The sequence below is a fragment of the Paraburkholderia sp. RAU2J genome (assembly GCF_003634845.1).
Taxonomy (GTDB): domain Bacteria; phylum Pseudomonadota; class Gammaproteobacteria; order Burkholderiales; family Burkholderiaceae; genus Paraburkholderia; species Paraburkholderia fynbosensis.
In genome coordinates this window covers 455820-686505 of the sequence record NZ_RBXG01000002.1, presented here as the reverse complement: position 1 = coordinate 686505, position 230686 = coordinate 455820, and the positions used below count along the sequence as shown (strand labels likewise).

General features: G+C 62.9%; 187 protein-coding genes, 7 tRNA genes, 6 rRNA genes, 6 pseudogenes and 1 riboswitch (1 of these 207 running past the window's edge). Of the genes and pseudogenes, 99 read left to right on the top strand and 107 right to left on the bottom strand.

What is annotated here, in order from left to right; all coding sequences use genetic code 11:
• Positions 1-474: 474 nt before the first annotated feature.
• The 8 genes from B0G69_RS41950 to fdnG all read right to left on the bottom strand — a co-directional run bounded on the left by B0G69_RS41950 (position 475) and on the right by fdnG (position 9980).
• Complete coding sequence (locus B0G69_RS41950; RefSeq protein ID WP_241991410.1) at positions 475-660, bottom strand: enoyl-CoA hydratase-related protein; 186 nt, start codon at positions 658-660, stop codon at positions 475-477.
• A gap of 68 nt (positions 661-728) precedes the next feature.
• Positions 729-824: transfer RNA gene (locus B0G69_RS41055), tRNA-Sec, on the bottom strand.
• A gap of 20 nt (positions 825-844) precedes the next feature.
• Positions 845-2764: a selenocysteine-specific translation elongation factor gene (gene selB / locus B0G69_RS20525; protein WP_121320516.1), complete on the bottom strand. Its 1920-nt coding sequence runs from the start codon at positions 2762-2764 to the stop codon at positions 845-847.
• Positions 2761-4203 carry an L-seryl-tRNA(Sec) selenium transferase gene (gene selA, locus B0G69_RS20520; protein WP_121320514.1) on the bottom strand — a complete coding sequence of 481 codons (1443 nt, stop codon included), beginning with the start codon at positions 4201-4203 and terminating at the stop codon, positions 2761-2763. The genes selB and selA overlap by 4 nt, the downstream gene beginning before the upstream one ends.
• A gap of 34 nt (positions 4204-4237) precedes the next feature.
• Positions 4238-5239, bottom strand: coding sequence for a formate dehydrogenase accessory protein FdhE (fdhE, locus tag B0G69_RS20515; RefSeq protein WP_121320512.1), 1002 nt, complete (start codon positions 5237-5239; stop codon positions 4238-4240).
• A gap of 87 nt (positions 5240-5326) precedes the next feature.
• Positions 5327-5983 (bottom strand): formate dehydrogenase subunit gamma, encoded by a 657-nt coding sequence (locus B0G69_RS20510; protein WP_121320510.1) that lies wholly within the window; start codon positions 5981-5983, stop codon positions 5327-5329.
• Entirely contained in the window at positions 5970-6902 is a 933-nt protein-coding gene (gene fdxH, locus B0G69_RS20505; protein WP_121320508.1) for a formate dehydrogenase subunit beta, read from the bottom strand. Before fdxH ends, B0G69_RS20510 begins: the two co-directional genes overlap by 14 nt.
• 9 nt (positions 6903-6911) lie before the next feature.
• Positions 6912-9980: a formate dehydrogenase-N subunit alpha gene (gene fdnG / locus B0G69_RS20500; protein ID WP_147440744.1), complete on the bottom strand. Its 3069-nt coding sequence runs from the start codon at positions 9978-9980 to the stop codon at positions 6912-6914.
• 191 nt (positions 9981-10171) lie between these two features.
• Between fdnG and B0G69_RS20490 the strand changes: the two genes are divergently transcribed.
• From B0G69_RS20490 to B0G69_RS42775, 5 genes are all read left to right on the top strand, one after another.
• Positions 10172-10528 carry a beta-xylosidase gene (locus B0G69_RS20490; RefSeq protein ID WP_241991409.1) on the top strand — a complete coding sequence of 119 codons (357 nt, stop codon included), beginning with the start codon at positions 10172-10174 and terminating at the stop codon, positions 10526-10528.
• Between the two features lie 226 nt (positions 10529-10754).
• The gene (selD, locus tag B0G69_RS20485; RefSeq protein ID WP_121320502.1) at positions 10755-11819 is read left to right on the top strand and encodes a selenide, water dikinase SelD; all 1065 of its coding nucleotides are present in this window, start codon (positions 10755-10757) and stop codon (positions 11817-11819) included.
• A gap of 187 nt (positions 11820-12006) precedes the next feature.
• A complete protein-coding gene (mnmH, locus tag B0G69_RS20480; protein ID WP_121320500.1) occupies positions 12007-13077 on the top strand; it encodes a tRNA 2-selenouridine(34) synthase MnmH in 1071 nt (356 codons plus the stop codon).
• Between the two features lie 24 nt (positions 13078-13101).
• Positions 13102-14157, top strand: a complete 1056-nt coding sequence (locus tag B0G69_RS20475; RefSeq protein ID WP_121320498.1) for a permease — start codon at positions 13102-13104, stop codon at positions 14155-14157.
• Positions 14158-14194: 37 nt separating this feature from the next.
• The gene (locus B0G69_RS42775) at positions 14195-14329 is read left to right on the top strand and encodes a hypothetical protein (RefSeq protein WP_277873552.1); all 135 of its coding nucleotides are present in this window, start codon (positions 14195-14197) and stop codon (positions 14327-14329) included.
• Between the two features lie 93 nt (positions 14330-14422).
• Here the strand turns inward: B0G69_RS42775 and B0G69_RS20470 are convergent, their stop codons facing one another.
• Both B0G69_RS20470 and B0G69_RS20465 read right to left on the bottom strand, forming a co-directional pair.
• Positions 14423-15091, bottom strand: a complete 669-nt coding sequence (locus B0G69_RS20470) for a hypothetical protein (RefSeq protein WP_121320496.1) — start codon at positions 15089-15091, stop codon at positions 14423-14425.
• Positions 15092-15292 (bottom strand): hypothetical protein, encoded by a 201-nt coding sequence (locus B0G69_RS20465; RefSeq protein ID WP_121320494.1) that lies wholly within the window; start codon positions 15290-15292, stop codon positions 15092-15094.
• 119 nt (positions 15293-15411) lie between these two features.
• Here B0G69_RS20465 and B0G69_RS20460 point away from each other — a divergent pair, with 119 nt between their 5' ends.
• Positions 15412-16350, top strand: coding sequence for a LysR family transcriptional regulator (locus B0G69_RS20460; protein WP_347232496.1), 939 nt, complete (start codon positions 15412-15414; stop codon positions 16348-16350).
• Positions 16351-16358: 8 nt separating this feature from the next.
• Here the strand turns inward: B0G69_RS20460 and B0G69_RS20455 are convergent, their stop codons facing one another.
• The 3 genes from B0G69_RS20455 to B0G69_RS20445 are packed head-to-tail and all read right to left on the bottom strand — an operon-like array spanning position 16359 to position 20119.
• A complete protein-coding gene (locus B0G69_RS20455; RefSeq protein ID WP_121323789.1) occupies positions 16359-17786 on the bottom strand; it encodes a peptidase dimerization domain-containing protein in 1428 nt (475 codons plus the stop codon).
• An 11-nt stretch (positions 17787-17797) separates the two neighbouring features.
• Positions 17798-19375 (bottom strand): amino acid ABC transporter permease/ATP-binding protein, encoded by a 1578-nt coding sequence (locus B0G69_RS20450; protein WP_121320490.1) that lies wholly within the window; start codon positions 19373-19375, stop codon positions 17798-17800.
• Between the two features lie 51 nt (positions 19376-19426).
• Positions 19427-20119 (bottom strand): transporter substrate-binding domain-containing protein, encoded by a 693-nt coding sequence (locus tag B0G69_RS20445; RefSeq protein WP_199731297.1) that lies wholly within the window; start codon positions 20117-20119, stop codon positions 19427-19429.
• Between B0G69_RS20445 and B0G69_RS41650 the strand changes: the two genes are divergently transcribed.
• Together B0G69_RS41650 and B0G69_RS20440 are read left to right on the top strand one after the other, a co-directional pair.
• Positions 20109-20327, top strand: coding sequence for a hypothetical protein (locus B0G69_RS41650; RefSeq protein ID WP_206751804.1), 219 nt, complete (start codon positions 20109-20111; stop codon positions 20325-20327). The genes B0G69_RS20445 and B0G69_RS41650 overlap by 11 nt on opposite strands.
• A 393-nt stretch (positions 20328-20720) precedes the next feature.
• Positions 20721-21950: pseudogene (locus B0G69_RS20440) on the top strand (IS5 family transposase).
• A 544-nt stretch (positions 21951-22494) separates the two neighbouring features.
• Here B0G69_RS20440 and B0G69_RS20430 read toward each other — a convergent pair.
• Positions 22495-23397, bottom strand: a complete 903-nt coding sequence (locus B0G69_RS20430) for an AraC family transcriptional regulator (RefSeq protein ID WP_121320486.1) — start codon at positions 23395-23397, stop codon at positions 22495-22497.
• A gap of 174 nt (positions 23398-23571) precedes the next feature.
• Between B0G69_RS20430 and B0G69_RS20425 the strand changes: the two genes are divergently transcribed.
• The gene (locus B0G69_RS20425) at positions 23572-25335 is read left to right on the top strand and encodes a tannase/feruloyl esterase family alpha/beta hydrolase (protein ID WP_121320484.1); all 1764 of its coding nucleotides are present in this window, start codon (positions 23572-23574) and stop codon (positions 25333-25335) included.
• Between the two features lie 209 nt (positions 25336-25544).
• On the opposite strand, the gene B0G69_RS20420 is transcribed toward B0G69_RS20425, so the two are convergent.
• The gene (locus B0G69_RS20420; RefSeq protein WP_121320482.1) at positions 25545-26096 is read right to left on the bottom strand and encodes a TetR/AcrR family transcriptional regulator; all 552 of its coding nucleotides are present in this window, start codon (positions 26094-26096) and stop codon (positions 25545-25547) included.
• Between the two features lie 246 nt (positions 26097-26342).
• Here B0G69_RS20420 and B0G69_RS20415 point away from each other — a divergent pair, with 246 nt between their 5' ends.
• The 3 genes from B0G69_RS20415 (at position 26343) to B0G69_RS20405 (ending at position 28223) form a co-directional block, all read left to right on the top strand.
• Entirely contained in the window at positions 26343-26936 is a 594-nt protein-coding gene (locus tag B0G69_RS20415; RefSeq protein WP_121320480.1) for a cysteine hydrolase, read from the top strand.
• A gap of 34 nt (positions 26937-26970) precedes the next feature.
• A complete protein-coding gene (locus B0G69_RS20410; protein WP_241991406.1) occupies positions 26971-27813 on the top strand; it encodes a hypothetical protein in 843 nt (280 codons plus the stop codon).
• Between the two features lie 113 nt (positions 27814-27926).
• The gene (locus tag B0G69_RS20405) at positions 27927-28223 is read left to right on the top strand and encodes a YdhR family protein (protein ID WP_121320478.1); all 297 of its coding nucleotides are present in this window, start codon (positions 27927-27929) and stop codon (positions 28221-28223) included.
• A 38-nt stretch (positions 28224-28261) separates the two neighbouring features.
• Here B0G69_RS20405 and B0G69_RS20400 read toward each other — a convergent pair whose 3' ends face one another.
• The 3 genes from B0G69_RS20400 to B0G69_RS20390 all read right to left on the bottom strand — a co-directional run bounded on the left by B0G69_RS20400 (position 28262) and on the right by B0G69_RS20390 (position 30304).
• Positions 28262-28930 carry a response regulator transcription factor gene (locus B0G69_RS20400; protein WP_121320476.1) on the bottom strand — a complete coding sequence of 223 codons (669 nt, stop codon included), beginning with the start codon at positions 28928-28930 and terminating at the stop codon, positions 28262-28264.
• Positions 28931-28948: 18 nt separating this feature from the next.
• Entirely contained in the window at positions 28949-29854 is a 906-nt protein-coding gene (locus tag B0G69_RS20395) for a trypsin-like peptidase domain-containing protein (RefSeq protein WP_121320474.1), read from the bottom strand.
• Positions 29855-30094: 240 nt separating this feature from the next.
• A complete protein-coding gene (locus B0G69_RS20390; protein WP_121320472.1) occupies positions 30095-30304 on the bottom strand; it encodes a hypothetical protein in 210 nt (69 codons plus the stop codon).
• A 163-nt stretch (positions 30305-30467) separates the two neighbouring features.
• On the opposite strand from B0G69_RS20390, the gene B0G69_RS20385 reads away from it, so the two are divergent.
• Entirely contained in the window at positions 30468-30890 is a 423-nt protein-coding gene (locus B0G69_RS20385) for an ACT domain-containing protein (RefSeq protein WP_121323787.1), read from the top strand.
• Positions 30891-31784: 894 nt separating this feature from the next.
• Here B0G69_RS20385 and B0G69_RS20375 read toward each other — a convergent pair.
• Positions 31785-33128 (bottom strand): alkaline phosphatase family protein, encoded by a 1344-nt coding sequence (locus B0G69_RS20375; RefSeq protein WP_121320470.1) that lies wholly within the window; start codon positions 33126-33128, stop codon positions 31785-31787.
• A 252-nt stretch (positions 33129-33380) separates the two neighbouring features.
• Here B0G69_RS20375 and B0G69_RS20370 point away from each other — a divergent pair.
• Positions 33381-33647 (top strand): annotated as a pseudogene (locus B0G69_RS20370) (FAD-binding oxidoreductase); the annotation flags it as partial.
• Positions 33648-33842: 195 nt separating this feature from the next.
• Here B0G69_RS20370 and B0G69_RS20365 read toward each other — a convergent pair.
• The gene (locus B0G69_RS20365) at positions 33843-34709 is read right to left on the bottom strand and encodes a LysR substrate-binding domain-containing protein (protein WP_121320468.1); all 867 of its coding nucleotides are present in this window, start codon (positions 34707-34709) and stop codon (positions 33843-33845) included.
• Between the two features lie 128 nt (positions 34710-34837).
• On the opposite strand from B0G69_RS20365, the gene B0G69_RS20360 reads away from it, so the two are divergent.
• The 6 genes from B0G69_RS20360 (at position 34838) to B0G69_RS20335 (ending at position 42142) form a co-directional block, all read left to right on the top strand.
• On the top strand, positions 34838-35860 hold the full coding sequence (locus B0G69_RS20360) for an ABC transporter ATP-binding protein (RefSeq protein WP_121320466.1): 1023 nt from the start codon (positions 34838-34840) through the stop codon (positions 35858-35860).
• Positions 35857-36990 carry an oligopeptide/dipeptide ABC transporter ATP-binding protein gene (locus B0G69_RS20355; protein WP_121320464.1) on the top strand — a complete coding sequence of 378 codons (1134 nt, stop codon included), beginning with the start codon at positions 35857-35859 and terminating at the stop codon, positions 36988-36990. The genes B0G69_RS20360 and B0G69_RS20355 overlap by 4 nt, the downstream gene beginning before the upstream one ends.
• Before the next feature lie 102 nt (positions 36991-37092).
• On the top strand, positions 37093-38595 hold the full coding sequence (locus B0G69_RS20350; protein ID WP_121320462.1) for an ABC transporter substrate-binding protein: 1503 nt from the start codon (positions 37093-37095) through the stop codon (positions 38593-38595).
• Between the two features lie 6 nt (positions 38596-38601).
• Positions 38602-39546 (top strand): ABC transporter permease, encoded by a 945-nt coding sequence (locus B0G69_RS20345; protein ID WP_121320460.1) that lies wholly within the window; start codon positions 38602-38604, stop codon positions 39544-39546.
• The gene (locus tag B0G69_RS20340; protein ID WP_121320457.1) at positions 39546-40442 is read left to right on the top strand and encodes an ABC transporter permease; all 897 of its coding nucleotides are present in this window, start codon (positions 39546-39548) and stop codon (positions 40440-40442) included. The genes B0G69_RS20345 and B0G69_RS20340 overlap by 1 nt, the downstream gene beginning before the upstream one ends.
• 62 nt (positions 40443-40504) lie before the next feature.
• Positions 40505-42142, top strand: coding sequence for a gamma-glutamyltransferase family protein (locus B0G69_RS20335; RefSeq protein ID WP_121320455.1), 1638 nt, complete (start codon positions 40505-40507; stop codon positions 42140-42142).
• A 715-nt stretch (positions 42143-42857) separates the two neighbouring features.
• On the opposite strand, the gene B0G69_RS41945 is transcribed toward B0G69_RS20335, so the two are convergent.
• The 4 genes from B0G69_RS41945 to B0G69_RS20315 all read right to left on the bottom strand — a co-directional run bounded on the left by B0G69_RS41945 (position 42858) and on the right by B0G69_RS20315 (position 47327).
• Positions 42858-43574 (bottom strand): hypothetical protein, encoded by a 717-nt coding sequence (locus tag B0G69_RS41945; protein ID WP_241991405.1) that lies wholly within the window; start codon positions 43572-43574, stop codon positions 42858-42860.
• Positions 43559-44563, bottom strand: coding sequence for a serine hydrolase domain-containing protein (locus B0G69_RS41940; RefSeq protein ID WP_241991404.1), 1005 nt, complete (start codon positions 44561-44563; stop codon positions 43559-43561). The genes B0G69_RS41945 and B0G69_RS41940 overlap by 16 nt, the downstream gene beginning before the upstream one ends.
• Positions 44564-45282: 719 nt before the next feature.
• The gene (locus tag B0G69_RS20320; protein WP_121320453.1) at positions 45283-46191 is read right to left on the bottom strand and encodes an alpha/beta hydrolase; all 909 of its coding nucleotides are present in this window, start codon (positions 46189-46191) and stop codon (positions 45283-45285) included.
• Positions 46192-46466: 275 nt separating this feature from the next.
• Positions 46467-47327, bottom strand: a complete 861-nt coding sequence (locus tag B0G69_RS20315) for a methyltransferase domain-containing protein (protein ID WP_121320451.1) — start codon at positions 47325-47327, stop codon at positions 46467-46469.
• Between the two features lie 72 nt (positions 47328-47399).
• Between B0G69_RS20315 and B0G69_RS20310 the strand changes: the two genes are divergently transcribed.
• The 14 genes from B0G69_RS20310 (at position 47400) to B0G69_RS20245 (ending at position 59087) form a co-directional block, all read left to right on the top strand.
• Positions 47400-47837 carry a helix-turn-helix domain-containing protein gene (locus tag B0G69_RS20310; protein WP_121320449.1) on the top strand — a complete coding sequence of 146 codons (438 nt, stop codon included), beginning with the start codon at positions 47400-47402 and terminating at the stop codon, positions 47835-47837.
• A 474-nt stretch (positions 47838-48311) separates the two neighbouring features.
• Positions 48312-49124, top strand: a complete 813-nt coding sequence (locus B0G69_RS20305; protein ID WP_241991403.1) for a GntR family transcriptional regulator — start codon at positions 48312-48314, stop codon at positions 49122-49124.
• Positions 49125-49222: 98 nt separating this feature from the next.
• A complete protein-coding gene (locus B0G69_RS20300) occupies positions 49223-49489 on the top strand; it encodes a hypothetical protein (RefSeq protein WP_147440743.1) in 267 nt (88 codons plus the stop codon).
• On the top strand, positions 49486-50256 hold the full coding sequence (locus B0G69_RS20295; RefSeq protein WP_121320443.1) for a cupin domain-containing protein: 771 nt from the start codon (positions 49486-49488) through the stop codon (positions 50254-50256). Before B0G69_RS20300 ends, B0G69_RS20295 begins: the two co-directional genes overlap by 4 nt.
• Positions 50253-50801, top strand: a complete 549-nt coding sequence (locus tag B0G69_RS20290; RefSeq protein ID WP_121320441.1) for a 2,4'-dihydroxyacetophenone dioxygenase family protein — start codon at positions 50253-50255, stop codon at positions 50799-50801. The genes B0G69_RS20295 and B0G69_RS20290 overlap by 4 nt, the downstream gene beginning before the upstream one ends.
• Before the next feature lie 23 nt (positions 50802-50824).
• Positions 50825-52072, top strand: a complete 1248-nt coding sequence (locus B0G69_RS20285; RefSeq protein ID WP_121320439.1) for a CoA transferase — start codon at positions 50825-50827, stop codon at positions 52070-52072.
• Positions 52069-52833 carry an enoyl-CoA hydratase-related protein gene (locus tag B0G69_RS20280; protein ID WP_121320437.1) on the top strand — a complete coding sequence of 255 codons (765 nt, stop codon included), beginning with the start codon at positions 52069-52071 and terminating at the stop codon, positions 52831-52833. The genes B0G69_RS20285 and B0G69_RS20280 overlap by 4 nt, the downstream gene beginning before the upstream one ends.
• A complete protein-coding gene (locus B0G69_RS20275) occupies positions 52818-54626 on the top strand; it encodes an acyclic terpene utilization AtuA family protein (RefSeq protein WP_121320435.1) in 1809 nt (602 codons plus the stop codon). Before B0G69_RS20280 ends, B0G69_RS20275 begins: the two co-directional genes overlap by 16 nt.
• Complete coding sequence (locus tag B0G69_RS20270; RefSeq protein ID WP_121320433.1) at positions 54623-55783, top strand: acyl-CoA dehydrogenase family protein; 1161 nt, start codon at positions 54623-54625, stop codon at positions 55781-55783. The genes B0G69_RS20275 and B0G69_RS20270 overlap by 4 nt, the downstream gene beginning before the upstream one ends.
• A gap of 140 nt (positions 55784-55923) precedes the next feature.
• Complete coding sequence (locus B0G69_RS41935) at positions 55924-56043, top strand: SDR family oxidoreductase (protein WP_241991402.1); 120 nt, start codon at positions 55924-55926, stop codon at positions 56041-56043.
• 148 nt (positions 56044-56191) lie between these two features.
• Complete coding sequence (locus tag B0G69_RS20260; protein ID WP_121320431.1) at positions 56192-56686, top strand: YbhB/YbcL family Raf kinase inhibitor-like protein; 495 nt, start codon at positions 56192-56194, stop codon at positions 56684-56686.
• Between the two features lie 202 nt (positions 56687-56888).
• Positions 56889-58022, top strand: coding sequence for a porin (locus B0G69_RS20255; protein WP_121320429.1), 1134 nt, complete (start codon positions 56889-56891; stop codon positions 58020-58022).
• Between the two features lie 30 nt (positions 58023-58052).
• Positions 58053-58433 (top strand): BON domain-containing protein, encoded by a 381-nt coding sequence (locus tag B0G69_RS20250; RefSeq protein WP_121320427.1) that lies wholly within the window; start codon positions 58053-58055, stop codon positions 58431-58433.
• A gap of 72 nt (positions 58434-58505) precedes the next feature.
• The gene (locus B0G69_RS20245) at positions 58506-59087 is read left to right on the top strand and encodes an IS6 family transposase (protein ID WP_347232492.1); all 582 of its coding nucleotides are present in this window, start codon (positions 58506-58508) and stop codon (positions 59085-59087) included.
• A 57-nt stretch (positions 59088-59144) separates the two neighbouring features.
• On the opposite strand, the pseudogene B0G69_RS20240 reads toward B0G69_RS20245, so the two are convergent.
• The 6 genes and pseudogenes from B0G69_RS20240 to B0G69_RS20215 all read right to left on the bottom strand — a co-directional run.
• A pseudogene (locus tag B0G69_RS20240) lies at positions 59145-59258 on the bottom strand (VOC family protein); the annotation flags it as partial.
• A gap of 235 nt (positions 59259-59493) precedes the next feature.
• Positions 59494-60114, bottom strand: coding sequence for a class I SAM-dependent methyltransferase (locus tag B0G69_RS20235; protein ID WP_121320425.1), 621 nt, complete (start codon positions 60112-60114; stop codon positions 59494-59496).
• Positions 60115-60243: 129 nt separating this feature from the next.
• On the bottom strand, positions 60244-61230 hold the full coding sequence (locus B0G69_RS20230; RefSeq protein ID WP_121320423.1) for an ABC transporter permease: 987 nt from the start codon (positions 61228-61230) through the stop codon (positions 60244-60246).
• Complete coding sequence (locus tag B0G69_RS20225; protein ID WP_121320421.1) at positions 61227-62207, bottom strand: ABC transporter permease; 981 nt, start codon at positions 62205-62207, stop codon at positions 61227-61229. The genes B0G69_RS20230 and B0G69_RS20225 overlap by 4 nt, the downstream gene beginning before the upstream one ends.
• Positions 62204-63778, bottom strand: coding sequence for a sugar ABC transporter ATP-binding protein (locus B0G69_RS20220; RefSeq protein WP_121320419.1), 1575 nt, complete (start codon positions 63776-63778; stop codon positions 62204-62206). The genes B0G69_RS20225 and B0G69_RS20220 overlap by 4 nt, the downstream gene beginning before the upstream one ends.
• A 36-nt stretch (positions 63779-63814) precedes the next feature.
• Entirely contained in the window at positions 63815-64942 is a 1128-nt protein-coding gene (locus B0G69_RS20215) for a sugar ABC transporter substrate-binding protein (RefSeq protein ID WP_121320417.1), read from the bottom strand.
• A 182-nt stretch (positions 64943-65124) separates the two neighbouring features.
• Between B0G69_RS20215 and B0G69_RS41930 the strand changes: the two genes are divergently transcribed.
• The gene (locus tag B0G69_RS41930) at positions 65125-65379 is read left to right on the top strand and encodes a YciI family protein (RefSeq protein WP_241991401.1); all 255 of its coding nucleotides are present in this window, start codon (positions 65125-65127) and stop codon (positions 65377-65379) included.
• Positions 65380-65469: 90 nt separating this feature from the next.
• Here B0G69_RS41930 and dhaK read toward each other — a convergent pair whose 3' ends face one another.
• From dhaK to B0G69_RS20165, 9 genes are all read right to left on the bottom strand, one after another.
• Positions 65470-67173 (bottom strand): dihydroxyacetone kinase subunit DhaK, encoded by a 1704-nt coding sequence (gene dhaK / locus B0G69_RS20205; protein ID WP_121320415.1) that lies wholly within the window; start codon positions 67171-67173, stop codon positions 65470-65472.
• Positions 67174-67425: 252 nt separating this feature from the next.
• A tRNA-Val gene (locus B0G69_RS20200) sits at positions 67426-67502 on the bottom strand.
• Between the two features lie 79 nt (positions 67503-67581).
• Positions 67582-69072: a M81 family metallopeptidase gene (locus tag B0G69_RS20195; RefSeq protein ID WP_121320413.1), complete on the bottom strand. Its 1491-nt coding sequence runs from the start codon at positions 69070-69072 to the stop codon at positions 67582-67584.
• The gene (locus B0G69_RS20190) at positions 69069-70349 is read right to left on the bottom strand and encodes a Zn-dependent hydrolase (RefSeq protein ID WP_121320411.1); all 1281 of its coding nucleotides are present in this window, start codon (positions 70347-70349) and stop codon (positions 69069-69071) included. Before B0G69_RS20190 ends, B0G69_RS20195 begins: the two co-directional genes overlap by 4 nt.
• 33 nt (positions 70350-70382) lie before the next feature.
• The gene (locus B0G69_RS20185) at positions 70383-71084 is read right to left on the bottom strand and encodes an ABC transporter ATP-binding protein (protein ID WP_121320409.1); all 702 of its coding nucleotides are present in this window, start codon (positions 71082-71084) and stop codon (positions 70383-70385) included.
• Positions 71081-71848 (bottom strand): ABC transporter ATP-binding protein, encoded by a 768-nt coding sequence (locus B0G69_RS20180; RefSeq protein WP_121320407.1) that lies wholly within the window; start codon positions 71846-71848, stop codon positions 71081-71083. The genes B0G69_RS20185 and B0G69_RS20180 overlap by 4 nt, the downstream gene beginning before the upstream one ends.
• Positions 71845-72861, bottom strand: a complete 1017-nt coding sequence (locus B0G69_RS20175; RefSeq protein WP_241991535.1) for a branched-chain amino acid ABC transporter permease — start codon at positions 72859-72861, stop codon at positions 71845-71847. The genes B0G69_RS20180 and B0G69_RS20175 overlap by 4 nt, the downstream gene beginning before the upstream one ends.
• A 56-nt stretch (positions 72862-72917) precedes the next feature.
• Positions 72918-73778: a branched-chain amino acid ABC transporter permease gene (locus tag B0G69_RS20170; RefSeq protein ID WP_121320403.1), complete on the bottom strand. Its 861-nt coding sequence runs from the start codon at positions 73776-73778 to the stop codon at positions 72918-72920.
• 91 nt (positions 73779-73869) lie between these two features.
• Positions 73870-75078, bottom strand: a complete 1209-nt coding sequence (locus tag B0G69_RS20165) for an ABC transporter substrate-binding protein (protein WP_121320401.1) — start codon at positions 75076-75078, stop codon at positions 73870-73872.
• A gap of 272 nt (positions 75079-75350) precedes the next feature.
• On the opposite strand from B0G69_RS20165, the gene B0G69_RS20160 reads away from it, so the two are divergent.
• Together B0G69_RS20160 and B0G69_RS20155 are read left to right on the top strand one after the other, a co-directional pair.
• Positions 75351-76196: an FCD domain-containing protein gene (locus tag B0G69_RS20160; protein ID WP_121320399.1), complete on the top strand. Its 846-nt coding sequence runs from the start codon at positions 75351-75353 to the stop codon at positions 76194-76196.
• Positions 76197-76539: 343 nt separating this feature from the next.
• Entirely contained in the window at positions 76540-77004 is a 465-nt protein-coding gene (locus B0G69_RS20155) for a hypothetical protein (RefSeq protein ID WP_121320397.1), read from the top strand.
• Positions 77005-77393: 389 nt separating this feature from the next.
• Here B0G69_RS20155 and rrf (B0G69_RS20150) read toward each other — a convergent pair.
• The 5 genes from rrf (B0G69_RS20150) to B0G69_RS20130 form a co-directional block, all read right to left on the bottom strand.
• Positions 77394-77507, bottom strand: a 5S ribosomal RNA gene (gene rrf, locus B0G69_RS20150).
• Between the two features lie 200 nt (positions 77508-77707).
• Positions 77708-80588 (bottom strand): 23S ribosomal RNA (locus B0G69_RS20145).
• A 383-nt stretch (positions 80589-80971) separates the two neighbouring features.
• Positions 80972-81047, bottom strand: a tRNA-Ala gene (locus B0G69_RS20140).
• A 54-nt stretch (positions 81048-81101) separates the two neighbouring features.
• A tRNA-Ile gene (locus tag B0G69_RS20135) sits at positions 81102-81178 on the bottom strand.
• Between the two features lie 66 nt (positions 81179-81244).
• A 16S ribosomal RNA gene (locus B0G69_RS20130) occupies positions 81245-82777 on the bottom strand.
• Together the 16S, 23S and 5S rRNA genes with 2 tRNA genes alongside form the textbook arrangement of a ribosomal RNA operon.
• A gap of 772 nt (positions 82778-83549) precedes the next feature.
• Between B0G69_RS20130 and rpoD (B0G69_RS20125) the strand changes: the two genes are divergently transcribed.
• The gene (gene rpoD / locus B0G69_RS20125; RefSeq protein WP_121320395.1) at positions 83550-85544 is read left to right on the top strand and encodes an RNA polymerase sigma factor RpoD; all 1995 of its coding nucleotides are present in this window, start codon (positions 83550-83552) and stop codon (positions 85542-85544) included.
• A 51-nt stretch (positions 85545-85595) separates the two neighbouring features.
• Here the strand turns inward: rpoD (B0G69_RS20125) and B0G69_RS20120 are convergent, their stop codons facing one another.
• A complete protein-coding gene (locus B0G69_RS20120) occupies positions 85596-85982 on the bottom strand; it encodes a hypothetical protein (protein WP_121320393.1) in 387 nt (128 codons plus the stop codon).
• 389 nt (positions 85983-86371) lie between these two features.
• Between B0G69_RS20120 and B0G69_RS20115 the strand changes: the two genes are divergently transcribed.
• Positions 86372-86848 carry a PRC-barrel domain-containing protein gene (locus B0G69_RS20115; protein ID WP_121320391.1) on the top strand — a complete coding sequence of 159 codons (477 nt, stop codon included), beginning with the start codon at positions 86372-86374 and terminating at the stop codon, positions 86846-86848.
• A 323-nt stretch (positions 86849-87171) separates the two neighbouring features.
• Here the strand turns inward: B0G69_RS20115 and B0G69_RS20110 are convergent, their stop codons facing one another.
• The 5 genes from B0G69_RS20110 to B0G69_RS20090 all read right to left on the bottom strand — a co-directional run bounded on the left by B0G69_RS20110 (position 87172) and on the right by B0G69_RS20090 (position 92916).
• Entirely contained in the window at positions 87172-88380 is a 1209-nt protein-coding gene (locus B0G69_RS20110) for a PLP-dependent aminotransferase family protein (RefSeq protein WP_121320389.1), read from the bottom strand.
• Positions 88381-88512: 132 nt separating this feature from the next.
• Positions 88513-89685 carry an FAD-binding oxidoreductase gene (locus B0G69_RS20105; RefSeq protein ID WP_121320387.1) on the bottom strand — a complete coding sequence of 391 codons (1173 nt, stop codon included), beginning with the start codon at positions 89683-89685 and terminating at the stop codon, positions 88513-88515.
• Positions 89686-89805: 120 nt separating this feature from the next.
• On the bottom strand, positions 89806-91305 hold the full coding sequence (locus B0G69_RS20100) for an aldehyde dehydrogenase family protein (RefSeq protein WP_121320385.1): 1500 nt from the start codon (positions 91303-91305) through the stop codon (positions 89806-89808).
• A gap of 278 nt (positions 91306-91583) precedes the next feature.
• Positions 91584-91835 carry a hypothetical protein gene (locus B0G69_RS20095; RefSeq protein ID WP_121320383.1) on the bottom strand — a complete coding sequence of 84 codons (252 nt, stop codon included), beginning with the start codon at positions 91833-91835 and terminating at the stop codon, positions 91584-91586.
• 193 nt (positions 91836-92028) lie between these two features.
• Complete coding sequence (locus B0G69_RS20090) at positions 92029-92916, bottom strand: LysR family transcriptional regulator (RefSeq protein ID WP_121323786.1); 888 nt, start codon at positions 92914-92916, stop codon at positions 92029-92031.
• 171 nt (positions 92917-93087) lie between these two features.
• Between B0G69_RS20090 and B0G69_RS20085 the strand changes: the two genes are divergently transcribed.
• The 3 genes from B0G69_RS20085 (at position 93088) to B0G69_RS20075 (ending at position 95613) form a co-directional block, all read left to right on the top strand.
• The gene (locus B0G69_RS20085; protein ID WP_121323784.1) at positions 93088-93837 is read left to right on the top strand and encodes an electron transfer flavoprotein subunit beta/FixA family protein; all 750 of its coding nucleotides are present in this window, start codon (positions 93088-93090) and stop codon (positions 93835-93837) included.
• Between the two features lie 23 nt (positions 93838-93860).
• Complete coding sequence (locus B0G69_RS20080; protein ID WP_121323785.1) at positions 93861-94808, top strand: FAD-binding protein; 948 nt, start codon at positions 93861-93863, stop codon at positions 94806-94808.
• A 436-nt stretch (positions 94809-95244) separates the two neighbouring features.
• Positions 95245-95613 (top strand): response regulator, encoded by a 369-nt coding sequence (locus B0G69_RS20075; RefSeq protein ID WP_121320381.1) that lies wholly within the window; start codon positions 95245-95247, stop codon positions 95611-95613.
• A gap of 206 nt (positions 95614-95819) precedes the next feature.
• Here B0G69_RS20075 and B0G69_RS20070 read toward each other — a convergent pair whose 3' ends face one another.
• The 7 genes and pseudogenes from B0G69_RS20070 to B0G69_RS20040 form a co-directional block, all read right to left on the bottom strand.
• Positions 95820-97205 carry an MFS transporter gene (locus tag B0G69_RS20070; protein WP_121320379.1) on the bottom strand — a complete coding sequence of 462 codons (1386 nt, stop codon included), beginning with the start codon at positions 97203-97205 and terminating at the stop codon, positions 95820-95822.
• A 400-nt stretch (positions 97206-97605) separates the two neighbouring features.
• Positions 97606-98418, bottom strand: a complete 813-nt coding sequence (locus tag B0G69_RS20065) for a CoA ester lyase (protein WP_121320377.1) — start codon at positions 98416-98418, stop codon at positions 97606-97608.
• Positions 98415-99803, bottom strand: coding sequence for an MmgE/PrpD family protein (locus B0G69_RS20060; RefSeq protein WP_121320375.1), 1389 nt, complete (start codon positions 99801-99803; stop codon positions 98415-98417). Before B0G69_RS20060 ends, B0G69_RS20065 begins: the two co-directional genes overlap by 4 nt.
• 81 nt (positions 99804-99884) lie before the next feature.
• Complete coding sequence (locus tag B0G69_RS20055; protein ID WP_121320373.1) at positions 99885-101063, bottom strand: CaiB/BaiF CoA-transferase family protein; 1179 nt, start codon at positions 101061-101063, stop codon at positions 99885-99887.
• 26 nt (positions 101064-101089) lie between these two features.
• Positions 101090-102253 (bottom strand): acyl-CoA dehydrogenase family protein, encoded by a 1164-nt coding sequence (locus B0G69_RS20050; protein WP_121320371.1) that lies wholly within the window; start codon positions 102251-102253, stop codon positions 101090-101092.
• Positions 102254-102282: 29 nt separating this feature from the next.
• A complete protein-coding gene (locus B0G69_RS20045) occupies positions 102283-103125 on the bottom strand; it encodes a MaoC family dehydratase N-terminal domain-containing protein (RefSeq protein ID WP_121320369.1) in 843 nt (280 codons plus the stop codon).
• A gap of 173 nt (positions 103126-103298) precedes the next feature.
• Positions 103299-103418: pseudogene (locus B0G69_RS20040) on the bottom strand (citryl-CoA lyase); the annotation flags it as partial.
• Positions 103419-103444: 26 nt separating this feature from the next.
• Here B0G69_RS20040 and B0G69_RS41050 point away from each other — a divergent pair.
• Positions 103445-103624 (top strand): hypothetical protein, encoded by a 180-nt coding sequence (locus tag B0G69_RS41050; RefSeq protein ID WP_158608959.1) that lies wholly within the window; start codon positions 103445-103447, stop codon positions 103622-103624.
• Here the strand turns inward: B0G69_RS41050 and norR are convergent.
• Positions 103617-105212, bottom strand: coding sequence for a nitric oxide reductase transcriptional regulator NorR (norR, locus tag B0G69_RS20030; RefSeq protein WP_121320367.1), 1596 nt, complete (start codon positions 105210-105212; stop codon positions 103617-103619). The two genes, B0G69_RS41050 and norR, sit on opposite strands and share 8 nt — an antisense overlap.
• Before the next feature lie 109 nt (positions 105213-105321).
• Between norR and hmpA the strand changes: the two genes are divergently transcribed.
• On the top strand, positions 105322-106503 hold the full coding sequence (gene hmpA / locus B0G69_RS20025; RefSeq protein WP_121320365.1) for an NO-inducible flavohemoprotein: 1182 nt from the start codon (positions 105322-105324) through the stop codon (positions 106501-106503).
• Positions 106504-106851: 348 nt separating this feature from the next.
• Here the strand turns inward: hmpA and B0G69_RS20020 are convergent, their stop codons facing one another.
• From B0G69_RS20020 to B0G69_RS19985, 8 genes are all read right to left on the bottom strand, one after another.
• The gene (locus B0G69_RS20020; RefSeq protein ID WP_121320363.1) at positions 106852-107889 is read right to left on the bottom strand and encodes a transporter; all 1038 of its coding nucleotides are present in this window, start codon (positions 107887-107889) and stop codon (positions 106852-106854) included.
• Between the two features lie 623 nt (positions 107890-108512).
• Positions 108513-108626, bottom strand: a 5S ribosomal RNA gene (gene rrf, locus B0G69_RS20015).
• 200 nt (positions 108627-108826) lie between these two features.
• Positions 108827-111707, bottom strand: a 23S ribosomal RNA gene (locus tag B0G69_RS20010).
• 383 nt (positions 111708-112090) lie between these two features.
• A tRNA-Ala gene (locus tag B0G69_RS20005) sits at positions 112091-112166 on the bottom strand.
• 54 nt (positions 112167-112220) lie between these two features.
• A tRNA-Ile gene (locus tag B0G69_RS20000) sits at positions 112221-112297 on the bottom strand.
• Between the two features lie 66 nt (positions 112298-112363).
• Positions 112364-113896: ribosomal RNA gene (locus B0G69_RS19995) — 16S ribosomal RNA — on the bottom strand.
• A 700-nt stretch (positions 113897-114596) separates the two neighbouring features.
• Positions 114597-115337: a CbtA family protein gene (locus B0G69_RS19990; RefSeq protein WP_121320361.1), complete on the bottom strand. Its 741-nt coding sequence runs from the start codon at positions 115335-115337 to the stop codon at positions 114597-114599.
• Between the two features lie 11 nt (positions 115338-115348).
• Positions 115349-115570 carry a CbtB-domain containing protein gene (locus B0G69_RS19985; protein WP_121320359.1) on the bottom strand — a complete coding sequence of 74 codons (222 nt, stop codon included), beginning with the start codon at positions 115568-115570 and terminating at the stop codon, positions 115349-115351.
• Between the two features lie 40 nt (positions 115571-115610).
• A riboswitch (cobalamin riboswitch) is annotated at positions 115611-115749 on the bottom strand.
• Between the two features lie 63 nt (positions 115750-115812).
• Here B0G69_RS19985 and B0G69_RS19980 point away from each other — a divergent pair.
• Positions 115813-116439 carry a histidine phosphatase family protein gene (locus B0G69_RS19980; RefSeq protein ID WP_121320357.1) on the top strand — a complete coding sequence of 209 codons (627 nt, stop codon included), beginning with the start codon at positions 115813-115815 and terminating at the stop codon, positions 116437-116439.
• A gap of 42 nt (positions 116440-116481) precedes the next feature.
• Here B0G69_RS19980 and B0G69_RS19975 read toward each other — a convergent pair whose 3' ends face one another.
• Entirely contained in the window at positions 116482-116922 is a 441-nt protein-coding gene (locus B0G69_RS19975) for a hypothetical protein (protein WP_121323783.1), read from the bottom strand.
• A gap of 249 nt (positions 116923-117171) precedes the next feature.
• On the opposite strand from B0G69_RS19975, the gene B0G69_RS19970 reads away from it, so the two are divergent.
• The 7 genes from B0G69_RS19970 to B0G69_RS19940 all read left to right on the top strand — a co-directional run bounded on the left by B0G69_RS19970 (position 117172) and on the right by B0G69_RS19940 (position 126316).
• Positions 117172-118689, top strand: coding sequence for an ATPase domain-containing protein (locus B0G69_RS19970; RefSeq protein ID WP_121320355.1), 1518 nt, complete (start codon positions 117172-117174; stop codon positions 118687-118689).
• A 4-nt stretch (positions 118690-118693) separates the two neighbouring features.
• The gene (locus B0G69_RS19965) at positions 118694-120352 is read left to right on the top strand and encodes an ATP-binding protein (protein ID WP_121320353.1); all 1659 of its coding nucleotides are present in this window, start codon (positions 118694-118696) and stop codon (positions 120350-120352) included.
• 352 nt (positions 120353-120704) lie between these two features.
• A complete protein-coding gene (locus B0G69_RS19960) occupies positions 120705-121400 on the top strand; it encodes a MarR family transcriptional regulator (RefSeq protein WP_121320351.1) in 696 nt (231 codons plus the stop codon).
• Between the two features lie 6 nt (positions 121401-121406).
• On the top strand, positions 121407-123509 hold the full coding sequence (locus tag B0G69_RS19955; protein ID WP_121320349.1) for an FUSC family protein: 2103 nt from the start codon (positions 121407-121409) through the stop codon (positions 123507-123509).
• A 43-nt stretch (positions 123510-123552) separates the two neighbouring features.
• Complete coding sequence (locus tag B0G69_RS19950; protein ID WP_121320347.1) at positions 123553-123762, top strand: DUF1656 domain-containing protein; 210 nt, start codon at positions 123553-123555, stop codon at positions 123760-123762.
• Positions 123759-124766 (top strand): efflux RND transporter periplasmic adaptor subunit, encoded by a 1008-nt coding sequence (locus B0G69_RS19945; protein WP_121320345.1) that lies wholly within the window; start codon positions 123759-123761, stop codon positions 124764-124766. The genes B0G69_RS19950 and B0G69_RS19945 overlap by 4 nt, the downstream gene beginning before the upstream one ends.
• Positions 124763-126316: an efflux transporter outer membrane subunit gene (locus B0G69_RS19940; RefSeq protein ID WP_121320343.1), complete on the top strand. Its 1554-nt coding sequence runs from the start codon at positions 124763-124765 to the stop codon at positions 126314-126316. The genes B0G69_RS19945 and B0G69_RS19940 overlap by 4 nt, the downstream gene beginning before the upstream one ends.
• A 237-nt stretch (positions 126317-126553) precedes the next feature.
• On the opposite strand, the gene B0G69_RS41925 is transcribed toward B0G69_RS19940, so the two are convergent.
• The 7 genes and pseudogenes from B0G69_RS41925 to xylA form a co-directional block, all read right to left on the bottom strand.
• Positions 126554-127093 carry a (2Fe-2S)-binding protein gene (locus B0G69_RS41925; RefSeq protein WP_277873580.1) on the bottom strand — a complete coding sequence of 180 codons (540 nt, stop codon included), beginning with the start codon at positions 127091-127093 and terminating at the stop codon, positions 126554-126556.
• A pseudogene (locus B0G69_RS19935) lies at positions 127085-129349 on the bottom strand (molybdopterin cofactor-binding domain-containing protein); the annotation flags it as partial. The gene B0G69_RS41925 and the pseudogene B0G69_RS19935, both read right to left, overlap by 9 nt.
• A gap of 184 nt (positions 129350-129533) precedes the next feature.
• Positions 129534-129723 (bottom strand): annotated as a pseudogene (locus B0G69_RS19930) (DDE-type integrase/transposase/recombinase); the annotation flags it as partial.
• 191 nt (positions 129724-129914) lie between these two features.
• Positions 129915-131114 (bottom strand): sugar ABC transporter permease, encoded by a 1200-nt coding sequence (locus B0G69_RS19925; RefSeq protein WP_121320341.1) that lies wholly within the window; start codon positions 131112-131114, stop codon positions 129915-129917.
• Positions 131111-132670 carry a D-xylose ABC transporter ATP-binding protein gene (xylG, locus tag B0G69_RS19920; protein ID WP_121320339.1) on the bottom strand — a complete coding sequence of 520 codons (1560 nt, stop codon included), beginning with the start codon at positions 132668-132670 and terminating at the stop codon, positions 131111-131113. Before xylG ends, B0G69_RS19925 begins: the two co-directional genes overlap by 4 nt.
• Positions 132671-132768: 98 nt before the next feature.
• Positions 132769-133797, bottom strand: coding sequence for a D-xylose ABC transporter substrate-binding protein (xylF, locus tag B0G69_RS19915; RefSeq protein WP_121320337.1), 1029 nt, complete (start codon positions 133795-133797; stop codon positions 132769-132771).
• A gap of 224 nt (positions 133798-134021) precedes the next feature.
• The gene (gene xylA / locus B0G69_RS19910; RefSeq protein ID WP_121320335.1) at positions 134022-135344 is read right to left on the bottom strand and encodes a xylose isomerase; all 1323 of its coding nucleotides are present in this window, start codon (positions 135342-135344) and stop codon (positions 134022-134024) included.
• 283 nt (positions 135345-135627) lie between these two features.
• Between xylA and B0G69_RS19905 the strand changes: the two genes are divergently transcribed.
• The 6 genes from B0G69_RS19905 (at position 135628) to B0G69_RS19880 (ending at position 141103) form a co-directional block, all read left to right on the top strand.
• Positions 135628-136845 (top strand): DNA-binding transcriptional regulator, encoded by a 1218-nt coding sequence (locus tag B0G69_RS19905; RefSeq protein ID WP_121323782.1) that lies wholly within the window; start codon positions 135628-135630, stop codon positions 136843-136845.
• A 32-nt stretch (positions 136846-136877) separates the two neighbouring features.
• Positions 136878-137963 carry an aldose epimerase family protein gene (locus B0G69_RS19900; protein ID WP_121323781.1) on the top strand — a complete coding sequence of 362 codons (1086 nt, stop codon included), beginning with the start codon at positions 136878-136880 and terminating at the stop codon, positions 137961-137963.
• Between the two features lie 167 nt (positions 137964-138130).
• A complete protein-coding gene (locus B0G69_RS19895; RefSeq protein ID WP_121320333.1) occupies positions 138131-138436 on the top strand; it encodes a DUF4148 domain-containing protein in 306 nt (101 codons plus the stop codon).
• Between the two features lie 480 nt (positions 138437-138916).
• Positions 138917-139741 carry an isocitrate lyase/phosphoenolpyruvate mutase family protein gene (locus tag B0G69_RS19890; protein WP_121320332.1) on the top strand — a complete coding sequence of 275 codons (825 nt, stop codon included), beginning with the start codon at positions 138917-138919 and terminating at the stop codon, positions 139739-139741.
• A gap of 20 nt (positions 139742-139761) precedes the next feature.
• Positions 139762-140169 carry a RidA family protein gene (locus tag B0G69_RS19885; protein WP_241991400.1) on the top strand — a complete coding sequence of 136 codons (408 nt, stop codon included), beginning with the start codon at positions 139762-139764 and terminating at the stop codon, positions 140167-140169.
• A gap of 301 nt (positions 140170-140470) precedes the next feature.
• Positions 140471-141103, top strand: a complete 633-nt coding sequence (locus tag B0G69_RS19880) for an XRE family transcriptional regulator (protein ID WP_042328876.1) — start codon at positions 140471-140473, stop codon at positions 141101-141103.
• A gap of 48 nt (positions 141104-141151) precedes the next feature.
• On the opposite strand, the gene B0G69_RS19875 is transcribed toward B0G69_RS19880, so the two are convergent.
• Both B0G69_RS19875 and B0G69_RS19870 read right to left on the bottom strand, forming a co-directional pair.
• Positions 141152-144169: an FAD-binding and (Fe-S)-binding domain-containing protein gene (locus B0G69_RS19875; protein WP_121320328.1), complete on the bottom strand. Its 3018-nt coding sequence runs from the start codon at positions 144167-144169 to the stop codon at positions 141152-141154.
• A gap of 64 nt (positions 144170-144233) precedes the next feature.
• The gene (locus tag B0G69_RS19870) at positions 144234-145271 is read right to left on the bottom strand and encodes a DUF1338 domain-containing protein (protein WP_121320326.1); all 1038 of its coding nucleotides are present in this window, start codon (positions 145269-145271) and stop codon (positions 144234-144236) included.
• Between the two features lie 166 nt (positions 145272-145437).
• On the opposite strand from B0G69_RS19870, the gene B0G69_RS19865 reads away from it, so the two are divergent.
• Complete coding sequence (locus B0G69_RS19865) at positions 145438-146370, top strand: LysR substrate-binding domain-containing protein (protein WP_199731296.1); 933 nt, start codon at positions 145438-145440, stop codon at positions 146368-146370.
• A 32-nt stretch (positions 146371-146402) separates the two neighbouring features.
• Here B0G69_RS19865 and B0G69_RS19860 read toward each other — a convergent pair whose 3' ends face one another.
• Together B0G69_RS19860 and pcaQ are read right to left on the bottom strand one after the other, a co-directional pair.
• A complete protein-coding gene (locus tag B0G69_RS19860) occupies positions 146403-147533 on the bottom strand; it encodes a VOC family protein (protein ID WP_121320322.1) in 1131 nt (376 codons plus the stop codon).
• A gap of 290 nt (positions 147534-147823) precedes the next feature.
• Complete coding sequence (gene pcaQ / locus B0G69_RS19855) at positions 147824-148813, bottom strand: pca operon transcription factor PcaQ (RefSeq protein WP_121320320.1); 990 nt, start codon at positions 148811-148813, stop codon at positions 147824-147826.
• 108 nt (positions 148814-148921) lie between these two features.
• Between pcaQ and pcaH the strand changes: the two genes are divergently transcribed.
• Positions 148922-149626, top strand: coding sequence for a protocatechuate 3,4-dioxygenase subunit beta (gene pcaH / locus B0G69_RS19850; protein WP_121320318.1), 705 nt, complete (start codon positions 148922-148924; stop codon positions 149624-149626).
• 3 nt (positions 149627-149629) lie between these two features.
• On the top strand, positions 149630-150217 hold the full coding sequence (pcaG, locus tag B0G69_RS19845) for a protocatechuate 3,4-dioxygenase subunit alpha (RefSeq protein WP_121320316.1): 588 nt from the start codon (positions 149630-149632) through the stop codon (positions 150215-150217).
• 174 nt (positions 150218-150391) lie between these two features.
• Here pcaG and B0G69_RS19840 read toward each other — a convergent pair whose 3' ends face one another.
• The gene (locus B0G69_RS19840; RefSeq protein ID WP_121320314.1) at positions 150392-151621 is read right to left on the bottom strand and encodes a serine hydrolase; all 1230 of its coding nucleotides are present in this window, start codon (positions 151619-151621) and stop codon (positions 150392-150394) included.
• Between the two features lie 153 nt (positions 151622-151774).
• Positions 151775-152038 (bottom strand): H-NS histone family protein, encoded by a 264-nt coding sequence (locus B0G69_RS19835; RefSeq protein WP_121320312.1) that lies wholly within the window; start codon positions 152036-152038, stop codon positions 151775-151777.
• A 433-nt stretch (positions 152039-152471) separates the two neighbouring features.
• Here B0G69_RS19835 and B0G69_RS19830 point away from each other — a divergent pair, with 433 nt between their 5' ends.
• The 3 genes from B0G69_RS19830 (at position 152472) to B0G69_RS19820 (ending at position 154136) form a co-directional block, all read left to right on the top strand.
• Positions 152472-153107 (top strand): LysE family transporter, encoded by a 636-nt coding sequence (locus B0G69_RS19830; RefSeq protein WP_121320310.1) that lies wholly within the window; start codon positions 152472-152474, stop codon positions 153105-153107.
• Between the two features lie 308 nt (positions 153108-153415).
• Positions 153416-153619: a cold-shock protein gene (locus B0G69_RS19825; protein ID WP_121320308.1), complete on the top strand. Its 204-nt coding sequence runs from the start codon at positions 153416-153418 to the stop codon at positions 153617-153619.
• A 292-nt stretch (positions 153620-153911) separates the two neighbouring features.
• Positions 153912-154136, top strand: a complete 225-nt coding sequence (locus B0G69_RS19820; RefSeq protein ID WP_121320306.1) for a hypothetical protein — start codon at positions 153912-153914, stop codon at positions 154134-154136.
• A gap of 127 nt (positions 154137-154263) precedes the next feature.
• On the opposite strand, the gene B0G69_RS19815 is transcribed toward B0G69_RS19820, so the two are convergent.
• Positions 154264-155895 carry an acyl-CoA synthetase gene (locus B0G69_RS19815; protein WP_121320304.1) on the bottom strand — a complete coding sequence of 544 codons (1632 nt, stop codon included), beginning with the start codon at positions 155893-155895 and terminating at the stop codon, positions 154264-154266.
• Between the two features lie 158 nt (positions 155896-156053).
• Between B0G69_RS19815 and B0G69_RS19810 the strand changes: the two genes are divergently transcribed.
• On the top strand, positions 156054-156800 hold the full coding sequence (locus tag B0G69_RS19810; RefSeq protein WP_121320302.1) for a Crp/Fnr family transcriptional regulator: 747 nt from the start codon (positions 156054-156056) through the stop codon (positions 156798-156800).
• Positions 156801-156912: 112 nt separating this feature from the next.
• On the opposite strand, the gene B0G69_RS19805 is transcribed toward B0G69_RS19810, so the two are convergent.
• Positions 156913-157359 carry a transposase gene (locus B0G69_RS19805; protein ID WP_121320300.1) on the bottom strand — a complete coding sequence of 149 codons (447 nt, stop codon included), beginning with the start codon at positions 157357-157359 and terminating at the stop codon, positions 156913-156915.
• Between the two features lie 183 nt (positions 157360-157542).
• On the opposite strand from B0G69_RS19805, the gene B0G69_RS19800 reads away from it, so the two are divergent.
• Positions 157543-158682 (top strand): porin, encoded by a 1140-nt coding sequence (locus tag B0G69_RS19800; protein ID WP_199731295.1) that lies wholly within the window; start codon positions 157543-157545, stop codon positions 158680-158682.
• A 116-nt stretch (positions 158683-158798) separates the two neighbouring features.
• Here B0G69_RS19800 and B0G69_RS19795 read toward each other — a convergent pair whose 3' ends face one another.
• The 3 genes from B0G69_RS19795 to rpoD (B0G69_RS19780) all read right to left on the bottom strand — a co-directional run bounded on the left by B0G69_RS19795 (position 158799) and on the right by rpoD (B0G69_RS19780) (position 164126).
• Positions 158799-159941 (bottom strand): porin, encoded by a 1143-nt coding sequence (locus B0G69_RS19795; protein ID WP_121320298.1) that lies wholly within the window; start codon positions 159939-159941, stop codon positions 158799-158801.
• A 1749-nt stretch (positions 159942-161690) separates the two neighbouring features.
• Positions 161691-161778, bottom strand: a tRNA-Ile gene (locus B0G69_RS19785).
• Positions 161779-161930: 152 nt separating this feature from the next.
• Entirely contained in the window at positions 161931-164126 is a 2196-nt protein-coding gene (rpoD, locus tag B0G69_RS19780) for an RNA polymerase sigma factor RpoD (RefSeq protein WP_241991399.1), read from the bottom strand.
• On the opposite strand from rpoD (B0G69_RS19780), the gene B0G69_RS41920 reads away from it, so the two are divergent.
• On the top strand, positions 164035-164295 hold the full coding sequence (locus tag B0G69_RS41920) for a hypothetical protein (protein WP_241991567.1): 261 nt from the start codon (positions 164035-164037) through the stop codon (positions 164293-164295). The genes rpoD (B0G69_RS19780) and B0G69_RS41920 overlap by 92 nt on opposite strands.
• 115 nt (positions 164296-164410) lie before the next feature.
• On the opposite strand, the gene dnaG is transcribed toward B0G69_RS41920, so the two are convergent.
• The 4 genes from dnaG to B0G69_RS19760 all read right to left on the bottom strand — a co-directional run bounded on the left by dnaG (position 164411) and on the right by B0G69_RS19760 (position 168527).
• Positions 164411-166279, bottom strand: coding sequence for a DNA primase (gene dnaG, locus B0G69_RS19775; protein ID WP_121320292.1), 1869 nt, complete (start codon positions 166277-166279; stop codon positions 164411-164413).
• A gap of 78 nt (positions 166280-166357) precedes the next feature.
• Entirely contained in the window at positions 166358-166804 is a 447-nt protein-coding gene (locus B0G69_RS19770; RefSeq protein WP_121320290.1) for a GatB/YqeY domain-containing protein, read from the bottom strand.
• Between the two features lie 224 nt (positions 166805-167028).
• Complete coding sequence (rpsU, locus tag B0G69_RS19765) at positions 167029-167241, bottom strand: 30S ribosomal protein S21 (protein WP_028196180.1); 213 nt, start codon at positions 167239-167241, stop codon at positions 167029-167031.
• A gap of 68 nt (positions 167242-167309) precedes the next feature.
• Positions 167310-168527 carry an NAD(P)/FAD-dependent oxidoreductase gene (locus B0G69_RS19760; RefSeq protein ID WP_121320288.1) on the bottom strand — a complete coding sequence of 406 codons (1218 nt, stop codon included), beginning with the start codon at positions 168525-168527 and terminating at the stop codon, positions 167310-167312.
• A 130-nt stretch (positions 168528-168657) separates the two neighbouring features.
• Here B0G69_RS19760 and tsaD point away from each other — a divergent pair, with 130 nt between their 5' ends.
• Positions 168658-169686, top strand: a complete 1029-nt coding sequence (gene tsaD / locus B0G69_RS19755; protein WP_121320285.1) for a tRNA (adenosine(37)-N6)-threonylcarbamoyltransferase complex transferase subunit TsaD — start codon at positions 168658-168660, stop codon at positions 169684-169686.
• 88 nt (positions 169687-169774) lie between these two features.
• On the opposite strand, the gene folE2 is transcribed toward tsaD, so the two are convergent.
• The 4 genes from folE2 to B0G69_RS19735 form a co-directional block, all read right to left on the bottom strand.
• Positions 169775-170581, bottom strand: coding sequence for a GTP cyclohydrolase FolE2 (folE2, locus tag B0G69_RS19750; protein WP_121320283.1), 807 nt, complete (start codon positions 170579-170581; stop codon positions 169775-169777).
• A 305-nt stretch (positions 170582-170886) separates the two neighbouring features.
• Positions 170887-172794: a 1-deoxy-D-xylulose-5-phosphate synthase gene (dxs, locus tag B0G69_RS19745; protein WP_121320281.1), complete on the bottom strand. Its 1908-nt coding sequence runs from the start codon at positions 172792-172794 to the stop codon at positions 170887-170889.
• Between the two features lie 87 nt (positions 172795-172881).
• Entirely contained in the window at positions 172882-173763 is an 882-nt protein-coding gene (locus B0G69_RS19740) for a polyprenyl synthetase family protein (protein ID WP_121320279.1), read from the bottom strand.
• Entirely contained in the window at positions 173760-174068 is a 309-nt protein-coding gene (locus B0G69_RS19735; protein ID WP_121320277.1) for an exodeoxyribonuclease VII small subunit, read from the bottom strand. The genes B0G69_RS19740 and B0G69_RS19735 overlap by 4 nt, the downstream gene beginning before the upstream one ends.
• A 287-nt stretch (positions 174069-174355) precedes the next feature.
• Here B0G69_RS19735 and B0G69_RS19730 point away from each other — a divergent pair, with 287 nt between their 5' ends.
• Positions 174356-175462, top strand: a complete 1107-nt coding sequence (locus tag B0G69_RS19730) for an aromatic ring-hydroxylating dioxygenase subunit alpha (RefSeq protein WP_121320275.1) — start codon at positions 174356-174358, stop codon at positions 175460-175462.
• 181 nt (positions 175463-175643) lie between these two features.
• Positions 175644-176513 carry a sulfurtransferase gene (locus tag B0G69_RS19725; RefSeq protein ID WP_121320273.1) on the top strand — a complete coding sequence of 290 codons (870 nt, stop codon included), beginning with the start codon at positions 175644-175646 and terminating at the stop codon, positions 176511-176513.
• A gap of 100 nt (positions 176514-176613) precedes the next feature.
• On the opposite strand, the gene B0G69_RS19720 is transcribed toward B0G69_RS19725, so the two are convergent.
• The 3 genes from B0G69_RS19720 to polA form a co-directional block, all read right to left on the bottom strand.
• The gene (locus B0G69_RS19720; protein ID WP_121320271.1) at positions 176614-177486 is read right to left on the bottom strand and encodes a dienelactone hydrolase family protein; all 873 of its coding nucleotides are present in this window, start codon (positions 177484-177486) and stop codon (positions 176614-176616) included.
• A gap of 82 nt (positions 177487-177568) precedes the next feature.
• Positions 177569-178924, bottom strand: a complete 1356-nt coding sequence (locus B0G69_RS19715; protein ID WP_121320269.1) for an NAD(P)/FAD-dependent oxidoreductase — start codon at positions 178922-178924, stop codon at positions 177569-177571.
• A 157-nt stretch (positions 178925-179081) separates the two neighbouring features.
• Positions 179082-181823, bottom strand: a complete 2742-nt coding sequence (gene polA, locus B0G69_RS19710) for a DNA polymerase I (RefSeq protein WP_121320267.1) — start codon at positions 181821-181823, stop codon at positions 179082-179084.
• A gap of 1 nt (position 181824) precedes the next feature.
• On the opposite strand from polA, the gene B0G69_RS19705 reads away from it, so the two are divergent.
• The 3 genes from B0G69_RS19705 (at position 181825) to B0G69_RS19695 (ending at position 183956) form a co-directional block, all read left to right on the top strand.
• A complete protein-coding gene (locus B0G69_RS19705) occupies positions 181825-182568 on the top strand; it encodes a TIGR00730 family Rossman fold protein (RefSeq protein ID WP_121320265.1) in 744 nt (247 codons plus the stop codon).
• Positions 182569-182847: 279 nt separating this feature from the next.
• Positions 182848-183426, top strand: coding sequence for a chromate transporter (locus B0G69_RS19700; RefSeq protein ID WP_121320263.1), 579 nt, complete (start codon positions 182848-182850; stop codon positions 183424-183426).
• Entirely contained in the window at positions 183426-183956 is a 531-nt protein-coding gene (locus B0G69_RS19695; RefSeq protein ID WP_121320261.1) for a chromate transporter, read from the top strand. The genes B0G69_RS19700 and B0G69_RS19695 overlap by 1 nt, the downstream gene beginning before the upstream one ends.
• Positions 183957-184108: 152 nt before the next feature.
• On the opposite strand, the gene B0G69_RS19690 is transcribed toward B0G69_RS19695, so the two are convergent.
• Complete coding sequence (locus B0G69_RS19690; RefSeq protein WP_121320259.1) at positions 184109-185635, bottom strand: AMP nucleosidase; 1527 nt, start codon at positions 185633-185635, stop codon at positions 184109-184111.
• A gap of 200 nt (positions 185636-185835) precedes the next feature.
• On the opposite strand from B0G69_RS19690, the gene B0G69_RS19685 reads away from it, so the two are divergent.
• The 7 genes from B0G69_RS19685 (at position 185836) to B0G69_RS19655 (ending at position 191680) form a co-directional block, all read left to right on the top strand.
• A complete protein-coding gene (locus B0G69_RS19685; protein WP_121320257.1) occupies positions 185836-186231 on the top strand; it encodes a hypothetical protein in 396 nt (131 codons plus the stop codon).
• Positions 186232-186469: 238 nt separating this feature from the next.
• On the top strand, positions 186470-187465 hold the full coding sequence (locus B0G69_RS19680; protein ID WP_121320255.1) for a homoserine kinase: 996 nt from the start codon (positions 186470-186472) through the stop codon (positions 187463-187465).
• Positions 187456-188262, top strand: a complete 807-nt coding sequence (locus B0G69_RS19675; RefSeq protein ID WP_121320253.1) for a BPSS1780 family membrane protein — start codon at positions 187456-187458, stop codon at positions 188260-188262. Before B0G69_RS19680 ends, B0G69_RS19675 begins: the two co-directional genes overlap by 10 nt.
• Before the next feature lie 167 nt (positions 188263-188429).
• Positions 188430-188882: a MarR family transcriptional regulator gene (locus B0G69_RS19670; RefSeq protein WP_121320251.1), complete on the top strand. Its 453-nt coding sequence runs from the start codon at positions 188430-188432 to the stop codon at positions 188880-188882.
• A gap of 171 nt (positions 188883-189053) precedes the next feature.
• On the top strand, positions 189054-189473 hold the full coding sequence (locus tag B0G69_RS19665) for an organic hydroperoxide resistance protein (RefSeq protein WP_042328943.1): 420 nt from the start codon (positions 189054-189056) through the stop codon (positions 189471-189473).
• Between the two features lie 203 nt (positions 189474-189676).
• The gene (locus B0G69_RS19660; protein ID WP_121320249.1) at positions 189677-191176 is read left to right on the top strand and encodes a deoxyribodipyrimidine photo-lyase; all 1500 of its coding nucleotides are present in this window, start codon (positions 189677-189679) and stop codon (positions 191174-191176) included.
• A gap of 45 nt (positions 191177-191221) precedes the next feature.
• A complete protein-coding gene (locus B0G69_RS19655) occupies positions 191222-191680 on the top strand; it encodes a TspO/MBR family protein (protein ID WP_121323779.1) in 459 nt (152 codons plus the stop codon).
• A 102-nt stretch (positions 191681-191782) separates the two neighbouring features.
• On the opposite strand, the gene B0G69_RS19650 is transcribed toward B0G69_RS19655, so the two are convergent.
• Positions 191783-191959, bottom strand: a complete 177-nt coding sequence (locus B0G69_RS19650) for a DUF3563 family protein (protein ID WP_074766744.1) — start codon at positions 191957-191959, stop codon at positions 191783-191785.
• 108 nt (positions 191960-192067) lie between these two features.
• Positions 192068-193264 carry a PHB depolymerase family esterase gene (locus B0G69_RS19645; RefSeq protein WP_121323778.1) on the bottom strand — a complete coding sequence of 399 codons (1197 nt, stop codon included), beginning with the start codon at positions 193262-193264 and terminating at the stop codon, positions 192068-192070.
• Between the two features lie 342 nt (positions 193265-193606).
• On the opposite strand from B0G69_RS19645, the gene B0G69_RS19640 reads away from it, so the two are divergent.
• The 4 genes from B0G69_RS19640 to B0G69_RS19625 all read left to right on the top strand — a co-directional run bounded on the left by B0G69_RS19640 (position 193607) and on the right by B0G69_RS19625 (position 196617).
• Positions 193607-194308: a phosphatase PAP2 family protein gene (locus B0G69_RS19640; RefSeq protein WP_121320247.1), complete on the top strand. Its 702-nt coding sequence runs from the start codon at positions 193607-193609 to the stop codon at positions 194306-194308.
• 133 nt (positions 194309-194441) lie between these two features.
• The gene (gene modA, locus B0G69_RS19635; protein ID WP_121320245.1) at positions 194442-195215 is read left to right on the top strand and encodes a molybdate ABC transporter substrate-binding protein; all 774 of its coding nucleotides are present in this window, start codon (positions 194442-194444) and stop codon (positions 195213-195215) included.
• Positions 195216-195239: 24 nt separating this feature from the next.
• The gene (modB, locus tag B0G69_RS19630; RefSeq protein WP_121320242.1) at positions 195240-195914 is read left to right on the top strand and encodes a molybdate ABC transporter permease subunit; all 675 of its coding nucleotides are present in this window, start codon (positions 195240-195242) and stop codon (positions 195912-195914) included.
• A 1-nt stretch (position 195915) separates the two neighbouring features.
• Complete coding sequence (locus B0G69_RS19625) at positions 195916-196617, top strand: ATP-binding cassette domain-containing protein (protein WP_121320240.1); 702 nt, start codon at positions 195916-195918, stop codon at positions 196615-196617.
• Between the two features lie 69 nt (positions 196618-196686).
• On the opposite strand, the gene B0G69_RS19620 is transcribed toward B0G69_RS19625, so the two are convergent.
• Positions 196687-197523 (bottom strand): TOBE domain-containing protein, encoded by an 837-nt coding sequence (locus tag B0G69_RS19620; RefSeq protein WP_121320238.1) that lies wholly within the window; start codon positions 197521-197523, stop codon positions 196687-196689.
• 203 nt (positions 197524-197726) lie between these two features.
• Between B0G69_RS19620 and B0G69_RS19615 the strand changes: the two genes are divergently transcribed.
• Positions 197727-199400, top strand: a complete 1674-nt coding sequence (locus B0G69_RS19615; RefSeq protein ID WP_121320236.1) for a methyl-accepting chemotaxis protein — start codon at positions 197727-197729, stop codon at positions 199398-199400.
• Between the two features lie 386 nt (positions 199401-199786).
• Here B0G69_RS19615 and B0G69_RS19610 read toward each other — a convergent pair whose 3' ends face one another.
• A complete protein-coding gene (locus tag B0G69_RS19610; protein ID WP_121320234.1) occupies positions 199787-200170 on the bottom strand; it encodes a tautomerase family protein in 384 nt (127 codons plus the stop codon).
• A gap of 101 nt (positions 200171-200271) precedes the next feature.
• On the opposite strand from B0G69_RS19610, the gene B0G69_RS19605 reads away from it, so the two are divergent.
• A complete protein-coding gene (locus tag B0G69_RS19605) occupies positions 200272-201123 on the top strand; it encodes a LysR substrate-binding domain-containing protein (RefSeq protein WP_121320232.1) in 852 nt (283 codons plus the stop codon).
• Positions 201124-201268: 145 nt separating this feature from the next.
• On the opposite strand, the gene B0G69_RS19600 is transcribed toward B0G69_RS19605, so the two are convergent.
• On the bottom strand, positions 201269-201733 hold the full coding sequence (locus B0G69_RS19600; protein WP_347232488.1) for a hypothetical protein: 465 nt from the start codon (positions 201731-201733) through the stop codon (positions 201269-201271).
• Between the two features lie 325 nt (positions 201734-202058).
• Here B0G69_RS19600 and B0G69_RS19595 point away from each other — a divergent pair, with 325 nt between their 5' ends.
• The gene (locus B0G69_RS19595; RefSeq protein ID WP_084585494.1) at positions 202059-202421 is read left to right on the top strand and encodes an MbcA/ParS/Xre antitoxin family protein; all 363 of its coding nucleotides are present in this window, start codon (positions 202059-202061) and stop codon (positions 202419-202421) included.
• On the top strand, positions 202418-203119 hold the full coding sequence (locus B0G69_RS19590) for an RES family NAD+ phosphorylase (protein ID WP_121320228.1): 702 nt from the start codon (positions 202418-202420) through the stop codon (positions 203117-203119). The genes B0G69_RS19595 and B0G69_RS19590 overlap by 4 nt, the downstream gene beginning before the upstream one ends.
• Before the next feature lie 46 nt (positions 203120-203165).
• Here the strand turns inward: B0G69_RS19590 and B0G69_RS19585 are convergent, their stop codons facing one another.
• Complete coding sequence (locus tag B0G69_RS19585) at positions 203166-203903, bottom strand: metallophosphoesterase (protein WP_199731293.1); 738 nt, start codon at positions 203901-203903, stop codon at positions 203166-203168.
• Positions 203904-203978: 75 nt separating this feature from the next.
• Here B0G69_RS19585 and B0G69_RS41045 point away from each other — a divergent pair, with 75 nt between their 5' ends.
• The 9 genes from B0G69_RS41045 (at position 203979) to treY (ending at position 224202) form a co-directional block, all read left to right on the top strand.
• Entirely contained in the window at positions 203979-204308 is a 330-nt protein-coding gene (locus tag B0G69_RS41045) for a hypothetical protein (protein ID WP_158608957.1), read from the top strand.
• Positions 204309-204466: 158 nt separating this feature from the next.
• A complete protein-coding gene (locus B0G69_RS19575; protein WP_121320226.1) occupies positions 204467-205129 on the top strand; it encodes a DUF1345 domain-containing protein in 663 nt (220 codons plus the stop codon).
• 456 nt (positions 205130-205585) lie between these two features.
• Positions 205586-209038, top strand: coding sequence for a maltotransferase domain-containing protein (locus B0G69_RS19570; RefSeq protein ID WP_121320224.1), 3453 nt, complete (start codon positions 205586-205588; stop codon positions 209036-209038).
• Positions 209035-212502, top strand: coding sequence for a maltose alpha-D-glucosyltransferase (gene treS, locus B0G69_RS19565; RefSeq protein ID WP_121320222.1), 3468 nt, complete (start codon positions 209035-209037; stop codon positions 212500-212502). The genes B0G69_RS19570 and treS overlap by 4 nt, the downstream gene beginning before the upstream one ends.
• Complete coding sequence (gene glgB / locus B0G69_RS19560; protein ID WP_121320220.1) at positions 212495-214705, top strand: 1,4-alpha-glucan branching protein GlgB; 2211 nt, start codon at positions 212495-212497, stop codon at positions 214703-214705. Before treS ends, glgB begins: the two co-directional genes overlap by 8 nt.
• A 117-nt stretch (positions 214706-214822) precedes the next feature.
• The gene (gene glgX / locus B0G69_RS19555; protein ID WP_121320218.1) at positions 214823-217042 is read left to right on the top strand and encodes a glycogen debranching protein GlgX; all 2220 of its coding nucleotides are present in this window, start codon (positions 214823-214825) and stop codon (positions 217040-217042) included.
• 166 nt (positions 217043-217208) lie between these two features.
• Positions 217209-219143, top strand: coding sequence for a malto-oligosyltrehalose trehalohydrolase (treZ, locus tag B0G69_RS19550; RefSeq protein ID WP_121320216.1), 1935 nt, complete (start codon positions 217209-217211; stop codon positions 219141-219143).
• Positions 219140-221341 (top strand): 4-alpha-glucanotransferase, encoded by a 2202-nt coding sequence (malQ, locus tag B0G69_RS19545; RefSeq protein ID WP_121320214.1) that lies wholly within the window; start codon positions 219140-219142, stop codon positions 221339-221341. The genes treZ and malQ overlap by 4 nt, the downstream gene beginning before the upstream one ends.
• On the top strand, positions 221338-224202 hold the full coding sequence (gene treY / locus B0G69_RS19540; RefSeq protein ID WP_121320212.1) for a malto-oligosyltrehalose synthase: 2865 nt from the start codon (positions 221338-221340) through the stop codon (positions 224200-224202). The genes malQ and treY overlap by 4 nt, the downstream gene beginning before the upstream one ends.
• A gap of 44 nt (positions 224203-224246) precedes the next feature.
• On the opposite strand, the gene B0G69_RS19535 is transcribed toward treY, so the two are convergent.
• Positions 224247-225590: a hemolysin family protein gene (locus tag B0G69_RS19535; RefSeq protein WP_121320210.1), complete on the bottom strand. Its 1344-nt coding sequence runs from the start codon at positions 225588-225590 to the stop codon at positions 224247-224249.
• 90 nt (positions 225591-225680) lie between these two features.
• Positions 225681-226490: a HAMP domain-containing sensor histidine kinase gene (locus B0G69_RS19530; protein WP_121320208.1), complete on the bottom strand. Its 810-nt coding sequence runs from the start codon at positions 226488-226490 to the stop codon at positions 225681-225683.
• A gap of 187 nt (positions 226491-226677) precedes the next feature.
• Here B0G69_RS19530 and B0G69_RS19525 point away from each other — a divergent pair, with 187 nt between their 5' ends.
• Complete coding sequence (locus B0G69_RS19525) at positions 226678-227019, top strand: FKBP-type peptidyl-prolyl cis-trans isomerase (protein ID WP_027803023.1); 342 nt, start codon at positions 226678-226680, stop codon at positions 227017-227019.
• Between the two features lie 46 nt (positions 227020-227065).
• The gene (locus B0G69_RS19520) at positions 227066-227845 is read left to right on the top strand and encodes an AraC family transcriptional regulator (RefSeq protein WP_121320206.1); all 780 of its coding nucleotides are present in this window, start codon (positions 227066-227068) and stop codon (positions 227843-227845) included.
• Positions 227846-227935: 90 nt separating this feature from the next.
• On the opposite strand, the gene B0G69_RS19515 is transcribed toward B0G69_RS19520, so the two are convergent.
• Together B0G69_RS19515 and purF are read right to left on the bottom strand one after the other, a co-directional pair.
• The gene (locus B0G69_RS19515; RefSeq protein WP_121323776.1) at positions 227936-229126 is read right to left on the bottom strand and encodes an O-succinylhomoserine sulfhydrylase; all 1191 of its coding nucleotides are present in this window, start codon (positions 229124-229126) and stop codon (positions 227936-227938) included.
• Positions 229127-229428: 302 nt separating this feature from the next.
• Positions 229429-230686, bottom strand: the 3' portion of a protein-coding gene (gene purF, locus B0G69_RS19510; RefSeq protein WP_121320204.1) for an amidophosphoribosyltransferase. Its footprint extends 293 nt past the window's final position; only the last 1258 of its 1551 coding nucleotides appear in the window; its start codon lies off the right edge, out of view; its stop codon occupies positions 229429-229431.

The following is a 230686-nucleotide window of genomic DNA, read 5'->3' as shown; positions in this document are numbered from 1 at the left end:
GTGCCGGGCGGCGGCGAGACGGGCTACGCGGTCGAGCCGAGCGATAGGGACGTGCGGCTGTGCAGCAAGCAGTCGAGTCGCCGTCATGTGGCAAACGAAACGACCTGACAGGCCGAACCACGCGCAGTGAGACGCAGAGTGGCGTCGACGTTGTCGTTTGCCCGAGTCTGCGCGGATTACTTCACCTGCTTGCGGAACTCGAGTTTGCGCTTTTCTCGGAACGCGATTCCACGTTCTGCGATTCGTCCCTGTCGTCGTAGGGGTGCCAAAGCCTGCATCGCAAAGGCACCGATTGCCACGATGTTTTCAGATCGACATTGCAAGAGCGCTTCCGAGCGCAATTTGCAATCGGGCTCATCCGCAGAATCTCGTGGCACAGTTCTTCTTCCTTTCGGCCTCGATCTGATCCGGCGGTACGACGGCAGTGGTCAGCCCCCCTTCCAGTAGCTGCCTCGCGCGATATTTTCGGCACATTTACCAGATGCTCCGGGCGCGCTGTTTGTTGACGATCAGCGCGAGCCATGCCGTGAGAACTGCCGAGCCGAGGCGTCTCACCTTCGCGCCGAGCTGGCCGAAGATGGCCGTCTCCGAGGTGATGGCAACGTCACAGATCGTGACGAGAACGTTTCCGCCGCCAATCGCATATGTAGAGGTAACCATAAAACTTCCGCCTGGAAGTTTTATGGTTACCTCTACAATCAAGGGTGTGTTCGGCGCACTCAAACAATTGGCGGAAGGCAGCCGGAGTCGAACCGACCTGAGAACGTCTGACGCCCTCAACTGGGTTTGAAGCCCAGCCGCACCACCGGATACGAATGCCTTCCTTCGGTGATTGAACTACGCGTTACTCGATCAGCAGATCGAGCCAACGACTATCCGTGCGCATCATGTGCAGGCCACGGTGGAAGCGAGTATACCCAACCCGGTCGAAGAATTCCAAAAGCTGGATCGCGCGCTTGCGTCCCAATCCGGTGGCATCACGAAAAGGCGCGGCCCCTACCGTGCCCGCGTTTTTCTGTGCTTCGGTCGCCGCGATGGCAGCCAGTTCGCGAATCATCTCCGGGTGATAAAAGAGGTCATGCACGACCTGAAAAAGCTCGCCCTGGCGCGCGAGTTTGCGCATTAATTGACGCACACGTTCCTCGGGCACACCATGCGCGCTCGCCAGATCACGCACCCACGGCGGATCGAAGCGCCCTGCCTTGACCGCCGGCAGCAGCGCTGCCGCGAGCGCCCGATCGGCGTCGTCGAGCGTCACGGTGTGGTGAGGCAAATGCAGCCATGGCCCGCGCTTGACCACCACACCGCGCGCCGCCGCTTCGTCGACCAGCGCGCGCCACAGCGCATCATCCACCAAAGGCGCAGCGATTCTCCGCAAGCGCGACACGTCCGGGCCCAGTTCGTCCGGCGAGCGCTCGTGATATTGCGTCAGCGTCGATATCAGCCGGTTGTCCAACGCCTGCCATGAAGCATTGGCGACCAGCAACGCATCGTGGCCAGGCAATTCGACCACGCGAGTGCCGGACGGCAACGCGAGCGCAACCGCCGGCATGCCCGTCAGCCTTTCCAGCAACGCGCGCGACAAACCGTGCGGCGCCCTCGCGAACATCGCGTCGAGCGTGTCGGTGTCGAGCATCGTCTGGATCGCATCGAGCCACGCGAGCCGCTCGGCCGAGCGCCGTTTGCGCGACGGCGCGAATGCATCGAGCACATGCCCACCGCCCACGGTTCGATCGGCCTGCGCATTGCGCACGACGAATCGGTCACCCGCCACTGCGCACACCGGCCGCTCGAACACGAGTTGCGCACGAGCGCGCTGACCGGCGCCGAGTGTTTCGCCTTCGAGCAATGCGACATGCGCAACCTGATGCTGTGTGCCCAGATGCACATGCAGCGGCGCCCAATGCTCGAGCGTGAGCGGCGCATCGGCGAGCAGCGTCAGCATCACGTCGAGCCGCTCCGACGCTTGCGACAGACGCGAATCGACGATCCAGTCGCCGCGATCGATCGCACTCTTTTCGATGCCCGCCAGATTCAACGCACAGCGCTCGCCGGCACGCCCGGTCTCGGCCGGCCGATTCTGCGCATGAATGCTGCGCACCCGCACCGCCTGACTCTTCGGCGCCAGCAGCATCGTCTCGCCGACCGTCACGCTGCCGGCGAGCACGGTCCCGGTGACGATGGTGCCTTGCCCCGCGAGTGTGAAGACCCGATCGACGGCAAGCCGGAACAGGCCGTCGGCGCGCTTCATATGCCACGCCTCGGCGGCCGCGTGCAGATGCGCTTTCAACGCGGCCACGCCGGCATCGTCAGCGCGCGTCGCGCAGGTCTCGAACACGGGCGCATCCTTCAGCACGCCGCTGCTCACAAACGCGGCGAGCTCATCGCGCACTTCCCGCAGCCGCTGCGCATCCACGCGATCCACCTTGGTCAACGCAATCGCGCCGCGCTGAATGCCGAGCAGTTCCACGATCGCCAAATGCTCGCGCGTTTGCGGCATCACACCGTCGTCGGCGGCAATCACGAGGAGCGCGAAATCGATGCCGCTCGCGCCCGCGGTCATCGTATGCACGAGCTTTTCGTGGCCCGGCACGTCGATCAGGCCGAGCACGTCGCCGTTCTCGAGCGGCACGTACGCGTAACCCAGTTCGATCGAAATGCCGCGCGCTTTCTCTTCCTTCAGCCGGTCCGTATCGACGCCCGACAACGCCTTTACCAGGCTCGTCTTGCCGTGGTCGATGTGCCCCGCCGTGCCGACGATCATGCCTTCACGCCCTTCAGGTGTTCGGTCAACTGCGCCATCAGTTGCGCTTCATCGGCGGCTTCGAGGCAGCGCAGATCGAGGCGCAGCGCATCGTCCGCGATCCGGCCGATCACCGGCCGCGCCATCTCGCGCAGCAGCTTTTCCACCGCGAGCAGATGACGTCCGCCGCGTTTGCCGTTGGCCATCCTGACGGCGAGGCCGTAGCTCGGCAGCACATCGACCGGCAACGCGCCGCTGCCGATCTGGCTGAACATCGGCTCCGCGAGCACCGCATAGCGTTCGCCGAGCGCGCGCTGCAAAGCCGGCTGCACGCGCTCGGCGGCGAGCCGGATGTCGTCGGCGCCACGCGTGAGCAGGCGCAGCGTGGTCAGCCGCTCCAGCAGTTTTTCGGGCGTGCGATACAACTGCAGCACCGGCTCCAGCGCCGCGAGCGTCAGCTTGCCGACACGCAGCGCACGCTTGAGCGGATGCTTCTTGATCTTCGCGATCAGATCGCGCCGCCCCACGATCAAGCCCGCTTGCGGGCCGCCAAGCAGCTTGTCGCCGCTGAACGTGACGAGGTCCGCGCCGGCTTCGACGGTTTCGCGCACGGTCGGCTCGCGCGGCAAGCCCCATTGGCTCAGATCGACCAGCGTGCCGCTGCCGAGGTCCACGGCGACCGCGAGGCCGCGCTCATGCGCAAGCGGCGCGATTTCGTCGAGCCCGGCTTCCTTGGTGAAGCCGGTGATCGCATAGTTGCTCGCGTGGACCTTCATCAGCAGCGCGGTTTGCGGACCGATGGCTTCGGCGTAGTCCTTCAGATGCGTGCGATTGGTCGTGCCGACCTCACGCAGTCTGGCGCCCGCGCGGCTCATGATGTCAGGAATGCGAAACGCGCCGCCGATCTCCACCAGCTCACCGCGCGACACGACCACTTCTTTCTTCGACGCCAGCGCAGACAGCGTCAGCAGCACCGCGGCGGCGTTGTTGTTGACCACGGTGGCCGCTTCGGCGCCGGTCAGTTCGCAGATGAGTTCGTCAACGAGGTCGTCTCGATCGCCGCGCTTGCCGGTGGCGAGATCGAACTCGAGGTTGGCGGGCTGAGTGAGCGCCTTTATCACGGCCTGCACCGCCTCGTCGGGCAGTAGCGCGCGGCCGAGGTTGGTGTGCAGCACCGTGCCGGTCAGATTGAACACGCTGCGCAAGCGCGACGCGTTGCGCTTGCGCAGCGCGACTTCGACCGCGGCGTGCAGCCGGGCGATGTCGAGCGCGCTGACGGATGCATCGCCCGCCTGCGCGCTGGCGCGCCACGCGTCGAGCGCGGCGCGCACCGCGCCCAGCACCTGCGTACGACCATAGTCGCCGATCAGCGCCGCGAATTCCGCCGACGCCATGACCTTCTCCACCGACGGCACGCGCGCCATCAGCGCGCGCAATTCCGAGCCGCTCACATCGCTCACGAAGCCATCCCTTTGAAGTGGTATCCGGCCGATTCTAGTCGGACCCGGACTCGCCGGCGGGCTCATCCGCGTCGCCAGCCTGCTCTGGCCACAGCCACGGATGCGGCGACGCGCGCCGGTAACCCTCCGCCCCCATCAGCAGATCCAGCGTGAGGCTGGCGAGATCGTCCGCGAACGGCTCGAAATCGTAGTCCTTCGACTGAATGCCGATCTTCCGGTAAGTATGGCATTCGTCGCACGACTCCGCCTTCAATACGGCGTTTTTCGATTCGGCTTCCCGCGTCGCTTCGACAGCGTCCGGCGAGCCGACCACGTGATAGGCGATGCCCTTGGTCGAATCGCAGTTCGAGCATTTCGAGCGCACCATGTGCCACTCGGTCGAACACAAACCGCATTGCAGGTAACGGTAATTGTCGTACACGCCGCCCACCCGCACGATGCTCGCCACCGGATGCGAGCCGCACACGGGGCACAGCCCGAGCGTTTCGATGTACGGCACTTCGCGCTTGTCGATGTCGGCGGCGAGATCGGTCCAGACTACCTGCAGCGCGGCCATGATGAACGGCGCGCTGGCCGGATCGACTTCGTCGAAGCGCTGCGCGAAGATCGCGTCGGCCTGAGCGTCGAGCGTGGCGGTGTCGAGCGTGCGCAAGCGCGCGATCAATTCCACGAGCGGCGGCGTGAGCGGACCAGCGGCTTCGAGCTTGTCGAGCAACTGGCTCAGCACCGCGCGCCACGCGGGATCGCGGACGCCGGAGAGCGCGGGGATCAGCGGCATCGAATGCTGCTGCGCACTCGCGATCAACTCGGGGCTCGGCGGCTGCGCCTTGAAGCCCGCGATCACCGCCTGCTGCGCGTCGGCCAGCACGGCCATCAGGCGCAGGTAACCGGCGATCGGATTGTCGAGACCCGCAAGCTGGCGCAGGCGCGCGGCGCGCGGCGCAAACACCGCGAGGCGTTCCGGCATGCGGACGCGGGGAATCGCCGTGTGATCGAGCGCCTCGATGTCGCCCGCTTCAAGAATGCGTTGAACCACTATATCGACCTCTAAAAACTGAAGAGCCGCCGCGCTTCGTCGAACAAAGGCGGCGGCTCGGTGTGCAGGACGCTGAAACGCGCGGCCTTATTTGCCGATGATTTCCTTGAACCAGTTCGGATGATGCTTTCTCGCCCAGCCGTAAGTCACGGTGCCGCGCGTCATCGCGCCGATCGAGCCCTTCACCCACAACGCCGCATAAATATGCACGACGATGCCGACGATCAGCACGAACGCGGTAGCCGCATGCACCAGCGCCGCGAGCCGGATGACCCCGATCGGGAAATAGAACGAGAAGTAGCGCCGCCAGATCACGATACCGCTCGCGAGCAACAGCACGAGGCAAACCACCATCGTGAAGAACAGCAGCTTCTGACCGGCGTTGTACTTGCCGATCGCGGGGAGCTTTTCCTCGCGATTGTTGAGCACGTCGTCGATCTGCCTCATCCACTGGATGTCGGCCTGGTCGAGATAGTTGTGATGCCAGAAGCGCAACGCAAGAATCAGGAACGACACGAACATCACGCAGCCGACGAATGGATGCAGAATCCGCGTCCATTGCCCGCCGCCGAAGACCGCATAGAGCCACGCCATCGCCGGATGAAACATGGCGAGGCCGGAAAGCGCCAGCAACACGAACGTGATCGCGGTGATCCAGTGATTCGTGCGCTCGTTCGGCGTATAGCGCACGATCAGGCTATTGCCCTTCACGTCCTTCAGCCCGGTATGCTCAGGGTGCTTCATTGGATGCCTCCCTCGAACGGCGTGCTTCGTCGGCTTCGCGTTGTGCTACGGCTTCGTCTTCCGCCGTCACCTCGTTCGGACCGACACGCGTGTAATGGAAGAAGCCGGCCATGGCCGCGAACGCAATACCCGCCAGCGCCAGCGGCTTCGCCAGACCCTTCCACAGCGAGACCATCACGCTGATCTTCGGATTCTCCGGCAGACCGTGATACAGACCCGGCCGGTCAGCATGGTGCAGCACATACATCACGTGCGTGCCGCCCACTCCGGCGGGATCGTACAGACCGGCGTTCTGGAAACCCCGCTCCTTCAGATCCACGATCCGGTCCGCGGCCTGCTGGTGCATGTCCTCCTTGGTGCCGAACATGATCGCACCGGTCGGACAGGTCTTCACGCACGCCGGCTCCTGGCCGACCGCCACGCGATCCGAACACAGCGTGCACTTGTACGCGCGGTGGTCCTTCTTCGAAATACGCGGCACGTTGAACGGGCAACCGGTTATGCAATAGCCGCAGCCAATACAGTTTTCCTCGTGGAAATCCACGATGCCGTTCGTGTACTGCACGATCGCGCCAGGCGCCGGACAGGCCTTCAGACAGCCCGGATCGTCGCAGTGCATGCAGCCGTCCTTGCGGATCAGCCACTCCAGATCGCCTTGCTGATTCTCGTACTCGGAGAACCGCATGACGGTCCACGAATGCTCGGTCAGATCGGCCGGGTTGTCGTAGACGCCGACGTTCACGCCGACTTCGTCGCGCAGATCATTCCATTCCATGCAGGCGGTCTGGCACGCCTTGCAGCCAATGCACTTCGACACGTCGATGAGCTTGGCGACGGTGCCCGTGGCCGGCTCACGCACTTGCGGCGTGGGCACGGTCGTGGCCGACACGCGTCTGATATCCAGTGATTGCAGTGCCATCTCTTTTCCTTATGCCTTTTCGACCTTGACGAGGAACGACTTGAATTCCGGTGTTTGCGAATTCCCATCGCCCACCGAGGGCGTCAGCGTATTGACGAGATAACCCGGATGCGTGAGGCCCTTGAAGCCCCAGTGCAACGGCAATCCGACGGTCTGGACTTTCTTGCCTTCGATCATCAGCGTTTTGATCCGCTTGGTGACGAGCGCGACCGCAATCACGTGGCCGCGATTGGACGACACCTTGATGCGATCGCCTGCCACCACGCCGACTTCCTTCGCCAGATCCTCGCCGATCTCCACGAACTGCTGCGGCTGAACAATCGCATTCAGGTGCGCGTGCTTGGTCCAGTAGTGGAAATGCTCGGTCAGACGATAGGTGGTCGCCGTATGAGGGAAGTTTTCGTGGGTGCCGAATGCCGCCCGATCGTTCGGGAACACGCGCGCCGCCGGATTGCTGACGACCGCCTTGTTCTCCGGATGCAGCGGGTTGTAGCCGAGCGGCGTTTCGAACGGCTCGTAGTGCTCCGGGAACGGCCCTTCGACCAGACCGTCACGCGAGAAGAAGCGCGCGACACCCTCCGGATTCATGATGAACGGATTCATGCCGTTTTCAGGCGGCTCGTCGGCCTTGAAGTCCGGAATGTCCGCCCCCGACCACGTCTTGCCGTTCCACGCAATCAGCTTGCGCGTCGGATCGAACGGCTTGCCGCTCACGTCGCACGACGCACGGTTGTACAGAATCCGCCGGTTCGCGGGCCACGCCCACGCCCAGTTCAGCGTATTGCCGATGCCGGTCGGGTCGGAGTTGTCGCGGCGGCCCATCTGGTTGCCCGCCTGAGTCCACGATCCGCAGAAGATCCAGCAACCGCTCGCGGTACTGCCGTCGTCGCGCAACTGCGCGAAGCTCGCCAGTTGCTCGCCCTTCTTTGCGAGCACCTTGGTTTTGTCGGTCGGGTCGGTGACGTCGGCGAGCGCGCGGCCGTTGTACTCCATCGCGATCTCTTCGGGCGTCGGGTTTTCCGGATTGGCATATGGCCAGTTCATGTTGACAATCGGATCGGGATACTTGCCGCCGTCCTTTCGATAAGCGTCGCGGATGCGCAGCCACAGCCCCGACATGATCTCGAGGTCGCTCTTCGATTCGCCCGGGCCGTTCGAGCCCTGCCAGTGCCACTGCAGCACACGGCTCGAACTCACCAGCGAGCCGCGCTCTTCCGCGAAACAGGTGGTCGGCAGACGGAATACCTCTGTCTGGATCGACGCCGTATCGACATCGTTGAACTCGCCGAAGTTCTTCCAGAACTCGGAAGTCTCGGTGGCGAGCGGGTCCATGATGACGAGCCACTTCAGCTTGGCCAGACTCGCGCCGATCTTCGCCTTGTTCGGCGCAGCGGCGAGCGGGTTGAAGCCCTGCGCGATGTAGCCGGTCATCTTGCCTTGACTCATCAGCTCGAAGACCTGCAGCATGTCGTACGACTTGTCGAGCTTGGGCAGATAGTCGAAGCCGAAGTTGTTCTCGGCCGTCGCGTTATCGCCCCACCAGGACTTCATGAAGCTCACATGAAACGCGCGATAGTTGCGCCAGTAGCTCAACTGGTTCGGCCGCAGCGGCTGCGTGGCGCGCTTCGTGATGTATGCGTCGAAGTCCTGCTCCGCTTCCATCGGCAACGTCATGTAGCCGGGCAGCAGGTTCGACATCAGGCCGAGGTCGGTCAAGCCCTGAATGTTAGAGTGACCGCGCAGCGCATTCATGCCGCCGCCCGCAATGCCGATGTTGCCGAGCAGCAGCTGCACCATCGCGCCGGTTCGGATGATCTGCGAGCCGACCGAGTGATGCGTCCAGCCGAGCGCATACAGGATCGTGCCGGCGCGTCCGGGGACCGCCGTCGATGCCAGCATTTCGCACACGTGCAGGAACTTCTCCTTCGGCGTGCCGCAGATTTTCTCGACCTGCTCGGGCGTATAGCGCGAGTAGTGCTGCTTCATCAGCTGATAGACGCAGCGCGGGTCCTGCAGCGTCGGATCGACCTTGGCGAAGCCATCGTCGCCGCGCTCGTAGTCCCACGAACTCTTGTCGTAGCTGCGCTTCTCGGCGTTGTAGCCCGAATACAGACCGTCGGTAAACGAGAAATCCTCACGAACGATGAACGGCATGTCCGTGTAGTTCTTCACGTACTCGTGCTGGATCTTGTCGTTGGTGAGCAGATAGTTGATCACGCCGCCCAGGAATACGATGTCCGTGCCGGTCCGGAGCTGCGCGTAATAGTCCGCCACCGACGCCGTGCGCGTAAAGCGCGGGTCGACCACGATCAATTTTGCCTTGCGATGCGCCTTGGCTTCCGTCACCCACTTGAAACCGCACGGGTGCGCCTCGGCCGCATTGCCGCCCATCACGAGAATCACATCCGCGTTCTTGATGTCGACCCAATGGTTCGTCATCGCTCCACGGCCAAACGTCGGGGCAAGACCTGCCACCGTCGGGCCGTGTCAGACACGTGCTTGATTGTCGAATCCGAGCATGCCAAGACTACGGATAGTCTTGTGTGTCAAATAACCTACTTCATTGCTACCGGCGGAGGCGGCCAGCATGCCGGTGGTCAGCCAGCGGTTGACCTTCTTGCCGTCTTCGGTCGTCTCGACGAAGTTGGCGTCGCGATCTTCCTTCATCAGCTTCGCGATGCGGTCGAGCGCGTCTTCCCACGAAATACGCTGCCATTCCTTGGCGCCGGCCGCGCGGTACTCGGGATACTTCAGACGGCTTTCGCTATGAATGAAGTCGATCAGGCTCGCGCCCTTCGGACACAGCGTGCCGCGATTGACCGGATGATCGGGATCGCCTTCGATGTGGATGATGCTGGACTTCGCATTCTTGGCGTTGTCGCCCAGTCCGTACATCAGGATGCCGCAGCCTACCGAGCAGTACGGGCAGGTGTTGCGGGTTTCGGTTGTGCGCGACAATTTGTACTGGCGGACTTCCGCGAGCGCGGGTGCCGGCGAGAAGCCCATTAGGGCAAGACTCGATCCGGCTAGCGTGGTGGCAGAAACTTTCAGGAATTGTCGCCGGGACATCTGGGTCATTGAATGGCCTCGGCTCTATCGGGATACTGAAACGATTATAGGGCGCGATATGAAGTCGTGCAGCCAGACTTGCACGCTTGAGCACCAAGGCAAATATGCACTTTCACAGCCGGTTTTAATAAACCGCGGGCATCGTTCGTGCTGCATAGATTGCGCTACACCAACTTTCAACTTCGGTAAAAGGCGCTCCTATGACTCGCCGCTCTCTGCTCCATGTCCGCCCAGACAATTTTCACACTCCCGCGCGAGTATTCGCCTCGGCGCGGGTCGCGTCGCTCGTGCTGGGCGCCGTGATGCTCGTCGCGAGTCCGTACGGCAGCGCGCAAATTCCGCAGGGCGGTGGCTCTCAGCAGCAGGAAAATCGCACGTCTGCGATGGGGACGACGCCCGATCCGGCAGCCTCGATGGTCCACGAGTCGCACAAACCGCAAGCGAAGGACGCCGGGTCGGCCCCCTCGCGCGGCAAAACGGGGCAAGATCAGAAAGCCCACGGTGCGGGGGGTTTTGACAACGGCTTGTACGGCACCGGCGCAGGCAGCAACAAATGACAATTGACGCGGCTCCGTTTGTCGCACTTTTTTGTGGAACAAATTTTTGCCCTACCCCGCGCTTTGAGGATCTGTTTATTGTGAGATAAGGCATTTCGCGATAGCGCGAAGCTCATGGCGCTCTGCGGCGCCTTCGCGCGCGAGCCGTGCGCGCGAGGCACGTCTGGGCAGCGCCGGCGAACAACCCGCATAATTGCGGTCATCCGCAGCCAGAGACTCGCGCCACATGACCGACACCCACGCCCAAACCAGCCCATCGCCCCGCCTCACCAGCCTGTCGCACGGTGGCGGCTGCGGCTGCAAAATTGCGCCCGGCCTACTCGCCGATCTGCTCAAGCGCAGCGCGCCCCTGCCGTTTTTCCCCGACCTGCTGGTCGGCAACGACACCGCCGACGACGCCGCCGTCTACAAGCTCAACGACGAGCAGGCGATCGTCGCCACCACCGACTTCTTCATGCCGATCGTCGACGACCCGTTCGACTTCGGCCGCATCGCCGCCACCAACGCGCTATCCGACGTCTACGCGATGGGCGGCAAGCCGCTCATGGCGTTGGCCATCGTCGGCATGCCGATCAACGTGCTGCCGCACGACGTGATCGCGGCCGTGCTGAAGGGTGGCGAGTCCGTCTGCGCCGAAGCCGGCATTCCGCTCGCGGGCGGCCATTCGATCGATTCGGTCGAGCCGATCTACGGCCTCGTCGCGATCGGCGTGGTCGATCCGAAGCGCGTCAAGCGCAATGCAGGCGCTCAGGCGGGCGACGTGCTGATTCTCGGCAAGCCGCTCGGCGTCGGCATCCTGTCGGCGGCGCTGAAGAAAGACCAGCTCGACGCTGTCGGCTACGCCGCGATGATCGGCGCGACGACCAAGCTCAATCGTCCGGGCGCGGAACTGGCGCGGCTGGACGGTGTGCATGCGCTCACGGACATCACCGGGTTCGGCCTGCTCGGGCACACGCTGGAACTGGCGCGCGGCTCGAATCTCACCGCCCGCGTGCGCTATGCGGATCTGCCCTGGCTGCCGGAGGTGGTCGGCCTCGCGCAAGCAGGTATCGTTACCGGCGCCTCGGGGCGCAACTGGGACGCCTACGGCAAAGACATCGTCCTGCCCGCCACGTTGCCGTCGACGGCCCGCGCACTGCTGACCGACCCGCAAACCTCGGGGGGCCTGCTGGTCTCGTGTGCACCGGAATCGGCCGACGAAGTGCTCGCGCTGTTCCATGCCGACGGTTTCGGCGACGCGCGCGTGATCGGCGAAATGGTGGATGGAGAAAGACGCGTCGAAGTCGTTTGAAACGTTTGAGGCGCTGTCTGGCGAGCTTGTTTGATGCCTGTGCTCCACGCACCGGCGCACGCCACAGGCCGGCACGAGAACCCGCGCGAACCGCCCCGCACGCCAACAGCTTTGCGCATACGCCGGCCCGTCCTGGCGGCGCATGCGATAATTTCATCCTTTCGCCGCCCCGTTTCGTCCGTACCCCTTGAAAAACCTTCTCGTCAGCCTCGACAAAGCAGGTGATTTCGATGAAATCATCGATGTACGCACGCCTCTCGAGTTTGCGGAAGACCATATTCCCGGCGCGCTCAACGCGCCTGTGCTGAGCAACGAAGAGCGGGTACTGGTCGGCACGACGTACAAGCAGGTGTCGGCGTTCGAAGGCACGCGCATCGGCGCGGCGCTGGTCGCACGCAACATCGCCCATCACCTGGAAACGACCTTCGCCGACCGGCCGCGCAACTGGCGGCCGCTGATCTATTGCTGGCGCGGCGGCAAGCGCTCGGGCTCGGTTACGACGCTCTTCAATATGATCGGCTGGCCCGCGCGCCAACTGGACGGCGGCTACAAGAGCTATCGGCGCTTCACGCTCGACACGCTCGAGACCCTGCCGAAAACCTTCTCCTACATCGCGCTGGTCGGCCCGACCGGCAGCGGCAAGACGCGCCTGCTCGCGGCGCTGAACCAGGCGGGCGCGCAGACGCTCGACCTCGAAGCGCTGGCCGCGCATCGCGGCTCGCTGCTCGGCGCATGGGCGGGCGTGCCGCAGCCGTCGCAAAAGCGTTTCGATACGCTGCTCGTGAGCGCGCTGCGGGAGTTCGATCCGGGGCGGCCGGTGTTCGTCGAAGCGGAAAGCCGGCGCATCGGTTCGGTCTCGTTGCCGCTCGCGCTGCTGGAAACGTTTCACCAAGGTGCGTGCGTCGAGGTGCTGTCGAGCCGCGAAGATCGCGCCGAGTTCCTGCTGCACGATTACGCCCATCTGTTCGACGACCCCGCGGCGCTGAAAGGGCAATTGCAACGGCTGATCGGTTTGCATAGCCGTGAACGGGTGACGGGCTGGCAGCAGCTCGTCGACGCCGATCAGCGCGCCGAACTCGCGCACGAACTGATCGAGCGGCATTACGATCCGGCGTACGCGCGCAGCAGCCATCAGCATTTCGTCCAGTTGCCGCACGCGTTGCCATTGACTTTTCGCCCCAACGACGCCGACGTCGTCGACCAGGCGAAAGCGTTATTGGCGCGGCTCGACAGCCGCGCGCTTGCCTCTGCGATCTGATCAAAAACCACGCTGAGACCACTCATGCAATCAACCCTTAGACAACCTCGTATCCCGCTCGGCTGGATCGTCTTCCTGCTGATCGCCGTCGTCGGCCTCTTCTACGTGAAGTGGTTCCCGTACTACAACCGCGCATTCGTCGCCGCGAGCCAGCACTCGATCGGCAAATCGATCCTGATGGGCACCTCGGCGAGTGCGCCGGACGCATCGTGGCAAGCCGCGATCGATTACGCCTTCGTGTACGGCAAGGCCATCTGGCAAGCGATGGTGCTCGGCCTGCTGCTCGGCTCGGCGGTGCAAGCGCTGATTCCGCCGCAATGGGTCGCGCGTGCGCTCGGCCGGACCGATTTCAGCAGTGTGGTGAAGGGCGGCCTGATGTCGTTGCCGGGCATGATGTGCACCTGCTGCGCGGCGCCGGTCGTTGCCGGTTTGCGTGCGCGCCAGGCGGCGCCGGGCGCGGCGATCGCTTTCTGGCTCGGCAACACCGCGCTGAATCCGGCCACGCTGATCTTCATGGGCTTCGTGCTCGGATGGCAGTGGATGGGCTTGCGGCTCGCGCTCGCCATCGTGATGGTGTTCGGCCTCGGCTATCTGGTGAACCGCATGGTCACGCCGAAAGAAGCCGAAGCGTCGCGTGAAGCTCTCTCGCAACTGATCACCGCCGACGACCCCGGCACCGCCTTCACGCGCTGGATAAAAATCCTCGCCAGCATGACGCTGCGCCTCGTGCCCGAATACATCGCGCTGGTGCTGATTCTCGGCGCGGCGCGCGCGTGGCTGTTTCCGCACATCGGCCCGCACATCGACAACAGCCTGCTGTGGATCGTCGCGTTGTCGATCGCCGGCACCTTGTTCGTGATACCGACTGCCGGCGAAGTGCCGATCATCCAGGCGATGCTCTCGTTCGGCATGGCCGCCGGTCCCGCCGGCGCATTGCTGTTGACGCTGCCGCTGATCAGCGTGCCGTCGATGGCCATGCTGGGCCGCTCGTTCCCGCGGCGCGTGCTGACCGTGGTCGCCGTGGCAGTGGTCGCATGCGGCGTGGTGAGCGGCTTGCTTGCGATTGCTTTGGGCTTCTGAATTTGTTGCCTCTTTTCCGTATCTCCATCTCCAGCGTATGAAACGAATCGCCGCATTCGCGCTGACAAGCTGGTCGGCTGCCGGCCTGCTGTATGTCGGACAGCACTCGGTGGCGCTGATCGCGATCAGCGGCGTCGTTGCGCTAGCCGGCTTCGATCTGCTGCGCCCCTGACGGCAAGCCGCGTTCCGGTCGACCTGAACGCGGCTTGCCGCGAGGCGGCTCGCCTCCTTTCCAGCGCAACCCTTTTCCTTTCGGCGCAGACGCTCAGCTCTGCGCCAGCATCGCTTCGCGCGCCGCATCCCGCGCGCCTTCCTGACGCATCCGCGTGATCAGCCCCAGTGCGCAGAACAGCGTAATCAACACGTGCAACACGCCGAGTGCGACCACCGAGAGAATCGAGCCGGTCGCGCCGAGCAGGTATTGCCCGAGAATCGGTGTCGTACCCGCGAACACCATGCCGCAGATTTGATAGGAAAGCGAAATACCCGTGTAACGCACCTGCACCGGAAACGACCTCGCCAGAATGCCGGCCATCGCCGCGTAGTACAGCGAGTGCGGAATCGACGCGAGCGCCATGCCGAGCATCGCGAGTTTCGCCGAGCCGGTTGCGATCAGCGAAAACATTACCGGCAGCGCGATGCTTTCCGGCGCCAGCATGTAAATCACCGCTTTTTTCAGGTCCATTTTCGTCGCCAGCAAGGCGCCGAACGGTTGCACGACGAGCTGCACGACGATCGCGCCGGTGATCACCGTGAGAAATTGCGTGCGGTCAAAACCGATGCTCGTCACGGCCCAAGACAATGCGAACGTCGTCTTGAAGTAGGTCGCCGACAAGCCGATCACGCCCGCGCGCACGCCCATCGCGACCAGCCCCTTATGATCGCGCAGCACTTCGGCGATCGGCAGCTTCGCGACCTTCTTGCGGTCCTTCAATTACTGCATCGCCGGCGATTCGTCGACGCTCATCCGGATGAACATCCCGACCACCACCAGCAGCGCGGAGAACAGGAACGGCACGCGCCAGCCCCACGCCATGAACTGGTGATCGGGCAGCATCGAGGTCAGCAGGAACGCCACGGTTGCGAGCAGATTGCCGGCGGGCGAGCCTTTGCTGTGCGAAGGCCGAAGAGCCACGCGCTAATACGCAACATAGCCCGCCAGAAGTTACCCGCTTATCGTTGATCGTCACTTTAGCTTCGTCTTGCAAACTGCTTAAGCTAGACTTGACGACGATCAGGTCTTCCGCCCTCACTATGCATCGGGTTGAGGTTCAACCATTCCTGCTTTCCATTGCAATGACAACGGTTATTCCCGATTTGCGCCTGCTCCGCGTGTTTATGAGCGTCGTCCAGCAACAAGGGTTCGCACGCGCGCAACAGGAGCTCAACATGTCGACGTCAGCGATCAGCACGTACATGAGTCAACTGGAAGCCCAGCTCGGCGTGGTGCTCTGCCATCGCGGACGCGGTGGCTTCAGCCTCACGCCCAAGGGCGCTGAGTTTCACGTCGAAGCGCAACGGCTGCTGGGCGAAGTCGATGGCTTCGAGCGCTTCGCCGCCGACCTGAAAGGCGACCTGCGCGGAAATCTCAAGATCGGCATGCTCGACGGCATCGTGACCGACACGAAGCTTCCGCTCGATGCGACCATCGCGACCTTCTCAGCGGCGCGCCCCGCAGTGCATCTTCATCTGCTGCTCGGCGGATCGAACGAGCTTCAGGTTCACGTGCTTAACAACCGGCTCGACGCCGCTATCAGCACCGTGCAGCTCAAGATGAACGGCCTGAAGTACAACCCAATCTATCGCGAGCGTCACAACCTGTACTGCGCGGACAAGCATCCGCTCTTCAATGTCCGCCGCGTGAGCGAGAGCGATCTGGAGAATCATCGCTTTGTGGGCCGCGCTTCGTGGACTCAGGCAATTCACATGCGACACGGCATGCGCGACACGCAAGCGACGGCGAACAGCGTCGAAGGCCAGTTGATCCTGATTCTGTCGGGCGCGTATATCGGCTTCCTGCCCGTGCATTTCGCGCAGCGATGGGTGGACGACGGCCGTTTGCGCGCGCTCGCGCCCGGCACGATGCGCTTCGATCTGTCGTTCGCATTCATCGAGCGTCAGAGCCGCTCCAACGAACCGCTGACGAAGGAGTTTCTCGAACTGCTTCGACAGCGGATCGGCTCAGAGGCTTGAACGCGCGCTTATCGATTCGATGGCAGCGTAGCCAGTCCTTGCGAGGCCTCGCCTTCCGTCCACGTGCCGTTCCAGAACGACTGCGGACTCTGCGTCAACGTCGTCCACGCGCCCAACCGCGGCGCACAAATATGCTTGCCCTCGATCCTTGACATGAGTTCCGACTTCGCATCGTTGATGAGGCGCGGCTCGCTCAGCAATCTCACCGCTGCGAGCGCGATCGCCTTCGACGCCATGTGCGGACCTGCTCGGCTCGCCGTATGACCCGACAATGCTGTCCAACTCCAGTGATGGATCGGAACCTGCTTCGGATAGGCCCAGTTCACGCGGCCGAGCGGAATGCGCCAGCTCACCTCGCCGTCGTCCTGGCTGTAGTAGTCCTGTCCCTCGTCATAGAGCCGAATCGTCTCATCGAGTTCGAACGGCTGCGCGGGCGCGCATTGCTCCGCCAGTTGCTGCATCCAGTCCTTGTCGGCATCTGACCACTTTGGCGGTCCCACATCGCTCAGGCTGTCGAAGAGCACGTTCGCGAGCGTGTCGTTCGCAAGATAGCCCCGGCATGTCGAAATCGGCAGATGCCGCCAGTCGAGGCCACACCGCTCCGCCACCTTCCTGCATAGATCGACGACCGCGTCATACACGTCCATCGCGCGTTCCACGTCCAGATGACGAATCGAGAAGTACAGCCTCACGTCATCGGGCACAACGCCGGCGATTTTCATGTCGCCGCGAATGATGTGCTTAATCGGCACATCGGGATATCGCTCCTTGAAGTCGCGGAGTGCGAACAGCGCTTCCTCTGCACCCGCGAGCGCATTTACCTTGCCCGAGTAACCGCCGTGACTGCTTTGTCCGACAAACACGAACTCTCCCGTCGCCATCGCCTGACAGGGACGCGAGATCGCGCCGTTCTGGTAATCGCCGTGCGACGTCAGCAAGGCATCGCAGTCTTCGAATGCGCCTTTGACGAACAATGCGACCTTGCCCCACAGCAGTTCTTCAGCAGGGCACCCGATCACCTTGATCTCGCCACCGATGCCCAGCGCTTGCGCACTGCGGACTGCCGCAATGGCGGCGCCGGTGTTCGCCGGCCCGATGTGATTGTGTCCGCACGCATGGCCCGCTTCCGACGGCGGTTCGCTGCGCGTGTGGCATGCGCAGTTGCCGAGCCCCGGCAGCGCATCATATTCCGCGAGGATGCCGACGCACGGGCCTACACCGATCCGCTTTCTGGCCACAAACGCCGTGGGAATGCCGAACGCGCCAGGTTCCACGCTGAAACCTTCCGCTTTGAGCCACGCGGTCAGCGCCTCAACTGCACCGAATTCCATGCACGGCAGTTCCGGTGTGTTCCAGAGCACATCGAAGCCGTCTTCGATCCGCGGCCTGATCGCGTCCCAGTGCGACTCGACGTCGCTGAGTTGAATTCGTTTCATCGTCTTGTGGATCATTGCGCGCGGGCGCTGAGAGTGGTGTTGAACGATCGTCGGTCTCCGACGACATCGTGATTCAAGGGTTCCGGCTCGCTGATGCCGATGAAACGTCGCACGCGCTCCGCATCGGGATGCGAACGGATGACAGCGGGCGACGCATGCAGACGCACTTCGCCGTTCTCCATGAACGCGATGCGATCCGAAATCGACATCGCGAACTTCATTTCGTGGGTGACGATGATCATCGTCATATGCTCAAGCGCCAGTTCGGAGATGACCTGAAGCACGTCGTCGACGAGTTCCGGGTCGAGCGCCGAGGTCGGTTCGTCGAAGAGCATGATGTCGGGTTCCATTGCAAGCGCCCGCGCAATCGCGACCCGCTGCTGCTGACCGCCCGATAACTGATGCGGATACTTCTGCGCATGGGCCAGCAGGCCGACCTTGTCGAGTAGACCGAGGCCGATGTTGCGCAGTTCGGCCGTCGAGCCGCGCCGATGGTAGTGCGGCGCCATCAGCACGTTATCGAGGATGGTTTTATGCGGAAACAGATTGAAGCCCTGAAAGACCATCCCGATGCGACGTCGCGCCTGCCACACCCGCTCCGGATCGGCGCGCGCCGATGCATCGATGCACGCCTGACCGAATAGATGGATCGCGCCATGGTCGATCCTTTCGAGTCCGTTGATCGTGCGGATGAGCGAAGTCTTGCCGGAGCCGGACGGCCCGATGATCGACAGCACTTCGCCCGCTGCCACATCGAGGTCGATGCCCTTCAGCACTTCGTGGCCGCCGTAGGCTTTGCGCACATCCTTCAGGATCAACGCACCTTGGCCGCTGACACGCATTGCGCCCACTTCTTTCGGCACGAGACCTTCGCGCATGGACATCAGCTCGTCTCCAGTGATCGTCTCGGGACGGCGGCGTGTGAGATCGAGCCAGTGTTCGAGCTGCTTGAGCAACCAGCCGAAAACGGTCACGATCATCACGTAATAGACGCCGATCGCGAGCAGCGTTTCGAGCACGAGGAAGTTCTGCGAATACATGCGCTGACCGACCATCAGCAATTCGGCAAGCGAAATCACGGATGCAAGTGAGGTGAGCTTGATGCACGTGATGAACTCATTGACGAGCGTGGGCAAAGAGATCCAGAACGCCTGCGGAATTACCACGAGCCGTTGCAGGCCCAAGCGGCGCAGCCCGAGCGCCGTCGCGGCTTCCAGTTGCCCCTTGCCGACCGAAAGCAGTCCGCCGCGATGAATCTCCGCCATATACGCAGCCTCGGTCACGACGAGCGACAAAAACGCGGAGAAGAACGGATGCGACAGCGCCGGCCCCATCGACGGGAAAAGCTGCGGCAGGTTGAACACGAACACCATCACGACGAGCAAGGGCACGCTGCGGAAGAACCACACGTATGCGGTCGCGGACTTAGTGAGCCACGGCTTCTTCGACAGCTTCGCCAGTGCAATCGGATAGCCCGCGACCATGCTGACGACCCAGGAGAGCACACCCAACTCGATGACGGTCAGGCACGCTTCCCAGAACATCCGGTCAGCGAACAACGAAAGGAAATACGGAAGATCGAACTGCATGGTCGCCTCGACTCGTTACGATTGCGCCGCGTGATACAAAAATGCGGAAGATCAGGGAAGCTGCGACGGAGGAAGCAGGCTGTACTTCGCCAGGATCTGACCGAACTCTCCGCTTTTCTTCAGCTTCGCAAGCGCATCGTTGAGGCTTGCGGTGAGCGCCGCATTACTTTTCTTCGTATAGATGCCGAGCAATACCGGGTTGATGAGGTTCGGCGAGGACACCGCCACGCGTCCCGACGATTTCGCCGCGAGCGCGTGCGCGGCAGGTGCGACTTCTAATTGCGCCTGCACGTTGTTCGACATCAAAGCCTGAAATGCCTCGGGTGCGGACGGGAATGAACTCACGGCGATCGCGCCCTTGCCATTGGACTTGCAATAGCCATCCGACACGCCTGCGAGCGTCGATGCCCATACGTTGCCCTGCTCGACACCGACCCTCATGCCGCAAAGGTCCTGAAGCGTCGCGGGCTTCGTCGCCGCGCCCGAAGGCACCAGTATTGCGCCGCCAGTTGTCGCGTAGGCGATCGCATTCGCCTGCGCCGTGCGCTCCGGCTTGATGAACATCGCGGAGATGACGGCATCGAAGTGACCCGCGTTGAGGCCGAGGATCAGGTTTGGAAAGCGCGTGTCGGCGAACTCAACTCTAAGGCCCATTTCCTTGGCCAATGCACGCGCGATGTCCGCATCCGCGCCGACCACGTCGTTGCCCGAATATGATTCAAACGGAGGATAGGTGATCTCCATGCCGATTCTTAGAACGTTCGGTGCGACCGTGACGCCTGAGTTCGCCGCCGGCTCATCGGCATTTGCGGCGCTCGTGAAAAGCAAGGCAAGGGCTAAGCCCGTAACGCACAGGAGTTTCATTGGCTTTCCTTCGAGACGTTTCGTGGAATGGAACATTCAATGGAGCCATGATGTCGCGCTATTGCGCGCAGAAAAATATCAACCATAAAAAGCTTTAGTTCAGAAATTCATGAACTAAAGGCACCTCAAGGTGCTTAGGCAAACGTGGGAGGCGCGCTTAATCGCCCGGCCGTGGTGCACATCCGGTGCCCTCCAGTGCGTGCGTTCACTAGTAAAGAGCAAGGTCTTACTGCGCTCCGGGCTAGGACCGGCGTCGTGCCCGCGTGCCGCACGCTCTGCTGCACGACGTTCTTCATGGCGAAAGCAGCGGAGCCAGCGAACGACTTGGGCTGAGCGTCCATGACGATCCGCGCGACGAATACAGCCGCATGAATCCGCGAAGAGCCCTATGCAGCAAGGGATTAGAGCGGAAAGTTGTTGTTGGATTTGCAGGATCCTGGCAGATTATGGGTGGTTTCCTGCAAATTCTGTCGAGGTCTGGATGGGTCCGAAGACGGCAGTGAGCGAAGGCGATTTGTTCCGGCATCCTCTGCGCGAGCAGATCAATCTGAAGCATCCGCTGGTGCATCTGGCCGATCTGATCAACTGGGATGGATTGAATGCTTCGATGAGCGCGAGCTTCGTCTCACACAAAAGGTCGGCCGGCCACATCACCGAGGCTGATTGCTGGTTTGTTGTGTTTCCAGCATGCGTTCGATCTGTCGGACGAGGAAGTGGTCTGGCAATGGGTCTGGGCGAAGCCGGAGTCGAAGAACTGCTGGCCACGACGATCGAAGCGGCGAAGCGCGCGGGCGTGATCAAGGCCTCAAGTGCAAAGCGCCTAATCGTTGACACGACGTTCATGCAAAAGGCGATCGCCCATCCAACCGATTCGCGTCTGCTTGAGCGGTGTCGCGAACATCTGGTGAAGGCAGCGGCACGGCAAGAATTGAAGCTTCGGCAGAATCACAATCGCGAGGTGCCGCACCTGGCACGTCAAATTGGCCGCTACGCGCATGCGAAGCAGTACAAGCGCATGAAGAAGGCGCTTCGCACGTTGCGCTCGCGCGTTGCGCGGGTGATGCGTGATGTGGAGCGTCAGCTTGATTCAGTCGCCGACACTGGGCGCATCGCGCTGCAGGAGTTGATCGGTCGCACGAGGCGGATCCTGTCGCACAAGCAGAAGGACAAAAACAAGCTGTACGCACTGCATGCGCCAGAAGTCGATTGCTTGACGAAAGGCAAGGCTCGCACACCCTACGAATTCGGTGTGAAAGTGTCGATCACGACGACACACAAGGAAGGGCTTGTGGTTGGCGCCCGCTCGATGCCGGGTAACCCATACGACGGTCACACGCTGGCTGAAGCGTTGGAGCAGGCGGCGATCCTGAGCGACGTGAAGCCCGAAGTCGCCATCGTGGATCGCGGTTACAAGGGTCTCGCTATCGAGGGAGTGAAGATCTATCACCCGGGATTGCGGCGCGGTATCACGCGCCAGCTGCGCGCAATGATCCGACGACGAAGCGCAATCGAGCCTGCCATTGGTCACATGAAGACGGACGGTAAGCTCGATCGAAACTGGCTCAAAGGCGCGCTCGGTGATGCGATTCACGCTGTGCTGTGTGGTGCCGGCCACAACCTGCGCATGATCCTCAGAAAGCTGCGGCCTTTTTGCATCCTTGTTCTGTTCGCTTTGCTCAACCGCTCGACCACTGTCGTCTTCAAGGCATGAGGGCTAGCGCCGCGCAAAACGAATTATTCAGGCCGGACTGAATATCGAAAAGCCCTCTTTGACGACTTCGCTGCTCGCACTGCTGAAATACATCGCGGTTCCTCGTCAGCACGACCCGCAGGATATTGCACAGCGTATGCACGCCCACGGCAAACGCGATAAAACGGTCTAGGGGCCGCTCGCGCAATGTCGGCAAGGGATTGAGTGCACGGAAGTCGCTGACGGCCCTAGCAGCCGTCTACAATTGGATTTTCGGGAGGATTTATGGACGGTCGAAACGTTGCGCCGGGGCTGACGGTCTGGTTCTCTACGTCTATCGCTGCGCCGCGTGTGGTTATCGCGGCCAGCTGCATTTTCCTGACGACACGCACGAAGGCGAAGCGGTCTGCGCATCATGCGGTGGGGCGGCTTCGCTTGAGTGGGATGGTGGTGTGACGTTCGCGCCGATGAAAGAGTAGTTCGACGGCCACAGCAGAAACAAAAACGCGAGCCGCCATGTTACGGACGCTCGCGCCTGGATGCAGCCGGTGAAGCAGTTATCTCTTTATCCGTTTTTCGCCAATTTTCGGTATTGGCCGGGGGTTAGCTTCACCTCGCGCGCGAATGAATTTCCGAAATGGCTCTGGCTGCTGAATCCGCACCGCAGGGAAATCTCAACTAGCGATAGCTTCGACGTAGCGAGGAGCCGCTTCGCGGCCATTAGGCGTCTCTGTGTGATGTATTTGTGGGGCGGTAATGTCGTGGCAGCCTTGAATGCGCGCGCAAAGCAATACAGGCTCATGCCGGTTATTTCAGCAAGCTCCTGAAGGTGGATAGCGCGCTCAAGATTACTTTCGACATAGTCTTGTACCGACCGAAGCTGCGTTATGCCGACGGCTGGAGCAGCCGGCTCGATATCGACTTGGCCGAACCTACGGCAGAGTTGCGCGGCAAGCGTCAGGACGAGATTTTCGCCGTATGCGGGCCCTTGGGGACAGTCGGCAACTGCGTCCTGGAGAAGTGCGAGGACAAGATGGTGTATGAGCCCATCTGTGGCCGCAATACAGGGTCTTAGTTGCAGCCGATCCAATGACGTAGAGCCAAGAATCGCAGCATCAAACAACGTTCGGTTGATTCCAACGATAATTCCGTCCCACCCGCTGTACCTCACAGCACGATACGGCAACTGGGCCGGAAACAGGGCAAACTGCCCACCGTCGCAGCGCCGACGCAGCATTGGATTTCCCGCCCAGGCGATCTCGTAGTCCGCTGCTTGTCCGAGGTTCAGTGCTATGACGTGATCGTGCAGTATGGTTTCATCTAAAGCCTCCGCTTTGCCTGTATGCTGCCAACGTTCAAAGACGATTCCATTCCACGCGCCGGGACTGCACAATGTCAGCCCTTGCGAATGGAATGCTTCGGTCTTTCCGGTCTCAACGTCGAAGCGACGCAATTTCGAGGTGTTCATGTTCGCATTCAACGCTGATAATCTGACCAGAAACTTACACCTTCGGTCGGTGTTTACCACGACGATATCAACAGCAAGATTGTGCCAATCTGCAAGTTTTTGAGAGATAACTAACGACGCTTTGTCTCCTAATGCCCGAAGCGGCTATGACCGCTCACTACAAGGAGACATGCTATGAAATGCCCAAATCACCGTACGAATTGGCGACGCCCGCTTTGCGTCCTGACACAAATAGCGTCCTTTTCTTTTATCGCCACGGCGCTAAGCGGATGTCACGGCGGTGATGATGATTTAGAGCCCCCATCAGTGATCGCGCAGACGTGTACCGCGAAGAGCATTTCGGCACTCAACGTCTCCAACGTTACAATAACTGCGGCGACGGCGATTCCTGCGTCCGGCGCACTGCCCGCACATTGTCAAGTTACGGGCAGTGTCGTGACGGAAGGAGATGGCGGTCCTCAAGGGCATGCGAATTTCGCGGTCTATCTCCCTACAAAGTGGAATCAGAAATTCCTCTTCAACGGTAATGCTGGCTTCGACGGAAATGTCCAGCCAGCATCGGCTGAACAGTTGAGCAAGGGTTACGCCACTGCAGCTGGCGACGCGGGCCACCTGGGTAACGGCGCTGGCTTCGTCGGTAACCTCGACAGCAGTTTTGCGGTCTCGTCTGACGGAACGCGCAACGACGCAACTGTCACGGACTATTTCTATCGGGCGAATCACCAAGTGAGTGTCGCTGCGAAGCAGATCGTTCGCGGGTATTATGGGTCGCACGAACGTTTCTCGTACATGCAGGGCTGTTCTGGCGGGGGTCGAGAAGGACTGATGGCGGCAAGCGTCTATCCAGACGACTACGACGGGATCGTAGCGGGAAATGCATACAGCAGCCAGGCGGCAACGAGTATTTGGAATGTTCGCAATTTCAAGGCTTTCCTGGCAGCGCCGATTTCAAACGACAAGTTTGACGCCATCAACGCCGCGGTTCTCAAGCAATGCGACGCGGCTGACGGGGTAAGCGATGGGCTCATTCAAAACCCCTCGGCATGTAACTTCGATGCGACCTCCCTTGTCAGCGATGGAACATTAACCGCAGCCCAAGCAGCAGCTCTTAACGACTATTTCACAGCGGTGAAAGACGACGCCGGAAATGTTATTGCTCACGGCGGTTCGGTGTCTGGCTTAAACGTCATCTCGCCAAGCTCCAACGGACCAAGCTCCAACATTCTGGGACTTGGCGCACACACCGCTAACGATCTGGTTGTTGCGAATGCGAACAGCTACCTCCCCTGGTCGGGCGGTTCCATAACAACCCAGCCGGTGGATTGGCAACTCGCCTATGGAGTTGTAGCGATGTTGGGTTTCCATCAGCCGACCTTCAATATGACTAACCCTGCTTTCATCAATGGGAACGTAATCAACTCTGCTGTCAGCCAACAATTGTTCTCCGCAGTACAAGGTGGATCGCTGACGAATCCGTCTCAACTCGCCAGCTTCATTGATAAGGGAAAGAAGCTAATCATCTACGATGGCTTCGCTGATGCTGTCTTGAACCCTTTCGATAAGGTCGATATCTACAAGAGTCTTGCAGGTGCAAACGGGGGGTACGAAAATTTGAAGAAGACCGTTCGTTTTTTCCCCGTACCGGAGATGCAGCACTGCGTAGGCGGCTCTGGTCCAAACAGCTTTGACGCGCTTACCGCCCTCGATCAATGGGTGGAGGGCGGAAAAGCGCCCGACAGCATTCTGGCGACCAAGTATGCGAACGATGACCCGGCTGCGAGCGTTCAAAGGACAATGCCCCTTTGTCCTTTCCCCGCAAAGGCTGCCTACTCGGGGTCAGGCAACGTCAATGACGCAGCAAACTGGTCTTGCCCTTCCCTTGATCAATCCCTATTGCATCTGGGTCCGAACGGGGTGCGGGCGGGCCTGAGTCAGTAGCAAATGCAGCCAGCGGCCGGTTTTTTTGCGGGGGCTGGGGGCTCCGCAGAATCTACGGCTGCTGCGCAAAGCTTGGAACAACAGGAGGTTGTGCGCGGAGCCCGTTCAGCGATCCGAACAACGCATCTCGTTTCGTGGTGAGCCGGGTGCGACATATGTTTTTAAAGTGGTATGACGTTCCACATGCCGTGCGGGATGAGTGCCTTCAATCACGTTCTCTCGTAAGGGGCGAGCTTGTGAGCAAGGTAAAGCCGGTTCATTAAGCGCAACTCGTCAGGCCCGCCAAGGCTCGACGGGGCAGATCGGTCAAGCGTCATGGCGACCATCGTCTTCATATTGTTGAGCAAGACGACAGCAATATCCCCGACACTGTCTTCCGGCAGGGTAGGCGCCCTGAGTTGTAGGGTATGGGCGATACGTTTGAGCGTTTTCTTGCGATATTCAAGGCGCTTGCCTGCCCATTCCGAACGGGCGTCCAGCAAGGCGACCAGCGCCCTGGTTTCGTCATAAATCTCCGCGATGGAGTTCACCAGCCGATCTGCCAGTTCATGGAGCGGCATGACGCTGGCGCGTGCATCGATTTCTGCACACTGTACTTCGCGCAGTTCGTCGTAGCGCTGCATCAACGCGTCGGCGAGAAGCTCCTTGTTCGGGAAGAAACGATAGAGCGAACCTACTTTCGTGTCGGCGCGTTCCGCTATCTCGGCCATCGTTGCGGCTTCGTAGCCGCGCTCCTGGATTACCCTGGATGCGGCTGCCATAACTGCTGCAACGCGCTCTCGGCCAACGCTGCGCTGGGGCGCGAGTGCTGGGCGATCAAGGTTCGAACGCGCGTCGGCAGATCGGTGAGTTTTTTTCTCGGGGCGTGAAGACATGCCTGAAGTTTGCCAGTTCGGGCCACTGTCGGCCAGACAACGTTATTTGAGTATAGACTCAAATAACGTTATGCTTGCCCCTGTTTGCTAGTCAAGTTCCCCGTCCATCCAAGCTTTTACTGCGGAATAAACATGACCAACCCCCTTCTTGTCGACCCCAGCAAATCTGCCCTGCTAGTGATGGATTACCAGATAGACCCCCTTGGAAAGTTCATGGCGCCCACCGATTCCAGTGAGGTCCTGTCGCTTATGCCGAAATTGCTCGCTGCCGCGCGGTCTGCTGGCATGCTGGTCATTTATGTCGTTGTTTCTTTTCGTCCTGGCTATCCCGAAGTCAGCCCGCGCAACTCGATATTTTCTTTCATTGCCAAAAATGGGCTTCTCCAGGCTGGCAGTCCGGGGGCGCAAATCCACCCCGCTGTTGCTCCGGTCGAAGGTGAGGCAGTTGTTATCAAACATCGTATCGGGGCTTTCAGCGGAACCGATCTCCAGACCATTTTGCAATCGCAAGCGATTGAAACCCTTGTGGTCGCAGGTGTACATACCAGTGGTGTTGTCCTTTCGACCCTTCGTCAAGCATTTGACCTCGATTACCAGGTCGTCGTAGCGGGCGATTGCTGCGCCGATCCCGACCGAGAGGCGCACGATATGCTTCTGAACCGGGTATTCCCCAAACAGGCGACCGTCACCTCGGCTGCTTCGCTCTGCGACGCAATACGGACTTGACCTTGCCGATTCGAGGTGGGGCTCGTCCAGCGCAATGTGGCTCGAAGAGCTCGGCTACCGACCTCCCGTCAGCGAGAAGGTCGAGGTCGGCATCGGCTACACCACCCGGACCTATCGACGTCGGCCGACTGATCTTGACGGCAAGCTCGGCATCATCGTCGCGGGGAGTGAGCCGAACTGGCGCAACGGCGTCATGCTCGCACAGGAGAGCGACAGCTGGATCGTCAGTACCGGGGGGGTTCTCGGCGACGAGGCACCCGACAACGATGAGGGCTTTCTCGCGTATCTGGCGACGCTGCCGACCATGGAAATCCATGACATTGTCGCCACAGCGGAGCCGTTGAGCGGCTACAGGCGCTACCGCTACGTCTACAGTCTGCGCCGCCGGTACGAGACGCTTGCACGCTTTCCCGGGAATTACCTGGTTTTCGGTGACGCTATCTGCAGCTTCAACCCGGTCTACGGACAGGGCATGACGGTCGCGGCGCAAGAGGCGCTGACGCTGCAGCGGTGTCTGCGTTGCGCGGGCTCGAACGAGCTTGCGCGGCGGTTCTTCAGGCAGGCCGCTAAAATCGTCGACATAGCGTGGGACATCGCGGTTGGCAACGACCTTCGCAATCCGCTCGTCAAGGGCCCGCGGCCGCCGATGCTGCGTTTCATCAACTGGTACATCGGCTGGCTTCACGTTGCCGCAACCCGCGACAGCACGCTGGCAACCGCGTTTCTGAAGGTAGTCAACCTGATGGTCCCGCCGCCGTCGCTGCTGAGCCCGGCCATTGCCTGGCGTGTCTGGCGAGGCAACCGGAGGTCTGCGCTACCGCTTTCTCGCCCGCAATCGAGCGAGCCGCCTGACAACAAGCGTATTGAACTGACGTAACCCAGCTAAGCGCGGCCACACATGTATTCGCGAGTCCAAGCGCGTGCAGTTCCCGTCGAGACGGACTCTTCCGTCGAAGCTAATGTTGATAACAGCCTCCAAAGGAGTACGACATGATCGGTGTATTCGTTACGTTTCGCTATGGTGACAATTTCGATGAACGAGCCGTGCGGACGATTGCTGAGACTGCACGTGCGAAGTTTGAAGGAATGCCAGGGCTACGTTCAAAGGCTTTCACGCTCAATTCCGCCAAGCGTGAAGCCACGAACTTCTACGTTTGGGAATCAGAGGACGCAGCCAAGGCGTTCTTCACCGATGAACTGCTCGACCGGGTAAGCGGTCTCTACGGTGTACGCCCTGATGTCGAGTTCGTGCAGATTGCCGCGTTGGTGGAAAACGTTCGAGCATGACGTCGTCTGGTGTCGTGGGTAGAGAAACGCGAGCTTGTCTACACCATGATGAATCCGTGCCGCATGCCGAGCATCACCGCTTCGGTGCGGTTGGTCGCACCGAGTTTGCCGAAGATTGACGAGAGGTGAAATTTCACCGTGTTGTCCGAGATGTCGAGGTGCCGCGCGATCTCCTTGTTGCCGAGTCCGTCGGCGAGCATCGCCAGCACTTCGATCTCTCGTAACGTCAAGGCTTCGAACGGTTCGCCGGATCCCTTCTGGCGCGACGGTCTTGTTTCGGCCAATAGCCTTGCGAGGACGTCGGGCGTCAGCACGCAAAGGCCTGCGGCGACGGCTTCGATGGACACGACGATTTCAGCCGGCATCGCGTTGCGCGGCAGGATAGCCACCGCATCGGCGGGCAACGCATCGAGGATCCAGTCGCTGTCCGGGTCGTCGCTCAACAGGACGAGCGACGGTGACGCGGGCGAGAGTTCGAGTAGAGTCCTGAGCGCATCGCTCGCCTCCGGCGCGATGTCGGTGACGACCACATCCGGCACCGATCCGGCGAGGCAATCGACGAGCTTTTGGACGTCGGGCGCGCTACCCAGGAACTCAAGTGCCGGGTTCTCCTCGACAAGCGCTTGCAGGCTTGCGCGCTCTTGCCACGATGCCGCAATCACTACGACCCGTAAAGGCGCCCTCCGTATCGTCTGTCCATCCGACATTTGGTCGCTTCCCGGACGTCACCTGCATGAGTTCCGTTGGGGCCGTTCGCCCATCGTTACCGAACACGCGTGGCGTTCGCCGCCTCGGATCAAGGCGATGTGCAACTGCTGCCCAATGCTTGCGGAGCCCAGCGCCGCACTCACGTCACCCATGTCGCGGCAAGGCTTGCCGTCCAGTTCGATCAGTACATCGCCTATCAGCACGCCCGCCTGCTCCGCAGGGCCGCCCGGCGCAAGCGAATTGATCAGCAATCCACTGCTGAACGACAGGTTCATTTTATTGACCCAAGCGTCCGGCAGGTCGACCCGCTGCGTGCCGACACCGAGGTAGCCCCGCGAGACGCGCCCTTTAGCCAACAGTTCATCGGTGACGCGCTCCACGGTCATCCCCGGAATCACGATGCCGGCGCCGCGCATCAGTGCCGAGGTGCAGATGCCGATGACCTGCCCACGCATGTCCGCGAGGGCCGCCCCGGAGAAGCCCGGGCGCAGACCGCCGTCCAGTCGCACGAACGCATCGAGTTGTCCGCCTTTCCACGTGCGCCAAGGACCACCTATGCTGCCGATCACGCCAAAATCAGCGCTGACGCCGGAATCGTCCGCACGTGCGACGGCGAGCGCAAGATGACCCGGCTTCAGTGAGTGGGCGTCGCCAGAACCGATCGGGTCGAGGTCCACGTCGTCCAGTTTCAGCACGCCGACGTCGGACCCCAGATCCAGCCCCGCGAGGACTGCGGCGACCGTACGGCCGTCGGTCAATGTGACTTCGATGCCATCCTCACGCCTGAGCGTGTGTGCAGCCGTCACGACGACGCCACGTCGCCAGATTACGCCACTCGACGGCATGCGATGTCGGCCGTGTACTGCGACGACACTGCGCCCGACTCGCGCGACGATGTCTGCCAGATTGTCCGAGAGATCCATCAAAGGATTTCCGCTCGAGGATGTGGTTTCCATTTCAAGCCCCCTGTCAATTGCGTGCGTCCTGCCAGTGCTTCGCGTCGACTTTGCTCGCCTGTCCAGCTAGCGTTATGACGACGGGTTCACAATGACAGAACGACGGGGGGCGCACACCACCCAAATGGGTAGCCGGGTGGATGCAGCGCGGACTTCACGATGCAACGAGTCTGCTTTGCGACCAGCACGTCCCTGATCAAACTGCGGTTAGCGCCGCCCGCTACGGCCCCATACATAGCGAACCCACCGCTGCCAGCGGCTTTGCGGCGGGGCGGGCGCGTGGCGCGCAGTCTGCGCTTCGCAGTCGCGCTGGACGGACTTCTGCACCTGTTCGTGGATCTGCCTCAAACTCATGCCGCCTGGGCCTTTCAGTTTGTCGGGATCGGTAGCAGGATCGACATCGGGATCGTCTGTCATGAGAGTCGCCTGTTTGTGATGAGGCGACTTGATCTTGATACAGATGCTCAGTCGCAGCAAGTTGGACGCGGATCGCCGACCGGCGCGTAGTCCGACAGTCCTTGCCCGCATGCCGTTCGTGAAGTAGATTTTTCTTATGAGGTTCGAGTCGGGAGGGACGGCCATGGAACTGAGCGTGGAACGGGTCGAGGTTTGGGCAGCTACCATCGACGATAAACCGGGAGGCCTTGCGAAGGTCTTAAGCGTCTTGCGGGATGCTGGTGTCGACTTGCAGTTCGTCGTGGCACGTCGAACGCCAGAGGCATCGGGTAAGGGAGTCGTGTTTGTCGCTCCGATACAGGGAGACAGTGCGATCCGTGCCGCCACACAGGCGGGGTTCAGCGTCACCCCGAGCCTCCACTCCATCCGTGTAATGGGTCTGGACGAGTTGGGCATCATCGCGCAATTGACCCAGATGTTGGCGGATGGGGGGATCAACCTTCGCGGCGTCTCGGCCGCTGTACTTGGCACGCAGTTCATTGCGTATCTCGCGGTCGACTCGTTGGACGATGCCGAAAAGGCGATTGACCTTCTACAAAGGGCCTGAAGTACCCGTACCGGACCGTGAACCGGCTTGGCTCTTGCTGACGAGGCAAGGGGGCCGCTCTGTCTGACACGACTGCCGTCGACCATCTCAAATCCGTTGCGACAAAGCCGAGCGGCCATTTGAATGGCGAACGAAGCGCCGGGCATGGCGGTGAATCCCGTTGCCGGTAGGAGGTCGACAGTGATGAAGACACCGGCGACCAGAAGGCGGGTGCTTTGGGCGCTCTCGCTTTGCATTATCGCGACTTGGATGGCAGTTGGCGGGGCATTGCTGTTCGAGCTGTTGGTTGTCGGCCGTGCCGTGAGCGATTTCCGCCGGGACGCGGGCCCTGGCGCAAACGGACCTCGCGCGTGGCGAGTCGGCTACGCCCGACGAGCGCATCAACCCGCCCTATCTGAAGCGGTACGGGTTGGACCGTAACGTGTACAAGGACATTCACGGAAACTTTTCGCCAACGGGTGCTGAGTGGCGCCAATGGGGGCTGCGCGTTGCTCAAAGGGGGCTTCCAGTTCACCTGGCCAAATTGGTTCGGGCCCATTCCACCGCTGCAACGGTCCATACCGGTACTAGAAACAGTCTAGTGAACTGGTCGGCCGTAGCCGCACCCATGACGGCCTGTACGTTCTTCTAGTAACCGACGGTGCTTTGAGAGCGAAGATGTTGGCATCACGCAGGCCGTGGAAAACAATCAGCTTGCCGCTAGCGTTCATGAATGGTGTCAAGTTCGTCGTGCGGCTTGCGCTGAGGAGAAAGTACCAGTAGCTATAGACGCCCTTTGACAGCACGTGCAATGTGCCCACAGATTGCAGCCGTCGGGGCGCCGTGTGGCCATGGCCGACTCCCAACGACTTATGGTCTGTCGGGCGCCGGATGTACAAGCGTGAGCCGCCGGTTCTAGCGATGCGCATACAGTGGCAGGAAAGGGTCCTTCGACCGCGGAGCCCCTTCGCTCGTGGGCCGCGGGTCACCACTCGCAGCGACGGGTGACGGGCATTGCGGGATATCCGAACGAGGCGTAGAAAGGCTCAACATCTTCGAGAAGTTGTCCGCTGCGCGCACGCGCGCCGTCAGGTTGAGCGCTCCATTGAGCCCAAGCAGCGTATCTGTTGTTTTCAGAATCGAACTGTGGTCGTACACCGAATGGTCGATGGTGCCAGCGGGAACGAAAGGAGAGACGACGATGGCCGGCACGCGTACGCCTAACCTGTCAAACGCAAAGTTGTGGGTTTTCAGGCGGCCGTTTTCGGCGGAGCCCGGCGGCTCAGCATTCGGAGGCGTCACATGGTCAAAGAAGCCACCATGCTCATCGAAGACTATGAGCAGCACGCTGCCGGACCATAGGTTAGAACCACTGACAGCGTCGTACACTTGCTTGACCAACGCTTCCCCGTTGCGAACGTCGCCGGCCGGATGCATCGAATTGCCGTTTCTGAAGTCATTCTTGGCATCGTACGTTGGCTCGATAAAAATAAATTTCTCGGTCAATGAATTATCGGCAAGCCGAGAAAGCAGCGTATCCATTCGAACGAAACGGCTGAGCAGATTTTGCATCCCGTGAATACCGCGCGTCTGTGCAACGTCGCCTTGCACGATAAGCCAGTCCGACGCCGGAAGCTTTGAGAAAACCGTGCCGTTCGGAAAAGTGAAAAGTGGTGCGTTGAAGAACACCGCTTCCACAACTTGCGCATCACTCGGAGAATGGTCGAGCCCGGACGAGGTGCCGGCCACGGCAAAGAAACGATTCGGCCACGTCGGTCCCGGCATCGATGCGAACCAGTAATCGCATACACCATACTGGCGGGCCAGGAAGTTCAGTACTGGGAGCTGGTCCGGTGTAAAGGCGTTGAAAGCGTCGGCTACGGTGTCGGAATGGTCTTCGTACGTCGCGGCAAAGCCCATCGTCGAAGTGTCCGTCGCAAATGGTGGATAGCCGCTCGGGCCGAACACGAGGGAGTCGTTACGCACGGTATCCCCACTGGCGACCTGTAGCCCGCACAGTTGGACACAGGCGTCGGTAAGTTCATGTCCCGGGTCAAAGCCGAGGGCGTAGGGCGCACCTTTGCCTAGCTGATAAGCTGTCCCGGTTCGACCGAAATTGACTATGGGCGTAGCCGGCAGTCCGTTGGCGGTTGTGGTCTCACCTCCGGGTGTGACGCCCGTCAGGTTGGACCATCCAAACACGCTGTCGTAAGAACGATTCTCAAGCATCAGAACGAAAACGTGCTGTATCGCCGCCATAGGTCGCTCCGGAATGTTATTGCCCGTGGTCGTTCATGTCGGCGGCGAGCCAATGCAGAAAGGCATTCGGGCCGCTATTGCCAGTTCGGCTTCGCCCCAACTACTGTTGAGGGCAACGAACTGGTTTATTTATATGCTGACTTCCCGAAAATTCAATGAGAATGCATCCCGTACGGGACTGCCCACTGCGTCGTATTCGGTTATCAGCGTATCGCGCTCAAAGTGCCCGCCCGCGCCCCGCGCTGAATGCGGGGCGGCACCGGGGTGCTGCGCTACGGCAAGACGCGCGTCAACGTGCTCGGCCTCGAAGTGGTGCTCGTCGACGGTACGATCTGGAACGGCTTGCGCGCACTGCACAAAGACAACACCGGACTCGATCTAAAACACCTGTTCGTTGGCACCGAAGGCACGCTTGGGATCATCACGGCGGCCACGTTGAAGCTGCATCCGCTGCCCACGCACCACGCGCTCGCATGGTTTGCGCCTGTCATCGATCCCGCAGCCGCACTACGCATTCTAGCGTCGGCCACTTCGCGCTCAAGCTCTTCGCCGCGCTGTGCGAAAACCGCTTATCCTCGTCGAGATCGCGTCAGCAATGCGTTCACGCAATCGTCAGGTTGGCGGTTCGCCTAATTTGTCGCTGGGCGTAATCGTTAATACCCGAAGCTTCGGGCATTGATAAATCCCGGCCGACCCGCTAGAAGGGTCACGCGCTCAGTCGCTATGCAGCGCATCGATAATCGCCTGCGTGATGCCGGGCCGGTCATACGACGCGCGCTGGATCATGCCGACCGTGCGCAACACCGGCGGATCCGAAATCGACAGCACGCGTAGTAACGGATCATTTTGCCAGTTGCCGCGATGCAGAAGCGGCAGCACCGTGACCCCGACATTTTCGCGCACCAGCGCGACGATCGTCTCGATCGAGTTGAGTTCGAGGTATTCGTTGACCGTCACGCCGGCTGTCTGCAGTGCATGCTCGACGACGCGCCCGGTACGCACCCGCCGGTCGAAGCGCAGAAAGGGGTGAATGCGCAGGATCCGCTGCGGATCGTGGTCGCCGATTTCGCGGCTAACCACCAGCATCAACGGCTCCGTGTATAGCGTCGTCCACTTCAGCGTGTCGGGCAGCGTCGTGTCGGCATGCGCGACGATCGCCGCGATATCGACCTCACCCGCCTCCACCATCCGCGCCAGTTCGTCGGAGCGCGACGACAGCAGCCGCACATCCAGTTGCGGATGCGCGGCCTTCAAATGCGCGACGACCAGCGACAGCGCGCCGATCACCGACACCATCGCGCCGATGGTCACCGGCCCGACCATCGAATCCGCCGGCGTCGCCTCGAGTTCGGCCAGCAGGTCGAAAATCTGCTCGACTTTCGGCCAGATCTCTTGTCCGTGGCGGCTCAGCGCGATCTGCCGACCGCTGCGGTCGAACAGCTGCCGGCCCAGCGCCTGTTCGAGCCCGCGCATCTGCAAGCTGACCGCCGCCTGGGTCAGCGCGACGCTCCCGGCCGCTGCCGCGAATGATCCGGTCCGCGCGACGGCTCGAAAGGTTCTTAACATGCGGAGGGTCGGCATCGCTCATTCTCAAGGAAAAATTAAGTATCGATAAGAAATATTAATATTTTCCATTGTGACGCGCATCACATACTTGCCGCCAGCACAGCCTTGAACAGGACTAGCAGCGCGATATGGAGTTTCCCAGCATGACCGATGCCGCCCGCCGACCAGTTCTGGAGGTCCGCGGCTTTTCGTTGAAGTTCTCGCGCGCCGCCGAGGTGCCGAACCTCGTCCACGACGTGTCGTTCTCAGTCGGCACTGGCGAGACGCTATGCATCGTCGGTGAATCCGGCTGCGGCAAGAGTGTGACGTCGCTCGCACTGATGGGGCTGCTCGCGAGTCCGCCTGCGCAACGCGTCGCCGGCACCGCGCACTTCGAAGGCAAGGACCTGTTCGCGCTGTCCGAGCGCGAACAGGCCGACATTCGTGGCAACCGGCTGTCGATGATCTTTCAGGAGCCGATGACGTCGCTGAACCCGGCGTTCACGGTCGGCGAGCAGATCGGCGAAAGCATCCGGCGGCATCGCGATGTCGAGCGCGGGCAGGCGCGCGAGCAGGCGCTCGAGATGCTGCGGCTGGTGCGGATCCCGGCCCCGGAAACCCGGCTCGATGCGTACCCGCATCAGCTTTCCGGCGGCATGCGCCAACGCGTGATGATCGCGATGGCGCTCGCGAACAGCCCGCGCCTGTTGATCGCCGACGAGCCGACGACCGCGCTCGACGTGACGATCCAGGCGCAGGTGCTGGCGCTCGTGAAGAATCTGCAAGCCGAGACCGGCACTGCGATGGTGTTGATCACGCACGACCTCGGCGTCGTCGCGGAAGTCGCCGACCACGTGGCGGTGATGTACGCGGGACGCATCGTCGAATACGGTACCGTGGCCGATCTGTTCGACGACCCGCAGCATCCTTACACGATCGGCCTGATGGGTGCGATTCCGTCGGTCGGCAAGCGCGAAGGCGCGCTCGCGACGATCCGCGGTTCAGTGCCGTCGCCCGAGTTGATGCCGCACGGCTGCCGCTTCGCGCCGCGCTGCCCGTTCGCCGAGCAACGCTGCATCGACGCCGCGCCGCCCGACAGGGTGATCGCCGGCGCGCATCGCGTCGCATGCTGGCTCGCTCCGGTCGAACAGATCGCCGCGCCGCTATTGCGCAAGGAAATTGCATGACGACGCCCACTAAACCGACGCCGCACGCACACCCGGCCTCGAATTCGCCGACGCCGATCATCGAGGCGCGCTCGCTGACAAAGCATTTTGGCGGTACGCGGCAGCTCTTTACGCGCACGCCAACCGTCTATGCAGTCAACGACGTGTCGTTCGCGGTCCAACCCGGCGAGACGTTCGCGATCGTCGGCGAATCTGGCTGTGGCAAGTCCACGCTGGGCCGCCTGCTGCTGCGTTTGATCGACTCGACAGACGGCCGCGTCTTCTATCAAGGCAAGGACATCACGCATCAGCAAGGCGCGCCGCTGCGGCGGCTGCGCCGCGAAATGCAGATCATCTTTCAGGATCCGTTCGCGTCGCTGAATCCGGGCATGACCATCGGCCAGATCGTCGGCGAGCCGATCGCACTGCACGGGCTCGCGCGCAACAACGCCGAGCACCGCGAGCGCGTCGCCCAACTGCTGCGCACGGTCGGCCTGCAACCGGCCTACGCGGACCGTTACCCGCACGAATTCTCCGGCGGCCAGCGACAACGGATTGGCATCGCGCGCGCATTGGCCGGTGAGCCGAAGCTGATCGTCGGCGACGAGCCGGTGTCGGCGCTCGACGTCTCGGTGCAGGCGCAGGTGATCAATCTTCTCGAGACACTGAAACAGGACCTCGGCCTCACGCTGATCATGGTTGCGCATGACCTCGCGGTGATCCGCCATATGAGCGACCGCGTCGCCGTGATGTATCTCGGCGAGATCGTCGAACTGGCCGATGTCGATGCACTGTTCGACGCGCCGCTGCATCCGTACACGCAAGCACTGCTGCGCGCGATTCCGGCGAGTAGCCCGCACGAGCGGCGTGCGAAGCCTGCGTTGTCCGGCGATCTGCCGAGTCCGACCGCGCCGCCTTCCGGTTGCCGTTTCCATACGCGCTGTCCGCATGCGAAGCCGTACTGCGCGCAAGCGCGGCCAACCAGGGAACGACTCGAGGACGGACGGCAGGTCGCGTGCCACTTCTGGCGCGAGATCCAGAACGCCGGCGCAGGCGCGCCGCTGGCCACGAGCGTCAGCCCGAAATTGATCGAGCGGCTCGCGATCTACCGCAACCGCCAAACGACGCTGGCCGCGGCCGGTGGCGACTGAGCCGTTGGTCGAGATGAAATTCGGGTGAAGAATTGAGCCGCGCGCCGCGCCGCTGCCCCTTCACCAAACCATTTTATGAATTGGAAACAAAGGGAAGTCCTCATGCGAAGAATGTTGATTGCCGCAGCGCTCGCACTCAGCGCCAGCGCCGCGATGGCCCAGACCAGCCAGACGATACGGATCGGCTTGCAGGACGACATCGGTTCGCTCGACCCCGCCCGCAGCGTGCAGCTCGTCGACCGGATCGTGTTTGCGTCGATGTGCAACGCGCTGGTTGATATCACGCCCGACCAGAAGATCGTCCCGATGCTGGCAACGTCGTGGACGACGAGCGCCGACGGCAAGACGCTGACGTTCAAGCTGCGTCAAGGGGTGAAGTTCCAGGACGACGAGCCGTTCAACGCGGCCGCCGTCAAGGCAAACCTCGACCGCGACCGCACGCTACAGACGAGCAACCGCAAGAGCGAACTTGCGTCGGTCGATCACGTCGACGTAATCGACGACTACACGGTTGCAATCGTGTTGAAGCAGCCGGACGCCGCGCTGCTCGCGACGCTGACCGACCGCGCCGGCATGATGCTCGCGCCGAAGACGTTCGCCGATCCGGCCGGCGTTGCCGCGCATCCGGTGTGTTCGGGTCCGTACAAGTTCGTTCAGCGCGTGCAGAACGATCGCGTCGTGCTCGAGAAATTCCCTGGCTACTGGGACGCCGACAAATACCCGATCCAGCGCGTGGTCTTCCTACCGATTCCGGACAGCACCGTGCGCCTCGCCAATCTGCGCTCGGGTTCGCTCGACATGCTTGAGCGCCTCGCGCCGTCCGATGTCGCGTCGGTCAAGAGCGACACAAACTACAAGTTCGCGCCGGTCAGCGGCTTCGGCTACTACTACGTTACGTTCAACATCGGCAACGGCAAGCGCAGCAACGCGGTGCTGAGAGACAAGCGCGTGCGGCAGGCATTCGAACTCGCGATCGACCGTGACGCGATCAACCAGGTGATCGGCGCGGGCATCTTCGCGCCGGCGAATCAGGCGGTGCCGAAGTCGAGCCCGTACTACAACGCGTCGCTGCCGTTGTCGCATCGCGACATCGCGAAGGCGAAGGCGCTGCTGAAGGCGGCGGGCCACGAGCACGTCGACATCGAGTTCACTTACCCGAACAACACGGTGTCGAGCCAGATCGTGCAGATGATGCAGGCGATGGTCAGCGAAGCTGGCTTCAACCTGAAGCTGCGGCCGACCGACTACGCGACCGAACTCAATGCCGCCCACAGCGGCGACTTCGAGGCGATGTACCTCGGCTGGTCGGGCCGTGTCGATCCGGACGGCAACCTGCATCAGTTCAACACGTGCGCCGGCAACCTCAATTACGCGCATTACTGCAATCCCGAAGTCGACCGGTTGCTCAACGCCGCGCGCGTGAAACTGACCACCGCGGACCGCAAAACGGAGTACGACGCGGCGTCGAAGCTGCTCGCCGACGACGATCCGATCATCTATGTCTATAACCAGCCGTGGCCGTTCGAGCTCTCGAAGAAGGTGCAAGGTTTCACGCCCTATCCCGACGGCCTGATCCGCCTGCGCGGCGTCAGTATCAAGGGCTGACCCATCATGCTGCAGATCATTGCAAATCGCGTGCTGGTCGCGATTCCGACGCTGATTCTCGTGTCGATGCTGATTTTTGGGCTGCAGAAGCTGCTGCCTGGCGATCCGGTGACGGCGATGGCAGGGGAAGAACAGGATCCGCAGTTGATCGCGTCGCTGCGCGTCAAGTACCACCTCGACGAGCCGGTGCCGGCCCAGTACGCGCTGTGGGTCCGCGACGTCGTGCATGGCGATCTCGGCGCGTCGCTGCGCACCGACGTGCCGGTGATGTCGCTGATCGCGCAGAAGCTGCCGGTCACACTGCAGCTCGCGGCGATGGCGATGATCTTCGCGATCGGTATCGGTATTCCCGCGGGCGTCATCTCCGCTGCAAGCCGCGGCGGCGCGCTCGATTACGGAGCGAACGTCTTCGCGCTGTCCGGCATGTCGATCCCGAACTTCTGGCTCGGGATCATGCTGATTTTCCTCGTGTCGGTGCGCTGGCATCTGCTGCCGTCGTCCGGCTACGTGTCGCCGACCGAAGACTTCTGGCTCAGTATCAAGACCATGCTGATGCCCGCGTTTGTGCTCGGCGCCTCGCTCGGCGCGCAATTGATGCGCCACACGCGCAGCGCGATGCTGAGCGTGCTGCGCACCGACTATATTCGAACCGCGCGTGCCAAAGGGCTGCTGCGCGGCACCGTCGTCGTCAAGCACGCTTTTCGCAACGCGCTGGTGCCGATTGTCACCGTGCTCGCGCTGCTGTTCGGCGAACTGCTCGCGGGTGCGGTGCTGACAGAGCAGGTTTTCACGATCCCCGGCTTCGGCAAGCTCATCGTGGATGCTGTATTCAATCGCGACTACGCGGTCGTGCAGGGTGTCGTGCTAGTCACCGCGGTGTGCTTTATCGTCGTGAACCTGTGCGCCGACGTGTTGTACGTCCTCCTCAATCCCCGACTGAGACGCAGCTGATGGCCACTCCCGCCGCCCCCCTTCACGCATCGGCCGCTGCGTCGCAGACGACCGTACTGCCGCGCCGCAAGCGCCGCGGAATCGTGAAATTCATGCGCAATCGCGCCGCCGTGTTTGGCGCGGCGCTCGTGCTGCTCATCGTTTTCATGGCGGTATTCGCGCCGTGGCTGTCACATTACGACCCAGTGCAGGCCAGCTTCATGAGCGTGCGGCAGGCGCCTTCGGCCGCGCACTGGTTCGGCACCGACGAACTCGGCCGCGATGTGCTGAGCCGTCTGCTGTGGGGCGCGCGTGCGTCGCTGCTGGCGGGCGTCGTGTCGGTCTGCATCGCAGTCGTGATCGGCGTGCCGCTCGGCTTGCTGGCCGGCTATTTCGGCAAGCTCGTCGACGGCGTGATCTCGCGAATCGCCGACGCGTTGCTGTCGATTCCGTTCCTGATCCTCGCCATCGCGCTCGCCGCATTCCTCGGACCGAGCCTGACCAACGCGATGGCCGCGATCGGCATCTCCGCGATGCCGCGCTTTGTCCGGCTGACGCGCGGCCAGGCGATCACCGTGAAGGCCGAGGAATACGTCGAAGGCGCGCGGGCAATCGGCCTTGGCCACGCACGGATCATCGTGCGGTACATCCTGCCGAACGTGCTGGCGCCGATCATCGTGCAGGCAAGCCTGACGATCGCGACCGCGATCATCGCCGAAGCGAGCCTCTCGTTCCTCGGGCTCGGCCAGCTGCCGCCGTCGCCGTCGTGGGGTTCGATGCTCAACACCGCGAAGGATTTTGTCAGCCAGGCGCCGTGGATGTCGATTTTCCCGGGCATCGCGATCTTCCTGGCCGTGCTCGGTTTCAACCTGCTCGGCGACGGTCTGCGTGATGCGCTCGATCCGCGCGAGTCGTAACCGGATTCCATCACCGCTTCAATCGGCCGACTGCCCTCTCATCACTTTCGTTTGAGTTTTTAATGACACGTTTCAATTGGCTAAACCCGTATCCAACGCCCCGGTTGCCTGTATTCGCGCGCAACATCGTTTCGACTTCGCATCCGCTCGCCGCACAAGCCGGGCTGCGCATGCTGTGGAAAGGCGGCAATGCCGTCGATGCGGCGATCGCGGCGGCCGCCGCCATCACGGTGGTCGAGCCGGTGTCGTGCGGCCTTGGCGGCGACGCGTTCGCGCTGGTGTGGGACGGCAAGAAGCTGCATGGCCTGAACGCGTCGGGCGTCTCGCCGGCGGCGTGGAACGTCGATTACTTCAAGCATAAGTACGGTGAGGAAAACGGTCTCGCGAAGCAGCCGAAGCGCGGCTGGGATGCGGTGACGGTGCCCGGCGTGATCGCGGGCTGGGAAGCGCTGCATCAGAAGTTCGGCACGCTGCCGTTCGCCGACCTGATGGAGCCGGCCATCGAAATCGCCGAGCGCGGCCATGCGGTGGCGAGCATCGTCGCCTACAAGTGGGCGGCGGCCGTGCCGGAACTGAAGGACCTCCCGGGCTTCGCGCAAACCTTCATGCCGCGCGGCCGCGCGCCTGAAGTGAGCGAGCTGGTGCACTTCCCCGGCCACGCGAAGACACTGCGCAAGCTCGCCGAGCTTGGCCCGCGCGCGTACTACGAAGGCGAGATCGCCGAGCGGATCGCGGCCTTCGCGCGCGAAGGCGGCGCGGCGCTCACGCTCGACGACCTGCGCAACTACCGCGCGGACTGGGTCGAGCCGATCGGCAAGGACTATCGCGGCTACACCGTGCATGAGATTCCGCCGAACGGCCAAGGCATCGCGGCGCTGATCGCGTTGGGCATCCTCGAAAAATTCGACGTGAAGTCGCTGGCAGTCGACAACGTCGAGTCGCAGCACTTGCAGATCGAAGCGATGAAGCTGGCGTTCGCCGATGTCTACCGCTACGTGGCCGATCCGCGTTCGATGGAAGTCACGCCCGAGCAGATGCTCGACGACGCGTACCTCACGTCGCGCGCGAAGCTGATCGACCACAAGCGCGCGACGCAGTTCGACTTCGGCATGCCGAAGGCCGGCGGCACGATCTACATGTCGGTGGCCGACGAGCGCGGCATGATGGTCAGCTTCATCCAGTCGAACTACATGGGCTTCGGCTCGGGCATCGTGGTGCCGGACAGCGGCATTGCGATGCAGAACCGCGGCTGCGGCTTCTCGATGGACCCGAAGTCGCCGAACGTCGTGGAAGGCGGCAAGCGCCCGTTCCACACGATCATCCCGTCGTTCCTCACGCGGCAGGTGAACGGCCAGCAGGAAGCGGTGATGAGCTTCGGCGTGATGGGCGGCGACATGCAGCCGCAAGGCCATCTGCAATCCATCGTGCGGATGCTCGATTACGGTCAGCAACCGCAGGCCGCGTGCGACGCGCCGCGCTGGAAGGTCAACCGCGACTTCACGATCGACATCGAATCCACGCTCGATCCGAAGACCACCGAGGCGTTGCAGAAGCTGGGCCACACGATCAAGTCGGTCGACGATCCGTACATGGACTTCGGTTCGGGCCAGTACATCTGGAAGCTCGACCGCAACGATCCGGAGCGCGGCTACGTGGCGGCAAGCGACAGCCGCCGCGACGGATTGGCTGCCGGGTTCTGATTCGGCAGCCGTGCCGTACAACGTGCATGGGCCTCGCAGGTGGCGACCCGCCGCTTGCGAGGCTCGGCCGCCACTCATGCGCTTGGTGAAGCGCTTCACGGCACGTGAGTCTATCTGTCCCCAAGCAACTTCCTTGGAAGGCGGACCGTGCGATTGATCGGCTACCGTGTCTGTCAATCTGTCCGGCCTGTCGGTCGCGGACCTCGACTTTCATACTCAGGCCGGTTTGGCATGAGTGGTTCAGACGGAAGCACGTCGTTTCAACGATTTGGTCGCGCTAGGGTTTTGATCATCGCGACAAGCACTGTCGCCACGACAAGGAAATTGGACTTGTGGTGATCACGATGGTCGTCATCGTCTGTTCCTCCCTTCAGATATGCCGCAATTGCGGCGGCCACGACCGGCTGACAGCATGGGTCACGATTGCACAGAAGGTCCACGGTCCAAGCCGCGAGACCAACGGTGAGCATCAATCGTTAAACAACCGGATTTAGGTTGGATCTGGTGCAAATAAAGGCGATCAAAAGAAAAGCCGCTGCTTTGCCGTTGCACTATCAAGTTGAGAGAACTGCCTTCCAGATGGGGGACATAGTGAGATCTTTGAGGCGCAGACTCGCGAGATCGAATTGTCCTTTGCGAATCCGATGCGCCAACTCGAATCAAGCCGTCGACCTTCAACTCGCGCACCGCGCGATGCGACCCTGCGTCGCTACTGTCAGATCCGCGCGTTAATCGAACTGCCGATCGTCAACGTCGTCGCACTGGTCGACGCGAAACGGATCTCGTAAAGGTCGCGTCCAAAATTGCCCGGCACTTTGATCGACATGCCGCCGAGCGTATCGCTCACCGGCACGATCAGTTGATAGCGAAGATCTTCATTGCCGTACAGCACGTAGCCCGGAAGCTCGGCAAGTGTCGCGAAAAACGCCGGCGGATTGCCAAGAACGGCAATCGGCACGGCGCTCGGCGAATCGTTGGTCAATGTCCATTGTGTGCCGACGCGTTGCTGCCACGCGCTGTCGAGCGCCGCCAGCGGGGCGAGTTGCTGACCGACCGGCAGCGTCAGATACGCATAGCCCGCGCCCGGCACGACCCGCTTCATCAGATAGCGAAAGTTGAACGCATTTCCTTCACTGTCGTTGCCCGACACGATTGCGAAGCGATACGACGCCGTATCGGTATCGCTCCACCACCAGCCGTCGCTGCGGTATCGGTAGCCGCCGATCTGCGCCCAGCCTCCCGTATCGGCGTCCCACTGGTTGATCTGCAGGCTACCGTCCGCGTTGGCAAGCACCTGATACGGCGAATCGGAATTGCCGTAGATCCCCGCGCCGCTCGCAATGCCCGGCCCCGATGCGACCGGCGGCGCTGTGGTACCGAGCTTCGCTGGCAGCGACGAAATCGTGCCGTCTTCCTTCAATGCCGACAGCACCAGCGTTTCGGCAATCGCGCGGGCGTGTAGCCCGTATTGCGGGTCACCAGCAGCGCGAACTGCGAGTTGGGCACAACGAAAAATTCGGTCGAGTAGAACGCAGTGCCGCCGTCCTTTTCCCAGCCTAGCACGCCTGCGGCGTTGAGCGCCGGCTGTACCACAGTGTCCCAACCGAGACCCCAGCGCCATTCGGGCGACGGGTTGATCGTCAGGCTTTTTGTCTGATCCGTACCCATCTGCGCGATGCCAGCTGCAGACACGATGCGCTGTCCCCGGAACACCCCACCGCCGTAGATCATCTGCGCGAGATTCATCATGTCGGTGGGCGTGGAACTCAGTCCTCCGGTCGCGTACGCATTGACGAATTCCTGATGCTGCGTGCCGTTCACGTACGGCAGCGAGAACGATCCGCTGGACGGCACGCTCGTCAGGTAGCTGGAGTGGGTCATCTTCAGCGGCGCGAGAATCGCCGACTGGACGAAATCAGCGAAGCTCTGACCCGTCATGGCGAGCACGATCTGCTCGACCATCGTGAAGCCATCGTTGCAATAGACGGCCAACTCACCGGGCAGATGCTTCAGATGCGAGTTGGCGAGTTCGGCTTGGGTGTCGGCGGCGTAGCCGGCGACCGGTTCAAACGTAAAGAGATTGCGCCCATTCGTGCCGGGCAGACCGGACGCATGTGACAGCAGATGACGCGTGGTGATCCGCGCGTATTCCGGCGACAGCATCGTGAAGGTCGGCAGGTATTTGACGATCGGTGTGTCGAGCGTGATCAGCCCACGATCCACGAGGATCGTCGCCGCCAGCGCGGGAAACAACTTACTGACCGAGCCGATGTTAAAGCGCGTCTGCGGCGTTGCCTTGGTCTGCCCCGGTACCGACGCCAGGCCGAACGCCTGCTGCCAGACCACCGTATTGCCCTTGACCATCGCGACCGAGATCGCCGCGACGGGTTTCGACGGATCGGTGACGGCCTGCTGGATCATCTGTTGACCGAGCGCGATGGTCTGGTCATAAGGCGTCGAATGGATGTCGTCGTTCCCGCAACCGGCAGCACCGCCGCGAGCATCCCGGCGCCGGTGTAGCCAAGAAACTGCCGCCGGCCTACGCTGAAAAAAACCTCGTGATTGCGATTGCACCTGGCCACGGCATTCCCCTTCTTATAGTTCCTGGGACCTGCAAGAAGCGCTCTTCTTTAAATTCGGCGCCGCCAACGCCGCAGCACAATCTTCGTAATTTCGACGCAGTGAGCAGCGTTTTCGCGTTCCCAGTTGAGCCACTGTGCCCCAAATCATAGCCGTGCGGTGTAGCGCTAGTAGCGACGTGTCGAAATGCTACGAAGCTTTGGCTCAACAGTGCGCCCTAATGGCTGCCAGGCATGTACCCGGCGCAGCTCCCGAATTCGTCTGAAACAACGCGTCGTCTGGGTCTCAATGGAGTATCGGAACGCTGACGCCGAAAGAGCGTTGGCAGCCCCTAAGTGGGCCAGTTCTAAGTGTCACCATGTCAGATTTCTTGCAAACAGCTGCTATGCTCCGAGCAAGCGCCTCCCAAACAACCGGTCAGTTCGGCAAGGGGATGATGCTTTCGGCAGACCTGTGAATCATGCGATCGGCTCGGTACCACCCACAGCGGTCTCTCACCGTTACCAAAAACGGACATTCGAGTAGTGAGCGCCGCGGGCGTACGCAGCCTTAAGTGCCGCTTAGCCTGCGGTGAGGAATCGGTTTATTTCAGCAGCCAGTGCCCTTGGCTCTTCCAACATCATCATATGGCTGCATTCACGTACAGACAGCGAAAACTGGCTGGAATACTGCAAAGCGTCAGTTTGGCGCTGAACTCCAAGGAAGTATGCTTTAAGCATTTCTTTATGCCACTCGGGGAGTTGGGCCGGCAGGCTGAGCCGATTTGCGCGAAGGATCAACGTTGGGACGTTTATCGAGCGGATCAGGTCGAAAAAGCTATCGTCATGGAGAAATGCTCCATACAAAGCGCGAATTCCCTGAATCGCCCGCATGTCCGTATGGAGCGAGTGACTTTGGTTGCCAAGTGGTTTCAGCGCTCGCCTAACAATCTCTGAACTATCGGCCGGCGAAAGGCCGTAGGCCTCGATTAAGTTTTCTTCGAGCTTAGCTACTGCCTTGTCGGTCAAGTTCGGCTGCGGCCGCACCCATTCAGCTCGCACTCTTTCTTGAGAGGCCGCCGCTTCTTCGGGAGAAAGGCCGACATACTCGGTGGCGAGTAGCGCAAACCCGTCCAAATCGATTACGTGGCTAACACCGCCATACTTCGACGCGTAAAGGAATGCCAAGACTCCTCCGAGCGAATGGCCGGCGATCGAAATATTGGTGGTCGAATAGCTCTGAAGCACGGCCCTTATGTCTTTCAAAACAAGATCGACGCTCCAATCTCCCGACTCCGATAGTCCGTGGCCGCGCAAGTCCAACGCGATGACATGTCGAATTGATGTCAACAAATGCGCCATTGGAATCCAATCAGCGGCCGATCGCCCCGCTCCGTGTAGCAGAAGCATGACAGGCCCGATTCCGCCATGATCCTGCACCGCGAGTCTTACAGGACCGGACTGGATGAACGCCTCAAGTTGTGATGTCATCGCTCACTGTTGATACGCAATGACCGATTGTTACAACATTATATTGAGTTGTCCATTGGCCGTTTGTGGCCCGGGCCCTGCCGGTAGAGGACAACGAGCAGAATTCGACCCACTGCGATCGCCGCACCGCAAAGCCTCCGTTCAGCGGCTCTTCGATATAGCGGTCATTGATCCCTCGGAGTCGGATGGGCAACTAGCATTGGCCCCGGCGGATATTCCCGACCGGAAGCGCGGACACCCGATATTCCACGGCCTCAGCCCCCTGGCTGCCTCCTTTAGCGCGAGTGACGCAGGCCGGCTCGCGCGCTGACCAACCAGCAGGCAGCCGTGAAGCGAACTTCAGTTCCGTGCACATAGGGATCAAAGGCGGTGCGGACAGTTTCTATGATTTGCTTGCGCGTCCCCTCGTCCGCATCGTGAAGGATCAGACCGACGGGACCGAGCCGGGTGAGATAACCGATCAGTTCCGTTTCCGGCATGATGCAGCCAACATCGACCGAACGAATGTCGATCTCGGCCCAACCGCTATCTTCCAGGATCGAGGTGACCCTACTTCGTTTTGCGAAGGAGAACTGTCCCGGCGCATCCGGCTTGCGGACGGGAAGGTTTGGCAACAGCGGTGCCGCGACGCGCTCGGCCGTCGTCATGAACGGATTTTCAGCGGCACTCCGCCAGGCGATGAACCGGAGTTCGGCGTCGTCCCTCGCGGCGCGCCTCAGGTTCGCGAACGCCTGGACCGGGTTATCGAAGAACATCACGCCGAAGCGCGACATGATCCTGTCGAAGCTCTGCGGATCGAAGGCATAAGTCTGCGCGTCCGCGCGGATGAAGCTTGCGGTCGATCCCTCCCGTTCGGCGCGCGCATGGGCGGTGGCGAGCATCGGAGTCGAAACATCGACGCCGATACAATGGCCTTTCACGCCGAGCCGCCGCGCCAATGCCAGCGTCGTGCTGCCGGTGCCGCAGCCAACGTCGAGCACGCAGTGCCCGCCGTCACCGCCCATCATCTCGACGAGCAGGTCTTCAAAAGGTTTGAACATCCGGTCGAGCACCTCCTGCTCGGCGACCCAGGCACGTCCGGCGCTGCCATTCCACAGCGCCGTCTGCTCGTTTTCGGTCTGGTGTTTGAGAGTCATGGTTGTCGTCCTTAGCTAGCTCCCGGAGCGGAAGCTAAACTATGCTAGTTCAAGTCGACTTGAGGTCAAGAGGTGATCAAGCTAGACATAGCCGAGGTGGCGCAGCAGTCCGGCGTTCCCGCATCCACGCTGCGGTTCTACGAGGAAAAGGGGCTAATTGCCTCTACCGGCAGGCGCGGATTGCGCCGCCTGTTCGATTCTGGCGTACTGGAACGGCTGGCGCTGATCGCGCTGGGGCGCGCCGCAGGCTTCTCGCTCGATGAGATTGCGCTGATGTTCGCGCCCGAGGGGCCACCGCGCATCGATCGGCAGATGCTCGCGGCCAAGGCTGCGGAACTGGACAGCACGATCCGCAGACTGAGCGCCATGCGCGACGGACTGCGGCACGCCGCTGCCTGCCCCGCATCGAGCCACATGGAATGCCCCACCTTTCGTCGCATCCTGCGTGCTGCCGGGTCGGGCGCAATCGGCGTGCAAAGGAAGAAGGCTCCGAAGCGAGGACGGAACTAGTTTCTGGCGTTCGACCGGGCGCGGTCGCGACACTCTGGCCGGGAAAGCCGCGAGATCTGATACAACCAAGGTCGACTCCTGCCCGGCCCAGTTGGCAGAAATCGACCCTCTTCAGCCGTTGACGCTTGTGCCCACTGAAGGGCCGCTTCCAAGGTGGAACGGTCGTCCATATCAGCCCGTCAAGCAAGGGAATATACACACTTGCCGTTTGCGCGCTGGGCCAGTCACCAATGCACTCTGGACTCACATCAGAACGGACGCAATGAATGACCGTCTCCTTCGATCAAGAAACGAGCACTATGGATGCCATGGACCAGCCCACGACTTTGCGTCAGTGAACGTCCAGCACGACTGCAAGCGGCATCACGTGGTTTGCATGAGCCGCAAGGGACGTTGTTTGGGTGTGCCAGAAACGCGAGGGGCTGCTCGCCTATCGCTGACATATAATTCGAATGTTGGTTAATTAGGATTTATATGATGGCGGATGAGCGACCCGTTGGGACCGAGCGGCCGGAACTGCCAGCCGAGCGCGGCGTTGCGCAATATCACCGGCTGGCGTCCCTGCTGCGGCACCGAATTGCGAAGGGCGAGTACCCGCTCGGCACGCAGCTGCCGCCGATCACGCAACTCGCGGACGACCTGGGCGTCGCCGTCATCACCGTCCGGCAAGCATACGAGCTGCTTTCCAAGGAAGGGCTAATCCGCAGCCAGCGGGGCGTGGGGACCCACGTTGCAGCGCTGCCCGCCACCACGGGCGACCTCGAACAGGTGATCAACAACCCCTTCGCCGCGCCGCAGGCGCTTGCCTTCGAGATACTCGAAGTCGGGCGCCGCACCCTGATGCCGCAGGAGTTGCTCGGGCCGGATGACCGGCCGGCTGGCGAATACGTGTGCGTCCGCAAACTGCACACCTATTCCGGCGAGCCGTTCTGCTACGCCGAAATCTATGTGCCCGCGCCGGTTTTCGAATCGCTGCCCAAGGACATCGTCATGAAGCGGAAGCTGCTCGCCGCGGTGCTCGACAAACTGGGCGCGCGCTGCAAACGCTTGCGGCAACGCGTGACCGTGATGCCCGCGGATTTTCCTCTGTGCGATATGCTGAAGATCCCGTTTGCCTCGCCCGTCGCGAAGATGTCGCGACGTCTGGTTGACGGCAAAGGCAACGTGCTGTACGCCGGTGCGACCTGGTATCGGGGCGACCGCTACGTCTCCGAGATCGACCTCCCCGCGTCCGCCCTGAAAACCGTGCCGGGGATCACCGAGCCCCAGCGGCGGGCTGTCGGGTAAGCCCGCACTTGACGCCACTTTACGCACGCCTAAACTACTAACATTAGTCATTTAAGTTTAACTCCTCGAAGTTGAGTCCTCACTGGAGTTCAATGCGTATGTGGAACCTTCTCTTCCTCCCGGCTACCCCCGTCCTTGAGTCGCAAGCGATGGCGGCGGCCCCTTATCCGGCCCAGCCCATCAAGATGATCATTCGCTTTCCGGTGGGAAGCGGAACGGACGCCGGGGCGCGCGTGCTCGACCAATCGCTGCCCGCCAGCAAGGGCCGGCCCGTCATCGTGGAAAACCATCCCAATGCCTCCGGCTTCATGGCGGCGCAGGCCGCCGCCCCGGCGGTCAAGATCGCATGGAGCCAGCCCGAATGAAGCCCGTACCTACCGTGGTCAGGGCGGCCGATCTTGCCGCCTACGCGCCGGCGAACCATACCGGCACCTCTAACGTGCGCGTGATCGGCCGCGAGACTGTCGGCGCGACGGCGCTCGAAGTGCTGGTCGGCACGATCGTGAAATCGCACGGCGCGCGGGCGCACGCGCACCCCCACCTGGAGCAATGCGCCTACATGATCGAGGGAACCGGCGAGTCGGGGGCGGCGGGCAGCGTGGAAGCGATGGCGCCCGGGACCTGGGCCTACGTGCCGGCCGGCGTATTCCATTCGTTTCGCGTGACCAGCGACCAGCCCGGGCGTGTGCTGGTCGTCTATACGCCGCCGTATGGCGAGAACCCGGCGCACACGATCACGGAACCCGACGACGCTGCCGCCGCGCCCGCTCACGGCAAGGTGCGCGTGCTTGCCGCCGGCGACGCCGCCACCGGCACGGTTCCCCTCATCGACCGCGAGACCGCTGGCGCGCGCTGGGTCGACATTGCGGCGCTGCGCATGCCTGCCGGCAGCCCATCGGTCTGCACCGCGGAGCCTGACGTCGAGCAGGTTCTCTACGTCGAAGACGGACGGATCGACGCACGTGTCGACGGGCAGGACTTCGGTCTCGCCTCGGGCGACTTCCTGTTTCTTCCGCGCGGGGTCGCCGCCTCCCTGCGCTGTTTGCCGGAGCAGCCTGCGTCCGGCTTCCTTATCAGGGGGCGGCTTCCATCCACTGCTTTAAATCCAGTAACAACGGGAGACAATTCATGAACGCAAGAATGCTCGCGCAGCCCACCACGTCCACCGGCGCCCCGCTGCCGCTGCCCGCCCTGCCACAGGACAAGCTCCTGACCGTCAACATCGAGCAGATCCCGCTGATCAGGGATGTCTTTCCGGGCATCCACATCAAGCCGCTGCGCCTTGACCTGGAGCGCGGCGAGTGGGTCTTCATGGCCATCCTGGAACCCGGTTGCTCGCTGCCGATTCACTACCACACCGGTACGGCGCAGGTGTGGACGATCCAGGGCTGCTGGGCGTATCGCGAGTACCCCGAGCAGCGGCAGACGGCAGGCTCCTACCTGTACGAGCCCGCCGGCTCGGTGCACACCTTCTACACCCCCGAGGACAACACCGAGGACACCATCACCATCGCCTGGATCGAAGGCGCGCAAGTGAGCTTCAACGAGGACGGCACGTTCCACTCGCTCAATGACGCGGTCTCGATCCGATACGCGATCGAGGCCCTCGCCGCAGCGCGCGACATCGGACCGGTGCCCTACATCCGCGGCAACGGCGCCGACGTAGCCGGTTCCTGACCGGAAAAAGGAGCGCGGACAGAATGAGCAATGACTCGAACCAGGGTGGGCCGCTGGCCGGCCTGCGCATCATCGACATCACCGAAGTCGTCATGGGACCTTCGGCCACGCAGATGCTGGCCGACCTGGGGGCCGACGTGATCAAGGTGGAGCCGCCCGGCGGCGACATGCTGCGCGCCGTCGGACCCGGCGGGCGCTCTGGCGCCGGCCCGCTGTTCCTCAACCTGAACCGCAACAAGCGCAGCGTCATGCTGGACCTGAAGCGCCCTGCCGGCAAGGAAGCGTTGCTGAAGCTGGCGAAGACGGCCGACGCGCTGGTCTACAACGTGCGGCCGCAGGCGATGCAGCGCCTCGGGCTGGATTACGAGGCGCTGCGCCTGGTGAACCCGCGCATCGTCTACGTCGGCACCTTCGGCTTCAGCCAGCGCGGCCGCTATGCGGACTCGCGCGCCTTCGACGACCTGATCCAGGCGGCCGTCGCGATCCCCGAGGCCAGCGTGCGGGCCGGTTCCGACGTGCCGCGCTATGCCCCGCTCAACCTCTCGGACCGGGCCACGGGCCTGTACGCGTTCGGCGTGATCTGCGCGGCCCTGCTCGCGCGCGAGCGCACGGGTTGCGGGCAGGCGGTGGACGTGCCGATGTTCGAGACCACCGCGCAGATGATGCTGGGCGATCATCTGTACGGCCACACGTTCATCCCGCCGCGCGGCGGCTTCGGCTATCCGCGGCTGCTCAACCCGCAGCGGCGGCCGTACGCCACGCAGGACGGCCTGGTGTGCCTCGTCGTCTACACCGACGCACAGTGGCAGGCCTTCATGGGCGTGGTCGGGGAGGCCGAGCGGTTCAACAGCGACCCGCGGTTTGCCGACGGCGAATCGCGCACCCAGCATGTCGAGGCGCTGTACACGATCCTCGCCGACAAGCTGAAAGCGCAGACCACGCAGCAATGGCGCGAGCTGCTGGAGCCGCTCGGCATCCCGGTATTGCCGGCGCACACCTTCGAGTCGCTGATGGACGACGCGCACCTGCAGGACATCGGGTTCTTCCAGCAGTTCGAGCATCCCACCGAGGGCATGCTGCGAACCATGGCGGTGCCCAGTGAATGGCCGCAAACCCCGCTGCCGCCGCTGCGCCCGCCGCCGTTGCTGGGCGAGCACAGCGCGCAAGTGCTGGCCGAGGCCGGCTACTCGCCGCAGCAGATCCGCGAGATGGAGCAGGCGGGTGTGACGCAAGTCGCGGCGTGCAGCGAGTCCACGGGAGTCGAAGCATGAGCGAGGTCGTGCACGCCAGCCGGCAGGACGGGCGGCTGATTCTCACCATCGACCGTCCGGAGCGCCGTAATGCGCTCAACGCGGAAGTGATCGGCACGTTGCAGCAAGCGCTGGACCGCGCCAGATCTGACGAGACGATTCGCGCGGTGGTGCTCACCGGTGCCGGCGACGAGGCGTTCTGCGCCGGCGCCGACCTGGGCGGGGATGCCTTCGCGTTCGACTACGCCACGCCGACCAGCGCCTATGCCGACTTGCTGCGCACGGCCCGCACGCTGAACGTGCCGCTCGTCGCGCGGGTTAACGGCGCCTGCATGGCCGGCGGCATGGGCCTGCTCGCGATGTGCGATCTCGCCATCACGGCCCGGCACGCGAGCTTCGGCCTGCCCGAGGTGAAGGTGGGCGTGTTCCCGATGCAGGTGCTCGCCGTGCTGCAGGCCCAGTTGCCGCTGCGCTGCCTGGCGCAGCTGTGCCTGACGGGCGAGCCCATCGACGCGGCGCGGGCACGTGAGATCGGTCTGGTGAACGAGGTGGCTGACGACCTCGACGCTGCGCTCGAGCGCCTGCTGTCGCGGCTGCTCGCCAACTCACCCACCGCGCTGCGGCGCGGCATGTATGCGATGAAGGCGATGCGCTCGATGTCCTTCGACGAGGCGATCGCCTTCGGCGAAGGGCAGATCGGGCTTCTGGCCCTGACCCAGGACGCGCGCGAGGGCCTGGCTGCATTCAAGGAAAAAAGGAAACCGCAATGGACGGGCAAGTGACATCGTCGACGCCGGGCAAGGTTGTGCGCATCGGCGGCGCCTCGGGCTTCTGGGGCGACAGCAGCCTCGGGCCGGTGCAACTGGTGCGCTTCGGCGCCATCGACTACCTCGTGTTCGACTATCTCGCCGAACTCACCATGTCGATCCTCGCGGGCGCGCGCATGAAACGGCCGGGGGAAGGCTTCGCCATCGACTTCGTCACAGTGGCGCTGCGCTCGGTGCTGAAGCAGGCCGTCGGGCAGGGCATCCGCATCATCAGCAACGCCGGCGGCGTGAACCCGAAGGGCTGCGCCGCGGCGGTGCGGGCTCTGGCCGACGAACTCGGCGTACCGGTGCGGGTCGCGATCGTCGAAGGCGACGACGTGCTCCCGCTTGCCGCCGCGATGCGAGCGGCCGGCACGGGCGAAATGAGCAGCGGCGAGCCGATGCCGGAGCACTTGGTGACGGCCAATGCCTATCTCGGCGCACTGCCCATCGCACGGGCCCTGGCGGCGGGTGCCGACATCGTCATCACCGGCCGCTGCGTCGACAGTGCGGTCACCCTCGGCGTGCTGATGCACGAGTTCGGCTGGGCGGCCGACGACTTCCACCGGCTCGCCGCTGGCAGCCTGGCCGGCCACATCATCGAATGCGGCTGCCAGGCGACAGGCGGCCTGCACACGGACTGGGCCAGCGTGCCGGACTGGGCAAACATCGGCTATCCGATCGTCGAGTGCCGCGAAGACGGCAGCTTTGTGGTCACCAAGCCCGCGGACACCGGCGGCCTCGTCACGCCCGCAACCGTCGGGGAGCAACTGCTGTACGAGATAGGCGATCCGGCCAACTATCTGCTGCCGGACGTGACCTGCGACTTCCGCCAGGTGCGCATCGAGCAGGCCGGGCCGCATCGCGTGCTCGTGACCGGCGCGCGCGGCCGCCCGCCGACCGGCACCTACAAGGTCAGCGCCACCGCGCCGGCGGGCTTCAAGGTGTCCGGGCAGCTCACCATCGTCGGGATCGACGCCGCAGCGAAGGCCAAGCGCACGGGCGAGGCGCTGCTCGAGCGCGGCCGCCGGCTACTGCACGAGAGCCGGTTCGCGGATTTCCTGGCCACCCATATCGAGCTGCTCGGCACGGAATCGGCTTACGGGCCGCATGCGCGCCCCTTGCCGACGCGCGAAGTCGTGTTGCGCCTGACGGTGACGCATGCCGACCGGCGCGCACTGGCGATGTTCAGCCGTGAGTTAGCCGCACCCGGCACGTCCTGGTCACCCGGCACGACCGGTGCCGGTGGCCGTCCCTCGGTGTCGCCGGTGCTGCGGCAGTTCGCCTGGCTCATTCCGAAGGCGCAGGTGACGCCGACGGTCACGCTCGGCAAGACGACGTTCACCGTGCCGCTGCCGCCACCGCAACCGCAGGTCGCGCGGGAACCGCTAGCGCCCATCGAGGGTGCGCTGCCCGCGGGCCCACGCCAGACTGTGCCGCTCCTGAGAATCGCGCTCGGACGCAGCGGCGACAAGGGCGACACCTCCAACATCGGCCTCATCGCGCGGCATCCGGCCCTGCTGCCGGTGCTGAGAGACCAGGTGACGCCAGAACGCGTCGCGGAGTACCTCCGCCATCTGGTGCAGGGGCCGGTCCACCGTTACGAGCTGCCCGGCATCCATGCCATCAACCTCGTCTGCGAGCGGGCGCTGGGCGGCGGCGGCATGGCGTCGCTGCGCAACGACCCGCTTGGCAAGGGCATGGCGCAGATGCTGCTCGACATGCCGGTCGACGTCCCCGCAGGCCTGCTGCCGGAGCTCCCCGCATGAATTTCGACTTCTCTGATGACCAGCTTGCGATCCGCGACGCCGTCGAGGCCCGCTGCGCCGACTTCGGCGCCGATTACTGGCTCGAGCGGGACCGCGATGGGCGCTGGCCCAGCGAGTTTTGCGACGCCGTTGCCCGCGGCGGGTGGTTCGGCGTGACCATGCCCAAGGAACATGGCGGCGCCGGCCTCGGCATCTCGGCGGCCGCAATGGTGATGCGCACGATCGGCAAGCTCGGCTCGGCGGCGGTGTCGTCGGTACACCTTAACCTGTTCGGCCCGCAGCCGGTGGTCGTGTTCGGCAGCGAGGCGCAAAAGCGGCGCATGCTGCCGCCGTTGATCGACGGTTCGGATCGCGCCTGCTTCGGCGTAACCGAGCCCAGCGTCGGTTCCGACACCACACGCGTGAGAACCTTCGCCCGCCGCGCGGGCGACCGCTACATCGTCCACGGCCAGAAGGTCTGGACCTCGACCGCGCAGCACGCCAACAAGATCCTGCTGGTGGCCCGCACGACGGCGATCGAGGCATGCGCGCGGCCGATGGACGGTGTCACGCTGTTCTACACCGACCTCGATCGATCGCGCGTGCGCATCAGCGAGATCGACAAGATGGCGCGCAAGGCAGTGGACTCGAACGAACTGTTCATCGACGGGCTGGAGATCTCCGTCGAGGATCGCATCGGCGACGAAGGCCAGGGCTTCAGGTACCTGCTGCACGGCCTGAATCCGGAGCGCATCCTCGTCGCGGCTGCTGCGCTCGGCGCCGCTGAGACAGCGCTGGCGCGGGCAACCGACTATGCCAGGGAACGCGTCGTGTTCGGCCGGCCAATCGGCAAGAACCAGGCAATCCAGCATCCGCTGGCGGAATGCTGGATGCGCCTGCAATCGGCCGAACTGCTGATGTGGAAGGCGGCGGCGCTCTACGACGCCGGCAAGCCCTGCGGTGTCGAGGCCACGGCGGCCAAGTACCTGGCGGCGGAGGCCGGTTTCGAGACGTCGTTGCGTGCGGTGCGCACGCACGGCGGCTACGGCTACGCGACGGAGTACCACGTCGAGCGCGGCCTGCGCGAAAGCGTGCTGCCGCTGCTCGCACCGGTGACACAGGAGCTCGCGTTGTGCTACGTCGCCGAGCAGGCGCTCGGGCTGCCGAAGTCGTACTGACCCGCGCGGCGCGAGACAAACCGCATCCAGGGCGTGGCAACGGCACGTCCGGCGACACCGACCAGATCAATTCGCAACGGTCGATAAACCCGAGCCTGAGGGCTGCGAAATGAGGATGAACGTTGGGGGAGGACAGTTTCATGAAGAGCGCCAATTCAATCTCTCCTGACATCACTCGCACGCCGATGTCGGGTGACGCCCTGAACATCCCCGAAATAGTGCGAGCCTTCGAGGCCGGCTATCCGCTCGGGATTGAATAATCGTCGGCGGCCGAAGGTGTCGTGTGAGGGGATGCCGTGGCGCAGCTAGAGGAAGCGGCGCCATGACAAATAGGTGCATCGGTTCTGGAGCACATCCGGGCGATGCAGCTTTCCTGGTTCTCAAATCAAGTAAATCAAAGGAAATGGCGTGAGCATCTTCACAGTTATATCGCCTGAATTCAAGGATCAGGAACGGCTGCAACCGGTGCATGAGTTCGATGGCTTCGACGGGACCGGCCAGAACCGTTCGCCCGCGCTGCATTGGCACGGCGCGCCGGCAGGCACCAAAAGCTTCGCGTTGACCCTGTACGACCCGGACGCACCGACCGGCAGCGGCTTCTGGCACTGGATCCTGTTTGATATCGATTTGTCCGTCACCCAGCTCGTCGCGGGCCTCGGCTCACCCGGCGCCACTGACCTGGGCGCCAGCGGCACTCAGGCCACCAACGACTACGGCGCCACCGGCTACGGCGGTCCCTGCCCGCCCAAGGGCTTGCCGGCGCACCGCTATATTTTCACCGTGCACGCGCTGGGTGTGCAGAAGCTGGAGCCGCCGGCCAACGCGCCCAACGCGGTGGTGCGCTTCTTGATCTACCAGAACACGCTCGCCATGGCCACCCTGACCGGCCTCTACAACCGCTGAGGGTGCGCCTTGCTGTCACTGTTTGAACCGCTCGCCAGCAGTCCCAGGGCCATCAGCCCGAATGGAGGAGCCACGATCTAAGCATGGGGAGTGCTTCCTGACCACCCGATGCCGGTAGAAACGCCCGGGCCAGTTTCATTCCAGCACCAGCTGTACGCCTGCCGGAAGTGTCCCGCGATCGCGACACAATTAGGAGACCGAAATGAAATCGAAGTGGAGTGGCGCTGCGGCGCTTGTCGTGTTGGCGAGCGCAGCACATGCGCAATCGTCGGTGACGCTGTACGGCCTACTCGATACCGGATTCCTGTATCAGAGGGCGAACGCGAGCAACTTTCAGTCGAAGGTGAATCTCGGGCATGTCTACGAGCTCAAGGACGGCGGCATCTATGCGAGCCTCTGGGGCTTGAAGGGCACCGAGGACATCGGGGGCGGCTACAAGGTCAACTTCAAGCTGCAGGGGTCGTTCAACACGCCCACCGGGAGGGCCGGACTGGCCGGCACGCCGACCGCCACCGCGATGTTCAACGAGCAGACGACGGTGGGCGTGTCGAGTCCGTACGGCACGCTCGACCTGGGCCGGCAGATCCTGCCGATGATCTACGCGATGGCGGACACCGACGTACGGAACGCCCAGTACTTCGGCAGCATCCTGACCGCGTGGCTCGGCCTGAACCAGGCCGCGGGCTGGCCGGGCACCAGCACGAACGGCTCGATCGGCGCGCTGTATGACGACAATGCGATCGTCTACCAGTCGCCGAAATTCTACGGCGCATCGCTTGCGCTCGAGTACGCGCCGGGCGGCGTCGCCGGGAAGTTTCAAGGCGGCACGCGCGAGTCGGCCGTGCTCAAGTATTCGAACTACGGCCTCAACGTGGCGGGGGTGTACTACAACGGACACGACGCCAACCCGTTTGCGCCCAACGGTGCCGTGACCCCGGCGACAGGCCTGAACAACAACCGGTTCTGGTACGTTGGCGCGCAATACACGTTTTACAATGTTTCGGTGTCGACGTCATACGCCATGGGCAAGAATCCGGCGAAAAGCAGTCAAGACAGCTTCGAGATGATCTCCGCCGGCCTCGGCTACCAGTTCACCCCATTCTTCAAGGTCTCGTCGGGCTTCTATTACCTGAGGGACCGGAACTTTTCGTCCAACCAGTCGAATCTGTTCGCGGTGGGCGCCGAATATAACCTGTCCAAGGCCACCCTCGCCTACGCACAGGTCGGGTACGTCAACAACCGGGGCAACATGAGCCAGACGATCATATACGCCGCGCCGGTTCCGGAAGGAACGTCGAGCACCGCAGCGATGATCGGCATCCGTCACGTTTACTGACCCCGTGAACCACGACAAGCGGAGCATCGAATGAGAACAACCAGTATGGCACTCAGGATGGCCGGCGGCATATTGCTCGCGCTGGCATCGGTTCACGTCTCGGCGCAGTCGGGCGCAGCGAGCGCGGCGTCGAATGGCGCCGCGACGGCGGCGTCGGCCGCACCGGCGGCCAAATCGGACCGGGCGGCCAATCGCGCACTGCGCCGCAAGGTCTATTCGGCCATCGTGAAGCACAAGCAGATCAACGCCGGGAACATCAGTGTCGTCGCGAAGGGCGGTGCAGTCACGCTCTACGGGACGGTCGTCGACCCGTCGCAGATCGACAAGGTGGCCGAAATCACCAAGGGCGTCCCGGGCGTCATCTCCGTGACCACCAAGCTGACGGTCGAGAAACCTTTCGGCGGCCGGTAAGCTGTGGCGGTTCTGTTGCAGTAAGGCCGGTCCGCTATGACGTGCGGAACGACATGAACGACTGAAAGCTCGATGAAGACGATGAATCCCGTGGTGGCCCGAGTGCTCAAACGCCTGCATTATCCGCTCGACGTGATTCTGACTTGCGTGCGCTGCTACGTGTCCTCTCCGCTGGGCCTGCGGCACCTTGAAGACATGATGGCTGAGCGCGGCGTTTGGGTCGATCATTCGACTGTGCACCGCTGGGCCATCGAGCTGTTGCCGGTGCTGGAGAAAGCGTTTCGCCGCCGCAAGCGTCCGGTGGGTAAGAGCTGGCGGATGGACGAGACGTACATCCGCGTCAAGGGGGAATGGCGGTATCTTTACCGGGCCGTTGACAAGGACGGCAGCACCATTGACTTTCTGCTACCCGCCGCCCATCGGGACAAGACTGCGGCCCGGCGTTACTTTGAGAAATCGATCGCCCAGAACGGTGTACCCGAGACGGTGACCGTCGACAAAAGCGGCGCCACCCGCCAGTTCATGGGCTACCTTGGGAGCCTCGCGAACGGACCATGCGACTGCAATGCACGTGCAGGACGGCGCCGCGTGGCTCGGCAGGCCGATCCAGTGCCGATCGAGTGGACCGTGTTGAAGGCTCCGGCAAGCGTTTGAGCGTCTTGCGGGCTCAGTTGGGCTCAACACCGCAACTTGCAGCGGCGCCTCGCGCGCCGCTTCGGGCGGCCCTTTCAGTTCCACCACATTGCCTTCCGGATCGAACAGATACAGAGAAGGGCCGTAGCCGTCCGCGCCATATCGCCGCCCCTGCTCGCCTAGCGGCGCGCCGAGGGCGGGCCAGATCTCGGCGCGGTCCAACAGACGGCTGCTGCCCAATAGAAAGTGCGCACGAAAATCGCGGCGCGTTTGAGCGACGTTGCGTCCGGTGCAGTTCCAGTCGGCGCGCAGTCACTTTGAGCGACCGTTGTAGCTCGCGCAGCCGACGCTCGAATGTCCGCGTGACAGCGCGAGCCAACGGCCGTAGTTGGCCGGCCACTGCCGATGCAAGGGATCGAAGCTAATCTCACTCGCCACCTTTGACAAAGGCGAGCCAGCTCCAGGTCACACCCATCCGCTGATTTCCTAGTTGGGTGGACTCGGTCCGGACATTTAGCACAGTCCCGAAGCTATGGGCGCTTGCTAACTGAGTGGTCTCTGCTGCCGAAACGTCAAACATTCGGCGTCCTTCGGGGACTGGACCGTGACGTAAAGACATCACCACCATCGCACCTTCCCGCAGCAAGGATCTGACGGTCGACATCGCCTGACAGCGCTCGTCTTCGTCCAGATGCATCCAAACGGCAGAGAGCATTACCAAGTCGAATTCTCTTCGGCGCGAACGTACAGACATGAGATCCGGCAGGCTGTCATCTACCCATTCAATCCGGGAAGACGAATGCAGCCCGGCTCCTGCGACGCGCAACGCGTCCACTGGTTCTACGGCCACAACTGTGTACCCCATAGCCCCTAACGCAGCTGCATCGGTTCCGATGCCGGCGCCCACGTCAAGAATGTGGGCCGGGGGCATCGGCAAGAGATGCATGACGGGCCTATGGCTGTTCTCAAATGATATGTCCTGCCATTGCTCGATGAGAGATTGAGCGTTCTCAGCGTAGCCTTCTGTCCCGCTTACGTTGGTGGACATCACCGACTCCACAGGTCGCGTTTTCGCAAAATTGCCCGATTGTCGCCAATCTAGCCGGCGACGTCCAACGTCTCTTCATGGCCGGTTGCGCTCGTTGATTGAGGGCGACTGGCGGCCCAGCGGCTCGACCTACGCCTCCCGCTTGCTACGCCCATACAGCAGCAGCATCGCCGCGATCACCACGCCGTAGATAATCTGACGCCCCGCCTCCGGCATCTGCGCGACCGAGAGGATCGATTGCAGTAGTGTGATGAGGATCGCGCCGGCCACCGTGCCGAGGTACGAACCCCGTCCACCCAGAATCGACGTGCCACCGAGCACAACTGCCGCGATCGCCGGCAACAGGTAAGCATCGCCCATCGACTGTGCCGCCTTCGACGCATAGCCCGCGAGCAGCACGCCGCCGAATGCCGCGAACGCGCTGCACACGGCGAAGGCGGTCACTGTGACGAGTCGCGTATCGATCCCGGAAAGATACGCCGCGCGCTCGGTGGTGCCGATCGCGTATAGCGTGCGGCCGAAGGTCGTGCGCGACAGCAGGAACATCGTGGCGCCGCCGATCACCACCCACAGCGCGACGGCATTCGGAACGCCCGGCACAAGCCAGCCCGCCGCGAGCCATCGCATCACCTGGGGCGCAGAATCCTGCGGCGACGATCCGCCGGTATAGACAATCATGATGCCCTGCGCGACCGCATTGGTCGCGAGCGTCGCGATCATCGACGGAATGCGCAGCAGCGCGACGAGGATGCCGTTGACGATGCCGATCAGCACGCCGCAACTGATCCCGACCGGAATCGCGAGTATGCGCCCGAGTTCGCCGTGCCCCGCGACCGCGCAAGCCATCATCGCGCCGGCGGTGATCGTCCACGGCAGCGACAGGTCGATGTGGCCGAGCAGGATCACCATCATCAGGCCGGTCGCAATGATGCCGAGAAATGCGCCGACCTTCAGTTGCAGCAGGATGTATTCCGGCGACGTGAAGTTCCGCGAATACATACCGCCGACGAGCAGCAGCGCGACGATACACGCGAATGCGATCACAATCGGCTTGTCGATCCTGCGGGTGAGCCTGGACACGAACGTGGTCCGGCTGGTCACGGAAGCGTGGCTCATTGAAACCACTCCAGACGGTTGCGCACTCTGAACAACCCGCACGCGCCGATCGCGACAGCAAGGAGAAGAATCACGCCCTGGAATAGCGGCTGCCACAGCGCATCGACGTTGAACACGAACAGCAGATCGCCGATGGAACGGAACGCGAATGCGCCGAAGATCGCGCCGATCGCGCTGCCCTTGCCGCCGAGCAGCGACACGCCCCCGATCACTACCGCAGCGATCGAAAACAGCGTGTATGAGTTCGCGCTGCCGAGACTCGCTTCGCCGGTGTCCGTGAAGAACGTCAGAAACAGGCCGCCTGTTGCCGCGAGCAGGCCGGCCAGCGTATAGCTCGCGAACTTCGCGCGGCGGATCGGCATGCCGGACAGGAAAGCCGCGGCTTCGGACGACCCGGTCGCGTACGCCGCGCGTCCGACCGCCGAGCGTTTGAAAGGAATCCAGACGATCACGATCGCGGCGAGCAGAATCAGCAAGCTCGCTGGCAGGACGCCGGCGACCTTGCCGGTCAGTGCGTCGGCGAGGTCCTCGTTGATCGATCCGCCGGGCACCGGGCGCAGCAGCAGCGCCAGTCCGTAGTAGACGGCGCCCGTCGCGATCGTCGTCACGATCGGCTGCAGCCGGCCGAAAATGATGATCACGCCGTTCAGCGCGCCGCACAGCGCGCCCGCCGCTAGCACACCGGCGACGCCGAGCGCGCTGTGCAACGAGTCGCCCGTGACGACCCACGACCCGATGCAATTCGTCAGCACCAGCGTCATACCGATCGACAGGTCGATGCCGGCGGTCAGCGCGACGAGCGCCTGCCCCATTGAGACGAGCGCGAGCAGTACCGCTTTGTTCGCTGCCGTCTGAAACACGTTGGCCGATAACGCCGATGGAAAGTTGAAGAGATAGATCGCGAACATCAGCACGAACAGGCCGAACGCGAACACCGCTCCGCGATTTTCCGCATACGAGTAACGCAGCCCGCTCATAGCGCAACTCCCGTGGAAGGCGAAATCTGTCCGACGGGCAGGTCGAGAGCACTGGCAATCAGGTTCTGCTCGGTGATCGCCGAGCCGACGAGTTCCTTCTTGATCCTGCCTTCGTACAGTACGAGCACGCGGTCGCAGCATCCGATCAGCTCGTCATAGTCGGTCGAATAGAACACGATCGCGGCGCCTTCGTCGGCGAGGCGCCTGAGCAGCTGATAGAGCTCCTGCTTGGTGCCGACGTCGATACCACGCGTCGGGTCGCTGAGCAGCAGGATCCTCGGCTGCCGGATCAGCCACTTCGCGATGACCACCTTCTGCTGGTTGCCGCCCGACAGCGAGCCCACGGGCGCGTCGATACCGAACGTCTTGATCGCAAGCAGCTCCATCATCCGGCCGACGAGCGACTGCTGGCGGGCGCGATCGATTATGCCGGCAGTGGACATGCGATCGAGCGCGGCAAACGACAGGTTCTCGCGTACCGACATCGGCAGCATCAAGCCTTCGGTCTTGCGGTCTTCCGGTATCAGCGCCATGCCGATCCCGTTGGCGCGCGCGGCCGTCGGGCTCCCGATCGACACGGCTTTGCCATCGATCTCGATCTTGCCCGCACAACCGCGCAACACGCCGAACAGCGCGAGCAGCAGTTCGCGCTGGCCTTGTCCGTCGAGGCCGCCCAGCCCAAGGATTTCACCAGGCTTCAACGAAAAGCTGATGCCCTGCAGCGTGCCGCTCCACGTGAGATCACGACAGGCGAGAACCGGAGCGGCGGCGCGGCCGTCCGCGGGCTGGTCCGCCGGATTGGCCGCGGGTTTGGCAGGAAACGCATGCTGGTACCTCCGGCCGATCATCATTTCGACGACCTCATTGTCGGAGCGCGTGCCTGCCTCGAAGCTCATCACGTGACGACCGTTCCGATAGACCGTGCATTCGTCCGCGAGCGCCTTCACTTCGTGCATCCGGTGCGAGATGAACAGCAGCGCGAGCCCCTCTTCGCGCAGGCGCTTGAGCACCTCGATCACGCGCGCGACGTCGGCCGCGGTCAGCGCCGACGTGGCTTCGTCAAGAATCAGAATGCGCGGCGCGTGTGCCAGTCCCTTCGCGAGCTCGACCATCTGCTGGCGCGACAGCGGCAGGTCCCGGACTTTCGCAAGTGGGTTGATGTCGGCGGCGCCCGCCCGCGCCAGCGCCTCCTCGGCCTGGCGGCGCTGGGCCCGCCGGTCGATCATCCCAAAACGTCGCGGCGGGTTCGAAGCGAAGATGTTGTCCGCCACGCTCAGGTCGGGGATCAGCGACAACTCCTGATACACGCAGACGATGCCCGCCGCGTTCGCCTCGGCGGGCAACCCGAACGAGACCTCCCGGCCATCGAGCTGCATCCTGCCCTCGTCCGGTTGCACGACGCCGGACATCACCTTCAGCAACGTGGATTTGCCCGCGCCGTTCTCGCCGAGGATCGCGTGAATGCGGCCCCTGCGTACCGCGAGCTCGGCGTGATCCAATGCGATGGCGCCGCCGTAGCTTTTCGACACACCAGACATCTGAAAGAACGGCTGCTCTGCATCCTGCGGCATGCTTCGTCTCCGGTCACAGCGCCGGCCATCATCCGATCACTGGTTGCCCTGGCTCTGCTTCATGATTTCCTGCGCAGAGAAATTGATGCCGCAAGTCGGAAACGAGTTGCCGACAAAGAAGTTATCGGAGTCGTTCGGAAAATAGTTGACGTTCGCCTTCAGCTTCGAATCGTCGGTGATGTCGAGCGGCAGCTTGATCGCGACCGGGATCGTCTGGCCGTCCAGCGCAGCGAGCGCCGTCTTGATCGCCACGGCCACCTGCGCGGGACCGGTGCCCGCCGACGTGCACTTCAGGCCCTGGCTCCCGTACTGCGCGCAAAACTTGCGAAAGCCGTTCTCCGTCTCGCCGCCGAAAGGCACGAACGGATGTTTCGCATCGATCATCGCACGCACTACGCCCGTGTCGCCGCCTTGCGCCGAAATTCCATCGAAATGCCCTTGCACGGCAATCGCGTCGGCGACGGCCTTTTGCGCGACCCCGTCGTCCCACTTACCGTAGACCTGGACGACGTTCCACTTCTTGCCGGTGTCGTCCAAAGTCTTCATGAAACCATTGTGGCGGTCGGTGTCGACCGACGTGCCCGCCACCCCGCGAACCTCAAGCACCTTGCCTCCGGTCGACAGGTGGCCCGCGAGCCACTTGGCCCACAGCACTCCGAGCCCATACTGGTCGACGTTGACGTTGATTGCGTCTTCGCTGTCGAGCGTGTTGTCGAAAGCGATCAGCACGACGCCAGCTTTCTTCGCGCGGCGGATCGCGGGGCCGAATGAGGAGGGATTCTGCGCGTCCACGATGACCGCGTCATAGCCGGCATCGATGAAGTTGTTGACGGCCGAGATCTGCGCCGGTACGTCCTCGCCGGTCGAGACGACCTTGAATTCCTTGAGCTTGGCGGCGACCTCCGGTTGCGCCGTGTAGGCCTTGGCCGTCTTGATCATTTGGATACGCCAGGTGTTCGCAATGTAGCCGTTCACGAGTGCGATCCGGTATGGCCCGTTCTTCTTCGGATACTTGACGAACTTCGTGTCGCTCTTCCACGGGACCAGGCAAGTGGGATCGCTGGACGGCCCGGAAACGATCGAAGCCTGCGCGAAAGCCGCGCTTGTGCAGAGCGCCAATGCGGCGGTCGTCGCTGCTCGAAGCGCGAGAATTCCTGAAAGCATGTCGTCTCCTTTTTGTTCGATTGGACGTACCGATTGCCGGCGCACAGGGCTGGTAGCGGATTGCCGGCACGGTCTGCGTGAAACACGAAACCTTGCGGAGTTGCTATAGCGGGACTGGATCGGACTTGCGGAAGCACCGTTTCAACGGCGCCTGTTCGAAGCGAAAAGAAGGACATGCGCATATGCGTTCCCGTCTGACAGTACTGGCATACTTACCTGCGCGCGATAGTGGTTTACCAGTGCTTCGGGCGCACCGGGCGACCGGGCTGAAACCCTTGGTGGGCGGGGGTTGGGCTGTCGTGAACGAATGCCGCGGCGCACGCGAGGAAGCCGAACAGTTTATTGCGGCCGATCCGTTTTCTGCAGTCGGCCTGTTCGAGCGCGTGACGATCACGCGTTGGCGCAAGGCTTACTTCGACGGCGAGTGCTGTTTGTAGCCGACTCGATATCGGCTGTGTGATTGAGCGGCTAACAGTGCTGGTACTGTTAGCCGTTTTCTTTTCGGGCACGCACTCGTGCAATGCTGCTCACTTCACCCACGCGTCCCGAATCGCAGCGAGCCACAACGTCACCGCATGCGCGCCCGGGTCCACGTGACCGAGCGCGCGCTCGCCGACATAACTCGAACGTCCTCGCCGTGGATGCATCGACGCCGTTTGCGCGGCACCGTCGGAGGCCGCATCGACTGCGGCCTGTAGCGCTGCACCGATCTCCGTCGCGCCTGCGAGCGCGGACTGCAACGCGTCGGCGGCCGGCTTCAGTGCATCGACCATCGTGCGATCGCCTGGCTTGGCGCCGCCCAACTCCATCAATCCCTCGACGCCCGCGCTGAATGCCTCCGCCCATTTCGTCGCCGTCGCGCCGTCGGACTGTTCGAGCGCAGCAGCCGCACGCAACAGCATCACCGCGTACAGCGGCCCCGACGTGCCGCCGACTACGCGTCGCAGCGTCGCGGACACGCTGCGCAACACGGCGCCCGGTGTCGCTTCGGCGGGATAGCTGTCGAGCTCCTGCAGCACGGCGCGCGCGCCACGCGACAGACTGATGCCGAGATCGCCATCGCCGACGCGTTGATCCATCTCGGTCAGCGTCGGCTCGGCTTTCAACAGGCACGCGCACACCGCTTCGATCACACGGCGCAGCGTCGCATCACGCGCGAGCGTTGCGCCGCTCGCGCGCTCCGGCGTCTGCGGCGCCGGCCGCACCGAGACCTGTGAGACGCGGCCGCTCAACCCCGGCCATGCGCTCGTGTGCGCCACGGCATCGAGCCAGCCGAGCCGCTCATCGTCCACGCGCAGCAGCGTCAACGAGACGCCGGCCATTTCCAGCGCGCTCAGGAACGTGCCCGCCCACGCGCGTTCCACCTTGATGCCGCGCTCCGCCAGATTGCGCAGCGCGGACCCCGCCACGACGTTCAATTCGCTCGACGGCGTGCCGCCGAGGTTGTTCACCAGCAGCGCCACGCGCTCGCCGGTCTGCAATGCGAGATCGTTGGTGATTTTCGCCAGCAGTCTCGCGACGATCGCCTTGGCCGGCTCCATCGCACCGCGTTCGACACCGGGTTCGCCGTGAATGCCGAGGCCCCATTCGATTTCGCCATCGGCCAGTTCGAACCCCGGCTTGCCCGCTGCGGGCACCGTGCACGGCGTGAGTGCGACGCCCATCGTGCCGAGCGACGCGGCCACCTGGCGCGCGATCCGCGCGAGCTCGGCCAACGGACGGCCCGCTGCCGCTGCCGCGCCCGCGATCTTGTGAACCAGCACGGTCCCGGCAAGCCCGCGACGACCCGCATGGTCGCCGCTCGCCGTCAGCGCGACGTCGTCGGCGACGATCACCATCTCGGTCGGGATACCTTCCGCGCGCGCGATCTCCGCGGCAAGGCCGAAGTTGAAGCGATCGCCCGTGTAGTTCTTCACGATCAGCAGCACACCGGCCGGGCCGGCCACCGCGCGTATCGCGTCGAGCACGGCATCCGTGGACGGCGAGGTGAACACTTCGCCCGCCACCGCGGCGCTCAGCATGCCGTGGCCCACATAGCCGCCGTGCGCGGGCTCGTGGCCCGAGCCGCCGCCCGAGATCAGCGCGACCTCGCCGCGCGCGGCGACGGCCTCGGCATCGGCGCGCACGACGATCGTGCTGCCTTGCAATAGCGAGAGATTGGGATTGAGCGCCGCGAGTCCGTCGAGCATGTCGGGGACAACGGCGCAGACGTCATTGATGAGCTTCTTCATTGCGTCGGCTTCCTTTCAATCTGCCGGCACCGCGTGATGCACTGCCGGCAGTTTATTCAGTTGCGAAAACGGGAAGGGGAAGCCTCAACTGTACCGCGCATTGGCAAAGGCTATGCAATGCAGAGACCGTGAACGCGCAATAGCACTCGTGACGGAGTTCGGTGGCAAAACAAATGGGAGCAATACGGAAGGGAGAAACTGACAGCACCGTAGACGAAAGCGGAACCGCTTTCGTCTACGTCACTGATGCGTTGGTAGGCTCGATTGGATTCGAACCAACGACCCCCACCATGTCAAGGTGGTGCTCTAACCAACTGAGCTACGAGCCTTTAGAGAGCGCGAATTATAGAGAGTCCGCGCGGACAGCACAAGCCCCGATCGTTATTTAAACCCACACGGAGCTACCGTTCAATTCACCGGCACCCATTCGGTGACCGTATCCAGCGGATAAACCGGCCGCTTCACGTGCTCGAAGGCGAACAGCCCGTAGTCGGAACTCGTCACGCCACGGCTATCGCACTCCACGAGCGCCGCGGCGATCGGAACGAAAACAGGCCGGCAGTACATGCGCGATTTGAGCAGCAGAAAGCGCGCGCGGCGCGGATCGATACCGACGCTCTCGAACACGCCAAGGTCCCAGGGTTCGTGCGTGTGCTCGGTCATCACGAGCTTCACGATGCCGGTGTCGAGCACAGCGGTACGTCCCATGAAAGCACGCTGGCCGGTGTATGTCGGACCGCTGATCACGTATTCGCCGTCGGTCAGTGCACGCACCACGCCGGTCACGGCAAGCGGCGGGCGCGGCGTCAACGCGTCGCTCGCAACCTTATTGCCGATCGTCACGGTCACCGTACTGCCGACACCCGCCGACATCAACGCAGCGACCGCTTGTGGATCGCACAACGGCCCGCTGACGATGCCTTCGAGCTTCTGCTTCAACGCTTCTTCGAGCAGATCCATCGTGTCGCAAGTGCCGCCCGACATGCAGTTGTCGCCGTGATCGAGCAACAGCACGGGTTTGTCGGCGCCCTGCGCGAGCGCGGCCGCTTGCGCGACCGACTCCGCGAGCGGCGCGCTGCGATAGACGAAATCTTCGCGCTCGTCCCAGATCTGCCGCGCGATGCGTTCCGCCACCGCTTCGGCCTCATCACGCGCACCGTTACCCACCACGACGACGCTGATGCACGGCACCGCGATATCGGCCAGCGAAAAGCCGGACAACACCGACACCGCCAGCATGCCGTCGGCCTCAGCCGCACGCGCGGCGTCCACCGCGCGTTTCATCGCACCTTCGGCGGTCGCGCTGCGCAGCGTGTGCGTGAGCAGCGGCGGCTGACGCCATGCAATCACCGGCTTCGTCTTGCCATGCACGAGATCGAACATCAGACGCGCCGCGTGCGCGCCTGTCTCGTACATATCGACGTGTGGATAGGTCTTGAAGCTGACGATCACATCCGCGTTGTCGATCATTTTCTGCGTGACGTTGCCGTGCAGATCGAGTGCGACCGCGATCGGCGCATGGGGCAGCAATGCGCGCACGCGTTCGAGCAGATCGCCTTCGCCGTCGTTCGAATTCTCGGCAACCATCGCGCCGTGCAGATCGAGCATCACCGCGTCGCAGCCGGCCGCCGCCGCGACGATCGCGTCGCAGATCGCATCGTAAGCGGCGGCCTCGACCGGTCCGCTCGGATTCGCCGAAGCGGATATCGGCGTGACGATCTCCGCATGCTGGCGCGCGGCGGCGTCGATGAACGCGGCCATTGCGGTCTGCATGCCCTTGTTGTCGTTGAACGCGTCCCGGCCATAGCTCGGGCCGTTGCGGCCGAATGCGGCGAGCGGCGTCGCCACCGGCGAGAACGTGTTGGTCTCGTGATTCATCCGCGCGATGAGGATCTTCATGCGTTTGCGCTCCCGAGCTTCCACGCCGCATCCAGCATCGCCTGCAACAGCACGTTGCAACCGGCTTCGAGATGATCGGCGCGCGCGTCTTCGATTTCGTTGTGACTGATGCCGTCCTTGCAGGGCACGAAAATCATCGCGGCAGGCGCGACGCGCGCCAGATAGACAGCATCGTGGCCCGCGCCGCTGATCACGTCCATCGACGACAAGCCGAGCGCGTCCGCGCCCTGCTTCACCGCGGCAACCAGATTCGCCGCGAACGGCTGCGGCGGGAAATACACGACCTGTTCGACGTCGACAGCGATGCCCGCTTGTTCGCCCGCCGTCGAGCATGCGGCGCGCAAGGCGGTGTCCATCGCGGTGAGCGTCGCGTCGTCGGCGGCACGCAGATCGACCGTGAGCGTCACGCGGCCCGGAATGACGTTGCGTGAGTTCGGATGCACGTCGAGCCAGCCCACCGTGCCGCGGCCGTGCGGCGCGTGATCGAGCGCGATGCGGTTGACCACGTGAATCAGATCGGCCGCGACGAGCAGCGCGTCGCGGCGCAGCTCCATCGGTGTCGGCCCCGCGTGCGCTTCCATGCCCTGCACCGTCACATCGTACCAGCGTTGACCGAGCGCGCCTTGCACGACACCGATGGTTTTATCGTGCGCTTCGAGCACCGGCCCCTGCTCGATATGCGCTTCGAAATACGCGCCGACGGTATGTGGTTTTTCGTTCTCACCGGCGTAGCCGATCGCCGCCAGCGCGTCGCGCACCGACACGCCCTCGCGATCGCGTTGCGCCAGCGCATGTTCCAGCGTGAACGCGCCGGCAAATACGCCCGAGCCCATCATCACCGGCACGAAGCGCGAGCCCTCCTCGTTGGTCCACACCGCGACTTCCAGCGGCGCGAGCGTCTGCACGTTGCCCTCGGCCAGCGTGCGCAGCACTTCGAGACCCGCGAGTACGCCGTAATTGCCGTCGAATTTGCCGCCCGTCGGTTGCGTGTCGATGTGGCTGCCGGTCATCACCGGCGGCAGGTCGTCGCGCAAACCCGCGCGGCGCGCGAAGATATTGCCGATCGCATCGATCCGCACGGTGCAGCCGATCTCTTTCGCCCACGCGATAAAGAGCTCGCGCCCCTGACGATCCAACTCCGTCAACGCGAGCCGGCACACGCCGCCTTTCTCGGTGGCGCCGATTTGCGCGAGTTGCATGAGACTGTCCCACAGACGCGCACCATCGACTCGCATATCGGCAGGCGTCGCGACGGTTGTTGATTCATGAACTTGCATCGATGCTTCCTCGTATTGAAGACAGCGCCAGCGTCAAACGACGCCCACGCCGAGATAACGGTCCTTGATCGACTCGTCTGCGGAGAATGACGCGTTGTCGCCCGAATAGACGATCACGCCCTGTTCGATGATGTAGTGGCGATCCGCGAGTTGCGTGCAGACTTCGAGGTTCTGCTCGACCAGAAGAATGGCCACGCCCGCTTCGCGGATCAGCTTGAGCTGCGCGACGATTTCTTCGACGATCACCGGCGCCAGTCCCTCCACCGGCTCGTCGAGCATCAGCAGACGCGGGTGATTCATCAGCGCGCGGCCAATCGCGAGCATCTGCTGTTCACCGCCGGACAGTTGTGCGCCACCGTTCGTGCGCCGTTCCTTCAGGCGGGGAAAGATGCGATAGATGTCGTCCAACTGCCACGGCGAATCCTTGCGTGCGCCGAGCCGCAGGTTCTCTTCGACCGTGAGCAGACGGAAAATGCCGCGATGCTCGGGCACGAAGCACACGCCGCGCGAGGCGATCTTGTGCGGTGGCATGCCGCCGACCCGGGCGCCGTTGAACGTCACCTCGCCGCCTCGTGGCGCGACCACGCCGGCAATCGCCTTGAGCGTGGTGGATTTGCCCGCGCCGTTGCGACCCAGCAGCGTGACCGTTTCACCATCGCCGATCTGCAAAGACACGCCTTGCAGAATGTGGCTCTTGCCATAGAAGCCGTGAATCTGCTGCACGTCGAGAATCATGCGCGGCCTCCGGTGATCATATTGCCAAGATACGCGCTACGCACGCGCTCGTCGCCGCGAATGTCGTCCGGTCGCCCTTCAACCAGCACGCGGCCTTGCTGCATCACGGTAATCGTGTCGGAGATGTCCATCACGATGCCCATGTTGTGTTCGATCAGCACGACCGTGTAATCGTCGCGCAGGCCGCGAATCAGTTGCTTCATGTCGTCGAGGTCGTCGATGCCCATGCCCGAGGTCGGTTCGTCCAGAAAGATCGCCTTGGGCCGCGCCGCGAGCGCCATGCCGACTTCGAGCCGCCGCTGCTGACCATGCGACAAAGCGGCCGCCGGGACTTCGCTCAAACGCTGCAACGCGAGCCGTTCGAGCACACTGTCGACGGTGTCCGCATGCGCGAGTGCACCGTGCGGCGGCGTCCACGCATTCAGCGCGCGCACCGCATCGACGCCTTGCGCGGCGAGGCGCAGGTTCTCGCGTACGCTCAGATTGGCAAACAGGCTCGTCACCTGAAACGATCGCGCGACGCCCCGGCGCACGCGCTTATGATCGGGTTCACGCGTGACGTCGTGGCCGTCAAAGACGATCTTGCCTTCGGTAAGGGGAAGCGTGCCGGTCAATACGTGAAAGAGCGTAGTCTTGCCCGCGCCGTTTGGACCGATCACTGAATGCACGGTGCGCGGCATGATGCTCAGATTCACATCGGAAAGCGCGGTGAATTTGCCGTAGCGTTTTACTATGCCGTTCGCTCGCAGAATGGCTTCGCTCATGCGGCCTCCTTGTTCGCGCCGTTGCCTGTGTTGTCCGCATCATTGTCCGCGCCGGAGGACCGCTTGCCGCGCAGTGCGTACCAGATGCGCTCGCCCAGCCCCCAGAGTCCGCGCTGCATGAACAGGCTGACCGCGATCAGTACGATGCCGAGCAGCAACAGCCAGCGCGGCCACAGCGTCGAAAGCCAGTCGGCGAACAGCACATAGAACGCCGCGCCCAGGATGGATGCGAACAGATTGCCGGTGCCGCCGATCACCGTCATCACGAGGATCATCTCGCTCGTGTGATAGTCGATGTTCGAGAGCGGCGCGATGCCGGTCATCAGTGCATGAAGCGCCCCTGCGAGTCCGGTGACTGCGCCTGAAATCACGAACGCCATCAGCTTGAAGCGCTTGACGTCGTAGCCCACCGCTGCCGCGCGCGCCTCGTTGTCGCGAATCGCAAGCAATGTACGGCCGAATACCGAATGCGAAACGCGCATCAGCAGCCAGAACACCACGAGAAAGAGCACCGCAACGAAGCTGTAGTATTGCCAAGGCGACGTCAACGGGACGAGCGCTTTGCCAAACAGGCTCAGCGCAGGGCGCGGAATATCCAGCAGGCCATTGTCGCCGCCCGTCAGATCGGGCGTGGTATAGGCTAGAAAATAGAACAGCTGGCCGAACGCGAGCGTCAACATCACGAAGTACGTGCCGCGCTGGCGAATCGAGAACCAACCGACCATGGCGGCCGCCCCGGCGCCGATCACAGCCGACGCGAGCAGCGCGACGGACACCGGCAATGCGGTTTTGGTGAGCACCAGTCCCGCGCAATAGCTGCCGAGTCCGAAGAAGATGCCTTGCCCGAACGAAAGCAAGCCAGTGTGACCGAGCAGCAGATTGCAGCCGAGTGCGGCGAGCGCGAACACCAGCACTTCCGTGGCGAGCGAGCCGGAGCGCAGTGTGAGTGGCAAGACGCACACGACCAGCAGCGCAAGCAGAAGGAAACGAGAGCGATGCAGCGTCTGCTTCATGCCTTGTGGCGTCGACGAAGAGTGAATGCTTTGCGTGGCGGGCTTCGATGTATCGGTCATGCCGCCCTCCCGAGCAAACCGTTCGGGCGCAGCAGCAGAACCGCGGCCATCGCGACGTAGATCATCAGCCGTGCACCTTCGGGCCATAAGGTGCTCATCACGCTTTGCACGATCCCCACCAGCAGACCGCCGACGAGCGCACCGAGAAAATTACCCATGCCGCCGACCACGACCACGACGAATGCAACGCCGAGCGCTTCGATACCCATGAACGGATCCACGCCGCGAATCGGAGCGGCCAGCACGCCCGCCAGTGCCGCGGTTGCCGCGCCGAGCGCGAACACGAGACTGAAAACGCGCAATACGTTGATGCCGAGCAGCGACACCATCTCGGTCGATTCGCTGCCGGCACGCACCGCGCTGCCGAGTCGCGTACCTTCCAGTACCCACCACAAGAGCGTGGCCAGCACGGCAGTGAAGCCAATCACGAACAGCCGGTACTTCGGGTAGACGAAGCTGCCCCAGATCACCACGCCGTTCAGTATGTCGGGCACCGCGACGTTATCGCCGAGCGGGCCCCAGATCAGGATCGCGCATTCCTGTACGACGAGTGCGAGGCCCACGGTCGCGAGAATATGAAACTCGTGCTGCTGCGCATAGACGTGCCGCAGAATCAGTTTCTCGACGACCCACGCAAGCGCGCCGACCGCGATCGGCACGACGACGAGTGCCGTCCAGAAGCTCATCGACCACTGCATCGCTTGATAGCAGAAGTACGCACCGAGCAGATAGAACGCGCCGTGCGCGAAATTCACGAAACGCAACAGGCCGAATACGATCGATAAACCGACTGCGAGCAGGAAATACAGCATCCCCACTCCGATGCCGTTGACGATCTGTAGAAGATAAACGTTCATGGCGTCCGCCTGATGGGTGTGGCGAAGAGGTGTCGCGATGCCGGCTCGCGCTTGCGATGAACGTGCCGCGCTTGCGTGCGGCACGAGGGCATCACGACATCTTGCAGCCGGTCTTGTCGAGCGGCAGGAAGGACTGCCCGGAGCTCACGATGTCCGCGTAGTCGTCGGCGCTCTTCATCTTGCTCTTCGCCTTGCCCTTGAGCAGATAGTAGTTCTTCAGCACCTGATGATCGCCCGCGCGAACTTCTTCCGGACCGGTCAGACCGTCGTACTTCATGCCTTCGAGTGCGGCAACCACTTTCTTCGGATCGACAGTCCCCGCCTTGATGATGCCATCGAGCAGGATCTTCGTGCAGATATAGGAACCGGCAAGGCTATAGTTGGGGTTCGCCTTGAAGGCGGCATTGGCGCGTTTGACGAGATCGCGATTGAGCGGCGAATCGATGTCATGCCAATACTGTGCGCCAAAATAGACGCCATCGCACAGGTCCGCACCGAGCGATTCGAATTGCTCGAGACCAGACGCCCATGCCATCAGGATCGTGCAATTGTTTTTCATGCCGAAGCTCACGGCTTGGCGAAGCGTATCGGACGATTGGGAGCCGAAGTTCAGAATCAGCAGGACGTCGGGCTTCGCGGCAACGGCATTCGTCAGATAGCCGCTGAATTCCTTCTCATTGAGCGAGTGGTAGCTGTTGCCCACATGCTCGATGCCCTTCTCCTTGAAGATCGCCTTGGCTGCGGCCAACAAGCCGTCGCCGAAGACGTATTGCGGCGTGATGGTGTACCAGCGTTTTGCTTTCGGTAACGTCTGGATCAGCGGTCGCACGGTCTGCTCGATCGCGCCGTAAGTCGGCACCGACCAGCGGAACGTGGCGGCGTTGCAGTCCTTGCCGGTGATTTCGTCTGCGCCCGCGGTCGTGATGAAAATGCCGCCTGCCTTCTGCACTTCCTTGCCCATCGCCAATGCTTCGGAGGACAAAATACCGCCCGCAAAGAAGCGGGCGTTCTTTTGCTGTGCGATTTCCTGCACGCGGCGCACCGCGGTAGCGGGCTTGCCCTCCGTGTCGAGCACAGTATATGCAAGCGGTTGACCAAGAACCTTGCCGTATTGCTCGATGGCCAGCTTCATGCCGAGATCGGCGTATTTTCCGTTCGCGGCGAACGGTCCCGACATCGGCACCGGACACGCGAACTGCACGGTGCCGGCCTGCGCGAACGCGCTACGCGCGAACAGCGAGCCCAACGTCCCCGGAACGGCCGACAAGGCGGCCAGCTTCAACATATTTCGGCGATTCAAAATGACGCTCCTTGAAAGAGACACGCACTGACCGGTTACGAAACTGCACACGCGATACGACCGACTGCTTGGGCTTGCTGGCCGCTTGAAGTTTTCCACCTCTTCGGCTTTGTTCTATTTATCATGATAAATAGGTTGGACTTGATCGTAGGTACAATAAATTCGAGTGTCAATAAGGCAATATTCCTGGCCGTATCCCACTGTCGCTCCTGACCGTGACGTGGCCGGCGGATCGATGGGAAATCGTGCGGGACAAACTGGGAGAATCGAATATGGCTACGGACCGAACCAAGGCTGGCGCCGCGATAGAGATCAAACAGCAGAAGCGCGGCGATCTGGTCGCGGAAGAAATCAAGCGGCTCATCACAGAGAAAGACCTGAAGCCGGGTGATCGCCTGCCGCGCGAGGTGGAGTTGCAGCAACTCTTTTCGGTAAGCAAGAGTACGATCCGCGAAGCGTTGAAGTCACTCGAGGTGCAAGGTCTGATCAAGGTGACCACCGGCCCGAGTGGCGGCGGCATGGTGGTGGAAGTGCCGCTCGATCGCACGCTGCAGCTTTTGCAGAACTATCTGTTCTTCAAGGACGTGTCGATCGACGACATCTACACCGTGCGCAAATTGCTGGAGCCGGAACTCGCGGCGGGCGCCGTTCCGCATCTGACCGCGCAGGACTTCGACGCACTCGAAGCCAGCATTGCGTGTTGCGATCGGCCCGCGTCTTCGCGTGGCGGTCAGGACATCGTGCGGCAACGTCAGGAAGACGTGAACTTTCATGACATTCTGGCAGCCGCGAACCCGAACCCGTTCCTGCGTTTCAGTTGCGAGTTGATCAATGAAATGATCCGGCAGCTCATCGAATTTCGTAACGACACGCCGCAGGCCGAGCATGAACGGTTCGGTCAGGCGAACGTCAAGATTCATAAAGCGATTGCGAAAGCGGCACGCGAGCGCGACGTCGAGAAGGTGCGTGAGTTGATGGTGATCCACATGACCGAGGCGCCACGTTACGTGAAGCGAATGAAGGGAAAACTGCGGGGACGTCTGATTCTGGATTCGGAGATTCGTCGACGGGTGCGGGCGCGCGGTGTGGCACCGTCGGATGGAGGCGGGGAGAAGTGATGAGGGTGGTCGGCAATGTGTACTGGGCTTTGGGACAGCTAGCGTTTAGCTTTCCGCAGAGGTGGACTGGGCACTGTTAGCGACTTTTCGCTCATTCTGCCATTGCCGTTTGTAGCAGAAGATCTCGTGGTGAAGCACGCGGCGCCAGGGGGATCGGCCTAAATGCGCCACCTGACTGAATTGAAAAGATACATGGAGGCTCCGGCGAGGCGAGCGCAATTCGTGCGAAAGCGTCTGCCAACCGGCGTTTCCGGTCGGGAGTCAGCGGGATCGACAACGAGGGCTCAACCTTTTCCGGGCCGCGCCGTTATTGCATCTGCACAGGCACAAACACCGGACCTTCATGGCACAACCTATTCCCTTTTCCCGCAACGCTGGTGCGACGCGCGCGCGGCATGCCAAGGCCATGCTGTTGCCGATCGCCCGGTCGATCGCCGACGACCTCGCATTGCGGGTACACCTGGCGCTCGACGCATTGCGCCGTGGCGTCGGCAGCAAAACCGACGCGCAGACGCTCACACAGACCATGCTGCTGACCTGCTTTTTGGCGGAGTCCGGCTTCGGCTCGATTAGCGACGAGGCACTCGGCGCGGCGGACCGTGCTGTGTCGGCGGTGCTCGATATTGGCCGGGAGACCGGCGAGTGGCGATTGGACGACGCGGGGTTTGCGCTTTTTGCGCTGCTCGCCACGAATTATGACCGACAACTGCACAGTGCGCCTCTTTGGGCCATCACGGAGGCGAGTGAACGGCTTGATCGCTTCGTCGCTGGTGTGCCTGATCAAACGCCAGTGCGTAAACGAGCTTAGTCGGGTTGAGAGGCGGTGAACTGCGAGGAAAGGTTTGTCGGCAGATTTCTGGGAACCCACCGGCGTAGGGAACTGGGGTAGCTCGGTGATTAGCTCATGAGCAGGTGGGGTGCGAGTCCGGATGGGCAAAGCGCCGGAGCGGCTGAAGTTCTCTGACTAGGGGTTCGGACGGCGCACATGCCGCGAATGGCCAGCGTTCAGTTCGCGGCCGGGATGAGACGGGTGGCCGCGAGGTGGCTGATGCGGCATGCGTTGCGGAGCGGGATCCGGTGGCCTGCTACGGCACTACATCTGCGCCCTTGACCCCGGGACCCGTGCCGCGCTCACTCCGGCGCCGTAAACGCAGAAACCCCACCTTTTGGGGGTGGGGTTTCTGTTGCTGCTGGGGAGCCTGACGATTACCTACTTTCACACGGGCAATCCGCACTATCATCGGCGTGGAGTCGTTTCACGGTCCTGTTCGGGATGGGAAGGGGTGGGACCGACTCGCTGTGGTCATCAGGCATGACTTGTTGTCGTGCTGCTCGCGGAGCAACACAACCAATCGGGAAGAAGTAGTGTCTGGTGATGCTCACCAGAGGAGGCGGGCTGTGTTGTTCGAGGCACAACACTGATCTCAACCTGGGTGTCTGTTACCCCTTTCGGGGGTGGGATGTCCATAAGTGCCGAAGCACTGACGGTCATCGCAAAACACACCTGTTATAGGATCAAGCCTTACGGGCAATTAGTATCAGTTAGCTTAACGCATTACTGCGCTTATACACCTGACCTATCAACGTCCTGGTCTTGAACGACCCTTCAAGGGGCTCGAAGCCCCGGGGATATCTCATCTTAAGGCGAGTTTCCCGCTTAGATGCTTTCAGCGGTTATCTCTTCCGAACATAGCTACCCGGCGATGCCACTGGCGTGACAACCGGTACACCAGAGGTTCGTCCACTCCGGTCCTCTCGTACTAGGAGCAGCCCCCTTCAAATATCCAGCGCCCACGGCAGATAGGGACCAAACTGTCTCACGACGTTTTAAACCCAGCTCACGTACCTCTTTAAATGGCGAACAGCCATACCCTTGGGACCGGCTACAGCCCCAGGATGAGATGAGCCGACATCGAGGTGCCAAACACCGCCGTCGATATGAACTCTTGGGCGGTATCAGCCTGTTATCCCCAGAGTACCTTTTATCCGTTGAGCGATGGCCCTTCCATACAGAACCACCGGATCACTATGACCTGCTTTCGCACCTGCTCGACTTGTCGGTCTCGCAGTTAAGCACGCTTATGCCATTGCACTATCAGCACGATTTCCGACCGTACCTAGCGTACCTTCGTACTCCTCCGTTACACTTTGGGAGGAGACCGCCCCAGTCAAACTGCCTACCATGCACTGTCCCCGACCCGGATCACGGGCCAAGGTTAGAACCTCAAACAGACCAGGGTGGTATTTCAAGGTCGGCTCCACGCAGACTGGCGTCCACGCTTCACAGCCTCCCACCTATCCTACACAGACCGGTTCAAAGTCCAATGCAAAGCTACAGTAAAGGTTCATGGGGTCTTTCCGTCTAGCCGCGGGGAGATTGCATCATCACAAACACTTCAACTTCGCTGAGTCTCGGGAGGAGACAGTGTGGCCATCGTTACGCCATTCGTGCAGGTCGGAACTTACCCGACAAGGAATTTCGCTACCTTAGGACCGTTATAGTTACGGCCGCCGTTTACCGGGACTTCAATCAGGAGCTTGCACCCCATCATTTAATCTTCCGGCACCGGGCAGGCGTCACACCCTATACGTCCACTTTCGTGTTTGCAGAGTGCTGTGTTTTTATTAAACAGTCGCAGCCACCAGTTTATTGCAACCCCTTCACCCTTCTGGCGCAGGCCAGTCAGGCTACCGGGGCGTACCTTATCCCGAAGTTACGGTACCAATTTGCCGAGTTCCTTCTCCCGAGTTCTCTCAAGCGCCTTAGAATACTCATCTCGCCCACCTGTGTCGGTTTGCGGTACGGTCCTGTTAAACTGAAGCTTAGAGGCTTTTCTTGGAACCACTTCCAGTTGCTTCTTCACCGAAGTGAATGGCCTCGCACCCTTGAATTCCGCGCCCGGATTTGCCAAAGCGCCTTCTCCAATGCAAGGACCGGGACTTCCAACACCCGGACAACCTTCCGCGATCCGTCCCCCCATCGCATTTAACAATGGTGCAGGAATATTAACCTGCTTCCCATCAGCTACGCATTTCTGCCTCGCCTTAGGGGCCGACTCACCCTACGCCGATGAACGTTGCGTAGGAAACCTTGGGCTTACGGCGAGGGGGCCTTTCACCCCCTTTATCGCTACTCATGTCAGCATTCGCACTTCCGATACCTCCAGCACACTTTCCAGTGCACCTTCGCAGGCTTACGGAACGCTCTCCTACCATGCACATAAATGTGCATCCGCAGCTTCGGTATATTGCTTAGCCCCGTTACATCTTCCGCGCAGGACGACTCGATCAGTGAGCTATTACGCTTTCTTTAAAGGATGGCTGCTTCTAAGCCAACCTCCTGACTGTTTTAGCCTTCCCACTTCGTTTCCCACTTAGCAATATTTGGGGACCTTAGCTGGCGGTCTGGGTTGTTTCCCTCTTGACACCGGACGTTAGCACCCGATGTCTGTCTCCCGTGATTGCACTCTTCGGTATTCGGAGTTTGCTATGGCGTAGTAATCCGCAATGGACCCCACAACCATGACAGTGCTCTACCCCCGAAGGTGATACACGAGGCACTACCTAAATAGTTTTCGGAGAGAACCAGCTATTTCCAGGTTTGTTTAGCCTTTCACCCCTATCCACAGCTCATCCCCTAACTTTTCAACGTTAGTGGGTTCGGACCTCCAGTACGTGTTACCGCACCTTCATCCTGGCCATGGATAGATCACCTGGTTTCGGGTCTACACCCAGCGACTGAACGCCCTGTTCGGACTCGCTTTCGCTACGCCTGCCCTAATCGGTTAAGCTTGCCACTGAATGTAAGTCGCTGACCCATTATACAAAAGGTACGCCGTCACCCCCTTGCGAAGGCTCCGACTGTTTGTATGCATGCGGTTTCAGGATCTGTTTCACTCCCCTCCCGGGGTTCTTTTCGCCTTTCCCTCACGGTACTGGTTCACTATCGGTCGATCACGAGTATTTAGCCTTGGAGGATGGTCCCCCCATCTTCAGACAGGATTTCACGTGTCCCGCCCTACTTCTCGTACACCCAGTTCTTCCTCGCTGTTTTCGCTTACGGGGCTATCACCCGCTATGGCAGCACTTTCCAGAGCCTTCAGCTAACAGTGAAGATAAAGAGTACAGGCTGGTCCCATTTCGCTCGCCACTACTCTGGGAATCTCGGTTGATTTCTTTTCCTGCGGTTACTTAGATGTTTCAGTTCACCGCGTTCGCTTCGCATGACCTATGGATTCAGTCATGGATACTCCATTCGGAGTGGGTTTCCCCATTCGGACATCTTCGGATCAAAGCTCGTTTGCCAGCTCCCCGAAGCTTTTCGCAGGCTACCGCGTCCTTCATCGCCTGTGATCGCCAAGGCATCCACCACATGCACTTGTTCGCTTGACCCTATAACGGGTGTGTCTTGCGGCCCGCGTTAGCGCTTTAGCGCTTACGCGGGGCTCATCCCCGAAGGGGACAAGGTTCCCGAAGGACTCTCCAGTTCACATTCCGCTACAGGTTGAGTATTCGTGTTGCGCCGTATTCCAAAGCAATCTTTCGATCACTTAAAAATACATTGATACAATCACAACCCTGATTCACCTACTCACCTCCCCATCTCCAGGCAGGCTTTCGTGAATCTCTTTACTACTTCTTCCTGATTGTTAAAGAACGACAGCCGATCGCGCAATCCCTGATTGCGTATCGCTCTGACTGGCTCAATCGCCAATGCTTGTTTCACTACACCGCCAACTCCCGTTAGCGCATGCAGACAAACCAGCATTGAGGATTGGTGGAGGATGACGGGATCGAACCGACGACCCCCTGCTTGCAAAGCAGGTGCTCTCCCAGCTGAGCTAATCCCCCAGTCATGCAGATACCCCAGAGGTTTTTAGCCGGTCAGCTCACCAGACAAGACTTTGGTGGGTCTGGATGGATTCGAACCATCGACCCCCGCCTTATCAAGACGGTGCTCTAACCGGCTGAGCTACAGACCCCTGAGTCTGTCTTTTTCACAGCCGATAAGCGTGAGCGCTCAACACTTCTGACGCGCTTAGCTCGAGAAAGGAGGTGATCCAGCCGCACCTTCCGATACGGCTACCTTGTTACGACTTCACCCCAGTCATGAATCCCACCGTGGTAAGCGCCCTCCTTGCGGTTAGGCTACCTACTTCTGGTGAAACCCACTCCCATGGTGTGACGGGCGGTGTGTACAAGACCCGGGAACGTATTCACCGCGGCATGCTGATCCGCGATTACTAGCGATTCCAGCTTCACGCACCCGAGTTGCAGAGTGCGATCCGGACTACGATCGGTTTTCTGGGATTGGCTCCACCTCGCGGCTTGGCAACCCTCTGTTCCGACCATTGTATGACGTGTGAAGCCCTACCCATAAGGGCCATGAGGACTTGACGTCATCCCCACCTTCCTCCGGTTTGTCACCGGCAGTCTCCCTGGAGTGCTCTTGCGTAGCAACTAGGGACAAGGGTTGCGCTCGTTGCGGGACTTAACCCAACATCTCACGACACGAGCTGACGACAGCCATGCAGCACCTGTGTTATGGCTCCCTTTCGGGCACCCCGGCCTCTCGGCCAGGTTCCATACATGTCAAGGGTAGGTAAGGTTTTTCGCGTTGCATCGAATTAATCCACATCATCCACCGCTTGTGCGGGTCCCCGTCAATTCCTTTGAGTTTTAATCTTGCGACCGTACTCCCCAGGCGGTCAACTTCACGCGTTAGCTACGTTACCAAGTCAATGAAGACCCGACAACTAGTTGACATCGTTTAGGGCGTGGACTACCAGGGTATCTAATCCTGTTTGCTCCCCACGCTTTCGTGCATGAGCGTCAGTATTGGCCCAGGGGGCTGCCTTCGCCATCGGTATTCCTCCACATCTCTACGCATTTCACTGCTACACGTGGAATTCTACCCCCCTCTGCCATACTCTAGCCCGCCAGTCACAAATGCAGTTCCCAGGTTAAGCCCGGGGATTTCACATCTGTCTTAGCGAACCGCCTGCGCACGCTTTACGCCCAGTAATTCCGATTAACGCTTGCACCCTACGTATTACCGCGGCTGCTGGCACGTAGTTAGCCGGTGCTTATTCTTCCGGTACCGTCATCCCCCCAGGGTATTCGCCCAAAGGATTTCTTTCCGGACAAAAGTGCTTTACAACCCGAAGGCCTTCTTCACACACGCGGCATTGCTGGATCAGGCTTGCGCCCATTGTCCAAAATTCCCCACTGCTGCCTCCCGTAGGAGTCTGGGCCGTGTCTCAGTCCCAGTGTGGCTGGTCGTCCTCTCAGACCAGCTACAGATCGTCGCCTTGGTAGGCCTTTACCCCACCAACTAGCTAATCTGCCATCGGCCGCCCCTTGAGCGCGAGGTCCCGAAAGATCCCCCGCTTTCCTCCGCAGAGCGTATGCGGTATTAATCCGGCTTTCGCCGGGCTATCCCCCACTCCAGGACACGTTCCGATGTATTACTCACCCGTTCGCCACTCGCCACCAGACCGAAGTCCGTGCTGCCGTCCGACTTGCATGTGTAAGGCATGCCGCCAGCGTTCAATCTGAGCCAGGATCAAACTCTTCAGTTCAAACCTGTTACTGTTTTTCGGTCTCTTTCGAAACCGGTCGCTCACTCAACGTACTGACGAAGTGTCCGACCATCTCCCGATGGCCAAACCTTCCTTTCATTACTGTGTGAGACTTGATACTTCCGCTTTTACGGCAGATTCCGCAGAATCCACCGTCGCGTCCCGCATCAAGCGCCCACACTTATCGGCTGTTAATTTTTAAAGATCGATCCGCTCACGCACAGCACCCACTTCAACCACCCGGCACCGCGTCGTTCTGCGTCGCTGCATCCGCAGCAGAGAAACGAGATTATGGAGAACGGCCGCTATGGCGTCAAGCCCCTTCCGTGAATTTTCTTTGAACACACACGTGGCACAACACCAGAGCATGCACGCCGTCTATATAGGGCGAGAGCGACGGAACTGATCTCGTCGCAGGAGGACAAACGGTTCCTACATATGCAGAAAGCAACGTGCAACCTCCAAGCAGACGTCGTCGCGTCGCTCAAAGCATGCCGCTGCACGCTCCCGGGCAGGCCGCAAGCGCCCCCGCGACAACTTGCACGATTAATTGGTGTGCCCCCATGAGCGCGAAGGCGCAAGCTCGTATATAATGCGAGCCGCGCGAATTTCGCTTATTTCTATCGGCCCGCTTCAAGCGGGCTCATCTTTTTTGCTCCCCGAGAGCACACCCAAACAACCGCGTTGAGTCACTCAGGTGATGTTGAGCCATGCTCGAAACGCCTGACGGTCGCGTCTTGCGTCTCATAGCGAAGCCTCTAGAGGAGAATACGTGAACCCTTTTGATCGCGAAGATTCGCAACACGAAAACGCCGGCTACAGCGGCAAAGCCCCCTCCGGTCGCACGTCCAAGGGCAAGGGCGCCGGCAAAGCGATCCCCGTTGCGGCCGAATTGCCGCCGCAACAAGCCGAAGAACGTCAGCGCCAGATGCGCGCGCTGATCCAGCTGGGTAAGGAGCAAGGTTACCTGACCCACGCGCAGATCAACGACCATCTGCCCGACAACTTCGCACAAACCGCGGCAATCGACAGCATCGTCAGCGCGTTCGGCGACATGGGCGTGCAGGTCTACGAACAGGCCCCCGACGCGGAAACCCTGCTGCTCAACTCGAACGCTCCCGCCGTAGTGTCGGACGATCAAGCGGACGAGGAAACCGAAGTCGCGTTGTCGACCGTCGACTCCGAATTCGGCCGCACGACCGACCCGGTGCGCATGTATATGCGCGAAATGGGCGCGACCGAACTGCTGACGCGCGCCGGCGAAATCGCCATTGCGAAGCGCATCGAAGACGGCCTCCATGAAATGGTGCAAGCCATTGCCGCCTGCCCGCTCGCGATCTCAGCGATTCTGGCGAGCGCCCAGCAGGTCGCCGACGGCGAGCTGCGCATCGACGAACTGGTCGACGGTCTGAATGAAGACACGGTCGCGGCGGAAGATGAGGCGAGCGCCGACACGGCAGCCGACGTCGACACGGACGCCGGCGAAGACGACGACAGCGATAGCGACGACGACGTCGGCCCGGCCGACTCGTCGGCCGCGGACGAAGCGCGCCTGAAGCAGCTCACGAGCGACTGCCTCGAAATCTTCGCCCAGGTCGGCATGCTGTCCGATCAGATGAACGCGTCGCACACGCGCGGCGATGTCACGTCGAAAGCGTATCTGCGCGCGCGTGAAGAGATCCAGCAGCACCTCGCCAAGATCCGCTTCACCGCACGCACGATCGACCGCCTGTGCGGCGACGTCCAGTACCAGGTCGCGCAAGTGCGCGCGATCGAGCGCAACATTCTGCAAATCGTCGTCACGAAGAGCGGCATGCCGCGCGAGAAGTTCATCGAGTCGTTTGGCGGCCACGAAGCCGATCTCGGTTGGACGGAACGCGCAGCGCGTGGCAACACCTCGTACGGCGCGGCACTGGAGCGTCATCTCCCGGCAATTCAGTCCGAACAGCAGAAACTGATCGAAATCGAAGCCACCGTTTCGCTGCCGCTGAAGCATCTGAAAGAGGTCAACCGCAAGATGGTCGCGGCCGAATCGAAGATGCGCAAGGCCAAGAGCGAGATGATCGAGGCGAATCTGCGTCTCGTGATCTCGATCGCGAAGAAGTACGTGAACCGCGGCATGCTGTTCCTCGATCTGATCCAGGAAGGCAACATCGGCTTGATGAAAGCCGTGGACAAGTTCGAATACCGGCGCGGCTGGAAGTTTTCGACGTATGCAACGTGGTGGGTCCGCCAGGCCGTGACGCGTTCGCTCGCCGACCAGGCCCGCACGATTCGCGTGCCGGTGCACATGATCGAAACGATCAACAAGCTCAACCGCATTTCACGCGAAATCCTGCAGCAGACGGGTATGGAAGCACATCCGTCGGTGCTCGCGGAACGCATGGAACTGTCGGAAGAGAAGGTGCGCGGCATTCTGAAGATCGCCAAGCAGCCTGTGTCAATGGAAACGCCGGTCGGCGACGACGGCGACGCCACGCTCGGCGACATGATCGAAGACTCGGCCGCGTCCTCGCCGGCCGATGCGGCGATGCAAGCCGACTTGCGCGCCGCCATCGACGATGCGCTCGACTCGCTGTCGCCGCGCGAAGCGAAGGTGCTGCGTATGCGCTACGGCATCAACACGAAGTCGGACCACACGCTCGAAGAAGTCGGCAAGCAGTTCGACGTGACGCGCGAGCGGATTCGTCAGATCGAAAGCAAGGCCATGCGCAAGCTGATGCATCCGAGCCGCGCCGATCGACTGAAGTCGTTCCTCGACCGCTAAATTAGCGATCGCGCTTGCCGTGCGTCCCGCGCGGCAAGCGCCCCTCCCTCCTCAAACAAGCAGCGAAACGATCCCGCCCACGGTGATGCCCGCTGCCAGCCAACGCCCAGCCGTGTAGAACGCATTGCTGTCGTCGTGACGCTGGTCCGGCCGTTCGAGTCCGAGCGTGCCGTACGCAAACGACTGCACTGCCGAAGCGCCCGTTGCCGGCGCGCTCTCTGTCGTCGTGGAATCGCTCCCCACCTCTTCCTGCACCGTGTTTCCATCCTGATCCACCGCGGCTGCGCCTTCGGCGGAGATATGGACGGCGTCGTCCTGCGCGGATCTCGTCGATGTCGCGGTCTGCGCGGCGGTGGCGTCGTTCGCTGCGGGCAGGCTGTTCGCCGCCGCGCGATCCGCTGCCAGTCGGGTCGACGACAATGCGCTGTCGATTTGCATGGCTATCTCCGTTCGATACGCTCAAGACATGTGCTGTGCCATTGGCCGCTGCGCATCAAACCTGCTGGGTGATGGCGTCGCGCATGACGGGCCGGGGTTCGACGCACCGCCGGTCACGAAATCTATCGACGCGGATTGGCCGCATCTTGAGCAACTGTAAGGCGCGGTAAGCGCAAGCCGGCGCGTAACTTTCACCCGCCAGACGTGTGCGCAGTGACCAATTTGCGCGCCTCGGCGCCACCCGGCCGCGTAACACGCACCGGCTTCACAGCCCGAGCCAGCGAGTCACAGCCAACCCCGACCGTGCGCCGCTTTCCACCCAGTCCACCTTCCCGGCTGGGCATAGTCGTTGCGCGTCCCTGTGCATGCTTTTTCACGAGGAGCAGACCATGACTACGCTCGATCCCCAAGGGCCGGCAGCCGCCGGCGAGCAAGGCGCAAACATCGTCGGAGTAGGTATGGGCGACGGTCCCGGACCGGATGTAATGGCCGCATCCACGCTCGACGGCAACAAGGTGATGTCATCCGATGGCGAACATGTCGGCAAGATCTCCGCCATCATGCTCGACGTGCGTGGCGGACGGATCGCGTATGCGGTGCTGTCCAGCGGGGGCTTTCTCGGTATAGGCGACTCGCTGCACGCCATTCCGTGGAGCGCCCTCACGCTCGACACGGACGACAAATGCTTCCTGCTCGACGCATCCGCCGAGCGAATCAAAACCGCGCCCAGTTTTGACAAGGACAACTGGCCTTCGATGGCGGATATGCAGTGGGGCACGTCCGTGCACGCGCACTACAACCGGCCGCCTTATTGGTCGGCGACGCGGGATGTGGTGGAAGAGCGGGAATCGGACTCGAATTTATGAGGATGACCTGGCATGCGCGCGACTGCCGCTGCACAAGGTTTGTTGTCCACAGAAACTGGGCACAAGCCTGTGGACAACATGCCCATGAGTCAGCCAACTCATTGAGCGCATTGATTTTCATGCGCGCGCTCTCAATGAGTCGCAGGCTTCGCGCATACCGCGCGAGCCGTTGTTCATTGCAGCGCCGTCAAAGCGCTTTCGCAAGCGGCGAGCCGTGGTTGCAGTTGCTCCTTCTCAGCCGTGTGTGAACGGCCAAACGAACTCGCGCGGCACGCTGCTTGTCAGGCGAAATTAAAAACACGCTGCAACGCCTGTTAATCGCTCTATCGCGCCTCGACGAAACGTTCGAGGGCAAGCCTCATTCTCTGCACACCCGTTTCGATATCCTCAACGCCCGGCGCGGCGAACGACAGACGCAGCGCCGCCACATCGACATTGTCTTTATAGAACGCGACGCCCGGCACGAACATCACGTTCTGCTCGATACAAACACGCAAATAATCGGCCGCATTCCCTCCCGCCTTCGATCGCGCCCATACGAACATACCGCCGGCCGGGCGATGAAACGCGATGTCCTGTGGCAATTGCGCATCGAGCGCATCACACAGCGCGCGGCACTTCCCCGCATACGCGTCGACGATGCGCGGCAAATGGTGCTCCAGCGCCCCGCTCGCGAGATACTCCGCGGCAATCGCCTGAGTCCACGACGAACTGCACAGATCGACGGTCTGCTTGGCGACCACGCAGCGACGCAGAATTTCCGCATGCGCGACCATCCAGCCGACCCGCAAGCCCGGCGCGACGATCTTCGACAGACTCGAAAAATGCACCACCCAGTCGCGCGATGCCGGCACCCGCTCGCTCAACGCGAGGAGCGACGGCAAGGCCTCGGCGCTGAAGCGCAAGTCGCCGTACGGGTCGTCCTCGACGATCAGAAAGCGGTGACGCGCCGCCAGCTTCAACAACGCCATGCGCCGTTCGAGCGACAAGGTTGCGCCGGTAGGATTGGCGAACGTCGGGACCGTGTACAGCAGCTTCGGTGTAGCGCGCAGCGTGCCGGCTTCGAGCAGCGCGGCGAGCGCGTCGACATCGAGCCCGTGCCGATCGACGGGCACCGTCACGACGTCCGCCTGTTGCAGTTTCAGCGCCTGCAAGGTCGCTGGATAGGCGGGCTGTTCGACCAGCACCACGTCGCCAGGCGCGACCAGTACGCGCAGCAGCAGATCGAAGCCCTGCTGCGAACCAGTCGTCACGAGCAGATCCTGCGGCGCGCATGGCGTGCCGCGGCGCGCCATCAACTGCGCAAGCTGTTCCTTGAGGACCGCGAGGCCATCAGTCGGACCGTACTGCAGACACAGCGTGGGCTGTTGCGACGCGCGCGCAGCGGCAGCGTCGAGCCCTTCACGATCGAACAGATCGCTGGCCGGATAACCGCCCGCGAACGAGATCATGCCGGGCTGCGCGAGATACTTGAACAGCTCGCGAATTGGCGAGCCGGTCGGTGCTTCGAATGCGGGACTGAACGTGAACATGATGACGGGCCGCTCTGGATCGATTTATCTGTCGAGGGGAAGACCGGCGTCGATTGTGGCCATCGTCCGGGTGCGCGGCAAACGATATCTACGCACTACGTATTGCATTTTCCGCATCAACCGGACGCGCGGCTACACCACGTTCTTCTCCACGATCGGCCGGTTGTCGAGCACACGTGCGAAGCTGAGCGAAGCGAGGTCGAGTGTCGTGTAGCGACCGTGCAGAATCAGTTCGCTGATGCCGCGTCCCGTCGCTGGACCTTGCTGCAAGCCGTGTCCGCTGAAACCGTTGGCGAAAATGCAGTTGTCGACGTCAGGGTGATAACCGATGATCGCGTTCTGATCGAGCACGTTGTATTCGTAGTAACCGGACCAGCAGTTCTGCACGCGCAGCGCTTCAAATTGCGGCACACGATGCGCGAGCGTCGGCCAGATCACGTCGTCGAACAGTGCGTGATCGACCTCGTCGAGCGGCAGATCGTCGGGGTCGCGGTCCGCAGCGGGCGACGTGCCGCAAATGTACGCGTTGCCTTCAGGCCGGAAGTAAACGCCGCTCGGGTCGATCAGCAACGGACAGCGTTCGAGCCGTGCCGGCGAGCTCACGTTGAAAATACTACGGCGCCGCGCATAGACCGGCAGGTCGATGCCGACCATCTGCGCGACCCGTCGCGACCAGGCGCCGGCGGCGTTCACGACCACGTCGCACGTATAGGTTTCGCCGTTCGCGGTCTGCACCTGCGTGACGCGTTTGCCGTCGCGCTGCACAGCAGTGACGTCGGCGGCGACGTAGCGCGCGCCGAGCGCCAGGGCCTTCTTGCGCAGCGCCTGCACGAGACCGTAGCCGTCGAACCAGCCCTCGCCGCTTTCGCCGTATGCACCGGCGACGAGATCATCGGTATTGAGCCAGGGAAAGCGCGACTTCAATCCACTCGCATCGAGCAGACTGATATCCGCGCCAAGACGCTTTTGCAGCGCGTGATTCTCGCGGAGCGTGGATTCGCCCGCGGCCGTCGCGAGAAACAGATAGCCGCCTTCATGCAGATCGATCGACGGACGCGTGCCGTCGACTTCGAGCCGCTCGCCGATCGAGCGCAAGAACTCGATACCGAACAGCGACATCTGAATGGACAGCGGCGTGGAGAATTGCTGACGGATCGACGCCGCCGACAACGCCGACGACGAACGCGCATAAGTCGGATCGCGCTCGACTACCGTGACACCGACTGTCGGATCGGACAGCCGCAAGAAATACGCAATCGAGCTGCCGATCACCCCACCGCCGACGATCACGACTTTGGAACTCACGTCTTACTCCACGAGTAGCGTGGCCGCTCTGAAAACGCCGGGCGGCGCAAACGGATTGCTGACGAGCATTGATGCGCGCGGCGGCAACGGCCGCCGCGCATAAACGCGTTGCCGGCGCGCTCAGCCGATATTGAAGTCGATGCCCTGCGCGAGCGGCAATGCCGACGAGTAGTTGACCGTATTGGTCGCGCGGCGCATGTAAGCCTTCCACGCGTCCGAGCCCGACTCGCGACCACCGCCGGTTTCCTTCTCGCCACCAAACGCGCCGCCGATTTCCGCGCCGCTCGGCCCGATGTTGACGTTGGCAATACCGCAGTCGCTGCCCGAATCGGACAGGAAACGCTCCGCTTCGCGCAGGTCGGTCGTGAACACGCACGACGACAGACCATGAACCGCAGCGTTGTTCGCTTCGACTGCGTCGGCGAAATCGGTATAGCGCAGCACGTAGAGAATCGGCGCGAAGGTTTCCTTCAGCACGACCGAGGTTTGCGACGGCATTTCGACGATCGCCGGACGCACGTAGTAACCGCCTTCATAACCCTCCACGTCGACACGCTCGCCGCCGAACACCTTGCCGCCTTCGGCCGTGGCCTGCTGCAACGCTTCCTGCATGCGCGCATAGGATTGCTTGTCGATCAGCGGCCCCATCAGCGTGCCCTTTTCGAGCGGGTTGCCGATCGGCACCTTGCTGTACAGCTGCTTCAGACGTTCGATGGTCTTGTCATACACGCTCTCGTGCACGAACAGACGCCGCAGCGACGTGCAGCGCTGCCCCGCCGTGCCCACCGCCGAGAACAGGATGCCGCGCATCGCAAGTTCATGGTCGGCGGTTTGCGCGACGATGCCCGCGTTGTTGCCGCCGAGTTCGAGCAGCGAGCGGCCGAAGCGCTTCGCCACTTCCACACCGACCGTGCGGCCCATTTCCGTGCTGCCCGTCGCGCTGACGATCGATGCGCGCGGATCGGCCACCAGCTTCGCGCCCACGTCGCGCCCGCCGTTGATCAGCGCGGTTAGGCCCGCCGGCGCGTCGCCGAACTCTTGCAGCGCCTCGTTGAGAATCTGGTTGACGGCGAGCGCGGTGAGCGGCGTCTTTTCCGACGGCTTCCAGATCACCGCGTTGCCGCAGACCAGCGCGAGTGCCGCATTCCACGACCACACCGCCGCCGGGAAATTGAACGCCGAGATCACGACGCAGGTGCCCATGGGGTGCCACGTCTCCGCCATCCGGTGGCCGGGACGCTCCGAGGCGATCGTCAGGCCGTACAGCTGGCGCGACAGACCGACCGCGAAATCGCAGATGTCGATCATTTCCTGCACTTCGCCCATGCCTTCCTGGAGGATCTTGCCGGTTTCGAGCGTGATGATGCTGCCGAGCGCCTGTTTTTTCTCGCGCAGACGGTTGCCGAGCAGCCGCACCAGTTCGCCGCGGCGCGGCGCCGGCACGTTGCGCCAGGCGGTGTACGCGTCTTTCGCGCGGGCGAGGGCCGTGTCGACTTCCGCCACCGTGTTGACGGCCACGCGGCCAATGAGCTCGCCGGTGATCGGCGAATGAACCGCGAGGTCGCCGGCTTGCGCCGCGTGCGCGATGCCGAGATCGGCGAGGATAGTGGAAGCGTCCATGAAAACCCCTTTAATTTCCGATGCGAAACAAGAGTAAGTTCGGAAACTATACACGCGGGTTTTTGTGGCTGCAAGAACATGTCGATGGGAGGCAAATGCTAGTGGACGTGGCGCGGGACGTTTCCATAAGGAAACTTTGATAGGCCGGGCGGATGTCGGCGCGGCGTCGCGCTGTGGCCGGGCAAGCGCGACGCCAGTTGCCGAAGCTGGCCGGAATTCGTTCGGGCTGACAGTCGCGGTGAAACGAGACCCGAATTCCGGACTGCCAGCGCTCCCGCTCAGAACGACGTGCGCAACCCCGCGGTCACCAACCACGGATCGAATCGCGGTGTCACCGTCCCATAGTTCGAATCGAGCAGGTCGAAGCCCTGGGTCGATTGGCTGGTGTTCGTGATCATCGACGCATGGCCGTACAACTGCGTACGCTTCGACAGGTAGTACACGTAACCGACGTGGTAAGCCATCGCGCGCGCCTCGGCGTTCTCGATGCGGCGTGCCGCGAGCAGGAACCACTGTTTCGAAGGCTTCATGATGGCTACGCCCGTAGCCGGTCGGCACGAGTCTCGAAGACCGAACGCACAGTCAGGTCAACGGCCGGCCGGTGAATCGAAAGAGAGCTTTCAGGGTAGGCCGGCGCCACAGCGCATTCCACCCGCTTCTGCGCAACTCACTCTTCCAGCAGCGGCGTCATCGGCCGTCTCCGAACGGTCTTCAAAGCGTCTTTCACACCGCCGCCATCAGCCTGTCGACGAGTGCCCGCGCGAACGGCGGCAAGTCCTTGAGGCTGCGCACACAGATCTTGAGCTTGCGTTCGGCCCAAGGATCGTTCAAGCCGACGATCGCGATCTGCATCGTCTTCCTGTGCCGCAGAGCGACCGACTCCGGCACGATGCCGATGCCCACGCCCGCTTCGATCATCCGACACGCGGCTTCGAAGTTGCCGACCTGGATGCGCAGTTTCAGACGCGCGCCGAGCGCATCGGCGGCGCTCGTGATGAACGCATGGATCGCGCTCGACGTGGGCAGGCTCACGAAGTTCGCGCCGAGCACCTGCGAGAAATCGACCGATGCCTGCTTCGCCAGCGCGTGATCGCATGATGTGACGAGAACCAGGCGATCGTCGCGATACGGCAGCATCTCCAGATGTTCCGCATGCACGTTGCCCGCGACGATGCCGATATCCGTCGCGCTATCCGCCACGCCTTTGACGATTTCGCCGCTCAGCACTTCGCGCAGATCGATGTTGACGTCCGGATGATCGCGCAGAAAATGACTCAGCACGGCGGGCATGAACTCGCTGATCGCAGTCGTGTTGGCCCAGATGCGCACGTGGCCTTTGATGCCTTCGCCGTACTCCTGCATGTCGCCCGCCAGATGCTCGACACGTTCGAGCACGAGTCGCGCATGATGCACGAACGCTTCGCCTGCGGGCGTCAGCGTCACGCCCTGGCTGGTTCGATACAGCAGCTTGACACCCAGTTGTTCCTCGAGATTCTTGACCCGGTTGCTGGCAGCCGGCGCCGACAGATGCGAGCGCTCCGCCGCGCGCGCGAGGTTCTGCGTGTCGGCGATATTCAGGAGCAAACGCAAATCCACGAAATCGAAATGCATGATGAAAGCCAGTGATGAAGCGCCGATGCGCGCTCGCAAGACAAACAGCAATCTTAACCGGGCGCGAAGCACACGTTCGAAAAAGCCGAATTCCCTGCACCGGTGGTCTCTGTCACAGTGAAGCGGTTCGCGCTTGCTGTCGATGCAGGCGTTTTATTTGGGGAGAGCGTGTTGAAGATTCTGGTGCCGGTCAAACGAGTGGTCGATTACAACGTGAAAGTCCGGGTCAAGTCGGATGGCACGGGTGTCGACATCGCGAACGTGAAGATGTCGATGAATCCGTTCGATGAAATCGCGGTGGAAGAAGCGGTGCGCCTGAAGGAAGCCGGTGTGGCGACCGAAGTGATCGCCGTGTCGGCCGGTGTGGCGCAGGCGCAGGAAACGCTGCGCACCGCGCTGGCGATCGGCGCGGATCGTGCGATCCTGATCGAGTCGTCGGAAGAACTGCAGCCGCTGGCGGTCGCCAAGCTGCTGAAGGCGCTGGTCGACAAGGAGCAGCCTTCATTGATCATTCTCGGCAAGCAGGCCATCGACGACGATTCGAACCAGACCGGCCAGATGCTCGCTGCTTTGGCGAATCTGCCGCAAGCGACGTTTGCCTCGAAGGTTGTCGTGGCGGACGGCAAGGCAACCGTGTCGCGCGAAGTGGACGGCGGCGCCGAAACGCTGTCGCTCACATTGCCGGCCGTGGTCACCACCGATCTGCGCCTGAACGAGCCGCGCTACGTGACGCTGCCGAACATCATGAAGGCGAAGAAAAAGCCGATGGAAACGGTCAAGCCCGAAGACCTCGGCGTCGATGTCACGCCGCGTCTGAAGACGCTGAAAGTCGCCGAGCCGCCGAAGCGCTCCGCCGGTGTGAAGGTGCCGGACGTGAAGACGCTGGTCGAGAAGCTGAAGACTGAAGCCAAGGTGCTGTGAGGGAGACGGACGAAATGACGAATCTGGTTAATCTTGTATTGGCAGAACACGACAACGCGTCGATCAAGGCCGCGACGCTGAACACGATCGCCGCGGCGCAGAAGATTGGCGGCGACGTTCACGTGCTGGTCGCGGGTCATAACGCGCAGGCGGCGGCCGATGCGGCGGCGAAGATTGCAGGCGTGTCCAAAGTGCTGCTGGCCGACGCGCCGCAACTCGAAGCGGGCCTCGCGGAAAACGTCGAAGCGACCGTGATGACGCTTGTGCAAAACCCGGCGAATGCCTACACGCACATCCTGGCGCCGGCGAGCGCCTACGGCAAGAACATCACGCCGCGTATCGCCGCAAAGCTCGACGTCGCGCAGATCAGCGACATCACGGCCGTGGATAGCGCCGACACGTTCGAGCGTCCGATCTATGCGGGCAACGCCATCGCAACGGTGCAATCGGCCGATCCGATCAAGGTCATCACGGTGCGCTCGACCGGTTTCGACGCAGTGGCAGCCGAAGGCGGCAGCGCAACGGTGGAGAAGATCGAAGCCGCTGCAGACGCAGGCATGTCGCAGTTCGTGAGCCGTGAAGTGACGAAGCTGGACCGTCCGGAACTGACGTCGGCGAAGATCATCGTCTCGGGTGGCCGCGGTCTGGGCAATGGCGAGAACTACACGAAGGTGCTCGAACCGCTGGCCGACAAGCTGAACGCGGCGCTGGGTGCCTCGCGCGCGGCAGTCGACGCGGGCTTCGTGCCGAACGACTACCAGGTCGGCCAGACCGGCAAGATCGTCGCGCCGCAACTGTATGTTGCGGTGGGCATCTCGGGTGCGATCCAGCATCTGGCCGGGATGAAGGACTCGAAGGTGATCGTCGCGATCAACAAGGACCCGGAAGCGCCGATTTTCAGCGTCGCCGATTATGGTCTGGCGGGTGATCTGTTCACGCTCGTGCCGGAACTGGCGGGTGAAGTCGCCTGATGCAGGCAACAGGCGTGGCGTGTTGGACGTCGCGCCTGGTTGATAGAATGCTTTGGCTTACGCCCTTCCCACTTCCAAAGCCCATGTCCTGGATGCCTGTGATTACCGGTAACGGTTGAATCGCTTACCTCGCGTAGCCATGCGTCGTGCTCACTTCGCGACATGGGTCCGTTGCACTCTCCACCACGCAAGCGCGCACTCCGCGACGCGGACACACCCCGTTGACGCGCTCGAATAACTCAACAACAGCACGCCCTCGCAACGCCAACCCGGTCTAAGGTACCCACGCGACGACCGTCTGGCACATCCCTTGCTTATTTGATCGGCTCGACCGGACAAGGCAAGCACGACCGTCCGGTTCGCATTCCCTGCCGTCGAGAGCGCCACGCGCTCACGACTACCGCAACTAAACCCGATTTTTTCAGGCATAAGCATCATGAGTCGCGTTTTACTCGTGGACGATCAACCCGAAGCATTGTCCGCGTTACGTGCCGTACTGGTCGGCCGTGGCTACACAGTGGCCACGGCGGCGGACGGTGTCGAAGCATTCAAACGATTGCAACGCACGCGCGTGAGCGCCGTCGTGTGCGACTGGCGCATGCCCAATATGGATGGCGCCGAGCTGATCGAATCGATGCAGGCCACGAGTGGACTCGCGTCGGTCCCCGTCATCCTGACAAGTGGCAGCGACGAAGCGCCTTCGTTGCCCATGAAGGGCTTTCTTCGCAAGCCGTTTGCGCTGGATAAACTGCTGTCACTGCTCGCCGAATGCGAGAACGGCGCGATGACCCCAGGCGTTTGCTAGACATACGGCCTTGCCACTCGCGCACGACAACGGGGCAAGCATTCGGCACAACGGGCAAGCGTGCGCAATAGCGAGGCATGGCTTCGCGCGGCGCTTGCGTCCAATCCCGATCCTGTCCGGCGTATTCCGCCGCGGTAGAACGCGGTTGCAATTGACGGCCCGAGTCGCCAGGCCGTCTTCAGGCATTCGCGCATTCCCTGGCACCGCTACGCGGACTTCTCCATCAATTCCCCACGCGGCGTCAAATCGGCATCGGGCGAGATATCTTCCAGCGTCTGCTGACTCGTCTCGATCCGCAGCGCCAGAATCGCGACGCTGAGCAGAAGCAGCACGCCGCCGACCATCGTCAGCACACCCGTCACGCCGAATCGCGTGTAGAGCAGCAGCGCCACATAAGGCGTGGACATCGACGCCGCGCGTCCGCACGTGCCCGCGATACCGGTTCCGCGCAACCGATGCGCGGTCGGGAACAGCTCCGGGATATAGCCGAACAGTCCAAGCGTGCAGACGGTATAGATCGCCGTCACCAATGCGAAGCCCACAACCGAAATCGCCGCCGGCGCGCGCATCTGCACGTACACGAAGCCGAGCAGAATCGTCACGAGCGAGAACAGCACGATGCCATTGCGACGCCCGAGCCGGTCGGTCACGAAATAGCCGACCACCGCGCCGGCCGGCGCACCGAATGACATCAGCAGCACGAAGCCGAGCGACTGCACGATCGTCAACCCTTCCTTCACGAAGAACGTCGGCAGCCACGCGACGAACCCATACAGCGACATGTTGATCGCCATGCAGGTCAACGCCGCCACCAGCGTGCGGCCGATCATCCCGCGCGCGAACAGCGCCGAGAACGGCGCGGCCGGCACCTCGTGACTGACCACGCGTGCGACCGGCGGCAACTTGCCGACGCGCGCCTCGACTTGCCGCTCGATCGCCGACACCGTGGCCTCGGCTTCGTCGAGCCGGCCCACCGTTTCGAGCCAACGCGGCGACTCCGGCATCCGATGCCGCAGAAACCACACGATCAGCGCACCGAACCCGGCAATCGCAAACATGTAGCGCCAGCCGAGATGCGGAATCACCCAGTAGCCGATCGCGGTCGCGCCGAGCAAACCGGAGTTGATGATCAGCGCGAGCAGCGCGGTCCAGCGTCCGCGTGTGGCGGGCGGCACGAATTCGCACAGCGTGCCCGCCGCCACCACGAGTTCGGCGCCCAGCCCCACACCCATGATGAAGCGCAACAGGATCAGCCAGTAAATGTTCGTCGCGAAGCACGCGGCAAGCGACGCGACGCCGAAGATCGCAAGGTTCGCCTGATACGAATAGCGCCTGCCGAAGCGGTCGCCGAGATAGCCGGACAGACCCGCGCCGATCATCATGCCCATGAAAGTCGCGGAGATGAAAAACGAGCCGAGCCGCAAATCGGTGAAGCCGCTTTTGACCATCGCCGCGAGCGCGCCGTTGGCCAGATAGATATCGAATGCATCGAGGAAAGCGCCCGCGCCGATCAGGCCAAGAATGTTCCAGTGGAAACGGGTGATGGGCAGGCGGTCGAGCCGCGCGCCGGAATTGACTGTGACGGTTGCCAAACTTTGTCTCCTGAGAGGCCGCACGCGGTTGGGCCGCTTGCGCAAAACAGTTCCGCGTGGCCGCCTTTTTGCATGCGACGGTTCTGACGCCGGGTCCTGAGTGACACGGTTCGATGTCGCCGTGTCGTGTAGCGCTAAGAGTGCGACAGCCGGCGTGGGGAGGGAATTGGCATTATTGGAAGCCGATGTTTTGTTGCGGTTAAGGCTGTGAGACGGTTCCGGCCCGGTGCTGGGTGGCATCCGATGGGACAGCGCAATTCGGGTCGATCGGCCCGGCTCTGTTGCACATGGCCCGCACTGCGCGCAGCAAAGCAAAACGGCGCGGCGCATATCCATGCACCGCGCCGTTTCGCGCACACAACCCGCCGCCCAACGAAATCACACGTGGTGTGAACGCGGCTTATCGACCCGCCACGATCCTGCGAGCCTTCAGGATCACCGGCATATCGACCATCTTGCCGTCCACCGCCACCGCCGCACCGTTGCTGGTCTCCACTGCCGCCAGCACGCGCCGCGCCCACGCCTGCTCGGCCTCACTCCACGCATACGCGCGATGCACCGCGTCGATCTGCTTCGGATGAATGCACAGCTTGCCGCCGAAACCGAAGCGCCGGCCGCGCCGCGCGTCGGCTTCGATAACATCGGCGTCGGTGATGGACGTCGACACGCCATCCACCGGCGCGCCGATCCCCGCGAGCCGCGAGGCCAGCACGATCTGCGAGCGGAACGGATGCAACTCCTCGGCATCGCCGTCGATGCCGAGATCGATCTGAAAATCGAGCGTGCCGAACACGATGCGCTGCACGCGCGGCGCGGCGCACAACACCGAGAGATTCGCGAAGCCTCGGGCGGTCTCGACGATCGGCAACACGCTCAACTCTGGATGCGCGTGCGCGAGCACCGCGTCGATCTGCTCGCGCGTCTCGGCCTTCGGCAGCACGATGCCCGCAACGCCGGGCCGGCTGGCGAGCGCGGCAACCTCGCCGCCGAACCACACGGTATCCGAACCGTTGACACGCGCCCACGCGGGTCGTGATGCACCGTCCGATACAGCGGCCAGCACGGCCGCAAGCGCCATGGATTTTTCATCGGGCTGCACGGCGTCTTCGAGATCGAGGATCACCGCGTCCGCGCCGGCCGCGTGCGCTTTCTCGAAGCGTTCGGGCCGGTTGCCCGGCACGAACAGATACGAACGGGGCAGTGCGGCGCTCATGCGAGCACCGTCGCGTGCGATGTCGCTTCGAACACCGAGCCGACCTGCGTCTGCTCCGCGATATGCCATGCGTTGCCGAGCAAACGCGCCGCTTCGCCTTCGGTGGCCGCTCCCGCGAATGCCGCCAGCCGATGCAGCTTGGTCGCGATTTCATCGCGCGACAACGTGTTGCCCGGATCGCCCTTCGGTTCGTCGACGCGCCCGTTCAGGATGCGGCCATCGGTGGTCGTCACCGTGACCTTGCCGATCCAGCGCGCGGGGTAGGCCGCATCGACCTCGGCATCGAAGGCCATCGTGACGTTGTCGCGGAACGCGGCGATCGAATCCGCGTCGAAGCCCTGTTCGAATTCGGTGACGCCCGCATAGCCGTGATGCGCCACGAGCCCAAGCACCGTGCCCATGTTGAACTTCGCCTGATGCACGGTGCGCGGCGTGACGACCGCGCCGAGCACGTCGATCGCGCCCTGATGCACGTGCGCAACCACCTTCGCTATATCCCGTGGTGCGAGACGGTGTTTCTGTACGACGGCGAGCAGTGCGTCCGCGGCGGGATGCGTATGACGGCACGCCGCGTGATACTTGAACGAGGTTTCCCCGGTCGCCCAGCGGCTGCCCAACCGGTCGACGAGGCGTGCCGGATCGGCGTCGCTCGACATGCCCGCCGCCATGCCCTTGGCGCCTTCGAGAATGTGCGTCGCGCCCTTGAAGCCGTCGGCGGCGAGTTGTGCAGCCATCAGTCCGTTGGCGGCGGCCATCGCCGTGTGCAGTTGCTTCGAGTCGGCGGCGTCGCGCAGAAACTCCCACAGCCCGCTCGCTTGCGTACCGGCCGAACCGAACGCGTCGAGCATCTGCGTCGGCGACAAACCGAGCAGCCGTCCGGCGGTGGCCGCCGCCGCGATCGTGCCGACCGTACCTGTCGTGTGAAATACCTTGTAGTGCGAGCGGCCCAGAAATTCGCCAATGCGGATACCGACTTCATAACCGGCGACCGCCGCCGCGACGAAATCACGCCCCGATGCATGCGTCGCTTGAGCCAACGCAAGTGCCACCGGAAACACCACCGTCGCCGGATGAAACACGGAGCCGTTGTGCACGTCGTCCTGTTCCGCGAAGTGCGATGCCGCGCCGTTGATCATCGCCGCGAAATACGGCGTGGCGCGGCTGCGGTCGATCAACACTTCGCACGGGCCGTGCTGCGTCGCGCCGGCTGCCTCGCGAGCGAAGCGTGCAATGGTTTCGACAGGTCGTGCGCCCTTACCGGCCAAGGCCGAGCCGAGCCAGTCGACGTACAGGTTGACGGTGCGCTCGACCACTGCGTGCGGAATGCTGTCGAAGTCGAGCTGCGCGGCGAAGGTGGCAAGCGTGAGACTGGGATGATCGTTCATGAGCGTGCGGGAGTCGGTTCGTTCGGGGTTCGTTCGGATTGCCGGCATGGCGTCGTCCACACGCCGGCGCGAAAAGACGCTTCAGATCGTGCCGGCCGCACGCAGCGCATCGATGCGCGCGCTGTCGTACCCGAGTTCGCGCAGGATTGCGTCGGTATGCTCGCCAAGTGCGGGCACCGGGTCCATGCGCGGTGCGAAGTCGGCAGGCAGACCCGGCGGCAACAGCGCGGGTACCGCGCCCGCCGCCGTGCCGACTTCCTGCCAACGCTCGCGCGCCTTCAATTGCGGATGCGCCCACACGTCGCCGAGCGTGTTCATCTGCGCGTTGGCGATGCCGGCCTGATCGAGCCGCTCGATCACCTGCGCGGCGCTCAGCTTCGCAAAGGCCGCGACGATCACCTCGCGCAACGCCTCGCGCGCGGACGTGCGTTTCGAGTTCGACGCGAAGCGCTCGTCGGTGGCGAGTTGCGGTTGTTCCAGTACGCGCTCGCAAAACAGCTTCCATTCGCGCTCGTTTTGCAGACCGAGCATCACAGTCTTGCCGTCGCCGGCGGGGAACGGTCCGTACGGATAGATCGTTGCGTGCGCCGCGCCCGACAGCGCGGGCGGCGACTGACCGTCGATCGCGTAGTAGAGCGGATAACCCATCCACTCGACCATGCTTTCCAGCATCGACACGTCGATGCGGCAACCCCGTCCCGTGCGGCCGCGCAACAGCAATGCGCTGAGGATGTTCGAATACGCGTACATGCCGGCGGCGATGTCCGCGATCGAACAGCCTGCCTTGGCGGGCGCGCCAGGTGAGCCGGTGATCGACAGAAAGCCGGATTCGCTCTGGATCAGCAGGTCGTACGCCTTCTTGTCGCGATAGGGACCATCGGCGCCATAACCGGAGATGTCGCAAACGATCAGCTTCGGGTACTTCGCGCTCAACGCGTCGTAGCCGAGACCTAGCCGCTCCGCCGCGCCCGGCGCGAGGTTCTGCACCAGCACGTCGGCACCGGCGACCAGCGCGCCGAGAATCTCCGCTGCTTCGGGCTGCTTCAGATCGAGCGCGAGACTCTCCTTCGAGCGATTGGTCCAGACGAAATGCGACGACAGTCCATGCACGCGCTCGTCGTAGCCGCGAGCGAAATCGCCGACGCCGGGGCGTTCGATCTTGATCACCCGTGCGCCGAGATCGGCGAGTTGACGCGTGCAGAACGGCGCAGCGATTGCATGTTCGAGCGTGACGACCTTGATACCGTCGAGTGGTCTCATGTCTATGTCTGCCTTCTGCCTCGATGTCAGAACGAACGCGGCAGCCCGAGAATATGCTCGGCCACGTACGAGAGAATCAGATTCGTCGAAATCGGCGCGACCTGGTACAGACGCGTTTCGCGGAACTTGCGCTCCACATCGTATTCACACGCGAAGCCGAAACCGCCGTGAAATTGCAGGCAGGCGTTGGCGGCTTCCCACGACGCGTCGGCCGCGAGCAACTTCGCCATGTTCGCCTGCGCGCCGCACGGCTGATGCGCATCGAAACGACGCGCCGCTTCGAAGCGCATCAGGCTCGCCGCTTCGACGTTGATGAACGAGCGCGCGATCGGGAATTGCACGCCCTGGTTCTGGCCGATCGGACGGCCGAACACGACGCGCTCTTTCGCGTACTCGGTAACCTTGTCGACGAACCAGTAACCGTCGCCGATACATTCCGCGGCGATCAGCGTGCGCTCCGCGTTCAAGCCGTCGAGTATGTATTTGAAGCCCTGCCCTTCCTCGCCGATCAGATTCTCCGCGGGGATTTCGAGGTTATCGAAAAACAGTTCGTTGGTCTCGTGATTGACCATGTTCAGGATCGGCTGCACGCTCAGGCCGTGACCGATCGCTTCGCGCAGATCGACGATAAAGATCGACATGCCTTCCGACTTCTTCTTCACATCGGACAGCGGCGTGGTACGCGCGAGCAGAATCATCAGGTCGGAGTGCTGCACGCGCGAGATCCACACCTTCTGCCCGTTGATCACGTAACGGTCGCCGCGCCGCTCGGCGGTGGTCTTGATTTTCGTGGTGTCGGTACCGGTGGTCGGCTCGGTCACGCCCATCGATTGCAAACGCAAGTCGCCGCATGCGATTTTCGGCAGATACTTGCGCTTCTGCTCTTCCGAGCCGTGACGCAGCAGCGTGCCCATGTTGTACATCTGGCCATGGCACGCGCCCGAGTTGCCGCCGGCGCGATTGATCTCTTCCATGATGACCGACGCTTCGGTGAGCCCCAGCCCCGAACCGCCGAAATCCTGGGGAATCAGCGCGGCCAGCCAGCCGGCCTTGGTGAGCGCGTCGACAAACTCTTCCGGATAACCGCGTGCCTCGTCGATCTTGCGGAAGTACTCGCCGGAAAACTGCTGGCACAGATCGCGCACTGCTTCGCGAATGTCCTGAAACGAATCGTGTTGCGTGGTTTGCATAGTCGAATCTCGTGGAGTTCAGGCGGTATTCAAGCCAACGTGGCCGTTGCACGCATCGTCAGATAGCCTTCGTGGTCTTTGGCCCATAGCTCGATCGTTTTGCCGTCGGCGGAGGGTTGGCCGCACACGGCGAAAGGCTGGCCGGCGAACGTGGGGCGCAGCGCCCTGAAGGCGAAGCTTTGCAGCGTGGCCTCCGGCTGTTCGCGGCGCACGAGATCGACCAGCAGCGTCGCGATCAACGGACCGTGAACGACGAGGCCCGGATAGCCTTCGATCTGCGTGACGTATGGGTAGTCGTAGTGAATGCGATGGCCATTGAAGGTCAGCGCCGAATAGCGGAACAGCAGCACCGCGTCGGTATCGATCGTGCGGCGCCACGTTTCGGCTTGCGGCGCGAGTTGCGGTTGCTGCGGCCGCGCGCCTTCCTGCGGCGCGTCGCGATAGACGATGTCGTGCTCTTCCTCGATCTTCAGCTCGCCGCCCGCTTCGATGGTGTGCTGCACCGTGACGAACACGAGGCGGCCCGAACGGCCGGTCTTGTCCTCGATATTGGCGATGGTCGAGGTGCGCGTGGCGCGCTCGCCCACCTTGAGCGGGGCATGAAACGTCAGCCGGCCGCCGGCCCACATGCGGCGCGGCAGGGGCACCGGCGGCAGGAAGCCGCCGCGCTTCGGATGACCGTCGGCGCCGACTTCGGACATCGGCGCGGCCGGCAGAAAGTACAGCCAGTGCCACAACGGCGGCACCGTGGCGCCGTTTTCTTCGCGATCGAGCGTGGCGGCCAGCGCCGTGAGCGGAAAGGCGGTGATGTCGTCGTCAGTCACCGCCTCCTTGTTGAGCCAGTCGTCGAGTTTCTCTGAGGCCGCGGACATGGGCGAAGTCTCCGGATACGCGTGGTTAGCTTGGTAGAGCCCTACTATGAACGACGCGCTGCGTTCCGCGAAGTTTGCATTTTCGAATCGGGCCTTTGGTTTTGCTTAAGGCGGGTTTTGCTCAAGGCGTGCGGCGAACGTGGCCGCCGGGCTCACCCGCCGGCCTGTGACGGTCAGCCTTCGCGCAGATGCGCCGACGCTTCGTCTTCGATGCGTTGCCAGATTTCGATCGCCATCGGCTTCTCGCCTTCTTCCATGATATGGCCGACGAGGCCGACCGCGCGCGCCATGACGTACCGCATCGGGCGAAGCCGAGTGCGTGAAGATCATCAGACGCGGTGTGCAGTGTTCGCGGATCGCCTCGATCTCGCGCTCGGACAGGCGCGCGTTGACGATCGCGGGCCACGCCCCCGGTTCCGACAGCGCGAACAACAGCGTGATCACCGTCGATGCGCTCGCGTCATCGACTACCGAGTCGTTTCAGCTGTGCTTCATTTAAGCCCAAGCCGCCTGGCCAGACGATTCAGATTCGCCCTATCGAGCCCGAGTTCACGCGCGACCGCCGCCCAATTCTGCTCGTTGCGTGCGAGCGCGTCGAGCACGATGGAACGCTCGAACTCCGTCACCGCGCTGCGAAAATCCTTCGCTCCGCTCTTCTGCGTCACATCTGTGGGTGCCGGGCCTTTTTCTCCGTGCGGCGTATCGGACAGCGCAAAGTCCGCAGCGCTCAGCGTGAGAATACGACGATGCTCACGATTGGCGGCCAGCGCCTTCAACGCACTGCGCCCGATCAGATGCTCGAGTTCCCGCACATTGCCCGGCCACGGATAGCGCAACAACGCGGCCTGCGCGTCCGCCGCCAGCCGCAGACTCAGTAAGCCAAGCCGCGAGCGATTCTCTTCGAGGAAAAAGCCTGCCAGCAGCAGCACGTCGCGGCCTCGCTCGCGCAAGGGCGGCACGCGCAACGGGTAGACACTCAGACGATGATAAAAGTCCGCCCGAAACCGCCCCGCCCGCACTTCTTCGGCGAGGTCGCGATTCGTCGCGGTGATCAACCGCACGTCGACTTTATGTTCGTGATCCGAACCAATTCTCTGTAGCTGGCCGTTCTGAAGTACACGCAAGAGTTTGGCCTGCACGGCGAGCGGCAGCTCGCCCACCTCGTCGAGAAAGATCGTGCCGCCGTCCGCGAGTTCGAATTTGCCACGCCGATCCGACGACGCGCCCGAGAACGCGCCGCGCACATGCCCGAACAGTTCACTCTCGACCAGCGTGTCCGGCAACGCCGCGCAGTTCAGACTCACCAGCGGCTTGTTCGCCCGCGGCGACAACGCGTGGATCGCATTCGCTACGAGTTCCTTGCCGACGCCGGTCTCGCCCGTGATCAGCACGGTCAGGTCGCTGGCGGCGACCACCTCGATTTCCTTGATCATGTGGTGATGAGCATCGCTGCTGCCGACCAACTCGCGCCGGCTCTGGCTGCTCGCCTGCCGGTAGGCTTCAGCGCGAAGGCGCGCCTCTTCTCCACTGCGGGCCAGCGTGTCGATCCGCTCCACGACGCTCACCGTCGCGGCGGCAAGGCCGAGAAACGCACGCAGCGAGGCCATGTCGATCGCGTCGAAGCGGGCCGGGTCCAGTGCATCGAGCGTAAGCAGGCCCCAAGGGCGACCGCGAATGAACAGCGGACAGCCGAGGCAGTCGTGCACTTCGAGCTTCCCGGGCACGCCTTGCACGAGGCCGTCGTAGGGGTCAGGCAAATCGGAATCGGCCGCGAAGCGCGTCGGCTCGGGCCGCGACAGCAAACGTTCGAAGCGCGGATGATCGCCGACCCGAAAGCGCCGTCCGAGCGTATCGCTGCTCAGGCCATCGATTGCCAGCGGCACGAGCGTGTCGCCTTCGAGACGCAATAGCGCGGCGGCATCGCCCGGAAACAGCGTGCGCAGACTGCTGAGCAAGCGGCGATAGCGTTCGCGATCGGACAGATCGCGCGATAGGTCGAGGATCAGCGGCGTCAGCGCGTCGAGCAGTGCCTCTGCAGTCAGATTGACTCCGTTAGGAGTCGTTTTGACCAGAGTCGAATCGACCATTTTCACTTCCAGATCTTTGATTTAACTGCATTTTATACCTGGCACGAATCATGGATAGTAAGTCCCCGTTTGCAGGTCAGTCGAATAACCCCTCATCCAAGGATTTCATATGCTTTCCGCCGAACACCGCGCCATTGTCAAAGCAACCGTTCCTCTGCTCGAAAGCGGAGGCGAGGCGCTCACCACGCACTTCTACAATCTGATGTTGCGCGAATATCCGCAAGTGCGCCCGATGTTCAATCAGGCGAATCAGGCAAGCGGCGCGCAACCGCGCGCGTTGGCCAATGGCGTGCTGATGTACGCACGTCATATCGATCAACTCGATCAGCTCGGTGGATTGGTCGCGCAGATCATCAACAAGCACGTCTCGTTGAATATCCTGCCGGAGCATTATCCGATCGTCGGGCAATGCCTGCTGCGGGCCATCCGCGAAGTGCTCGGCGCGGAAATCGCAACCGATGCGGTCATTGCAGCATGGGCCGCTGCCTACCAGCAACTCGCCGATCTGCTGAGCGGGCTCGAAGAACAGATCTATGCCGAACGGGAAGCGGCGCCCGGTGGATGGCGCGGCACGCGTCTGTTCCGGGTCGCGCGCAAAGTGCGTGAGAGCGATGAGATCACGTCGTTCTATTTGCGTCCCGACGATGGCGGCGAGTTGCTCGCATTTCATCCTGGGCAGTACATCGGCGTGCGGTTGGTCATCGATGGCGAAGAAGTGCGCCGCAATTATTCGCTCTCGGCCATGGCGAATGGACGGGAATACCGCATCAGCGTGAAGCGCGAACCAAACGGCAAGGTGTCGAACTATCTGCATACGCGCGTCAACGAGAACGACGCGGTAGAACTGTTCGCGCCGGCCGGCGATTTCAAGCTCGAACATACCGACAAGCCGTTGGTGCTGATCAGCGGCGGCGTGGGCATCACGCCTACGCTGGCGATGCTGCAAGCCGCGCTGGATACCGATCGTCCGGTGCACTTTATCCATTCGGCGCGGCATGGCGGGGTCCATGCGTTCCGTGATGCGATCGACGCATTGGCTGCGCGCTATGCGCAGTTGAAGCGCTTCTATTGCTATGAGCAACATCGTACGGGCGATGCCGACGCGCATGGTATCGGCTATCTCGACGAGGCACGTCTTGCCAAATGGTTGCCGGAAACGCGTGACGTCGACGTCTATTTCCTCGGACCGATCGCGTTCATGAAGGCAGTGAAGAAGCATCTCAAGGCACTTGGTGTGCCGGAGTCGCAAAGCCGTTATGAGTTTTTTGGGCCGGCTTCGGCGCTTGAATAAGGCTGCTTGTCGGCTGCGCTTGAATCGTTGGGAGGGGCGGTAGGGGAGTTGAGTTGGCCAGGAGCGTGTGCCTCCGTGTTCGGCTTCCATTGGCCGCTTTATTTTTGTCTGCCGCTTCTCACGATAGGGTTCATGCCAAGGTGTTGCGTGGCCGCTCGCACGCAACACGCGAGGCTTGCGCGGGCACCTGAGCGTCCCATACACGACGATGATGCACGTCGCGCTCGTACTTACACGAACAGGTCTGCACTCAGGACTCTACAGGTGCTCTTACGTGCTCTTCTGGCGGAGACGAGTTGATGGAAGAGCCGCGCGCACGCTCTCATGGTCGCGAGAACCCACCCCTTCCTATCGCTCCTTGCGCCGACGAAACGCCCACCACCCAGCCAGTCCTGTGAAGGCTGCGACCAGGAACACCATTACCCAGAAGCCGTGGCGATTATCCGCAAGCGGGATGCCCCCCACGTTCATTCCGAAGAAGCCCGCGACGATATTGATTGGCATCGCCAGAACGGTCACCAGCGTCAGCGTGAACAGCGTGCGGTTGTTCTGCTCTTCGAGCCGGGAGATGATTTCTTCCTGCAGCAGCCTGACCCGCTCGATCAGTCCGGCCACATCGGACAGAACAACGGAGAACTCCTCCGTCGATTCGCGCAGATCCTGCACGTCTTCTTGCTGAAGCCAGCGCGGCGGCCGTGCGAGCAAACGGAAGATCGCGCCAGGCTCCGGTGCGAGCATGCGTTGCAACCGTGTCAGCATACGACGCATCGCGCCGAGGTCGAGCCGGTTCTGTGTCGGCCGTTGCGAAAGGAAGCGGTCCTCGATCCGGTCGACGTCCGCGCTGGTTCGCCGGACAATCTGCACCAGCAAGTCAGCCTGGTCGCGCATCAGATGAACCAGCAATTCCGCAGGTGACCTGAATATTTCCCCTTCCCTGACCGACGCGCGCAAACGGTCAACCGAACGCAGCGGCTTGAGGCGCGCGGTAACGATGATTCGCTGATTCGCGTAGATCCATAACGTCGCGATCTCAGAAGGAATGAACTCGAGGTTGAACATGACGTCGTTGACGACCGCGCGTAGCGCGCCATCTGCATGTTCGATACGCGTCGAGTGTGAACCCTCCTGCAATGCCTCGAAGAATGCCTCCGGCAAGTCGAGTTGCGCTCTCATCCAGCGCTCGCTCGCGCTGTGCGCCAGATTGAAATGAAGCCAGAGAAACTCGCCGGTCTCTTTCACCTCGCCGCGCCCATCTTGCTCACGAAGCCATTCGAGGACCTGGTCCGCATCGATCGGCCGCCCAGCGCGGGTCGAAGAAAAAAGGAAGCCGCATACCATGCCGGACGAATCGGCACCGTAGGTTTGCAATAGCAGGTCAGATTTCATATGTCGTTCAGCGTTTGCTTCCCGTGCCGAATCGGCATCCGGTCATTTGGCGGCTGAAGATGAAACCTTGGCGGACACGCCGCGATTTCATCTTCGGTACGCGCAGACTGGATTGGAACGAATTGCCTGAGCATATCGCGACCAATCGAAAGAAGGTTAACCTGTTAATTCTTTGTTTGCTTATCAGGGCCTTACATTCAGGCTATTGAAGTTCAACGGTCACAAGAACGTCATATTGTGGCGTCAGGTTGCGATCCGTGGGAAGTTCGCTTGATGGCCCGACTAGCGGGCCGAGCAAGAATGGATAGCTGATCATCCGCTGGGTTCGCGCTGATGCATGCGTTGTAAGCCAAGTTGAAGCAAGGCGCCGGAGCGGCTGAAGTTCTCTGACTACGGGTTCAGGACGGCGCACATGCCGCGAATGGCCAGCGTTCAGTTCGCGGCCGGGATGAGACGGGTGGCCGCGAGGTGGCTGATGCGGCATGCGTTGCGGAGCGGGATCCGGTGGCCTGCTACGGCACTACATCTGCGCCCTTGACCCGGGACCCGTGCCGCGCTCACTCCGGCGCCGTAAACGCAGAAACCCCACCTTTTGGGGGTGGGGTTTCTGTTGCTGCTGGGGAGCCTGACGATTACCTACTTTCACACGGGCAATCCGCACTATCATCGGCGTGGAGTCGTTTCACGGTCCTGTTCGGGATGGGAAGGGGTGGGACCGACTCGCTATGGTCATCAGGCATGACTTGTTGTCGTGTCGCCCTGGGGGCGGCACAACCAATCGGGAAGAAGTAGTGTCTGGTGATGCTCACCAGAGGAGGCGGACTGTGTTGTTCGAGGCACAACACTGATCTCAACCTGCGTGTCTGTTGCCCCCTTCGGGGGTGGGATGTCCATAAGTGCTGAAGCACTCACGGTCATCGCAAAACACACCTGTTATAGGATCAAGCCTTACGGGCAATTAGTATCAGTTAGCTTAACGCATTACTGCGCTTATACACCTGACCTATCAACGTCCTGGTCTTGAACGACCCTTCAAGGGGCTCGAAGCCCCGGGGATATCTCATCTTAAGGCGAGTTTCCCGCTTAGATGCTTTCAGCGGTTATCTCTTCCGAACATAGCTACCCGGCGATGCCACTGGCGTGACAACCGGTACACCAGAGGTTCGTCCACTCCGGTCCTCTCGTACTAGGAGCAGCCCCCTTCAAATATCCAGCGCCCACGGCAGATAGGGACCAAACTGTCTCACGACGTTTTAAACCCAGCTCACGTACCTCTTTAAATGGCGAACAGCCATACCCTTGGGACCGGCTACAGCCCCAGGATGAGATGAGCCGACATCGAGGTGCCAAACACCGCCGTCGATATGAACTCTTGGGCGGTATCAGCCTGTTATCCCCAGAGTACCTTTTATCCGTTGAGCGATGGCCCTTCCATACAGAACCACCGGATCACTATGACCTGCTTTCGCACCTGCTCGACTTGTCGGTCTCGCAGTTAAGCACGCTTATGCCATTGCACTATCAGCACGATTTCCGACCGTACCTAGCGTACCTTCGTACTCCTCCGTTACACTTTGGGAGGAGACCGCCCCAGTCAAACTGCCTACCATGCACTGTCCCCGACCCGGATCACGGGCCAAGGTTAGAACCTCAAACAGACCAGGGTGGTATTTCAAGGTCGGCTCCACGCAGACTGGCGTCCACGCTTCACAGCCTCCCACCTATCCTACACAGACCGGTTCAAAGTCCAATGCAAAGCTACAGTAAAGGTTCATGGGGTCTTTCCGTCTAGCCGCGGGGAGATTGCATCATCACAAACACTTCAACTTCGCTGAGTCTCGGGAGGAGACAGTGTGGCCATCGTTACGCCATTCGTGCAGGTCGGAACTTACCCGACAAGGAATTTCGCTACCTTAGGACCGTTATAGTTACGGCCGCCGTTTACCGGGACTTCAATCAGGAGCTTGCACCCCATCATTTAATCTTCCGGCACCGGGCAGGCGTCACACCCTATACGTCCACTTTCGTGTTTGCAGAGTGCTGTGTTTTTATTAAACAGTCGCAGCCACCAGTTTATTGCAACCCCTTCACCCTTCTGGCGCAGGCCAGTCAGGCTACCGGGGCGTACCTTATCCCGAAGTTACGGTACCAATTTGCCGAGTTCCTTCTCCCGAGTTCTCTCAAGCGCCTTAGAATACTCATCTCGCCCACCTGTGTCGGTTTGCGGTACGGTCCTGTTAAACTGAAGCTTAGAGGCTTTTCTTGGAACCACTTCCAGTTGCTTCTTCACCGAAGTGAATGGCCTCGCACCCTTGAATTACGCGCCCGGATTTGCCAAAGCGCCTTCTCCAATGCAAGGACCGGGACTTCCAACACCCGGACAACCTTCCGCGATCCGTCCCCCCATCGCATTTAACAATGGTGCAGGAATATTAACCTGCTTCCCATCAGCTACGCATTTCTGCCTCGCCTTAGGGGCCGACTCACCCTACGCCGATGAACGTTGCGTAGGAAACCTTGGGCTTACGGCGAGGGGGCCTTTCACCCCCTTTATCGCTACTCATGTCAGCATTCGCACTTCCGATACCTCCAGCACACTTTCCAGTGCACCTTCGCAGGCTTACGGAACGCTCTCCTACCATGCACATAAATGTGCATCCGCAGCTTCGGTATATTGCTTAGCCCCGTTACATCTTCCGCGCAGGACGACTCGATCAGTGAGCTATTACGCTTTCTTTAAAGGATGGCTGCTTCTAAGCCAACCTCCTGACTGTTTTAGCCTTCCCACTTCGTTTCCCACTTAGCAATATTTGGGGACCTTAGCTGGCGGTCTGGGTTGTTTCCCTCTTGACACCGGACGTTAGCACCCGATGTCTGTCTCCCGTGATTGCACTCTTCGGTATTCGGAGTTTGCTATGGCGTAGTAATCCGCAATGGACCCCACAACCATGACAGTGCTCTACCCCCGAAGGTGATACACGAGGCACTACCTAAATAGTTTTCGGAGAGAACCAGCTATTTCCAGGTTTGTTTAGCCTTTCACCCCTATCCACAGCTCATCCCCTAACTTTTCAACGTTAGTGGGTTCGGACCTCCAGTACGTGTTACCGCACCTTCATCCTGGCCATGGATAGATCACCTGGTTTCGGGTCTACACCCAGCGACTGAACGCCCTGTTCGGACTCGCTTTCGCTACGCCTGCCCTAATCGGTTAAGCTTGCCACTGAATGTAAGTCGCTGACCCATTATACAAAAGGTACGCCGTCACCCCCTTGCGAAGGCTCCGACTGTTTGTATGCATGCGGTTTCAGGATCTGTTTCACTCCCCTCCCGGGGTTCTTTTCGCCTTTCCCTCACGGTACTGGTTCACTATCGGTCGATCACGAGTATTTAGCCTTGGAGGATGGTCCCCCCATCTTCAGACAGGATTTCACGTGTCCCGCCCTACTTCTCGTACACCCAGTTCTTCCTCGCTGTTTTCGCTTACGGGGCTATCACCCGCTATGGCAGCACTTTCCAGAGCCTTCAGCTAACAGTGAAGATAAAGAGTACAGGCTGGTCCCATTTCGCTCGCCACTACTCTGGGAATCTCGGTTGATTTCTTTTCCTGCGGTTACTTAGATGTTTCAGTTCACCGCGTTCGCTTCGCATGACCTATGGATTCAGTCATGGATACTCCATTCGGAGTGGGTTTCCCCATTCGGACATCTTCGGATCAAAGCTCGTTTGCCAGCTCCCCGAAGCTTTTCGCAGGCTACCGCGTCCTTCATCGCCTGTGATCGCCAAGGCATCCACCACATGCACTTGTTCGCTTGACCCTATAACGGGTGTGTCTTGCGGCCCGCGTTAGCGCTTTAGCGCTTACGCGGGGCTCATCCCCGAAGGGGACAAGGTTCCCGAAGGACTCTCCAGTTCACATTCCGCTACAGGTTGAGTATTCGTGTTGCGCCGTATTCCAAAGCAATCTTTCGATCACTTAAAAATACATTGATACAATCACAACCCTGATTCACCTACTCACCTCCCCATCTCCAGGCAGGCTTTCGTGAATCTCTTTACTACTTCTTCCTGATTGTTAAAGAACGACAGCCGATCGCGCAATCCCTGATTGCGTATCGCTCTGACTGGCTCAATCGCCAATGCTTGTTTCACTACACCGCCAACTCCCGTTAGCGCATGCAGACAAACCAGCATTGAGGATTGGTGGAGGATGACGGGATCGAACCGACGACCCCCTGCTTGCAAAGCAGGTGCTCTCCCAGCTGAGCTAATCCCCCAGTCATGCAGATACCCCAGAGGTTTTTAGCCGGTCAGCTCACCAGACAAGACTTTGGTGGGTCTGGATGGATTCGAACCATCGACCCCCGCCTTATCAAGACGGTGCTCTAACCGGCTGAGCTACAGACCCCTGAGTCTGTCTTTTTCACAGCCGATAAGCGTGAGCGCTCAACACTTCTGACGCGCTTAGCTCGAGAAAGGAGGTGATCCAGCCGCACCTTCCGATACGGCTACCTTGTTACGACTTCACCCCAGTCATGAATCCCACCGTGGTAAGCGCCCTCCTTGCGGTTAGGCTACCTACTTCTGGTGAAACCCACTCCCATGGTGTGACGGGCGGTGTGTACAAGACCCGGGAACGTATTCACCGCGGCATGCTGATCCGCGATTACTAGCGATTCCAGCTTCACGCACCCGAGTTGCAGAGTGCGATCCGGACTACGATCGGTTTTCTGGGATTGGCTCCACCTCGCGGCTTGGCAACCCTCTGTTCCGACCATTGTATGACGTGTGAAGCCCTACCCATAAGGGCCATGAGGACTTGACGTCATCCCCACCTTCCTCCGGTTTGTCACCGGCAGTCTCCCTGGAGTGCTCTTGCGTAGCAACTAGGGACAAGGGTTGCGCTCGTTGCGGGACTTAACCCAACATCTCACGACACGAGCTGACGACAGCCATGCAGCACCTGTGTTATGGCTCCCTTTCGGGCACCCCGGCCTCTCGGCCAGGTTCCATACATGTCAAGGGTAGGTAAGGTTTTTCGCGTTGCATCGAATTAATCCACATCATCCACCGCTTGTGCGGGTCCCCGTCAATTCCTTTGAGTTTTAATCTTGCGACCGTACTCCCCAGGCGGTCAACTTCACGCGTTAGCTACGTTACCAAGTCAATGAAGACCCGACAACTAGTTGACATCGTTTAGGGCGTGGACTACCAGGGTATCTAATCCTGTTTGCTCCCCACGCTTTCGTGCATGAGCGTCAGTATTGGCCCAGGGGGCTGCCTTCGCCATCGGTATTCCTCCACATCTCTACGCATTTCACTGCTACACGTGGAATTCTACCCCCCTCTGCCATACTCTAGCCCGCCAGTCACAAATGCAGTTCCCAGGTTAAGCCCGGGGATTTCACATCTGTCTTAGCGAACCGCCTGCGCACGCTTTACGCCCAGTAATTCCGATTAACGCTTGCACCCTACGTATTACCGCGGCTGCTGGCACGTAGTTAGCCGGTGCTTATTCTTCCGGTACCGTCATCCCCCCAGGGTATTCGCCCAAAGGATTTCTTTCCGGACAAAAGTGCTTTACAACCCGAAGGCCTTCTTCACACACGCGGCATTGCTGGATCAGGCTTGCGCCCATTGTCCAAAATTCCCCACTGCTGCCTCCCGTAGGAGTCTGGGCCGTGTCTCAGTCCCAGTGTGGCTGGTCGTCCTCTCAGACCAGCTACAGATCGTCGCCTTGGTAGGCCTTTACCCCACCAACTAGCTAATCTGCCATCGGCCGCCCCTTGAGCGCGAGGTCCCGAAAGATCCCCCGCTTTCCTCCGCAGAGCGTATGCGGTATTAATCCGGCTTTCGCCGGGCTATCCCCCACTCCAGGACACGTTCCGATGTATTACTCACCCGTTCGCCACTCGCCACCAGACCGAAGTCCGTGCTGCCGTCCGACTTGCATGTGTAAGGCATGCCGCCAGCGTTCAATCTGAGCCAGGATCAAACTCTTCAGTTCAAACCTGTTACTGTTTTTCGGTCTCTTTCGAAACCGGTCGCTCACTCAACGTACTGACGAAGCGTCCGACCATCTCCCGATGGCCAAACCTTCCTTTCATTACTGTGTGAGACTTGATACTTCCGCTTTTACGGCAGACTCCGCAGAATCCACCGTCGCGTCCCGCATCAAGCGCCCACACTTATCGGCTGTTAATTTTTAAAGATCATTCGCTCAGAAGCTCTGCTTTCTTCGCGTCCGTCATCTAACGGGAGGCGAATTATGCGATGCGGCCCGCACCCCGTCAACCCCTTCGATGCAATTATTTTCGAAAAGTTGAGAAGCGCAGAAAAGAAGGACTTTGAAGATGGCGACAAGTTAGTTAGTCGTCCGATTTAATATGACGCATCGAGCAAAGCCAGCGAGCGACTAATAGAGAGTGCGGATACTAGATGGGATGGAGCGGGAGCGGACGTGTCCGTCGCACGGTCGGATATTCCTCCTACCAGACAGGGAGTCGCGCAGAGTCCGATGAACTCGCTTTGCGGCCACGCATCTATACAGGAGACCAGAGCCGTCCCGCGAAACTTGTCCACAGAAAAAGTGCGCAAGCCTGTGGATAACCTTCCCACAACCGCGCCAAGTCCTTGATGTAAAGCCTTTCTCGCGCGTTGCGCGCCGGGCGCGGCCATCTTCGTGGTCACGCCCGTCTCGGCCAAGGTCAAGCCGACCTGGTTACCGCGCCCCCATTCACGCGCATAAAAGCGCCGCGCTCGACCAGCGCGCCGAACAGCAGTCCGATCGTCGTCCACATGATCACCTGCATGCCAATCGCCGCGACGCGGAACTTCCACAGCAGCACGGCAGGGAAAGCCGCCGGCACTTCGTTGATGACCGGCATCGACAGTTGCACCGCTGCGATGATCGCAACGAACACCAGTCCCGCGACAATCGAGCCGTTCCATGCGCCGAGCTTCATCACCGCGCGCCGCCGGACTTTCAGCGAGAACACCATCGCCGTCAGCGAGATTGCGATCATCAGGAAGAACAGCCCCGTGCGCATGCCGATCGTCTCGGGGTCGCCGACTGACGGCGGATTCGCCGGGTACTTGATGTTCGGCACGATCACCAGTGCAATGAACGCGCCCAGCGCGAGCCATGCAGATAACGCGCGCGCGCTCATCGCGCCCACTCGTCCATACGCGTAGGCGAACACCAGCGAGAACAGGCCGCCGAACGCCGCCCCATACGTCACCACGCCCGTCAGCAAGCCCAGGCCCGCTTGCGTGTCGCGGCTCACGAGTTCGGGTTCAGGCGCATCGCCATGCGCAGCCTCGGCCTTTTCTTCGAACGAAATCGCCTGATCGACCTGCGGCTCGCCGACCATTCCGGCGAAGCCGAACGTGAGCAGTCCCGCGGCGATGCCTGCGAGCATCCCGCGCACCAACAATTTACCAACCATGTCCGACTCCGTTAGTGGCAAGGAAAGCCAAGCAGATGGCGGCCGTCGTGCACGAATTCATGCACGTACATGCCGGGCACCAGCGACGTGGCGCCCTGTTCCGCACCGACGAAGTAAAGCGCGAGCAATAGCAACAAGCCGCCGAACACGACCCACGGCAGCAACTCGCGCAGCGGAATCGGCGTGGGTTGGGCGACGGGTTGGGAAGCGGAATCGAAAACAGCTTCGGTCATGAGGACATCTCCTGGGGTAGCGCGCCCCGAAAGTCGATTGCAGAGGGATGGTGCGAAGCTCAGGTCTGGCTTTCGGCTAGTGGTGCCGATTACAGTGGCGCGACCGCGCCGGGCTCTCACCGGCTTCCGTGCTTCGCAGCCCCGTTATTCTACGCGCTAAACTTCGGCCTTCGTGAACGTCGGAGGCCGCACGATGCGGGCCGGCGTTGCGTGTCGGCACGGCATCGAGGGAAACGAACGGAATGGACATGCGACTGTTACTGCTGAGCCCCGCATCGACCGCCGCGCAACGCGCAGGCCGCTTTCCCGCCGACGATCCGCTGGACGCGCGCGGCCTCGCCGAAGTCAAAGCCCATGCGGCACGTTTGCGTGCTGCGCTTTCCGGCGACGCGGCCACCTTTGTCAGCCCGGCCACTTGTGCACGCGAGACGGCGTCGGCGCTGGGCCTCGCCGCGACCGTCGACGCCGCGCTGGCGGATATCAACTATGGCAACTGGCAGGGAAGGCGCCTTGCCGATCTCGCCATCGAAGCGCCGCAAGAGCTGGCCGCATGGACGCTTGACCCCTACGCCGCGCCACCCGGCGGCGAATCGTTCAGTCAGCTAGTCACGCGAATGGGACAGTGGCTCGACGCGCTCGGCACGCCGGATGAAACTGGCGGCGGAACAACCAATGGAAAGACGAGCGCCGCATCGACCCGCGCACACACGGTCGTCGCCGTGACACACGCGCCGCTGCTGCGGGCCGCGATCGTATATGCGATTGGGGCATCGCCCACGGTGTTTCCGCGCATCGAGATTACGCCGCTCTCGATGGTCGAGTTGCGGTATTCGCAGCGTGGCTGGACATGGCGGCCGGCCTCGCTCTAGCCGCATCCAGTCGTAACCGCCAGCCGTCCGAGCGCCGCTCCCTCACTGTCCCGACACAACCAGACGCAAACTGTTCGCCCCCGCCGGCGTCAGCGTGATATCGGTCCGCCTGCCCTTCGCGCCCAGATAAAAGTGCTGGCGCCCCGGCGAATTCTGATCATGCGTCGCGTCCGGCAAACAGGATGCGATATCCGCCGCCACGGCTTGCAGCGCGTCCAGCTTCGAGGCGGCATCGCCATGCGGCGTCCACGTGCATTGGAAACTGCGATGACTCGCGGAACATTGCGCGTCGTCGCCATAGGGTTGCGCAACGCCTTTGCCGTCTTCCGGCGTCAACGACGCAAGACCGTCGGGCGCGGCCGACACGATCCGTTTGAGCGTGGCGCACGGGCTGGGCGTATCGTCGGCATAGGCGGCACCCGGCAATAACGCGCCGAGCGATGCAGCGGCATAGACAGCGGCAAGCAATCGGAAGTGGTTCATATCGGCGGCAGTCTGTTGAAAAGAGGCCTGGCGGACGGCATTGACGCATTCCCAGCCTGAGTTCAACGCGGCAGCACGCTCCGTGCCCATTGGCGGGTCACGCGTCATGCGCGCCGCCCGCGTATATCCCTCCCGCGTACATCCCTCCCGCGCAGCAACCCGCTCTCCGCACCAATGGCACACAACTTGCGTGCCCGCCGTACCGGCCCAGAGAATTCCGCCACCCAAACCGACGCACACCGCTACGCCATGTCAAACAAAATTGCCGCCGACACCCCGGCCCGCCTTTCCAGCGGTATCGAAGGAATCGACAACATTCTGGGGGGAGGTCTCACACCCAACCGTATGTATCTCGTGGAAGGCGAACCGGGTACAGGTAAAACCACCTTGGCCTTGCAATTCCTACTCAAGGGCGCCGAGGAAGGCCAGACCGGCCTGTACATCACGCTCTCCGAAACCCGCGCCGAGCTGGTCTCGGTCGGCGAAAGCCACGGCTGGGACGTCAGCCGCTTCTCGATCCTCGAGTTGCTCTCCGACGAAGGCCTCGACCCGCAATACGAGCAGACCGTGCTGCACCCAGCGGAAGTCGAGCTAGGCGAAACCGTGCGCAACGTGATCGAGCAGGTCGAAGAACTCAAACCCGCGCGCATCGTGCTCGACAGTCTCTCCGAACTGCGTCTGCTTTCGCAAAACCCGCTGCGCTACCGCCGGCAGATTCTCGCGCTCAAACGTTATTTCGCGACCCGTGAATGCACGGTGCTGCTGCTCGACGACAATTCGTCGGATGCCGGCAACGTGCAACTGCACAGCATTGCGCACGGCGTGATCACGCTCGACAACCTCGCGCACGACTACGGCGGCAACCGGCGCCGCGCGCGCGTCGCGAAGATGCGCGGCATCAAGTTCCGCGAGGGCTTTCACGACTTCACGCTCGACACGGGCGGGATCCACGTCTATCCGCGCCTCGTCGCGGCCGAGCATCACGCCGAGTTCGACCCCGAACCGGTCAGCACCGGCACGGCCGGTCTCGATGCGCTGCTCGGCGGCGGGCTGATTCCCGGCACCAATGCGCTGATGATCGGCCCGTCGGGAGTCGGCAAGACCACCACCGTGGTGTCGTGCCTGATCGCCGCGCTCGAGCGCGGCGAGCGCTGCGTCTACTACGTGTTCGACGAAACGTTGACCACGCTGACGATCCGCTGCGCGACGCTCGGCATGCAGCTCTCGCCGCACGTCAAGAGCGGCCTGCTGACGCTGCGCCAGATAGATCCGGCGGAAATCTCGCCGGGCGAATTCGCGAGCGACGTGCGCAACGCGGTCGAACAAAGGGGCGTGCGCTATGTCGCGATCGACAGCCTGAACGCGTATCTCCAGGCGATGCCCGGCGAGCGCTACCTGCTATTGCAAATGCACGAACTGCTCGGCTACCTGAACCAGCAAGGCATTATCACGATGCTGGTGTTGGGGCAGCACGGCATCATCGGCGAAGTGCAGAACGATGTCGACATCAGCTATCTCAGCGACGTCGTCGTGCTGTTCCGCTACTTCGAACACCACGGCGAAGTGCTGACGGCCGTGACCGCCGTGAAGAGCCGCGCGAACGCGCACGAACGCTCGATCCGCCAGTTCCGGCTCGGCAGGGATGGCGTGGAAGTGGGCGAAGCGCTGCGCGACTTCGAGGGCGTGCTCTCGGGCTTGCCGTCCTATCGCGGCAGCACCGCTCTCCTCGGCGCGCCGGATCGCGTCATCGACACGTCGGGGCGGTAAGGTCATGGAGCAACGCGTCCTCATCCTGGCGCCGTTCGGCCGCGACGCCGAGGTGATCGCCGAAGTCCTGCACAAGGACGAGCGCGTGTGCGTGCGATGCCGCGACGCCAACGCGCTCACCACCGCGCTCGACGCCGGCGCGGGCGCCGCGCTGATCGCCGAGGAAGCGCTCGCCGGTGGCCATGCGTCGCGCCTGTTCGCATGGCTCGAAAGACAGCCGACGTGGTCCGACTTCCCGTTCATCCTGCTCGCCGCGTCGCGCGTCGGGCATCGCTCCGCGCGCGGGCTGGAAGTGCTCGAACGGCTCGGCAACGTGGTCGTGCTCGAACGTCCGTTGAATTCGGAAACGCTGCGGCGGGCAGTGGCCTCGTCACTGCGGGCGCGCGCGCGGCAGTATGAATCGCGCCGCCATCTGGCCGAACGGATCGAAGCGCAAGCGGCGCTAGTGCAGCTGAACGATTCGCTGGAAAGCCGCATCGCCGAACGCACGCATGAGCTCGCGTCCGCCAATAACCGGCTGATGATGGAGATTCACGAGCGCGCCAAAGTGCAGGCGGTGCTGGTGCAATCGCAGAAGATGGAAGCGCTCGGGCAGTTGACCGGCGGCATCGCGCATGACTTCAACAATCTGCTGAACGTGATCATGGTCAACGCGGAACTGATTGCGCGGGTCAGTGCCGACGAGCGCATTCGCGGCATGGCCGCCACCGTCAAACGCGCGACCGAACGCGGCGCGAAACTGACGGGCCAGTTGCTGACCTTCTCCCGCAACAGCAACCTCGATCTGAAAGCGGTGGACGTGGTCGCATTGCTGCATGGCATGCGCGACATCATCACGGTATCGCTCGGGTCGAGCATCCGCTACACCAACGAGTTCGACAGCGGCGAGATGTGGACCCAGGCCGATGCCAATCAGCTCGAACTGGCGATCCTCAATCTCGCGATCAACGCGCGCGACGCGATGCCGGCCGGCGGCCAGCTCAAGATCCGCGTGCGCGAGCGCGCGGCACCCGACCCGACGCTCGACGACGGCCGTTACGTGGTGGTCGAAGTCGTCGATACCGGCTCGGGCGTGCCACCCGACGTGGTATCGCGCGTATTCGATCCGTTCTTCACCACCAAGCCGATCGGCAAGGGCACGGGACTCGGCCTGAGTCAGGTCTATGGCATCGCGCGGCAGGCGGGCGGCACCGCGCGGCTCTTCAGCGAGGAAGGCGCGGGCACCACGGTGGAGCTCTGGCTGCCGCTGCGCGAACGCGAAGCCCCGCAGACCGAAGCGGCGTCCGATGCCGAAGCGAATGCCGTCGGCGAGAAGCGCGTGCTGGTGGTCGAAGACGACAGCGAGGTGCGCGCCATGCTGGTCGAGTCGCTGAGAATGCTCGGCTATACGGTGACCGAAGCCGCGGACGGCCAGGCCGGCCTGAACCGCCTGCAGGACGACAAGCCCGACCTGCTGATGGTCGACTTCGCGATGCCTGGCATGAACGGTATCGACGTCATCGCCGCCGCGCGCGCGATGCGCGAGGACTTGCCGGTGATTCTCGCGACCGGTTATGCCGACGTGGATATTTCGGGTCTGGCGGTGAAGCGCTGCACGATTCTGCGCAAACCGTTTCAACTCGACGATCTCGCGCGGACCGTACGGCTCGGGCTCGCGGCTTGAGCGAGAGGCTTGAGCACGGCGTGATAGCCGGGGCGCGGCACCCCATGCCGCAAGGTGCGTGCTGACGGCTTCCCGACTCGCATACCTTTGCAACCGGCGCCGTCGGCATGCGTTCATGCTCCGCGCATGGACCGCCCTTACCGTCGCCGCGGTTCGCCCTCCCGCGGCGCACGATCGATCGTGCGAACGCCATGACCATCTGACTGAACAACTCGCCAAGCCAATAACAACGGCGCACGTCTCTTCTATATTCAGTTAGCGTCGTCATACTCCTCCCGCAAACTTCCCCCGCGCGAAAAATTTCCAATTCAATAGGTTGCTAACGAATGTTTTGGAAAATACAATACCGCGCATGCCAAATCTCGACATCCTGCGCCGCACCGTCAGCAGCACCTTGGTTGTCGCTGCCAGAAAGTGGCGGCGCACGAGCCACGGCGTGCTGGCGGCGTTCAACGTGTCCGAGGCGTGCGCCACACCGCTCCTGACCGCCAGCCGGCTCGGCGCGGCGGTGCGCCAGGTGACGCTCGCCGATCACGTCGGCATCGAGGGGCCTTCGCTCGTGCGGCTGCTCGATCAACTGTGCGCAGCGGGCCTGATGCGCCGGGAAGAAGACCCCGAAGACCGCCGCGCGAAAACTGTGGCGCTCACGGATGAAGGCCGCGCTGTCACCGCGAAAATGGAAGAAGAACTGGTCACGTTGCGGGCGCAGGCGCTCAAGGGCGTGTCGCGCAGCGATCTCGAAGCGGCCTTGCGCGTGCTCGATGCCTTCACCAACGACGCGGCCGAACGGGTCGAGCAGAGCGGCAGCGAGCGCGCCCGGCTTGGCCAACCGACGCAACAGGCGCGACGCACGCAAGCTGCGCAAGCCTCGCAACAAGCTCAACGCGCGCAGCAAAAGCAACGCACGCAACAACCCCAGCAAACGCCGGCCAAGCTCCCGCCAGCAGCCCGCAAGACTCGCAAGACCCGCAAGGCCGCCAAAGCGCCCAAGTCCAACAAAGGCAAAGCAGACGCAGCGGCGCCGCATCACGCCGGTGATCCGGCATAACGGCACATGGCCTATCCCACCCTGCGTGACTGGCTGTTCTCGGTCAAGACCTTTGCCGCGGCCATGCTTGCGCTCTACATCGGCCTCGCGTTCGAACTGCCGCGGCCGTACTGGGCGATGGCCACGGTCTATATCGTGTCGAATCCGTTCGTCGGCGCAACGCGTTCGAAGGCGCTGTATCGCGCGCTCGGCACCGCGCTCGGCGCCGCGGCCGCCGTGCTGCTGGTGCCGCCCTTCGTCGAATCGCCGTATCTGTTCAGCGTGGTCGTCGCGCTGTGGACCGGCACGCTGCTCTACCTCGCGGTATCCGACCGCACCGCGCGCAGTTACGTGTTCATGCTGGCCGCCTATACGATGCCGATCATCGCGCTGCCCTCGGTGATGAACCCGGCCGGCGTGTTCGACCTCGCGATCAGCCGTACCGAGGAGATCACGGTCGGCATCGTCTGCGCGAGCATCGTCGGCAGTTCGCTGTTTCCAAGCCGCCTCGCGCCGACCATCATCGAGCGCACCGACGCGTGGTTTCGCGACGCCGCGTTCTATGCGACCGAAACGCTGTCGGGGCGCATCGCCGGTTCGGCGATCTCGGGCGCGCGTCAGCGGCTCGCCAGCACCATCAACGGTCTGGAATTGCTGCTGAGCCAGCTCGCTTACGATCACACGCGGCCGGACGTGCTGGCGCGCGCCCACGAACTGCGCGGACGCATGCAACTGCTGCTGCCGATCATGTCGTCACTCGCCGATCCGCTGATCGCGCTCTACAACAGCGGCCGCCAGAGCTGGCCCGAAGGGCTCGAAGCGCTGCTCGCCGATGTGATCAAGTGGTTCAACGAACCGCTGCCCGCCGTCAGCGAGGGCGATCATCCCGACGCCAGCGCCGACGCGCTGCGCGAGCGCATCGCGGCCATGCGCCCGCCCGCTGCCGCGCTCGCGAGCTGGGACGGCGCGCTGTTGTCGAACGCACTGTGGCGCATGAAGCAGGTGATCGACGTGTGGCAGGACTGCCGTTCGCTGCGCATCATCATCACGCGCGAAGAAGGCTCGTGGCGGCCGCACTTCCGCCACTGGCGCCTGGGCGGCACCCAGCGCTTCTACGACCGCGGCATCATGCTGTTCGCCACCGTGTCGGCGGGACTCGCCGTGGTGCTCGCGTGCAGCCTGTGGATCAGCTCGGGCTGGAACGACGGCGCCAGCGCGGTGACGCTCGCGGCGGTGGCCTGCTGCTTCTTCGCGGCCCTCGACGAACCCGCACCGATGGTGTTCCGCTTCTTCCTCGCCACCGGCATCAGCGTGGTGGTGGCGGGCATCTATCTGTTCGCGGTGCTGCCGCACGTGCACGACTTTCCGATGCTGGTGATCCTGTTCGCCGCGCCGTTCATCCTGGTGGGCACGCTGATCCCGCGTCCACAGTTCAACATGGCGACCGTGCTGGTCGCGGTGAACACGGCTACGTTCATCAGCATTCAGGACGCGTACGACGCGAACTTCCTCACGTTCATGAACGCCAATCTCGCGGGCCTTGCCGGCCTGCTGTACGCGTACCTGTGGACCCGCGTGACGCGCCCGTTCGGCGCCGAACTCGCCGCGTCGCGGCTCTTGCGTTCGAGCTGGGCCGACGTCGCGCTCACGGCTTCGACGCTGCCGATCGAAGACCCGCGCAATCTCGCCGCGCGCATGCTCGACCGCCTGATGCAACTGATCCCGCGTCTGGCCGCCACCGACGATTACCGCCACCCGTCGATCGAAAGCTTCCGCGATCTGCGCATCGGTTTCAACGCGCTCGACCTGCGCCGCCTGACCCACAAACTCGGCGGCGATGCACCGGCGGCGATCGCCCACGTTCTCGACGGAGTGCGTACTTACTACGAGACCTGCGTCGACCACCGCAAGCGCGAGCCGGTACCCGAGAGCCTGATGCGGTCGATCGATGCCGCGGTCGCGCGAGTGATCTCACAGGGGCTCGCCAACGCGGCGGCGCCCACCGCCACGTCGCCAACCTCGGCCCGCCAGTTGCGCGACGCGCTGCACGCGCTGATCGGCTTGCGTCTTTCGCTGTTTCCGGCGACGCTGACGTCACCGACGCCGCCCGAACCGGAGACCGCAGCCTGATGCGCCCGTCCTGCCATCTGTTCCACCTTCCTGACTCCCCGCGATGATCGGTGAAATCGATATCTTCGGCGTGTTCGTGCCGGCCGTGCTCGTGCTGATGTTCGTCGCCTATCTGATCAACGTGGTGATCCGCACGGTGCTCGGACGCGTCGGTTTTTACCGCTTCGTCTGGCATCGCTCCATCTTCGATCTCGGCATCTACGTGCTGGTGCTGGGTCTTGTCGTTGTCGTTTCGCACAGACTAATAACGTGAAAAAAACCTGGTTCTCCGTCGGTCAGATTGTGCTGACCCTGATCGTGGTCGTGGTGGCAGCCTTCGTGCTGTGGAAACTCGTCGCCTATTACATGTTCGCGCCGTGGACCCGCGACGGACACGTACGCGCCGACGTGATCCAGGTCGCGCCGGATATCTCGGGGCTGATCTCGTCGGTCGAGGTGGTGGACAACCAGCAGGTCAAGCAAGGCCAGGTGCTGTTCGTGATCGACCAGGCCCGCTACACGCTCGCGCTGCGCCAGGCGCAGGCCACCGCGCAGCAGCGGCGCGCGACGCTCGATCAGGCGCGCCGGGAAGATGCGCGCAACCGCAAGCTCGGCAACCTGGTCGCCGCCGAGGTCGCGGAAGAAAGCCGCTCGCGCGTCGAGGCGGGCGAAGCCGCGCTCGCCGATGCGAACGTGGCGATCGACACCGCGAGGCTGAACCTGCAACGCGCGACGATCGTGAGCCCGGTCGACGGCTATCTGAACGACCGCGCGCCGCGTACCGGCGAATTCGTCGCGGCGGGCCGCGCGGTGGTCGCGGTGGTGGACATGCATTCGTTCCGCGTCGACGGCTATTTCGAGGAAACCAAGCTGCGCGGCATCGACATCGGCCAGCCGGTCGACATCAGGGTAATGGGCGAGCCGGCCGCGTTGCGCGGGCACGTGCAGAGCATCGTCGCCGGCATCGAGGACCGCGACCGCACACAAGGCTCGAATCTGCTGCCGAACGTGAATCCGGCGTTCAGCTGGGTGCGGCTCGCGCAGCGCATTCCGGTGCGCGTCGCGCTCGATGAAATACCCGCTGACTTCCGGATGATCGCCGGCCGCACCGCGACGGTGTCGGTGCGCGATCTGTCGCCGGTGAGGAGGCGCGGTGCTGTGGGTGCTTCGGGTGCTTCCGCTGCGGTTGATGCTTCGGCGCCGACTGCGTCGGCGGTGACGGGTGCGTCGGCTACGCAGCCGGCGTCGGCCACGGTTTCGTCGGGCGCCTCGCAATGAAGCTGTCGCCAAGCCTGCCCTCCCTGTCCTCTCTGCCGCTGTGGCCCCTGCTGCCGCTGTTGCCGCTCGCCGTCGCGCTCAATGGCTGCACGACCGTCGGCCCGAACTATTCGTTGCCGCAACAGGCGCTCGTCAACGCACCGCTTGCGAATGCGCCGCTCGAAGGCGCCGACCCGGCGCTGACCTCGACCCGCAACGTGCCCACCGTGTGGTGGAAGCTGTACGACGACCCGGTGCTGAACGGTCTCGTCGACGAAGCGCTGCAATCGAACACCGACTTGCGCGTCGCGGCGGCGAATCTCGCGCGCTCGCGCGAAGCGCTGGGCGTCGCGCAGGCGCAGGGCGGCTTCTCCGGCAAGGCATCGGCGGAGGTCCAGCGCGCGCAGGAATCGGCCGAACAGTACCTGCTGTTCGAGAAACTGCCGGTCGCCAACGAGGGTAACTTCGGTATCAGCATCTCGTATGAATTCGATCTGTTCGGCAAGCTGCGGCGCGGCGTGGAAGCGGCGCAGGCGGACACCGAGTCCGTGCAGGCCGCCGGCGACCTCGCGCGGATCACCGTGGTGGCGGACGTGGTGCGCTCTTACGTCGAGCAATGCTCGGCGGCCGAGGAACTCAGGATCGCGCAACAGTCGCTCGGCTTGCAGAAGCAGCGCGTGGACGTGTCGCGGCGTCTGCGTGACGCGGGCCGTGGCAACCAGCCCGACGTGACGCGCGGCCAGACTCAGGTGGATACGTTGTCGGCGGATATTCCGCGCTACACGGCGCGCCGCAAGATCGCGCAATATCGGCTCGCCGCGCTGCTCGCCCGCGCACCGTCCGACCTGCCGCCGGCGGTGCTGGCTTGCGAGCGGCTGCCGCAAATCCGCCAGCCGATTCCGGTCGGCGACGGCGCCGCGCTGCTCAAGCGCCGTCCGGACGTGCGCGAAGCCGAGCGTCAACTGGCGGCGTCGACGGCGCGCATTGGTGTCGCCACGGGAGCGCTGTATCCGACGATCAGCCTCGGTGCGTCAGCGGGCTATACCGGGATTCTCGAAGACATCCCCACGTTGCCCACGGCGCGTTGGGCGTTCGGTCCGCTGATCAACTGGAACTTCCCCACCAACGGCGCGCGTGGTCGCGTGCGTGAGGCGGAGGCGTCGAGCGATGTGGCGCTCGCGAAATTCGACGGCGTGGTGCTGACCGCGCTGCGCGAGACCGAAACCAATCTCGCGACCTACGCCTCCGACTACGCGCGCGCCGAATCATTGCGCGCCGCGTTGAAGTCGGCGACCGAGTCGGCGGATGAAACGCATCGGCTATATCGTGCCGGGCGCGAGTCCTTCGTCTCGGACCTGGACGCGACGCGCACGCTGACCTCGGTGAAGTCTCAGGTCGCGACCGCGGAAGGCCAGGTGGCGATCGACCAGGTCAACCTGTTCCTCGCGCTCGGCGGCGGATGGGAAATGGATGCGCAGAGCGCGCCCGCGGTGTCGGCGCCTCAGACCACAGGACCCGCGGCGAAGACCGTACCGACCGCGGCGACGGCAACCGCGGCCAAAGCGCCCTGAATGCTTACGAATTATTTTTGATTAGCTTTCTTTTGCCTTTCATTTACGGTTAAATAGACGATACCACCACACATTAAAGGGTCACGTATGTCGCCATTCATGCAAGGCGCAGCCACACTCGGCGGATGTATCGGCATCTTCACGGCGGTGGTCGCCGTGGTCGAGATGCTGGCGAATTGAGCCCGTACGGCATCTGCCGGCACTCGCGCAGTCTTTGCGGAGGACGCGCCGGCGGCATTAAGCCAGCCGGCGCTTCGCGGCCGCCTGGTGGATCGCCGCCCGCACCCGCGGATACGTGCCGCAACGGCACACGATGTTCGACATCGCCGCGTCGATATCCACATCGGTCGGATTCGGTATGCGCTTGAGCAGCGCGCACGCCGCCATCAGTTGCGCGCTTTGGCAATAGCCGCACTGCACCACGTCGAGATCGATCCACGCCGCTTTCAACGCTTGCGCTTCGGCGCCCTGCACGCCTTCGATGGTCGTGATTTTCTGCGTGTAGCCCACGCAAGACATCGTCGTCTGACACGCGAGGCAGGCGGCGTCATCCAGATGGATCGTGCACGCGCCGCAAATCCCCACGCCGCAGCCGAACTTGGTGCCGGTCATGCCGAGTTCGCAGCGCAGCGCCCACAGCAGCGGCATGTCCGGCTCGGCGTGCACCGCCACCGCGCGGCCGTTGATGTTCAGTGCCCCCTTGCTTGCCTGCTGTCTCGGCGCGACCTTGCATCCTTGCGGATTCGAAGCCGTTACGGGCAGTTTTTCGAGCCGCAACGGGAGCGTGCGCAAACGCGTGCCGGTCAGCATGAACACGGCATTGGCGAGCGCCGGTGCGATCGGCGGCACGGCCGGCTCGCCGACGCCTTGCGGGTGCATCCGGCTCGGCATGATGTCGGTTTTGATCACCGGACAATCGTTCATCCGCACGACCGGGAAATCGACGAAGTTCTTCTGTTGCACCTGGCCCTTGACGATCGAGATCTCGTCCTGCAACGCGGCCGACAGACCGAACACGATCCCGCTTTCCATCTGCTGACAGATCAGGTTCGGATTCACGGGCAGTCCGCAATCGATCACGCACACCACCCGATGCACGCGAATCTGCCGCTTCGGCCCGAGCGACACCTCCGCCACCTGCGCGACCACACTGCCGAACGCCTCGTGCAACGCAACGCCGCGCGCACACGGTGCACCGTCAGCGGCGGGCTTCATCGGCTGTCCCCACTCCGACAATTCGGCGACACGCTTCAAGACCGCCAGGTGGCGCGGATGCTCCGCGAGCAGCGCCGCGCGGAACGCGATCGCGTCCTGGCCGGCTGCGGCCGCGAGCTCATCGGTGAAGCTCTCGGTGAAGAACGCCTGGTGCGAATGGCCGACCGAGCGCCAGAAGCCGACCGGCACCGGCAGCTCGACGATCTTGTGCGCGACGCGCGCGGCGGGCCATTCGTACGGCTGATCGAACGCGCCTTCGCAGGTGGTTTTGTCGATGGGAATGCGCGGCACGCCGTAGTAGCGCGCGAGCGATTCCGGCACGATCGCCTGACTCGCCGACGTGCTGCGCCACGCGAGCACTTTGCCGTGTTCGTCGAGGCCGGCCTTGAGCCGCGACACGCACGCGGGCCGATAGAAGTCGTGCGTGAAATCCTGCGCGCGTGACCAGATGGTCTGCACTGGATAGCCGCCGCCTTCGCGCGCAATCACTGCGGCCTGCACGATGAAATCGAGTTCCAGCCGCCGGCCGAACGCGCCGCCGAGCAGTTGCGTCTGCAAGTCGACCTTGTCGGCGTCGATGTCGAGCACTTTGGCCACGTGCTGCCGCGCGAGCGCGGGCATTTGTGTGGAGACCCAGACGGTGGCCACGCCGTCCGCGACCTGCGCAGTGCAATTGATCGGCTCGACCGCGCCGTGCGCGAGATACGGCGCGTGATACTCGGCATCGATGACACGCGCCGCGCCGCTCAAGGCGGCATCGACGTCGCCGCGATGAAAGTAGGTGTGGCCGTCGCTGTTGTCGAGCGCCTGCGCAAGACGCCTCTCCACGTCCGCGCTCGATACGGTCGCGGCGGCGCCATCGTGCCAGGTCACGTCGATCTTCTCGACCGCGTTCATCGCGCGATACGGGTTGTCCGCGATCACCGCGACGCCGCCGCTGCCGCCGCTATACGGCGCGAAGGCCAGCGCCTTGATAAAGCCCGGCATCTTTCCCGCGGCTGTCTCGTCGAAATGCGCGACCGAGCCGCCGAGCGTCGGGCACATCACGACGCCCGCGTACAACAGGCCGTCGGGCAGCGCGTCGATGCCGAAGCGCGCCGCGCCGTTGATCTTCGAGGCGGCCTCGATGCGGCGGATGGGTTGGCCGATCAGCTTGAAGTCAGCGGGATTCTTCAACTCCACCTTGCGCGGGAACGCTTGCAGTGCAGCCATCGACGACAACTCGCCGAAGCTCGCCTTATGGCCCGGCCCCTGCAGCACGTAGCCATTCTCCGTGCGGCATTCGGCGGCAGGCACCTTCCATTGCTCGGCCGCCGCGCCGATCAGCATCATGCGCGCCGACGCGCCGGCTTCGCGCATCGGCGCCCAGAGATCGTTGATGCTCGACGAGCCGCCCGTCATCATGGTGCCGGCCTCACGCACCGCTTTGCGGGCGAACCAGATCGTCGTGCGCTTGAACGCGCTGTCGTCATCGGGGCGAAACGGCAGATCGTCGATGATGTTCTGCACGCTGTTGTAGATCTTGTCGATCGGCGCTTCCTCGACCCGAACCCGCGACCAGTCGGCGTCGAGTTCCTCGGCGAGCAGCATCGCGAGGCCAGTGTGCACGCCCTGCCCCATCTCCGCCTTGCTCATCATGATCGTCACGGTGTTGTCGGCGGCGATCTTGACCCAGCCGTTGAGCGCGACTTGCGAGCCTTGGGTGGGCAGCGGCGTCGACGTGTTCAGCCGCTGACGCGGCGGCAACACCCCCCAGCCGACCAGCAACGCGCCCACCGCGCCGGCGCCGCCGAGCAGGAACGTTCTGCGCTTTAACATGACATGGCTCGATCAGCTTGCACGGCGACAAGGAAGCTGCGAAAGCGCGGCTGCGCGCGCGGCGGTGTTTTTGCGGAATAGTAATAAGACGGAGCGGCGGGCGGAAGACTTAAATTCGCGTGTTCAAGTCGGAGGGGTGCGGGGCGGGGGATCAGGCGGTTGATGCGGGGAAGGGGTTAATCGTGGGGTGTTTCATTAACTCATCGGTAACGATTCGCGCGGAGCGTCGGACTCGCGGCGAGCACGCGTTGGAAAAAACGCTTTGCCGCGGCCTTATTGCGACGTTTCTGAAGCAGGATGTCGAGTTCGGCACTGCGCTGGTCGACGGCCCGCCATAGTAGGTAAGGCGCGTCGCGCAACGTAACGGACATTTCAGAACCTGTTTCCGATTCTTGGAATTCGAGCAAAACTGCCGGATCGGCCCGAAGCACGAGAGAAATTTTTGTTTGTGTTTCGGGTCGCGAACTATGGCCGCTAACTTGACGATGCCAGCGGGCTCAAATACAGGGTGTGTCGGGCGACGCACCCTGTGAGCGCTGCGGTTGTCAGTTTCAGCTTCAGCGCATCAGCGCCGGTTCGATCCGGACACGACGTCGATCCACACTGCCAGTACGAGAATGCTGCCCTTGACGATCATCTGCCAGTAGGCGTCGACGTCGAGCATCGACATGCCGTTGTCGAGGCTCGCCATCACCAGCGCGCCGATCAACGCGCCGTACACGGTGCCGGAGCCGCCGCGCATCGACGTGCCACCGATGAAGCACGCGGCGATCGCGTCGAGTTCACCCATCGAGCCTGCCGACGGCGAGCCGGCCGCGAGCCGCGCGGTATTGACGATCCCGGCGAACGCGCACATCAGTCCCATCAGCGCGAAGATCGCCAGCTTCACGCGGTTCGTGTTGACGCCCGAGAGACGCGTCGCTTCGAGGTTCGAACCGACTGCATAGATGCGCCGGCCGAACACGGTCTGCGTCGCGATCCACGTGAAGACGCCGAGCAGCGCGAGCAGCAGCAGAACCGGCACCGGAATGCCGCCGTAACGATCGAGCGTGGCGACGAAGCCCGCCAGAATCGCACCCGCGCCGACCACCTTGACGATGTCCTGCCAGATCGGCACGACCCGCAACTGATAAGGCTGGCGATTGGCGCGCTGCCGGATCGTCAGGAACGCGAGCAGCACGAACAGGACGATTGCGAGTGTGTCGCCCGCGAGGCGCGGCAAGTAACCCTGGCCGACGAACACGAAACTGTCCGACACCGGGGCGATCGTCGAGCCGCCGGTCACGCCGAGCAGAATGCCGCGATACGCGAGCATCCCGCCGAGCCCGACGATGAACGACGGCACCCGCCGGTAGGTCGACCACCAGCCGTTGAACATGCCGACGAGCACGCCGAGCAGCATCACCACCGGCACGGTCACGCCGATCGGCCAGTGCCGGTTGACGTCGAGGATCGCCGCGACGCCACCGAGCAGACCGAGCAGCGAGCCGACCGACAGATCGATTTCACCGGCGATGATCACGAACACCATGCCGCACGCGAGCATGCCGGTGATCGACATTTGCCGAAGCAGGTTCGACAGATTGCGCGGCGTGACGAACGCGCCATGCGTGAGCGCCGAAAAGAAAATCCAGATGATGGCCACGGCGATCAGCAACGCGAGAATCTTGTACCGCGCGAACAGTTGCTGAATACGCTGCGGGCCGCCGAATGCGCCTCGCGGCGTGGGGTTGTCGGCGCGTTGGGAAGTAACGTCGGGCGTCATGCTGCACTCGCTGCGGTAGGGTTCGTTAATCGCTGCACGGGACGGATCGCGGCACTGAGGACGTCCTCCTGCGTGAGGCCGTCGTTGACGAAGTCGCCACGCAACTCGCCTTCGCCGATCACCAGCACACGATCGCTGATGCCGAGCACCTCGGGCATTTCGGACGACACCATCACGATCGACATGCCGCGCTGCGCCAGTTGAAAGATCAGCTTGTAGATTTCGTACTTCGCGCCGACGTCGACGCCGCGCGTCGGTTCGTCGAGGATCAGCACCTTCGGATCGGTCAGCAGCATGCGCGTGAGCACCGCCTTCTGCTGATTGCCGCCCGACAGGCTCGCGATCGACAGCATCGGATGCGCGGCGCGCACCGACAGCCGCTTCATCTCCGTATGAATCGTGTCGAGTTCGGCGGCGGAGTCGATCCGTCCACCCGAGGCGAACCGCCCGAGCACCGCGAGCGTGATGTTGTGGCCGACGCTCATCCCCGGCACGATGCCGTGGCGTTTGCGGTCTTCCGGCACCATCGCGATGCCGGCGCGAATCGCGTCGTCGGGCGCGCGAATTCTCAGCGGCTTGCCGTCCATCAGCACGCTCGCCTCGCTCACGCCAGGATACGCGCCGAAGATCGCCTGCATCAGCTCCGTGCGGCCCGCGCCCACCAGCCCCGCCACGCCGAGAATCTCGCCACGCCGCAGCGCGAACGACACGTCGTTCACCCGCTTGCGGCGCGGGTTGGTGACGTCGAAACAGGTGACATTGCGCGCTTCGAAGATCACGTCGCCGATCGGATGCGGCTCGCGCGGAAACAGGTTCTTTATCTCGCGGCCCACCATCAGCGAGATGATGCGGTCGGTGGTGAGCGCATGCATCGGTTCCGTCGCGACATGGCGGCCGTCGCGGATCACGCTGATCGTGTCGCACACCGCCGCCACTTCGTCGAGCTTGTGCGAGATGTACACGCAGGCAATGCCGCGCCGCTTCAGATCGCGCACGATGTCGAGCAGAATGCTGATTTCCGACGAAGTCAGCGAGGACGACGGTTCATCGAGGATCAGCAGCTTCGCGCGCTTGTTCAACGCTTTCGCGATTTCGATCAACTGCTGATGACCGCCGCCGTAGTTCATCACCGGCTGCGCGGCGTTGATGCCGCTGATACCGAGGTCGCGCAGCAGTTCGTCGGCGCGCTGGTACATCGCCGCGTAGTTCATGCGGCCGCCGGGCAGCGTGATCTCATTGCCGAGAAAGATGTTCTCCGCAACCGACAACTCCGGCACCAGCATCAACTCCTGGTGAATGATGATGATGCCCGCGCGTTCGGTATCGCGCACGCCGGCGGCCTTGAGCGGCACGCCTTCCCAGGTTATTTCGCCATCCCAGGTACCGTGCGGGTACACGCCGGACAGCACTTTCATCAGTGTCGATTTGCCGGCGCCGTTTTCGCCGCACAAGCCGACGCACTCGCCCGGCGAGACCGTCAGGTCGATGCCGTCGAGCGCTTTCACGCCCGAAAAAGCTTTGACGATGCCGCGCATCGTCAGTAGAGGTTGCGTCATTCGCTATTGCCTCGCTGCAAGGTGAGCCGGTGCTCGACCACGCCCCCGGGCCCCATGGCCCGGAAAACGTGGCAATCGCACCGCGCCCGTCTTCCGTCTTATTGGCTCGCGAGCTGCGCCTGCGTGTAGAAGCCATCCGTCACGACGAGGTTGACATTGGCCTTCGTCAGCTTGATCGGCTGCAGCAGGACCGTATCGACCTTCTTCTTGCCGTTGTCGTATTGCGCATTGAACGCCGGCTTGTCGCCCTTCGCCAGCGCCACCGAGAGCTTGGCCGCTTCGCCCGCGATCAGCTTGAGGGGTTTGTAGACCGTCATCGTCTGCGTGCCGGCCATCACGCGCTTGACCGCTGCGAGGTCCGCGTCCTGGCCCGAGATCGGTACCTTGCCCGCGAGATTCTGCGCCGCCAGCGCCTGGATCGCGCCGCCGGCGGTGCCGTCATTCGAAGCGACCACCGCGTCGATTTTGTTGTTGTTCGCCGTCAGCGCATCTTCCATGATGCGCAGCGCCGTCGATGCGCTCCACTCCGGCACCCACTGCTGGCCGACCACCTTGATGTCGCCCTTGTCGATGGCGGGCTTGAGCACCTTGAGCTGGCCAGCGCGCAGCATTTTCGCGTTGTTGTCGGTCGGCGCGCCGCCGAGCAGGAAGTAGTTGCCCTTCGGCCGCACGGCATAGACGCCCTGGGCCTGCATTTCGCCGACTTTCTCGTTGTCGAACGAGATGTAGGCATCGATATCGGCATCGAGAATCAGGCGGTCATACGACACGACCTTGATGCCCGCCTTCCTCGCTTCCGCAACCACGTTGCCGAGCGTCTTCGAATTGAACGGCACAATCACGATCACGTCGACGCCGCGCGAGATCAGATTTTCGATCTGCGAGATCTGGCGTTCTTCGCTCGCGTCGGCGGATTGCACCGAGACTTTCGCGCCGAGCTTTTCCGCTGCAGCGACGAAATAGTCACGATCGCGCGACCAGCGCTCGACGCGCAGATCGTCGATACAGAAGCCGATTTCCGGATGATCCTTGCTGGCGTGCGCGAGCGGCGCGGCGAGCGACAGGCTGGCGAGTACGGCTCCGCATACGAGCGAACTCAGGACATGACGACGTGTTTTGAATTGCATGACTGTCTCCTTTTTTTCGATCGGAGTGAGTGCTTCAGCACTTACGCCGGTCCCATGAAAAATGGTTTCGTTGTATTACCCGGCATACCGGATTGGCCGGCTTGCGCTGCGAGCGACAAGACCGGACAAGGGTCAACCCAAAGCTTCCCCTTTCACGCGGTCGACGTGGCCGCGCGATTTTTTATGTGATGCTTCTGCTTTTATTGCTCACACTCTGATGCGTTTCAGCGTCCGCTATAAATCGCCTGATTCACGATGTTTTCCATCCGCTCCTGCTGACCGCTCGCATGCCGCGGGTTCAGGTCGCGCGCCAGCGCATCCGTCGCCAACGTCGCCAAGGAATAGTCGCCCGAGAGAATCTTGCGGCCGAGTTCCGCATCCCAGCCCGCGTAGCGCTGCCGCTTGAACTGTTCGAGCCGATCGTTTTCGATCAAGACCGCCGCACGCTCGACGGCGAGCGCGAGATTGTCGATCGCACCGATGTGGCCGTAGAACAGATCTTCCGGATCGACGCTTTGGCGCCGCACTTTCGAATCGAAGTTCATGCCGCCGGTCGTAAAGCCGCCGTGCCGGAGAATCTCGTAGAACGCGAGCGTCAGTTCTTCGACGCTATTCGGAAACTGATCGGTATCCCAGCCGTTTTGCGGATCGCCGCGATTCGCATCGACGCTGCCGAAGATACCCAGCGCGTAAGCGGTCGCGATCTCGTGATGAAACGAATGGCCCGCGAGCGTGGCGTGATTGGCCTCGATGTTCACGCGAATGTCCCTTTCCAGCCCGTATTGCAGGAGGAAACCATGCACGGTCGCGACGTCGTAGTCGTACTGATGCTTGGTCGGCTCCTGCGGCTTCGGTTCGATTAGCAGCGAGCCCTTGAAGCCGATCTTGTGCGCATGATCGACCACCATGCGCAGGAAGCGCGCGAGTTGTTCGCGTTCGCGCACGAGGTCGGTATTGAGCAGCGTGTCGTAGCCTTCGCGGCCGCCCCACAGTACATAGTTTTCACCGCCGAGCCGTTGCGTAGCGTCGAGCGCGTGGCGCACCTGGGTCGCGGCAAACGCGAAGATGTCCGGGTCGGGGCTTGTCGCCGCGCCCGCCGCGTAACGTGGATGCGAGAACAGATTGGCCGTGCCCCACAGCAATTTGATGCCGGTATCCTGCTGCTTGCGCGCCAGATAGTCGGTGACGCGCTGGAAGTTCTCGCTGTATTCCTTCAGACTCGCCCCCTCGGGCGCAACGTCGGTATCGTGAAACGTGTAGTACGGCGTGCCGAGCTTGGAGAAGAACTCGAACGCGGCGTCGGCCTTTTGCAGCGCGCGTTCCATTGCGTCGCCAGCTTGCTGCCACGGACGCCTGAAGGTCCCCTGCCCGAAAATGTCGACGCCGGGCCAGACGAAGGTATGCCAGTAGCACACCGCAAGGCGCAGATGTTCTTCGAGCGTCTTGCCGAGTACCCGTTTGCTCTTGTCGTAATGGCGGTATGCAAGCGGGTTGTCCGATTGCGGGCCTTCATAGCGGATCTCGGGGATGTGTTCGAAGTAGGACATCGGCGTCTCCAGTTTTATGTTGCACTGCAACCCGTAGCCGCCGCCATGCCGGTCGACCAAGGTGACGCCATGCTGCCGCGTGCGCGATGCATCGGCAATTGCGAAATTGCGCAGCGCGCTTGATGTTTCTTACCGCCCGCGCGTTTGTTTCGCACCGGCGCACGATTCGCGGCCTAGAATAACCGGACGCTTAAAAACGGCGCTGCCTTTAATGCACACTCAAGCGCCCGCTAAACAGGAGACAAAGGCCGTGGGTTTGACGATCCGCGCGCCGCTCACCGCCATGCCCCGTCCGCAAACACCACAGACGTCCCATCGGATCGCGCTGCTGTTCAACGCGAACAAGGTCTACGACCGCGAGATCATCACCGGTATCGGCAACTACCTGCTGTCGACGCGGGTGGCGTGGGATCTCTTCCTCGAAGAAGATTTTCGCTGCCGGCTGACCGGCATCGAGCGCTTCGACGGCGACGGCATCATCGCCGATTTCGACGACCCCGCCGTGGGCGAAGCGCTGCGCGATTGTCCGCTGCCGGTGGTCGCGGTCGGCTCGTCGTTCGAAGATCCGGCGCATTACCCTCCGGACTTACCCTATATCGCGACCGACAACAGCAAGCTCGTGTCGCTCGCCTATACGCATCTGATCGGCTCGGGCCTCGAACACTTCGCGTTGTACAGCCTGCCGCAGGCCCAGGAAAACCGCTGGGCGCAGCAGCGTGAACTCGCGTTCGCCCATTTGCGCCACGCCGACGGACGCAGCGCCGCGCAGATCGACAGCGAGGTCTATCGCGGCCTGTCGACCAGCGCCCCGTCGTGGAACCAGGCGACCGAGCAACTCACCGCGTGGCTGCGGCAACTGCCGAAGCCGGTCGGCATCATCGCCGTGACCGATGCGCGCGCGCGGCATCTGCTGCAAGCGTGTCTGATCGCGGGCATTCCGGTGCCCGAGGAAGTGGCGATCATCGGCATCGACAACGATCCGCTGACGCGCACGTTGACGCGTATTCCACTCTCGTCCGTGATTCAGGGCACCGAAGAAATGGGCCGCACTGCCGCGCACCTGTTGCATCAGATGCTGCACGGCGCGCGTTTTCCGGGGCGGCGCATTCTCGTGCCGCCGGTCGGCATCAACGTGCTCGAATCGACGGGGCATCAGCCGCTCGCGAGCCCATATGTGATGCGCGCGCGGCACTTCATCCGCCAGTACGCGTGCCAGGGGATTCGCACCGAACAGGTGGCCGACTATGTGGGCGTGTCGCGCTCGTCGCTCGAAGAGTACTTCCGGCGCGAACGCAAGTGCACCGTGCATCAGGAAATCCTGCGCCATAAGCTCGACGTCGCGAAGGCGCTGCTGGCGAGGCGCGATGCGTCGAGCGCGGAAGTGGCGATTCGTTGCGGCTTCACGTCGCTGCAATACATGTATGCGGTATTTCGTCGTGAACTCGGCTGTACGCCGCGCGAATACCAGGAGCGCGCGAATTCGACGGCCGCGCCCGGCTGAGCATGCCTTTACTCTTTCCTTCCACCGACGACATGATCAGCATCGCACAACTTTCTTCCGAGCCATGGGGCACCCTGCAGGGCGGCGATCGGGTCCGGCTCTATACGCTGCGTAATGCGCACGGTATGAAAGTCGCCATCAGCGACCTCGGCGCGACGCTGGTTTCCTGGCATGCACCGGATCGCGCCGGACGTCTCGGCGATATTCTGCTCGGCCACGACACTCCCGCCGAATACGTTGCAGCCACGACGTACATGGGCGGCCTGATTGGCCGCTGGGCGAACCGCATTGCCGATGCGCGCTTCACGCTCGACGGTATCGAGTACACACTCGACCGCAATGAAGGCGCGAACCTGCTGCATGGCGGCAGCGTGGGTTTTCATCGCGCGCTGTGGGACGTGAGCGAAGACAACGGCGCGTTGCTGATGCGCCTGGAGTCGCCGGAAGGCGATGCCGGTTTTCCAGGCAACGTCACGACGCAAGTGCGCTATTCGCTCGACGACGACGGCACGCTGATCATCGAGTACGAAGCGATTACCGACGCGCCGACGCCGCTGAATCTGACGAGTCATCCGTACTTCAATCTGACGGGCAAGCCGGGAACGGACATTCGCGGCCACGTGTTGTCGATCGACGCCGAGCGGTTCTTCGAGGTCGACGCCGGGATGATTCCGTGCAAGCTCGCCGAGGTCGCGGGCAATGCCTTCGACTTCCGGCAAAGCGCGCCGATCGGCGGGCGCCTCGACTGGCCGCACACGCAACTCGCGAGGGCCGGCGGCTTCGATCATTGCTACGTGCTGCGCGACGCAGCCGGCGCCGAGGCGGGCGACGGCGCGCCGCCGCTGCGTCAGGTGGCCTGCGCATACGATCCGGGCAGCGGACGCGAATTGACCGTGTCGACAGATCAGCGCGGCTTACAGTTCTATACGGGCAACTTTCTGAATGGCGACGTGGGACGCGGTGGTGTCAGGTATCAACGTCATGCGGGATTGTGTCTCGAAGCAGGCGGTTTTCCGAACCAGGTCAATATGGCCGGCCAGGACGAGGTGATCGTGCGGCCCGGTGATACTTACAGGCAAGTGACTGCTTATCGGGTCGATGTGCGCAAGGGCGTGTGACGGATTTTCTTGCCTCTTACACGGCACATTACAGCGCGCCGACTTATTGTTTGATGCAATACTGAATTAACGCCCTGGTGGTTTCCGTTCGATTAATCGCTTCCTAAACTCCGTCCAATGGTGCTGAAAATCTCGGTGCCGCATAGACAATCCCGGAGGGAAGCATCATGCAATCGCTAGTCAAGGCAGTGGCGCTGTTAGTTGTCCTTGCTGCGCCCGCGGCCTCGTTCGCTCAATCCGAGCAGCCGCTCACACGCGCGGAGGTCAAGGCGCAACTCAAGCAGATCGAGCAGGCGGGATACCAGCCGGGCAAGTCCACCGACTCCAGCTATCCCGCCGATATTCAGGCGGCCGAAGCGCGTGTCGCCGCGCAGAATGCGACGGCTCAGGCCAATACGACCGGCTATGGGACGACGGCGACGGGGTCGTCGCAAGCGGGCGGGAATGCGGGGAGTGTGAGTCCGGGGCAGTGATCGGGCATTGCTTTTTCTCGTGCCCAGTGCGAAGCGGGTCATGCTTTTTAACGCATGATCCGCTTTCGTGTTTCTTGTGTACTGCGCGGCGCATGGAGTGAGAGCGCTTCGTTTTTTCGTCATTTCGTCGCCGGCTCATTGCTTGCGTGTTGTCGCGTCGCCAGATGCCGCAATACAGCGTCCTTTGCTATGCCCGCGAGTACGGGCGCTGCTTTGCTTCCTTCGTTGGCCTCCACCTGATCTCGCCTGACGTCCGCGAACCATGACAGCAGTGGCGTTTGCCTGAGCACTGAGGCAAACGCGCGCAACAATGTCCACAATGTCCACGCTGTAAATTAGTCCGCACAGCGGGACCCGGCAATGCGAACATCGCCGACTTTTCTTCAAGTCGAGCGCACAGTAATAAACTTCCTACTGGTCAATCCCGAAGTGCCCCGATCGATACGGGAGCTACGGCTTCCCATTTCCAGGAGACACACCATGTCCCGCACCATCGCCGAGAAACGCGCCGCCTTCCGCGCCTTGCATACGTCCGGTTGTTTCGTGCTGCCCAATCCGTGGGATGCGGGCAGCGCCCGCTATCTGCAGACACTCGGCTTCCAGGCCGTCGCCACCACCAGTTCCGGTTTTGCCTGGTCTACCGGCCACGCCGACAACACATTGCCGCGCGATGCGATCCTCGCACATCTGCGCGAGATCGTCGAAGCGACAGACCTGCCCGTCAACGCGGATTTCGAGAACGGCTTTGGCCGCGAGCCGGCCGACGTCGCCGACAGCGTCAGGCTGGCCGTGGAGACCGGCGTGGCGGGTCTGTCCATCGAAGATTCGACCGGCGATCCCGCCGCCGCGCTGTTCCCGATCGACATCGCGGTTCAGCGAATTAGCGCGGCGCGCCGCGCGATCGACGAAACGGGCGGCGATACCTTGCTGATCGGCCGCGCGGAGAACTTCTTCGCCGGCAAGCCCGACCTCGACGATGCGATCGCGCGTCTGAAGGCGTATGCCGCAGCCGGCGCCGATTGCCTGTACGCACCGGGTATTCAAACGCGCGAGCAGATCGAAGCAGTGGTTGCGGCCGTGGCGCCAAAACCCGTCAACCTGCTGATCGGATCGACGTCGAGTTTGACTGTGCAAGACGTGGCCGCGCTCGGCGTGAGGCGCATCAGCGTCGGCGGTGCGCTCGCCCGCGCCGCATGGGGCGGCTTCATGCATGCCGCGCAAGCGTTGGCCGACGGTCGCTTCGACGGCTTCGAAGGCGCCGCGGCCGGCTCGCAACTCAACGACCTGTTCCAGAACCGTGCGTGATGCCATGCACAGTCCTTCAGATGGAGAAAATGATGGCTCGTGAAATCATTCGCGTCGAACCGCTGTCCACCTACCTGGATAACTGGAAGGCACCCACGTCCGCCGTGACGCGCCACGGCGACACCGTGTACGTTTCCGGCTTTCCGCCATTCGATCCTGCGACCGGTGAGGTGATCGACGCGCCAATCGAGCGTCAAACCGAACTGGTTCTGGAGCAGATGAAACTATGTCTGGAGACGGCCGGTTCGTCGTTGGCGCACGTACTCAAGTGCAACGTCTACTGCACTTCGGTCGAGAAGTTCGCCGCAGTCAACGCTGTATACAAACGTTATTTTCCAGTCGATCCACCAGCGCGAATTTTCGTCAACGTACCGGCTTGGCCGGGCCATTTCGACATAGAGATCGATTGCGTGGCCGCCGTCAAATAGCGGCTCCCGCTTGCTGCTCGAGAGCCGGCGACCTGCAGTTTGTCCTTGAGAGGTGAGAGGCGGCGCGCCCGGTAGCGTGGAAGAGGCCGCCGCTACACCCGGTGTCGATGATTGTGCCGGCACAGTCCTTGATGTTTCCGATGGGAAAAGCGCGTGGGCGTTCCAGCCCTTCCACGCCCTAGCCAAGAGCACCGCCAAAGGTGCGCGCGCCGCCAATTCGATTCCGCCCCTCACGCCGAATGTTATTATCGGAAACACAACCCGCCACCGTGAAGCGCGTACCCGAAAAAGCAGCAGCCCCATGGACACCCATCTCAGCAAACCCGCCGACCCGTCAACCACCGACCTCGGCCGGCGCGTGCGCGCCGCCCGTCAGGCGCAGGACCTGACGCTGGAAACCGCGAGCCGCCTGTGCGGCGTCTCCCGTTCGACGCTCTCCAAAGTCGAAAACGGCCTGATGTCCCCCACTTTCGACGTGTTGCAGAAAATCGTCCTCGGGCTGAAGATCGAAATCGGCGAGCTGTTCGGCTCCACGCCGAAGGTGAGTGCGAGCGGCCGCCGCGCGTTGACCCGCAAAAACGAAGGCCAGCGCCACGCGTACCGTGGCTATCAGATGGAGTTGCTCGCCACCGACCTCGCGCATAAAGCGATGCTGCCGTTTCGCATCCGCATTTCCGCGCACACGCTCGACGCCTTCGACGACTGGGGCCGCCACGAAGGCGAAGAATTTCTATACGTGATCAGCGGCAGCGTGTGCCTCTATTCGGAGCTATACGCGCCGACGCATCTGAACGCCGGCGACAGTCTGTACTTCGACAGCCGCACCGGCCATGCCGCGGTTTCCACCAGCGAAGAAGACGCCGAGGTGTTGTGGATGGCGACCAGCGCGGACATCCCGCAGACGCCGGTCACCATCGAATCGACGAAGAAATAGGTCGCGCGCGCGGCGCCTGAATGCGCCTTCGCGCGCGTATGCTGCCGATCACACTAGGCGCGCCGCCAACGCCCGCTGCGCGAGTTGCGCGATATGCAGCGCGTGATGCCCCGTCCCCTGCTCGATCTGCTCACGGCAACTGAATCCATTGGTCAGCACGATCGTTTCGTGATTCGCCGCGGCCGCTTCACGCACGGCCGGCAACAGCTTGTCTTCGCCGATCTTCAGCGACAAAGCGTGATGCTCCGCGTTGAAGCCGAACGATCCGGCCATCCCACAGCATCCCGTATCGAGCAGCTTCCACTTCACACCGAGCTTGTTCAGCAACGCGGTATCGCCTTGCATGCCGAACAGCGCCTTCTGGTGGCAATGCCCATGGACGATCACGTCGGCGGCAAGCGTCGGCCAGTCGAACGGCTGGCGCGCGACGAAATCGGAGAACAGAAAAGTTTGCGCCGACAGTTGCTTGGCCAACGCGTGACCCGGCAGTTGCTTCAGTAGTTCGTCCTTGAATACCGACAGGCAACCCGGTTCGAGACCGACGAGCGGCACACCGGCGGCGATATCGTCCGCGAGGCTGTCGAGAATGTGCGTGAGCAGTTCGCGGGCGCGTTCGAGCAAGCCGAAGTCGTACAGCGGACGTCCACAGCACAGGCGGTTCTTCGGCAGCACGACGTGCCAGCCTAATTGCTCGAGTACATCGGCGGCGGCTTGCGCGATTTCGGGCGTAAAGTGATCGTTGAACGTATCCACCCAGAGGATGACTTTCTTCGCGCCGTCGCGAGCGTCATGCGCAGCTTGCGGAGCGCGCCGCGCGATCTGTCGATACGTGGTCCCGGCAAACTGCGGCAACGCGCGCGCCTGCGCTACACCAGCGACCCATTTGCCGATCGTAGACAGACCCGGTGCCGTCGTCATGAAGTTCGTCAGACGTGCAACGCGCGACGCCCACGGCGCCCATTCGCCGATCCGTCCCATGAACAAGGCCTGACGCGGCCGGCGATTGTTCTCGTAGTAATGCGAAAGAAATTCCGCCTTGTACGAAGCCATGTCCGTATGCGTGGGGCAATCCGACTTGCAGCCCTTGCACGCGAGGCACGTGTCGAGCGCTTCTTTCACTTCGCGGCTTTGCCAGCCGTCTGCGATCACCTCGCCTTGCAGCATCTCCCAGAACAGATGCGCCCGGCCGCGCGTCGAGTACTTCTCCTCACGCGTCGCGCGATAGCTCGGGCACATGGTGCCACCGTCGAGCGAGCGGCACTTGCCCATGCCGATACATCGCTCGATCGCGCGCTGGAACCCGCCGCCTTCCGGACTGGCGAATGTCAGCTTCGTTCGCAGCGTCACCGGTTTGTAGGCCGGGCCTATCCGCAGGTTTTCGTCGGCGCGATACGCGTGTACCACCTTACCCGGATTCAGACGGTTGGCCGGGTCCCAGATCGCCTTGAACTGCTCCATGGCCTGCATCAGTTCGGGGCCGTACATGATCGGCAAAAACTCGGCTTTGGCCTGGCCGTCGCCGTGTTCGCCCGACAACGAGCCACCGAATTCCACCACCAGTTCCGCCGCCTCGCGCAGAAACTCGCGCCATGTCGACACGCCTTGCGCGCTGCGCAGATCGAAGGTGATGCGCGCGTGCACGCAGCCATCGCCGAAATGGCCGTATAGACTCGTCTCGTAGCGGTAACGATCAACCAGCGCCTGGAACGCGCGCAGATAATCGCCGAGGCGCAGCGGATCGACCGCCGCATCTTCCCAGCCGACCACCGGATCGGGCGCGCCCGCATCGACCGACAACGCCACCGCCGACGCACCTGTCTCGCGGATCGACCATACCTTCGCCTGCAACACGCGGTCTTCGACCAGCAGCGCCGACACGTTCGGCCCCGCGCTGCCCGACGAGAAATACGCGGCCGCGGCTTGCGCGTCGCGCAGCACTGCCTCCTGCGTCTCCGCGCCGAATTCGAGTACGACCCAGGCATCGCCTGGCGGCAGTAACGCGATTTCGTCCTTCTTCAGACCGCGCGCCTGCAAGCCGCGAATAATCGCGCGGTCGAGACCTTCGATCGCGATCGGCCCGCAATGCATGAAATGCGGCACGGCATCCGCCGCCGTGTAGATGTCCGTGAAGCCGACCACGACGATCACGCGCTTCGCCGGACTTTTCACGAGCCGCACTTTCGCCTGCAACGTCACCGCGCACGTGCCCTCCGTGCCGACCAGCGCACGCGCGACGTTAAAGCCGTTTTCGGGCAGCAATTGATCGAGATTGAAGCCCGACACGCGCCGTTTGATCTGCGGGAATTTCGCGCGAATCTGCGCGGCGTACGTGTCGCGCAAACGCTTGAGCGCGGCGTAGATTTCGCCCTGACGGCCACCCGCCGCGATGATGCGTTCGAGTTCGTCATCGGATGTCGGGCCGACCCAGAAGCGTGCGCCGTCGAAGGTCGCGATTTCCAGCGCCTCGACGTTTTCGACGGTCTTGCCGGCCATCACCGAATGCGCGCCGCACGAGTTGTTGGCGATCATGCCGCCGAGCGTGCAGCGGCTGTGCGTCGCCGGATCGGGGGCGAAGGTGAGGCCGTGCTGCTCGGCGGCATCGCGCAACGTATCGCACACCACGCCCGGCTCGACGATCGCCACCCGCGCGACAGGATCGACCGACACGACGCGGTTCACGTACTTGCTCGCGTCGGCCACGACCGCGACGTTCACGCATTGGCCGTTTTGCGACGTGCCGCCGCCGCGTGCGAGAAACGGCACGTCGCTGCGGCGGCACGCGGCGAGCGTGGCGAGCAGATCGTCGACATCCGTCGGGACGACGACGGCGAGCGGAATCTGCCGATAGTTCGACGCATCCGACGCATACAGCGCTTTGGACCCCTGATCGAAACGCACTTCGCCGCGCACATGCCGGCGCAAGTCGCTCTCGAGCGTCTGCATCACGGCGGCGGTGCCCGTGAACGGCCTCGCGACGTGCCGCTCGCCGGGCGCGATCGAGGCAATCGATGCGTGCGGATCGCCCGACTCCTTCACGCCCTGCCCTTCATCCAATGACGTTCCCACACTGCGTCCCCTGTCCCCGCTGCCGCCAGTCCGCAACTCGCCCGCCCGTTGTGCCGTCGTGCGCTCAGGCGGCCTGGCTCGCAGTCATCTTGAAGATACCCTGTGCGTTGCCCGCGTCGAAACGCAGGTCCGTTTCCCAGCGCCGCGCGTCCTGATCGAAACTCCGTTTGCGCGTGATGAATTCGTAGAACGAGCCCGGCACTTCACGCGTCACCACGCCGCCGTCAGCCGTGCGGAACTCGCGCTGCACCATGTCCGCGCGATACGCGGTCTGGAACACGCGGCCCGAACGCGAGCGCTCGACTTCCGGCTTCATCGGACGGCCCTTGGCCTTCTCGTCGTCGGCCAGTTTGAAGACGTCTTCGACGCGATCGGTCGCGTGATTGAACGCGTTGCCTTCGGTCGCGATCCACGCCATTTCCGCCGACTCCTTCAACAATACTTCGTAATCGGCCTCGCATGGCGTCTCGTGCTGGCGCGCGAACGCACCGACGATCACCGGCAGCAATTCATGCGCCACGTCGAGCGGTAGCACGCCGTCGCGTTCGAGTTCCCACAACTGCCCAGCCGCACGCGGCGTCAGCGGATCGCGCGACGCGCCGATCACCTTCGTCACCACCTGCTGAAACGCCGCCGAGAAACGTTCCGGATGCAATTCGCTGACGAAGAACTGTGCGATCTCGTCGGGCGCGTCCTCATGCGCCCACGCGCGGCCGGTCATGCCGAGACGATCCAGCGGATAGCGGCCGTTGATACTGAAGCCGAGCGGCCGCAATATGCGCGCGAACGCCGCTTCGCCGGGTGGCAGCGCGCCGCTGTGCGGCCAGCGTACCGTGCGCAACGCGCCGTGGTCGAAATACACGCTGCCACCGGCGGCAAGCGTCTCCTCGATGTACCGGCGGCCGTTCGCCGAGCGCGCGAGCAGGTCCTCGAAAAGCACCATGTTCATCGCCTGGGCGAGTTCCGCGCGGGTGACGCTGCCGTCGTTCCATTCGTCGAGGATGCGCGGATGGTTGAGCGTCGCGAAGAGCCGCGCGGTCTTGTCGGCGCCCAGCAATTTCAGCAGCAGTTGTTCGACATTCGCATTCTTGATGTTTCGCATACCGGTTCTCCACGTAGCGCTTCGCGCGCTCGCCCAAGTCTCGACGGAACCCGCCGGCACTGACGCAACAGGGCGGCACGGCATTCTGAAGGCGAGATTATTCAAAATCCGCCGGCGTACCGTAAAGCGAGATAAAATCGCCACTTGATGCGTTTTTGGAATCAACGTGCGAAAGTTCAAGATCCCCAACATGGGCGCTCTGCTCGCTTTCGAAGCCGCCGCGCGGCACGAAAGCTTCACGCATGCGGCGCGCGAACTGTTTCTTACCGAAAGCGCGGTGTCACGGCAGATCAATACGTTGGAGAGCAATCTTGGCGTGCGGCTGTTCGTACGCGTCAAACAGCGCGTAGTGCTGACGAAAGCAGGCAAGGTATATGGCGCGCAGGTGCGGCGCTCGCTGGAACAGCTCGACCGCGACACGCTGTCGATCATCGCGCATGGTAGTGGCGGCGGTTATCTGGAACTGGCCGTGCTGCCGACGTTCGCGTCGCAATGGCTGATTCCGCGGCTCGCGGCATTCAATGCGCAGTACCCGGATGTGCGCGTGAACATGGGCGTGCGCACCGGCACGTTCCCGTTCGCCGAGACCCATTTCGAAGCAGCGATTCACTACGGCAAGCCGACCTGGCCGGGCACCTCGGCTGATTTTCTGTTCTGCGAGGAAGTGGTGCCGGTGTGCGCGGCGAGTCTGCTGAAGCGGCCCGTGCGGCACGCCGCCGACCTTCTGGACTATCCGCTGCTGCACTCCACCACGCGGCCGGATGGCTGGGCGGCATGGTTCGCGAGCCTGGAGGTCGACGACAACCGGACCATGCAGGGCGTGCGTTACGAACTCCACACGATGTTGATCAGCGCCGCCGCAGCCGGCCTCGGTATCGCGCTGGTGCCGCGTTTTTTCGTCGATACGCAGCTCGAACAGCTTGGGCTCGTGATACCGCTCGACACGCCGGCGGTCGCGGACTCGGCGTACTACCTCGTCTATCCCACCGAACTCAGCCACGGCAAGCCGCTCGCGAGTTTCCGTGGATGGCTGTTGCAGGAAGCCTCGTCCTACAGCGCGATCTATCCCGAGCTGGCGGGTAAGCCCGCTACCGATTGAGCGCGCAGGCGGCCCGCGCACACGGCCGGTGATCAGGCGCCGGCTTCGCGTGCCTGCGCGAGCGCGCTCAGATTGCCTTCGCCGAAGCCGTGATGCCCCTGGCGCTGCACGATCTCGAAGAAGATCTCGCCGGTGCGGCGGCGCACGAAGGTCTGGAAAAACAGCAGCGGCACGCCGTCGGCGCCGATCTCGCCATCTACCAGCACATGGGTGCGCTTGAGCCGCTGGACGTCGAGCCCATGGCCTGGCAGACGCGCGTCGAGTTGATCGTAGTAGCGCGGCGGCGGTTCGACGAACTCGACGCCGTTCGCGAGCAGTTGCTCGACGCACGCGAAGATATCGTCGGTGGCGAGCGCGATATGCTGCACGCCTTCGCCCGGATGGTCCGGCAAATACTCGTGCATCAGATTGGTTCGGCGCGTGCCCTCTTCGTACAGCGGCACGCGGATCGCGCCGCACGGCGACACCATCACGCGCGATTCGGCAGACACGTGCCAGTTCGCGTGCAACTCATGAATCTCGCGGAAGTTGAGCAGGTCGCGATAGAAATCGAGCCATTCCTGCATCCGGCCCTCGCCGACCGTTTGCGTCAGATGGTCGACCGCGACGAGGCCGCTGCCCGTATGGCTCAGATCGGCGTGCGCCGTGTCGATCTCGATGGGCCGGAAGTCGATGTCGAAGATCGAGATGTCGCCGAGGCCGCCGCGCTGGCCGCCGCGCCCGCGCCAACGGTCGACGAAATAGATGTGCGAGTCGCCGATGCCCTGGATCGCCGGAATCAGCAATTCGCCCGCGCCGATCTTCTCGCCTTCGAACGCCCAGGCGCCGAGTTCGATCGCGCGATCGAAGGCGCGCTGCGCGTCGGCCACGCGAATGCCGATCGCGCAGATGCCCGCGCCGTACTCCTCGGCATAGCGCGCGGCGAACGAATCGGGCTCGGCATTGATCAGGAATTGCATCTCGCCTTGCCGATACAGCGTGACGTCCTTGCTGATATGACGCGCGATCGCCTTGAAGCCGAGTTTGGTGAAGGTGTCGCCGAGCGCTTGCGGCTCGCGCGCGGCAAACTCCACGAATTCGAGGCCGGCGGTGCCGAGCGGATTGTGCTCAGGCGCCGACACGGCGCGCAGCGCGGCGTCTGGAGTGGGCAAGTCGCTGGGCATGGCAATCTCCTTGTACAGTCTTTCGACGCTGTGTGCGGTGTGTCTGAGGTTCGGTGCAAACCGCCGGCTATCAGGGGGCGAGTAGCCGCAGGGCGGAGCGCGCTGCACTGTGTAATGCGGCAAACGCGGCGCGGCGGCTTTTGCACCGTGTTTGTACACCGGTTGGCGGGGCGTTCGCAACCTTCATTTTGTACTGAACGGTTCATACGGGCCCCTTGCACCGCGCCGTTTGCCCTCTTTTCACTGCTCCGGCCAATCGACCCGACCGCACGGGATCGTGCCGTTTCGTATCAAGCCGCCGATGCCTTGCTTCGCCTACGTTTGCGCACGGGCTTATCTGAAGCGGTCGCCGCCATCCGCTGTTGCGCGACTTCGCGCACCGCGTCGATAAACGCCCGTGCCACCGGCGACGGCTGCGTGTCCGAGCGCCGGATCAAGCCGACCGGCTCGCCGGTGCCCGCGAACGGCAGCGGCAAACGCACCAGCATGCCATGCGCCAACTCGTACTCCACCGCGCTCAGCGGCACGAACCACACGGCGTCATTTTCGAGCGTCAACGCGCGGCCCGTCGAGACCGACAGCACTTCGACGAACGCCGACAGCGGCTGCACGCCCCACGCGTTCAGCAGGCTATCCGCCGATTGCCGTATCAGCGTGCCGAACGGCGGCAGCACCACCGGAAAATCCTCCAGCGACGTCGCCGGCAAACCGGGACCGAGCGCCAGCGGATGCCCGGCCCGCACCACTGCCACCAGCGGCTCGGTGAACAACTGCTCGAAGCTGAGGCCGACCATGCGCTCGGGATCGGCGAGGCGGCCGATGGCAAATTCGATCGTGCCCGCTTTCAGGCGCTCGAGCAATTCCGGGTTCGCACCGTTGGCCAGACGCACGATTACGCGCGGCCAGAGCGCCGCGAACCGTTTCAGGACCGGCGGAATCAGCGCTGCCGCGACGGTGGGCAGAATGCCGATTTCCAGCGTAGCCGCCGCGGCGCCTTCGGCGCGCGCCAGCAGGTCGACGCCCTGACGCAACGCGCTCACGCACGCGCTCGCGTGCGGCATAAAGAGTTGCCCCTCGCGGGTCGGCACGGCGCCATGGCGGCCGCGCTCGAACAGCTTCACGCCGAGAATGGCTTCGAGCTCGGCGACCGTTTTTGAGACCGCGGGCTGGGTGATCGACAGGCTGTCGGCGGCCCGCTGGACGCTGCCGAACTGGGCGACGGCCAGAAAACACTGCAGATGACGGAATTTGACGCGGCTATCCGCGAGACTGCGTTGCATAACGTAAGGTTATACGAAAAGAGCGAAAACGTCATTTTGCATAACCGCCCGGGTTGGATAAAGTCCCTCCATAACGTCGGATCCCACAATTCCTCGAAGGAGACACTCATGGAAGATTCCTTTCTTACTCCGCGCGATTTCGCGTCCCACCCCCAGTACATCTATTCCAACTACGGTTCGTCGACCAAGCGCGGCCCGACGCGTCAGTTGATTCCGCTGAAGGAACGGCTGCGCGACCAGCGCGTGCCGGTCTACGGTACTGATGACCTCGGCGCGCTCGATCACGATCTGACGCGCAACGCGGTGCGCAATGGCGAACCGCTCGGCGAGCGCATCATCGTGACGGGCCGGGTGCTCGACGAAAGCGGCCGCCCGGTGCGCAATACGCTGGTCGAAATCTGGCAAGCCAACGCGGCCGGCCGTTATGTGCACAAGGCCGATCAGCACGACGCGCCGCTCGACCCGAACTTCCTCGGCTCAGGCCGCTGCATTACCGACAACGAAGGCCGCTACCGCTTCCTGACGATCAAGCCGGGCGCGTATCCGTGGGGCAATCATCCGAATGCATGGCGCCCCCAGCATATCCATTTCTCGCTGTTCGGCGAGCACTTCGGCTCGCGTCTCGTCACGCAGATGTACTTCCCCGGCGACCCGCTGCTGGCCTTCGACCCGATTTATCAGGGCACGCCGGAGCACGCCCGCGAACGCATGATCTCGAGCTTCTCGCTCGACACGACGCAAGAGGCCTATGCACTCGGCTACGATTTCGACATCGTGCTGCGCGGCCCGAACGAAACCCCGATGGAGCGTTAAGCCATGACCACTCTGAAGCAAACGCCTTCGCAAACCGTTGGGCCTTATTTCGCCTACGGTCTTTGCCCGCAGCAATACGACTTCGATTTCAAGAGCCTGTTCACGCACGTTCTGGCCGACCGCGAAGCGGCCGGCGAGCACATCACGATCATCGGTCAGGTGTTCGACGGTGACGGCAAGGTAGTCGGCGATGCGATGGTCGAGATGTCGCAAGTGGACTCGAACGGCCACTATCTGGAGTCGCGTGAGGAAATCCAGAAGACCGGCTTTCGCGGCTTTGCGCGCGTCGGCACCGGTACGGACCCGCACAAGCGCTTTTTCGTGGAAACGGTGAAGCCGGGCCGCGCGAGTCCCGATGAAGCGCCGCACGTGAATGTGATCCTGACGATGCGCGGCATGCTGCTGCACACGTTCACGCGTATCTATTTCGAGGACGAGGCGCAGGCGAACGAGCGCGATGCAGTGCTGGCCACGGTTCCGGCGGATCGGCGCGACACGCTGATCGCGCGTCGCGAGCCGCATACGGCGAACGTGTACCGCTTCGACATTCACATGCAGGGCGACAAGGAAACGGTGTTTTTCGACCTGTGAAGTGTGAGCTGTGGCGGTGGCCTGTGAAGCAGCCTGTGAAGCGCACATTCAACACCTTCAGATAGCTTTCATCTACACTGAACGTGATCCGTCTAGCGACTGGATCGCGAAACTCCAAGTAGTTAAGCCCGCCTTGCGCGGGCGTTTTTTGCTTTGCGTAGGCGGGTAAACGGCTCAGTGCAGTGAGCAGCGCAGCCAGTGGCCGATTCTGATTACGTCGGCAATGTGGTCGTGCGCGCCGGGCGCGCCCAGCACGACGATGTCGACGGGCCGGCCATGCACCATCATTCGCACGACCACGCAGTGTCCCGCCTCGTTGATGAAGCCGGTCTTCTGCAAGACGATGGAGCTGTCCCCGCCTCTGACCAACGCATTGGAGTTGTGATAACTCAGTTGTGTCCGGCTGCCGCTGGGGAAAACGATTTGCGCGCGATCGGTCGAATACGCGCGGATCAGCGGATATCGGCTGGCCGCCTCGACCAGCCGCGACAAGTCCCGCGCGGTCGAGACATTCTGCGGCGACAAGCCCGTCCCATTGACGAACGACGTGCGCCACATGCCGAGCGCACGGGCCTTTGCGTTCATCGCAGCGACAAAGCCTGGCCGGCCACCCACGTAGTCGCGGCTGAGTGCGGCCGCCGCCCGGTTCTCCGACGACATCAGCGCGATGTGCAGCATGTCGTGGCGCGACAGCCTCGAACCCACGCTCAGGCGCGAGCCCGTGAACTTGTCGAAATCCTGATCCTGCACCGTGACGTTGAGCGGCTTGCTCAGTGCATGCTTTGCATCGAGCGAAACGACTGCGGTCATCAGTTTGGATACCGAAGCAATCGGCATGACCTGGTCGGCCTGCTTTTCGGTGAGCACGGTATGCGTTCGTTCGTCGACGACGTAGACGGCTCGCGCGCGAAGCAATGCGCGCGATCGGGGCGTATAGCCACAGCGAGCGAGGAGCTTCGGCCCGGCCTGCGCTGACGCGCGCGACGCCGACGGATGCCGGGCGCTGTGCCGCGCCGCTGGCGCCACGGCGCGCTTCGCGTGGCGAATCCCCTTCGTATTGCGCGCGGCCTGGCGGCGAGGTTTGGCGGTGAGCTTGCCGATGTGCACCGGCTGCTCGGCCCTCGTCGCGTGCTTGCGCTTGCGCGCGATGCGACGCCGGCCCTTGCCGGTGGAGGGCTTTTGCGCTTTGCCCGAGTTTCGGGCTTTCGCCTTGGACCTGTGCGGCACGGACGGCGCAATTTGCCGGTTCATGCGAGCGGCGGAATACCTAGTCGCGTCAGAGGCCGCACCGAACGACCAGCCGATAGTGAGCCACAGCAGAGCGAACAGCACGCCGTAGCGCAGACACGCAAGGAAACAATGAGAGGGGAATGCAGATGAAGAAATTCGGCGACCGTACGGCATGGAGCTTCCAGTTCTGTGCCGCGTGAGCCCGAATGGAATGGTCACGGAGTCGGCAACGACCCGCCCGATGTTAAGGCTAATCGCCCATGCGATCAACGGCCACGGCGTAGGCTGCCCGATGAACAGACGACGTGCGTATGGCAAAAGATTCGGTTAACAGCGGAAGTGATCGATGTTCTGTCCAGCGTAAATCGCGCGTGCCAGCCAGTCCGGTTTATCGCCGTGACCGTCCCACGTGTTGCCGAAGGCGTCGCGATACAGCACTGCCCGAACCGCGTTCGCGTCGGCTTTGAGCGAGTCGGCGAGCGCTTCCATCGTAATGCCGTAATCATCCATGCGACGGCGGATCCACTCGATCAGACGCTCGCGCGCGTTCCCATCGAGGTCGAACAGTCGTTGTTCTTGTCGCTCTTTCATAACTTACCGATGTCGCAGCTAATCATGCTCGCGTTACACGGACAACGACTCCGCAAAACAATGCGAAGTCTATGCGTGATTCAGATGGATAGCGTGCAATTCGAATTCACGCCAATGTCCCGATGTGTCGAATCCGCATCGGGAAATCGTGCCTTTAACTCGTGGAGTAAGGGGAATTTGCAGGCAAGCAGCTCGAATTGCGCTCGTGCCTCGCCCCGTGATCGAAGGAGCTTCAGCGTATGGAAGCCGATTCTAGCATCCAATTTATTCCGGTTGCCGCAACGCAGTACTCGTATGCGAATGGGGCTTTTCCATTTTTCATTCCTTTTATTGCACTGCCCACGGACGCTGCAATAGCTGTCTATTCAAGAACAAAGCGCGCGGTGTCATGCTATGTTTCATCAATTAACACCCCCGCGCTGGAGACACGACAATGCCCGCCTCAACCGCCATCCTCACCATTCTCGCCGCGCTGCTGCTAGGCGCCATGAGCCCGGGACCGAGCTTCGTCATCGTCGCTCGCAATGCGATCGGGCTGTCGCGCGGCGACGGTCTCGCGACGGCGCTCGGCATGGGCATGGGTGGCGTGTTTTTCAGCGGCATCGCATTGCTCGGCCTCTACACGTTGCTGGCCACGGTCGAATGGCTTTACGTCGGCCTGAAGGTGGCCGGGGGCGTCTACCTGATCTATCTCGCGTCGAAAATCTGGCGCGGCGCGGCCAAGCCGCTCGCGTTCGATGCGGCGCAAGCCGTCTCCGGCAATCCGCGTAAATCTTTCTGGATCGGCTTGAGCACGCAACTGAGCAATCCGAAAACGGCCGTCTATTACGGGAGTATCTTCGCGGCGCTGCTTCCGCAGCATCCGCCGCTGTGGTGCTACTTCGCGCTGCCGCCGGCAATCTTCACGATCGAGGCCGGCTGGTACACGATCGTCGCCTTGTGTTTTTCGAGCAAACGGCCGCGAGAAATCTATCTGCAATGGAAGGCCTGGATCGATCGCATTGCGGCGACCGCAGTGGCCGCGCTGGGATTGCGCCTGATTCTGAATGCGCACAAAGTCGGCATCTGAGAGCGCCGCCGCCCATTCGAACTCCCCGAACGGCATGCCGCGTTGATGGGCGCGGCATGCATGCAAGCGGGGGCTCTACCGGCAGCCGCCACGTGATAGGGATTTACCGCACCTCTCAAAACAGTTACAAGTTATGTGTTGACGCCGACACACCTGCGCGGTTACTGTTGCACCCGAAGTTCAAGAAGTTCGATTGCTGTTCATCAATGTCTCGCTCCTCAGCGGTATTCGTTGTCCTCTCCCTCCTTGACGCTTCACGCGCTCTTCATCAGAGCAAATTCTTCAATTTTTTTCCTCAAGGATTCTTCATGGATACCGGTATCGTTAAGTGGTTCAACGACAGCAAAGGCTTTGGCTTCATCACCCCGGACAAGGGCGGCGACGACCTGTTCGCGCATTTCTCGGAAATTCGCAGCGACGGCTTCAAGACGCTGGCTGAAAATCAGAAAGTGAGCTTCGAAACGAAGCAAGGCCCGAAGGGTCTGCAAGCGGCTAACATCAAGCCGCTGTAAGTTTGAAGGGCTCGGTGTCCGGCAACGGACATCGGGCTGCAGCGACATCCTCGCGGAGCGTTTGTCTCCCACAGTTGGCGCGATCGCTTTTTAGCTGCATTCGTTTTCGAGCAGCTTGCCTAAGCGCCAAACGCCTCGTTGCACCTCATTCTCCCCTCCGGCTTCAACGCCCATTTTTTCGCACCCCGACTGCGTCAGGATTCGGCTCGCAATGGCTTGAATCAGCTCGTCCGCGTAACTCGTATCACGGGTTCGTACGGCCGGCGCGCAATCGACATCATTAAAATATAAAATGCAAAGCAAACATCTTCATCATTACAACGGCTATGCCGTCCAACCCTCGGCGCATCGTTTGCCCGACGGCAGTTTTTCATCCAACCTGTTGCTCGAACGCGCCGAAAGCGCACGTACCGACGGGCGCTACCAGTTCTATTCTCTCGACTACTTCACGAGCGAAGAACAGGCTCTGCAGCACTCGGCACGCTGGGCGCATCATTGGGTCGACACGCGCGGTTGAGCGCACGGCTACGCTGCACGATGACATGCTGAAAGTGCATGTCTTGCGGGCGCGATCCAGCGCCCTTAGCGTCCGTAGCCCCGGTAACGGTCGGCGCGCGCCCTTCGGCACATTGCTCAACAGCGCGCTATTCGCCGCGTTCCGCTTTGACCCGCGCACGCAGTTCGAACTTCTGAATTTTTCCCGTCGACGTCTTCGGCAATTCGCCGAAGCGCACTGCTTTCGGCAACTTGTAGCCGGCCAGAAACAATCGGCAGTGCGCGATGATCTCTTCTTCGGTCGCCTGAGCGCCTTCCTTCAGTTCGACGAACGCGCACGGCACCTCCCCCCACTTCGGATCGGCCATCGCCACCACGGCGGCGACCGATACCGCCGGGTGACGATACAGCGTGTCCTCGACCTCGATGCTCGAGATGTTCTCGCCGCCTGAAATGATGATGTCCTTGCTGCGGTCGCGAATGCGGATATAACCGTCGGGCATCCGCACGCCGAGATCGCCGGTATGGAACCAGCCGCCGCGGAAAGTCGCTTCGGTCGCGCGTTCGTTCTTCAGATACCCCTTCATGCAGATGTTGCCGCGAAACATGATCTCGCCGAGCGTTTCGCCGTCGTCGGGAACCGGCGCGAGCGTGTCCGGATCGAGCACGGTCACCGCCGCCTGAAGGTGATAGCGCACGCCCTGCCGCGCATTCAGCTCGGCGCGGGCGCTGTCGTCGAGCGCTTCCCACGCTTGCTGCTTCGCGCAGACTGCGGCGGGCCCATAGGTTTCGGTCAGCCCGTACACGTGCGTCAGGTCGAAGCCGATCTCCTTCATCTTCGCGATCACCGCGGGCGCGGGCGCCGCGCCCGCCACCATCGTCGAGACGCGATGCGTAATTCCCTCACGCCATTCGGCCGGCGCATTGGCAAGCGCGCTCTGCACGATCGGCGCGCCGCAATAGTGGCTGATGCCTTCGCGGCGAATCAGGTCGAACACCGTCTTCGCGTCGAATTTGCGCAAGCAGACGTTGACCCCCGCCCGCGCGGCGACGGTCCATGGAAAACACCAGCCGTTGCAGTGGAACATGGGCAAGGTCCACAGGTAGACCGCGTGCTTCGGCATGTCCCATTCGAGAATATTGCTGAGCGCATTCAGGTACGCGCCGCGGTGGTGGTAGACCACGCCCTTCGGATCGCCGGTCGTGCCCGACGTGTAGTTCAGCGCGATGGCGTCCCATTCGTCGGCCGGCTGGGTCCAGGCGAAAGCCGGGTCGCCGGCCTGCAGGAACGTTTCGTAGTCTGTCGCGCGGACGAATTGCGCGGCATCGGCGGGCATCGCGTCGGCCACACTGATCACTCGCAACGCAGGGAATTCCAGTGCCGCACGGCGCGCGAACTCGCCGTACTCCGTGTCGACGATCAACGCCCGGGCCTCGCCGTGGCGCAGCATGAACAATAGCGACGACACATCGAGCCGCGTATTGAGCGTGTTGAGCACGGCGCCCGCCATCGGCACGCCGAAGTGCGCTTCCACCATCGGCGGGATGTTGGGCAGCAACACGGCGACCGTATCGCCGCGTTCGATGCCGGCCTGCCGCAGCGCGCTGGCCAGACGCCGCGCGCGCTCGTAAGTCTCGCGCCACGTGCGGCGAATCTCCCCATGGACGACCGCGAGCCGCTCACCGTAGACTTCCGCTGCGCGCACGATGAAATCGATGGGCGTCAGCGGGACATAGTTGGCCTCGCGCTGCTCGAGACCTTCTTCGAACATGTGCTTCATTGCGTCGTCTCCTGAGGCGCGGACCGCGCCGCCGATTATTCTGATTGATGAGCTAGCCTAGCAAGTGCCATGGTGAACTGTCTGTCATCCAAATGACAGAGTAGTGCGCCCGTGGCTTATCCGAACCGACTTTTGCCACCGACGCGCTTAACCCGCATATGAACGACGCCCCGCTCACCGCCCTCGCAGACGTCTGCCCGCACCGGCCGGAGCGGGTGGCGCGTGCCGATCTGGCGGGGTTGTTCGCCAGCTGCGCGTGGTTTCGGACACTCGCCAGCGAGCATCAGGCGATGGTCCTCGCCACCGCGCACGCCGAGCATCTGGACGGCGGAGCGTGGATCGCGCGCCGCCAGGAGCCGTCGGCCTACTGGATCGGCGTGCATGCCGGCCTGATCAAGCTCGCCATCTACAACGCCTCGGGGCGCAGTTGCACGCTGTCCGGCGTGCCGCCCGGCGGCTGGTTCGGCGAAGGCAGCGTGATCAAGCGGGAATTGCGTAAATACGACGTGGCCGCGATCCAGCCTTCGCTCGTCATGTTCGTGCCGTCCGCGACGTTCCATGCGTTGCTGGAGTCGAGCCTGCCGTTCACCGGCTTCGTGATCCGGCAACTGAACAACCGCATGGGCGAATTCATCGCATCGATTCAGAATAGTCGCTTGCTCGATGTGGATGCGCGCGTCGCGCAATCGCTCGCGCAGTTGTTCAACCCGGATCTGTATCCCGATACGGGCCGCACGCTCGCTATTTCGCAGGAAGAGGTCGGCCTGCTGGCGGGCGTGTCGCGCCAGCGAATCAATCAGGCGTTGCAAAACCTCGAACGGCTGAAAATACTGCGCCTCTCATATAACCAGATCGACGTGCTCGACCTCGAACGCCTGAGCGCGTTCGGCCGGGAGCAGATCTAGGGGCAGCATCGCATGGCGCGCTCGTCGCGCGGCCGACAAAAAAGCCGTCATGGGTTGCCCATATGACGGCTTCTGCTTATCGCCACGCAGCGAATGCGCGATCCTGAACGATCTAGCTGAGGCCGGCGTCGCTCTTGCGCGCGCCGCGCCGCTTCGGAATCGCATCGGTCTCGAACAGCACAAGCGCCACGGCATTCAGCACGCCCGCCCTCTTCCAGCGCAGGTAATAGCGATGCGCGGTCTGATACGGCACATAAGCCTCGGGCATCGCACTCCACGGCTCTCGCGTATGCAGCACCCACATCACACTATTCAGCACCCGGCGGATATCTATGCTCGGACGTCCGCGCCGAGGTCCGCGATCCAGCATTTCAGGCAGCAGGGGCGCGATACGCTGCCACTGCTCATCAGTCAGCTCCTGAAAAGCCGGCCAATGAACCGGTGGATTTGCGAGGAATGTATTCATAGTGTCAACGCGCGCAGACAGTACACCTGCCGGCGTCGGCGCGAAAATGGGGTCTATTTCATCTGTCATTTTGAGATTAACCGAAGCCCGCATTCGCGAAAGTCAATTCTTGTCAAATTCGCCAGCGCAATCGCCAAAAAAGACAATACGTTATTGCGTCAAAGGGCCAATGGCGCGGCCTGGGTCGTGGTCTATCATCGGCGCGCCCGGCGCCCAGCCTGTCTGCGCGCGCCGCGTTTGAATGAAAAATCCATAACCGCATATGCAGGAATTCCAGTGAGACAAATAAGACTCCTCAAGACCGCCGCACTCGTGGGCGGGGCTGCCCTCGCCGTGACGTCCGAACAGGCCATGGCGCAAAGTTCGATCACGCTGTACGGCGTCGCCGATGTCAGCGTGCGGTATCTGACGAACTCCAACGCAAAGAACGACAGCCGCCTGTACATGACCAACGGCGCGATTACCAATAGCCGCTGGGGTCTGCGCGGCTCGGAGGATCTCGGCAGCGGCCTGAAGGCGATCTTCGATCTGGAAAGCGGCATCAATCTGCAGGACGGCTCCGCCTCGGACAGCCAGCGGATCTTCAACCGCAATGCGTACGTGGGCCTGAGCAGCCCGTACGGCACGGTGACGTTCGGCCGTCAGAAAACGCCCCTGTTCGATCTGCTCGGCGATACTTATGACCCGCTCACGGTCGGCAACTACGCCGAAAACTCGTGGCTGCCGGGCGCGCTCGGCGCGGGACTCTACGCGGACAACGCCGTCAAATACACCGGCACGTACAAAGGCCTGACCCTGGCCGCGATGTACTCGTTCGGCGCCAACTCGGAATCGACCGGCGAGGACGGCTTCTCGGGCCAGATACCGGGGCATCTCGGCGCGGGCAATATGTACGGCTTCACGTTGTCGTATGTGGCCGGGCCCTTGAGCGTCGCGGCCGGCGTGCAACAGAACAGCGACAACAGCAATCACAAGCAGACCATCTTCAACGCTAACGCGGTCTATGCGTTCAGCTCCACGAAGGTGTACGTCGGTTATCTGCATTCGAAGGACGACACGGGTTTCGTCGACAGCGCGCTCGCGCAGCAGACGCTCGTGCCGGGCGTCGATATCGTCAAGGGATGGGGTCGGGTCGACAATGGCCCGTTCGCCGGCGTCGCGTGGCAGGCCACGCCCGCGCTCACGCTGACCGGCGCAGCCTACTACGACCACATGTCCAATGCGGCGATCGGCAATGGTGAAGTGGGTAGCGGCTATCGCTATACGTTCGTCGCGCTGGCTGAATACGCGTTGTCAAAGCGCACCGAGGTGTATGGCACGGTCGATTTCGACAAGGTGTCGGGTGCCGCCTCGGTCGAACTGCCGGGCCGCGGCAATCAGACCGGCGTTGCACTCGGTCTGCGCACGATTTTCTAAAGAGGCGGCGGGGTCCGCGAGGACCCGCGAGGCGCGCGGCATTCGAATTGCCGCACGCATAGAAAAAGGTGCCGCGAACGGCACCTTTCTGTACTACAACCAGCTTCTGCTGAAGCTTAGAAGCGGTGACGCAGACCGACCGTAGCAGCCGTCTGGTTCTTCGACGACGACGTCGGCACCGTGTTGTCGCCGCTGTAAATCGAAGCGACACCGCCGTCGCCCATTGCGTGCTGGTACACGGCTTGAGCGTAGACGTCCGTGCGACGCGACAGCGAGTAGTCAGCCTGCAGGCCGATCTGGTGGTAACGGGTCTTCATGTCGTTGCCGTCAACGTTTTCGCCGTAGCCACGTGCGTCGGTGAACGTGTATGCAACGCCCAAGCCCAGAGCCGGGGTCACGTTGTACTTGGCGTTGACTTCGTAGTTGTTCGAACGACCTTGACGCTGGCCAGCTGCTGCACCAACGAGGTTGTCGATGCGCGACTGCGTGAATGCAGCACCGACCGTTGCCGGGCCGAATGCGTACGAAGCAGCTGCACCGAATTGACGTTGACGGAACTGACCGTCGATCGGGCCTGCCGTGTTCGCCACAACGCCGTCCGAAGCACCGGTGGTGTTGTTAGCCGGGTTGTTCTGCTGTGCGTAAGCAGCGCCCAGGTGCAGGCCTTGCCACTGGTATGCAGCACCAATGCTGTACTGGCGGTTGTTGGCGAACTGGCCAGCCTGGTTCGAGAAGCCGTACGTGCCGCCGAACGTGAAGCCAGCGTAGTTAGCGCTCGAGTACTTGATCGAGTTGTTGACCGACAGGCCGCCGTTCGTGTTCAGGTTGTCGTTGTTGAACGGGTGCGCGAAGTACGTGCCGCCCCAGCTGCCCGTTGCGGTCAGCGGTGCCAGGTAGTCTTGAGCTGCGTCGTATTGACGGCCCAAGGTAACCGTACCGAATTGCGCGCTCGACAGGCCGACGAATGCCTGACGGTTGAACATGCCGTTGTTGTTAGCGAAGCGGCCGTTGTTGACGTTGAAGCCGCTTTCCAACGTGAAGATTGCCTTCAGACCGTTGCCCAGGTCTTCCGAACCACGCAGACCGAACATGCTCTGGTTGATGCCGCCGCTGCCGGCTGCCCACTTGGAGTTGTGGTTAACGTTGCTCGTGTACGTCAGGCCCGCGTCCAACAGACCATACAGGGTCACGCTGCTTTGTGCGTGAGCGACGGATGCGAACGATGCGGCGACCGCAACGACGATGAGACTCTTTTTCATGTGGGACTCCAAGTTCGATAAATTTACGCGGGGAGCGGGACCTGCCTCGGCAGCGCATGCATGGCCTGTGCTGCCGCCCTTTGGCCGAATCGTTTAGTTCAGCCGGGCACCCTTCAAACGAAGCGTGAGTGTAGGGGGACACCCTAGTAGCGGCGCGGGCAATTTACGCAACAGGATCTTTCAGAATTCGCAACAATGCTGGCGGCAAGGGCATTAAGTCGTTGTTTTACATGCGTTTATCGCAAGATATGCGGTGCCGCGCGGCTGCTCTGGTCAGAAGTTATTTGCAACCTCTCAATATTCGAAGTTGTGCATATGCAACACGTTTTAATACGCGTGACGTAATCGGGTCGGAACGATTGGTGATTCAAACTCGGGAGTGCCTGAAAATAAGGCAATTGCGCAAAGCGGAATTGCGCGGTGGCTGTAAATTTATTTTGGAAGACCGGGAACTTAATGGAGTTAATACTGTCATTTTCGGGCTAATCAATTAGCCCCTTTATTGATTGACGATGATTCATTTCCTCAGTTGCATGAATCGTTTCGTTCGAGAACAGTGCAAACGCCGCCAGAGCCTGCGTGCGTGCGCTGTCGATGAAATGAAAAAACCGCCCTCAGGCGGTTCATCGGTTCTCGCTATGTCCTTCCTACGCTCTTACGTCGTAGGCGGGTCTTCCGCCGAATCGCGTGCATATCAGAAGGATGCCTTCAGTACGGGCGTTGCCCGGAGGTGAACTGCGGCGCCGACCGCCGCGTGACACAGCCGTACTGAAAGCGGACGGCGAACATCTAACGGCCTTCCTTAGTCGTTTAACGGACAGGCCGGGCCCTTTTTCACGCGGAGTTTCCCTAATTCCCAGCGAATTAGAGCGTGCAGCCGAGGTTTCCCACGGCGCCCGAACGGCCCGTTGGCTTGCGTCTCCTCTCGCTCGACGCGGGCAATCCCGCGCTCGTCAACGCGAACTGTAGAAATTGCTTCGGTTCGCAACGAAAGTTTCAACGCCCGACCGCAACGATGGTTCGCACATCTTCGACGAACGCGTGTGCTGGAGAGGGTTAATGGCGGTCCACCCTCTTCGAGCGCGACTCCACGTCAGCGGGTCCCGTCAGGAACGGTTCCAATCCAAACAGCCAGGCAAAGCAGAAGGTAACGCGCGCGAACGCGCTGACGTGTCGTCGCGGCGCGTTGTCCCCGGCATCGTCGAGTGGCATGGCTAGTGGTCGCTGAGCCGGGGCCAGATCAGTAGCGGTATGGTCGGATCGCATGATGATTCTCGTTTTATTGATATTGCCTGGAAGCCGACCGCGAGCAGGCGACGTGCCACTGCCGTCGAACGAAATTCGGAGCGTTTGCAGCGAGAGCCGGCGCATCGCCTGCCGTCTGTGCGGTCGGCCGCCAAGGGAAGAAAGGAGCGCCGGAGCAATCGCGTGGAATATCTGCAAACCAGAGGTTGAAGCCGAGTCGTATTTAATGGCGTGTGCTGAGAGAAAGAGGCGGTATTGATCGGGCCTAGGTTTTGCCCATTAATGAAACCTCTTCGAACACGCGAGACGAAGGTGGAAGCGCTTTTGCAAATTCACCAGACCGAATGACGACCACACTTCTGCGCGGCACCGAGATTCGGCTCGAAATCCGTCAAATGAAATCAATAACGCGGCACAAGCTTCAATCGCCAAAGCGCTTCAATCATCCCGTTTCGCGCCAAACAAAAAGGGTTCCGAGAAACTCGGAACCCTTTTTTCAAGCTTTGGTGGGCCGGGTGGGATTCGAACCCACGGTGGGATTTCTCCGGTGGATTATGAGTCCACTGCCTGCAACCAACACGGCGTCCAGCCCAAGAAAAAAGACCCGGTCTTGAAGGCCGGGCCCATTCGCTGGTTGGCCGACATACTACACGAAAAAGGGGCCTCCGCAACCGCTTCGCCCGAGCGAAACAACCGGGAAGCCCCTTCAAGCACAACATTTTCCGCCGCCAACACCTGCTTCGATCAGTTCCCTTCGAGGAACGACTTCAGCTTGTCCGAGCGGCTCGGGTGACGCAGCTTGCGCAACGCCTTCGCTTCGATCTGACGGATCCGCTCACGCGTCACGTCGAACTGCTTGCCGACTTCTTCGAGCGTGTGATCGGTGCTCATCTCGATACCGAAACGCATACGCAGCACTTTCGCTTCGCGCGGCGTCAGCGAGTCGAGCACGTCCTTCACGACATCGCGCATGCTGGCATGCAGCGCGGCGTCGGCCGGCGCGACCGTGTTGTTATCCTCGATAAAGTCGCCCAGATGCGAATCGTCGTCGTCACCGATCGGCGTTTCCATCGAGATCGGCTCCTTCGCGATCTTCATGATCTTGCGGATCTTGTCTTCCGGCATTTCCATCTTCTCCGCCAGCGTTGCCGGATCCGGTTCGAGGCCGGTTTCCTGCAGAATCTGACGCGAGATGCGGTTCATCTTGTTGATCGTTTCGATCATGTGAACCGGAATCCGGATCGTACGCGCCTGGTCGGCGATCGAACGCGTAATGGCCTGGCGAATCCACCACGTCGCATACGTGGAGAACTTGTAGCCGCGACGATATTCGAACTTGTCCACCGCCTTCATCAGGCCGATGTTGCCTTCCTGAATCAGGTCGAGGAACTGCAGACCACGGTTCGTGTACTTCTTCGCAATCGAGATCACGAGACGCAGATTCGCCTCGGTCATTTCACGCTTCGCCTGCCGCGCCTTCAGTTCGCCGGCCGCCATCTGACGGTTGGTTTCCTTCAAGTCCTTCAGCGGCAGCACGACACGCGCCTGCAGGTCCAGCAGACGTTGCTGCTGTTCGCGAATCGCCGGAATATTACGCGTGAGGATCGCGCTATACGCGTGACCTTCGGCGACGATCTTGTCCGCCCACTCGAGATCCGTTTCACTGCCCGGGAAACGCGCGATGAATTCCGCACGCGGCATGCCGCACTTGTCGACCACCGTGTGCAGGATCTGACGCTCGACCTGACGCACTTCGTCCACTTGCGCGCGCAGCGTGTCGCACAGACGCTCGACCGTACGCGCGGTGAAGCGGATCGTCATCAGTTCGTTCTGGATCGTTTCCTGCGCCTTCAGGTACGACTTGGACTTGTAGCCTTCTTTCTCAAACGCGCGGCGCATCTTGTCGAACCATTCGCTGATCATCGCGAATTTTTCGAGCGACGCACGCCTGAGCGCTTCCATCTGCGCCGCGTTGGCCGTGGCTTGCGCGGTGCCGTCGTCTTCTTCCTCGTCCTCGTCGCTTTCTTCCTCGACTTCCTCGTCTTCGCTCTCGATCGCTTCCGCCTCCTGCGCGGAGAAGCCGTCGGCGTCTTCCGCGTTGGCGTCGATCAGGCCGTCGACCAGTTCGTCGATACGAATCTCTTCATTCGCGACGCGCTCGGCCATCGCGAGGATGTCGGCGATCGTGGTCGGGCACGCGGAGATGGCCATCACCATGTGCTTCAGACCGTCCTCGATCCGCTTCGCGATTTCGATTTCGCCTTCACGCGTGAGCAATTCGACCGTACCCATTTCGCGCATGTACATACGCACGGGGTCCGTGGTGCGGCCGAATTCGGAGTCGACGGTGGACAGCGCGACTTCCGCTTCCTCTTCCACTTCGTCGTCGGACGAAGCGGCGGGCGCGTTGTCGTTCAGCAGCAGCGTTTCAGCGTCGGGGGCCTGCTCGTAGACCGCCACGCCCATGTCGTTGAACGTGCTGATGATGCCTTCGATCGCCTCGGTCTCGGTGAAGTTGTCCGGGAGGTGGTCGTTGATTTCTGCATACGTGAGAAAGCCGCGTTCCTTGCCGAGCTTGATCAGCGCGCGCAGTTTGGAGCGGCGCTCCTCGAGCTCCTCCACCGTACCAGGCTGCGACGATGCGAATGCATCTTTCAGAAGCGCTTTTTCCTTGGCACGACGGTCGCGAGCCTTGACCTTTTCCACCTTGCCCGGTGCAGCGGCAGGGGTTTCTTCGGTCTGGGTTGCATCGTCATCGACGGGTACTTCGTTCAGCTTTTTCGTCATGGAGTTCGCCGTACCGGCTGTAGTCTCGACTCGCGGCTGGTGGACAACAGCCGGTAGAACCGTGGATACTGAAGTCTCGCGCACTACCGCATCGTCCTGCGCGGCAGCCGCTTCCCTTGCGCTTCTGACACCCGGCTGCGTGGCAGCCGGCACAGCTTTCGCCCCTCTGACCGGATCCGCTCGTGCCGCGGAAGCGACCGAGGATTTCTTCCCGGCAGCTGGTGCAACACTGACAGCAGACGTTTTTCTGGCGGAAGAAACTAACTTGGCCTCGGTGACCTTTCTGGTCGGCTCTTTCGAGCGTGCACCGGTTGTCGCCTGATTTCCGCCTGTAGTCTTTGCCATCGCATCGCCTTTTCGCCTTTGCTAGGAAAACCCTTGAAAAACAAACCGCTAGAAACCTTTAATTATACCACCCAAGGTTTCCGCCCTCTCCCTCACAGACCTAGCTGACGCTTCATATCAGCCCGTTTCCGATTCAATTCCGAAAGCTCCGCAAACTCCTCCGGCGTGTGCCGGGATTGTCGCGAAAGCTGCTCGAGACGGTCGCAATAAGCGTCGTACCGCATCTTGAGGATCGCCGCTTTCAGTTCCTCGCCCACGATCCGTTCCTGCTCGCGCCGTTCCTCGATGACGGTCTCGTCCTGAGGGTCTTTCAGCAGCAAATCCCGGACATTTTCATCATAGTCTAGAATTTTGCGAAAGATTTCCTCGAAAGTTGGGGCGTTCGCGCCGTTTCGCAATAGGTCGGACAACAACTGAAACTCCGCCGAATCGCCCAGCGCACGCGCGTGCGTCGTCACTTCCTCGAACAATTCGCCGTGCCGTGTGACGCTCAGCAGCGCCTGCTCGGCGTCCTCGTCGAGCACCGCCACCGTGCGCGGATACATCACGAGATTGCGCAGCGTCTTTTCTTCGATCCCTGTCACGCTGCGCCGGTCCTTGCGGGCCGGCGCGAGGCGCGCCGCAGCCGCGATCCGCGAATCGACCTCGCAGAGGGCCGCCACCTCGTCGAACGGCACGTCGAGACGGTCGGCGAACATATGCATGATCTGCGCACGCAACGCGTTGGCCGGCAGGGCTTGCAGCAGCGGTTTGGCGTCGAACAGGGCACGCGCCCGGCCTTCCGGCTGATCCAGCTCCTTGCCCGTCAGCACTTCGTTCAGCATGAACTGCGAGAGCGGCATCGCGCGCTCGACCTGCTCGGCGAACGCCTCGGTGCCGAATTCACGCACGTAGCTATCCGGATCGTGCTCGGACGGCAGAAACAGGAACCGGATCGTCCGGTTGTCCGCCGCGTGTGGGAGGCAGGCGTCCAGCGCCCGGCGAGCGGCGCGCCGCCCTGCCGAATCGCCGTCGAAACTGAAGATGACCGTATCGGTCTGGCGCATCAGTTTCTGCACATGAACCGGCGTGCAAGCCGTGCCGAGCGTGGCGACCGCGTTCTGAAACCCCAATTGGGCCAGCGCGACCACGTCCATATAGCCTTCCACGACCAGCACGTAGTGCTGTTCGCGAATCGCCAGACGCGCTTCGAACAGCCCATACAGCTCGCTGCCCTTGTTAAATAGAGGCGTTTCGGGCGAATTCAAATATTTCGGTTCGCCGCCGTCCAGCACGCGGCCGCCGAAGCCGATCACCTGCCCCTTCACGTTGCGTATCGGGAACATGATCCGCTCGCGAAAGCGGTCGTAGCGGCGGTTCTGCCCCTGTGCGTCGGCCTTTTCGCTGACGATTACGAGGCCAGACTCCACCAGCGCGTCGTCGCGATAATTGGGGAAGGCCGCTTCGAGATTCTGCCAGCCGTCTGGCGCGTAGCCCAGACCGAAGCGCGCGGCGATTTCGCCGGTCAAGCCGCGCTTTTTCAGGTACTGGATCGCGCCCGGCGCGCCGCGCAACTGCTTCCGGTAGAAATCGCAAGCGGTCTGCATGACATCGGAGAGTGCCGTGGTGACGGCTTTGGACGCCGCCGGTGCATAACCGCCGGCGCCGCCCCCGCCATACCCCGGCGACGGCTCGTTCGGCACGGTCAAGCCCACCGATTGCGCCAGATCGTTGACCGCCTCCGGAAACGAGGATCCCACATGTTCCATCAGGAAGCCGATGGCCGTCCCGTGCGCGCCGCAGCCGAAGCAGTGATAAAACTGTTTAGTCGGACTAACGGTAAACGAAGGGCTTTTCTCGTTGTGAAACGGGCACAGCCCCATGAAGTTCGCGCCGCCCTTTTTCAGCTGCACATACCGGCCGACCACGTCGACGATATCAACGCGGTTGAGCAGGTCCTGCAGGAATGACGGTGGAATCACAGTAAATGACGCTACCTAAAAAGCTCAACGCTGCGCGCGGCGTCGGACAACGGCGCGCGCAGGCCGGACAAACTCAAATTACTTCGCGAGCGCGGCTTTGACTTGCGCCGACACCGCGGTCATATCGGCGCGACCGGCCAGCTTCGGCTTGAGCACGCCCATCACCTTCCCCATGTCCTGCGGGCCGGCCGCGCCGGTTTGGGCGACCGCGGCCTGGACTTCGGCAACGATTTCCGCCTCGGACATCTGCTCCGGCATGTAGGCAGACAGAATTGCCAGCTCGGCCTTTTCCTTGTCGGCCAGATCCGTGCGGCCTGCGGCCTCGAACTGGCTGATGGAGTCCTTGCGCTGCTTGATCATCTTGTCGACGACCGCGGTGATCGCGGCGCCGTCGAGCATGACGCGCTCATCGACTTCGCGCTGCTTGATGGCGGCGAGCAGCAGGCGGATCGTGCCGAGCCGCTCGGTCTCACGCGCCCGCATGGCAGTTTTCATATCGTCGTTGATCCGGTCCTTGAGACTCATCACTCACCTGAATGCGTTGAAAGTTGAAAAAGCGGCCGGGTCGAAGGCATCAACACGAATACCCGCTTGGGGACTGCTTCCTCAAGCGGGTTGGCGCAATGTGCGTAGTGGATGCGACCCTGCCGGCTGGCCCGATGAACCGTGTTTTCCGTGATGACACTTCGCGTGCCCTCACCGGGTGGATGTCGCCGCTCCGTTTGACCGGGACCGCGGCAACGCCAGAATCAGTAGAACTTCTTTGGCAGCATCTGGCCACGCAGACGCTTGAAATGACGCTTCACCGCGGCGGCCTTCTTGCGCTTGCGTTCAGCCGTAGGCTTTTCGTAAAACTCGCGAGCGCGAAGTTCCGTCAGCAAGCCGTTCTTCTCCATGGTGCGTTTGAAACGGCGCATGGCGACTTCAAACGGCTCGTTGTCTTTTACGCGGATGGTCGTCATTTTTCAATAACGGAACTTTGTAAAGGTTCAGGAGTATAGCAGAGCTTTCTCACAAAGCTAATGCGCCGTCAAGCCCCCCGGACGTACTCCGCGGCCGCCTGGCCGGCCGCCACGCCCGAGGCCCACGCCCACTGGAAGTTGTAGCCACCGAGCCAGCCGGTCACGTCGACCGCCTCGCCGATGAAGTACAGCCCCGGCGCCTTCGCGCTCATCATCGTCGTTGAGGACAGGTCGCGCGTGTCGACGCCGCCGCGCGTCACTTCGGCTTTGCGATAGCCTTCGGTGCCGTTCGGGGTGAGCGTCCAACGCGACAGCGCTTCACCGATGCGCCGCAACGTCTTGTCCGGCAGATCGGCCACGCGGGCTTCGGCAGAAATCTGGTGGGTTTCCAGCCAGACGTGAGCGAGCCGCTGCGGCACCCACTCGGATAGCAGATTGGCGATCTGGCGCTTCGTGCCGGTCTTTGCTTCGAGCAGGGCGGTCGTCGCGTCGCGCTCCGCCAACAGGTTGATGTGAATCGGCTCGCCGGGTTGCCAGTAGCTCGAGATTTGCAGCACGCCCGGGCCCGACAGGCCACGGTGCGTGAGCAGCAGGTCCTCGGTGAATTCGGCGCCGGTCTTCCTGTTGCCGGTCGCCAGTTGCACTTCGAGCGACACGCCGGAGAGTGCCGAGAACGGCTCCCAGTCGGCGGCGGCGAAGGTCAGCGGAACCAGCGCGGGACGCGTATCGATCAGTTTGTGACCGAACTGTTTGGCAAGCCGATAGGCGAAATCGGTGGCGCCGATCTTGGGGATCGACAGCCCGCCAGTCGCGATCACCAGCGCGCGCACGGTGATCGGGCCAGACAGCGTATCCAACGCGTACCGGCCCTGCGCGTCCTGCCGCACGCCTTCCACCGACAACGGCGTGCGCCATGCGACGCGGCCCGCGTCGCACTCGCTCTTCAACACATTGATGACCGCGTCGCTCGACTGGTCGCAGAACAGCTGCCCCTTGTGCTTCTCGTGCCACGTCACGCGATGACGCTTGAGCAACGCCATGAAATCGCGCGGCGTGTAGCGCGCCAGCGCGGAACGGCAAAAATGCGGATTGGTCGACAGGTAATTGGCCGGCCCGGCGTACACATTCGTGAAGTTGCACCGGCCACCGCCGGAGATGCGGATTTTTTCCGCGAGACGTTGCGAGTGGTCGATCAGCACCACGCGCCGGCCGAGTTGCCCGGCCACGGCCGCGCACATCATGCCGGCCGCGCCTGCGCCGATCACCGCGATATCGAAAGATTCCATGGGGCCGCATTGTACCTGCGGGATAGCGACCGTCTGCGGCCTGGTGTCCGCACTGCTATACTTTCAGGCTGGCCTTTTATTTCTGGGCGCAAGGGTGTCGTCACTCGTGCGCCCCTTCAGACCCACCATCATGCTCGTTCTCGGCATCGAAAGCTCCTGCGACGAAACCGGTCTCGCGCTCTACGACACGGAGCGCGGCCTGCTCGCGCACGCGCTGCATTCGCAGATTGCGATGCATCGGGAGTACGGCGGCGTCGTGCCCGAGTTGGCGTCGCGCGACCACATCCGACGTGCGCTGCCGCTGCTCGAAGAGGTGATGGAGCGTGCCGGCGCGGCGCGCAGCGACATCGACGCGATCGCCTACACGCAAGGGCCAGGGCTCGCGGGCGCGTTGCTGGTCGGCGCGAGCGTCGCCAATTCGCTGGCAATGGCGTGGGACAAGCCGACCATCGGCATCCACCACCTCGAAGGGCACCTGCTGTCGCCGCTGCTGGTGGATGAGCCGCCGCCGTTCCCGTTCGTGGCGCTGCTGGTGTCAGGCGGACATACGCAATTGATGCGCGTGACGGACGTGGGCGTCTACGAGACGCTCGGCGAAACGCTGGACGACGCGGCCGGCGAAGCGTTCGACAAAACCGCCAAGCTGCTCGGTCTCGGTTATCCGGGCGGCCCGGAAGTGTCTCGCATGGCGGAATTCGGCACGCCCGGCGCGGTAGTCCTGCCCCGCCCGATGCTGCATTCCGGCGACCTCGACTTCAGCTTCAGCGGCCTGAAGACCGCCGTCCTCACGCACGCGAAGAAGCTCGGCGGCGCGAATATCTGCGAGCAGGCGAAAGCGGATCTGGCGCGCGGCTTCGTCGACGCCGCGGTGGAAGTGCTGGCGGCGAAGTCGCTGGCGGCGCTGAAAAAGACCCGGCTCAACCGGCTGGTCGTCGCGGGGGGCGTGGGCGCCAACCGGCAGCTGCGCGAGGCGCTGTCCGCCGCCGCGAACAAGCGCAACTTCTTCGTGCACTACCCCGACTTGTCGCTGTGCACGGACAACGGCGCGATGATCGCACTGGCCGGTGCGTTGCGATTGCAGCGCTGGCCCGATCAATCGGCTAAAGACTACGCGTTCACGGTGAAGCCGCGCTGGGATCTGACTTCCCTCGCACGCTGAGCTGAAGATCGCCGCACCATAAGAAAAGCCGCTTCAAAAGCGGCTTTTTCAATGCGGTCAAACCAGCGAACACGCGCAAGGGCGTGTCTCACCCCACCCGCTTGTCCCGCTCGATCACCGCATACGCGCTGTGATTGTGAATCGACTCGAAGTTCTCTGCCTCGAGCACATAGGCGACGATCCGCTCGTCCGCGTTCAGCCGCTGCGCGACGTCGCGCACGAGGTCTTCGACGAACTTCGGATTTTCATACGCGCGCTCGGTGACGAATTTCTCGTCGGGGCGCTTGAGCAAGCCCCACAGTTCGCACGACGCTTCTTCCTCCGTAATGCGAACCAATTCTTCCACCGCCACGTCGCCGGTCAGTTCGGCATTGATCGTGACATGCGAGCGCTGGTTATGCGCGCCGTACTGCGAAATCTTTTTCGAGCACGGGCACAGGCTCGTGACTGGCACCAGCACTTTCAGAAACAGGCGCGTCGTGCCGTTGCGGGTGTCGCCCGTCAGCGTGACTTCGTAGTCGAGCAGACTCTGCACGCCCGAAACCGGCGCGGTCTTGTTCACAAAGTACGGGAACGACACTTCGATGCGGCCCGCCTCGGCTTCGAGCTTTTCGAGCATGGCGGCGAGCATGGTGCGAAAAGTGGCCGGTGCGAGCGGCGCCTTGTTCTCTTCGAGCAACGCCACGAAACGCGACATATGCGTGCCCTTCTGTTCAGCCGGGAGATGCACGTCGAGATTCCACATGCCGACCGTCGGCTGCACTTGGCCGCTTTGCGTGCGCACCGTCAACGGATGACGCACGCCCTTGACGCCGACCCGCTGAATCGGGATCTGGCGCGTGTCGGGCGTGCTTTGCACGTCGGGCATGATAAAGGCGGGATTCATCTGGTTCATTCTGTTGTCCTTTCAGGAAAGCGCCGGGCCGCCCCGAGTTTTCCGCTCCGCCGGAAACCCCCGCCCCCAACGAAGCCCCTTGGGGAATGGGAGGATCGGGGCGATGGCCCCCAACGGGGGGCCGCCCTGAACCAGCGGATTCAGGGGCTCTCAGCGGCCGTGCGGATAGTGCGCGCAACGGCGAACGCCGGCCTTGGCCGGCGTTGGAAGATGGGCCCGCAGGCCCATTGATTCGAGTTGGAGATAGTAAAAAACGAGAGTGGCAGCCGCCATCGCATCGCGGCGGCATGCCGGTCGGCAACGCCTTACGCGACGCGCTTCACGGACGATTGAACGCCGAGCGCGCCGTTCGACAAAAACCGCTCGCGAATCGACTTGGCGATACCCACGGCGTCGAGACCGCATGCGGCGAGCAGCTTGGCCGGGTCGCCATGATCGATGAAGCGGTCGGGCAGGCCCAATTGCAGCACCGGCCGCATCACGCCCGCTTCGAGCAGCGCTTCGACGCAAGCCGAGCCCGCGCCGCCCATCACGCAGCCTTCTTCGACGGTGACGATGGCGTCGTGCGTCTCGGCCAGTTGACGGACCAGCTCGGCGTCGAGCGGCTTCACGAAGCGCATGTTCGCGACGGTGGCGTCCAGTTGCTCGGCCGCCGCCAGCGACGGCGCGACCATCGTGCCGAACGCGAGGATCGCAATGCGCTTGCCCACCGGCTGCGACGTCTCGCGCCGCACTTCGCCCTTGCCGAGCGGCACCGCCGCCATCTGCTTGACGGTGGCGACACCCGTACCCGCGCCACGCGGATAACGCACCGCCGTCGGGTTCGGCTGCTGCAGCGCGGTGTACAGCATCTGCCGGCATTCGTTTTCGTCCGACGGCGCCATGACCGTCATGTTCGGGATGCAGCGCATGAACGCGAGGTCGTAAGCACCCGCGTGCGTGGCGCCGTCTGCACCGACCAGACCCGCGCGGTCGATGGCGAACACCACCGGCAGGTTTTGCAGCGCGACGTCGTGAATCAGCTGGTCGTAGGCTCGCTGCAGGAAGGTCGAGTAGATCGCGACCACCGGCTTCATGCCGTCCGCGGCAAGACCGCCGGCAAACGTCACCGCGTGCTGTTCGGCAATGCCGACGTCGAAATAGCGATCCGGGAAGCGCTTCTCGAACTCGACCATGCCCGAGCCCTCGCGCATGGCCGGCGTGATGCCGATCACGCGCGAATCCAGCTCGGCGGCGTCGCACAGCCATTCGCCGAACACCTGCGTGTAGGTCTTCTTCGACGGCGTGGTGGCCGGCTTGATGCCTTCGGCCGGATTGAACTTGCCCGGGCCGTGGTACAGCACCGGATCGGCCTCGGCCAGCTTGTAGCCCTGGCCTTTCTTCGTCACGACGTGCAGGAATTGCGGGCCGCGCAGTTCCTTGATGTTCTGCAGCGTCGGGATCAGCGAGTCGAGATCATGACCGTCGATCGGGCCGATGTAGTTAAAGCCGAACTCTTCGAACAGCGTGGCCGGCACGATCATGCCCTTCGCGTGCTCTTCGAGCTTGCGGGCGAGGTCGAGCATCGGCGGCGCGACGCGCAGCACGCGCTCGACGCCCGCGCGCGCGGCGGCGTAGAAGCGGCCGGACATCAGGCGCGCCAGATGGCGATTGAGCGCGCCGACCGGCGGCGAGATCGACATGTCGTTGTCGTTCAGGATCACCAGCAGCGGCACGTCGTCTTCGACGCCGGCGTTGTTCATGGCCTCGAAGGCCATGCCCGCCGTCATCGCGCCGTCGCCGATCACGGCGATGCCCATGCGGTTGTCGCCCTGCAGCTTGCTCGCGACCGCCATGCCGAGCGCGGCGGAGATCGACGTGCTGGAGTGCGCGGTGCCGAAGGTGTCGTATTCGGACTCGTCGCGTTTCGGGAAGCCCGAGATGCCGCCGAGCTGACGCAGCGTGTGCATCTGGTCGCGGCGGCCCGTCAGGATCTTGTGCGGATAGGTTTGATGGCCCACGTCCCAGACAATCCGGTCGTGCGGCGTGTCGAACACGTAGTGCAGAGCAATGGTCAACTCGACCGTGCCGAGGTTGGACGAAAGATGGCCGCCCGTCTGCGATACGCTGTCGAGCACGAAAGCACGCAACTCGTCGGCAAGCGGTTGCAATTGGCGGCGATCGAGGCGGCGCAAGGCTGCCGGGTCGTCGATGGTTTTCAGCAAGTCGTACATCGTCGTTCCATTGTAGGAAAACTTACGCGCCCGCACTTCATACATGCACCCCGGGGATAAAAGGTGCGCGGCGGCGGGCTTTCGCGTTCAGCTAACCCGGTTCACCACCAGGTCGGCCAATTCGGCAAGACGCTGCGCGCGTGCGCCGAACGGCGCCAGCGCGGCGTGCGCGTCGCTGCGCAGCTGCGCTGCGAGCGAGCGCGACGCGTCGAGCCCGATAATCGACACGTAGGTCGGCTTGCCGTCCTTCGCGTCTTTGCCAGCGGTCTTGCCGAGCGTCGCGGAATCGGTCGTGACGTCGAGAATGTCGTCGACGACCTGAAACGCGAGACCGACGGCGGCCGCATAGGCGTCGAGCGAACGCATCGCGTCCGCATCCGGCGCTTCGCCCGCCAGAGCGCCCATGCGCACCGCGGCGCGCAGCAACGCGCCGGTTTTCATCCGGTGCATGGTTTCGAGTTGCGTGCGCGTCAGCGTGTGGCCGACGCTCGCCAGGTCGATCGCCTGCCCGCCGCACATGCCGAGCGAGCCGCTCGCGAGCGCCAGTTCGCGCACGAGCGAAGCCTGCTGCGGCGCGGCCAGCACGTCGGAGGTCAGCGCGACGAAAGCCTGCGATTGCAGCGCGTCCCCGACCAGCAGCGCCGTGGCTTCGTCATATTGGACGTGCACCGTGGGCTTGCCGCGGCGCAGCGCGTCGTCGTCCATGCAGGGCATGTCGTCGTGTACCAGCGAGTACACGTGGATCATTTCCAGCGCCGCCGCCGCCGCATCGAGGCATTCGGCGCGCGCGCCGGTCAGCTCGCCGGCCGCGTGGCACAGCAGCGGACGAACCCGCTTGCCGCCGCCCAGCACCGCGTAACGCATCGCCTCATGCAGTTTGGCGGGCTCGGTGGCCTCGCCCGGCAGGTAGTGTTCCAACGCCGTTTCGACACGTTCGAGTACCGAGCGCGTCCATTGTTCGAATGTCATAGGTCGTCCCCGCTTTCAGTAGCGGCTGTGCCTGCGGTATTCATGGGCAGCGGTTTCAGCGTCTCGCCGTCGAGCACGCGCACCTGCTGCTCGACTTTTTCGAGCTGCTGCTGGCAAAACGCCACGAGGGCCGCGCCGCGCCGATACGCGCTCAACGACTCCTCGAGACTCAGGCTGCCGCCTTCCATGCGCGCCACCAGCGCTTCCAGTTCTGCCTGAGCGGCCTCGTAGTTCTCGGGCAGCGGCGTGGTATCGACGCCTTCGGCTGGCGCAGCAGCAGTATCTTTCGACGCGGTCTTCGCCATGAATAGTCGCAAAATTAAAACAAGTCGGACATTCTACGGCAAAAGCGCCATATCCGAGCCGCTCGCCGGCCTGCGTCGCGCGTGCGCGTCCCGCGCCGCCCCTGAAGTCTCGCAGAAAAAAAACGATTGGTCTGCGGCGAAAATCCCGAACTTTCATGACATTTTTGACCCAAATCAGGGACTTAAGCGCCCCAAAGAAGGGGAAACGGGTATAATCGCGGGCTCCCTAAATCGAATCTATCGATGGTTGGGTTGTTCACTGCTTTCACGTCTTCACGGGAGTGGGAATGTCCAATCTGAGCAATGCATTGCAGTTGCGGTCTGTCCACAGCCAGCTGCCAGTCACGGCTTACTTTGACGAAGCGCTTCTTACGCGCGAAATCGAAACCCTTTTCAAGAAAGGTCCTCGTTACATCGGCCACGATCTCATGGTGCCCGAAGCGGGGGATTATTTTGCCTTGCCCAGCGAAAGCGAGGGGCGTGTGCTCGTCCGTAACCAGCAGTCCCAAGTCGAATTGCTGTCGAACGTGTGCCGCCACCGGCAGGCCATCATGCTCAACGGCCGCGGCCAGACGGAGAACATCGTCTGCCCGCTGCATCGCTGGACGTACGACCTGAAGGGCGAACTCCTCGGTGCGCCCCATTTCGCGGACAACCCCTGCCTGAATCTCGGCGCCACGCCGCTGCAGAACTGGCAAGGGCTGCTGTTCGAAGCCCAGGGGCGCGACGTCGCACGCGATCTCGCACGCCTCGGCACCAAGAAACATTTCGACTTCTCGGGCTTCATGTTCGACCACGTCGAAGTGCACGAGTGCAACTACAACTGGAAGACCTTCATCGAGGTCTATCTGGAGGACTATCACGTCGCGCCGTTCCATCCGGGCCTCGGCAGCTTTGTCAATTGCGACGACCTGACGTGGGAGTTCGGCGAGTGGTACAGCGTCCAGACGGTGGGCGTGCACAAGGATCTGGAGCAGCCGGGCAGCCCGACCTACCGCAAGTGGCACGACCAAGTGCTGCGTTTTCGCGGCGGCAACCCGCCCGACTTCGGCGCGATCTGGATGGTGTACTACCCGGGCATCATGATCGAGTGGTATCCGCACGTGCTGGTGGTGTCATGGCTGATTCCGCGCGGTCCGCAGAAAACCACCAACGTAGTGGAGTTCTATTACCCTGAGGAAATCGCGTTGTTCGAGCGTGATTTCGTCGAAGCCGAGCGCGCCGCGTATATGGAAACGGCCCGCGAAGACGACGAGATCGCCGAACGCATGGACGCAGGCCGCCGTGCACTGCTGGAGCGCGGCGAGTCGCAGGTCGGCCCGTATCAGAGCCCGATGGAAGACGGTATGCAGCACTTCCACGAGTTTTTGCGGCGCGAGTTGGGCGAGATCTGAGCGCGCTCACTCAGCGTTCGGTCACGATTCATCCGACTCTTGCGCAAGCCGCATCGACATCAGGAAAGACGGGCTTCGGCCCGTCTTTTTTTGTTTAGACTTACAAGATAGCCCGGCCATCCGTCCGTAGCGCCAAGGCGCCCGACCGCAACCGCCATTGCCCGTATCGAGGAGACATCACATGCCCCACACTCACTACACCACTCTGATCTCCGCGACCAATCTTGCGGAACGGCTCGCCGCCGCGCCAGGCAGTGTGTTCGTCATCGATTGCCGCTTCGATCTGACCGACACGGAAGCGGGCGAGAAAGCGTATCTGGCCGGACATCTGCCGGGCGCGCATTACCTGCATCTCGATCGCGATCTGTCCGGGCCGAAGAACGGCACGAACGGGCGGCATCCGCTGCCGGATCGCGCGCGGCTGGTCGAGACGCTCGAATCGCGGGGTTTGAAGCAGGGCCAGCAAGTGGTCGCTTATGACGCGCAAGGCGGCATGTACGCCGCTCGCGTATGGTGGCTGCTGCGCTGGCTCGGACACGACGCGGTGGCGCTGCTCGACGGCGGCCTGCCGGCCTGGCAAGCCGCCGGTCAGCCGCTGACGCAGGACGTGCCGGCCCAGAACACCGGCGACTTCAATGCCGGTGCGCCGCTCGCCGTGACGGTCGATGCGCAGACGATCGAGCGCAATCTCGGTTCGAAGGAGCACGTGGTGGTCGATGCACGCGCGGCCGATCGCTATCGCGGCGAGAACGAAACGCTGGATCGCGTCGGCGGCCACATCCCCGGCGCGCTCAACCGCTTCTTCAAGGACAACTTCACCGCCGACGAGCGCTTCAAACCGGCTCATACGCTGCGCGAGGAATTTCACGCGCTGCTCGGCGACACGCCGCCCGAACACGTGGTGCTGCAATGCGGCTCGGGCGTGACGGCATGCGTGAACGCGCTGGCCATGGAGATTGCCGGCCTGCATGGCGCGGCATTGTATGCGGGCTCGTGGAGCGAATGGAGCTCTGATCCGAAGCGGCCGGTGGCGACCGGTGCGAAACCCTGAGTCCCGGACGCCCTGAGCGGTAAGCACAAAGGCCGTTGCCGCCCATGGGCGGCAACGGCCTTTTTAATCGTACGAAGCGCGCGACGATCCAGTTGAATCCTCAGGCCACCCCGTGCTGCTTGAACCACACGAGCGCGCGGCGCCAGCCATCTTCGGCATCGGCCTTCCTGTAGCTCGGCCGGTAATCCGCGAAAAACGCATGGCCTGCATCGTCATACACGACGAACTGCGAGCCGCGCCCCGCTTGCGGGCCTTGCGCAATGGCCTGCTTCATCTGCTCGAGCGTGTCTTGCGGGATGCTCTGATCCTGCAAACCGTAGAGTCCCAACACCGGCGCATGCAGCCGCGCGACCTGATCGAGCGGATTGGCCGGCGTGTTCGCGGTTTTCGCGCCCGCCACGCGGCCATACCAGGCGACGCCCGCCTTGAGCCGCGGGTTGTGTTCGGCATATAGCCACGCAATCCGCCCGCCCCAGCAAAACCCGTTCACGCCGACCCGGTTCAGATCGCCGCCATGCTCGCCGGCCCACGCGACGGTCGCGTGGAGATCGCCCATGACCTGCTCGTCCGACACCTTGCTGACCAGTTGCTCGTTGAGCTGCTGCATGCTCGTGAAAACGGTCGGGTCGCCCTGCCGCTGATACAGATCCGGCGCGATCGCCAGATAACCCTCCTTGGCGAAGCGCCGGCACACGTCGGCGATATGCTCGTGCACGCCAAAAATCTCATGCACGACGAGGATCACCGGCAGGTGCGTCTTGCCCTTGGGCTGCGCGCGATACGCCGGCACCAGCGTGCCGCCCGAACGCACGGCCACTTCGCCGGCTTCGAGGCCGTCGCTGTCGGTGTGGATGGTTTGCGCCGAGACCGGCAGCACGGCCGCCGCGAAACCGGTGCCGAGCGCGGCCTTGATGAAGGTGCGTCGATTGAAGGGAACGTGGGGGATCAGGCTATCGATCTCGGGCTTCAGCATGCGCGCTCCGCTGTTGATTGTTAGAGGCAAGAGGATACGCCTGACGCGCATCCCGTTGCAGTTTCAACCACGGCTTTACCCCTCAGTGCAGCTTCACGCGCGGCAAGGTGGAGCGGCGCAGCCAGTGCGCGAAGGTATCGAGCACCATCCGCGCGTAGCCATGCAGCGCCGCGATATGCAGCCGGTACAGCGACATGTACATGAAGCGCGCGAACAGTCCTTCGATCAGCATGTTGCCGCCGATCACTCCGCCCATCAGATTGCCGACCGCGCTGAAGTGCCCGAGCGACACCAGCGAGCCGAAGTCGCGATAGGTGAATTCCGGGAGCGGCTTGTTGTCGAGCCGCGCGGCCAGCGCTTTCAGCAGGAAACTTGCCTGCTGATGCGCGGCTTGCGCGCGCGGCGGCACGTTGCGCTCGTTGCCCGGCCACGGACAGGCGGCGCAATCGCCAAGCGCGAACACGTTGTCGTCGACTTCGGTTTGCAGCGTGCGGCGCACGTTGAGCTGGCCGAGCCGGTTGACCGTCAAGCCGTCGAGCTGGCCCAGGATGGGCGGCGCCTTGATGCCCGCTGCCCACACCGTCAGGTCGGCGCGCACGGTGTGCCCGCTCGCGGTACGGACGATGCCGGGCGCGACTTCAGCGACCGTCTCGCCGATCAGCAGCTTCACACCGAGCTTGGTGAGCAGCTCGGCGGTCGCCGTCGAGACGCGCTCCTGCAGAGCCGGCAAAATGCGCGGCCCCGCCTCGATCAACACGATGCCGACGTCATGCCGCGGATCGAGCTTATGCAGACCATACGCCGACAGCACCTGCGCGGTGTTGCGCAATTCCGCCGACAGTTCGACCCCGGTCGCCCCGCCGCCGACGATAGCCACCTGGATACGCGGTTCACTGGCTGACGACGTGCCCGGTCCCGGCCTCGATTCGACGGGCTCATGCACCTGATGCTCGGCGCGCATGCAGGCCGCGATCAGGCGTTTGCGGAACCGCTCGGCCTGGCCGACCGTGTCGAGTGCGAGTGAAAATTCGGCCGCGCCCTTCACGCCGAAGAACGCCGTGGTGCTGCCGATCGCGATGATCAGCGTGTCGTATTCGAGCTCGCGTTCGGGCAGGAGTTCGGCGCCGTCGTCATCGGCCACGGTGCCGAGCGTGAGACGTTTGTTGGCGCGATCGAGCCCGGTGAGTTCGCCCTGCTGAAACTCGAAGTCATGCCAGCGCGCTTGCGCCGCGTATTCGAGCTCCTGTGTGAACGGGTCCATGCTGCCCGCCGCCACTTCGTGCAAGAGCGGCTTCCAGATATGCGTGGGGTAACGGTCGACGAGCGTGACTTGGGCACCCGCGCCGCCTTTGCGCTTCTGGGCGCCATAGCGGTCACCCAGACGTGTCGCCAGTTCCAGCCCTCCCGCGCCCCCGCCAACGACGATAAATCGATGCATTGCACTCTCCGTGTTTGCCGATGAATTATGCGTCGCGGACGGCGCGTGGCAACGCGCCGTCTTTCAGCAATTGTCCGCGAGCAGCACGGGTTGTCACAAGCCATCAATTAGCATGTGTGACATGCGCACGACGGTATCGCGCGCCGTCCCTCATGTATCAATGCGCTTCTTCCCAGTTCAGGCCGGCGCCCACCTCGGCGACCAGCGGCACTTTCAGCTCGGCGACACCGCACATCAATTCGGGCAGGCGCTTGCGCACTTCGGACAATTCGGCGTCCGGCACTTCGAGGATCAGTTCATCGTGTACCTGCATGATCATGCGCGTGCCGATTTTCGACTCTTCGATCCAGTTCTGCACCGCGATCATCGACAGTTTGATGAGATCGGCGGCCGTGCCTTGCATCGGCGCATTGATCGCTGCACGCTCGGCGCCCTGGCGGCGCGGACCATTGCCGCCGTTGATCTCCGGCAGCCACAGGCGGCGGCCGAACACCGTTTCGACATAGCCCTTCGCCTTCGCGCTCAGACGCGTTTCGTCCATGTACCGGGCGACGCCCGGATAACGCGCAAAATAGCGGTCGATATACATCTTGGCCGCGTCGCGCGTAATGCCGAGGTTCGACGCGAGGCCAAACGCGCTCATGCCGTAAATCAGGCCGAAGTTGATGACCTTGGCCACACGCCGTTGATCGCTCGACACTTCGAGCGGCGTCACGCTGAAGATTTCCGCCGCGGTGGCGCGGTGAATGTCTTCACCTTGCGAGAACGCGCGCAGCAGCGATTCGTCGCCGGAAATATGCGCCATGATGCGCAACTCGATCTGCGAGTAGTCCGCGGAGACCAGCTTGTGGCCGGGCGGCGCAATGAACGCCTCGCGGATGCGACGGCCTTCGCCGGTGCGCACAGGGATATTCTGCAAGTTCGGATCGTTCGATGCGAGACGCCCCGTCACCGCGACGGCCTGCGCGTAGTTCGTATGCACGCGGCCCGTCTGCGCGTTGACCATGCGCGGCAGCTTGTCCGTGTAGGTCGACTTCAGCTTCGACAAACCACGGTGTTCGAGCAGGATCTTCGGCAGCGGATAGTCTTCGGCGAGTTTCTGCAGCACTTCTTCGTCGGTGGACGGCGCGCCGTTCGGGGTCTTCTTGACCACCGGCAGTTCCAGCTTCTCGAAGAAGATCTGGCCGATCTGCTTGGGCGAACCCAGATTGAATTCGCCGCCGGCAAGCGTGTACGCCTCGCTTTCCAGCTGGATCAAACGCGTAGCGATCTCACTGCTTTGCTGACGCAGCTTTTCCGCATCGATCAGCACGCCGGTGCGCTCCATCTTGCGCAACACCCGCGAGGTCGGCACTTCGATCGCGCGGTAGACGCGGTCGAGCGTCGTCTCGGCCGCCACTTGCGGATACAAGGCCTGATGCAGACGCAGCGTGATGTCGGCGTCTTCGGCCGCGTATTCGGCGGCCTGCTCCAGCGCGACTTCGTCGAAGCCGATCTGCGATGCGCCCTTGCCCGCGACCTCCTCGTACTTGATCGTCTTGATGCCGAGATGGCGCAGCGCGAGGCTGTCCATATCATGCGTGCGATGCGATTCGAGCACGTACGACTGCAGCAGCGTGTCGTGTTCGATACCGCGCATTTCGATGCCGTAGTTCGCGAGCACCTGTTCGTCGTACTTCAGATGCTGACCGACCTTCTTGTGCTCCGCGCTTTCGAGCCACGGCTTGAGCTTCGCGAGCACTTCGTCGCGCGGCAGTTGCACGGGCGTGTCCGGACCGCGATGCGCGAGCGGCACATAAGCGGCGCGGCCGGCTTCCACCGACAACGACAAGCCCACGATCTGCGCGGTCATCGGATCGAGCGCGGTGGTCTCGGTATCGAACGAGGTCAGTTCGGCCGCGTTGATTTTTGCGAGCCACGCGTCGAACTGCTCCCACGTCTGCACGGTGTCGTAGTGGCGCGCGTGATCGACCGACAGCGCCGGCGGCACGTCGGTTTCCGGGCCTTCCACCGCGTCCGCGATTTCCACCTCGCGCAGCCAGGTCTTGAAGCCGTGGCGCGTGAACACGTCGCGCAGTTCCTCGCGCGATTCGGGCCGGCTTTGCAGGCTTTCCTCGATCGACACGATATGGTCGGTCAGATTGCAATTGCGCTCGACGGTGACGAGTTTCTTCGCCATCGGCAGAAAATCGAGTGCACGCCGCAGATTGTCTCCTACCGCACCTTTGATCTCGTCCGCATGTGCGACGATGCCATCCAGCGACTCGAATTGCGTGAGCCATTTGAGCGCGGTTTTCGGCCCGCATTTCTCGACGCCCGGCACGTTGTCGACGGTATCGCCGATCAGCGACAGGTAGTCGATGATGCGCTCGGGCGGCACGCCGAACTTGGCGATCACGCCGGCGCGGTCGAGCTTTTCGTTGGTCATCGTATTGATGAGGGTGACATGATCCGACACGAGCTGCGCCAGATCCTTGTCCCCAGTCGACACGATCACGTTCATGCCACGCTGTTCCGCTGCGGTGCTGAGCGTGCCGATCACGTCATCGGCTTCGACGCCTTCGATCATCAGGAGCGGCCAGCCGAGCGCGCGCACGGCCACATGAATCGGCTCGATCTGGCGCGACAGGTCGTCCGGCATCGACGGGCGGTTCGCCTTATAGTCGGGATACCAGTCGTCGCGAAATGTTTTGCCCTTGGCGTCGAACACGCACGCGCTATACTCTGCCGTGACTTCCTTGCGCATGCGCCGCAGCATGTTGATCATCCCGTAGAGCGCACCCGTCGGACCGCCCTCGGGCCCGCGCAGATCAGGCATCGCATGGTAGGCCCGGTACAGGTAACTCGAACCGTCGACCAATAGCAGGGTCTTACCTTCAAGGCTTCGTTCTTCAGGCATTATGACTAAGAGAAAAGTGATTCCGAGTCTGCGATCGCTCGCAGATCAAGAGCGCGCAACGGCCAAGAAGGCCCGCGCATCGTGGCAGATGTTCACGATTATGGCAGAGTTTATCGAGGCGACCGAGTACCTCTCGGAGATTCGCCCGGCTGTCAGCATCTATGGTTCGGCGCGCCTGAAAGCGAGCTCGCCGTACTACAAGCTCGCCACGCAAATCGCACGCAAGCTGTCGGACGCGGGCTTCGCGGTGATCTCCGGCGGCGGCCCCGGCATCATGGAAGCGGCCAACAAGGGCGCGCATGCGGGCAAGGCACCTTCCGTCGGCCTGAATATCGAACTGCCGCACGAGCAATCGGGCAACCAGTGGCAGGACATCTCGTTGCGCTTCCGCCATTTCTTCACGCGCAAGGTCACGTTCGTGAAGAATTCGGACGCGGTGATCGTCATGCCGGGCGGTTTCGGCACGCTGGATGAACTGGCCGAAGTGCTCACGCTGATTCAAACCAAGAAGTCGCGCCACGTGCCGATCATCCTGGTGGGCGCCGAATTCTGGGAAGGCCTGCTTGCGTGGTTCAAGAGCTCGCTCATTCCGATGGGTCTCATCAATCCGAACGACATCGATCTGATGCAGGTAATCGACGATCCGGATCAGGTGCTCGAAGCGGTGCTGAAGTTCTACGAAGACCGCGAAGAAGCCGAGCCGCATCCGGCCAAGTCGGATGAAGACCGGATGTTCTATCTGTGATGTGATGCCGCGTACCCGCTTCGCGCGTTGGCGTGGAGCCAGCACGGCCCATGCAATGCACATAGCACGCTGGTTCTCGCGGGCAGCCTTTTGGGCTGCCCGTTTTCGTTTCTCTCTTTCGCTTGACGACGGCTCGACCCTGACCTCACGCCATGCCGACGCCATGAGCCTCGGCCACGGCAACACCACCCAGCCCGTCACACGCCGCGCAAAAATGGTTTTGCTCGCCGCCGGTTCGGCGCTAATCTCCCGAGCTTGAACTGCAAGCCGGTTAGTGACATGGACCACGATCTCTCCTCTTCAGAACTCCAACCTGCGTCCGGACTCGCACCTACGCCCACGCTGCGCGAAATCTTCGGCGGCTTTCTGGGCCTTGGTCTAGTCTCGTTCGGCGGCGCATTGCCGCTCGCGCGCCGCGCGCTGGTCGAACAGCGCCGCTGGCTGAGCGCCGAAGAATTCACCGACCTGCTCGGCCTGTGCCAATTCCTGCCAGGCGGCAACGTAATCAATCTGTCGGTGGCAATGGGCATGCGTTTTCGCGGCGTGCCCGGCGCGCTCGCCGGTCTGCTCGGATTGATCGCGGGGCCATCGCTGGTGGTGATCGGGCTTGGCGTGTTGTACGAACACACGCAAAACGATCCGCACGTGCGTCATCTGTTCGCCGGCCTCGCCGCAGCCGCGGCCGGCCTGTTGATCTCGATGGCCGTCAAGATCGTGCTGCCGTTGCGCAGCAAGCCGCTCGCCGCGCTCATCGCCGCACTCGGCTTCGTCGCGATTGCGGTCCTGCGGCTGCCGCTTTTGCCGACCATGCTGGTGCTGACGCCGCTCAGCATTTACATCGCAGCGAGGAGCGCGTGATGAACGACACGCTCATTTCGCTTGCGGCCATTTTCAGTCAGCTTTCGCTGCTCGCGTTCGGCGGCGGCAATACGATTCTTCCGGAGATGCAGCGGCAGGTGGTGGAGGTGCATCACTGGATGCCTGCCAGCGAATTCAGCGCACTGTTCGCGCTCGCACAGGCCGCGCCCGGGCCGAATCTGATGATCGTCACGCTAATCGGCTGGCACGTGGCCGGTTGGGCGGGGATGCTGGTGACGTCGATAGCGAAGTTCGGACCGTCGTCGCTCGTGACGATCCTCGCGCTGCATGCCTGGGACCGCTTCAAGGACCGGCCGTGGCGGCGCTACGCACAGTTGGGGTTGATGCCGGTGACGGCGGGCATCGTCGCGGCGAGCGCGGCCTTGATCGCCGAAGCGTCGAATCCAACTGCGATTGCCTGGGCGATCACCGCATTGACCGCCGTGATGGCGTTGAAGACGCGGATTCACCCGTTGTGGCTACTGGCTGCCGGCAGCTTGATCGGGCTGACGGGCTTCGGGCAGTTCTAACGCAACACGGTTGAAGCATGTCCGTTGACGCATGTCCGTTGACACACGGCGGCAAAAGCGGAAGCAGAAGCAAGGCTGCATGCGAACGCATTGTGCCGGCGCGGACGAGCCCCATCAAAGCCCGCCCGCACCTCTGCCCGCCAAACCCGCGCTTACTGAAACGCCACCTCGGCAAAGCTGCGCAGCTTCCGGCTATGCAAACGATGCAGCCCGTTGGTGCGCAATATCTCCATCGCCTTCACGCCGATCTGCAGATGCTGATCGACCTGCGCACGATAGAACTGATCCGCCATGCCCGGCAGCTTCAGCTCGCCGTGCAGAGGCTTGTCCGACACGCACAGCAAGGTGCCGTAAGGCACCCGGAAACGGAAGCCGTTCGCGGCGATCGTCGCGCTTTCCATATCGAGCGCGATCGCGCGGCTTTGCGATAGCCGCTGCACCGGCTCGCGATGATCGCGCAACTCCCAGTTGCGGTTGTCCACGCTCGCCACCGTGCCCGTGCGCATCACCCGTTTCAACTCGACGCCGTCCAGCTGCGTAACCTGCGCGACCGCGCGCTCCAGCGCGACCTGCACTTCGGCGAGCGCCGGAATCGGCACCCACAGTGGCAAATCGGCGTCGAGCACGTGGTCCTCACGCACATAGCCGTGCGCGAGCACGTAGTCGCCGAGGCGCTGCGTGTTGCGCAGACCCGCGCAGTGGCCGAGCATGATCCACGCATGCGGACGCAGCACGGCGATGTGATCGGTAATGGTCTTCGCGTTCGACGGCCCGACGCCGATGTTGATCATCGTGATGCCGCTGCCGTCCGCGCGCTTCAGGTGATACGCGGGCATCTGCGGCAGACGCGGCGGCGCGGTGCCCTCCTGTGACTGCTCGCCGAGATTCTCGTTGTACGTCACCACGTCGCCGGGTTCGACGAACGACGTGTATTCGCTGCGATAGGCGCGCAGGTCCTCGTCGTCGGTATGGGCCATCATCGTGCGGCCGAGCTTCACGAACTCGTCGATATAGAACTGATAGTTCGTGTACAGCACGTAGTTCTGGCAATGCGTGGGCGACGTGGCCGTATAGTGCTTCAGCCGATGCAGTGAGAAATCGACTCGCGCCGCCGTGAATAGCGCGAGCGGATGCGGCTCGCCGGGCAACGGCTCGTACGTGCCGTTGACGATGCGGTCGTCGAGCAGCGCGAGGTCCGGCGTATCGAACACGTCGCGCATCAGGAACAGACGCTCGCGATCCAGATCGCCTTCGAGGTGAATGCCCTCGGCGAACGCGAAATGAATCGGAATCGGCTGGTCGGACACGCCGACTTCGATCTGCACATGATGGTTCTTCGCCAGCAGACGCAATTGTTCGCGATAGTAGTCGCCGAACAGATCGGGTCGCGTCACGGTCGTTTCGAACACGCCCGGACCCGCGACAAAACCGTACGAGCGGCGCGAGTCGATATGCGTGTTCACTTCCGTGCATACGCGCACGAACGGATAGCAGGCGCGCACACGGCGCTCGAACTTTTCGTTGCGGCGATAGCGCGCAAACGCATCGCGCAGGAACGAGGTGTTCGCTTCGTAGATTGCCGAGAGACGGGTGACGGCCTCGGTCGCATCGTCGAAGGATTCGGTTCGGAAGCTGCTGGCGGGAGTCTGCACCGCGCGTTGATTGGTATCGTTGTTCATCTTCATTCGCCCCTATTGATGAGACGACATTACCACGGAACACGGGTTCGCCAAATGACCTGGCGTCACCTGCAACACATGCGCACGCACTGTCTGCAAGATTGCGGGCGCCTCGCGCGAAAGCGGCGCAAAATAAGGCGATCGCGCCCGATCGTCAGGATGGATTTGCTAGAATCGGGGCACCATATTGGAGAATCACCATGAAGCCGCTCCTTCCCGTCGCCGTTGCACTGGCCCTCGCCTTTGGCAACGCCGCGATGGCTGCCCAGCCTGTCGATGACACTCCGCCGCCCAACGCGCCCCAGTCGGCCAACGAACGGGCCGGGCTGCCTGACCTGGAGAAGATCAATCGCCCGGGCGCCGAGGTCAGCTCGAAGGTCGAAATCAACGTGCCGCGCACGCCGAGCTTCTACGAGCGCAGCGCCAACGGCACCGAAATCACCGAATACCGCGACAAGGGCAAACCGGTTGAAATCAACGTGCATTCGAACCTCGGCACGCGCTACCAGATGAGCGCGCCGCTCGACACATCGCCCACCGTGCGCGACAACGGCCGCGCCAGCACGCGTTTGCCGTCGGTGAATCTGCGCTATTGACGGATACCGGACGGCGGCCCAGTGCGGACCGCCCTGGCGCTTGCCACGCGCTTCGCGAGGCGGCGCCCCGAGTGGACGCCTCGCCGCCGTGCTTTATCCTCGCAACATGGCGTTGCGATGCGGGGTTCGCCACGCGGCCCTGATCGCTCCCGCACAACGCCTTTTCAGCACCGCATTTGCCACACATCGCACTGGCCGCCTCGCGCCAGCCCGACCAACCTGATCCGACGTTTCCCGCATGGCTGTCTTCACCGCTGTCAACGAACCCCAACTAGCAGAATGGATGCGCCACTACGATCTCGGCGATGTCGTCGAGTTTCGCGGCATCTCGTCCGGCATTGAAAACAGCAATTTCTTTCTGACGACGACGCGCGGCGAATACGTCCTGACGATTTTCGAAAAGCTGACGGCCGAACAACTGCCCTTCTACCTCGACCTCATGCGCCACCTGGCCGCGCACCGCGTGCCGGTGCCCGACCCGATGCCGCGCGAGGACGGCGCGCTGTTCGGCATGCTGCGCGGCAAGCCCGCGGCCATCGTGACCAAGCTCGAAGGTGCGCCGGAACTGGCGCCGGGCGTCGAGCACTGCGTCGAAGTCGGGCAAATGCTGGCGCGCATGCATCTCGCCGGGCGCGATTACACCGGCTATCAGCCGAATCTGCGCAGCCTGCCGTGGTGGCGCGAAACCGTGCCGACCATCCTGCCGTATCTGGAAGGCGCGCAGCGCGATCTGCTGTCGTCCGAACTCGCGCATCAGGAAGCCTTCTTCGCCTCGGCTGATTACGCCGCGCTGCCCGCAGGCCCCTGCCACGCCGACCTGTTCCGCGACAACGCGATGTTCGCGCATGCCGCGCCGGACACCGGCCATGAAGTGCGCCTCGGCGGATTCTTCGACTTCTATTTCGCCGGCTACGACAAGTGGCTGTTCGACGTCGCCGTGACGGTCAACGACTGGTGCGTCGACCTCGCCACCGGCAAGCTGGATGACGCGCGCACCGAAGCCATGTTGCGCGCCTACCAGACCGTGCGCCCGTTCACTGCCGAAGAAAACCGCCATTGGGGCGACATGCTGCGTGCCGGCGCGTACCGCTTCTGGGTCTCGCGCCTGTATGATTTTCATCTGCCGCGTGCGGCAGAACTGCTCAAACCGCACGATCCCGGCCATTTCGAGCGCATTCTGCGCGAACGCCTGTCCGGCGTTGCACATCCAGGCATCCATACTCCATGCAACTGATCGAAGTCCCCGCGAAAACCGGCTATGTGTGGTTCCGGCAGGGTATCTGGCTGTTCCGCAAGAACCCGCTCGCATTCCTGACGCTGTTCTTCACCTACTTGCTGGTGATGACGCTCGTCTCACAGATTCCGGTGGTCGGCGGCGTGCTGCCGCTCGCGTTCATTCCGGGTGTCGCGGTCGGCTTCATGGCGGCATGCCGCAACACGATCGCGGGCAAGCCGGTGTTCCCGACCATTCTGGTGGACGGCTTTCACTCGTACGGTCCCGTGGTCACGCGGCGGTTGCTGGTGCTCGGCGTGCTGTATGTCGTCGCGATGGGCCTCGTGCTCGCCGGTTCGGCGCTCGCCGACGGCGGCATGCTGCTGAAGGTGATGCTCGGCGGCGGCGCCCTGGATCAGGAGGCGATCGCCAACAGCAACATTCCGCTCGCGGTGATCACGGCCTTCGCGTTCTACATTCCGGTGGCGATGATCTTCTGGTTCTCGCCGATTCTCGCCGCATGGCATGACGTGCCGCCCGCAAAGGCGATGTTCTTCAGCGTCGTCAGTTGCTGGCGCAATCGCGGCGCGTTCGTCGTGTTCGGCGCGCTGTGGTTCGCCGTGGCGATGACGGTGTCGCTCGGCCTGTCCGCGCTGATGCAGGCGCTCGGCGCGGCCGACTTCGCCTTCGCGATCCTGATGCCGGCCACGATGATCGTCACGACCATGCTGTACTGCTCGTTCTACGCGACCTATCGCGGCTGCTTCGGCGTACAAACGCCCGAGGCGCCGGATCTGCCGACCACGCCGGCAGCCTAGACGTTCGTTCAGAAGCCGTCGCGGAGCGGGTGCTGTTCCGGCGCGCGCCCGCCAGTTTTCCCCCTGCGCCGCTTCGTCCGCTCCCTCGCCATACTCGTCACGCCGCATGAATTTGCGGCACAATGGTTTGTGTGCAATCGATTTGCACCCTACAGACGAGATGCATCATGACCCAGCGCCCCGCTTTGCCGTTCACGCTCGACGAGCAACTTTGCTTCGCCCTCTACTCGACCTCGCTTGCCATGACGAAAGCGTACAAGCCGTTGCTCGAGAAACTGGGCCTCACGTACCCGCAATATCTGACGATGCTGGTGCTGTGGGAAAACGACGACGTCACCGTCAAGGACATGGCCGCGCGCCTGAATCTCGACTCGGCGACGGTCACGCCGCTGCTCAAACGCCTCGAAGCGCAAGGCCTGCTGGAGCGGGTACGCGGCGTCGACGATGAGCGACTCGTGTATATCCGGCTCACCAAGGCCGGCGCGGCGCTCAAGCGCCAGGCGCGCGAAGTGCCTGCGGAAATCCTCTGCGCGACCCAGCAGACACCGGAATTCCTGCTGCGCCTGCGCGACGATCTGACGCGCCTGCGCGCCACGCTCAACGACTACATGGATCAGTAACCGCGCTGCCGCCGAACGCACGCTATCGTGTCGATGCAAAAATTAGTTTGCACACAAATGATTTGTGCACTATCTTAACGGCATGCCGCTTCGATAGCACGCCGCCGGAATGCCGGCCCAGCAGACAGCGGCAACCGTGCAGACCCTGACAACCGAACAAGGAGCAACGCCATGAACATCCTCTACAAAGCAAGCGCAACGAGTACCGGTGGCCGCGACGGCCGTGCTGTGTCGTCGGACAATGCGTTGGACGTCAAGCTGGCCGCCCCGCGCGAACTGGGCGGCAACGGCGCGGCAGGCACGAATCCGGAACAACTGTTTGCCGCCGGCTACTCGGCCTGTTTCCTGAGCGCGATGAAATTCGTCGCCGGCCAGAAAAAGCAGACCTTGCCCGCGGACACACAAGTGACCGCCGAAGTGGGCATCGGTCCGAACGACAAGGGTGGTTTCGCGCTCGATATCGATCTGCGCATCTCGCTGCCGGGCCTGCCCGCGGACGCGGCCAAGGAACTGGTCGACGCGGCGCATCAGGTCTGCCCGTACTCGAACGCCACGCGCAACAACGTCGCGGTTCGTCTGCAAGTCGCCTAAGCGGCGGCACGATTGAGTCGTCATTGAGTTGAGTCGGCGAAAGCGGCGCGCTACCCGCGCGCCGCCACGAACAACGCCCGCACCCTGCACAATAGGGGCGGGCGTTGTTGCGTTTTGCGCACGCGGCACGCAATCTGCGACACCGGCCCGTGCCGCCTGGTGCGGCGCATCCTTTTCACCCCGACCGAAGACCGACCATCCCGATGACACGCGCCCGACGACTGAACGACTCCTTCGACACCGGTCTGGTCTGGTTCCGCCGCGATCTGCGCAACACCGACAACGCTGCCCTCTACTACGCGCTCAAGCATTGCGAGCAGGTCTGGTGCGCGTTCGTATTCGACACGACGATCCTGCAACCGCTCGTCGACGCCTGGCAGGTTCGTCATCCGGGCACGCTGATGCAGGACCGCCGCGTCGAATTCATCCTCGAATCGCTGCATGAACTGGACGATGCGTTGCGCGCGAAAGGCGGCGGCCTGATCGTGCTGTACGGCGATCCGGTCGACCTCATCCCCAGTCTCGCCGCGGAATTGGGTGTCGAGGCGGTATTCGCGAATCACGATTACGAGCCGGTCGCGATCGGGCGAGATGAGACGGTGCGTGAGCGTCTCACCGAAGCCGGGCGCCAGTGGCTGACGTTCAAGGATCAGGTGATTTTCGAACGCGACGAGGTGTTGACCGGCCAGAACAAGACGTTCACGGTGTTCACGCCGTACAGGAACGCGTGGCTCAAGCAATTGACGGCCTTCGATTTGAAGCCGTATCCGGTGGAAACTTATGCGAAGCATCTGGCAGCGCCGCCGCGAACGCTCGACCGGAAATTGCCCGCGCTGGACCAGCTCGGCTTCGCGCCGAGCAATCTCGCGGAACTGAAGTTGGTCACCGGCATGAGCGGCGCCCAGAGCCTGCTCGACGACTTTATGAGCCGCATCGACAGTTATGCGGAGCGGCGCGACTTCCCGGCCGCCAACGGCCCGAGCTATCTATCGGTCCATCTGCGCTTCGGCACCGTGTCGATCCGCACGCTCGCGCGCCTCGCCCACGAGATGTCGTTGCAACCCGACGGACAAGGTTCGGCCACGTGGCTGTCGGAGCTGATCTGGCGGGACTTCTACTTCATGATCCTCGCGCATCATCCGCGGTTGGCGAGCGGCGCATCGTTCAGGCAGGAGTACGACCGGCTACGCTGGGAGCGAGGCCCACAGGCCGACGAAGCGTTCGCCGCCTGGTGCGACGGCCGCACCGGCTATCCGCTGATCGACGCCGCGATGCTGCAACTGAACCGCACCGGCTACATGCACAACCGTCTGCGGATGGTCACAGCGAGCTTTCTGGTGAAAGATCTGGGCGTGGACTGGCGGCTCGGCGAGCGCTATTTCGCCCAACAACTGAACGACTTTGATTTCTCGGCGAACAACGGCGGCTGGCAATGGGCGGCGTCGACCGGATGCGATGCGCAGCCGTACTTTCGGATCTTCAATCCGATCACGCAATCCGAAAAATTCGATGCCGAGGGGCGCTTTATCAAAGGCTATTTGCCGCAGCTTGCGAATCTGCCGTCCAGATGGATTCACGCGCCGTGGCAGGCCGGTGCGCAGCAGCTCGCGGAATTCGGCGTGGAGCTGGGCAAGGACTATCCGGAGCCCATTGTCGATCACGCCGAAGCACGCGCTCGCACGTTGGCACGTTTTGGCAAGTGAGCGCCCGCTTACGCTGCTCGCTCGATACTTCAAGCGGAGATGAAGATGCGCCGTTTGCCGTCGCTGCTCGTATTTCTGATTTTGACGCTAGCTACCGGGCTGGTCGCGAGCCAGTTTCTGCCCGATGCCTGGTACGCGTCGCTGCAAAAACCCGGGTTCAATCCACCCAACTGGATGTTCCCGCCAGCCTGGACGGTGCTTTATGTGCTGATGGCGATTGCCGCGTGGCGCGTGTGGAAGCGCGACGGTTCGAGTTCGGCGATCGTCTTGTGGGTAGTGCAGTTGCTGTTCAACGCCGCGTGGATGTGGCTGTTTTTCGGCCTGCATCGACCGGATCTTGCGCTGGCCGATATCGTGATTCTGCTGATCCTGATCGTCGCGCTGACATTCGTGTTCTGGCGACGGGACCGCTTGGCCGGCGTATTACTGGTGCCGTACGTCACCTGGGTGGCGTTCGCTGCGGTGTTGAATTACGCGCTGTGGCAATTGAATCTGGCTGTGTAAGCCGTTCTTTGCGTCAGCCTGGGTGAACGTGCGTGATGGCTCGGGCGCTTCGCCCCGGGCATCGGCGTTTCACTACGCGCCGATGCTTTTGACGCGCTCAGCTTAGTGCTGGCTCATCCACGACGGCTGGCGGACGTTCGCCTCGCGGTCGAGCTTGCGCATGCGGAATTCGAGATCGTACAGATCGGTCGCTTCGGCGAGGAACGCGTCGGCGCGCTCTTTCGCGAGTTGGTCGGGCGATTTCGTCAGAAAGAGGAACAGTCGGCTAAGCAGGTACATGATCGACCTCGGCAATGAATTTAGGCGTTAACTCCTAAGGGATAACCCGTATTATAGGGAAAACCCTAGGATCGCGCTACTACTCATTTTCGAAGCGTTGTTTCCGAGTCACCGTCCTGCCGACGAGGCCGCTGTGGCGGCGCTTTCCGCGATACGGCCCGCGCCGGTGCGGCGCTGATGCTTGAAGAATTCCCACACCATGGCGCTCGCATCCGGGCCTTTCGACGAGTGGAACGGCACGGCGTCGTCGCCGCCGCTCCAGGCGTGAGCGAGCCCTTGCACCCGGCACAGCCGCACCACGCGCCGCCCGCCGCGCACGAAATCGCGCGTCACGACGCCGCCCTTGCGCTCTTCGCGGACTTCGCCGGACTTGCGGGCGCCGTTCGTGTCGACGATCCGGTTCAGGCGGAGGAATTGCTCCGCCAATTGATCGGCATTGACCGGTGCGACGACGTGATCGGCGTCGCCGTGGATTACGATCGCCGGCATGCCGGGGTAGAGGGCGACGTCGGTCATCTCGTCGGCGAGCTCAGCCGGCTCGCGGCGCGCACCGCGCCGCATCACGTCCATCGCGGTAATGCCGGAGCGGGCTTCGCCGAAAGCGGGGCCCGAATGCAACGCGACTGCGGCAAAATGCTGGGGATATTTGACGGCGAGCAACGCCGTCAGGCCCGCACCGGCGGAAATCCCCGCCACGTAGACGCGCTCGGAATCGAAGCCATGTTGCGCAACCAGCGCGTCCACGAGCGACACCACGGCGCGCGCCTCGGCCCCGCCGGCGTTTTCGCCCGCGTCATACCAATGCCAGCAGCGGTGCGAATGCGCATGCTTCGACTGCTCCGGATACACCACGGCAAAGCCGAAGCGGTCCGCCAGCACGTTCATCCGCGTGCCTTCGGCGAATTCGTCGATCGACTGGGTACAGCCGTGCAGCATGACGACCAGCGGCATCGCCTCCAACGCGTGTCCCGACGGGATATACAGGCCGTATTGAAGGTGATTGACGAGTCGTCCGGGCGCGGCCGGCGCGGAATGGAACGAACGCGTCCACGAGCCGCTCGTCCAGGCCGACGCGCGCGGGCGCACCCGCGACTCGCGTACGGTGGCGCGCGGCGTCTCGCGCTTGGCGGGCACGCGCAGCGCGGCCGCCGGCTTGACTGGCCGAACCTTGCTCGATGGTTTGGGGGTGGCGGTCCGCGTCGTCCGCGGCGTGAGGCGCTTGGTGGTCTTTTGAGCGTGCTCGATTTGAATCGCGAGCAGCCGCTTCAGCCCGCGCAGCCAGATTTTCGATAGGCTTTTTGCCATCGGCGGATAACCTCGCAAAAAGGGACAGGATTCGCTCGATTCCATCTCGAACGACGTTTCGTTGTGCAATGCACAATAACACCAATCCTCATGCGATGCTGACACCCAAGATGGCAGCCACGTCCAACAGTCCACCCGGCGAACCTTCGAAGCGTGTAGGCGTCGAACTGATTCAGCGCCTGTTCGGCACCTAACGTTCGGCGGCCAACGGCGCGATGCCTCGCGAGACCGCGATGCAACAGCCGTCTATACTGGCGGCTAATTCAATTGATGTGCGGGCCTGCGCCGCGTCCATTTTCTTCACCGATCCGACTCTACGCGGCCTGGGCCGCACTCTTTGCCATGCCCGATTTACCTCTTCATTTGTGGTATTCGATCACCAGTCTCGGCGGGGCCGGCATGACATTGCCGCTCGCGTTCGCCATCGCGCTCTGGCTGGCGCTTGGCTATACGTGGCGCATGGCGGCGGGCTGGCTGTTGCTGCTCGGCGCGGCGATCGGCTTGGTGACCGTCACCAAGCTGGCGTTTCTCGGCTGGGGCGTCGGCGTGCGCGAGCTGGATTTCACCGGCGTCAGCGGACACGCAATGCTATCCACTGCCGTCTATCCGGTCGCGCTGTTCCTGATGCTGCTGCCCGCGCGTCCCGCCGTCCGGCTGATCGGCGTCGTGCTGGGGCTGGCTGCGGGGATTGCGGTGGGTTTGTCGCGCGTCGCGCTGAGTGCTCATTCGCCGTCTGAAGCGGTCACGGGTTGCCTCGTCGGCGCACTGGCTGCGCTGGTGTTCGTGCGCATGGCGTGGAATGCCGAACCGGGCCGTCTGTCGGCACTGCCGGTCGCGATCAGCATGCTCGTTCTCGCTGTGCTGATGCACGGCGTACACGTGCCGACCCAGCGCTGGGTGACGAACATCGCGCTGACCGTATCTGGCCATGACAGGCCTTTCATCCGGGCCAGGTGGAAAGCCCTACGCAATGTCCATCCGGCCACGGCGCCGCTCTCGCAAACGCTGAACACGCTCGCGCCGCCGCACGCGCCCCGCGTCTGACACCCCCTGCTGCATCCCGAAGCGCTTTATCCGCGTGGTTCACGTTTCGTCGTGGGTACCGTTATAACCAGTCATATATTACGATAGCGTTTTAACCTGCCGCTCCGGTCCGCGCCGGACACCCTGCTCCTCCATGACACTTGCCCGCCGCTTTCTGAAACACGCGCTGTGCGTCGCCAGTGCGCTGTCCGTCGTGATCAGCGCGAATGCTCGCGCCGACGAACTCGTCGTCTCCGCCGCCGCCAGTCTCACCAACGCGTTCAAGGCAGTCAGCGACGTCTTCGAGCAGCAGCATCCGGGCACCAAGGTGTTGCTGAACTTCGGCGCTTCCGACGTGTTGATGCAGCAGATCGTCAAAGGCGCGCCCGCCGACGTGTTCGCCTCCGCGGATCAGAAGGCCATGGACAAGGCCGCCGCCGAAAAGGTGATCGTGCCGGCCACGCGCCGCGACTTTGCCGCCAATTCGCTGGTGCTGATCGTGCCGGCCGACAGCCGTTTCGCACCGGCTACGTTGAACAATCTGGCGTCGGCGAACGTGAAACGGATCGCATTCGGCGATCCGGCCTCGGTGCCGGTCGGCCGCTATACGCAGGACGCGCTGCAGGCCGCCGGCGTATGGGACGCGGTAAGCGCGAAGGCCGTGCTGGCGTCGAACGTGCGTCAGAGCCTCGACTATGTGGCGCGTGGTGAAGTCGACGCGGGCTTCGTATTCAGCACCGACGCCGCGGTCATGCCGGACAAGGTCAAGGTCGCGCTGAACGTGCCGACGCAAACGCCGATCACCTATCCGATCGCGCAGGTCGAAGGCAGCCGTCACGCGGCCGATGCCCAGGCCTTCATGAACTTCGTGATGTCGCCGGCCGGCCAGAGCGTGCTCGCGACGTACGGCTTCAGGCCCGCCCATTAACGCCAACGGGACTCGCACGCGCTCATGCAACAGGCCTGGATTCCGCTTCTGCTGTCGTTGAAAGTGGCGGGTTGGGCTACCGCGCTCACTCTGGTGTTCGGCGTCGCGGCGGCCTTTGGTTTGTCGCGCTGGCGCTCCGGCGCGCGCGACGTGATCGATTCGTTGCTGATGCTGCCGCTCGTGCTGCCGCCCACTGTGCTCGGCTACTACCTGCTCGTGCTGCTCGGACGCCGCGGCGTGATCGGCGCGTGGCTCGACCGCTTCGACATCCAGTTGGTGTTCACCTGGCAGGGGGCGGTGATCGCCTCGACAGTCGTGGCGTTTCCCCTGGTGCTGAAATCGGCGCGCGCCGCGTTCGAATCCGTCGATCCCCAGCTCGAACGGGCCGCGCGCACCCTCGGCGTCAGCGAAACGGCGGTCTTTTTTCGCGTGACCCTGCCGCTCGCCGCGCGCGGCATTCTCGCGGGCGGCCTGCTGGCGTTCGCGCGCGCGCTCGGCGAATTCGGCGCGACGCTGATGATCGCGGGCAACCTGCCGGGCCGCACGCAAACGCTCTCGGTGGCGGTGTATTCAGCCGTGCAGGCCGGCGACGACAGCACCGCGAATTTCCTCGTGCTCGTGACCTCGGCGACGTGCGTGGTGATCCTGCTGCTCGCGGGCCGTCTGGTGCCGCAGCACACGCTTTTGAGTTCGCGCTGATATGCCGCTCGCCGTCGACATTCGCAAGACTTTCGAGAGCGCCGAGCGTCGCTTCATGCTCGACGTGTCGTTCCGGGCGACCACCCAGCGCGTGGTGTTGTTCGGGCCGTCCGGTGCGGGCAAGAGTCTGACCTTGCAGGCGATCGCCGGGCTCCTGCGTCCCGACGAAGGCGCGATCACGCTGCATGGCGACGCGCTGTTCGACAGCACGCGCGGTGTCGATCTGAAACCGCAAGCGCGCAAGATCGCCTACCTGTTTCAGGACTACGCGCTGTTTCCGCATCTGAACGTGCGGCAGAACATCGGCTTCGGCTTGCGACAGGGCTGGTTCAATCCGCGCGCGCGGCACGCGCATCCGCAAGTCGACTACTGGCTCGACGCGCTGGAATTGAAGAACGTCGCGGGCAATCATCCGGTGCAGTTGTCGGGCGGACAGAAGCAGCGTGTGGCGCTGGCGCGGGCGCTGGTCGCGCAACCCCGGCTGCTACTGCTGGACGAGCCCTTTTCCGCGCTCGATAGCGCATTGCGCCGGCGCATGCGCGAGGAGCTGTCGGACCTGCAAACGCGGCTCGATATTCCGATGGTGTTGATCACACACGATCCCGACGACGTCGCCGCGTTCGGCGATCAGGTCGTGCAAGTCAGCGATGGTTGCGTGCGCGAGAATCACCCGTTTGCGGGCTACGCGCGTAGCGAGCTTTGACTCAAGCGGGCACGCTGCGCGGACCAGCTTTTACGGGTGCGGTTTGCGCCATCGCCCCCTGCGCCGGCCTCAATCCTTCACCCCAAGAATCACGCTCGAGGCCTTGAACGCCGCGACGGCGTTCGAGCCTTCCGCGAGACCGAGCGCATCGACGCTTTCGTTAGTGACCACCGCCGTGACGACCGCGCCGCCCTCAAGCATCAGCGACACCTCGGCATTCACCGCGCCTCGCTTCACGCTCTGCACGGCGCCGCGCAACTGATTGCGCGCCGACAGCTTGAGCGGCGCGCCGCTCTCGTCGTCGACGAGCAGCACGACCCACGACGCCTTGATCAGCGCGAATGCGGCCACACCCTCGACCAGGCCCAGCGCCTCGGTGCTCTCATGCGTGAGGACGGCGACGATCGTGTGCCCACCCGGCAGCGCCAGCGAGACTTCGTCGTTGACCGTGCCGCGCGTGATTGCCGACACGGTGCCGTAGAACTGATTGCGCGCGCTGGTCTTCACGCCGATGCGGCCGATCAAATCCCAATCCGTCGCGAAGCCTTCGATCGCCGCGCCGGCGCGTTCGAGAAAGCGCCGATGTTCGCGTTCGACAGCGTGAAACGTCTCGATCAGCTTCACCGCGCGCGGCGTGAGCGTGGTGCCGCCACCACCTTTGCCGCCGGTCAGGCGCACGACGAGGGGCTCGCCGGCGAGGTTGTTCATTGTATCGACGGCGTCCCATGCACCCTTGTAGCTCATGCCGACCGCTTTCGCCGCGCGGGTGATCGAGCCGGTTTCGCCAATCGCCGCGAGCAGCGCAATGCGCGGCGCGCCGCCGAGCGTCTGCGCGCCGGCCTGGAACCAGACAGAACCGCCGAGTTCAAGAGATTCGTGGGAAGGATCGGTGCGGTCGGATGTCATGGCGCGAACGGTGGAAGGTCCGGAACGGACAGCGAATCATTATAACGACGCGTACCTGAGCCACCGCCCACTCGACCGGCGCGTCAGGCTTCAGAAGCCGCCCTGGATGCCGTTATTCAGCCTGAACGTCAGACAATCAGAATTTTTATTAGACAACATGAAGTCGGCGCCCCCCCTTTATTCCGATCGAGAGATTTTGCAAGATGCAGTGGCTTTCCAATCTCAAGCTTAGCCAGAAGCTTGTGGGCTCATTGATGCTGTGCGCATTCGTTACTGCCATCGTCGGTACGGTTGGTGTGCTCAAGGTGCGCGAAGTCGCGACGATGCAGACCGAAATGTACGATCGCGAATTCATTCCGGTGCGCCAGGACGGCACCGCCGCATGGCAGGCCGCTTCGCATTTTCGCCGGCTGTATTCGTACATCCTGAACCCCGATCCTGCCGGCAGGGCCGACACGGTCAGACTGAATCACGGTGGCGAAGCCGCCATCCTTGCCGCGTTCGACTACGAACGCACGCACGCATCCAACGACGCGCAAAGGCAGTTGCTCAGCGATTTCGACACCACGTGGCCGGCCTATATGAAGTCGGTCGCGAAGGTCGAAGCGCTCGCCGACCAGGGAGACCAGACGGGTGCGCTCACCGAGTTGAAATCGACCACCGACCCGATGCATGTCAAGCTGCGCACCTTGATGATCAAATTGTCGGACGTGCGCGACGAGCTCGCGAAGCAGCGTGTCGCTGACGGCGCCACGCTGGTCGCGTCGGTGACGTGGTGGATCGCGATCTGCGCGCTCGTCGGCGTGGCGGTTGCCATTGGCCTCGGGCTGGTGGTCACGCGCGCGGTCGTGCGGCAGATCGGCGGTGAACCGGCCGCGGTCGCGCAGGTTGTCGAGCAGATTGCCAGCGGCGACCTGAGCGCACGTGTCGACGCCGGCGCCGCAGATCGCCGCAGCATCCTGTACGCCGTCGCGCGCATGCAGGAGCGGCTCGCGACGACGATCGGCTCGATTCGCGAAAGCGCCGAATCGGTCAGCGTGGCGTCGAAACAGATCGCCAGCGGCAACATCGACTTGTCCGCGCGGACCGAAGAGCAGGCCGCCTCGCTCGAACAGACCGCGGCCAGCATGCAGGAACTGACGCAGACGGTCAGCCAGAACAGCGACAACGCGCGTCATGCGAATACGCTCGCGCTGAAAGCCGCCAATGTCGCCGACACGGGCAGCACCGCCGTCGAAGGGATGGTGCAGACGATCGGTCAGATCAGCGGCAGTTCGGCGAGAATTTCCGAAATCACAGGTGTGATCGAAGGCATCGCGTTCCAGACCAACATCCTCGCGCTGAACGCGGCGGTCGAGGCCGCGCGCGCGGGTGAGCAGGGGCGCGGATTCGCGGTCGTCGCAAGCGAGGTGCGCAGTCTCGCGCAGCGCTCGGCCAGCGCGGCAAAGGAGATCAAGGACATGATCTCGACCTCGGTCGCGACGATTCAGGGCGGCACGCAGCAGGCGTCGGAAGTCAGTGCGACGATGGTCGATATCAAGGAAGCGATTCGCCGCGTGTCGGATATCGTCGGCGAGATCGCCGCGGCCTCCGAAGAACAGAACCGCAGTATCCAGCAGGTCGGCCAAGCCGTGACGCAAATGGACGAGACCACGCAGCAAAATGCGGCTCTCGTTGAACAGGCCGCGGCGGCTGCGCAGTCGCTTGAAGGGCAGGCGGGGAAGATGAAGCAGGCTGTGTCGGTGTTTCGTATTGGGGAGGCTCGAGGCTTTGCTGCGACGATGAGGCCTGTGGTCGGCGAGGTGTCGGCGAAGTCTGCAGGTGCGCTGCCGAAGCGGGCGCCCGCGAGTGGGAATAGTGACTGGGATACGTTCTAGTCTCGCCCCCGCTGTTTGGCGCGCGGATGTAGCGGTGTTCGCCGAGGGTCGAGCCGCTGCACCGCTTGAGGCGGTCAGACTGGATTAGCGCATTCGATGTCTTGCGGTGTCCGATTTTCTCACGTCAAAAGTCGTCCCCACTCAAAATCCACCCGGTCAGGTCTCGTTGGAACCACGCCGGCACCGGGTGTAAAGGTTAGCTTACCAAATTGCACGTCATTGTCGGGGGGATACAGGTCGACGCAAAATGGCGTGGCGCAAAACAAAGAGATATCGGCAGATTAAGTTGTGCGCTTCGGCGGCTCCGGAGGGAGCGGCGGCCGATCTCCACAGGTCGCATGGAACACGCGCCACGCGGCCCCGCCTGAGGGAAGCGGCCCACTCATTCACTCAGCATACTGCGCCACGCCATTCCCGAACGACCAGTTCTCCTTCACCACCTCGACGAGACTGATGAACACATCCTCTCGCCGTACCCCCGGCGACTTCTCCAGCTCATCGACAATGCGCCGGTACAACGCCTTCTTCTGCTCGATCGAGCGCGTGTTACTCACAGTCAGTTGAATCACGACGAAATCGTCGCTCCGCTCGATATTCAGATACCGCCGGTCATAGATCAGATTGTCGGCCTCGTGCTCGGTGATCAGCACGAATTGGTCGTCCTTCGGCACGTTAAAAGTGTCGACCAGCGAGCGCTGAATGCCCTCGGTCAGCGCTTTCCGGTATTCGGCCGGCTTGCCGGCGCGCAATGCGATTCGTGTGAGCGGCATGATGAACCTCCTTTGCTTGCCCCGATTGAGTAAACACAGCTTAGGTGCGCCCAGCCATAATAAACAGACATCATTGGCTATTTCATCTATATTCATTAGAAATGAAAGTTCTCGATCTCGATGCGGTACGAGCCTTCGTTCTGGTCGCCGATCTGCATAGTTTCACGCGTGCAGCGGACGCGCTCGACACGACGCAATCGGCCGTCAGTCTGAAGCTCAAACGGCTGGAAGCGCATCTGGGCAAGCAATTGCTGGAGCGAACGCCGCGCGTGGTGCGCCTGTCCGCCGACGGCCACGCGTTTCTTGCCGCCGCGCGCGAATTGCTGAACGCACACGAGCGCGCGCTGGGTTCATTGTCAGTGGAGCGCCGACGGCTCGTGCTGGGGCTCAGCGAGCACGTCGCCGGCCCAGATCTGCCGCTGCTGCTCGGCCGGCTCAATGCGCACGACCCCGGTCTGGTGGTCGAGTTACATATGGGCCAGTCGGCGGCGCTGCTCGCGCAATTCGATGAGCGTCGGCTCGATGCGGCGATCGTCCGCTATGGCGCCGACGAACCGCCGCGCGACGACGCGCAAGTGCTGTTCAGCGAACCACTCGGCTGGCTCGCGACACCCGCGTGGCTGCCGAGAGCCGGCAACCCGTTGGCGCTGGCGCTGCTGAGTCCGCCCTGCAACGTGCGCGACGTGGCGCTGCGCACGCTGAAGGAGGCGGGAATTGCGTGGCAGGAGGTATTCATCGGCGGCGGGGTCGCGGCCGTCGGCGCGGCGGTGGCGGCGGGACTGGCCGTGTCGCCGCTGGCGCGCAGGGTGGCGCCGCGCGGTCTGGTCGATGTCGGCGCGCGGCTTGGCTTGCCGGCGCTGCCGGAGTCGCGCGTTACGTTGCATTCGCGGGTGCGCGACCCGCGCTCGGTGGAAACGCTGCGTCTGGTAACGAACGGGCTGGCGACCGCGTGACGCGCCGCTAGGCTCGCCCAGTCGCGGATCAGGCTCGGCACGATGCGCTACCGGCCGGTGTCGGCGGCATTGGTCGAGCCGGACCGCACAGCAGGGGAACCGCCGGGCGGCAAGCCCGGACGCAAACGCGCCGCGTGAGTCGGGATCAGCGGAGAATCGGCGGCAGCGAACCGCTGCTGGCGGTCGCCGGATTGGTGGCTGCGTCGGGCGCAGCGGCGCTAACGTTTGCGGACGCGGCCGGCGCGTTCATGTGCGAGGCCGCCGGTTTCGCCGCGACCTTGACCGGATGGGCACGCGCGGTGCCGCTTTGAACCAGGTTGGCATGGACGATCTTGTCTTGATGCGACTTCGCCTGCGTCTGCGCGAGCGACGCATGCGGCTTTTTAGCCTGTGCCGTCACGACGGCTTTCGTGCCGGATTTGCACGCGGCCGATACTTTGATGCAGCCCTTGCCCTTCGCCGCGACCTTCTTCACTCCGCCATGGGCCGAGGTACCCGCTGCGCTTCCTCCTGCCGACGCCACACGCGGCGCCTTATGCCCGGCAGCGCTAACCGCGTGCTTCGAGCCCGCCTTTGCGTCGACCTTCGAACCCGCCTTGAGCTTGGCCACCGCCCCCTTCTTTTTCGCCGGCTTCGCGGCATGCCTGCTCGCCTCGGGCGGATTCCAAACCTCCGTATACCCCGCAGCCATAGCCGCCCCCGATACACACCAAACGGCGAGCGCCGCTGCTACTGCTCGAACCCACATCTGCTGCTTCTCCTGATCTTCGACTCCATAACGAGCCAGGATTATATTCTCTTGCAAAAATCCATATTTGGACTAATATCAATATTCAGTACACGTAGGGACTTACCCCGATATGGCTCACGCTGCCCGCCTCAACTCGCCCGAAGAGCCGATTCGCCGGCCCGTTTCGGCACCCACGTTCCCGCAGATGTCGGCGGCGGGTCTGCGCGCATTCTTCAACATCGCGCGGGACTGGGACCTGAACGCCGACGAGCAGATCGTACTGCTCGGCTCGCCGGGCCGCTCCACTTTCTTCAAATGGAAAGCAACGCCCGAGACGGCGCGCCTCGGACGCGACACGCTCGAGCGTCTGTCACTGCTGCTCGGCATCTACAAGGCGCTGCAAATCCTGCTGCCGCAACCCAGCGCCGCCGACACCTGGATCAAACGCCCCAACAGCGCGCCGCCATTCGGCGGCCGCCGCGCGCTGGACCGCATGCTGGCGGGCAACATCAGCGATCTCGTGGCCGTGCGCCAGTATCTCGACGCGATGCGAGGCGGCTGGGCGTGACACAACCGCATTGGCAGGACCGCTGGCCATCCGCGCAGCTTGACTGGTCGCCCGCGTACCGTGTGATTCCGACGCGTTTTCCGGCCGTGAATCTATTCGACCGCGTCGCCTCCCCCGAAGATTTCGACGCGCTCTACGCGCTCGAAGCGATGACCAACGACCGGCTGCGCACCGAAGTCGGCGAACTCGACCTGGTGCCGCGCGAAGAACGCCGCTTCGGCCCGGGTTATGGGCCGATCATGGCCGCGTTGACGCATCTGAATCCGCTCGGCAGCCGCTTCTCCGACGGCACGTATGGCGTGTTCTACTGCGCCCGCTCGCGCGCCACCGCGATCGCCGAAACGCGCTATCACACGGGGAAATTTCTGGAGGCAACCGCCGAGCCGCCGATGCGCCAGCAGATGCGCCTCTACACGGTGGCGGCGCAAGGCAGCGTGGTCGATCTGCGCGACGACGCGTCGCGCGATCTCGACGTGCTGTCGCCGGACGACTATCTGGCCGGGCAGTCGCTCGGCCGCGCCGTGCGCGAGGCGGGTGCGCCGGGCATCGTGTATCCGTCGGTGCGAGATAGCAGCGGCGAGTGCCTCGCCGCGTTCCGGACCACGCTGCTGCGCGACTGCCACCACGCGGCGTATCTGGAATACAACTGGAACGGCAGGAGCGTGGATATGGTGTTCGAACTCAGCCAGGTCGGCTGACTGGCCGAACCGGCCTGCACGAAGCTCCGCGGGCAGCGCGAACGGATCAGGGCAGCGCCAGCGCGGCCGCCCCTTCGGCGCGCGCTTCCTCGACCGAAATCGACCAGCGCAGCAGCGCCTGCGGCTGCACGATCGTCAGCTTGCCGCCGGGGCCGAACGCGCCGGTGTCGATGAACACCTGCGAGCCGATCTGCGTGATGTCGCGCATCGGCGTATGGCCGCAATAGGTCAGAGAGAGTCCGCGCTGCCGCAGCGGATCGGCGTTGCCTACCGCGAGGTCGCGTCCCCAGAGCAATTGCTGGCGGGTATCGGCCGAAAAATTCCCCGCGTCGAGCTCGGCGTCGGTGCCGAAAAATTCGGCATGCAGAATATTGAAGCGCTCCTTGCCGCTCCCCACCACGCGCACGAGCGGCAGCGGCCGCAGCCGCTCCGCGTAATGCTGCAAGCGTTCGTCCGGCAGGTTCGCCGCCCACGCGCCGCCGATTCCATACCACCACTGACGCCGCAAACGCCCGTCGGCGACAGCGCAGAGCGTGTCTTCGTGGTTGCCGAGCACGGCGAAAAACCACGGCTTGTCGAGCAGCGCCAGCGCCTGCTCGGAATGTTCGCCGCGATCGACCAGATCGCCGACCGAAAAGAGCCGGTCGCGCGCCGGATCGAACGCGATGAGGCGCAGCAGATAGCGCAACGCATCGACGCAGCCGTGCAGATCGCCGACCACGAAGTCGCGACCGCTCGCATTGGCAGCGTGATGCTGAACTGGGTTAACGAGTACGGAGGACATTTGCTCATGATAATGCTGCAGCCGCGAGTGCGTATGCGGGGTGCCTATCGTATCTTGGCGCCTCGGCAAGCAAAAATGACCCAAATCGACGCAAAAACAGCGTGTTTCCGGCCTTTCTTACCGGGAACGCACCGATCTGGCGCAGTCTATTGCGGGCGGCGCGTCGGCGAGCGCCAAGGCGATCGACGAAACAAACGCAACGAGCGGCCCGCGCCACCGAACGCGAGCGCCGCCGCGGCGACGCAGGCGCCGAGCACCCATGCACTGCGCGAGGCTGAATACGAACGGGAATACGACGGTGACGGCGAAGACAAAGAGGGCGACGATATCCCGGCGGGATGCGTCACTGGCTGGAACGCATCGTTATCTTCAGGAAACATCTGTCATGGGCACTCCAGATGGTGAGTCGTTTTCCAACGTGCGACGCTGCCTGCCGGTTGCCTTTCAACTGAAAGCGGCACGCAAGGCCGCTGCGCAAAACTATAGCGGCGACCAACCGATTCGACGAATGCTCGCCGGCGCGCGAGTAGAATCCGCGACACGACGCCCTTGCCCCTGACTCCATGCTCACAAAATACTATCCGCAGGTTCTTCGCAATCGACCCAGAACGGTGATCGGCCTCGTCATCGGCATCGTGGTCGCGCTGATGGTGCCCATCCACACGAGTTCGATGGCGCGCGCGCTGATCGGCTGGGACGCCGCGATCTGGAGTTACCTGTTGATGATCTGGGTGCACATGGCCCTCGCCGACGAACATCGGGTCCGCGAACACGCAGTACGCGATGACGAAAACGCGGGCGTCGTGCTATGTGTCATCTGTCTGGCGACCATCGCGAGTATCGCGGCGATCGTGATGGAGTTGGCGTCGGCCAAGGGAACCGCCGGGTCGTCGAGCGCATGGCACTACCTGCTGACCGGCCTCACGCTGATCGGCGCGTGGTTTCTGATTCCGACCATTTTCACGCAGCACTACGCACGGCTCTATTTCGACACCGATGCCAAGGAAACCGCGCTGCTGTTTCCCGATCACAAGCTCGAACCGAACTACTGGGACTTTCTGTATTTCTCGTTCACCATCGCCGTGGCGTCGCAAACGTCCGACGTGATGTTGCGCTCGCGTACGATTCGCCGCGCCGCGCTCGCACAATCGGTTCTGTCGTTCTATTTCAATGTTGCCGTACTGGGCTTGTGCGTGAATATCGCAGCGGGCCTGCTTGGCTCTTAGCGTGGGCTATGCGGCCTAGGCGGCCCACACGCACCCGCCCGCTGCCGCAAGTTCGCCTTTTGCGATAACCATGCGGCTTGTCCTGCGCGCTGTGTAAAACCCGGCCGGCGCCCGCCGGTTTTACACGTGGAGCGCGTGTTGGCACGCTTTCGTCGCGTCCTGTTCGTCGGCGCGCCTTCCTTCCAGGCGCGCGAAAATCCGCCCCTCGATCCCATCCTGCGCCGACTGGCACATGGTTTGCTGCCTCCTCCGGATAGTTCTGACCAGCCTCATGCGACCGCGTCTGGCGTCAAAGCACCCTCGACTGGCCAGCGGCGTGACGATCTTTGCACTACATTGACCAGTACGCGCCCTCGCTTTTGCATCGCGCGGCATCCGGCTCTGGAAGCCCAATGAGCGCTGTGATCGCATGCCACTTGCATCCACACCGCAGCAGGACGAATCTGGAAACGACCGATGGAATCTCCAAACGGGTACGCGCCGCGGATTTACTTTTTTCATTCACTGCTGGTTGGGCCGCTCGATGCATGGCCTGCGCAGTTCGCTCACGCAGCCGCGCTGGGCTTCGATCACGCGCTAATCGGCAGTCTCTTCGAGCCCGGACAGGCCGGCCACGGACAGGTGGTCGGCAACCACGCCCGGCTGCATCCGGTGTTCGAGGCCAACCGGCCCGCCACCGACGCGATCCGCACGCTCGCGGACGCCGCCCGCCAGCACGGCCTGACGCTGCTGGTCGATCTGGTGATTGACCGGATGGCCGCCGATGGCGCGCTGTACGCTGAACATGCCGACTGGTTCCATGCATTCGAGTCCGACGAGGCGCGGCTCGATCCGCGCCACGTGCATCGCGAGGACAACGTCGCGTATGCGAACTTCGGCGACGCGGGCAGCCGTGCCGCGCTGGTCGACTGGTGGACGCAACAGTTGCTGGCGCTCGCCGACGCGGGCGTGGGCGGCTTCCGGTTCGATTCGCCGCATCGTGTGCCGGCGGCCGTCTGGCGGCAACTCGGCGATGCGCTGCGCGCCAAGCATCCCGACGCGCGTTTGCTCGCCGCGACGCCGGGTCTCGCCCGCGGCGATCTGCTCGGCCTTGCCGACGCGGGCTTCGATAGCGTGTTTTCGTCGGTGCGCTGGTGGGACTTCCGCTCGAGCTGGATGGTCGAGGAGCACGCGGTGCTCGCGCGCGCCGGCGGACCGATTGCCTTCCCCGAGGCGCCGTACGGCACGCGGCTTGCCGCCGAGCTGAGCGACGTCCACGACGCCGCAATCGTCGAACGGGCGTACCGGCGCGCGCTCTTCACGTCGGTCGCGCTCGGCACCGGCTGGATGATGCCGATGGGTTTCGAATACGGCGTCACGGAGCCGATGTCGCAAACGCGCGGCGACGCTTCGCAATTCGCGCTCGCCGTGCAAGCGAAGAAATTCGATCTCACCGAACGGGTCACGCGCGCGAACGAACTCGCGCGCACGACGAAGACGCTGCACGCCAATGGTGAACTGCGCCCGCTGAGCGGGCCCGGCGCACCCACTGCCCTGCTGCTGCGCGCCGACCAGCCGGACCTGCGCGACGCCGCCGAAGCGGTCCTGATCGCCGTCAATCCCGAACTCGGCGCGCCGCTGCGCGTCGATCCGGCACGCTTCCTCGCCGGCGTGCCGGGCAATTTCACGCGCTTCGTGCCGCTGGATACGCCGGGACACGTCGAACCCGCCGGCTTGACGCCCTTCACGCTAGCGCCCGGCGCCGTGCGCCTGTTCCGCGCGGTAAGCGAAAAGCCGATCCGCCTCGCGCCGCCCATCGACAAGGCGAACAGCAAGCGCAGCGGCCGCAAGACCGTGCTCGAAGCGCTCGACGCGCCGCGCGTGGCGATCGAGAGCGTCACGCCCTCGGTCGACCACGGCCGCTTTCCCGCCAAGCGCACGGTGGGCGAGCACGCCGAAATCAGCGCCGCGATCTTCGCCGAAGGTCACGACAAGATCGCCGCCGCCGTGATCTGGCGCGCCGCCGACGAAACCGCCTGGCACGAAGTGCTGATGGCCCCGGCGCAGCCCGCGGGCCTCGACATCTGGAAAGCGCGCATTCCGCTCGAACGGCTGGGCCGCCACGAGTTCACGGTGATCGCGTGGCGCGACGACTTCGCCTCGCTCGTCGAGCACATCCAGAAGAAGCTGAAGGCGGGCCAGACCGTCGAGCTCGAACTCGACGAAGCCGCGCACCTGTTCGCGCTGGTGCTTGCCGAAGTGGAGACGACCGAAGGCGCGGCGAAGGAGCCGCTCGAACACATCGTCAAGCTCTTCACCAAGGCCGACGTCGAGACGAAGCTCGCGCTGATTCTCGCGCCGAGCACCGCGAAGGCGATGACGGCCGCGCGCCACCGGCCGTTCCTGAGTCGCGATCCGGTGATCTACAAGATCGACGCGGACCGCACCGCCGCGTGCTTCGCGAGCTGGTACGAGATCTTCCCGCGCTCGATGAGCGACGACGAATCGCGCCACGGCACCTTCGCCGACGTGACGACGAAACTGCCGCGCATCCGCGAGATGGGGTTCGACGTGCTGTATTTCCCGCCGATTCACCCGATCGGCCTTACGAACCGCAAAGGCCGCAACAACACGCTGACTGCGCAGCCGGACGACGTCGGCAGTCCGTATGCGATCGGCGCGGCCGAAGGCGGCCATACGGGCGTGCATCCGCAACTGGGCACGCTCGACGACTTCAAGGCGATGCTCGCCGCCGCGCACGCGCACGGCCTCGAAATCGCGCTCGACTTCGCGATCCAGTGCTCGCCGGATCACCCCTGGCTCAAGGAGCATCCGACGTGGTTCGCATGGCGTCCGGACGGCACCTTGCGTTACGCGGAAAATCCGCCGAAGAAGTATCAGGACATCGTCAATCCCGACTTCTACGCGCACGACGCCAAGCCCGGCCTGTGGCTGGCGCTGCGCGACGTGATCCTGTTCTGGATCGAAGCGGGCGTGAAGATTTTCCGTGTCGACAATCCGCACACCAAGCCGCTGCCGTTCTGGGAATGGATGATCGGCGACGTGCGCGCGCGCTATCCCGAGACGATCTTCCTTGCCGAAGCGTTCACGCGTCCGCGCATGATGAACCGGCTCGGCAAGATCGGCTTCTCGCAGTCGTACACATACTTCACGTGGCGCGAATCGAAGCGCGACTTCATCGAGTACATGAACGAACTCACGCGCACCGATGCGCGTGATTTCTACCGGCCGAATTTCTTCGTCAATACGCCGGACATCAACCCCCGGCATCTGCAATCGCAGGGACGTTCGGGCTTTCTGATTCGCGCGGCGCTCGCGTCGACGCTGGCGGGCCTGTGGGGCGTGTATAGCGGCTTCGAGTTGTGCGAAGCCGCCGCGCTGCCGAACAGCGAAGAGTATCTCGACTCCGAGAAGTACCAGTTGCGCGCATGGGACTGGAACCGGCCCGGCAACATCACCGGCGAGATCACCGCGTTGAACCGGATTCGCCGCGCCAACCCGGCGCTGCAAACGCATCTCGGCCTGACGTTCCTCACCGCGCACAACGACCACATCCTGCTGTTCGAGAAAGCGACCGAGGCACGCGACAACGTGATCGTCGTCGCGATCAACCTCGATGCGTTCAACGAACAGGGCGCGGACATCGAACTGTCGTGGGACACGTTCCAGCGCTGGCATCTGCACGATCACGGCGCGCTCGAAGTCACCGATCAGATGACCGGCGCGCGCTTCGAATGGCATGGCCGCTGGCAGCACGTGCGACTCGGCCCGGGCCAGCCGTTTTCGATCTGGCGCATCGCGCCGCTCGGCGGCCTGCCCGCCGAACGCCCGGATGAAACCGACAGCGACTCCGATAGCGCCCATCACGCAGACGCTGGCAACCCAACCCCAACGGAAGGTGCGATATGAAGCGTGACGACCCAGCCCAATCCACGGTGCAGGCGCCCGTCGGCACGGCCCCGGCCAACACGGCCCGGCCGCGCTCGCATCGGCGCGGCAAACCCGCGGCCCTGAGCGACGATCCGCTCTGGTACAAGGACGCGATCATCTACCAGGTGCACATCAAGTCGTTCTTCGATGCGAACAACGACGGCGTGGGCGACTTCCCCGGCTTGATCGCGAAGCTCGACTACATCGCCGAACTCGGCGTCAACGCGATCTGGCTGCTGCCGTTCTATCCATCGCCACGGCGTGACGACGGCTACGACATCGCCGATTACCGCAACGTGCATCCCGACTACGGCCAGATTTCGGACGTGAAGCGCTTCATCCAGGAAGCGCACGCACGCGGTATCCGCGTGATCACCGAACTCGTGATCAACCACACGTCGGACCAGCACCCATGGTTTCAGCGCGCGCGCCGCGCGAAGCCCGGTTCGAATCATCGCAACTACTACGTGTGGTCCGATACCGATCAGAAGTACCAGGAAACGCGGATCATCTTCATCGACTCGGAGCCATCGAACTGGACTCATGATCCGGTCGCGGGCGCCTACTACTGGCACCGCTTTTATTCGCACCAGCCCGATCTGAACTTCGACAATCCGGCGGTGCTCAAGGAAGTGCTGCAGGTGATGCGGTTCTGGCTCGACATGGGCATCGATGGGCTGCGGCTCGACGCGGTGCCGTATCTGGTCGAGCGCGAAGGCACCAACAACGAGAACCTGCCGGAAACGCACGCGGTGCTGAAGAAGATTCGCGCGACCATCGACGCCGAGTATCCGAACCGGATGCTGCTCGCCGAGGCGAACCAGTGGCCGGAAGACGTGAAAGAGTATTTCGGCGACGAAGACGAATGCCACATGGCCTTTCACTTCCCGCTGATGCCGCGCATCTATATGTCGATCGCGAGCGAGGACCGCTTCCCGATCACCGACATCATGCGGCAAACGCCGGACCTCGCCGAGTCGAACCAGTGGGCGATCTTCCTGCGCAATCACGACGAACTGACGCTGGAGATGGTCACCGACTCCGAGCGCGACTATTTGTGGAACACCTATGCAAGCGACCGCCGCGCGCGCCTGAATCTCGGCATTCGCCGCCGTCTCGCGCCGTTGATGGAGCGCGACCGCCGCCGCATCGAGTTGATCAATTCGCTGCTGCTGTCGATGCCCGGCACGCCCGTGATCTACTACGGCGACGAACTCGGCATGGGCGACAACATCCACCTCGGCGACCGCGACGGCGTGCGCACGCCGATGCAATGGTCGTCGGACCGCAACGGCGGTTTTTCGCGCGCCGATCCGGAACAACTGGTGCTGCCGCCGGTGATGGGTTCGCTGTACGGCTTCGACGCGATCAACGTCGAGGCGCAAAGCCGCGATCCGCATTCGCTGCTGAACTGGACGCGCCGCATGCTTGCCACGCGGCGCGCGAAGCAGACCTTCGGGCGCGGCACGATTCGTTTCCTGAAGCCGGAAAACCGCAAGATCCTCGCGTATCTGCGCGAAATACCGGGTGAGCCGGCAATCCTCTGCGTAGCGAATCTGTCGCGCGCGCCGCAAGCGGTCGAACTCGATCTGTCCGAATTCGACGGCACGGTGCCGATCGAAATGACCGCGGACTCCGTGTTCCCCGCGATCGGCCAGCTGACCTATCTGCTGACCTTCCCGCCGTACGGCTTCCTGTGGTTCATGCTGTGTCCGGGCAACCAGCGGCCGACGTGGGCGCAGGCGCATTCGGAGCCACTGCCGGAGTTCGTCACGATCGTGATCCGCGAAGGCCAGGCCGGCCCGACGCCGGAGAACGTGCGCCTGCTCGAATCGGAAGTGCTGCCGTCATGGCTGTCCCGGCGCCGCTGGTTCGCGTCGAAGGATCAGAAGATGCACGCGGTGCGGCTCGCCGCGTTGACCACGATTCCGAACGGCGGCTTCGCGTTCACCGAAATCGAAGTGGACGTGGGCGACCACACCGAACGCTACGTCGTGCCGATCGCGATCACGTGGGGCGGCGAAACCACCACGCCGCTCTTCAGGCAGCTCGCGTTGGCGCGCGTGCGGCGCGGCCGCAACGTCGGTCATCTGACGGACGCGTTCGCGCTGCCGATCTTCGCGCACAACGTGATGCGCAAGCTGCGCGAACGCGCGGTGGTGCCGACCGTGCAGAAGAGCGAGATCAGGTTCTTGCCCACTGAACGTTTCGCCGAACTGGACAGCGTCGGCGATCGGCCGGAGATTCGCTGGCTCGCGGCCGAGCAGAGCAACAGCTCGCTGATCATCGCCGACGCCGCCGTGCTCAAGCTGGTGCGCCGGCTCGTCAGCGGGATTCATCCGGAAGCGGAAATCAGCCGCTATCTGACCCAGCTCGGCTACGCCAACACCGCGCCGCTGTACGGCGAAGTGGTGCGCGTCGATCCCGAGGGCGTGCCGCATACGCTCGCAATCCTGCAAGGCTTCATCGACAACCAGGGCGATGCGTGGAACTGGTCGCTCGACTATCTGCGCCGTTCGGTGGACGAGCTTGCGATCGCCGTCGATACGGAAGCGCAGACGGCGCCGGACCGCGCCAACGAGGTGATTTTGCTGGAAGGCTACAGTGAGCTGGCCGGCATCATCGGCAGACGGCTCGGTGAACTGCACGTCGCGCTCGCGTCGCCGACCGACGACCCGGCGTTCGCGCCGCAACCGGCCGACGCCGCGCAAGTGAAGGCATGGGTCGACGGCACGCAGACGATGCTCGCCGCCGCGCTCGATCTGCTCGCGCCGCGCATCGAGCAGATGAGCGATCCAGACACCAAGGCATTGGCGCAGAGTCTGGTCGACCGCCGCGCCCTCCTCGTCGAAGCAGTCGGCAACCTGGTCTCCGCCGACGCGGGCGCTTTGTGCATCCGCGTTCACGGCGACTTCCATCTCGGCCAGGTGCTCGTCGCGCAGGGCGACGCGTTTCTGATCGACTTCGAAGGGGAGCCCGCGCGTTCGCTCGAGGAGCGTCGTCAGAAGTCGAGTCCGCTGCGCGACGTCGCGGGTTTGATGCGCTCGTTGTCGTATGCGAGCGCGGCGGCGCAATCCACCACGGAAGCCGCGCCGCAGCAGACCGCGGATCGCAAGCGTGCGCTGTTCGACCGCTTCCGCGCGCATGCGACCGAGGCCTTCCTCGTCCAGTACCGCGCGGCGGTCGCGGATGCCCCCACCCCGCTGGTGGCACCCGAGGCCGAACAGTCGTTGCTCGATCTGTTCCTGATCGAGAAAGCCGCCTACGAAATCCGCTACGAGGCGGCCAACCGCCCGACGTGGCTCAGCTTGCCCGTACGTGGTCTCGCCGCGCTCACGAGCCGTCTGCTCGGTGATACCGGCACCCCCGTTCATCACGACCCATCCACCCAGGCGCCAGGCGCCGCCACACCGCCTACTCCGGCCGAGGGCGATTATGAGTGAGCATGATCCGGCCGCTGGCCTTCAACCGCTCGACATCGACGCGCTCGTCGAAGCGCGCCACCCCGATCCGTTCTCGCAGCTCGGGCTGCATTCGACGGATGCGGGCCCGGTCGTGCGTGCGCTGTTGCCGAATGCTGCGCACGTCACCGTGATTGCGCGCGCCGACGGTGCGATCCTCGGCGAGCTCGAACAGTTGCGACCCGGGCTATTCGCCGGCCGCGTCACGTCGGCGGCGCCGTACCGCTTGCGGATCGACTGGCACGGCGTGGTGCAGGAAGTCGAGGACACCTATTCGTTCGGCCCGGTGCTCGGCGACGAGCCGCTGGACCGCCTCGCCCACGGCGACCCGTACGCGGTGCTCGAATGCCTCGGCGCGCGGCCGATGGAAGTGGACGGCGTGCCCGGCGTGCGCTTCGCCGTGTGGGCGCCGAATGCGCGGCGCGTGTCGGTGGTCGGCGACTTCAACGCGTGGGACGGACGCCGTCATCCGATGCGCTTGCGTCATCAGGCGGGCGTGTGGGAGTTGTTCGTGCCGCGTGTCGGCGCGGGCACGCGCTACAAATACGAACTGCTGTCGCGCGACGGCCATCCGTTGCCGCTGAAGGCCGATCCGTGCGCGATGCAAACGGAAAAGCCGCCAGGCACGGCGTCGGTGGTCGCGCATGTCGACGAGATCGAACAGTTTCCGTGGACCGATCACGCGTGGATTCAGTCGCGCGCCGACAAGCAGACCGCGCGCGCGCCGCTCTCGATCTACGAGGTACACGCGGAATCGTGGCTGCGTATCGCCGAAGAAGGTCAACGCGGCCTCGATTGGGACGAACTCGCGGAGCGGCTGATTCCCTACGTGAAGAGCATGGGCTTCACGCATGTGGAGTTCATGCCGATCGCGGAACATCCGTTCGGCGGCTCGTGGGGTTATCAGCCGCTCGGGCAGTTCGCGCCGTCCGCGCGCTTCGGCAAGCCCGAGCAGTTCGCGCGCTTCGTCGACCGCGCGCACGAAGCCGGACTCGGCGTGATTCTCGACTGGGTGCCCGCGCATTTTCCGAACGACGCGCATGGCCTGATCGACTTCGACGGCACGCCGCTCTACGAGCACGCCGATCCGCGCGAAGGCTATCACCAGGACTGGAACACGATGATCTACAACCTCGGCCGCAACGAGGTCAGCGCGTTCCTGGTGGCGTCGGGCCTCGCGTGGTTAAAGCGCTATCACGTCGACGGCTTGCGCGTGGATGCGGTGGCGTCGATGCTGTATCGCGACTATTCGCGCGCGGCTGACGAGTGGGTGCCGAACATTTACGGCGGCCGCGAGAATCTCGAATCGATTGCGTTTCTCAAGCGTCTCAATCACGAAGTCGGCTACGTGCCCGGCGTGCCCGGCGCGATCACGATCGCCGAGGAATCGACCGCGTGGCCGGGCGTGACGGCGCGCGTCGAAGACGGCGGCCTCGGCTTCCAGTTCAAGTGGAACATGGGCTGGATGCACGACACGCTGCATTACATGCACGAAGACCCGGTCTATCGCCAATACCATCATCACAACATGACGTTCGGGATGGTGTACGCATACTCGGAGCGCTTCGTGCTGCCGCTGTCGCACGACGAAGTGGTGCACGGCAAAGGCTCGCTGCTCGGCAAGATGCCCGGCGACAGGTGGCAGAAGTTCGCCAACCTGCGCGCGTACTTCGGCTTCATGTGGACGCATCCGGGCAAGAAGCTGCTGTTCATGGGCGGCGAATTCGGCCAGTTGGCGGAGTTCGATCACGACACGTCGCCACATTGGCATCTGCTCGACGATCCGCACCATCACGGCGTGCAGTTGCTGGTGCGCGATCTGAACCACCTGTACCGCAACGAGTCCGCGCTGCATCTGCTGGACAGCGAACCGGGCGGCTTTGGCTGGCTGATCGGCGACGACAGCGGCAACAGCGTGTTCGCCTACCGGCGCACCGACGGCGCGGGCCAGGAGCTCGTGGTGGTGTGCAACATGACGCCCGTGCCGCGCGTCGGCTATCGCCTCGGCATGCCGCGCGAGGGACGCTGGGCGGAAGTGCTGAACACGGATGCCGGCGTCTACGGCGGTTCGAACATGGGCAACGGCGGGCTGATTCATACCGACGCGATCGCCAGCCACGGCTGGCCGCATTCCGCTTCGCTCGTCTTGCCGCCGCTCGCGACGATCGTGTTGCGCGCGGAGTGATCGACCAGCCCTAAGCGGGCGCGCGGCGTGTGTGGGTATTGCACCCGTTTGCGCCGCGCGCCCGTTGCATGAAGACCCAGGCTGGCGTTCATAAATCAGAACAGAAAAAGGGGAATCATGTCGCATGCAATGCCCGACCGGCTTCTGCCGGGCTCGCCGTATCCGCTCGGCGCGAGTTGGGATGGCCTCGGCGTCAACTTTGCAGTGTTCTCGGCGAATGCGCAAAAAATCGAGCTCTGCCTGTTCGACCCCACCGGCCGCAAGGAAATCCGTCGTTTCACCCTGCCCGAATGTACCGACGAAGTCTGGCACGGCTACCTGCCGAATGCGCATCCGGGCACTGCCTACGGCTTTCGCGCGCATGGGCCGTATCAGCCGCACCAGGGACATCGCTTCAACCCGCACAAGCTGCTGCTCGATCCGTATGCGCGCAAACTGGTCGGGCAGTTTCGCTGGTCGGATGCGCTGTTCGGTTATCGCGTGCACTCGAATCGCGCCGACCTTTCCATCGACCGGCGCGATTCGGCGCCGGCCATGCCGAAATGCGTCGTGATCGACGAGGCGTTCGACTGGTCGCACGACAAGCGCCCGAACGTGCCGTGGGGCGAAACCATCATCTACGAAACGCACGTGCGCGGCGCGTCGATGCTGCGCGCCGATTTGCGTCAACACGAACGCGGCACGTTCGCGGCGCTGGCGTCGCCGGAGTTCATCGAGCATCTGCTGAAGCTCGGCGTGACCGCGGTCGAACTGCTGCCGGTCCACGCGTTTCTCAACGATCGCTTCCTCGTGGAGCGCGGCCTGCGCAACTACTGGGGCTACAACAGCGCCGCGTTCTTCGCGCCGGAGCCCTCGTATCTGAGCACACACCGGCTCGACGAAATGCGCATTGCCGTGCGCCAGTTGCACGCGGCCGGCATCGAGGTGATTCTCGACGTGGTCTATAACCACACCTGCGAAGGCAACGAGATGGGCCCGACCGTGTCGTGGCGCGGCCTCGACAATGCCAGCTACTACCGCCTGATTCCCGGCGACGAGCGCCACCATATCAACGACACCGGTTGCGGCAACACGATGAACCTGCCGCATCCGCGCGTGCTGCAGATGGTGATGGACTCGCTGCGCTACTGGTCGACGGCATTCAATATCGACGGCTTTCGCTTCGATCTCGGCGTGACGCTCGGGCGCGAGCAGCACGGCTTCGATCCCGGCTCGGGATTTTTCGACGCGCTGCGCCAGGACCCGATCCTGTCGCAGCGCAAGCTGATTTCCGAGCCGTGGGACATCGGGCCGGGCGGCTATCAGCTCGGCAACCATCCGCCGGGCTTCGGCGAATGGAACGATCGTTTTCGCGACACCGTGCGCCGTTTCTGGCGCGGCGACGCTGGCTTGCGCCCCGATCTCGCCGCACGTCTGACCGGGTCGGCCGACCTCTTCAACCGGCGCTTCAGGAAACCGTGGGCGTCGATCAACTTCGTCACGTCGCACGACGGCTTCACGCTAGCGGACGTCACCGCCTACGAGCAGAAGCACAACGAAGCGAATGGCGAAGACAACAACGATGGCCACAACGAGAATTGCAGCCGCAACTGGGGCGCGGAGGGGCCGACCGACGACCCCGCGATTCTCGGCATGCGCAAACGCGTGGCGCGCTCGCTGATCGCCACGGTGCTGATGGCGCTCGGCACGCCGATGGTGCTGGCCGGCGACGAATCGCTGCGCACGCAGAACGGCAACAACAATGCGTACTGCCAGGATAACGAAATATCATGGCTCGACTGGGAGCGCGCGGCGTCGGCGGACGGCCGCCAGATGACCGACTTCGTCGCGCGCGTGATCGCGTTGCGCAAGCATCATCCGCTGCTACGCGAAACGCGGTTTCTATTCGGCGACCGCGAAGTACTGCCGGGCCTGTTCGATGTCGGCTGGTTCGACGAGCGCGGCGATCCGCTCACCATCGAAGCGTGGCAGGACCCCGAAGGCCGCGCATTCACATTACGTCGCGCGGGACCAGGTTTGAATGGCGAAACCGAAGTATTGTTGATGATGCTCAACGCGAACGAGGAAACACTGCGGTTTCAGCCACCCGCTCCTCATCTGGAATGGCACGTGCTGCTAGACACTGCAGAGCCGGATAGCGCGCCGCATCGGCTGGCGGTGACCGAGGTCGAGGTGGCCGCGCACGGGCTCGTGATGCTGGCCGCGCAACCGGTCGGCGAGGCGGATTGGCAGGCGGGTTGGAAAGCCGGGGTGCAACATGGGCCGCGGCTCCTGACGGCATTGCCGCCCGATCCGGGCGCGCATGCGCCCAGCAGCGACACGTCGCCGAGCACTTGACGCCGGCAGTTGAGTAACGACGCGATGGCAGCCGCATCGCGGCACGAACAGCAGGCAGACGGCACGCTTGGTCACGCGTGCGGTTCTGCGAACGCGCTCCGCGCGCACGACGCCATGCGTCACACGCGTGGCGCGGTTCGACAGCACATTCGAATGGTGAAGAATCATGTCTGAAAGTCCGATTGATCCTCACGCGCATCATCACGCGCATTGCCTGCCGTTCAGCGCGCAGTTGCTCGGCGCGACGGGTTCGAAGCCGTGCACGCGGTTTCGTTTCTGGGCGCCGTCGTGCAAGAGCGTGCAGGTCGCTATCGAAAACGGTCCGGCGCAAGGCGCGCACGAGATGACATCCGCCGGCAACGGCTGGTTCGAAGCCACCGTGGAGGGCGGCGCAGGCACGCTGTACCGGTTCCGGCTCGACGGCGGACAGGCAGTGCCTGATCCAGCCTCGCGCTTTCAGCCGCAGGACGTGCACGGTCCGAGCGAAGTCATCGATCCGCGCGCATACCATTGGGAACACACGAACTGGCATGGCCGGCCATGGGAAGAAACCGTGCTGTACGAGCTGCACGTGGGCGCGATGGGCGGCTATGCGGGTGTGCAGAAGCGCTTGCCCGCGCTCGTCGCGCTCGGCGTCACCGCGATCGAACTGATGCCGTTGAACGATTTCCCCGGCAAGCACAATTGGGGCTATGACGGCGTGCTGCCCTATGCGCCCGATTCCGCGTACGGCCGCCCCGAAGAACTGAAAGCGCTGATCGACGCCGCGCACGGTCTCGGCCTGATGGTGTTCCTCGACGTGGTCTACAACCACTTCGGCCCGGACGGCAATTATCTGCACGCGTATGCACGTTCGTTTTTCCGCGAGGGTACGCATACGCCGTGGGGGCCGGCCATCGATTTCAGCCGCAGTGAAGTGAGCGATTTCTTCACGGACAATGCCGTCTACTGGATCAACGAATACCGGATCGACGGTCTGCGTTTCGACGCGGTGCACGCGATCGACAATCACGCGTGGCTGCGCGACCTGTCCGAGCATATTCGCGCGAAGGTGCAGCATGGGCGGCATGTGCATCTGGTGCTGGAAAACGAGCACAACAGCGCGAGTCTGCTGGAAACGCATTTCGACGCGCAATGGAACGACGACGCGCACAACACGCTGCACGTCCTGCTGACCGGCGAAACGGAAGGCTACTACCACGCGTACGAAGATCAGCCGATCCGCCGTCTTGCGCGCGTGCTCTCGGAAGGCTTCGCATATCAGGGCGACCCGTCGCCGATTCACGACGGCAAACCGCGTGGTGAAGCGAGCGGGCATTTGCCGCCCACGTCGTTCGTGATGTTTCTGCAAAATCACGATCAGATCGGCAACCGCGCATTCGGCGAGCGGCTGCGCAAGCTGACTTCGGACGAGGCGTTGCGCGCCGCCACCGGCCTGTTGCTGCTGTCGCCGCAAATCCCGCTGCTGTTCATGGACGAGGAATATGGCTCGACGCAGCCGTTCCTGTTCTTCACCGATTACACCGGCGAGCTCGCCGACGCCGTGCGCGAAGGACGCCGCCGCGAATTCGCGCGCTTCTCGTCATTCAGCGATGAAAAGCGGCGCGCGCAGATTCCCGATCCGAACGATGTGAAGACGTTCGCCGCATCGGTCCCGCCCGCGCTTGCGCAAGCGCCTGCGCCAAGCGATGCCGATGCCGATGCCGATGCGAAAGACCGTCTCGACTGGATGCATTTCTACAAATCCGCGCTCGCCGTCCGCGCCAAGCTGATCACGCCGCGTCTGAAACACAGCAAGGCGCTCGGCGCGAGCGTGCTGGCTGCGGCGAACGGCGGCGATGCGAACGCGCTGGTCGCCCGCTGGAAACTGGGCGACGGCGAGACCTTGTCGATCGCGCTGAATCTGTCGAAGGAAAACGTCGCGTTCGGGCACGTCCCCGCCGGCAAGGTCATTTTCGAAACGCCACCGCGCGTGCGCGAGCAGATCGACGCCGGCCTGCTGCCGGCGCACGCGTTCGTTGCATGGCTGAGCGGCGACGTGAGCGACTACGCCATCGGCCACGATGCCCGCATCGCGAGTCAACAGGAGCGCCGCGCGTGACTACCCGACGCCCCGGCGACACGATCGCCACCCTCGCCACCCGCGCCGGCTTCGAGGTCGAGTGGCAGGACGCGCACCATGCGACACAGCATGTGCCCGAGAAGACCCTCGCGGTGCTGCTCGAACAGATGGGTCTGCCGTGCGGCAACGCCACGCAAATCCGCCACAGCACCGCGGCTCTGGACGCCGAACTGTCGGGCCGCAAAATGCCGCCGCTGATGACCGCCGAGGTCGGGCGCGGCATCGCGCTGCACATCGCGGCGGTCAAATCGGGCAGCCACTACCGGATCGAACTCGAAAGCGGCTCGATCATCGACGGCCGATTTTCCGCGCCCAAAGGCGCAGAGGCGTTGCTCGCGCCGATCGACGAACCCGGCTATCACACGCTCGTCATCAACGAGCAACGCGTGACGCTGGCCATCGCGCCCTCGCGCTGCTACACCGTCGACGACGCGTGGCGCACGCTGCATCCCGACGACGCGACACCGACGCCGCCGCTGTGGGGTATCGCCGCGCAACTGTACGGCTTGCGGCGCAACGGTGACGGCGGCATCGGCGACTATTCGGCGCTCGCGCGTGTCGCCGTCGACAGCGCGCAGCGTGGCGCGCATGCGCTCGCCGTCAGTCCGACGCACGCGATGTTCAGCGCGGAGCCGAATCGCTTCAGCCCCTATTCGCCGTCGTCGCGCTTGTGGCTGAACGTCACGCATATCGACCCCGCCGCGGTGTTCGGCGCGGACGCCGTGCGCGCCGCGCTCGACGCCGCGCAGGCCGGCGACGCCTGGGCGGCGCTCGAAGGTCTTCCGCTGATCGACTGGCCGAGCGCGGTCACGCTGAAGCTGAAGCTGTTGCGCGCGCTCTACGAACAATTCTGCACGCACGACCGGGCCCAGGACACGCCGCGCGCGCTCGAATTCCACGGCTTCTGCGAGCGCGCCGGACGCGCCCTCGAAGACCACGCGCGGTTCGAAACGCTGCAAGCGCAGCAACTCGCGCAAGGCGGCGACGGACATTGGCGCAACTGGCCCGAAGCATTGCGCGATCCGCGCAGCCCGGAAGTCGAAGCTTTCGCCGACGCCAACCGTCACGAGGTCGATTTCCATCTGTTCCTGCAATGGCTCGCCGCGAAGGGTTTGTCGCACGCGCAGCACGCGGCGCACGAGGCGGGCATGGCCGTCGGTCTCATCGCCGATCTCGCGGTGGGCTGCGACAGCGCCGGCAGTCACGCATGGTCGTATCGCGACGACATGCTGCAAGGCGTGTCGGTCGGCGCGCCGCCGGACCTGTTCAACCAGGCCGGCCAGGCGTGGGGCCTCACCACCTTCTCGCCGCGCGCGATGCGCACCCAGGGCTTCTCCGCGTTCATCGACATGCTGCGCGCCGCGTTCGCGCACGCGGGCGGCATCCGCATCGATCACATTCTCGGCCTGCGGCGCCTGTGGCTCGTGCCCGAAGGCGAGAGCGCGCGCAACGGCGCCTATCTGCGCTATCCGCTCGAAGACCTGCTGCGCCTGATCGCGCTCGAATCGTGGCGGCATCGCGCGATCGTGATCGGCGAGGATCTCGGCACCGTGCCGCCCGGTTTTCGCGAGCGGCTCGACGATCACGGCATCGCCGGGATTCGCGTGCTGTGGTTCGAGGGCGCGCACGACGGCAACGGTTTCAAGCCGCCGCAGGAGTGGGATCGCAACGCGGTCGGCACCACCACCACGCACGATCTGCCGACGGTGGCCGGCTGGTGGCGCGGCAGCGACATCACATGGCGCAACCGGATCGGGCAGACGATGGCACGCGCCGACGGTCGCGATCCCGAGCAGGCCGCCCAGGAGGAGCGCGCGGCCGACCGCGCCGCGTTGTGGCGCGCTTTCCAGCAAGCCGGCGTGGCCGCCCCGCAAGTGGGCCCGCCGCCGCCCGACAGCGCGCCGGTCGACGAAGCGCTGGCGTTCGTCGCGGCGACGCCCGGCCCACTCGTCACGTTTCCGCTCGAAGACCTGCTCGCGCTGGTCGATCAACCAAACCTGCCCGGCTCGATCGACGAGCATCCGAACTGGCGCCGCCGCATGAGCCTGCCGATCGACGAAATGTTCAACGACGGCACCCTCAACGATCGCCTGCTGGCGGTGGATCGCGCGCGCCGTGCCGCGCCCCGTCCTTCCACCGTTGCCTCTGGCACTCCTCCGGAGCCTGATACGCCATGACCGCCCCGCGCTCCACGCTGCGCCTCCAGTTCCATCGAGGCTTCACGTTCGACGACGCCGCGCAGCACGTCGATTACTTCGCCGCGCTCGGCATCAGCCACCTGTACGCGTCGCCGATCACGACGGCCGAGCCGGGCTCGACGCACGGCTACGACACCGTCGACTACACCCAGGTCAGCGCCGAATGCGGCGGCGAGGCGGGCTTGAAGCGCCTCGTCGACAAACTGCGCGCGCGCAACATGGGGCTGATCGTCGACATGGTGCCGAACCATATGGGTGTGGGCGGATCGAGCAACGCCTGGTGGCTCGATATCCTCGAGTGGGGCCGCCATAGCGCCTACGCGCGGCACTTCGACGTCGACTGGCATTCGCCCGATCCCGCGCTGCGCGGCAAGGTGCTGCTGCCCACGCTCGGCGCGCCCTACGGCGACGAACTCGCGGCAGGCCGCATCGCACTGCGTTTCGCGGCCGCCAGCGGGCGTTTTTATATCGGCTACGGTCCGCATGTGTTTCCCGTATGCCCGATCGACTACGCGTCGATCCTGCAAAGCGCCGAGCGCGCCGATGTGAGCGCGCTCGCCGAACGCTTCCACGGACTGACGACGCAGCCCACCGATCAGCCGCGCGCCGCCGAAGGGCGTGACGAACTGCGCGAGTTCGTCACGCAAAACGGCGAGTCGGCCATCGAGTTCGCGTTGCAGGCGTATGCGCCCGAAGACCCGGTCACGCGTGACCGCTTGCATCGGCTGATCGAGCGGCAGCACTTCCGGCTTGCATGGTGGCGCACCGCCTCCGATGAAGTGAACTGGCGGCGTTTCTTCGATATCTCGACGCTGGCGGGTGTGCGGGTGGAACGGCCCGAAGTGTTCGACGCCGTGCATGCGCTGGTTTTCCGGCTGTATCAGGAACGACTCGTGGACGGTTTGCGCATCGATCACATCGACGGTCTCGCCGAGCCGCGCGAATACTGCCAGCGCTTACGGCAGCGGCTCACCGAACTGCGCGACACCGCGCCCTATGTGGTAGTCGAAAAGATTCTCGGCCGCGGCGAGCCGCTGCGCGACGACTGGCCCGTCGACGGTACGACCGGCTACGACTTCATGAACGACGTGGGCGCCCTGCTGCACGATCCGGCCGGCGCCGAACCGCTCGCGCGGACATGGGCCGAACTCACCGGCCGCAGCCCGTGTTTCGCGGACGAAGCGCTCGCCGCGCGCCGCAAGATTCTCGCGGAGAACCTCTCGGCGGAACTGGACCGCGCGGCGCGGGCGTTGCATCGTATCGCCCGCGATTCGCTGACGACGCGCGACTTCACCTTCACCACGTTGCGCCGCGTGCTGACCGAACTGGTCGTGCATTTCCCGGTGTATCGGATCTATCCGCAAAGCGGCTTGCGCAGCGCCGCCGACAACCACGATTTCGAGCAGGCGCTAGCCGGCGCACGAGCGGTGCTGTCGCGCGCGGACCATGTCGCGTTGGAGCGCGTGAACGCGTGGCTCGGCGGCAGTGCCGACGACACGCCGCCCACGCGCGCCGGCATAGCACCGCAGCAAGCACAGAACGGTGTGCCGCCGAGTCATGCGAACTCCTCGCGGCGCACTGCGCAGACGTTGTTTTCGCAGTTGACCGCGCCGGTCGCCGCGAAGGCGATCGAAGATACGGCGTGCTATCGCTACGGCCGATTGCTGTCACGCAACGAAGTGGGCTCGGACCCGGGCGAATTCGCATTGTCGGTCGAGCAGTTTCATGCGGCGAATCTCGAGCGTTCGCAACGCTTTCCGCACGCGCTGCTGGCCACGGCGACGCATGATCACAAGCGTGGCGAAGATGTGCGCGCGCGACTCGCGGTGTTGAGCGAAATCGCCGACGATTGGGGTGCGACGCTGCGTGCATGGTCCACGTTGAACGCGCCGCAACGGCGAGCGCTCGACGGCAAGCCGATCAGCACCGTTGGCCCTGGCCGGGGCGCAAGCGCCGCGTGGGCGCCCGGCCCCGCCGCCGAAGCGATGCTGTATCAAACGCTGGTGGGCTGCTGGCCGCCGGAACTGCAGGCGGACGACGAAGCAGGCGTCAAGGCACTGGCCGAGCGCGTCGCGCAATGGCAGTTGAAGGCACTGCGCGAAGCGAAGCTGCAAACCAGCTGGCTCGCACCCGATGAAGCGTACGAAGCCGGCTGCCGCGATTTTCTGTTCGACATTCTGGCGCCGCAGCGGCGCGACGGATTTCTGAAGGAACTGTCCGCGTTCGTCGCGCGAATCAGCCGCGCGGGCGCGCTCAATAGCTTGCAGCAAACGGTGTTGCGACTGGCATCGCCTGGGATTCCCGATCTTTATCAGGGCACCGAGTTATGGGACTTCAGCCTCGTCGACCCAGACAACCGGCGGCCTGTCGATTTCGCCAAACGCGAGGCATGGCTCGTCGAGACGCCGCCATCTGAATTCCTGCCGAACTGGCGCAATGGGCGCGTGAAACTCGCGGTCATACAACGGGTGCTCGCGTTGCGCGCGCATCTGCCGGAGTTGCTGAGTCAGAGCATGTATCTGCCGCTCGTGGTGCGCGGGGCGCATGCATCGAATGCAATTGCGTTTGCGCGGCGGCATGGCAACGCATGGGCAGTGGTGGTAGCGAGCCGGCTCGCCGCCGGACTGCTCGGCGACGACGGCGATCTGCCGATGGTCGATCCGGCGAAATGGGCCGATACGGCGGTGGAAATGCCGGCCGATCTGTCAGCGCGAGCGTTGTTCGACTGGCTGAGTCCGGCCGCGCCGAAGGTCGATGAAAACGGCCTGCTGTATCTGCGCGATGCGCTGGCGGCGATGCCCATTGCGGTGCTGGTCGAAGATGGGGTGCCGCGCAGTTGATCGTGTGTGTTCTTCGAATCGAAGGCGGTTGAAGCCTCCGTGCTTCAACCGCCTTCGTCGTCGAAGCTCTTCGGATAGACGCGCACGAGCACGATGCGCGGCCCTTTCATCTTCTTGACCACCACGTCGAAGCGGTCGAACTCCACGCGCTGGCCTTCGGTAGGCAGATCGTTCAGCGCCTGGATCACGAGACCGCCCACCGACTCGGCCTTGCCCTCGTCGATATCGATCCCCAACGCGCGCTCCAGCGACACCACCGGCAAGCTGCCCTTGCCCATCAGCGTGCCGTCGTCCATGCGGGTCCAATCGGCGTCGCCCTGACGGAATTCGTCGTGAATCTGACCGACCAGTGCGCCCAGCAGATTGTCGAGCGTCAGAAAGCCGATCGGCTTCGCGTTCTTGCGACCGACTAGCGCCAGATGCGGCGCGCCCTTGCGGAAGCGGCGAAACAATTCGAGCGCCGGCATATCCGGCTTCACGTATTGCACGGGCCGCGTGTAGTGGGAGAGATCCTCGAGCGTGCTGCCGGCCTGACGCGCGAGCAACAGATCCTTCAAATGGATCATGCCGGCCACGCGCTCGCCCGACGCGTCTTCGAACAGCGGATAGCGGCTGAAGCGATGCCGCGCCACCAGCTGCATGTTTTCGCGGATCGGCAGATCGCGCCGCAAGCCGACCATTTCATAGGCCGGCCGCATCAGGTCCGACACAGTCATGCGCGAAAAGTCCAGCGAATGCGCGATCGTGTTCCACTCGTCCTGGCTGTAGGCGTCTTCGGGCGACCCCCGTCCGGTCGCGACGTTGGCGCGGCGGCCGCGCAGGATCAGCTTGAGTTCGTCGGTGGAGTAATGGGAATCGTGGCCGCGGTCGGCATCGAGTCCTGCGAGCCGCAGCACCGCGTTGGCGCTCGAATTGAGCACCCAGATCGCCGGATACATCGCCCAGTAGAAGCCGTACAGCGGCATTGCGGCCCACAGCGACACCTTCTCCGCCTCACGAATGGCCAGTGACTTCGGCGCGAGCTCGCCCACCACGATATGCAGGAACGAAATGCACGAAAACGCGAAGAACAGCGAAATGGCGTGGACCATCCGCTCCGATTCGACGCCGACGAGATGGAGCAGCGGCGAGATCAATTCCGCGAATGCGGGCTCGCCGATCCAGCCGAGCCCGAGCGACGCGAGCGTAATACCGAGCTGACAGGCGGACAGATAGGCATCGAGCCGCCCATGCACCTTGGCGAGCAAGCGTCCGCGCAGGCCGTGCCGGGTCGCGAGGTTTTGCACGCGCGTCTGCCGCAGTTTGACCAGACCGAACTCGGCGGCGACGAAAAAGCCGTTGAGGGCAACGAGAAACAACGCACCGATAAGGGCGACGACCTGAATCAAAGCGAGGGGCTCCGGCAACAAAAGTTGTCAGTATAGAGGGTGAAAGCTCGATGAAAAGTTAATCGAATGCAAGAAGCCGGAGCCGCGCGGTCACTTCGGCGCCGTCGCGCTCAGCGGTACACGCAGCGCGAGCGTGGCAGCTTCGCCGTCGCTTGCGTCGCTTTGCTCGAAACTGCCGCCGTGCGCTTCCGCAACGCGCTTGCAGAGCGCGAACACCCACGCGATCCGCTTCGCCTCACGCGGCTCGACGGCCTGCTTGCGGGCAAATGCTTCCAGCACGTGCGGCAACGCGATGTCGTTCAACGCCGCTTCGTTCATCTCGTAGTTGACCGTGGTGTGCCACGCGCCCGGCTCGGCGCGCGTGCTCAGCGTGACAGCGCCACCTTCCACGCTCGCTTCGACGGCGAACGTGAGCATCAGCCACAGTGCGGCGGCAAGGCGCTCGCGGTCGCCATTCAGTTGCTCGGTGGAAAGTTGCGAGTCGAGGGTGATTTCCACGCTGCGCGTACGCGCGAGGTTCGTGCGGACTTCGTCGATGGTTTCGTCGAGCAGCGGATGCAATGGAAACGGCGCATAGGCGAGCGTCAGCGATCTGGTTTCGGCGCGCGTCGCGTCGACGATCGTTTCGAGCAGTTTCACCTGCTGATCCACGCCGCTACGGATACCGGCGACGGCGCGCTGCGCGTTGGGGTCGTTCGCATCGAGCTTGCGCTCCAGCACGTAAGCCCAACTATGAATGGCATTCAACGGACCACGCAGATCGTGCGACACCAGCGACAGCACGTGATCGCGCATGAAAAGCGCGGTTTCGGCGCGCAGACGCGCAGTGCGTTCGGATACGGCGAAGCCGGAAGGAACCGGCTGTGCGCCCCCGGCAGTCCCGCTTGAAGACGTTGTCACGATCGAGCCCTCTCAGGCAGTGCTGGGTGATTGAAAGAAGCCCCATTATAGGCAAGCTGTCCGGCTCGACCAGCCTGGCCGGACGGCCAGATACTCCGCAATCCGCGTGCCACGCGGCATTCCTGCGCGATGCGGCGTCAACACGCCTACAATGTCGGTTTTTACGTTTTTGACCAAGGAGCGACACATGTCGACTGTGACTACCGAATCCGGCCTGAAGTACGAAGACATCGTTGAAGGCACCGGCGCCGAAGCGGTGGCAGGCAAGACCGTCAGCGTGCACTACACCGGCTGGCTGACCGACGGCCAGAAGTTCGACTCGAGCAAGGACCGCAACGACCCGTTCGCTTTCGTATTGGGCGGCGGCATGGTCATCAAGGGGTGGGACGAAGGCGTGCAAGGCATGAAGGTCGGCGGCACGCGCAAGCTGACCATCCCGCCGCAACTCGGCTACGGCGTGCGCGGCGCGGGCGGCGTGATTCCGCCGAATGCGACGCTCGTGTTCGAAGTCGAACTGCTCGGCGTTTAAGCGCTTCGCTGTTTTTGTCGTTGCGCATCGTCGACCGGTCACCGCCATGAGTCATGCCGCCGTCACTGCTCCTAGCGTTTCGCTGCGCCGCTACGGCGCGATCGAAGCGTCGGACGTGCACGACTTTCATCAGGTCGTGCTCGGACTCGACGGCGCGATGGTGATGGCGGTCGACGGCGTCGCGCAGCAGATCGACGCCGGCTGCGCATGGCTGATCCCGGCCGGTGCACGGCACGATTACGCGGGGGTCGGCGAAAACCGGCAGTTGGTGCTGGATTTGCCGGCTAGCTCGCTCGCCGTGCCGGAACGTTTGTTCGATCGCGCACGTGCCGTGAGTGTCGACGCGACGCTCACGCAACTCGTGCACCGGATCGCGGCGCACGCAACCGGCGGCGCGCAAGGAGACGACTTGGACAGCCGGCGTTTCCACTGGGATGCAGCCGCGCGTCTCGGCGCTGCGTTGGTGGCCGACACCGGCACGACGGCCGGCACGCAAACAGTTGGCGCCGGTCTCGACTTCGCGCGGATCGATCGCTGGCTGCGCGCACATCTGTCGGAGCCATTGCGGATCGCCGATCTCGCCGCGCATTGCGGTTTCGGCATGCGGCGCTTTCACCAGCTTTTTGTCGACGCGTTCGGCGAAACGCCGCATCGCTATTTGCAACGACTGCGACTCGACACGTCGATCACGCTGCTCGCGGACCCGCGTCTTTCGTTGACCGATATCGCGCTGGACATCGGCTTCGGCGACCAAAGCGCGTACACGCATGCGTTCACGCGACGCTTCGGGCTTGCACCCGGTCAGTGGCGCGCGTTACGCCACTGAGTTTCGTTGCGCGAGCCGCCTGACGGTGCGGCCCGCTCATGCGGTTGGCAAAAGCGCCGCTGCAACTGGCGCTCTTGCGACAAGCGCAACTCAACCCGCCAGACCCCGCTCCAGATCACCGCGAATATCCGCGGCATTTTCCAGACCCACGGCAAGACGGATCAAGCCTTCACTGATGCCCGCCGCCGCGCGCGCTTCCGGCGTCACGCGACCGTGCGTGGTGGTGGCCGGATGCGTGATGGTCGTACGCGTATCGCCGAGGTTGCCGGTGATCGAGCAGATCTCCGTGTTGTCGATCACGCGCCAGGCGTTCTCGCGCATCTGCTCGGGCGTACCGCCCTTCAGTTCGAACGACAGGATCGCGCCGCCCGACTTCTGCTGACGCATCGCCAGTGCATGCTGCGGATGCGATTCAAGCCCTGGATAGAACACGCGATTCACGGCCGGATGCGTCTGCAGCCAGCGCGCGATTTCAAGCGCGTTCGCCGATTGCTTTTCAACCCGCAGCGACAGCGTTTCCATGCCCTTGAGCAGCACCCATGCGTTGAACGCGGAGAGCGTCGGCCCTGCGCTGCGCACGAACGGAAACACTTTTTCCATGATGAATTTCTTCGAGCCGACCAGCGCGCCGCCCAACACCCGGCCCTGACCGTCGAGGAATTTGGTGGCCGAGTGCATCACGACGTCCGCGCCGAGCTTCAACGGCTGTTGCAATGCCGGGCTGCAGAAACAGTTGTCGACCACGAACAGTGCGTTCGCCGCTTTCGCAATCTTGCTGATCGCTTCGATATCGGAGACTTCGGTCAGCGGATTCGACGGCGTTTCGAGGAAGAACATCTTCGTCTCGGGGCGCACGGCGTTTTTCCACGCATCGAGATTGGTCGGATCGACGAAGGTGGTCGTAATGCCGAACTTGCTGAAGATCTGCGAGAACATGCCGAGCGTCGAGCCGAACAGCGCCTGCGAGCTCACCAGGTGGTCGCCCGCCTGCAGCGTGGACATCACCACGGACATGATCGCGGCCATCCCCGAGGCCGTCGCCATGCACGCTTCACCGCCTTCGAGCGCGGCGAGGCGGTCCTGGAACATCGACACGGTCGGGTTCGTGAAACGCGAGTAGGTGTAGTTGTCTTCGGAGTTCTTGAAGCGCTCGGCGGCGTCCGCGGCACTCGCGAACACGAAGCTCGAGGTCAGGAAGATGGCTTCCGAATGCTCGTTGAAGTCGCTGCGCACCGTGCCCGAGCGGACTGCCAGCGTATCGAAGTTCAGGGAGTCGTCCATGATGTTGGTTCTGGTTCCAATGTTCGATGGCTGCGTTCGGCGCGGCTCGCCTGTGAAGCCATGCGCGACGCCAAACGGCAGCAACAAAAAAGCCCGCTTTTGCGTCGGCATAAGCGGGCTTCATGTGCGGGGAAAGCTGGAGCGGAGGCGGGTGAGTGCGGCTTTTCCACCTGTCGCTTTAGCTGTTTCGGGTTGCCCCGCGTCCGCAAGCTGAGATCAAATCGACGCAAGCCGTCATGCTAACACGCACGTAGCATGGCGTGCAGCACGCCGCGCTACGGGAGCGGTCGAGCAAACCGCGCTCAACCTACCGACAGTTGCAGATGCAGCTGCGAACGTGCCGGCGTGCCGCCGTCGATCGCTTCGCTCGCGGCGTCGCGATCCGACTGCGACGACGGTGCGAGACGCGCGGTTTCGATGCGGTCGAGATACTCGGTCGTCACGTCGCCGGTCACGTAGTTGCCGTCGAAGCACGATGCCTCGAACTCATGCAGCGCCGGGTTGATGTCGCGCACCGCCTGCTTCAGCGCATCCACGTCCTGGTACACGAGGTGGTCTGCGCCGATCATGCGCGCGACTTCGTCGTCCGTGCGGCCGTGAGCGACGAGTTCACCGCGCGTCGGCATGTCGATGCCGTAGACGTTCGGGAATTTCACCGGCGGCGCCGCCGACGCGAAGATCACCTTGTTCGCGCCCGCATCGCGCGCCATCTGCACGATTTCGTGCGAGGTGGTGCCGCGCACGATCGAGTCGTCGACGATCAGCACGTTCTTGCCCTTGAACTCGATGCCCATCGCGTTCAGCTTCTGGCGCACTGACTTCTTGCGCACCGCCTGGCCCGGCATGATGAAGGTACGGCCCACGTAACGGTTCTTGAAGAAGCCTTCACGGTACTCGACGCCCAGCTTCTTCGCGACCTGCATCGCGGCCGGACGGGACGAATCGGGAATCGGCATCACGACGTCGATCGCGACGTCGGGCAGCTCACGCTTGATCTTCTCGGCGAGATAATCGCCCATGCGCAGACGCACGTTGTAGACCGGCACGCCATCGAGCACCGAGTCCGGGCGCGCGAGATACACCAGTTCGAAAATGCAGGGATTCAGGCTCGGGGCCTTCGCGCATTGCTGCGAGTGCAGGTTGCCGTCGATGTCGATAAAGATCGCTTCGCCCGGTGCCACGTCGCGCACGAACTCGAAGCCAATGCCTTCGATCGCCACCGATTCCGACGCCAGCATCCACTCGACGCCTTCCGCCGTTTCCAGCTTGCCGAGGCACAGCGGACGGATGCCGAACGGGTCACGGAAGCCCAGCAGTCCGTAACCGGCGATCAGCGAGACGATCGCATACGAACCCCGCACCCGGCGATGCACGCCCGAGACGGCGTTGAACAGCGCGGCCGGATCGAGTTGCAGGCCGGAGCTAGCCAGCTGCAGTTCGTGCGCGAGCACGTTGAGCATGACTTCCGTGTCGGAATTGGTGTTGATATGGCGCCGATCGATGCGGAACATCTCATCTTTCAGTTGCTGCCAGTTGGTCAGGTTGCCGTTGTGCGCGAGG

Excerpts from the sequence above, each read along its gene's own strand:
- B0G69_RS19665 (WP_042328943.1), top strand. The coding sequence starts at position 189,054 with ATGAACATCCTCTACAAAGCAAGCGCAACGAGTACCGGTGGCCGCGAC.
- B0G69_RS20170 (WP_121320403.1), bottom strand. The coding sequence starts at position 73,778 with ATGAACGTTTATCTTCTACAGATCGTCAACGGCATCGGAGTGGGGATG.
- B0G69_RS19985 (WP_121320359.1), bottom strand. The coding sequence starts at position 115,570 with ATGACCGAAGCTGTTTTCGATTCCGCTTCCCAACCCGTCGCCCAACCC.
- B0G69_RS19860 (WP_121320322.1), bottom strand. The coding sequence starts at position 147,533 with ATGCCCAGCGACTTGCCCACTCCAGACGCCGCGCTGCGCGCCGTGTCG.
- B0G69_RS20275 (WP_121320435.1), top strand. The coding sequence starts at position 52,818 with ATGGACGGGCAAGTGACATCGTCGACGCCGGGCAAGGTTGTGCGCATC.
- B0G69_RS20385 (WP_121323787.1), top strand. The coding sequence starts at position 30,468 with ATGGAACTGAGCGTGGAACGGGTCGAGGTTTGGGCAGCTACCATCGAC.
- fdxH (WP_121320508.1), bottom strand. The coding sequence starts at position 6,902 with ATGGCACTGCAATCACTGGATATCAGACGCGTGTCGGCCACGACCGTG.
- B0G69_RS41940 (WP_241991404.1), bottom strand. The coding sequence starts at position 44,563 with ATGATCCAGCAGGCCGTCACCGATCCGTCGAAACCCGTCGCGGCGATC.
- treZ (WP_121320216.1), top strand. The coding sequence starts at position 217,209 with ATGTCTGAAAGTCCGATTGATCCTCACGCGCATCATCACGCGCATTGC.
- B0G69_RS19650 (WP_074766744.1), bottom strand. The coding sequence starts at position 191,959 with ATGTACCTGCTTAGCCGACTGTTCCTCTTTCTGACGAAATCGCCCGAC.
- B0G69_RS19815 (WP_121320304.1), bottom strand. The coding sequence starts at position 155,895 with ATGAAGCACATGTTCGAAGAAGGTCTCGAGCAGCGCGAGGCCAACTAT.
- pcaQ (WP_121320320.1), bottom strand. The coding sequence starts at position 148,813 with ATGCAACGCAGTCTCGCGGATAGCCGCGTCAAATTCCGTCATCTGCAG.
- dxs (WP_121320281.1), bottom strand. The coding sequence starts at position 172,794 with ATGTACGACTTGCTGAAAACCATCGACGACCCGGCAGCCTTGCGCCGC.
- B0G69_RS19605 (WP_121320232.1), top strand. The coding sequence starts at position 200,272 with ATGAAAGTTCTCGATCTCGATGCGGTACGAGCCTTCGTTCTGGTCGCC.
- B0G69_RS20415 (WP_121320480.1), top strand. The coding sequence starts at position 26,343 with ATGACCAACCCCCTTCTTGTCGACCCCAGCAAATCTGCCCTGCTAGTG.
- B0G69_RS20290 (WP_121320441.1), top strand. The coding sequence starts at position 50,253 with ATGAACGCAAGAATGCTCGCGCAGCCCACCACGTCCACCGGCGCCCCG.
- B0G69_RS19595 (WP_084585494.1), top strand. The coding sequence starts at position 202,059 with ATGTCGGCGGCGGGTCTGCGCGCATTCTTCAACATCGCGCGGGACTGG.
- B0G69_RS19645 (WP_121323778.1), bottom strand. The coding sequence starts at position 193,264 with ATGGCAAAAAGCCTATCGAAAATCTGGCTGCGCGGGCTGAAGCGGCTG.
- B0G69_RS19990 (WP_121320361.1), bottom strand. The coding sequence starts at position 115,337 with ATGGTTGGTAAATTGTTGGTGCGCGGGATGCTCGCAGGCATCGCCGCG.
- B0G69_RS20375 (WP_121320470.1), bottom strand. The coding sequence starts at position 33,128 with ATGGCGGCGATACAGCACGTTTTCGTTCTGATGCTTGAGAATCGTTCT.
- B0G69_RS19525 (WP_027803023.1), top strand. The coding sequence starts at position 226,678 with ATGTCGACTGTGACTACCGAATCCGGCCTGAAGTACGAAGACATCGTT.
- B0G69_RS42775 (WP_277873552.1), top strand. The coding sequence starts at position 14,195 with ATGAAACGAATCGCCGCATTCGCGCTGACAAGCTGGTCGGCTGCCGGC.
- B0G69_RS20300 (WP_147440743.1), top strand. The coding sequence starts at position 49,223 with ATGTGGAACCTTCTCTTCCTCCCGGCTACCCCCGTCCTTGAGTCGCAA.
- pcaG (WP_121320316.1), top strand. The coding sequence starts at position 149,630 with ATGACCACTCTGAAGCAAACGCCTTCGCAAACCGTTGGGCCTTATTTC.
- B0G69_RS19715 (WP_121320269.1), bottom strand. The coding sequence starts at position 178,924 with ATGCATCGATTTATCGTCGTTGGCGGGGGCGCGGGAGGGCTGGAACTG.
- B0G69_RS19870 (WP_121320326.1), bottom strand. The coding sequence starts at position 145,271 with ATGCGAAACATCAAGAATGCGAATGTCGAACAACTGCTGCTGAAATTG.
- B0G69_RS20195 (WP_121320413.1), bottom strand. The coding sequence starts at position 69,072 with ATGAAGATCCTCATCGCGCGGATGAATCACGAGACCAACACGTTCTCG.
- pcaH (WP_121320318.1), top strand. The coding sequence starts at position 148,922 with ATGGAAGATTCCTTTCTTACTCCGCGCGATTTCGCGTCCCACCCCCAG.
- B0G69_RS20345 (WP_121320460.1), top strand. The coding sequence starts at position 38,602 with ATGCTGCAGATCATTGCAAATCGCGTGCTGGTCGCGATTCCGACGCTG.
- B0G69_RS20410 (WP_241991406.1), top strand. The coding sequence starts at position 26,971 with ATGTGGCTCGAAGAGCTCGGCTACCGACCTCCCGTCAGCGAGAAGGTC.
- B0G69_RS20230 (WP_121320423.1), bottom strand. The coding sequence starts at position 61,230 with ATGAGCCACGCTTCCGTGACCAGCCGGACCACGTTCGTGTCCAGGCTC.
- B0G69_RS19670 (WP_121320251.1), top strand. The coding sequence starts at position 188,430 with ATGACCCAGCGCCCCGCTTTGCCGTTCACGCTCGACGAGCAACTTTGC.
- B0G69_RS20065 (WP_121320377.1), bottom strand. The coding sequence starts at position 98,418 with ATGAGCGCCGCACTGCCCCGTTCGTATCTGTTCGTGCCGGGCAACCGG.
- B0G69_RS20045 (WP_121320369.1), bottom strand. The coding sequence starts at position 103,125 with ATGTCCGCGGCCTCAGAGAAACTCGACGACTGGCTCAACAAGGAGGCG.
- B0G69_RS41930 (WP_241991401.1), top strand. The coding sequence starts at position 65,125 with ATGCGTTCCCGTCTGACAGTACTGGCATACTTACCTGCGCGCGATAGT.
- B0G69_RS19705 (WP_121320265.1), top strand. The coding sequence starts at position 181,825 with ATGACTAAGAGAAAAGTGATTCCGAGTCTGCGATCGCTCGCAGATCAA.
- tsaD (WP_121320285.1), top strand. The coding sequence starts at position 168,658 with ATGCTCGTTCTCGGCATCGAAAGCTCCTGCGACGAAACCGGTCTCGCG.
- B0G69_RS19955 (WP_121320349.1), top strand. The coding sequence starts at position 121,407 with ATGGCCTATCCCACCCTGCGTGACTGGCTGTTCTCGGTCAAGACCTTT.
- B0G69_RS19730 (WP_121320275.1), top strand. The coding sequence starts at position 174,356 with ATGTCCAATCTGAGCAATGCATTGCAGTTGCGGTCTGTCCACAGCCAG.
- B0G69_RS20360 (WP_121320466.1), top strand. The coding sequence starts at position 34,838 with ATGACCGATGCCGCCCGCCGACCAGTTCTGGAGGTCCGCGGCTTTTCG.
- B0G69_RS19515 (WP_121323776.1), bottom strand. The coding sequence starts at position 229,126 with ATGGACGACTCCCTGAACTTCGATACGCTGGCAGTCCGCTCGGGCACG.
- B0G69_RS19620 (WP_121320238.1), bottom strand. The coding sequence starts at position 197,523 with ATGACATCCGACCGCACCGATCCTTCCCACGAATCTCTTGAACTCGGC.
- B0G69_RS19820 (WP_121320306.1), top strand. The coding sequence starts at position 153,912 with ATGCAAAGCAAACATCTTCATCATTACAACGGCTATGCCGTCCAACCC.
- B0G69_RS19795 (WP_121320298.1), bottom strand. The coding sequence starts at position 159,941 with ATGAAAAAGAGTCTCATCGTCGTTGCGGTCGCCGCATCGTTCGCATCC.
- B0G69_RS20115 (WP_121320391.1), top strand. The coding sequence starts at position 86,372 with ATGACTACGCTCGATCCCCAAGGGCCGGCAGCCGCCGGCGAGCAAGGC.
- modB (WP_121320242.1), top strand. The coding sequence starts at position 195,240 with ATGCAACAGGCCTGGATTCCGCTTCTGCTGTCGTTGAAAGTGGCGGGT.
- B0G69_RS20280 (WP_121320437.1), top strand. The coding sequence starts at position 52,069 with ATGAGCGAGGTCGTGCACGCCAGCCGGCAGGACGGGCGGCTGATTCTC.
- B0G69_RS19660 (WP_121320249.1), top strand. The coding sequence starts at position 189,677 with ATGACACGCGCCCGACGACTGAACGACTCCTTCGACACCGGTCTGGTC.
- hmpA (WP_121320365.1), top strand. The coding sequence starts at position 105,322 with ATGCTTTCCGCCGAACACCGCGCCATTGTCAAAGCAACCGTTCCTCTG.
- B0G69_RS20395 (WP_121320474.1), bottom strand. The coding sequence starts at position 29,854 with ATGGATCTCTCGGACAATCTGGCAGACATCGTCGCGCGAGTCGGGCGC.
- B0G69_RS20160 (WP_121320399.1), top strand. The coding sequence starts at position 75,351 with ATGGCTACGGACCGAACCAAGGCTGGCGCCGCGATAGAGATCAAACAG.
- B0G69_RS20075 (WP_121320381.1), top strand. The coding sequence starts at position 95,245 with ATGAGTCGCGTTTTACTCGTGGACGATCAACCCGAAGCATTGTCCGCG.
- B0G69_RS20110 (WP_121320389.1), bottom strand. The coding sequence starts at position 88,380 with ATGTTCACGTTCAGTCCCGCATTCGAAGCACCGACCGGCTCGCCAATT.
- B0G69_RS19640 (WP_121320247.1), top strand. The coding sequence starts at position 193,607 with ATGCCCGATTTACCTCTTCATTTGTGGTATTCGATCACCAGTCTCGGC.
- B0G69_RS20365 (WP_121320468.1), bottom strand. The coding sequence starts at position 34,709 with ATGCCGACCCTCCGCATGTTAAGAACCTTTCGAGCCGTCGCGCGGACC.
- B0G69_RS19965 (WP_121320353.1), top strand. The coding sequence starts at position 118,694 with ATGGAGCAACGCGTCCTCATCCTGGCGCCGTTCGGCCGCGACGCCGAG.
- B0G69_RS20245 (WP_347232492.1), top strand. The coding sequence starts at position 58,506 with ATGAAGACGATGAATCCCGTGGTGGCCCGAGTGCTCAAACGCCTGCAT.
- glgX (WP_121320218.1), top strand. The coding sequence starts at position 214,823 with ATGTCGCATGCAATGCCCGACCGGCTTCTGCCGGGCTCGCCGTATCCG.
- B0G69_RS19760 (WP_121320288.1), bottom strand. The coding sequence starts at position 168,527 with ATGGAATCTTTCGATATCGCGGTGATCGGCGCAGGCGCGGCCGGCATG.
- B0G69_RS19960 (WP_121320351.1), top strand. The coding sequence starts at position 120,705 with ATGCCAAATCTCGACATCCTGCGCCGCACCGTCAGCAGCACCTTGGTT.
- B0G69_RS19625 (WP_121320240.1), top strand. The coding sequence starts at position 195,916 with ATGCCGCTCGCCGTCGACATTCGCAAGACTTTCGAGAGCGCCGAGCGT.
- B0G69_RS19830 (WP_121320310.1), top strand. The coding sequence starts at position 152,472 with ATGCCCGCCTCAACCGCCATCCTCACCATTCTCGCCGCGCTGCTGCTA.
- B0G69_RS20425 (WP_121320484.1), top strand. The coding sequence starts at position 23,572 with ATGAAATGCCCAAATCACCGTACGAATTGGCGACGCCCGCTTTGCGTC.
- B0G69_RS19925 (WP_121320341.1), bottom strand. The coding sequence starts at position 131,114 with ATGACGCCCGACGTTACTTCCCAACGCGCCGACAACCCCACGCCGCGA.
- B0G69_RS19740 (WP_121320279.1), bottom strand. The coding sequence starts at position 173,763 with ATGACATTCGAACAATGGACGCGCTCGGTACTCGAACGTGTCGAAACG.
- B0G69_RS19655 (WP_121323779.1), top strand. The coding sequence starts at position 191,222 with ATGCGCCGTTTGCCGTCGCTGCTCGTATTTCTGATTTTGACGCTAGCT.
- B0G69_RS20295 (WP_121320443.1), top strand. The coding sequence starts at position 49,486 with ATGAAGCCCGTACCTACCGTGGTCAGGGCGGCCGATCTTGCCGCCTAC.
- B0G69_RS20120 (WP_121320393.1), bottom strand. The coding sequence starts at position 85,982 with ATGCAAATCGACAGCGCATTGTCGTCGACCCGACTGGCAGCGGATCGC.
- B0G69_RS20475 (WP_121320498.1), top strand. The coding sequence starts at position 13,102 with ATGCAATCAACCCTTAGACAACCTCGTATCCCGCTCGGCTGGATCGTC.
- B0G69_RS20305 (WP_241991403.1), top strand. The coding sequence starts at position 48,312 with ATGATGGCGGATGAGCGACCCGTTGGGACCGAGCGGCCGGAACTGCCA.
- B0G69_RS20510 (WP_121320510.1), bottom strand. The coding sequence starts at position 5,983 with ATGAAGCACCCTGAGCATACCGGGCTGAAGGACGTGAAGGGCAATAGC.
- B0G69_RS19610 (WP_121320234.1), bottom strand. The coding sequence starts at position 200,170 with ATGCCGCTCACACGAATCGCATTGCGCGCCGGCAAGCCGGCCGAATAC.
- B0G69_RS19950 (WP_121320347.1), top strand. The coding sequence starts at position 123,553 with ATGATCGGTGAAATCGATATCTTCGGCGTGTTCGTGCCGGCCGTGCTC.
- B0G69_RS20270 (WP_121320433.1), top strand. The coding sequence starts at position 54,623 with ATGAATTTCGACTTCTCTGATGACCAGCTTGCGATCCGCGACGCCGTC.
- B0G69_RS19585 (WP_199731293.1), bottom strand. The coding sequence starts at position 203,903 with ATGTCCTCCGTACTCGTTAACCCAGTTCAGCATCACGCTGCCAATGCG.
- B0G69_RS20340 (WP_121320457.1), top strand. The coding sequence starts at position 39,546 with ATGGCCACTCCCGCCGCCCCCCTTCACGCATCGGCCGCTGCGTCGCAG.
- dhaK (WP_121320415.1), bottom strand. The coding sequence starts at position 67,173 with ATGAAGAAGCTCATCAATGACGTCTGCGCCGTTGTCCCCGACATGCTC.
- treS (WP_121320222.1), top strand. The coding sequence starts at position 209,035 with ATGAAGCGTGACGACCCAGCCCAATCCACGGTGCAGGCGCCCGTCGGC.
- B0G69_RS20060 (WP_121320375.1), bottom strand. The coding sequence starts at position 99,803 with ATGAACGATCATCCCAGTCTCACGCTTGCCACCTTCGCCGCGCAGCTC.
- B0G69_RS20355 (WP_121320464.1), top strand. The coding sequence starts at position 35,857 with ATGACGACGCCCACTAAACCGACGCCGCACGCACACCCGGCCTCGAAT.
- B0G69_RS19895 (WP_121320333.1), top strand. The coding sequence starts at position 138,131 with ATGCAATCGCTAGTCAAGGCAGTGGCGCTGTTAGTTGTCCTTGCTGCG.
- xylF (WP_121320337.1), bottom strand. The coding sequence starts at position 133,797 with ATGCAATTCAAAACACGTCGTCATGTCCTGAGTTCGCTCGTATGCGGA.
- B0G69_RS19675 (WP_121320253.1), top strand. The coding sequence starts at position 187,456 with ATGCAACTGATCGAAGTCCCCGCGAAAACCGGCTATGTGTGGTTCCGG.
- B0G69_RS20250 (WP_121320427.1), top strand. The coding sequence starts at position 58,053 with ATGAGAACAACCAGTATGGCACTCAGGATGGCCGGCGGCATATTGCTC.
- B0G69_RS20190 (WP_121320411.1), bottom strand. The coding sequence starts at position 70,349 with ATGCAAGTTCATGAATCAACAACCGTCGCGACGCCTGCCGATATGCGA.
- selD (WP_121320502.1), top strand. The coding sequence starts at position 10,755 with ATGACCGACACCCACGCCCAAACCAGCCCATCGCCCCGCCTCACCAGC.
- selB (WP_121320516.1), bottom strand. The coding sequence starts at position 2,764 with ATGATCGTCGGCACGGCGGGGCACATCGACCACGGCAAGACGAGCCTG.
- xylA (WP_121320335.1), bottom strand. The coding sequence starts at position 135,344 with ATGTCCTACTTCGAACACATCCCCGAGATCCGCTATGAAGGCCCGCAA.
- B0G69_RS20055 (WP_121320373.1), bottom strand. The coding sequence starts at position 101,063 with ATGAGACCACTCGACGGTATCAAGGTCGTCACGCTCGAACATGCAATC.
- norR (WP_121320367.1), bottom strand. The coding sequence starts at position 105,212 with ATGGTCGATTCGACTCTGGTCAAAACGACTCCTAACGGAGTCAATCTG.
- B0G69_RS20050 (WP_121320371.1), bottom strand. The coding sequence starts at position 102,253 with ATGCAAACCACGCAACACGATTCGTTTCAGGACATTCGCGAAGCAGTG.
- B0G69_RS20420 (WP_121320482.1), bottom strand. The coding sequence starts at position 26,096 with ATGGCAGCCGCATCCAGGGTAATCCAGGAGCGCGGCTACGAAGCCGCA.
- B0G69_RS20450 (WP_121320490.1), bottom strand. The coding sequence starts at position 19,375 with ATGCAGTTCGATCTTCCGTATTTCCTTTCGTTGTTCGCTGACCGGATG.
- B0G69_RS20445 (WP_199731297.1), bottom strand. The coding sequence starts at position 20,119 with ATGGAGATCACCTATCCTCCGTTTGAATCATATTCGGGCAACGACGTG.
- treY (WP_121320212.1), top strand. The coding sequence starts at position 221,338 with ATGACCGCCCCGCGCTCCACGCTGCGCCTCCAGTTCCATCGAGGCTTC.
- folE2 (WP_121320283.1), bottom strand. The coding sequence starts at position 170,581 with ATGAACCAGATGAATCCCGCCTTTATCATGCCCGACGTGCAAAGCACG.
- B0G69_RS19720 (WP_121320271.1), bottom strand. The coding sequence starts at position 177,486 with ATGCTGAAGCCCGAGATCGATAGCCTGATCCCCCACGTTCCCTTCAAT.
- B0G69_RS19575 (WP_121320226.1), top strand. The coding sequence starts at position 204,467 with ATGCTCACAAAATACTATCCGCAGGTTCTTCGCAATCGACCCAGAACG.
- B0G69_RS20400 (WP_121320476.1), bottom strand. The coding sequence starts at position 28,930 with ATGTCGGATGGACAGACGATACGGAGGGCGCCTTTACGGGTCGTAGTG.
- B0G69_RS19695 (WP_121320261.1), top strand. The coding sequence starts at position 183,426 with ATGAACGACACGCTCATTTCGCTTGCGGCCATTTTCAGTCAGCTTTCG.
- B0G69_RS41045 (WP_158608957.1), top strand. The coding sequence starts at position 203,979 with ATGACCCAAATCGACGCAAAAACAGCGTGTTTCCGGCCTTTCTTACCG.
- B0G69_RS19975 (WP_121323783.1), bottom strand. The coding sequence starts at position 116,922 with ATGAACCACTTCCGATTGCTTGCCGCTGTCTATGCCGCTGCATCGCTC.
- xylG (WP_121320339.1), bottom strand. The coding sequence starts at position 132,670 with ATGACGCAACCTCTACTGACGATGCGCGGCATCGTCAAAGCTTTTTCG.
- B0G69_RS19825 (WP_121320308.1), top strand. The coding sequence starts at position 153,416 with ATGGATACCGGTATCGTTAAGTGGTTCAACGACAGCAAAGGCTTTGGC.
- B0G69_RS19805 (WP_121320300.1), bottom strand. The coding sequence starts at position 157,359 with ATGCGGGCTTCGGTTAATCTCAAAATGACAGATGAAATAGACCCCATT.
- B0G69_RS20390 (WP_121320472.1), bottom strand. The coding sequence starts at position 30,304 with ATGACAGACGATCCCGATGTCGATCCTGCTACCGATCCCGACAAACTG.
- B0G69_RS19900 (WP_121323781.1), top strand. The coding sequence starts at position 136,878 with ATGATCAGCATCGCACAACTTTCTTCCGAGCCATGGGGCACCCTGCAG.
- B0G69_RS20155 (WP_121320397.1), top strand. The coding sequence starts at position 76,540 with ATGGCACAACCTATTCCCTTTTCCCGCAACGCTGGTGCGACGCGCGCG.
- B0G69_RS19940 (WP_121320343.1), top strand. The coding sequence starts at position 124,763 with ATGAAGCTGTCGCCAAGCCTGCCCTCCCTGTCCTCTCTGCCGCTGTGG.
- B0G69_RS19885 (WP_241991400.1), top strand. The coding sequence starts at position 139,762 with ATGGAGAAAATGATGGCTCGTGAAATCATTCGCGTCGAACCGCTGTCC.
- B0G69_RS19835 (WP_121320312.1), bottom strand. The coding sequence starts at position 152,038 with ATGAAAGAGCGACAAGAACAACGACTGTTCGACCTCGATGGGAACGCG.
- B0G69_RS20090 (WP_121323786.1), bottom strand. The coding sequence starts at position 92,916 with ATGCATTTCGATTTCGTGGATTTGCGTTTGCTCCTGAATATCGCCGAC.
- B0G69_RS20490 (WP_241991409.1), top strand. The coding sequence starts at position 10,172 with ATGACTCGCCGCTCTCTGCTCCATGTCCGCCCAGACAATTTTCACACT.
- B0G69_RS20175 (WP_241991535.1), bottom strand. The coding sequence starts at position 72,861 with ATGAAGCAGACGCTGCATCGCTCTCGTTTCCTTCTGCTTGCGCTGCTG.
- B0G69_RS19725 (WP_121320273.1), top strand. The coding sequence starts at position 175,644 with ATGCCCCACACTCACTACACCACTCTGATCTCCGCGACCAATCTTGCG.
- B0G69_RS20020 (WP_121320363.1), bottom strand. The coding sequence starts at position 107,889 with ATGAAATCTGACCTGCTATTGCAAACCTACGGTGCCGATTCGTCCGGC.
- rpsU (WP_028196180.1), bottom strand. The coding sequence starts at position 167,241 with ATGACGACCATCCGCGTAAAAGACAACGAGCCGTTTGAAGTCGCCATG.
- B0G69_RS19880 (WP_042328876.1), top strand. The coding sequence starts at position 140,471 with ATGGACACCCATCTCAGCAAACCCGCCGACCCGTCAACCACCGACCTC.
- B0G69_RS19970 (WP_121320355.1), top strand. The coding sequence starts at position 117,172 with ATGTCAAACAAAATTGCCGCCGACACCCCGGCCCGCCTTTCCAGCGGT.
- B0G69_RS20335 (WP_121320455.1), top strand. The coding sequence starts at position 40,505 with ATGACACGTTTCAATTGGCTAAACCCGTATCCAACGCCCCGGTTGCCT.
- B0G69_RS20220 (WP_121320419.1), bottom strand. The coding sequence starts at position 63,778 with ATGCCGCAGGATGCAGAGCAGCCGTTCTTTCAGATGTCTGGTGTGTCG.
- B0G69_RS20405 (WP_121320478.1), top strand. The coding sequence starts at position 27,927 with ATGATCGGTGTATTCGTTACGTTTCGCTATGGTGACAATTTCGATGAA.
- B0G69_RS19840 (WP_121320314.1), bottom strand. The coding sequence starts at position 151,621 with ATGCCGTACGGTCGCCGAATTTCTTCATCTGCATTCCCCTCTCATTGT.
- polA (WP_121320267.1), bottom strand. The coding sequence starts at position 181,823 with ATGCCTGAAGAACGAAGCCTTGAAGGTAAGACCCTGCTATTGGTCGAC.
- modA (WP_121320245.1), top strand. The coding sequence starts at position 194,442 with ATGACACTTGCCCGCCGCTTTCTGAAACACGCGCTGTGCGTCGCCAGT.
- B0G69_RS41935 (WP_241991402.1), top strand. The coding sequence starts at position 55,924 with ATGAAGAGCGCCAATTCAATCTCTCCTGACATCACTCGCACGCCGATG.
- B0G69_RS20225 (WP_121320421.1), bottom strand. The coding sequence starts at position 62,207 with ATGAGCGGGCTGCGTTACTCGTATGCGGAAAATCGCGGAGCGGTGTTC.
- B0G69_RS19685 (WP_121320257.1), top strand. The coding sequence starts at position 185,836 with ATGAAGCCGCTCCTTCCCGTCGCCGTTGCACTGGCCCTCGCCTTTGGC.
- B0G69_RS20315 (WP_121320451.1), bottom strand. The coding sequence starts at position 47,327 with ATGACTCTCAAACACCAGACCGAAAACGAGCAGACGGCGCTGTGGAAT.
- B0G69_RS19700 (WP_121320263.1), top strand. The coding sequence starts at position 182,848 with ATGGACCACGATCTCTCCTCTTCAGAACTCCAACCTGCGTCCGGACTC.
- B0G69_RS20215 (WP_121320417.1), bottom strand. The coding sequence starts at position 64,942 with ATGCTTTCAGGAATTCTCGCGCTTCGAGCAGCGACGACCGCCGCATTG.
- B0G69_RS20185 (WP_121320409.1), bottom strand. The coding sequence starts at position 71,084 with ATGATTCTCGACGTGCAGCAGATTCACGGCTTCTATGGCAAGAGCCAC.
- B0G69_RS41950 (WP_241991410.1), bottom strand. The coding sequence starts at position 660 with ATGGTTACCTCTACATATGCGATTGGCGGCGGAAACGTTCTCGTCACG.
- B0G69_RS19905 (WP_121323782.1), top strand. The coding sequence starts at position 135,628 with ATGCCCCGTCCGCAAACACCACAGACGTCCCATCGGATCGCGCTGCTG.
- B0G69_RS19520 (WP_121320206.1), top strand. The coding sequence starts at position 227,066 with ATGAGTCATGCCGCCGTCACTGCTCCTAGCGTTTCGCTGCGCCGCTAC.
- B0G69_RS19680 (WP_121320255.1), top strand. The coding sequence starts at position 186,470 with ATGGCTGTCTTCACCGCTGTCAACGAACCCCAACTAGCAGAATGGATG.
- B0G69_RS20460 (WP_347232496.1), top strand. The coding sequence starts at position 15,412 with ATGCATCGGGTTGAGGTTCAACCATTCCTGCTTTCCATTGCAATGACA.
- B0G69_RS20430 (WP_121320486.1), bottom strand. The coding sequence starts at position 23,397 with ATGAACACCTCGAAATTGCGTCGCTTCGACGTTGAGACCGGAAAGACC.
- B0G69_RS19980 (WP_121320357.1), top strand. The coding sequence starts at position 115,813 with ATGGACATGCGACTGTTACTGCTGAGCCCCGCATCGACCGCCGCGCAA.
- B0G69_RS19890 (WP_121320332.1), top strand. The coding sequence starts at position 138,917 with ATGTCCCGCACCATCGCCGAGAAACGCGCCGCCTTCCGCGCCTTGCAT.
- B0G69_RS20235 (WP_121320425.1), bottom strand. The coding sequence starts at position 60,114 with ATGTCCACCAACGTAAGCGGGACAGAAGGCTACGCTGAGAACGCTCAA.
- B0G69_RS19770 (WP_121320290.1), bottom strand. The coding sequence starts at position 166,804 with ATGAGTCTCAAGGACCGGATCAACGACGATATGAAAACTGCCATGCGG.
- B0G69_RS19615 (WP_121320236.1), top strand. The coding sequence starts at position 197,727 with ATGCAGTGGCTTTCCAATCTCAAGCTTAGCCAGAAGCTTGTGGGCTCA.
- B0G69_RS19570 (WP_121320224.1), top strand. The coding sequence starts at position 205,586 with ATGGAATCTCCAAACGGGTACGCGCCGCGGATTTACTTTTTTCATTCA.
- B0G69_RS20320 (WP_121320453.1), bottom strand. The coding sequence starts at position 46,191 with ATGACATCACAACTTGAGGCGTTCATCCAGTCCGGTCCTGTAAGACTC.
- B0G69_RS20455 (WP_121323789.1), bottom strand. The coding sequence starts at position 17,786 with ATGAAACGAATTCAACTCAGCGACGTCGAGTCGCACTGGGACGCGATC.
- glgB (WP_121320220.1), top strand. The coding sequence starts at position 212,495 with ATGAGTGAGCATGATCCGGCCGCTGGCCTTCAACCGCTCGACATCGAC.
- B0G69_RS20100 (WP_121320385.1), bottom strand. The coding sequence starts at position 91,305 with ATGGACGCTTCCACTATCCTCGCCGATCTCGGCATCGCGCACGCGGCG.
- B0G69_RS20180 (WP_121320407.1), bottom strand. The coding sequence starts at position 71,848 with ATGAGCGAAGCCATTCTGCGAGCGAACGGCATAGTAAAACGCTACGGC.
- B0G69_RS19735 (WP_121320277.1), bottom strand. The coding sequence starts at position 174,068 with ATGGCGAAGACCGCGTCGAAAGATACTGCTGCTGCGCCAGCCGAAGGC.
- B0G69_RS19690 (WP_121320259.1), bottom strand. The coding sequence starts at position 185,635 with ATGAACAACGATACCAATCAACGCGCGGTGCAGACTCCCGCCAGCAGC.
- B0G69_RS20255 (WP_121320429.1), top strand. The coding sequence starts at position 56,889 with ATGAAATCGAAGTGGAGTGGCGCTGCGGCGCTTGTCGTGTTGGCGAGC.
- B0G69_RS19810 (WP_121320302.1), top strand. The coding sequence starts at position 156,054 with ATGAACGACGCCCCGCTCACCGCCCTCGCAGACGTCTGCCCGCACCGG.
- B0G69_RS20285 (WP_121320439.1), top strand. The coding sequence starts at position 50,825 with ATGAGCAATGACTCGAACCAGGGTGGGCCGCTGGCCGGCCTGCGCATC.
- B0G69_RS20350 (WP_121320462.1), top strand. The coding sequence starts at position 37,093 with ATGCGAAGAATGTTGATTGCCGCAGCGCTCGCACTCAGCGCCAGCGCC.
- B0G69_RS20095 (WP_121320383.1), bottom strand. The coding sequence starts at position 91,835 with ATGAAGCCTTCGAAACAGTGGTTCCTGCTCGCGGCACGCCGCATCGAG.